This is a genomic window from Kineosporia mesophila, assembly GCF_021129235.1.
In the GTDB taxonomy this organism is placed as follows: Bacteria; Actinomycetota; Actinomycetes; order Actinomycetales; family Kineosporiaceae; genus Kineosporia; species Kineosporia mesophila.
In genome coordinates this window covers 113,753-276,440 of the sequence record NZ_JAJOMA010000009.1, presented here as the reverse complement: position 1 = coordinate 276,440, position 162,688 = coordinate 113,753, and the positions used below count along the sequence as shown (strand labels likewise).

Annotated in this window: 135 protein-coding genes, 3 tRNA genes and 5 pseudogenes (1 of these 143 only partly in view); 88 read left to right on the top strand and 55 right to left on the bottom strand. The window is 69.2% G+C overall.

Going from position 1 to position 162,688, the window contains the following annotated elements; genetic code table 11:
* The first annotated feature begins 202 nt into the window (after positions 1-202).
* Positions 203-829: a TetR/AcrR family transcriptional regulator gene (locus LR393_RS15355; protein WP_231484595.1), complete on the top strand. Its 627-nt coding sequence runs from the start codon at positions 203-205 to the stop codon at positions 827-829.
* Between the two features lie 231 nt (positions 830-1,060).
* A complete protein-coding gene (locus LR393_RS15350; RefSeq protein WP_231484594.1) occupies positions 1,061-2,125 on the top strand; it encodes a glycosyltransferase in 1,065 nt (354 codons plus the stop codon).
* Here the strand turns inward: LR393_RS15350 and LR393_RS15345 are convergent.
* Both LR393_RS15345 and LR393_RS15340 read right to left on the bottom strand, forming a co-directional pair.
* Entirely contained in the window at positions 2,106-3,119 is a 1,014-nt protein-coding gene (locus LR393_RS15345; RefSeq protein ID WP_231484593.1) for a sensor histidine kinase, read from the bottom strand. The two genes, LR393_RS15350 and LR393_RS15345, sit on opposite strands and share 20 nt — an antisense overlap.
* Positions 3,116-3,748: a response regulator gene (locus LR393_RS15340; protein WP_231484592.1), complete on the bottom strand. Its 633-nt coding sequence runs from the start codon at positions 3,746-3,748 to the stop codon at positions 3,116-3,118. Before LR393_RS15340 ends, LR393_RS15345 begins: the two co-directional genes overlap by 4 nt.
* A 204-nt stretch (positions 3,749-3,952) precedes the next feature.
* Here LR393_RS15340 and LR393_RS15335 point away from each other — a divergent pair, with 204 nt between their 5' ends.
* Entirely contained in the window at positions 3,953-4,360 is a 408-nt protein-coding gene (locus LR393_RS15335; protein ID WP_231484591.1) for a hypothetical protein, read from the top strand.
* Here LR393_RS15335 and LR393_RS15330 read toward each other — a convergent pair.
* Both LR393_RS15330 and LR393_RS15325 read right to left on the bottom strand, forming a co-directional pair.
* On the bottom strand, positions 4,357-6,810 hold the full coding sequence (locus tag LR393_RS15330; protein WP_231484590.1) for an OmpA family protein: 2,454 nt from the start codon (positions 6,808-6,810) through the stop codon (positions 4,357-4,359). The genes LR393_RS15335 and LR393_RS15330 overlap by 4 nt on opposite strands.
* Positions 6,811-6,849: 39 nt before the next feature.
* Positions 6,850-7,107: a hypothetical protein gene (locus LR393_RS15325; RefSeq protein WP_231484589.1), complete on the bottom strand. Its 258-nt coding sequence runs from the start codon at positions 7,105-7,107 to the stop codon at positions 6,850-6,852.
* 205 nt (positions 7,108-7,312) lie between these two features.
* Between LR393_RS15325 and LR393_RS15320 the strand changes: the two genes are divergently transcribed.
* The 8 genes from LR393_RS15320 (at position 7,313) to LR393_RS15285 (ending at position 38,048) form a co-directional block, all read left to right on the top strand.
* Entirely contained in the window at positions 7,313-8,965 is a 1,653-nt protein-coding gene (locus tag LR393_RS15320) for an ABC transporter ATP-binding protein (RefSeq protein ID WP_231484588.1), read from the top strand.
* Entirely contained in the window at positions 8,958-10,634 is a 1,677-nt protein-coding gene (locus LR393_RS15315) for an ABC transporter ATP-binding protein (RefSeq protein WP_231484587.1), read from the top strand. The genes LR393_RS15320 and LR393_RS15315 overlap by 8 nt, the downstream gene beginning before the upstream one ends.
* Positions 10,635-10,739: 105 nt before the next feature.
* Positions 10,740-10,970, top strand: a complete 231-nt coding sequence (locus tag LR393_RS15310; RefSeq protein ID WP_231484586.1) for an MbtH family protein — start codon at positions 10,740-10,742, stop codon at positions 10,968-10,970.
* 8 nt (positions 10,971-10,978) lie between these two features.
* Positions 10,979-15,736, top strand: a complete 4,758-nt coding sequence (locus LR393_RS36450; RefSeq protein ID WP_231484585.1) for a salicylate synthase — start codon at positions 10,979-10,981, stop codon at positions 15,734-15,736.
* The gene (locus LR393_RS15300) at positions 15,733-17,352 is read left to right on the top strand and encodes a (2,3-dihydroxybenzoyl)adenylate synthase (protein ID WP_231484584.1); all 1,620 of its coding nucleotides are present in this window, start codon (positions 15,733-15,735) and stop codon (positions 17,350-17,352) included. The genes LR393_RS36450 and LR393_RS15300 overlap by 4 nt, the downstream gene beginning before the upstream one ends.
* Before the next feature lie 34 nt (positions 17,353-17,386).
* Complete coding sequence (locus LR393_RS15295; protein ID WP_231484583.1) at positions 17,387-35,410, top strand: non-ribosomal peptide synthetase; 18,024 nt, start codon at positions 17,387-17,389, stop codon at positions 35,408-35,410.
* A gap of 3 nt (positions 35,411-35,413) precedes the next feature.
* Complete coding sequence (locus LR393_RS15290; RefSeq protein ID WP_231484582.1) at positions 35,414-36,979, top strand: amino acid adenylation domain-containing protein; 1,566 nt, start codon at positions 35,414-35,416, stop codon at positions 36,977-36,979.
* A gap of 79 nt (positions 36,980-37,058) precedes the next feature.
* Positions 37,059-38,048, top strand: coding sequence for an iron-siderophore ABC transporter substrate-binding protein (locus LR393_RS15285; RefSeq protein ID WP_231484581.1), 990 nt, complete (start codon positions 37,059-37,061; stop codon positions 38,046-38,048).
* A 56-nt stretch (positions 38,049-38,104) separates the two neighbouring features.
* Here LR393_RS15285 and LR393_RS15280 read toward each other — a convergent pair whose 3' ends face one another.
* From LR393_RS15280 to LR393_RS15270, 3 genes are read right to left on the bottom strand one after another with little or no spacing between them, the layout of a single operon-like run.
* Positions 38,105-38,914 (bottom strand): ABC transporter ATP-binding protein, encoded by an 810-nt coding sequence (locus tag LR393_RS15280; RefSeq protein ID WP_231484580.1) that lies wholly within the window; start codon positions 38,912-38,914, stop codon positions 38,105-38,107.
* Positions 38,911-39,966 carry a FecCD family ABC transporter permease gene (locus LR393_RS15275; protein ID WP_231484579.1) on the bottom strand — a complete coding sequence of 352 codons (1,056 nt, stop codon included), beginning with the start codon at positions 39,964-39,966 and terminating at the stop codon, positions 38,911-38,913. The genes LR393_RS15280 and LR393_RS15275 overlap by 4 nt, the downstream gene beginning before the upstream one ends.
* Positions 39,963-41,039 (bottom strand): FecCD family ABC transporter permease, encoded by a 1,077-nt coding sequence (locus tag LR393_RS15270; RefSeq protein WP_231484578.1) that lies wholly within the window; start codon positions 41,037-41,039, stop codon positions 39,963-39,965. Before LR393_RS15270 ends, LR393_RS15275 begins: the two co-directional genes overlap by 4 nt.
* Positions 41,040-41,170: 131 nt before the next feature.
* Between LR393_RS15270 and LR393_RS15265 the strand changes: the two genes are divergently transcribed.
* From LR393_RS15265 to LR393_RS15225, 9 genes are all read left to right on the top strand, one after another.
* Complete coding sequence (locus LR393_RS15265) at positions 41,171-43,075, top strand: ABC transporter ATP-binding protein (protein ID WP_231484577.1); 1,905 nt, start codon at positions 41,171-41,173, stop codon at positions 43,073-43,075.
* The gene (locus LR393_RS15260; protein WP_231484576.1) at positions 43,072-44,820 is read left to right on the top strand and encodes an ABC transporter ATP-binding protein; all 1,749 of its coding nucleotides are present in this window, start codon (positions 43,072-43,074) and stop codon (positions 44,818-44,820) included. The genes LR393_RS15265 and LR393_RS15260 overlap by 4 nt, the downstream gene beginning before the upstream one ends.
* A gap of 188 nt (positions 44,821-45,008) precedes the next feature.
* Positions 45,009-46,112, top strand: coding sequence for a FecCD family ABC transporter permease (locus tag LR393_RS15255; RefSeq protein ID WP_231484575.1), 1,104 nt, complete (start codon positions 45,009-45,011; stop codon positions 46,110-46,112).
* Positions 46,113-46,162: 50 nt separating this feature from the next.
* The gene (locus tag LR393_RS15250; protein ID WP_231484574.1) at positions 46,163-47,149 is read left to right on the top strand and encodes an ABC transporter substrate-binding protein; all 987 of its coding nucleotides are present in this window, start codon (positions 46,163-46,165) and stop codon (positions 47,147-47,149) included.
* Positions 47,146-47,904 carry an ABC transporter ATP-binding protein gene (locus tag LR393_RS15245; RefSeq protein WP_231484573.1) on the top strand — a complete coding sequence of 253 codons (759 nt, stop codon included), beginning with the start codon at positions 47,146-47,148 and terminating at the stop codon, positions 47,902-47,904. Before LR393_RS15250 ends, LR393_RS15245 begins: the two co-directional genes overlap by 4 nt.
* 151 nt (positions 47,905-48,055) lie before the next feature.
* Positions 48,056-48,964 carry an AEC family transporter gene (locus tag LR393_RS15240; protein ID WP_231484572.1) on the top strand — a complete coding sequence of 303 codons (909 nt, stop codon included), beginning with the start codon at positions 48,056-48,058 and terminating at the stop codon, positions 48,962-48,964.
* A gap of 75 nt (positions 48,965-49,039) precedes the next feature.
* Positions 49,040-49,711 carry a PadR family transcriptional regulator gene (locus LR393_RS15235; protein ID WP_231484571.1) on the top strand — a complete coding sequence of 224 codons (672 nt, stop codon included), beginning with the start codon at positions 49,040-49,042 and terminating at the stop codon, positions 49,709-49,711.
* Positions 49,708-50,412 carry an ABC transporter ATP-binding protein gene (locus LR393_RS15230; protein WP_231484570.1) on the top strand — a complete coding sequence of 235 codons (705 nt, stop codon included), beginning with the start codon at positions 49,708-49,710 and terminating at the stop codon, positions 50,410-50,412. The genes LR393_RS15235 and LR393_RS15230 overlap by 4 nt, the downstream gene beginning before the upstream one ends.
* Positions 50,409-51,830: an FtsX-like permease family protein gene (locus tag LR393_RS15225; RefSeq protein ID WP_231484569.1), complete on the top strand. Its 1,422-nt coding sequence runs from the start codon at positions 50,409-50,411 to the stop codon at positions 51,828-51,830. Before LR393_RS15230 ends, LR393_RS15225 begins: the two co-directional genes overlap by 4 nt.
* Positions 51,831-51,882: 52 nt before the next feature.
* Here LR393_RS15225 and LR393_RS15220 read toward each other — a convergent pair whose 3' ends face one another.
* Positions 51,883-54,918 (bottom strand): glycine--tRNA ligase, encoded by a 3,036-nt coding sequence (locus LR393_RS15220; RefSeq protein ID WP_231484568.1) that lies wholly within the window; start codon positions 54,916-54,918, stop codon positions 51,883-51,885.
* A gap of 56 nt (positions 54,919-54,974) precedes the next feature.
* Between LR393_RS15220 and LR393_RS15215 the strand changes: the two genes are divergently transcribed.
* The 11 genes from LR393_RS15215 (at position 54,975) to trpC (ending at position 66,807) form a co-directional block, all read left to right on the top strand.
* Positions 54,975-55,175: an RICIN domain-containing protein gene (locus LR393_RS15215; RefSeq protein WP_231484567.1), complete on the top strand. Its 201-nt coding sequence runs from the start codon at positions 54,975-54,977 to the stop codon at positions 55,173-55,175.
* A gap of 67 nt (positions 55,176-55,242) precedes the next feature.
* The gene (locus tag LR393_RS15210; protein WP_231484566.1) at positions 55,243-56,403 is read left to right on the top strand and encodes an FIST signal transduction protein; all 1,161 of its coding nucleotides are present in this window, start codon (positions 55,243-55,245) and stop codon (positions 56,401-56,403) included.
* Entirely contained in the window at positions 56,400-57,935 is a 1,536-nt protein-coding gene (locus LR393_RS15205) for a putative bifunctional diguanylate cyclase/phosphodiesterase (protein ID WP_231484565.1), read from the top strand. The genes LR393_RS15210 and LR393_RS15205 overlap by 4 nt, the downstream gene beginning before the upstream one ends.
* Positions 57,936-57,960: 25 nt before the next feature.
* Positions 57,961-58,764, top strand: coding sequence for an MOSC domain-containing protein (locus LR393_RS36445; protein WP_231484564.1), 804 nt, complete (start codon positions 57,961-57,963; stop codon positions 58,762-58,764).
* Positions 58,761-59,705 (top strand): PDR/VanB family oxidoreductase, encoded by a 945-nt coding sequence (locus LR393_RS15195; protein WP_231484563.1) that lies wholly within the window; start codon positions 58,761-58,763, stop codon positions 59,703-59,705. The genes LR393_RS36445 and LR393_RS15195 overlap by 4 nt, the downstream gene beginning before the upstream one ends.
* Before the next feature lie 572 nt (positions 59,706-60,277).
* Entirely contained in the window at positions 60,278-61,543 is a 1,266-nt protein-coding gene (locus tag LR393_RS15190; protein WP_231484562.1) for a hypothetical protein, read from the top strand.
* A gap of 12 nt (positions 61,544-61,555) precedes the next feature.
* Positions 61,556-62,149: a pyridoxamine 5'-phosphate oxidase gene (pdxH, locus tag LR393_RS15185; RefSeq protein ID WP_231484561.1), complete on the top strand. Its 594-nt coding sequence runs from the start codon at positions 61,556-61,558 to the stop codon at positions 62,147-62,149.
* A 20-nt stretch (positions 62,150-62,169) separates the two neighbouring features.
* Positions 62,170-62,841, top strand: coding sequence for a YggS family pyridoxal phosphate-dependent enzyme (locus tag LR393_RS15180; protein WP_231484560.1), 672 nt, complete (start codon positions 62,170-62,172; stop codon positions 62,839-62,841).
* The gene (locus LR393_RS15175) at positions 62,838-64,946 is read left to right on the top strand and encodes an oxidoreductase (RefSeq protein WP_231484559.1); all 2,109 of its coding nucleotides are present in this window, start codon (positions 62,838-62,840) and stop codon (positions 64,944-64,946) included. Before LR393_RS15180 ends, LR393_RS15175 begins: the two co-directional genes overlap by 4 nt.
* A complete protein-coding gene (gene trpD / locus LR393_RS15170; RefSeq protein ID WP_231484558.1) occupies positions 64,943-66,025 on the top strand; it encodes an anthranilate phosphoribosyltransferase in 1,083 nt (360 codons plus the stop codon). The genes LR393_RS15175 and trpD overlap by 4 nt, the downstream gene beginning before the upstream one ends.
* The gene (gene trpC / locus LR393_RS15165; protein ID WP_231484557.1) at positions 66,022-66,807 is read left to right on the top strand and encodes an indole-3-glycerol phosphate synthase TrpC; all 786 of its coding nucleotides are present in this window, start codon (positions 66,022-66,024) and stop codon (positions 66,805-66,807) included. The genes trpD and trpC overlap by 4 nt, the downstream gene beginning before the upstream one ends.
* Before the next feature lie 8 nt (positions 66,808-66,815).
* Here trpC and LR393_RS15160 read toward each other — a convergent pair whose 3' ends face one another.
* The 5 genes from LR393_RS15160 to LR393_RS15140 form a co-directional block, all read right to left on the bottom strand.
* On the bottom strand, positions 66,816-67,517 hold the full coding sequence (locus LR393_RS15160; protein WP_231484556.1) for a B3/B4 domain-containing protein: 702 nt from the start codon (positions 67,515-67,517) through the stop codon (positions 66,816-66,818).
* Positions 67,518-67,569: 52 nt separating this feature from the next.
* A complete protein-coding gene (locus tag LR393_RS15155; protein ID WP_231484555.1) occupies positions 67,570-68,178 on the bottom strand; it encodes a LysE family translocator in 609 nt (202 codons plus the stop codon).
* A gap of 84 nt (positions 68,179-68,262) precedes the next feature.
* Positions 68,263-68,481: a lytic murein transglycosylase gene (locus LR393_RS15150; RefSeq protein WP_231484554.1), complete on the bottom strand. Its 219-nt coding sequence runs from the start codon at positions 68,479-68,481 to the stop codon at positions 68,263-68,265.
* A gap of 22 nt (positions 68,482-68,503) precedes the next feature.
* Complete coding sequence (locus tag LR393_RS15145; protein ID WP_231484553.1) at positions 68,504-69,427, bottom strand: ABC transporter substrate-binding protein; 924 nt, start codon at positions 69,425-69,427, stop codon at positions 68,504-68,506.
* Between the two features lie 37 nt (positions 69,428-69,464).
* Positions 69,465-70,250: a HalD/BesD family halogenase gene (locus tag LR393_RS15140; protein WP_231484552.1), complete on the bottom strand. Its 786-nt coding sequence runs from the start codon at positions 70,248-70,250 to the stop codon at positions 69,465-69,467.
* A 115-nt stretch (positions 70,251-70,365) separates the two neighbouring features.
* Here LR393_RS15140 and LR393_RS15135 point away from each other — a divergent pair, with 115 nt between their 5' ends.
* Positions 70,366-71,289, top strand: coding sequence for a LysR family transcriptional regulator (locus tag LR393_RS15135; RefSeq protein WP_231484551.1), 924 nt, complete (start codon positions 70,366-70,368; stop codon positions 71,287-71,289).
* 6 nt (positions 71,290-71,295) lie between these two features.
* Here the strand turns inward: LR393_RS15135 and LR393_RS15130 are convergent, their stop codons facing one another.
* Complete coding sequence (locus LR393_RS15130) at positions 71,296-72,123, bottom strand: helix-turn-helix transcriptional regulator (protein WP_231484550.1); 828 nt, start codon at positions 72,121-72,123, stop codon at positions 71,296-71,298.
* A gap of 100 nt (positions 72,124-72,223) precedes the next feature.
* Here LR393_RS15130 and hxlB point away from each other — a divergent pair, with 100 nt between their 5' ends.
* Both hxlB and hxlA read left to right on the top strand, forming a co-directional pair.
* Complete coding sequence (gene hxlB, locus LR393_RS15125) at positions 72,224-72,793, top strand: 6-phospho-3-hexuloisomerase (RefSeq protein ID WP_231484549.1); 570 nt, start codon at positions 72,224-72,226, stop codon at positions 72,791-72,793.
* A 38-nt stretch (positions 72,794-72,831) separates the two neighbouring features.
* Positions 72,832-73,455 (top strand): 3-hexulose-6-phosphate synthase, encoded by a 624-nt coding sequence (gene hxlA / locus LR393_RS15120; RefSeq protein WP_231484548.1) that lies wholly within the window; start codon positions 72,832-72,834, stop codon positions 73,453-73,455.
* On the opposite strand, the gene LR393_RS15115 is transcribed toward hxlA, so the two are convergent.
* Complete coding sequence (locus tag LR393_RS15115; RefSeq protein ID WP_231484547.1) at positions 73,398-75,716, bottom strand: exo-beta-d-1,3/1,6-glucosidase; 2,319 nt, start codon at positions 75,714-75,716, stop codon at positions 73,398-73,400. The genes hxlA and LR393_RS15115 overlap by 58 nt on opposite strands.
* 247 nt (positions 75,717-75,963) lie before the next feature.
* On the opposite strand from LR393_RS15115, the gene LR393_RS15110 reads away from it, so the two are divergent.
* The 4 genes from LR393_RS15110 (at position 75,964) to LR393_RS15095 (ending at position 78,643) form a co-directional block, all read left to right on the top strand.
* Positions 75,964-76,479, top strand: coding sequence for a hypothetical protein (locus LR393_RS15110; protein WP_231484546.1), 516 nt, complete (start codon positions 75,964-75,966; stop codon positions 76,477-76,479).
* Between the two features lie 56 nt (positions 76,480-76,535).
* The gene (locus LR393_RS15105; protein ID WP_231484545.1) at positions 76,536-77,069 is read left to right on the top strand and encodes a winged helix-turn-helix domain-containing protein; all 534 of its coding nucleotides are present in this window, start codon (positions 76,536-76,538) and stop codon (positions 77,067-77,069) included.
* Entirely contained in the window at positions 77,066-78,304 is a 1,239-nt protein-coding gene (locus tag LR393_RS15100) for an MFS transporter (RefSeq protein ID WP_231484544.1), read from the top strand. Before LR393_RS15105 ends, LR393_RS15100 begins: the two co-directional genes overlap by 4 nt.
* Positions 78,305-78,457: 153 nt before the next feature.
* Positions 78,458-78,643 carry a hypothetical protein gene (locus LR393_RS15095; RefSeq protein WP_231484543.1) on the top strand — a complete coding sequence of 62 codons (186 nt, stop codon included), beginning with the start codon at positions 78,458-78,460 and terminating at the stop codon, positions 78,641-78,643.
* Between the two features lie 47 nt (positions 78,644-78,690).
* Here LR393_RS15095 and LR393_RS15090 read toward each other — a convergent pair whose 3' ends face one another.
* Positions 78,691-79,272, bottom strand: coding sequence for a hypothetical protein (locus tag LR393_RS15090; protein WP_231484542.1), 582 nt, complete (start codon positions 79,270-79,272; stop codon positions 78,691-78,693).
* Between the two features lie 297 nt (positions 79,273-79,569).
* Here LR393_RS15090 and LR393_RS15085 point away from each other — a divergent pair, with 297 nt between their 5' ends.
* Entirely contained in the window at positions 79,570-79,998 is a 429-nt protein-coding gene (locus LR393_RS15085) for an ankyrin repeat domain-containing protein (RefSeq protein ID WP_231484541.1), read from the top strand.
* A 14-nt stretch (positions 79,999-80,012) separates the two neighbouring features.
* Here LR393_RS15085 and LR393_RS15080 read toward each other — a convergent pair whose 3' ends face one another.
* A complete protein-coding gene (locus tag LR393_RS15080) occupies positions 80,013-80,747 on the bottom strand; it encodes an alpha/beta fold hydrolase (protein WP_231484540.1) in 735 nt (244 codons plus the stop codon).
* A 144-nt stretch (positions 80,748-80,891) separates the two neighbouring features.
* Here LR393_RS15080 and LR393_RS15075 point away from each other — a divergent pair, with 144 nt between their 5' ends.
* From LR393_RS15075 to LR393_RS15060, 4 genes are all read left to right on the top strand, one after another.
* Positions 80,892-81,674: an alpha/beta fold hydrolase gene (locus LR393_RS15075; RefSeq protein WP_231484539.1), complete on the top strand. Its 783-nt coding sequence runs from the start codon at positions 80,892-80,894 to the stop codon at positions 81,672-81,674.
* 4 nt (positions 81,675-81,678) lie between these two features.
* Complete coding sequence (locus LR393_RS15070) at positions 81,679-82,422, top strand: NUDIX hydrolase (RefSeq protein ID WP_231484538.1); 744 nt, start codon at positions 81,679-81,681, stop codon at positions 82,420-82,422.
* Positions 82,423-82,544: 122 nt separating this feature from the next.
* Positions 82,545-83,810: a serine hydrolase domain-containing protein gene (locus tag LR393_RS15065; RefSeq protein WP_231484537.1), complete on the top strand. Its 1,266-nt coding sequence runs from the start codon at positions 82,545-82,547 to the stop codon at positions 83,808-83,810.
* An 82-nt stretch (positions 83,811-83,892) separates the two neighbouring features.
* Entirely contained in the window at positions 83,893-84,555 is a 663-nt protein-coding gene (locus LR393_RS15060) for an alpha/beta fold hydrolase (RefSeq protein ID WP_231484536.1), read from the top strand.
* Positions 84,556-84,574: 19 nt separating this feature from the next.
* Here the strand turns inward: LR393_RS15060 and LR393_RS15055 are convergent, their stop codons facing one another.
* The 3 genes from LR393_RS15055 to LR393_RS15045 all read right to left on the bottom strand — a co-directional run bounded on the left by LR393_RS15055 (position 84,575) and on the right by LR393_RS15045 (position 86,696).
* Positions 84,575-84,772 (bottom strand): hypothetical protein, encoded by a 198-nt coding sequence (locus LR393_RS15055; RefSeq protein ID WP_231484535.1) that lies wholly within the window; start codon positions 84,770-84,772, stop codon positions 84,575-84,577.
* Between the two features lie 113 nt (positions 84,773-84,885).
* Positions 84,886-86,028: a sensor histidine kinase gene (locus LR393_RS15050; RefSeq protein WP_231484534.1), complete on the bottom strand. Its 1,143-nt coding sequence runs from the start codon at positions 86,026-86,028 to the stop codon at positions 84,886-84,888.
* The gene (locus LR393_RS15045) at positions 86,025-86,696 is read right to left on the bottom strand and encodes a response regulator transcription factor (protein WP_231484533.1); all 672 of its coding nucleotides are present in this window, start codon (positions 86,694-86,696) and stop codon (positions 86,025-86,027) included. The genes LR393_RS15050 and LR393_RS15045 overlap by 4 nt, the downstream gene beginning before the upstream one ends.
* Positions 86,697-86,782: 86 nt before the next feature.
* Here LR393_RS15045 and LR393_RS15040 point away from each other — a divergent pair, with 86 nt between their 5' ends.
* The 3 genes from LR393_RS15040 (at position 86,783) to LR393_RS15030 (ending at position 89,209) form a co-directional block, all read left to right on the top strand.
* Positions 86,783-87,325 carry a M15 family metallopeptidase gene (locus LR393_RS15040; RefSeq protein WP_231484532.1) on the top strand — a complete coding sequence of 181 codons (543 nt, stop codon included), beginning with the start codon at positions 86,783-86,785 and terminating at the stop codon, positions 87,323-87,325.
* A 176-nt stretch (positions 87,326-87,501) separates the two neighbouring features.
* Entirely contained in the window at positions 87,502-88,887 is a 1,386-nt protein-coding gene (locus tag LR393_RS15035) for a hypothetical protein (RefSeq protein ID WP_231484531.1), read from the top strand.
* Positions 88,888-89,124: 237 nt separating this feature from the next.
* Positions 89,125-89,209, top strand: a tRNA-Leu gene (locus tag LR393_RS15030).
* On the opposite strand, the gene LR393_RS15025 is transcribed toward LR393_RS15030, so the two are convergent.
* Positions 89,191-90,414 carry a recombinase family protein gene (locus tag LR393_RS15025; protein ID WP_269327241.1) on the bottom strand — a complete coding sequence of 408 codons (1,224 nt, stop codon included), beginning with the start codon at positions 90,412-90,414 and terminating at the stop codon, positions 89,191-89,193. The two genes, LR393_RS15030 and LR393_RS15025, sit on opposite strands and share 19 nt — an antisense overlap.
* Positions 90,415-90,824: 410 nt before the next feature.
* Positions 90,825-93,587 (bottom strand): fibronectin type III domain-containing protein, encoded by a 2,763-nt coding sequence (locus tag LR393_RS15020; RefSeq protein WP_231484529.1) that lies wholly within the window; start codon positions 93,585-93,587, stop codon positions 90,825-90,827.
* A gap of 337 nt (positions 93,588-93,924) precedes the next feature.
* On the opposite strand from LR393_RS15020, the pseudogene LR393_RS37070 reads away from it, so the two are divergent.
* Positions 93,925-94,462, top strand: a pseudogene (locus LR393_RS37070) (transposase); the annotation flags it as partial.
* 367 nt (positions 94,463-94,829) lie between these two features.
* On the opposite strand, the gene LR393_RS15010 reads toward LR393_RS37070, so the two are convergent.
* The 5 genes and pseudogenes from LR393_RS15010 to LR393_RS14990 all read right to left on the bottom strand — a co-directional run bounded on the left by LR393_RS15010 (position 94,830) and on the right by LR393_RS14990 (position 98,330).
* Entirely contained in the window at positions 94,830-95,183 is a 354-nt protein-coding gene (locus tag LR393_RS15010) for an ester cyclase (protein ID WP_231484527.1), read from the bottom strand.
* A 184-nt stretch (positions 95,184-95,367) separates the two neighbouring features.
* Positions 95,368-96,119, bottom strand: a pseudogene (locus tag LR393_RS37065) (SDR family NAD(P)-dependent oxidoreductase).
* A gap of 92 nt (positions 96,120-96,211) precedes the next feature.
* Positions 96,212-96,865 (bottom strand): NADPH-dependent F420 reductase, encoded by a 654-nt coding sequence (locus tag LR393_RS15000; protein WP_231484526.1) that lies wholly within the window; start codon positions 96,863-96,865, stop codon positions 96,212-96,214.
* Entirely contained in the window at positions 96,862-97,365 is a 504-nt protein-coding gene (locus tag LR393_RS14995) for an MFS transporter (RefSeq protein WP_231484525.1), read from the bottom strand. The genes LR393_RS15000 and LR393_RS14995 overlap by 4 nt, the downstream gene beginning before the upstream one ends.
* Positions 97,362-98,330: an MFS transporter gene (locus LR393_RS14990; RefSeq protein ID WP_231484524.1), complete on the bottom strand. Its 969-nt coding sequence runs from the start codon at positions 98,328-98,330 to the stop codon at positions 97,362-97,364. The genes LR393_RS14995 and LR393_RS14990 overlap by 4 nt, the downstream gene beginning before the upstream one ends.
* Positions 98,331-98,469: 139 nt before the next feature.
* Here LR393_RS14990 and LR393_RS14985 point away from each other — a divergent pair, with 139 nt between their 5' ends.
* Entirely contained in the window at positions 98,470-99,078 is a 609-nt protein-coding gene (locus LR393_RS14985) for a TetR/AcrR family transcriptional regulator (RefSeq protein ID WP_231484523.1), read from the top strand.
* Between the two features lie 108 nt (positions 99,079-99,186).
* Here LR393_RS14985 and LR393_RS14980 read toward each other — a convergent pair whose 3' ends face one another.
* Together LR393_RS14980 and LR393_RS14975 are read right to left on the bottom strand one after the other, a co-directional pair.
* Positions 99,187-99,393 carry a hypothetical protein gene (locus LR393_RS14980; RefSeq protein WP_231484522.1) on the bottom strand — a complete coding sequence of 69 codons (207 nt, stop codon included), beginning with the start codon at positions 99,391-99,393 and terminating at the stop codon, positions 99,187-99,189.
* Between the two features lie 287 nt (positions 99,394-99,680).
* Entirely contained in the window at positions 99,681-100,127 is a 447-nt protein-coding gene (locus tag LR393_RS14975; RefSeq protein ID WP_231484521.1) for a MarR family winged helix-turn-helix transcriptional regulator, read from the bottom strand.
* Between the two features lie 36 nt (positions 100,128-100,163).
* Between LR393_RS14975 and LR393_RS14970 the strand changes: the two genes are divergently transcribed.
* Positions 100,164-101,435 carry a multidrug effflux MFS transporter gene (locus tag LR393_RS14970; RefSeq protein WP_331282946.1) on the top strand — a complete coding sequence of 424 codons (1,272 nt, stop codon included), beginning with the start codon at positions 100,164-100,166 and terminating at the stop codon, positions 101,433-101,435.
* Between the two features lie 167 nt (positions 101,436-101,602).
* Here LR393_RS14970 and LR393_RS37060 read toward each other — a convergent pair.
* Together LR393_RS37060 and LR393_RS37055 are read right to left on the bottom strand one after the other, a co-directional pair.
* Positions 101,603-101,760: pseudogene (locus LR393_RS37060) on the bottom strand (IS3-like element IS987 family transposase); the annotation flags it as partial.
* A gap of 14 nt (positions 101,761-101,774) precedes the next feature.
* A pseudogene (locus tag LR393_RS37055) lies at positions 101,775-102,140 on the bottom strand (IS3 family transposase); the annotation flags it as partial.
* A gap of 67 nt (positions 102,141-102,207) precedes the next feature.
* Between LR393_RS37055 and LR393_RS37050 the strand changes: the two are divergent.
* From LR393_RS37050 to LR393_RS14945, 5 genes are all read left to right on the top strand, one after another.
* On the top strand, positions 102,208-102,411 hold the full coding sequence (locus tag LR393_RS37050) for an ABC-three component system protein (protein ID WP_407937321.1): 204 nt from the start codon (positions 102,208-102,210) through the stop codon (positions 102,409-102,411).
* Positions 102,398-102,592 carry a hypothetical protein gene (locus LR393_RS14960; RefSeq protein WP_231484519.1) on the top strand — a complete coding sequence of 65 codons (195 nt, stop codon included), beginning with the start codon at positions 102,398-102,400 and terminating at the stop codon, positions 102,590-102,592. Before LR393_RS37050 ends, LR393_RS14960 begins: the two co-directional genes overlap by 14 nt.
* A gap of 115 nt (positions 102,593-102,707) precedes the next feature.
* Positions 102,708-103,058 carry a hypothetical protein gene (locus LR393_RS14955; RefSeq protein ID WP_231484518.1) on the top strand — a complete coding sequence of 117 codons (351 nt, stop codon included), beginning with the start codon at positions 102,708-102,710 and terminating at the stop codon, positions 103,056-103,058.
* A gap of 121 nt (positions 103,059-103,179) precedes the next feature.
* Entirely contained in the window at positions 103,180-103,770 is a 591-nt protein-coding gene (locus LR393_RS14950) for a TetR/AcrR family transcriptional regulator (RefSeq protein ID WP_231484517.1), read from the top strand.
* Positions 103,771-103,948: 178 nt separating this feature from the next.
* Positions 103,949-104,818 carry an alpha/beta fold hydrolase gene (locus LR393_RS14945; protein WP_345718819.1) on the top strand — a complete coding sequence of 290 codons (870 nt, stop codon included), beginning with the start codon at positions 103,949-103,951 and terminating at the stop codon, positions 104,816-104,818.
* A 91-nt stretch (positions 104,819-104,909) separates the two neighbouring features.
* Here LR393_RS14945 and LR393_RS14940 read toward each other — a convergent pair whose 3' ends face one another.
* Entirely contained in the window at positions 104,910-106,520 is a 1,611-nt protein-coding gene (locus LR393_RS14940) for an FAD-dependent oxidoreductase (protein ID WP_231484515.1), read from the bottom strand.
* Between LR393_RS14940 and LR393_RS14935 the strand changes: the two genes are divergently transcribed.
* On the top strand, positions 106,479-107,483 hold the full coding sequence (locus LR393_RS14935; protein ID WP_231484514.1) for an AraC family transcriptional regulator: 1,005 nt from the start codon (positions 106,479-106,481) through the stop codon (positions 107,481-107,483). The genes LR393_RS14940 and LR393_RS14935 overlap by 42 nt on opposite strands.
* A gap of 205 nt (positions 107,484-107,688) precedes the next feature.
* Here LR393_RS14935 and LR393_RS37045 read toward each other — a convergent pair whose 3' ends face one another.
* Positions 107,689-108,363 (bottom strand): cellulose binding domain-containing protein, encoded by a 675-nt coding sequence (locus LR393_RS37045; RefSeq protein ID WP_231484513.1) that lies wholly within the window; start codon positions 108,361-108,363, stop codon positions 107,689-107,691.
* A 48-nt stretch (positions 108,364-108,411) separates the two neighbouring features.
* Positions 108,412-108,637: pseudogene (locus tag LR393_RS37040) on the bottom strand (cellulase family glycosylhydrolase); the annotation flags it as partial.
* A 680-nt stretch (positions 108,638-109,317) separates the two neighbouring features.
* Here LR393_RS37040 and LR393_RS14925 point away from each other — a divergent pair.
* Positions 109,318-110,247, top strand: coding sequence for a cupin domain-containing protein (locus LR393_RS14925; protein ID WP_269327282.1), 930 nt, complete (start codon positions 109,318-109,320; stop codon positions 110,245-110,247).
* A gap of 57 nt (positions 110,248-110,304) precedes the next feature.
* Here LR393_RS14925 and LR393_RS14920 read toward each other — a convergent pair whose 3' ends face one another.
* Positions 110,305-111,015, bottom strand: coding sequence for an SDR family oxidoreductase (locus LR393_RS14920; RefSeq protein WP_345718820.1), 711 nt, complete (start codon positions 111,013-111,015; stop codon positions 110,305-110,307).
* Positions 111,016-111,162: 147 nt separating this feature from the next.
* Here LR393_RS14920 and LR393_RS35360 point away from each other — a divergent pair, with 147 nt between their 5' ends.
* Both LR393_RS35360 and LR393_RS14915 read left to right on the top strand, forming a co-directional pair.
* On the top strand, positions 111,163-111,297 hold the full coding sequence (locus LR393_RS35360) for a hypothetical protein (RefSeq protein ID WP_269327237.1): 135 nt from the start codon (positions 111,163-111,165) through the stop codon (positions 111,295-111,297).
* 195 nt (positions 111,298-111,492) lie between these two features.
* Entirely contained in the window at positions 111,493-112,773 is a 1,281-nt protein-coding gene (locus tag LR393_RS14915) for a hypothetical protein (protein WP_231484510.1), read from the top strand.
* Positions 112,774-112,873: 100 nt separating this feature from the next.
* Here LR393_RS14915 and LR393_RS14910 read toward each other — a convergent pair whose 3' ends face one another.
* The 4 genes from LR393_RS14910 to LR393_RS14895 form a co-directional block, all read right to left on the bottom strand.
* Positions 112,874-113,230 (bottom strand): tautomerase family protein, encoded by a 357-nt coding sequence (locus LR393_RS14910; RefSeq protein WP_231484509.1) that lies wholly within the window; start codon positions 113,228-113,230, stop codon positions 112,874-112,876.
* A 453-nt stretch (positions 113,231-113,683) separates the two neighbouring features.
* Positions 113,684-114,277 carry an SMI1/KNR4 family protein gene (locus tag LR393_RS14905; RefSeq protein ID WP_231484508.1) on the bottom strand — a complete coding sequence of 198 codons (594 nt, stop codon included), beginning with the start codon at positions 114,275-114,277 and terminating at the stop codon, positions 113,684-113,686.
* A 119-nt stretch (positions 114,278-114,396) separates the two neighbouring features.
* Entirely contained in the window at positions 114,397-115,929 is a 1,533-nt protein-coding gene (locus LR393_RS14900; RefSeq protein WP_231484507.1) for a cellulase family glycosylhydrolase, read from the bottom strand.
* A gap of 154 nt (positions 115,930-116,083) precedes the next feature.
* Positions 116,084-116,371, bottom strand: coding sequence for a hypothetical protein (locus LR393_RS14895; protein ID WP_231484506.1), 288 nt, complete (start codon positions 116,369-116,371; stop codon positions 116,084-116,086).
* On the opposite strand from LR393_RS14895, the gene LR393_RS14890 reads away from it, so the two are divergent.
* Positions 116,325-117,305 carry a LacI family DNA-binding transcriptional regulator gene (locus LR393_RS14890; RefSeq protein WP_407937322.1) on the top strand — a complete coding sequence of 327 codons (981 nt, stop codon included), beginning with the start codon at positions 116,325-116,327 and terminating at the stop codon, positions 117,303-117,305. The genes LR393_RS14895 and LR393_RS14890 overlap by 47 nt on opposite strands.
* Positions 117,306-117,475: 170 nt before the next feature.
* Here the strand turns inward: LR393_RS14890 and LR393_RS14885 are convergent, their stop codons facing one another.
* On the bottom strand, positions 117,476-119,287 hold the full coding sequence (locus LR393_RS14885; protein WP_269327236.1) for a glycoside hydrolase family 6 protein: 1,812 nt from the start codon (positions 119,285-119,287) through the stop codon (positions 117,476-117,478).
* 787 nt (positions 119,288-120,074) lie between these two features.
* Positions 120,075-120,806, bottom strand: coding sequence for a dienelactone hydrolase family protein (locus tag LR393_RS14880; RefSeq protein ID WP_231484504.1), 732 nt, complete (start codon positions 120,804-120,806; stop codon positions 120,075-120,077).
* Positions 120,807-121,423: 617 nt separating this feature from the next.
* Here LR393_RS14880 and LR393_RS14875 point away from each other — a divergent pair.
* The 10 genes from LR393_RS14875 to LR393_RS14830 all read left to right on the top strand — a co-directional run bounded on the left by LR393_RS14875 (position 121,424) and on the right by LR393_RS14830 (position 132,888).
* Positions 121,424-122,626, top strand: coding sequence for a glycosyltransferase (locus LR393_RS14875; protein WP_231484503.1), 1,203 nt, complete (start codon positions 121,424-121,426; stop codon positions 122,624-122,626).
* A complete protein-coding gene (locus LR393_RS14870) occupies positions 122,623-124,308 on the top strand; it encodes a glycosyltransferase family 2 protein (RefSeq protein ID WP_231484502.1) in 1,686 nt (561 codons plus the stop codon). Before LR393_RS14875 ends, LR393_RS14870 begins: the two co-directional genes overlap by 4 nt.
* A complete protein-coding gene (locus LR393_RS14865; protein WP_231484501.1) occupies positions 124,305-125,873 on the top strand; it encodes an ArnT family glycosyltransferase in 1,569 nt (522 codons plus the stop codon). The genes LR393_RS14870 and LR393_RS14865 overlap by 4 nt, the downstream gene beginning before the upstream one ends.
* A gap of 128 nt (positions 125,874-126,001) precedes the next feature.
* Positions 126,002-126,469, top strand: a complete 468-nt coding sequence (locus LR393_RS14860) for a SigE family RNA polymerase sigma factor (protein ID WP_231484500.1) — start codon at positions 126,002-126,004, stop codon at positions 126,467-126,469.
* Entirely contained in the window at positions 126,469-127,419 is a 951-nt protein-coding gene (locus LR393_RS14855; RefSeq protein WP_231484499.1) for a hypothetical protein, read from the top strand. Before LR393_RS14860 ends, LR393_RS14855 begins: the two co-directional genes overlap by 1 nt.
* A 138-nt stretch (positions 127,420-127,557) precedes the next feature.
* Positions 127,558-127,806 (top strand): hypothetical protein, encoded by a 249-nt coding sequence (locus LR393_RS14850; RefSeq protein ID WP_231484498.1) that lies wholly within the window; start codon positions 127,558-127,560, stop codon positions 127,804-127,806.
* A 65-nt stretch (positions 127,807-127,871) separates the two neighbouring features.
* Positions 127,872-128,954: an L-histidine N(alpha)-methyltransferase gene (locus LR393_RS14845; protein WP_231484497.1), complete on the top strand. Its 1,083-nt coding sequence runs from the start codon at positions 127,872-127,874 to the stop codon at positions 128,952-128,954.
* 58 nt (positions 128,955-129,012) lie between these two features.
* Positions 129,013-130,872 (top strand): Xaa-Pro dipeptidyl-peptidase, encoded by a 1,860-nt coding sequence (locus LR393_RS14840; RefSeq protein WP_231484496.1) that lies wholly within the window; start codon positions 129,013-129,015, stop codon positions 130,870-130,872.
* 286 nt (positions 130,873-131,158) lie between these two features.
* On the top strand, positions 131,159-132,355 hold the full coding sequence (locus LR393_RS14835) for a beta-1,3-glucanase family protein (protein ID WP_231484495.1): 1,197 nt from the start codon (positions 131,159-131,161) through the stop codon (positions 132,353-132,355).
* Between the two features lie 179 nt (positions 132,356-132,534).
* On the top strand, positions 132,535-132,888 hold the full coding sequence (locus LR393_RS14830) for a cupin domain-containing protein (protein ID WP_231484494.1): 354 nt from the start codon (positions 132,535-132,537) through the stop codon (positions 132,886-132,888).
* A gap of 69 nt (positions 132,889-132,957) precedes the next feature.
* On the opposite strand, the gene LR393_RS14825 is transcribed toward LR393_RS14830, so the two are convergent.
* From LR393_RS14825 to LR393_RS14810, 4 genes are all read right to left on the bottom strand, one after another.
* Positions 132,958-133,812 (bottom strand): LLM class flavin-dependent oxidoreductase, encoded by an 855-nt coding sequence (locus tag LR393_RS14825; RefSeq protein ID WP_231484493.1) that lies wholly within the window; start codon positions 133,810-133,812, stop codon positions 132,958-132,960.
* A 173-nt stretch (positions 133,813-133,985) separates the two neighbouring features.
* The gene (locus tag LR393_RS14820; protein ID WP_231484492.1) at positions 133,986-135,098 is read right to left on the bottom strand and encodes a helix-turn-helix transcriptional regulator; all 1,113 of its coding nucleotides are present in this window, start codon (positions 135,096-135,098) and stop codon (positions 133,986-133,988) included.
* A 155-nt stretch (positions 135,099-135,253) separates the two neighbouring features.
* Positions 135,254-135,913, bottom strand: coding sequence for an IMPACT family protein (locus LR393_RS14815; RefSeq protein ID WP_231484491.1), 660 nt, complete (start codon positions 135,911-135,913; stop codon positions 135,254-135,256).
* A 70-nt stretch (positions 135,914-135,983) separates the two neighbouring features.
* Positions 135,984-136,649 carry a TetR/AcrR family transcriptional regulator gene (locus LR393_RS14810; protein WP_231484490.1) on the bottom strand — a complete coding sequence of 222 codons (666 nt, stop codon included), beginning with the start codon at positions 136,647-136,649 and terminating at the stop codon, positions 135,984-135,986.
* A gap of 102 nt (positions 136,650-136,751) precedes the next feature.
* On the opposite strand from LR393_RS14810, the gene LR393_RS14805 reads away from it, so the two are divergent.
* Positions 136,752-137,651 (top strand): SDR family NAD(P)-dependent oxidoreductase, encoded by a 900-nt coding sequence (locus LR393_RS14805; protein ID WP_231484489.1) that lies wholly within the window; start codon positions 136,752-136,754, stop codon positions 137,649-137,651.
* Positions 137,652-137,764: 113 nt separating this feature from the next.
* The gene (locus LR393_RS14800; protein ID WP_231484488.1) at positions 137,765-138,433 is read left to right on the top strand and encodes a hypothetical protein; all 669 of its coding nucleotides are present in this window, start codon (positions 137,765-137,767) and stop codon (positions 138,431-138,433) included.
* A gap of 313 nt (positions 138,434-138,746) precedes the next feature.
* Here LR393_RS14800 and LR393_RS14795 read toward each other — a convergent pair whose 3' ends face one another.
* Together LR393_RS14795 and LR393_RS14790 are read right to left on the bottom strand one after the other, a co-directional pair.
* Positions 138,747-139,772, bottom strand: coding sequence for a VanZ family protein (locus LR393_RS14795; protein WP_231484487.1), 1,026 nt, complete (start codon positions 139,770-139,772; stop codon positions 138,747-138,749).
* Positions 139,773-139,976: 204 nt separating this feature from the next.
* Positions 139,977-140,588 (bottom strand): hypothetical protein, encoded by a 612-nt coding sequence (locus tag LR393_RS14790; protein WP_231484486.1) that lies wholly within the window; start codon positions 140,586-140,588, stop codon positions 139,977-139,979.
* 68 nt (positions 140,589-140,656) lie between these two features.
* On the opposite strand from LR393_RS14790, the gene LR393_RS14785 reads away from it, so the two are divergent.
* Complete coding sequence (locus tag LR393_RS14785; protein ID WP_231484485.1) at positions 140,657-141,457, top strand: Fpg/Nei family DNA glycosylase; 801 nt, start codon at positions 140,657-140,659, stop codon at positions 141,455-141,457.
* A 35-nt stretch (positions 141,458-141,492) separates the two neighbouring features.
* On the opposite strand, the gene LR393_RS14780 is transcribed toward LR393_RS14785, so the two are convergent.
* Positions 141,493-141,565, bottom strand: a tRNA-Met gene (locus tag LR393_RS14780).
* 8 nt (positions 141,566-141,573) lie between these two features.
* Positions 141,574-141,646 (bottom strand) — tRNA-Trp (locus LR393_RS14775).
* Positions 141,647-141,951: 305 nt separating this feature from the next.
* Between LR393_RS14775 and LR393_RS14770 the strand changes: the two genes are divergently transcribed.
* Together LR393_RS14770 and LR393_RS14765 are read left to right on the top strand one after the other, a co-directional pair.
* Positions 141,952-142,167 (top strand): hypothetical protein, encoded by a 216-nt coding sequence (locus LR393_RS14770; RefSeq protein ID WP_231484484.1) that lies wholly within the window; start codon positions 141,952-141,954, stop codon positions 142,165-142,167.
* A gap of 110 nt (positions 142,168-142,277) precedes the next feature.
* A complete protein-coding gene (locus tag LR393_RS14765; RefSeq protein WP_231484483.1) occupies positions 142,278-142,679 on the top strand; it encodes a DUF6069 family protein in 402 nt (133 codons plus the stop codon).
* Here the strand turns inward: LR393_RS14765 and LR393_RS14760 are convergent.
* Complete coding sequence (locus tag LR393_RS14760; RefSeq protein WP_231484482.1) at positions 142,645-143,076, bottom strand: HupE/UreJ family protein; 432 nt, start codon at positions 143,074-143,076, stop codon at positions 142,645-142,647. The two genes, LR393_RS14765 and LR393_RS14760, sit on opposite strands and share 35 nt — an antisense overlap.
* 281 nt (positions 143,077-143,357) lie before the next feature.
* On the opposite strand from LR393_RS14760, the gene LR393_RS14755 reads away from it, so the two are divergent.
* Positions 143,358-143,702, top strand: coding sequence for a metallopeptidase family protein (locus LR393_RS14755; protein WP_231484481.1), 345 nt, complete (start codon positions 143,358-143,360; stop codon positions 143,700-143,702).
* A gap of 22 nt (positions 143,703-143,724) precedes the next feature.
* Here the strand turns inward: LR393_RS14755 and LR393_RS14750 are convergent, their stop codons facing one another.
* Positions 143,725-144,219, bottom strand: a complete 495-nt coding sequence (locus tag LR393_RS14750) for a MarR family winged helix-turn-helix transcriptional regulator (protein ID WP_231484480.1) — start codon at positions 144,217-144,219, stop codon at positions 143,725-143,727.
* 138 nt (positions 144,220-144,357) lie between these two features.
* On the opposite strand from LR393_RS14750, the gene LR393_RS14745 reads away from it, so the two are divergent.
* Genes LR393_RS14745 through LR393_RS14730 form a run of 4 tightly spaced genes read left to right on the top strand, consistent with a single transcriptional unit; the run spans position 144,358 to position 149,005 of the window.
* The gene (locus tag LR393_RS14745) at positions 144,358-145,563 is read left to right on the top strand and encodes an acyl-CoA dehydrogenase family protein (RefSeq protein WP_231484479.1); all 1,206 of its coding nucleotides are present in this window, start codon (positions 144,358-144,360) and stop codon (positions 145,561-145,563) included.
* Between the two features lie 30 nt (positions 145,564-145,593).
* Positions 145,594-146,493, top strand: a complete 900-nt coding sequence (locus tag LR393_RS14740; protein WP_231484478.1) for a haloalkane dehalogenase — start codon at positions 145,594-145,596, stop codon at positions 146,491-146,493.
* A complete protein-coding gene (locus LR393_RS14735; RefSeq protein ID WP_231484477.1) occupies positions 146,490-147,662 on the top strand; it encodes an acyl-CoA dehydrogenase family protein in 1,173 nt (390 codons plus the stop codon). The genes LR393_RS14740 and LR393_RS14735 overlap by 4 nt, the downstream gene beginning before the upstream one ends.
* Before the next feature lie 17 nt (positions 147,663-147,679).
* Complete coding sequence (locus LR393_RS14730) at positions 147,680-149,005, top strand: LLM class flavin-dependent oxidoreductase (RefSeq protein ID WP_231484476.1); 1,326 nt, start codon at positions 147,680-147,682, stop codon at positions 149,003-149,005.
* 79 nt (positions 149,006-149,084) lie between these two features.
* Here the strand turns inward: LR393_RS14730 and LR393_RS14725 are convergent, their stop codons facing one another.
* Complete coding sequence (locus LR393_RS14725) at positions 149,085-149,909, bottom strand: PhzF family phenazine biosynthesis protein (RefSeq protein ID WP_231484475.1); 825 nt, start codon at positions 149,907-149,909, stop codon at positions 149,085-149,087.
* A gap of 92 nt (positions 149,910-150,001) precedes the next feature.
* Entirely contained in the window at positions 150,002-150,973 is a 972-nt protein-coding gene (locus LR393_RS14720) for an SDR family NAD(P)-dependent oxidoreductase (protein WP_231484474.1), read from the bottom strand.
* A gap of 152 nt (positions 150,974-151,125) precedes the next feature.
* On the opposite strand from LR393_RS14720, the gene LR393_RS14715 reads away from it, so the two are divergent.
* The gene (locus tag LR393_RS14715) at positions 151,126-152,064 is read left to right on the top strand and encodes an NADP-dependent oxidoreductase (protein ID WP_231484473.1); all 939 of its coding nucleotides are present in this window, start codon (positions 151,126-151,128) and stop codon (positions 152,062-152,064) included.
* A gap of 148 nt (positions 152,065-152,212) precedes the next feature.
* On the opposite strand, the gene LR393_RS14710 is transcribed toward LR393_RS14715, so the two are convergent.
* Positions 152,213-153,535: an aggregation-promoting factor C-terminal-like domain-containing protein gene (locus LR393_RS14710; protein WP_231484472.1), complete on the bottom strand. Its 1,323-nt coding sequence runs from the start codon at positions 153,533-153,535 to the stop codon at positions 152,213-152,215.
* 586 nt (positions 153,536-154,121) lie between these two features.
* On the opposite strand from LR393_RS14710, the gene LR393_RS14705 reads away from it, so the two are divergent.
* From LR393_RS14705 to LR393_RS14675, 7 genes are all read left to right on the top strand, one after another.
* Positions 154,122-155,822, top strand: a complete 1,701-nt coding sequence (locus LR393_RS14705; protein ID WP_231484471.1) for a helix-turn-helix domain-containing protein — start codon at positions 154,122-154,124, stop codon at positions 155,820-155,822.
* A gap of 238 nt (positions 155,823-156,060) precedes the next feature.
* Complete coding sequence (locus LR393_RS14700; RefSeq protein ID WP_231484470.1) at positions 156,061-156,447, top strand: hypothetical protein; 387 nt, start codon at positions 156,061-156,063, stop codon at positions 156,445-156,447.
* 267 nt (positions 156,448-156,714) lie between these two features.
* Positions 156,715-157,641, top strand: a complete 927-nt coding sequence (locus LR393_RS14695; protein ID WP_231484469.1) for an STM4015 family protein — start codon at positions 156,715-156,717, stop codon at positions 157,639-157,641.
* Entirely contained in the window at positions 157,638-158,732 is a 1,095-nt protein-coding gene (locus tag LR393_RS14690) for an STM4014 family protein (protein ID WP_231484468.1), read from the top strand. Before LR393_RS14695 ends, LR393_RS14690 begins: the two co-directional genes overlap by 4 nt.
* Positions 158,720-159,517 carry an STM4013/SEN3800 family hydrolase gene (locus tag LR393_RS14685; RefSeq protein ID WP_231484467.1) on the top strand — a complete coding sequence of 266 codons (798 nt, stop codon included), beginning with the start codon at positions 158,720-158,722 and terminating at the stop codon, positions 159,515-159,517. The genes LR393_RS14690 and LR393_RS14685 overlap by 13 nt, the downstream gene beginning before the upstream one ends.
* Positions 159,514-160,818 (top strand): STM4012 family radical SAM protein, encoded by a 1,305-nt coding sequence (locus tag LR393_RS14680; RefSeq protein WP_231484466.1) that lies wholly within the window; start codon positions 159,514-159,516, stop codon positions 160,816-160,818. The genes LR393_RS14685 and LR393_RS14680 overlap by 4 nt, the downstream gene beginning before the upstream one ends.
* Positions 160,815-161,705 (top strand): STM4011 family radical SAM protein, encoded by an 891-nt coding sequence (locus LR393_RS14675; protein ID WP_231484465.1) that lies wholly within the window; start codon positions 160,815-160,817, stop codon positions 161,703-161,705. Before LR393_RS14680 ends, LR393_RS14675 begins: the two co-directional genes overlap by 4 nt.
* Before the next feature lie 28 nt (positions 161,706-161,733).
* On the opposite strand, the gene LR393_RS14670 is transcribed toward LR393_RS14675, so the two are convergent.
* Positions 161,734-162,489 (bottom strand): RlpA-like double-psi beta-barrel domain-containing protein, encoded by a 756-nt coding sequence (locus LR393_RS14670; protein WP_231484464.1) that lies wholly within the window; start codon positions 162,487-162,489, stop codon positions 161,734-161,736.
* Positions 162,490-162,621: 132 nt separating this feature from the next.
* Between LR393_RS14670 and LR393_RS14665 the strand changes: the two genes are divergently transcribed.
* Positions 162,622-162,688, top strand: the beginning of a protein-coding gene (locus tag LR393_RS14665; RefSeq protein WP_231484463.1) for an excalibur calcium-binding domain-containing protein. 506 nt of this gene lie beyond the right edge of the window; 67 of the gene's 573 nt are visible here — the first part of the coding sequence; it begins with the start codon at positions 162,622-162,624; the stop codon falls past the right edge of the window.

Sequence of the window (162,688 nt, the reverse complement as noted above, 5' to 3'; positions counted from 1 at the left end):
GCCGTACGATTAGCGCAGATCGCCGTACGATTAGCGCAGATCGCCGTACGATTAGCAAGGATCCATCTGATGATGTCATCAGGGGTGTCAGAGATCCAGGCCAGCGATGCGGCTTTGCGTGTGCGGACTGACCCAAGGCGGGCCTGCACCTAACCTGAACGGGTGTTCAAGATCGTTTCCTCGCACCCATAGACTGATGCCCATGACCCCGGTTCCACCAGCTGAAATCTCGTCGTCGGTGCGCGAGAACATCCTTCGAGCGGCGGCCGCGACCTTGGCCGCGCAGGGATTTAAAAAGTCCACGGCTCGCGCCATCGCTCGAACCGGCGGGTTTGCGCCCGGCGTCATCTACTACTACTTCTCGAACCTTGACGACCTTTTCGTGGCCACCGCTGAATACACGAGTTCGGACCGGTTCGCCCGGTACCGGGCCAGAACCGAAGGCATCGAGGCCGCCCGCGACCTCCTGGACGCTCTGCGTCAGCTGTACCGCGAGGACCAGGGCCAGGGGCACGTGGCCGCCGTCCAGGAACTCACCGCCGCTGCCGTGTCGTCCCCGCGCCTGGCCGAGCAGGTGCGTCTGCAGACAGCGCGGTGGCAGGAGCTGGCCGAGAACCTGATCCGCACCCAGATCCAAGGCCAGGCATTCGAGTCATTCGTACCCGTCGGCGCCCTGGCATCGATGGCCGTCGGTGCCTACCTCGGTCTGGAGATGCTCTCTCACCTCGACGGCGACCGCAGCACTCCCGAAGAACTGTTCGCCGCCGCTGAACCCGTCGCCGCGATGATCGACATGCTCCGGGGACAGACAGATCTCCTGACCGACTGAACCAAGGTTTCCATCCGCAGCCAGCTCCGTACACCGCCCGTCGTCTGGAACGGCCCCCACCGCAGATGGAACCGCCCCGGGATGTCCGGGGGGCTCTCCTCTTGAGAGGATGGGCCAGCGGCATCGGTCAGGCAATGCGCCGGATGGGAACCGATGCTGGTCCACCGCCTAGATTGCGGGGTTGTGCGAATTCTCCTGAGCTCTTCGTCCGGTGCGGGACACTTCGGTCCGGTGATTCCGTTCGTGGAGGCATTGCTGAGGCGAGGGGATGATGTCCTCGTCGCGGTACCCGCTGTCCGCCGGGCCCAGGCGGATGCTCTCGGCGCGCGGGTGCTGCTCCTGCCCGATCCGTCGGAAGCCGATGTTGCGGAGGTCTGGTCGCGGGTGCGGGCCGGGCAGCCGGCCTCGGTGGACCGGGAGATCTTCGCCGGTCTGAACACGACGGCCTACCTTCCGGTTCTGGAGAGAGCCTGCCGGGAGTGGGAGCCCGAGCTGGTGCTGCACGAGGCCGCCGAGTTCGCCGGCGCGATCGCGGCCCACCGGAGCGGGATCCGTCACGCGCAGATCGCCATCGGTCTGGCCCTGGTCGAGGCCGGTGCCCTGGAGGGCGTCGCCCCGGTCCTGGAGGAACGCGCTGCCGGAGTGGTCGAGGCGATCCGGGCATCGACGTACTTCACCAGGCTTCCGGTGTGGCTCGACCCCTCGTCCTACCCCGACACGCGCAGGGTCCGGGTCGGTGCGGGGCGGGGACGACGCGAGAGTCCGGGATCTGCAGAGCCCGGGCCGCAGGTGTTCGTGTCGTTCGGGACCGTGGTCAGCTCGCTCCCGGGGGCGGCCGAGGTCTACCGGGAGGCGCTGGAAGCCCTGCGGGACCTGCCGGTGCGGGCCGTCCTGACGACCGGCGGGGCCGGAGCCCGTCTGGGACTGGAACCCGGCCGGGGGCTGGAGGAGATCCCGCCGAACGTGATGGTTTCGGACTGGGTCGATCAGGACCCGATGCTCGCGGCGGCCTCGGTCATCGTCTGCCACGGGGGAGCGGGGACGACGTTCGGTGCCCTGGAGAACGGTGTTCCGGTGGTGGTCGTGCCGTTCATGGCCGATCAGCCGACCAACGCCCGGATCGTGACCGAGGCCGGGGCCGGGCTCACGGTGGAACCCGTCGCGGACGGCCCGTTGCGGCAGCGGCTCCGGACGGCCATCGAGACGGTGCTCCGGGAACCGTCATTCCGCCGCAAGGCGATGGAGTTCGCGCGGGACACCGCCGAGATGCCGGAGATCAGTGCGGCGGTGATGTAGCGGCGGGGATTCTCAGGGTCACCAGGGTGCCGCCACCGCTCGGGAGGCTCCAGGTCAGGCGGGCGCCCAGGGAGTCGGCGCGCTCACGCATGCCGATCCGGCCGAACGAGGCGCCGGACGGGTCGGTCAGGTCCGGGTCGGGGATGCCGCTGCCGTCGTCCTGAATCGTGACCAGCAGGCTCGTGCCGTCGCGATCGGCTCGCACGTCGATGGTGCGGCAGGCCGCGTGATGCAGGGCGTTGGTCAGGGCCTCCTGCACGATCCGGTAGATCGCTACCTGGGTGTCGGGCGCCAGGTCGTCGGGCAGGGCGGTGACGTCGCAGGTGACCTCGGCGTCGTCCTGGGACTCGCCGCGGCGGGCCAGGTCTTCCACAGCGGCGCGCAGACCCAGGGTGTCCAGGGCCAGCGGGCGCATCTGGGTGATCAGGTGCCGCAGTACGCCGATCTGCTCGCGCACCATCCCGCGGGCGTCCTGCACCCCGGCGGCCAGCTTCGCCGGGTCCTGGGTGTGCGACAGCCCGGCCAGCCAGAACTCGATCGCGGCCAGATCCTGCAGCGTCTGGTCGTGCAACTCCTGCGCCCAGCGGCGGCGCTCGTCCTCCTGCCCCTGGAACCGCGCCCGCAACTGCCGCACCCGGCGTGCGTGACCGGCCAGGCCGGCCTCCCGGATCGCCAGGAACCCGGTGACGAACAACAGCAGCGAGGGCACCAGCAACAGCAGCACCGCGGGCTCGTCGCGGCCTGTCGCCCGCCACAGCCCGATCACCGCCAGCACCGCCGAGCAACTGGCGCCGATCAGCAGCCGGGCCCGCACCGTCATCACCCGGTCGGCATCACCCCGCACCCAGGGCACGCTCACCAGGAAACAAGCCCCGGCCGTGGCCCCCACCCACATCATCAGGTGCGGCTCGGCGTCGGTGAGCTCCATCCCGACACTGACCAGCACCAGCGCGATCCCGACGCCGGCGCCCAGAAGCACCGGACGACGAGTCATCCGAGCAACCCGAGCCGGCGGGCCTCGTCCACCAATTCCGACCGGTGATGAACCCCCAGCCGCGCCCGCAGACCCGCCCGGTGCGCCTCGACCGTGCGCAGGCTGATGAACAGCTCGTGCGCGATCTCGGCGTTGGTGTGCCCGCGCGCCAGCAACCGCAGCACGTCGCGCTCACGTTCGCTGAGCCGCTCGGCCGGGGTCGGTGCGTGCCGCGCGAGCTGGGCGCCCAGCTGCGGCTGGAGGTAGGTGCCACCGGCCATGACCAGCTCGATCGCCCGGATCAGCTCAGCCGCGGCCGCCTCCTTGAGCAGGTACCCGTGCGCGCCCCGGCCCAGCGCCTCCCGGGCGAACGCGGGGTCGTCGTGCATGGTCAGCACCAGGATGCGCGGCGGGGAGGCGAGGGCGAGCAGGGCCGGCACGGCGTCCAGCCCGTTCTCCCGGCCCAGCGAGATGTCCAGCACCACCAGGTCCGGCTTGGCCCCGTCCACCTCACCGGCCAGCCGCGACAAGTTGCCGCACTCGCCCACCACGTGACAGCGCGGGTCGGCCTCCAGCAGGGCGCGCAGTCCGGTACGCACCATCGAATGGTCGTCGGCGAGCACGATACGCCAGATCGGTTCGTCCTCCACGACCCCAGCGTAGGACCCCACCGCAGCAGGCCTACGGCAAACCCGCAGCGCCTTGCGGGTCAATGGCGAGGGCAGCGGACGCCCGCAGGCGCATGATCGGACACGTCTTCGCAGTTGGGTCCCGGAAGACCAGCGCAGCGGCCGGGCACGGCCATCCGCACAAGGGGGTACGGGTACGGGACTCCCCGGCACCGGAGGTTCATCATGACCGTTCGTCATCAGCGCGCCACCACCACCCACACCGTCGAGCTCGACCAGGTGCAGGAGATCAACCGGCGCCTGGAGGCCCGCGCCGACGTCACCGCCGCGATGCTCGGGATGGAGGGGGCGCCGGCCGGGGCCCCGGCGACCTTCACCGTCACGCTGTTCGGGGCGGGCACCCCCGCGGTCCGGCCGCTGGGCCGCAAGGCCGTACTGCGGTCCGTCACGGCCAAGGGATCGCCCGAGTTTCCCTACGTGCTGGGCCACTTCTCCGACGATGGCGACCGCACCGGCAACTCGGCGCGGGTCGTCGAACTGCACTCGCAGGCCCTGCACCAGCTCTGCCTGAAGATGGGGCTGAGCCAGTGCTGGGGCACGGACGCGGTGCTCAGCGGGAGCATCATCCGCTAACGGGTCACCAGCACCACCACGCGGCGGTTCTCGCGGCGAGCCTTCGCACTGCCGCCCACGACGGCCGGATGTGAGGGCCCGTAGCCGACGGACTTCGTCCCCACCCCGGCCTTCTCCCGCACGAGCGCCGCGCAGACCGCCCGGGCCCGCTGCCGCGAGAGCTCCAGCTCGTGGCGGCGGGACCCGGCGTAGTCGGTGTACCCCTCGCAGCGAACCGCTTTCGCCTCGGCCTGGAGGGTCTGGGCCAGCGCCTTCACCTGGGCCCGCCCGGCCCGGGTCAGAACACCTCGGTCGAACCCGAAAAGCCCGTCGCCGGAAAGTGTCGCGGCCTGACCACCGACCAGATTCAGGCCCTTCAGCCGGGACACCGGATAGGCGTCGGTTCCGTCGGCGGATGCCTGCCAGGCCTTGGTCAGCCGCTTCTTCCCGGTGTAGCGGTCAGGGTTCGCCGGCGTGCGCAGCAGGCCCGAGCGGGAGATCGCGGACAGGGACGCGGCCGTGGCCCTCTCGATCGTGATGTCCAGCGTCGCAACCGAGGTGGCATCCTCGTGGTCGGTTACCCGGACCTTCACGCTGAACGTACCAGCCTGGGTGGGGCGCCCGCCGAACCGGCCCGCCGCGCTGAGCGTCAGCCTCGGCGGGAGCGTCTTTCCCACCGCGGCATAGGTGTACGGCGCCATCCCGCCGGACGCGGACAGCTGCCCGGAGAATTCTGTCTTTACGTTTCCGGTCAAGGTTTTCGAAGATGGTCCGGTCAGCTCGGCGCGCGGTGTCACCGAAACCGGGTCCGAGGCGACCGAGGGGCCGACCGCGTTGCGGGCGCGGAACGTGAGTGAGTAGGTCTTCGTGTTCGTCAGCCCGCCGACCGTTCCGGTGACGGTGCCCGCGGCGTCAGTGGATGCGTCCCACATTTTCCAGGTAGCCCCGCCGCCGAGCGAGTACTCGTAGCCGGTGATCGGCGAGCCGTGGTCCTCCGGGGCCGAAAAACGCACGATCGAGGACGCGTCGGCACCCCTCACGCTGATGTCGCGCGGAGCGTCCGGGGCCAGTTCGGTCGGGGTGGTGGCCGGCGGCGTGGTGACGGGGGGAGTGGTGACCGGAGGAGTGATGACGGGTGGTGCGGTCGTTGTCGGGGCGGGGACCGCCGCCACGGTCACACTGCTGGCGGACGACGTGGCGGCCTGGTAGAGGAAGTTCTTCTCGGCGGTCCGGGCGGTGACCGAGAACGAGCCCGCCGAGGGGTAGGTCACGGTGCACGAGGCGCTGCCCGCGCTCAGGGCCACGTTCGTGCAGGACGAGATCGCGGTCGAGCCGGACGTGGTGTCGTAGAACGTGACCGGCCGCGTGCCGTTCGACGGGGTCGCCGTGTAGGTGACGGTGTCGCCGGCCGTCACGGACGCCGCGGACCCGCTCAGTGCCAGCGTGCTCGCGGCCTCGGTGTCGGCCGGAGCCAGCACGTGCACCTTGCCGGCGGTGAAATTGCCGACGTAGAGCCGGTTGTTGACGGTGTCGGCAGCGGCCCAGGTGAGATAGTCGTTCGTCGTGCCCGGGGTGATGGTGTTGACGACCGTGCCGCTCGAACCGTCGATCACCGACAGGGTGCCGTCGCCGTTGTTCATCGTGAACACCGCGGTCGTCGGGGCCGCCACGGCCAGGCCGGAGGGGGTGTTCCCGACCGTGACCGAGGAGACCGCGTTGCCGGCGGTCGTGTCGATCACCTTCATCAGGCTGCCGGAGGCGAACCCGACGTAGACCTTCCCGGCCGAGTACAGCACCCCGGCCGGGCTCCCGCCCACCGTGACGGCCGTCGGCGCCGACCCGCTCAGCGGCACGACGCTGACCGCCCCGGCGGTCGAGTCGGCCACGTAGGCAACATGATGGACGGAGTCGACCGTGATCCCGACGTGCCGGTCACCACTCTGTCCGGCCGGCAGCGCGAGCGAGGTCAGTGCGTTCGTGGCCGGGTCGATCACCCCGACCGTGGCTCCCGCCGAGTAGAACGAGACCACGACCTGGCCGGTCGATTCGTCCACCGCCACCCAGTAGGGATTGGCACCGACCGCGCCCAGGGACGTCGTGGAGACCGTGGCGACGACGGTCATCGTGGCCGGATCGACCACCGTGACGCTGCCCCCGGAGAAATTGGCCACGTAGACGTAGCCGTTGAACGGGTTGTACGCCGTGCCCAGCGGGAAGCTGCCGACCGGCGCCGACCCACCGGCGGTCGCGTTGCCACTCACACTGCGCAACGCGTTGCCGGACCGGCTGCTCACGTAGGCGGTGTCGGTCGCCGGGTTCACCGCCACGCCCCAGGGCCCCGGCACCGTCACCGCGGCGGGCACCGCCTGGGCGGGCGTCGCCCCGGTGGCGGTCAGGACACCGGCGAGCAGTCCGGTACCGAGCAGCCCGGCCACCCGTCGCCGTCGTTGGGAAGCGGTGCGTGAGGTCATCGTCAAAGCCACCTTTGAGCCGGAACGAACCGAAATGGTTCACCCGGACCATCGGCTGATCCCGAAGCCCCCTGAAGGCCCTCTGAATGCGATCTGCTCACCGCACGGCGTAGAGCACATGACGTCGCCGGGGGAGATCGCGACCGGGCCGGTGCCGAGGGCGGCGGCGACCCCGATGACCAGGGCGATGTCGAGCTCGGCGGTGCGGCCGAGGGCCCGGCGGCGGGCGGCGTGGATGGCCGCGACCGTGCGGGCCACCTCGGGTGCCGGGCCCGGAACGGCCTGCGTGGTTGTCACACTCGTTCTCCTTCGGATCGGGGAAGCGCAGGTCGGCCAAACTCATGATGAGAAGCATTCGCAAGGTTGGTGGAAGGCTGGCCCCGGGAAGGCGTGATGACGAGAAAAGGCCCTAATGGTGCATAGGTGTTGACCCGGGCGCCGAAGGTAGGTTAGCTATACCTAACTTACGAACGGCACGAAGCGACGTCGGGACGGTGCTGGGTTGCAGGGCTCGACCGGAAACCGGCTGCTGCGCAGGCAGTTGCGCTGTCATTGGCGCGGGCTCACCCTCGGTGGGCTGGCCACGGTGGTGCAGCAGGCGGCGATGCTCGCCCTGCCCTGGTGCATCCAGCAGGCTCTCGACGAGGGCATCACCCGGCGCTCGGTGGACGCCACGCTGACCTGGGTGGTGCCGACGGCGCTGGTCGCGGTGCTGTTCACCCTCGGTGGCATGGGTGGCAGCTGGTTCTCGGGCCGCGCCGCGAACCGGGTGGCGCATGCGCTGCGGGCCTCGCTGGTCGAGCGGGTGGCCGTGTTCGACCGACCGGCCCTGGCCCGCTACGGCCGCGGTGACCTGGCCACCCGCGTCACCCGTGACGTCGACCTGATCGCGGCGTTCGTGCGCAGCCTGGCCATCTGGGTGCGCATCGGTGTGACCCTGGCCTTCGTGCTGCCCGCCTTCGCCCTGCTGGAATGGCAGCTGCTGCTCGTCGGGCTGGTGACGATCCCCGCGGTCGCCCTGGCCAACGCCTACTTCCCGAGCCGCTTCGGTGCCGCGAACCAGACGCTGTCGCAAGCCTTCTCCACCCGCGCCGACGCCGTGGAAGACCTGCTGTCGGCCAGTGCCGCCGTGCGCGGGATCGGCGGGGGCCAGGCCCTGGTGCGCCGTCATCACGAGCGCAGCGCCGTGCTGACCGGGCACACCATGACCACCGCCCGGATCTCCGCCCTGTGGAACGCGGTGCCCCCGGCCGTGCCCCGCCTGGCGATCGCGGCCGGTCTGGGTGTCGGCGGGGCCGCGGCGCTCGACGGTGACCTCAGCGTCGGCGGCCTGGTCGCCTTCATCTCCTGGATGACCACCCTGACGCTGGCCGTGACCATCGCGGTCGACCTGCTCTCCGCCCGGGGGGAGGCCGGCGTCGCCGCCACCCGGGTGGCACAGATCCTCGATACCCCGGTCACCGACCTCGACCCGGCCGACGCCGAGACCCCGCCCCCGGGTGGCGCCCTCACGGCGCACGGGGTGCAGGTGGTACGCGACGGGCGCTCTGTGCTCGGGCCGGTCGATCTGCACGTGCGACCGGGTGAGTTCGTCGCGCTGAGCGGTCCCACCGGCAGTGGGAAGTCGACGCTGGCCCATCTGCTGTGCCGGCTGGAAGACCCGGCCTCGGGGTCGGTGGCCCTGGGCGGTGTGGATCTGCGGCGGGTCTCCCGGCCGGAACTGGCCCGCCGGATCGGACTGGTGCCGCAGCGTCCTCTGATCCTCGCCGGAACGGTTGCCGACAACCTGCGCGTGGGGCGGGATCTGGAGCTGGGCGAACTGCGTGCTGCGTGTGCCGTGGCCGCGGTCGACGACTTCGTGATGAGCCTGCCCGACGGGTACGACACCCAGCTCGGCGAGCGCGGCGCCACCGTCTCGGGTGGTCAGGCCCAGCGCCTGGCCCTGGCCCGGGGGCTGCTGGGCCACCCCGACGTGATCATTCTGGACGACGCCACTGCGGCGGTGGACGCCACGACGGAGGAACTGATCCTGCAACGGCTGCGCGCGTGGTCGCCGGACTCGGCCCTGTTGGTGATCTCACACCGTCCCGGGGTTCTGGCGGCGGCGGACCGCGTGGTGCGGCTGGAATCCCTGGTGGAGGCCGAGCATGCCTGACATCCGTCTCCTGGCCGAGGTTGCCCCGACGCACCGTATTTTCCGACGCTTCTGGCCGTATCTGCGCCCCCACCGGGCAATCCTGGGGTCGGCGCTGCTGGCGAGCCTGCTCAGTACGGCCGCGGTGGTCGGTATCGCACCGGTGATCGGCTGGGGGGTGGACGCGGTCACGGCCGGCGACGCCACCCGGCTCGGATGGGCGGTGGCGGTCATGGTGGCGCTCGTCGTGGCCCGGCTGGTGCTGTTGCACCGCTCGGCCGTGCTGCTCTCCGAGGCCGGCGAGCGCGTCATCCGGTATCTGCGCGATCTGGTCGTCGAGCGCCTGGCCGGTGCGCCGCTGCGGTTCGTCGAGGCGCACCGCACCGGTGACCTGCTGCGCCGCTCGACCGGCGAGATCGCCGACCTCACGCTGTTCCTGCGGGACCAGCTGCCCAACCTGATCAGTCTGGGTCTCACGGTGGTGCTCACCACCGGGCTGCTGCTGGTGTACTCGTGGTTGCTGGCCCTGCTGCTCATCGCGCTGTTCCTGCCACTGGCCGTCGGGGTGGTGCTGTGGTTCAACCGTTCGGCGGCAGGCATTTTCGGGCACCGGGCGGCGGCGGACGCGATGATGACGGCGACCTTCACCGAGACCCTGAATGCCCACGAGGCCCTGGTGGCCCCGGGACGCCCGCAGGAATGGGTACGCCGGTTCCGGGCCGACAACGACGAGCTGCTCGCGGTGTCGGACGACACCGTGCGGGTGCAGAACCGGCTCGAGCTCTTCGGTCTCGTCGAGGGTCTGGCCACGGCGGCGCTGCTGATGCTGAGCGTGTGGCTGGTGCGGGACGGCCACCTCGGGGTCGGCACGGTGGTGGTGTTCGTCCTGGCCACCCGTAACCTCTTCGAGAGTCTGCTGACGTTCGCGGCCCTGGCCGGGCAGGCCCAGCTGGCCCGGGTCGGTCTGGCCCGTCTGGTCGACCTGCTCGAGGCATTGCCGTCGTCATCGTCCGAACCCGGCGAACCGCCGCCCCCGAGGGGCGATCTGGTGGCCGAGGGCCTGCGCTTCGGTTACACCGACGACGCCGACGTGCTGCACGGCGTCTGCGTCACCTTCCCGGCCGGTGAGCGCACCGGCCTGGTCGGGGCGACCGGCTCGGGCAAGACCACCCTGGTGAAACTGCTGGCGGGACTGTACGAACCGGACGTCGGCCGGGTCCGGTACGGCGGTGTGGACCTGCGGCACCTGGACCCCAGCGACCTGCGGCGGCGCATCGTTCTGGTGCCGCAGCAGGTGCACATCATCACCGGCACCCTGGCGGAGAACCTGGCCCTCGCGCCGGGTTCCCCCGACCGGTCCGACATGCGGCGTGCGGTGGGGCTTCTCGGGCTCGACGACTGGGTGGACCGGTGGCCCGAAGGTCTGGACGCCGATCTGGGCGCCCGGGGTGACCGGTTGTCGGCGGGGGAGCGGCAGATCGTCGGCCTGTTGCGGGCGGCCCTCGTCGACCCCGCGGTGCTCCTGCTCGACGAGGCGACCGCCGACCTCGACCCGGAGACCGCCGAACGCCTGGAGGCCGCGGTCGAGCGGCTGCGCGCCGGTCGCACGCTGATTGTGATCGCCCACCGGGCCAGCAGTATCGAGCGACTTCCGCGGGTGGTGCGGGTCGTGGACGGCCGCCTCGCCTGAGCGGCGAGGGGTGGTTTCCCCGCGTTGTCAACATCTAGACAAACGCGTGCCAGCCGGTAGGTTTGTTAGGTAAGCCTTCCCAAAGTTTCTAGGAGGCGGCACGTCATGTCGGCCAATCCGTTCGATGACGAAGCAGGCAGTTTCTACGTCCTGGTCAACGAGGAGCAGCAGCATTCGCTGTGGCCGTCGTTCGCACCGGTCCCGGACGGCTGGAACATCGTTCACGGGGTGGAAAGTCGCTCCTCGTGCCTGGAGTACGTCGAGACCCACTGGACCGATCTGCGACCGGCCAGCCTGATCGAGCGGATGAACGCTGATTCGGGCGTTGCTCAGTGAGCGCCCCGGTGAGCGTCCCGGTCGGCTACCAGGAACGCACGGTTCCTTTCGGGGGAGACCCGATCGAGGCGTCCACCCGTTTCGCCCGTCAGGCCCAGGGGCCGGTGACCGTCTACGAGCAGGACGGCGCCTGGCTGTGCGGGTCGGGCGCGCTCGCCGAGGTCGTCCTGCACTGGAACGAGATCCGCTGGTGGGTGGACGGTCTCGGGTGGACGTCGGAACCGGTGGGCGACGAGCCGCTGAGCCGTCTGGCCCAGGTGCTGGCTGCTCTTCCGGTGCCCGGGTGGCGGGCCTGCGGGTGGGCGGGGTTCGAGCTGGGCCCCCGGGCTTACGGGCTGGCCGGCCCGGTCACGCCGGACCCGCTGGTGCACCTGATCGTTCCTGCTCAGGAGATCCGGTTCGAGCCGGAGGGCGCCCGGTTGCGGGCTCGCACGGTTCCGGAACTGGAAGCGCTGGAAAGTCTTCTGGGGCAGAGCGGGACCCTAATCACGGGCCGGCCGCAGATGCTCGCCGACCTGGACCACGAGGCCGACCGGTACCAGCAGCAGGTCGCCCGGGCCGTGGCGGACATCCACGCCGGCCGTCTGCGGAAAGTCATCGTCTCGCGGGCCGTTCCGGTGCAGGGTGAGATCGACCTGGCCGCGACCTACGAGCAGGGACGCCGCGGGAACACCCCGGCCCGGTCGTTCCTGATCGACATCGGGAACCTGGCCGCGGTCGGGTTCAGTCCCGAGACCGTGGTCGAGGTTTCGGCGCAGGGCCGGATCTCGACGCAGCCGCTGGCCGGTACCGCGGCGCTCGAGGGTTCCGCCGAGGCCGACGGCCGTCGCCGGGAGGCACTGCTGAGAGACCCGAAAGAGATCTACGAGCACGCCATCTCGGTGCAGGCGGCCCAGGACGAGCTGCGGCCCCTGTGCGAGAGCGGCACCCTGGTCGTCGACGAGTTCATGAATGTGCTGGAGCGTGGCAGCGTGCAGCACCTGGCCTCGCGGGTCAGTGGGCGCCTGGCCGCCGGCCGGGACGCCTGGCAGGCGCTGGCCGTGGTGTTCCCGGCCATCACCGCCACCGGTGTGCCGAAGGCCGCTGCGCTGGAGGCCATCCGTGAGTACGAGCAGCCGCGCGGGGTGTACAGCGGTGCGGTGGTCAACACCACGAGCGACGGGGCCCTGGATGCGGCCCTGGTGCTGCGCACGGTGTTCCGGCGGGACGGACAGACCTGGCTGCGGGCCGGGGCCGGTATCGTCGGGGCCTCCCGCCCGGAGCGGGAACTGGAGGAGACCCGGGAGAAACTGCGGAGCATCAGCCGGTTCCTGGTACCGGCCGGGAGCGAACAGGCCGAGAACGGGCTGGAGGCTCTGCGACGGACCGTGGCCGGCCTGATCGAGGAAGACCCGGCCGAGGTGGGCGACGACGACAACCTGTTCGAACTCGGCCTGGAGTCGATCGCCCTGATCACCGCGGTCGGGCAGTGGCGGCGCGAGGGCATCCAGGTGAGCTTCGCCGAGCTCGCCGAGAGCCCCACGGTGGAGGGCTGGTACAAGCTGCTGGCCGACCGCCGCACCGTGCCCGTCGCGCCGGAACCACTGGCGGTACCGGCCGGGACCGGCGACGAGTTCCCCCTGGCCCTGATGCAGCACGCCTACTGGATCGGGCGCAGCACCGCGCAGACCTACGGCGGCGTGGCGGCCCACCTGTTCACCGAGTTCGACGGTGACGATGTCGAGCCGGACCGTCTGGCCGCCGCGATCGAGCGGGTCGTGGTGCGGCACCCGGCCCTGCGCACCCGGGTCACGGACAACGGCGCGCAGATCGTCGAGGAGACCTCCGGCTGGCGCGGGCTGGACGTGCACGACCTGCGGGACCTGCCGGAGGACGAGGTCGGGGAGCGTCTGGAGGCGGTCCGGGACCGGCTCTCGCACGAGATGCTCGACATCGAGCGGGGAGAGCTCCTCGCGACCGTCCTGAGTCTGCTGCCCGGCGGCCGCACCCGGTTCCACCTCGACGTCGACATGGTCGCCGCCGACGCCGTCAGCTACCGCATCCTGCTGGCCGACCTGGCCCAGGCCTACAGCCAGGGCCCGGAGTCGCTGCCGGCCCACATCGACTACAGCTACCGCCGCTACCGCGAGGAGAACGCGCCGGGCCACCGGGAGGCCGCCGAACGTGGCCGCGAGGCCTGGCAGCACCGCCTGCCCGGCCTGCCGGGGGCACCGCAGCTACCGCTCGCCCCGCCCGGCCTCGGGACACCGAAGGTCTCGCGCCGGCACTTCCGCCTGTCGCCCGAGGCCCGCGAGAGCCTCGCGCAGACGGCCCGGCGCCACAGCGTCACGCCGGCCATGGCCGTCGCGACCGCGTTCGCCGAGGTGCTCGGGGCCTGGAGCAGCCAGTCCCGGTTCCTGCTCAACGTGCCCCTGTTCGACCGGGAACAGCTGCACCCCGACGTCGGGCGCATCATCGGTGACTTCACCAGCTCGGTCCTGCTGGAGATCGACCTGACCGACCGCGTCCCCTTCTCCGAACGGGCCCGCGGTGTACAGACCCGCCTGCACGCCGACGCCGCCCATGCGGCCTACTCCGGGGTCGAGGTCCTGCGTGACCTCGGCCGGCAGCAGGGCGAACCGGTGCTCGCGCCGATGGTCTTCACCAGTGCCCTCGGGCTCGGTGAACTGTTCGACGCGTCGGTCGGCGAGCAGTTCGGGCGGCCGGTCTGGATCATCTCGCAGGGCCCCCAGGTGCTGCTCGACGCCCAGGTCACGGAGCTGGACGGCGGGCTGCTGATCAACTGGGACATCCGCGAGAACACCTTCGCGCCTGGCGTGGTCGACGCGATGTTCTCGGCGTTCGAGCACCTGGTGCGAGGGCTGTCCGACGGCAGCACCTGGCAGGCGCCCGTCGGCAACCTCACCGACCCGGCTCAGCGTCCGGTCAATCCCGGCCCGACCTCGGAACGGCTGCTGCACCAGGGGTTCTTCGAGCAGGCGGCCCAGTACCCGGACCGGGCCGCGCTGGTCTGGCCCGGGGGTGAGCTCTCCTACGGTGCCCTGGCGGACCAGGCCCGGGGCACCGCCGGTGCCCTGATCGCCCGGGGTGTGCGCCCGGGCGACGCGGTCGGCGTGCACCTGCCCAAGGGGCCCGAGCAGATCGTGGCCGTGATGGGCGTTCTCGCGGCCGGGGGCGTCTACGTGCCCGTCGGCGTGCAGCAGCCGCCGGCCCGGATCGCCCGCATCGCGCAGACGGCCGGTATCCAGGTCGCGATCACGTCGCTCCCGCAGAACTGGCCGGCCTCGGTCGCCACCGGGGAAGGTTTGCATGATCACGAGGGGGTATCGGCCGGGGACGGGCGGCTGGACGAGGCTGCCTATCTGCTCTTCACCTCGGGCTCGACCGGAGCGCCCAAGGGCGTCGAGGTGAGCCACCGGGCCGCGATGAACACCATCGACGACCTCGTCGACCGGCTCGGCATCGGCCCGGACGACCGCACCCTGGCGGTGTCGGCGCTCGACTTCGACCTGTCGGTGTTCGACGTCTTCGCCCCGCTGTCGGCCGGAGGGGCGGTGGTGCTGGTGGACGAGGAGTCCCGCCGCGAGGCCACCGTCTGGGCCGGGCTGATCGCCGGTGGGGTGACGATCCTCAACTGCGTGCCGACCGTGCTCGACCTGGTGCTGAGTTCCGGGGTGCCGCTGGGCGACAGCCTGCGGGCGGTGCTGCTCGGCGGGGACCGGATCGGTACCGACCTGCCCGCGCGGCTGGCGTCGGCCGTCCCGGGGGCCCGGTTCCTGGCCCTGGGTGGCACCACCGAGACCGCGATCCACTCCACGATCTGCGAGATCCGCGACGCCGTGGTGGATCCCGGCTGGACCTGCGTGCCCTACGGCACCCCGCTGCGCAACGTGCGGCTGCGGGTGGTCGACGCCCTGGGCCGCGACTGCCCCGACCACGTCACCGGCGAGCTGTGGATCGGTGGTCCGGGCGTGGCCCTGGGCTACCGGGGCGATCCGGACCGCACGGCCGACCGGTTCGTGTCGTACGACGGGGAACGCTGGTACCGCACCGGGGACCTGGCCCGGTATCGGCCCGCCGGTACGGTCGAGTTCCTCGGCCGGGCCGACCACCAGGTCAAGATCCGTGGGTTCCGGGTGGAACTCGGCGAGGTCGAGGCCGCGCTGAGTGCGGTTCCCGGCGTGAGGGCGGGGGTGGCTGTGCTGGTCCCCGGGAAACCGGCTTCTCTGGGCGCGCTCGTCGTGGCCGATGAGCAGCCGCGGGAAATTCGCGATGCCCTGGGCGCTCTCCTGCCGGCCCACATGGTGCCGGATCGGATGGTCCGGGTGGAGGCCCTTCCCCTGAGCGCCAACGGGAAGATCGACCGGCGGGCGGCGGCAGCCCTTCTCGAACGGGAGAGCGCCGAACGGCAGATCGGTGCAGCCGGGCCCCGCACCGATCTGGAACGCGTGATCCTGCTCGCCTGGCAGGAGATCCTGGGGACCGACGGATTCGGGATCGACGACGAGTTCTTCGCCCTGGGCGGCGACTCGGTCCTGGCCACCCGCCTGGTGGCCCGACTGCGCGAGGAGCTCGACTCGTCCGCCCCGAGCGTCCGTCTGCTCTTCGGTGCCCCCACGACCGCCACGTTCGCCAGGGCCCTGAACGAGACCGAACCCGGTCGCCTGGAACGAATCGCGGCCATCGTCTGGGAGATCGCCGGCTTGTCCGACGACGAGATCGAGACCCGGCTCCAGGAACCGGACACCCGTGGAGGCCGGTCATGAGCATCGAGTCCGACTGGGTGACCTTCCCTCCCGAGTTCGCGGAACGCTACGTCCGGGAGAACTACTGGCGCGGCGAGCCGCTGGGCGAGCGCCTGCGCGGGTGGGCCCGCGACTTCGGTGACCGGACAGCGGTGGTGGGCACCTCGTCCTCCGGTAGGGCCGTGCTGACCTACACCGAACTGGACCGGGCCGCCGATGATCTGGCGGCCGGGCTGCAAGGGCTGGGGATCGGCGCGGGCGACCGGGTGCTGGTGCAGCTGCCGAACCGGATCGAGTTCGTCACGCTGCTGTTCGCCTTGCTGCGGCTGGGGGCGATCGGGGTGCTGGCCCTGCCCGCCCACCGGCGGGTCGAGATCCAGCACCTGGCCGAGCTGTCCGGGGCCGTGGCCTACGCGATCCCGGACAGCCACGAGGGTTTCGACCACCGGAAGCTGGCGGCGCAGATCCACGCGAACGTTCCCTCGGTGCGGCACGTCCTGGTCGCGGGAGAGGCCGGGCCGTTCACCGCGATCAGCGATCTTCCGGTCGAGAGCGCCGGGCCGTTGCCGCCGCCCGACCCCGCGGGCATCGCGGTGCTGCTGATCTCGGGCGGCACCACCGGCAAGCCCAAGCTGATCCCGCGCACCCACTGGGACTACGCCTACAACGCCGCGGCCAGCGCCGCCCTGTGCGGTCTGACGGCGGCCGACACCTACCTGGTGGCCCTGCCGGCGGCGCACAACTTCCCGCTGGCCTGCCCGGGCCTTCTCGGGGCGCTGGGCGTCGGAGCGAGGGTGGTGCTGTGCCCGTCGCCGGGCCCGGAGGCGGCCTTCGCGCTGATCGAGCGGGAACGGGTGACGGTGACCGCACTGGTGCCCGCCCTGGCCCGGATCTGGGTGGACGCCGCCGACTGGGAGAAGCCCGACACCAGCAGCCTGCGACTGCTGCAGGTGGGCGGGGCCCGGCTGGATGCCCAGCTGGCCCGGCGTATTCCGCCGGTACTGGGCACGCAGGTGCAGCAGGTGTTCGGCATGGCCGAGGGGCTGCTCAACTACACCCGCCTGGACGATGACGACGAGATCGCCTTCACCACCCAGGGCCGCGCCCTGGCCGGGGCCGACGAGGTCCGCATCGTCGGTGAGGACGGCCTCGACGTGGTGGACGGTGAGGTGGGCGAGCTGCTCACCCGGGGCCCGTACACGATCCGCGGCTACTACCGGGCGGCCACGCACAACGCGACCGCCTTCACCCCCGACGGCTTCTACCGCAGCGGTGACCTGGTGCGGCGCACGCCCTCGGGCAACCTGGTGGTCGAGGGGCGGATCAAGGACGTGGTCAACCGGGGCGGCGAGAACGTCTCGGCCGGGGAGCTCGAGGAACACCTGCTGGCCCACCGCGCGGTCACCGGTGCCGCGGTGATCGCGGCACCGGACGAGCGGGTCGGCGAGAAGGTGCGTGCCGTGGTGGTTCTGGTGCCCGGCACGGCGCTGAAGCTCAAGGAGATCAAGGCGTTCCTGCGGGAGCGCGGCCTGGCGGCCTTCATGCTCCCCGACCTGCTCACGGTCGTGGACGAGCTGCCGCTGACCCCCATCGGCAAGATCGACAAGCGGGAACTGCGCAGCCGTCTCGGCGCCTGAACCCCGACTTTCGTACCACCGGAAGGAACTGATCGTGGCGAGCACCGACTCCAGCACACTGGCACAGCGTCGGCGGGAACTGCTGAGGCGCCGGCTGCAGGCCGAGCAGCTGACGCAGGAGGTCCCGCGGTCCCGCCCGCCGCGCGCGGCCGGTAGCGGGTTCCCGCTCAGTGCCGGGCAGCGCCGGATGTGGTTCCTGCAGCGGCTCGACCCCTCCAGCGCCGCGTACACGATCTCGGCGGCCTTCGAGCTGACCGGGGAGCTGGATGCCGACCGGCTGCACCGGGCCCTGCTCGCGGTCACCCGGAAGCACGAGATCCTGCGCACCACCTACCGGGTCACGCCGGACGGGGAGCTGGAGCAGGTGCCCCACGAGAACCTGGAACCGGGCTGGCTCCAGGTCGACGCAGCGAGCGAGGACGCGGCCCGGGACATCGCCCGGCAGGTGGCGCGCACACCGTTCGACCTGGCCACCGAGTCCCCGTTGCGGGTGACCGTCGCGCGGCTCGGTGGGGAACGGCATCTGCTCGCGGTGGCCGCGCACCACATCGCCTGGGACGACGGCTCCTGGGACGTGTTCTTCGGAGATTTGATGAGCGCCTACGACGATCCGTCCGGCACCACGACCGTCTCCTACCTGGACGCCGCGCCGGCCGGCGCGTCCGCGTCCGGCCTGGCCTACTGGCGCGAACAGCTGGCACCCCAGCCTGATCCGGTGGCGTTGCCGGCGCCCGGTGAATCGGTGGACGCGGGACGGGTGGACGAGGGCCGGCAGCTGGTGCACCAGCTCCCCGCCGAGACGGCCGACCGCGTGCGGGCCTTCGCCACGCAGCACGGGGCGACGCCGTTCATGGTGCTGCTGGCGGCGTACACGGCCCTGCTGCACCGCACCGGCGCGGCCACGGATCTCACCGTCGGCTCGCCCGTGGTCAACCGCGACGACCCGGCGTCCGAGGGGGTCATCGGATACTTCGGCAACACGCTCTGCCTGCGGCTGAAGGTCGCCCCGGCCGATACGTTCGCGCAGCTCGTGGCGCGCACGGTCGAGGTCTGCCGGGGCGGTTTCGCCCACGCCGACGTCGATCTGGCCGACGTGGCCCGCGACCTCAACCCGGACCGGTCCGACGGCGTCTCCAGCCTGTTCAGCACCATGTTCGCGGTGCGGACGCCGGCCGCCACGGCCCTGAACGGCAGCGGGCTGCGCGGCGAGCGCCGGTCCCTGCCCAACGGTACGGCGCAGTTCCCGCTGATGGTGGTGGCCGAACTGGGCGGTGACGGTGGGGCTCTGGAACTGGAGACGACCTACCGCCCGGCCGTGGTCTCCGGGGACTTCGCCGCCCGGATCGGGCCGCGGCTGGAACGGGTCCTGGACCAGGCCCTGGCCCGCCCGGACGACCGCGTCGCGCAGCTCGACCTGCTGAGCCCGGCCGAACGCGAGCAGGTGCTGGTGGAGTTCAACGACACCCGGGGTCAGCAGTCGACGCAGCCCTGGGTGACGCAGTTCCTGGCCCGGGCGCAGGCCGAACCGGGCCGGACGGCGCTGGTCACGGCCTCACGCACCTACACCTACGGTGAACTGGCACATGAGGCTGATCTTTTCGCCCGGCGTCTGGCCGGTCTCGGGGTGCGCCGGGCCTCGATCGTCGGCATCGCCCTGCCCCGCTCGGCCGACCTGGTCATCGCCCTGGCCGGGATCTCCCGGGCGGGTGCGGCCTACCTGCCGCTCGACCCGGAGTTCCCGGACGACCGGCTCGCCTACATGCTCGCGCAGGCGGACCCGCCGGTGCTGGTCACGACGGCGGAACTGGCCGGCCGACTCCCGGTCGGGCCCGGTACCCGGGTGGTACTGACCGGTGAAACCCGTGACTCCACGGTCGATCCGGCGCCCTGGCCGCCGGTGACGGCGCCGGACAGCCCGGTGTACGTGATCTACACCTCGGGATCGACCGGGCACCCGAAGGGCATCGTGGTGGGCCACAGCTCGCTGTCGAACTTCCTGGCGTCCATGATCGATGCGATCGGGATGGTCCCGGACGACCGGGTGATGGCCAGCACCACGCTGTCTTTCGACCCGAGCACGGTCGAGCTGCTGGCGCCGCTGACGATCGGTGCGTCGATCCACCTGGTCGAGGGCGACGACGGCCGCGACCCCTCGAACCTCGCGCGGGTGCTGGGGTCCGGTACGGTCACGCTGGCGCAGGCGACGCCGTCGCGCTGGCGCACGGTTCTCGACGCCGCGCCCGACCGGTATCCCGGTGTGCGGGCCCTCAGCGGCGGTGAGGCCCTGTCCCCGGCCCTCGCCCAGGAGATGACCCAGCGTTTCGACCGTCTGATCAACCTGTACGGCCCGACCGAGGCCACTGTCTGGGCCACGACCGGCGCGGTGCGCCCGGGCGACACCGGACGGCCCCGGGTGGGTCGCCCGCTGCCCAACATGCGGGTCTACCTGCTCGACGGGGCCCTGATGCCGGTACCGGCCGGTGAGCTGGGAGAGCTCTACCTGGCCGGCACCGGGGTGGCCCACGGCTATCTGGACGGTCCGGAACTGACCGCATCGGCCTACGTGGCCAGTCCTTTCGGCGACGGCGAGCGCCTGTACCGCACCGGTGACCTGGCCCGCTGGATGCCTGACGGTGAACTGCTGCTGGAGGGCCGCAGCGACCATCAGGTGAAGATCCGGGGCTACCGCATCGAGCCGGGCGAGATCGAGGCCGTGCTGGACCGGCACGGGTCGGTCGCCGCCAGTGCCGTGGTGCTGCGGGAGGACGGGCCCGCCGGAAAGGCTCTCGTGGCCTACGTGGTGACGTCGGCCGGTGAGGAGGAGCTGCGGGCGTACGCGGCCGGCCGTCTGCCCGGCTACATGGTGCCCGCGGCCTTCGTGACGCTGCCCGGACTGCCGATGACCCCCAACGGCAAGCTGGACCGCAAAGCCCTGCCCGCGCCGGGGTTCGCCGCGACCGTCCCGTCGCGGGGGCCGTCCGGTGAGGTCGAGACCGTGCTGCGCGACGTCTTCGCGAGCGTGCTCGGCCAGGACGACGTCGGGGTCGACGACTCCTTCTTCCAGCGTGGCGGCGACAGCATTCTCGCGTTCTCCGTGGTCACCCGCGCCGCTGCGGCCGGCGTGACGATCGGCCTGGCCGACGTCTTCGCCACGCCCACGGTCGCCGGTCTGGCCGCGGTGGCCGCAACGGTCGGTCACACCAGCCTGATGGAGGACGACGTGGTCGCCCCGGACGCGTCGGTGGACGTCGCGCTTCCGGAACCGCAGACCTGGCCCCTGTCCCCGGCCCAGTCCGGGCTGGTGTTCCAGCGTCTGGCCGACGGCGACGGTGCCCCGGACGTCTACGTGATCCAGTTCGTGCTCGATCTGTCCGGTGCCGATCTCGACGTGACCGCCTTGCAGGCCGCCTCCCGGATCCTCGTCAGCCGGCACGCCCTGCTGCGGGCGGCCGTGCTGACCGACGGTGAGGGCGAGGCGACCCTGACTCAGGTGATCGCGCCGCACGCCGAACCGCGGTGGACGGTCGCCGACCTGTCCACCTGGCCGGATGCCGAACGCGAGGCCGAGACGCAGCGGCTGGTGGCGGCCGACCGAGCGACCCGTTTCGACCTGGCGGCCCCGCCCCTGGTGCGCTTCCTCTGGGTCCGCACCGGCCCGGACCGGGCCCGGCTGGCGGTCGCGGCCCACCACGTGATCCTGGACGGCTGGTCGATGCCGCTCATGCTGCGGGAGCTGTTCGAGCTGGCGGTGCGCCCGGTCCGGGCGAAGGCCCTGCCCTCGCCGCGTCCGTACCCCGACTACCTGGACTGGCTGCGGACCCAGGACCAGGAGGCCGCCCGTGAGGCCTGGCGCTCGGAACTGGCCGGGCTGGAGGGGCCGACGCTCCTGGCCCCCGGACGCGCCGGAAACCTCTCGGCTGCCGTGGATCGCGAGATCAGCCCGGAACTGACCGGTCGCCTCGTGACGCTCGGCCGGCGCCGGGGCCTGACCCTGAGCACCGTGCTGCGGGCCGCCCACGCCGTGCTGCTGTCGCGGGCGGTGGGCCGTGACGACGTCGTCTTCGGGGCGGTGTCGTCGGGCCGTCCGCCGGGTCTGCCCGGGGTGGAGACGATGATCGGCCTGTTCGTCACCACGGTGCCGGTGCGGGCGAAGGTCAGCGCCGCCACGTCGTTCACCGAGCTGATGGCCGACCTCCAGGTGGCCCAGGGCCGGATGTTCGCCCACGAGCATCTCGGCCTGGCCGACATCCTGGCCCAGGCCCCCGCGGAGTCCCGGGCCGACGGGGAGCTGTTCGACAGCCTCCTGGTGCTGGAGTCGTTCCCGTTCGACGCGTCCACCCTGATCCCGCCGGGTGGCCCGGCCCTGGAGGCCGTCGACGGTTTCGACGGCACGCACTACCCGCTGACCGTGCGTGTCATCCCCGGCGAGCGCCTGCGCATCACCTTCGGCTACCGGCAGGGGGTGCTGGACGACGGGGTGGTCGCCGGTCTGGCCGACCGGTTCGCGGCGCTGCTGGAGGAGATCGTCACCGACCCGTCCCGGCCGATCGGCGCGGTGCCCGAGCCGGCGGACAGCTCCCTGACCGGACTGTTCGAGGCCCAGGCCCGCCGCACGCCCGACGCGGTGGCCGTGCGCTGGCGCGACACCGACCTGACCTACGCCGAGCTGGACGAGCGCGCCGGGCGCCTGGCCGGTCTGCTGGCCCGCCGCGGAGTCGGCCCGGAAACCGTGGTGGCCGTGGCCCTGCCGCGATCGGCCGACCTGGTTGTCACCCTGCTGGCCGTGCTGAAGGCCGGTGGCGCCTACCTGCCGATCGACGCCTCCTACCCGGCCGAGCGGATCGCGTTCATGATCCGCGACGCCGCCCCGGTCTGCGCGGTCACCACCCTCGAGGCCCGCGACACCCTGCCCGGCGTGGCCACCATCGCGCTGGACGACCCGCGGGTGGTCGAGGCGCTCTCCGTAGAAGCTCCGGTGGTTTCCCGGGCGGAGGGGGCCAACCTGGCCTACATCATCTACACGTCCGGGTCGACGGGCCGGCCCAAGGGCGTTCTCGTCCCGCACCGCAACGTGATCCGCCTGTTCGCCGACGCGCAGGAGCATTTCGGGTTCGATGCGAACGACGTCTGGACGCTGTTCCACTCGGTCTCGTTCGACTTCTCGGTGTGGGAGCTGTGGGGACCGTTGCTGTACGGCGGTCGCCTGGTCGTGGTCGACCACGAGGTGTCGCGCGCCCCGGGCCAGTTCCTCGACCTGTTGCGGCGTGAGCGCGTGACCGTGCTGAACCAGACCCCGTCCGCGTTCGCCCTCCTGACCGACGAGAGCACCCGGACCCGGGCCGGCCTGAGCCTGCGTCTGGTGATCTTCGGCGGGGAGGCGCTGGACACCGGACGGCTCGCGCCCTGGTTCGAGCAGCACCCCGAAAAGCCCGCACTGGTGAACATGTACGGCATCACCGAGACCACCGTGCATGTCACCCATCGGCCGGTGGGATCGTCGGGCACGACAGGTATCGGCGAACCCCTGTCCGGCCTGCGGGTGCGCGTGCTGGACGATCACCTGGTCCCGGTCCCGGACGGCGTGACCGGCGAGATGTACGTGAGCGGAGCCCAGCTTGCCCGCGGTTACCTGGGCCGCCCGGGTCTGACCGCGACCCGGTTCGTCCCGGACCCCTTCGGGGCTCCCGGTGACCGGATGTACCGCACCGGCGACCTGGCCCGGCGCAGTCCCGACGGTTCGCTGGAGTACCAGGGCCGGGCCGACGACCAGGTGAAGATCCGCGGTTTCCGGATCGAGCTGGGTGAGATCGAGGCGGTGCTCGCCTCCGATCCCACGGTCGGCACGGCGGTGGTGCTGGCGGACGACGACGGCACCGGCCGTCGTCGGCTCATCGCTTACGTCATCCCGGCGGGGGAAGGGGCCGACCCGGCCGCGATCCGGACCCGGGCCGCCGCCACCCTGCCCGACTTCATGGTGCCCGCAGCGGTTGTCGCCCTGGACGCGCTGCCGCTGACGAGTAACGGCAAGCTCGACCGCGCCGCTCTGCCGAAACCCGACCCGAACCGCGAAACCTTGTCACGTAGTGCCGGGAACGACATCGAGCGGACCTTGTGCACGGTGTTCGCGGCCACGCTCGGCGTCGACCAGGTGGGCGTGGACGACGACTTCCTAGCCCTCGGCGGCGACAGCATCCTGGCCATCCAGCTGGTCAACCGCGCCCGTCGCGAGGGTGTGACGCTGACTCCGCGCGAGGTGTTCACGCAGCGAACCCCGGCGACGCTCGCGGGCCTGGTGGCGGAGCGAACCGTCACCAGGACCGAAACCCCCCGGGCGCAGGCCGTGACTGCGTCCACCGGCATCATCACCCCGCCCCCGATCGTGGCCCGCCTGGCCGAACTGGGCGGCGAGATCAACCGTTTCAACCAGGCGCTGGTGGTCCGGACTCCGGTGGGAGCGACCGAACCCCTGCTCCGGTCGGCCCTGACCGCCCTGATCCGGCACCACGACGCCCTGCGCGCCAGACTTCGGCGTCCGGCTCCCGGGGTATGGCTCCTCGAGATTGATTCCGCAGCAGCTGAAACCGCCCTCCATCGAATGAACGTGGCAGGCCTGGACGAGGCTGGTCGGCGCGCCGCCGTGGCCGAGGCCTCCGACGCGGCCGCGGGGCGTCTGAACCCCGACGCCGGCCAGATGGTGCAGGCCGTCTGGCTCGACGCCGGCCCGGACGAGCCCGGACGCCTGGTGCTCGTCATCCATCACCTGGTCGTGGACGGCGTCTCCTGGCGCATCCTGCTGGACGACCTCGCCGCCGCCTACGGGGCCGAGTCACCGCAGCTGGATCCGGTGGGCACCTCGGTCCGGGCGTTCAGCCAGATCGTCGCCCAGAGTGCCGCCGACCCGGCCCGCCTGGCCGAACTCCCGCACTGGCTGGAAACCCTGGCCCCGGGAGCGAACCCGTTCCGCGTCCCCGCAGGGGTCCCGACGGGCGTCGAGGCGGACACCCGCACCGTCGTCGTCGACCTGGAACCCGCCGTCACCGCGGCCCTGCTCAACGACGTCCCCACGGCCACCGGCACCGAGGTCACCGACGTCCTGCTGACCGGTCTGCGTCTGGCCCTGAACGGCGACGACCTGCTCGTCGACCTGGAACGTCACGGCCGGGAAGAGATCACCCCCGGCGTGGACCTGTCCCGCACGGTGGGCTGGTTCACCAGCCTCGCACCGGTCCGCCTGGCCGCGGTCGGCGCCGATGCCCGCGCCACCCTGGCCGATGTCTCCGCCCGGGTCAGGGCCATGCCGGACCGGGGGACCGGGTTCGGGCTCCTGCGGTACGCGAGTCCGCTGGCCGGCCCGGCCCTGGCCCGCGCCGGGCAGGCCCAGGTGCTGTTCAACTACCTCGGCCGGTTCGGGACGGACGCCGACGCCGACTGGAGCCCCGCCGCCGAGGTCGACGCGCTGTCGGCGACCCCCGACCCGAGCCTGGGCGTCGGGCACGTGCTGAGTGTGGACGCCGTGGCGCTGCCCACCCCGGCCGGAACCGTTCTGCGCGCCACCTTCACCTACCTGTCCACCGTCGTCGAGCCCGCCGAGGCCGAGCGCCTGGCCGGTGATTACGCCCAGGCCCTGCGGGACCTGGCCGACCCCAGCCTGGTCCCGCTCTCACCGACCGAGACCGACCGCGTCCGTCAGGCTTTCCCCGGCGGGTTCGACGACGTCTGGCCCCTGTCGCCGCTCCAGGAGGGCCTGTACTTCCAGCACGCCCTGGACCCGGACAGCGACGCGTACACGGCCCAGTTCTGGTTCGACTTCGACCACCGCCTCGACGTCCCCCGGCTCCGCGCCGCCACCACCGCCCTGATGGCGGCCAACCCGGTGCTGCGGGTGGGGTTCCTCAGTGAGGGCCTGCCGCAGCCGGTTCAGGTCGTCGTCAGCGAACTGCCGCCCCCGGTCGAGGATATCGACCTGTCCGGGCTGTCCGGTGAGCAGCAGCGGGAGGCCGCCGAGCGGATCGCGGCCGACGACCGGGAACTCCCGTTCGACGTCACCCGGCCCCCGCTGTTCCGGCTGATCGTGCTGCACCTGGGGCCCGACCGGTCCCGGCTGGTGATCAACCGGCAGGTGCTGTTGTGGGACGGCTGGTCCGGTGCCCTGGTCGTCGAGGGACTGCTCGGGCTGTACCGCGACGGAACGGCCCGGCCGGTCACCGGTACTTTCCGCGACTACCTGCTCTGGCTCCGGGAACGGGACACCGCCGCGGCCGAAACGGCCTGGGGCCGGAACCTGTCCGGCCTGGAGGGACCCACCCTGGTCGTCCCGGCGGCCCGGGGCCTGCCGCCGGTACCGCCGGCCCGGATCACCGCCGAGCTGCCCGAGACCACCTCGGCCGCCGCCCGCGCCGCCGCGCGCCGGCACGGCATCACCCTGAACACGATCTTCAACGCCGCGCTCGGGCTCGTGCTGTCGGCCGAGACCGGCTCGGACGACATCGTCTTCGGGACCACCACGGCCGGTCGCCCGGCCGAGCTGGAGGGTTGCGCCGACGTCATCGGCCTGTTCCTCAACACCGTGCCGGTGCGCACGCGGCTCGACCCGGCCGAGAGAGTGGGCGACCTGCTGCACCGCCTGTCCGGCGACCGGCTCGACCTGCTCGACCACGAGTACCTCGGCCTGGGTGAGATCCAGCGCGCAGCCGGGCATCCGGTGCTGTTCGACACCCTCTACGTGCTCCAGAACTTCATCGACGAGGTGGCCAACGACGAGACCAGCCGGCAGCACGGCATCGTCGGCGGCGGCAGCATCGACCACACGCACTACCCGCTGACGTTCGTGCTCTTCCCCGGCGCCCGGATCACGGCCCGGCTGGAGTACCGCACCGACGTGGTCACCGCGGACCGGGCCCAGGCCCTGTTCGAGCGGCTGCTGGCCACGGTGGCCACGCTGGTCGCCGATCTGGACGCCCCGGTGGGGTCGCTGGACCTGCTGCTGCCGGGGGAACGGGCAGCGCTGGAAGCCGCTGTCGCACCGTCGGAACCGATCGGCACGCAGAGCATCAGCGACCTGCTGGAGGCACAGGCCGGGCAGCTCGGCGACGGGGTGGCGCTGGTGCTGGGCGAGCAGCGCCTGACCTACGCCGAGCTGGACCGCCGGGTGAACCGGATGGCCCGGCTGCTGATCTCGCGAGGCGCCGGTCCGGAGACGGTCGTGGCCCTGGGACTGGGCCGCACGGTCGACATGGTCGTCGCCCTGTTCGCCGTGCTGCGCACGGGGGCCGCGTACCTCCCGCTGGAGCTGGACCACCCGCCGGCCCGGCTGATGGAGATGGTCGAGGACGCCGGGGCGTCCGTGCTGGTGACCACCCGCGCGACTGCGCGATATCTGGTGGGGGACGACGACGTCCCTCAAGGTCTGGTTCTTGACGATCCGGCCGTGGCCGCGGCAATGGACGATTTGAAGGACGATTCACTGACGGACGCGGAACTGCGCGGTTTCGCACGGGGTCGCCAGGACCGGCTCGATCACCCGGCCTACGTCATCTACACCTCCGGCTCGACCGGCCGGCCCAAGGGCGTGGTGACGCCCTACCGCGGCCTGACGAACATGTGGCTCAACCACCGCGACGAGATCTTCGTGCCCGCCGTCGCCTCGGTGGACGGACGGCGCCTGCGGGTGGCCCACACGGTCTCGTTCGCGTTCGACATGTCGTGGGAAGAGCTGCTGTGGCTCGTCGAGGGCCACGAGGTACACATCTGCGACGAGAACCTGCGCCGCGACGCCGAGGGCCTGGTCGCGTACTGCGACGAGCACCGCATCGACGTGGTGAACGTGACGCCGACCTATGCCGCGCACCTTTTCGAAGCCGGGCTGCTCGACTCCGGCCGTGACCGTCACCGCCCTCCGCTGGTCATGCTCGGCGGGGAGGCCGTGCCCGACGCACTCTGGAACCGCTTGCGCACCACCGACGGCACGTTCGGGTACAACCTCTACGGGCCGACCGAGTACACGATCAACACGCTCGGCGCCTCGACCACCAACAGCCCCACCCCGACCGTCGGGCGGGCGATCCGCAACACCGCCGTGTACGTGCTCGACCGCTGGCTGCGTCCGGTGCCCGACGGCGTTCCGGGCGAGCTCTACATTGCCGGTGACGGCCTGGCCCGCGGCTATCTCGACCAGTTCGGCCTGACCGCGACCCGTTTCGTGGCCGACCCGCAGATCCTCGGCGGTCGCATGTACCGCACCGGTGACCTGGTCGTCCGGCGGCCCGGCGACGGCAACCTCGACTTCCTCGGCCGCACCGACGACCAGATCAAGATCCGCGGGCACCGCATCGAACTGGGTGAGGTCAGCGCGGCCCTGGACCACCATCCCGGCGTCAGCCAGTCGGCTGTCGTGGCCGTCGACGACCCGACCTCGCCCGGCTCGAAACGGCTCGTCGCCTATCTGGTCCCGGCCCGTCCCGAGGCCGACGCCGTGGCCCTGATCGAGCACGACCAGGTCGGGGAATGGAACCAGATCTACAGCGACGAGTACGAGCGGATCCCCACCGCCGTGCTGCACGAGGACTTCGCCGGATGGGACTCCAGCTACGACGGCCAGCCGATCCCGACGGCGCAGATGCGCGAATGGCGGGAGGCCACGCTGGACCGCATCCGCGCCCTGAAACCCCGGCGGGTGCTGGAGATCGGTGTCGGTACCGGCCTGCTGCTGGGGCCGCTGGCCCCGGACTGCGAGGCGTACTGGGCCACGGACTTCGCCGCCCCGGTCATCGCCAAGCTGCGGGCCGACCTGGCCACCGATCCGGATCGATTCGGCCGGGTCGAGCTGCGGCACCTGGGCGCTCACCAGACCGAGGGCCTGCCGCGCGGTTTCTTCGACACGATCGTCATCAACTCGGTGGCGCAGTACTTCCCGAGCGCCGGCTACCTGCGGTCGGTGCTGCACGCGGCCCTGGACCTGCTCACCCCGGGTGGATCGCTCTTCGTCGGTGACGTGCGGGACCTGGGACGGCTGCGGACCTTCGCCACCGAGATCGAGACCGCGCGTCCCGGCGCCGATCCCACCCGGATCGGTGCCGCCGTCGACCGGCGGGTGCTGCTGGAGAAGGAACTGGTGGTCTCGCCGGACTTCTTCCACGACCTGGCCACCGAAAACGACCTGGCCGTGAGCGTGCGGGTCAAGCGGGGGCGCAGCCGGAACGAGCTCACGCGGCACCGGTACGACGTGGTGGTGCGGCGAGGGGCGGCGGAACCGCTGGAGGCGGAGGTCGTCGCGTGGGAGGGTGACCTGGAGAACCTTCTGCGCGAACGCCGGCCGGAGAAGTTGCGGGTGACGGGAATGGTGGACGCACGTCTCGCGGCAACCGAGGCGGGTGTGGATCCCGACGACATTTACCTGCTGGCGGATGATTGTGGGTATCAGGCCGCGCTGACCCCTGACCCGATCGAACCCGGGAAGCTGGTCGCGATCTTCGTGCGGGGGACTGACGCCTTCCCGTCCACCTCCACGAACGTCACTGCCCGCGTCCTCACGAACGACCCGGCCACCGCCCGCGCCGCAGCCGCCCTGCTCGCCGGGCTCCGCTCCGACCTGGGCGCGGTGCTGCCCGACTACCTGGTGCCGGCCACGTTCATCCCGTTGCCGAGCATTCCCCGTACCTCCAACGGCAAGCTGGATGTCGCCGCGCTGCCCCCGGCCGACGCCCCAGCGGGCCTGAGCACCGGCCGGCCCCCGGCCACCCCGCTGGAAGAGACCCTGGCCGCGTTGTTCGCCGATGTCCTGGGTCTGCCGAACATCGGGGCCGACGACGATTTCTTCGCTGCCGGAGGCCATTCCCTCCTCGCCACCCGGGTGATCAGCCAGGCCCGGGCCGAACTCGCGGTCGACCTGGCCATCCGTGACCTCTTCGACGCCCCGACCGTCGAGGCCCTGGCCGCCCGGGTACAGCAGCGGCAGGCCCAGGCCCCCACCAGCTCCCGGCCACCGTTGACGGCCCGCGAACGCCCGGACCGGATCCCGCTCTCCCCGGCGCAGCGCCGCCTGTGGATGGTGGAGGCGCTCGACGGAGCCGAGGGCTACACCGCGTACAACTACCCGATCGCGTTCCGCACCGCGCAGCGCCTCGATCTGGAAGCACTGCGCGCGGCTCTCGGTGACCTGCTGGACCGGCACGAGATCCTGCGCACCGTGGTCGATGTCGTCGCGGGGGAGCCGTCGCAGAAGATCCTCGAACGGGTGGACGCCCGGGTCGCGGTGGAGGACTGCGCACCGGACGAGGTCCAGGCCCGGATCACGGACCTCGCCGCCCGGCGGTTCGACCTGGGCGCGGACATCCCGCTGCGCGCAACGGTTCTGCGGGGACCGGACGGCGACGTGCTGGTACTGGTGCTGCATCACATCGCGACGGACGAGTGGTCGGACCGCCCGCTCCTGACCGACCTGGACACCGCCTACGCGGCCCGCCTCCAAGGACAGGCACCGGGCTGGGACCCGCTGCCGGTGCAGTACGCCGATCACACCCTCTGGCAGCGCGACGTGCTCGACACCGCTGAGGACATCCGGTTCTGGACAGAGAGCCTGGAAGGGCTGCCCGAGCAGATCCCGCTGCCGTTCGACCGTCTCCGCCCCCCGGTGCGTGAGGGACGGGCCGGCCGGGTGACCCGCGAACTGCCGCCGGAGGTGACCCGCGGGCTGCGGGCCCTGGCTTCGTCCACCGGCACCAGCATGTCGATGCTGGCCCACGCCGCCGTCGCGGCCCTGCTGCACCGGCTGGGGTCCGGCGACGACATCCCGCTGGGCGTACCCGTCGCCGGCCGTAACGACGCCGCGCTGGAGGGCCTGGTCGGGTTCTTCGTCAACACGCTCGTCATCCGTTCCGACCTGACCGGCGACCCGACGTTCCGTGACCTGCTGGGCCGTACCCGCCGCACCGACCTGGCCGCGTTCGACCACCAGGACGTGCCGTTCGAGGAGGTCGTGGCCGCGCTCAACCCGCGCCGGACGCCGGGCGTCAACCCGTTGTTCCAGGTGCTGGCCGGCTACCACCACCGGCCCGACGACCAGGTCGACCTGCTCGGTGGCCCGGTCACCTGGATCGACCCGGAACCCGGCACACCCCGGTTCGACCTGGCGGTGACCTTCGCCGACCAGGCATCCCGGAACGGGATCAGCGTGCGGCTGGAGTTCGCCACCGACGTGCTGCTCCCGGCGAGCGGTGAGGTGCTGGCCGACCGTCTCGTCCGGTTGCTGGCCGGTGTCGCCCAGGCTCCGGACCTCCCCGTCAGCCGGGTCGACGTGCTCGCCCCCGGGGAGCGGGAGCAGGTGCTGACGGGCTGGAACGCGACGGACGCGCCGCTGACCCCGGACACCCTCGCGAGCCTCGTGGACGCCCAGATCGCCCGCACGCCCGACGCGGTGGCGGTCCGGTCGCAGGAGCGCGACCTCACCTACGCCGAGCTGGACGAGGAGGCCGCCCGGATCGCGGCGGTGCTCGCGGCCAACGGGGTCGGGCGGGGCACCCTGGTCGGGATCTGTGTGGAGCGGTCGGTGGAGCTGGCCACCGGGCTGCTGGGCATTCTGCGCACCGGCGCGGCGTACGTGCCGCTCGACCCGGACTACCCGGCGGCCCGGCTGCAGTTCCTGGCCTCCGACGCCGCGCTGCCGGTGCTGCTGACCCAGCGCCACCTGCGGTCGCAGCTACCGAGCCGGCCGGGCGCGCTCGTCCTGTCCCTGGACGCCCCGCAGGACTGGGCCTTCGCCGAGGGCGCGCTGCTGGAGGCTCCCACCCCGGACGACGTGGCCTACGTGATCTACACGTCCGGCTCGACCGGGCAGCCGAAGGGGGTGCCGAACACCCACCGGGGCATCGTGAACCGGCTGACCTGGATGCAGGAACGCTTCGGACTCGGTGCGGACGACGTGGTGCTGCAGAAGACACCGGCCTCGTTCGACGTGTCGGTCTGGGAGTTCTTCTGGCCGCTCATCACCGGCGCCCGGCTGGTGATGGCCCGGCCCGGAGGACACCGCGACGCCTCCTACCTGCGCCGGGTGATCGACGAGCAGGGCGTCACCACGGCGCACTTCGTCCCGTCCATGCTGGCGGCCTTCTTGATGTCGGCGGGCAGCAGCGAGTCCTTGCGCCGGGTGATCTGTTCCGGTGAGGAGCTGCCGGCCGACCTGGCCCGCAAGGCCCTGAACGCCCTGCCCGGTGAGCTGCACAACCTTTACGGGCCCACCGAGGCCGCGGTCGACGTCAGCGCGTACCACTGCACCCTGGAAGGACTCGCCGGACGGGACCGGGTGCCGATCGGCGGCCCGGTACGCAACACCCGCCTGTACGTCCTGGACCCGGCCGGGGAACCGCTGCCGATCGGGGTACCCGGTGAACTGTTCATCGGTGGCGTCCAGGTGGCGCTGGGCTATCTGAACCGCCCGGAACTGACGGCTGAGCGCTTCGTGACAGACCCCTACGGCGGGACCCGCTACCGCACCGGTGACCAGGCCCGCTGGCGGCCCGACGGGACGCTGGAGTTCCTGGGCCGCCTCGACGGTCAGGTCAAGCTGCGCGGTGTGCGGATCGAGCCGGGGGAGGTGGAGGCCGCGCTCCGGGCCCAGCGCGGGATCACGCAGGCCGTGGTCAGCGTGTACGAGGCCGGGCCGCAGGACCAGAGGCTGGTGGGATATCTGGTGGGCGCGGCGGCGGATCTGAACGCTCTGCGGGAGGTCCTGCCAGAGGCGTTGATTCCCAGTACCTTCGTGGCGCTGGATGCTCTTCCCCTCACCCCGAACGGCAAACTCGACCGGTCGGCCCTGCCCACACCATCGCGGCAACGCGACGAAACGGTGGTCTTCTCGGAGCCGGCGAGTGCGACCGAGCAACGCCTGAGCGAGATCTGGAAGCCGTTGCTGGGTGTGGCCGAGCTCGGCACGAACGACGACTTCTTCGCCCTGGGCGGGCATTCGCTGCTCGTACTGCGGATGTGCGCCACGGTCCGCTCGGAGTTCGGCGTCCAGATCAGCCCCCGCACGGTCTTCGAGAACCCGACCGTCGCCCGGCTGGCCCGCACCCTGCCGACCGCCGCGTCCGCGCGTCCGGCCCTGCGGGCCTACGACCGACCGGACGCCCCGCCGCTGTCGTACGCCCAGCGTCGCCTGTGGGTGATCGGTCAGGTCGAGGGGCCCAGCCCCACCTACAACCTGCCGATCACCTGGCGTCTGACCGGTCCGCTGAACCTGGCCGCGCTGCGGGCGGCGATCGACGACGTGGTGGCCCGGCACGAGGTGCTGCGCACGATCGTGGCCACGGACGGCGAGAATCCGGTGCAGCGGGTGCTGGCCCCCGGCGCGTCACCCGTGTCGTTCGACGTGACCGGCCCGAGGCCGGACGTCCTGCACCAGGCCGCCTCGTACACCTTCGACCTGGAGTGGGAGACACCGCTGCGGGTGACGGTCGTGCGGCACGCGCCGGACGAGCACGTGGTGCAGTTCCTCATCCACCACATCGCGACCGACGAGGGGTCGGGCCGGGCCCTGGCCCGCGACCTGTCCACCGCCTACCGGGCCCGCACGGCCGGGCAGGGCCCGGACTGGGTGCCGCTGCCCGTGCAGTACGTCGACTTCACGCTCTGGCAGCGCGACCTGCTCGGTGAGGAGTCCGACCCGGCCAGTCCTGCCGCCGAGCAACGTCTTTACTGGCAGCAGGCTCTGACGGGGTTGCCGGACGAGCTGGTCCTGCCGGCCGACCGGCCCCGTCCGGCCGAGCCGTCGCACACCGGTGGGATCGTCGACACGCTCATCGGTGCCGAGGTGCTCGCCGGGCTGAAGGCGCTGGCGAGGGCGCACGAGGTCAGCCTGTTCATGGTGCTGCGGGCCGCCGTGGCCGCGGCCCTGCAACGGCTGGGGGCGGGCGAGGACATCCCGATCGGCAGCCCGGTCTCGGGCCGGGCCGACCGGGCGCTCGACGACCTGGTCGGGTTCTTCCTGAACACGCTGGTGCTGCGCACCGACCTGTCGGGCGACCCGTCGTTCGCCGAGCTCCTGGGCCGGGTGCGGGAGAGCGACCTGAATGCCTACGACCACCAGGACCTGCCGTTCGACCGGGTGGTGGACGCGGTCAGCCCGCCGCGGAAACTGTCCCGCCACCCGCTGTTCCAGGTGATGGTCGTGTACCTGGCGGCGACGGACACGCGGGACGAACTGGACCTGGACGGCGTGCGCGTCAGCCCGGAACCCTTGGGGCGCACCATCTCGATGTTCGACCTGTCCTTCGACTTCGTCGAGACGCCGGACGGCGGGCTGAGTCTCGGGCTGGCCTACAGCGACGATCTGTTCGACCGGTCCACGGCCGAGAGGATCGCGGCGTGGATGCCCGGTGTGCTGCAGACCGTCGCCGCGGACGCGAAGGCGCCCCTCAGCGAACTGAACCTGAACACGCCGCAGTTCGGCCCGGCGCCCCGTGCTCTCCCAGCCTCTGAGGAAGCGCGGACAACATCCGAGGGCATCGAAGAAACCCTGTGCGCTGTCTTCGCCCAGGTGCTCGGCCTGGACCAGGTGGACCCGCACGAGGACTTCTTCGGGCTCGGCGGCGACAGTGTCATGGTCATGCGCCTGGTCACCCGGGTCCGGGCCGCGGGCTTCACGGTCACGCCGCGCCTGGTGTTCGGGCACAGCACCCCGGCGTCGCTGGCCCCGGTCGTGCAGCGCAAGGGGGCGCCCGCCCCGGCGGCCCGGGTGGACGAGCCGGCCCGGGTGGACGAGCCGGCACCGGTGATTCCCCCGACCCCGGCGCTCCTGTCGGCCCGGGGCCAGGGGCCGGCGTTGTTCCGCACGTTCTCCTCCCCGGTGCTGCTGAGAACCCCCGCCGGGCTGGACCGGTCCATCCTGGTGAACGCTTTGCAGGCTCTGGCCGATCACCACGAGGTGCTGAGAGCGCGCCTGGTGCGCACGGACGGGGCGGCCGACGGCGACATCGCCTGGACCCTCGCGATCACCCCGCCCGGCAGCGTGGACGCCGGAAACTGGGTGCGCCGGGTCGATGCCCAGGAGATCGCCTCCGACGAACTGGCCCGCCTGGCGGCCGAGGCCGATGACGAGCTGGACCCGGAGGCCGGCCGGATGGTGCGCTGCGTCTGGCTCGATGCGGGAGACGGGGCACCGGGCCGGCTGCTGCTGATCGTGCACCACGCGCTGGTGGACGGGGTCTCCTGGTCGATCCTGCTCGAAGACCTCGAAGCCCTGGTCCGTCAGGCCCGGCCGGTTCCCGTCCCGGTCCCGTTCAGCCAGTGGGCCGGTGCTCTTCAAACCCTGGCCAACGCTCCGGAGACCGAGGCCCGGCTACCGTTCTGGCGGGGCCTGCTGGATCGTGCGGTTCCGGTGAACTGGGTGGACGAAGCGACGAACTCGGAGCAGGCCGTCACCGTGACGCTCCCACCGACAACCACGGCGGTTCTCCTCTCCGGGGTCCCGGCCTCTTTCGGGGTGGGCGTCGACGAGATCCTGCTCGCCGCGCTCGCCCAGACCCTCGATCGGTCCAGGGTGCTGGTCGCGGTCCAGACACACGGCCGTCAGGAACATGTCCTCGGTGACGCCGACCTCTCGCGCACGGTCGGCTGGATGGCCGACATCCACCCCTTCCTGCTCGAGGCCCGTCCGACGACGGACGAGACCGTGACCGCGGTCCACGACCTGATGACCCGGATTCCCGATGGTGGGACGGACTACAGCCTGCTCCGCTTCCTCAACCCCCGTACCGCCCCGGTGCTGGCCGCCGCACCTCATCCCACGGTCTACCTGAACTACGTGGGCCGGCTGACCCGCGGGACGGACCGGGACTGGGCGGTCGCCCCGGAGGACGAGACCCTGTTCGCCGACTGGAACTCCGGCATCCCCGACCCGTTCCCGCTCAGTGTCATCGTCCGCGTGCTGGACGGCCCCGACGGACCCGAACTGACCGCCCGCTGGAGTGCGGGGCCGGGAGGCCCGTCCTCGTCCGTCATGGGTGCCCTCGCGAACGCCTGGGTGCGGGACCTCGAGAAGCTGGCCACCCACGGAAGGAATGCCTGAACCATGCCGAAGCTCGAGGAATTCAACGACCTCAGCCTGCCGCCCGAGACCTTCACCGTGCCGGACCTGTTCACGGCGCAGGTGCGCCGCACCCCGCACGCGCCGGCCCTGGTCGCCCCCGAAGGCCGTTTCACCTACGCGGAACTCGGGACGCGGGTGTTCCAGCTGGCCCGGACCCTGCGGGCCCAGGGGCTGGGGCCGGAAGACATGGTGGGGGTGAGGTTTCAGCGGTCGGCGGAGATGGTGGTTTCGGTCCTGGCGATCATGGTGGCGGGCGGGGCCTTCGTGCCGATCGACCCGGCCTGGCCGACCCTGCGACGCCGGAAGGTCCTGTCCGACGCGCGGGCCCGGTTCGTGGTGTCCCGGACGATCGAGGACGACGGGGTGCCCACGGTCGAGGTCGATCTCGGGTCGTGGAAATGGGCCGGTGAGCAAGGGGATCCGCTGGATCTGCGGATCGAGGGGGCCCGGCTCGCGTACGTCATGTTCACCTCCGGCTCGACCGGTACGCCCAAGGGGGCGATGATCCGGCACGACGCGATCGCGGAGCGGTTGCGGTGGCAGGTGAAGGATCTGTTCGGGTTCGGGGCCGACGGCGCCTCGTTGTTCAAAGCGCCGCTGACGTTCGACATCTCGGTGAACGAGATCCTGCTGCCTCTGGTCTGTGGTGGCCGGACGGTGGTGGCCGAGCCGGACGGCGAGCTCGACCCGGGATACCTGGTGGACCTGATCGAGGCCGAGAAGGTCACGTTCGTCTACCTGGTGGCGAGCATGCTCGACATCCTGATGGAGGCGGCGGAGGGCACCGGGGCCCTGAGCTCGCTGCGGCACGTCTGGTGCGGCGGTGAGGTGCTGACGCCCTCGCTGTTCAAGCGTTTCCGCGAGCAGCTCGACACCACGATGTATCACGGCTACGGGCCGGCGGAGACGACGATCGGTGTCTCGCACGTGATCTACCGCGACCGGGCGCAGCGGCTGGCCACGTCGATCGGGCTCCCGAACCCGCACACCCAGCTGCACGTGCTCGACGCCACGCTGACTCCGTTGCCGCCGGGGGAGGTGGGAGAGCTGTACGTGGGCGGTTTCCTGCTCGGGCGGGGATACGTCAGCAGTGGCTCGCTCACCGCCGCGCGGTTCGTCGCGAACCCGTTCGCCGGCGGTGGTTCCCGGCTCTACCGCACCGGTGACCTGGTGCGCTGGAACGAGCGGGGCTGGCTGGAGTTCGTCGGCCGGGCCGACAACCAGGTGAAGATCCGCGGCATGCGCCTGGAGCTGGAAGAGGTGGAGGCGTCGCTGGAGGCGCATCCCCGGGTGCGGCGCGCGGCCGTGCTGGTCTCGAAAGAGGTGGCCTCGCCGAAGCTGGTCGCCTTCGTGGTGCCGGAGGGCGTCGCGGAGAAAGATCTTGCGGACGAGGTGCGCACCTGGGCGGCCGACCGGCTCGCCGACTACATGGTGCCCAGCGCGGTGACGGTGCTGGCCGCCCTGCCCCTGACGGTTGCCGGGAAGGTGGACCGGAGGGCCCTCGCCGACCCCGACGTGATCATGAATGAAGGATTAATCCGCAATTAGGGGGCGGGGAGGGGGCCTCGTCCTCTATAACTTAGGTTCACCTAACTTAGGTCTGCCTACCTGAGGAAACGAGAGAGTTTTGCGAACCAACTTCAAGCGCGCGATGGCGATGTTCCTGGCCGCCGCGACGATGGCCACCCTGGCTGCCTGCGGGAGCGACAGCGACGGCGGGACGTCGACCGAGAGTGGAGCCGGGACCAGCTCGAGCAGCTTCCCGGTCACGATCGAGAACAAGTTCGGCTCCACGACCATCGACGCCGAGCCGAAGCGCGTCATCGCGCTCAGCTACGAGGAAGACGCCCTGGCGACGCTGGGCATCACGCCCATCGCCTACGGGAAGAACCCGTACAAGACCGATGGCGTGTTCCCCTGGCTGGACGGCAAGATCAGCCTGGCCGACAGCACGGCCCTGGACACCTCGGGCGACCTGAACCTGGAGCAGATCGCCTCGCTGCGGCCCGATCTGATCCTGGCCACGAACTTCTACGGCCTGGCCGACTACTACGACCGGCTCTCGAAGATCGCGCCGGTCGTCGGGTACACGGAAGAGGCCGGCATCGCGACCTGGCAGGAGAACAGCACGCTGGTCGGTGAGGCGGTCGGGCGCAAGGCCGACACCGAGAAGGCCATCGCCGACACCCAGGCGAAGATCGACCAGGTCAAGACCGATCTGCCCGGTCTGGCCGGCAAGACGTTCAGCTACTCGTTCTACTACCAGCCGGGCGGTCTGGCCGTCATCGACGACCCGGAGACCGTCTCGGTGCAGCTGTACTCGGACCTGGGCATGAAGTTGTCCTCCGGGGTGACGGAGAACGTCAAGGACCGGTCGCTGAGCATGGAGAAGATCGGAGCCCTGGACGCCGACTTCCTGCTGATGGGCTTCGCGACCGACGACCTCCAGAAGGAACTGGAGGGCAACAAGCAGTACACCGGCATCCCGGCCGTGAAGGACGGGCGCTCGGTCGAGGTGGACGCGTTCACGGCCGGTGCGGTGAACAACCCGACCATCCTGAACATCCCGTGGCAGCTGGACCAGCTGAAGCCGACCCTGGAGAAGGCCGCAGCCTGAGCTCTCCTCCTGCCGTGATCATGCAATCCCCCGGCCTTCCCCGGGGGTTTGCATGATCACGAAGGGGTGGTGGTGGTCTTCACCGCGCCGGTGTAGCGCGGAATGACCAGAGGTGTACCGGATTCCGGGTCGGTGATCACCCGGCAGGCCAGGCCGAACACGTCCTCGACCAGTTCGGACGTGACGATCTCCGACGGCACGCCCTGGGCGATGATCCGGCCCCCGCGCATCGCCACCAGGTGGTCGGCGTAGCGGCTGGCCTGGTTCAGGTCGTGCAGCACGGCCACCAGGGTCTGACCGTCGGCGGGGAGCTTGGCGCACAGGTCGAGAACCTCGACCTGGTGGGCGATGTCGAGGAACGTCGTGGGCTCGTCGAGCAGCAGGATGGGTGTGGCCTGGGCCAGGACGGTGGCCAGCCAGACGCGCTGGCGCTGGCCGCCCGACAGCTCGTCGACCAGCCGGTCGGCCAGGTCGGTGACCCCGGTGCGGTCCATCGCCTCGTCGACGACCCGTTCGTCCTCACGCGACCACTGGCGCAACAAGCGCTGGTGCGGGTGTCGTCCTCTGGCGATCAGATCGGCCACACTGATGCCCGAGGGTGCGGTGGCGGTCTGGGCCAGGAGGCCCAGGCGGCGGGCGACCTCTTTGGTCGAGTACGACGAGATCAGGGCGCCGTCCAGATGCACCGCACCCTGTTTCGGGCGTAGCAACCGGGCCAGGGCGCGCAGCAAGGTCGACTTGCCGCACGCGTTCGGGCCGACGATGACGGTGAAAGCGCCGTCCGGGATGGCAATCCCGAGGTTGTCGGCGACGATGCGCTGGTCGTAGGCGAGGGTCAGCCCCTGGGCGCTGAGCCGGCTGGTCATGTGCGTCTCCGTTGTTGCACCAGCAAGGTGGCGAGGTAGATGCCGCCGATCGCGGCGGTGGCGATGCCGACGGGAAGCTGCGTCGGCGAGAAGAGCTGCTTGGCGGCCAGGTCGGCGACCGTCACCAGGGCGGCCCCGGCCAGCGCGGTGGTGAGCAGGGGCGGGGACGATGACCCGGTCAGCCGGCGGGCCAGCGGGGCGGCGGTGAGGGCGACGAACCCGATGGGTCCGGCCGCGGCCGTGGCGACGGCGGCCAGGGCCGTGCCGATCGCGATCAGGGCCAGGCCGCGCCGTTCCACGTCGATGCCGAGGGCTTTGGCGGTGTCGGTGCCCATCTCCAGGTAGGCCAGGCTGCGGCCCAGGTACAGGGCGAGGGGCAGCAGGAGGGCCAGGGCGATGACGAGGGGACGCACCTGTTCCCAGGAGCGGCTGTCGAGACTGCCGATCAGCCATACCTTCGCGGTGACGGCGCCGCCCAGGGAGGCCCGGGTGATGAGGTACGAGTTCACCGAGGCCAGCAACGCCTGGAACGAGATGCCGATGAGGATCAGGCGCGGTCCGGCCAGGCCGTGCCGGTAGGACAGCGCGTAGACGGCGGCCCCGGTCGCGGCGCCGCCGAGCAGGGCGCCCAGAGTGGCCTGGGAAGTGGTGCCGTGCAGCACGAGCAGCACGGTGATGGCGCCGGTGGCCGCGCCCGAGGTGAAACCCAGGATGTCGGGACTGCCCAGTACGTTGCCCGACACGCTCTGGAAGATCGCCCCGGACACGGCCAGGGCGGTACCGACCAGCAGGCCGGTCAGGATTCTCGGCAGCCGTAGTTCGTTGATGACGAAGGTGGTTCCGGGGTCGCCGTTCCCGAGCAGGGTGGCGGCCACGTCGGCGACCGGGATCGGGAAGTCACCGGTGGTGAGGGCGATGATCCCGGCGGTCGTCGCGATGAGCGCGAAGACGGTGCCGACGACGATGGCGCGGGGGGAGATCCGGACCGAGAGGGCGTCGGAGCGGCTGCGGATCGTCGGCCGGCGGCGGGTGTTGCGAGTGCTGGTCGTCATGCCCGGGCCAGCCGGGCGCGGCGCACCAGCAGGATCAGCACGGGCGCCCCGACGAAGGCCGTGACGATGCCGACCTGCAGTTCGCCGGGGGCGATGATCGTGCGCCCGACCAGGTCGGAGGCGATGAGCAGGATCGAGGCCAGGACGGCGGAGTACGGCAGTAGCCAGCGGTGGTCCGGCCCGACGATGCGGCGCGCGACGTGCGGTACGGCCAGGCCGACGAAGCTGATCGGCCCGGCGGCGGCCGTGGCTCCGCCGCACAGCAGCACGACGGCCACGGCACCCAGTGCGCGTGAACGGTTCACGTGGACGCCCAGCCCTTGCGCAGCCTCGTCGCCGAGGGCCAGCGCGTTGAGGGCACGGCCCAGGGGTAGTGCGAGCAGGAGCCCGGCGAGCATGAACAGGCCGGTGGCCCGCAGGCTGCCGGAGCCGAGCACAGCCAGCGAACCGACGTCCCAGAACCGGAACTGGTCGAACGTGGAGGTGTCGAGCAGCAGGATGGCGTTGACGAAGGCCCCGAGCACCGCCGTCGTGGCCGCGCCCGCCACCACCAGGGTGGCCGGTGCGGTGGCCGCGCGTCCCCCGATCCCGATCAGGTAGACACCGGTGGACGCCAGCAGCGCCCCGAGCAGGGCGAACCACACGTAGCCGCTCGCGCTGGTCACCCCGAACACCGAAATGCCCACCACCACGGCCGCCGATGCCCCGATGTTGACGCCGAGCATGCCCGGCTCGACGAGGTCGTTGCTCGTCAGCGCCTGGGTGAGCGTGCCCGCGACCCCGAGGGCGGCGCCCACCACGAGCCCCAGCAGCGTGCGGGGGACGCGCAGATTGTGGACGATCAGGGCGGCGTTCGAGCCGTCGTCGTGCCACAGCACGCGCCAGACCTGCGGGAAGGAGAGGCTTTCGGCGCCGACGCTGACACTCAGTACGCAGATCGCGGCCAGGGCCACGGCCGCACCGACGAGGCCCGCGGCCCGGGCGGTGCCGGAACGGCGTCGGGGGTGTACGGACGTCGTGGTCGGGCCGGCCGGGTCCGTCGAGTCGGTGCGGTCAGCCGTCGTGGTCGGCACAGCTCACCCCCGGTCCACGGAACATCGGAAAAGTCAGGTTAGGGTAACCTACACTCGCCGAGCGAAGCGGATGAAAGTGGTCGCGGGTCAGGGTCTCCGGTGCTGGGTTCCATCGACGGGACGGGGATGACGTGTCGGATCAGGCGGCTGCGTCCGAGCAGGACGACCGGGCTGAACTGCATGACCGGGCCGAACTGCATGACCTGGCCGAGCAGGACGACCGGGCTGAACTGCATGACCTGGCCGAACTGCATGACCGGGCCGAACTGCATGACCTGGCCGAGTTGCAGAGGCCGGTGCAGAGCCGGGTGATGGTCTCGGCGGTCCTGCTGGCCCTGGCCGCGGTGCTGGCGGCCGCGCCGACCGTGGTGCTGGTCGAGATCGCCCGTCGTCTGCTGAGCGGAAACGACGACCTGGTCTGGCCTTTGGCCTGGACGGCGGTCGGTCTGTTCCTGGCCCGGTTCGTGCTCTACGCGGCCGCCGGTCTGCTGGCCCACCTGGCGGACGCCGACCTGGCGTATCTGCTGCGCCGTCGTCTGACCGAACAGCTGGGGGCGCTGCCGCTCAGTGCCTTCTCCGGTGGGGTCTCCGGCCCGGTGCGCACCACGGTGCAGGACGACGTCGCGACCCTGCACCATGCTGTGGCCCACGCCCGGGGTGATCTGGCCGCCGCGATCGCCGGGCCCGCCGTGGTGCTGGTCTACCTGTTCTGGGCCGACGCCCGGCTGGCGCTGCTGACCGTCGCGCTGATCGCGGCGGCCCAGCTGGTCCGGATGCGGATGGCGGGTCTGGCCACCGAGCCGGTGCAGCGGATCCGGCAGGCCACCGGTGAACTGAACGCCGCCGTGCTGGAGACGGTGCGTGGCATCACCGTGGTCCGGGCCTTCTCCGGCGGCCGGGGTGCGGCCCGCTTCGCCGCTGCGGCCGCCGCCCACGTCGACGCGGACGAGCAGGCGCAGCGCATCTTCCTGCGTCCCCGGGGTCTGGCTCGCGCCACGGTGGCGCCGGCGACGGTGCTGGCTGTGGTCGCGGCCGCCGGCACGGGCCTGGCCGCTGCCGGCTGGGGAGACCCGGTCGACCTGGTGGCCTTCGCGCTGCTCGGGGTGGGCCTGTTCGAGCAGATCACGCCCGTCTACCTGGCCCAGCACGAGAAGGCCGCGGCCCAGGCCGCCGCCGGTCGTATCGGCTCCCTGCTGCGCGAGCCCCGGCAGACGGAAGTCCCGCCTGGGCAGTCTCGTTCGCCCGGTGTGCCGCTCGCGGTCGAGTTCGACGACGTGACTTTCGGCTACACCGAGGGGCACGAGGTGCTGCACGGCGTCTCGGCCGTGCTCCACCCGGGAACCGTGACGGCGCTGGTCGGGCCCTCGGGGGCGGGTAAGTCCACGCTCGCGATGCTGCTGGCCCGGTTCGCCGATCCCACGAGCGGCACGATCCGCCTGGGTGGCACCGACCACCGCGACATCATTCGTGACGACCTCTACCGTCATGTCGGATTCTTGCTGCAGGACGCGGTGCTGCTCAGGCTTTCCGTCCGCGACAACATCGCGCTGGGGGCACCCGGCGCCACGGACGAGCAGATCCACGAAGCCGCCCGGGCCGCCGCGATCGACGAGCGGATCCGGGCCCTGCCCCGGGGTTACGATTCCGTGGTGGGGGACGATGCCCACCTGTCCGGCGGCGAGGCCCAGCGCGTCGCCATCGCCCGCACCCTGCTGGCCGGCACCCCGATCGTGGTGCTCGACGAGGCCACCGCCTTCGCCGACCCTGACTCCGAGGCCGCCATCCAGGACGCCCTGGCCCACCTGGCCACCGGCCGCACGCTGCTGGTCATCGCTCACCGCCTCTACACCGTGACCCAGGCCGACCAGATCCTGGTGCTGGATGAGGGGGTGATCGTCGAACGGGGCTGTCACGAGGATCTTCTCGCGCAGGACGGACGGTATGCGCAGCTGTGGGCGGCTCAATCGCACCAGTCGGGCGACTCCCTCCACGAAGAAGCAGCTGAGCGCACGGCGCGGATCGGAGAGCAGTCGTGACCTCCTCCCCAGATTTCCCGGACTCAGGTGACCTGTTCCCGGTGGTGTTGCGTCGTCCTCTGTTCTTGTATCTGTTCGCCTCCACGGGATACGCGGTCAGTGAGGGCGTGGTGTTCGGCGCCTTCGTGCCGTTGCTGGCCGCTCTGCTCGAAGAACGTCAGGAGAAGGCGGCGCGGTGGCTGATCCCGCTGGTCGGGGCCGCGGTCGTGGGCTGGTTCGCGCACTACTACCTGGCCTCCCGGGCGCTGACCCTGTCGTCGGACTGGCGCCGGGACCTCTATACCCGGGTCGGTGACAAGCTGCTCACCCTGCCGCTGGGCTGGTTCGAGTCGCCCCGGGGACGCCAAGTGCCGCAACTGGTCACCGGCGACGTGACCCGGGCGGCCGGACGGGTCTTCATCTGGCAGGAGCTGATCGTCGCGGTCGTGACGCCGGCGACGATCGCGGTGTTCCTGATCGCCGCCGACTGGCGGATGGGGCTGGCGGCCCTGGTCGTGGTGCCGGTGGCCCTGGCCGCGCTCGCCCTGGGTAACCGGTTCACCACGCGGGCCGAGGCCGCCGAGCACGCAGCGACCGCCGAGGCCGGCGACCGCCTGGTCGAGTTCGCCTCGGCGCAGGCCACTCTGCGGGCGACCGGACAGACCGCGACCGGGCGCGCGGCGCTCGACGAGGCGCTCCAGGCCCAGCACCGGGCGGCCCGTCGTGAGGTCGTCGGATCTTTGCCCGGACAGTATCTGGGCGAGTTCGGCATTCAGCTGGCCTTCACCGCGCTGCTGCTGACCGGGGTACTGCTGGCCACCCGGGACGACCTCGACCCGGCCCGGATGATCGCCTTGGTCGTGCTCGGAATCAGCCTGCTGAGGCCTCTTTCGGCAATGATCGGTCTCAGCGGGGCCGACCGGGAGGCGAAGGCCTCGGCCGACCGCATCATCGAACTCCTGGCCGTGGCGCCGCTGCCGGAACCGGTGTCGCCGCGTGCGATCGCCCACTTCGGAATTGACATGGAGAAGGTGCGTTTCGGATACCAGGAAGACACAGACGTCCTGCGTGATCTGACCCTGACCATCCCGCCCGGCAGCACTACTGCGCTGGTGGGGCCCTCGGGGGCCGGGAAGACCACCGTGACGCGTCTGATCGCCCGGTTCCACGATGTCACCGAGGGGCGCGTGCGGGTCGGTGGGGTGGACGTGCGTGACCTGAGCAGCTCCGACCTGCTCGCGCACATCGCGTTCGTGTTCCAGGACGTGTACCTGCTCGACGGCACGCTGGAAGACAACATCCGCTTCGGGAATCCGGACGCGACGCACGATCAGGTGCGTGACGCCGCTCGCCGGGCCCGGGTCGACACGGTGGCCGCTCGTCTGCCCGACGGGTGGGAGAGCCGGGTCGGCGAGGGCGGAAAACTGTTGTCCGGAGGAGAGCGTCAGCGGGTGGCGATCGCGAGGGCTCTGTGCAAAGACGCTCCCATCGTCCTGCTCGACGAGGCCACGGCATCTCTCGACACCGAGAACGAGGCGGCCGTGCACGAGGCATTGGCGGAGCTGTCGGCCGACCGGACGGTTCTCGTCATCGCCCACCGCCTCGACACGATCACCCGGGCCGACCAGATCGCGGTGCTCGACGGCGGGCGGGTGGTCGAGGTCGGTCCGCATCACGACCTGCTGGCCCGTGGCGGCCGGTACGCCGCGTTCTGGCGGGAGCGGGAGAACGCGCAGGGATGGCGGCTGGCTGCGAAGAGCTCCTGAGGCGAGCACGGTTGAGGCGAGCACGGTTCGGCGGCCGGTGAACTGTCCGGGCCGACGCCCCCAGAACCTCAGCATCGGAATCCGGCGGGTTCTGACCTGAGGACATGGACGACGGCTTTACCCCGGCTTCACCGACCCACCTCACTTATTGCATACTCTTCGCAATAGTCGGACGAGAGGTGGGTGACATGGCGGGGGAGCTCGTCGACGAAAGACGATCCCTGCAGCCGGTGGTCTCCGACCTCGGCCTGGGCGGACAGCGCCGCCGGGCCTGGAGCTGGATCATCGGGCTGGGCGCGCTGCTGGCGCTGGGCGTGCTGCTCGGGGTCGGCGTGGGCGCGGTGGCGATCGGGCCGGGCACGGTGATGCGGATCATCGGCCACCACCTCGTCGGGATGCCCGGTGAGATGACCTGGAGCCGGCCGCAAGACGCGATCGTGTGGCAGGTGCGCCTGCCCCGGGTGATTCTCGGCGCCTGCGTCGGGGCGGGCCTGGCCGTGTGCGGGGCCGCGTTGCAGGCCATGGTCCGCAACCTGCTGGCCGACCCGTACCTGCTGGGCATCAACTCCGGGGCCTCCAGCGGCGCGGCCGCCGCAATCCTTTTCGGCGTCGGGGCGGGATTCGGTGAGAACGCCCTGCCCTTCAGTGCTTTCCTCGGGGCCCTGGCCGCCGGCTTCCTCGTCTTCCTGATCGCCCGCTCCGGCGGCCGGGTGACGTCGGTGCGTCTGCTCCTGGCCGGGGTCGCCGTCGGGTACGCGCTCTACGCGCTGACCAGTTTCCTGATCTTCGCCTCGGACTCGGCCGAGGGTTCCCGCTCGGTGATGTTCTGGCTGCTCGGATCGCTGGGGCTGGCCCGGTGGGGTACCTCGATCAGCGTCGTGGTGGCGGTGGTCGTGCTCACGGTGGGCCTGGTGACACTGTGGGGCCGCCGCCTGGACGCGCTGGCCATCGGTGACGAAACCGCCCACACGCTGGGTATCTCACCCGACCGGTTCCGTACCCGGCTGCTGGTGCTGGTGTCCCTGTGCATCGGTGTGCTGGTCGCGGCCTCGGGCAGCATCGGGTTCGTCGGGCTGGTCGTGCCGCACCTCGCCCGTCGTCTGGTGGGCGCCACGCACTCCCGGGCCGTGCCGGTCGCGGCCCTGCTCGGCGCGATCTTCCTGATCGCCGCCGACGCCATCGCCCGCACCCTGCTCCAGCCCCAGGAACTCCCGATCGGCATCATCACCTCTCTCGTCGGGGCTCCCTTCCTGCTCGTGCTGATCCGCCGACTGCACGCCACCAGCGCGTAACACCCATTCCCGCGAAGCCAGCCAACCGCCCACGAACGGGGAGTCCACCCATGCCCGCGCGCACCCACGTCCCCCCACTGGCCGTGACCGCAACCACCCTGATCCTGCTCGCCGCCTGTGGCACCTCGTCCACCAATTCGTCCACCCGAGCCGCGAACGCGAGCGGAAACTACCCCCTGACCGTCGAGAACTGCGGCGACAACGTGACCTTCACCGCCGAGCCGGAACGCGTGGTGCTGCTGAAGAGCGCCTCGGTGCCTTACCTTTCCGCACTCGGCGTGCTCGGCGACGTCACGGCCCGGGCCGGCGCCTACCCCACCGACTACTACGACGAGGCCACGCAGAAGGCCCTCGACGAGATCCCTCTCCTGACCGACAAGACCGACACCGGCGGACATCTGCAGATCTCCCAGGAGGTCGTGATCGGTCAGGAACCCGACCTGGTGCTCGGCGAGGCGCAGAATCTCACCCGCGACACGCTCACCTCCGTCGGCATCCCCCTCCTGGAAGAGCCCGGCCTGTGCGGTGACGGCCTGGCGGATCCCGGTTTCGACGACGTCTACGACCAGATGTTTTTCTACGGGAAGGTCTTCGACCGGCAGGCCGAGGCCACGGCGGCCGTCGCCGATCTGAAGAAGCGCCTGGCCGCTGTCGAGAAGGGCGAGAACCGCACCGCCGCAGTGCTCTACCCGACCGTCGGGGGAGGCGTCACTTACGCCTACGGATCCCGCAGCATGGCCCAGCCCCAGCTGGAGGCGGCCGGTTTCACAAACGTTTTCGGTGACGTGGACGAGCGCGTGTTCGAGGTGAGCCTGGAGAAGCTCATCGGCCTGGACCCCGACGTCCTGATTCTTCTCTACTCCGACGGCAACCCGGACGACGTGGGCCGGGCCATCACCGACCTGCCCGGCGCCGAGAAGCTGACCGCCGTGAAGAACGATGACCTGATGCCGCAGCTGTTCAACTTCACCGAACCGCCCAGCCCCCTGGCGATCACCGGTCTGGAACGGATCGAAGAACGGTTCGGGCAGCGGTGATCGAGGCCCAGGGGCTGCATTTCGCCTACGGGAAGACGCCCGTGGTCGACGATGTCTCGATCACCGCCCGCACCGGAAGGGTTCTGGGCCTGATCGGTCCGAACGGCAGTGGCAAGACCACGTTGCTGCGCCTGCTCTACGGATCGCTCAGGCCCTCGGCCGGTGCGGTCAGCGTCGACGGACGCCCGCTGGAGCGGCTCACCGCCCGCGAAACCGCCCAGCACCTGGCCGTGGTGGTGCAGGAGAACGGTGGCGAGACCACCATGACCGTCGCCGAGATGGTGCTGCTCGGCCGGGGTCCGCATCTGGGCAACTTCTCCCGCACGAGTACGCACGACGAGGAGATCGCCTGGACCGCCCTGCAACGAGTGGGGGCTCTGCATCTGGCGTCCCGTAGTTTCGCCGGGCTCTCGGGTGGCGAGAAGCAGCGCGTCCTGATCGCCCGCGCCCTCACCCAGCAGGCTTCACACCTGCTGCTGGACGAGCCGACCAACCACCTCGACATCCGCTACCAGCACGAGATTCTCGCGCTGGTAGCAGAACTGGAGACCAGCGTGGTGGTCGTGCTGCACGATCTCAACCTGGCCGCCCGCTACTGCGACGACCTGGTGCTGCTGGAGAACGGACGCCTGGCCGGTGCGGGCGACGCCGACGAGGTCATCGACAGTGACCTGATCGAGCGGGTCTACGGTATCGGCGTGGAGCGCATCGAGCACCGTGGACAGAACCATCTGATCTTCAGTCCCCGCCGGTAGCAGGAAGATCAGGACCCCCGGCCCCGCTTCGGCCGGCGCGGTGAGCGCCGACCGCGTCCCGAGTAGTGTTCGTGCCCCGTCGGACATCACCGGCCCGGAGTCTTTCCGGCTGGCGCCGCAGCACCCGAAAGGCTTCTGGATCTTGGCAGGCGTGGTCACCGGTTTCGCCATCATCCTGATCGTGATCCTGGCGGGGGTGATCCTGGCCGCGACCGGGGTGGTCCCGGCCGAGGGGGCGCGGTACCTGAGCAAGACCGCCTACGCCGTGGCCAATCCGGCGCTGCTGTTCATGACGATGGCCCACGGTGATCCGTCGGTACTGGCCTCGTCGGCCGCGCTGGTGGCCCTGATCTCGGCGATCGTCAGCGGTGCGACCTTCGTGCTGCTCTCCCGGCTGTTCTTCCGCCGTCCGCCGGCGGAGACCACGATCGGGGTGACCGCGTCCTCCTATGCCAATGCGGCCAACATCGGGCTGCCGGTCGCCACCTATGTGGTGGGCAACGTGGCCGCGGCCACGCCGCTGATCATGTTGCAGCTGGTGGTGCTGGCTCCCGCGGTGACGGCGGCTCTCGAACTGGGGACGCGGGGGCGCCTGGATGTTCTCGGAACCCTCACCATCCCGGTGCGGAACCCTCTGGTGGTGGCCACGCTCGCCGGTGTGCTGGTGGCCCTCGCCGGCATCACGCTGCCGGACGTGGTCAGCGGGCCGCTGCAGATCCTCGGCGGGGCGGCGGTACCGCTCATGCTGATGGCGTTCGGCATCTCGCTGTGGGGGAGGCGTCCGCTGGCCGGTGCCGACCTGCCGCCCGTGCTCACCGCGACGGTGGTCAAGACGATGGTGATGCCGTCGGTTGCCTTCGTCGTGGCCGGGCCGCTACTGGGTCTGGACGGGGCGGCGTTGTTCGCGGTGGTGGCCATGGCCGCCCTGCCGACCGCCCAGAACGTGCAGACCTACGCCATCTGGTACGGCCGGGGTGAGCACATCGCGCGGGACGTGGCGCTGCTGACCACGGTGGTGTGCGTACCGGTGCTGATGCTGATCTCGACGTTGTTCCTGTAGTTGGGTAGGGCCCGTCGGCGAAGGGGCACGTCGTTCTATACACCCGGTGTATGAACCGAGTGTATAGTCATGATCATGGCCATTGGTGATGCGCTCCTGGCGCTCCTTCTCCCCGGCCCCCGGCACGGGTACGACCTGAAACGCACGCACGACGAGTGGTTCGCCGGTCTGCGGCCGCTCGCGTTCGGGCAGGTCTACTCCACGCTGGCCCGCCTGCAGCGTGACGACCTGATCGAGATCGCCCAGACCGAGATCGGCGACGGTCCCGAGCGCACCGTCTACGAGCTCACCGAGCCCGGTCGGGCCCGGGCCCGTGACTGGCTGGCCGAGCCGATCGATCCGGGCGTTACCGGCGGTGTGCCGGCCGACGAGCTGATCCGCAAGACCCTCGCGGCCTACCGTCTGCACGCCGACCCCGGCGGTCTGATGTCCCGGCAGCGGGCGACGCACCTGCGGGCGATGCGGGCGCTGGAGCCGGCCCCGGGAGAGACCGACCACTCCGCGGCCGCCCTGGGTCGCACCGGCGTCCGTGATCTCCAGCGTCTGCACCTGGACGCCGACCTGCGCTGGCTCGACCTGACCGGCGAGCGTATCCGGCGCCTGCCCGCACCGGAGGTGGGCATGCTGCCCGGCGCGGTCCTGGAGTACCCCACGACGGACGAGCCCGATGAGCCGGACGAGCCCGACGAGGGTGAAGACCCTGAGTACACCGATCCGAACCAGCCCGCCGAAGGAGCACGATCATGAGTCAGGTCGGTGTATCTGACCCCGCCGAGCCGGTTCTCGTGCTGGAGAACATCCAGCACGCCTACCGTCGCACGATCGCGGTCCGGGGCGTCAGCCTCACCGTGCAGCCGGGCGAGATCCTGGCCGTCACCGGGCCCAGCGGCTGCGGCAAGTCGACCGTGCTGCACGTCGCGGCCGGGCTGATCCGGCCGCAGAGCGGCACCGTGCGGCTCTTCGGGCAGTCGCTGACCGGGGCCGGTGACGACGAGCGGGCCCGGCTGCGCCGCGGCAAGCTCTCCCTGGTGCTCCAGTTCGGCCAGCTCGTGCCCGAGCTCACCGGTGTCGACAATGTCGCGCTGCCCCTGCTGCTGGACGGGCACGGCCCCACGCAGGCCCGCCGGCTCGCGCTCGGCTGGCTGGAGCGGTGCGGGGCGCAGGAGCTGGCCGACGTCGAGCCGGCCGAGATGTCCGGCGGTCAGGCCCAGCGGGTGGCGGTCGCGCGCTCGCTGATCACCAGCCCGCAGCTGATGCTCGCCGACGAGCCGACCGGCAGCCTGGACTCGATCGGTGGCCGCGAATTGCTCGACCTGATGATCGGTGAGGCCCGGCGCAGTGGCGCCGCCCTGATCGTCGTCACCCACGACAACTCCGTCGCGGCCCGGGCCGATCGCGAGATCCGGCTCTTCGACGGTGAGATCGCCTCCGAGGCGGTGCTGGTATGAGCGCCGGTAGGAGGGCTGGTGCGAGTTCGATCTTCTGGCGGCTGTCCCGTCCCCGCTCCGCGGCCGACCGGCAGCGGGCCCGGCGAATGGCGTTCGGGGTGGCCGGCAGCGGTGCCCTCCTGCTCGCCGCCCTGGCGATTCTCACCGTCCGGGTCGGTACCGCCTCGTCGTACACCTGCGACGAGTCCGGGTGCTACACGAGCTTCGGCCGGAGTGGTCCCCAGGACGGTGGTCTGGCTCCCTACGTGGTCGAGAGCGGGCTGCGCGGAGGCACGGCCGTCGGAGCGGTCCTGCTGGTCGCCCCCTTCGTGCTTCTGGCCCTCCAGGCGCTGCGCACCGGTACGGCCGCCCGCGAACGACGGCTCGCCGCGCTGAGCCTGGCCGGGGCCACCCGCCGCGACCTGCGCCGGCTGGCTTTCCTGGAGGGGACGCGGGCGGCCGTCATCGGGGCACTCGCGGCGGGGCCGCTCTACCTGCTGCTCTGGCTGGTTCTCGGGCCGGCGCTGCCGATCGGGTCGAAAATGCTTCCCCAGCCCGGATGGCCGATCCTGATCGGCTGGCTGGTCATGGTGGCGGCGGCGGTTCCCCTCGGCGGCCTGGTGGCCGCTCAGGCCGCCCGCCCGGCCGCGGTGTCACCCCTGGGCCTGACCCGCCGCCGGCAACGTCCTCTGACCCTGGCCCATGCTGTCGCGCCGGTGATCTCGGCTGCCCTCATCGCGTTCTTCCTGCGGTGGTCCTCGGGCATGGGCCAGCTGGGTGTCGGTCTCGCCGCGGCCTCGACCGTGGCCCTGGCGATCAGCGTCGGCCCGTGGGTGATCCTGTTCACCGGCTGGTGCGCCGCGCGCCGTCGCGGTCTGGTCACGTCCATGGCCGGACGCCGCCTGCTGGCCGATGTGCGCACCCCCGGCCGGGTCGTCGGCGTGATGCTGGCCGTGGGCATCTCGTACGGCGTCATCGCGGCTCTGGTGGTGGACGTCACCCAGGGAGATGCCTACGACCAGATGTTCTACCTGGCCGGTATGGCCGGTGCCGCGATCGCGATCGCCGTCGCGGCCGTCGTGGCGACCTTCTCCCTGGTGGTGGGAGCCACCGAGCAGGTTCTCGACAACGCCCGCTCCACCGCGATCCTGGTGGCGCTCGCGGCCTCGCCGGCCTTCGTCTCGAGGATCGTGCGCCGGCAGATGCTGCTGGCCGCGGTGCCGGCGACCGTGCTCGGGGCGGTGCTGGGCTGGATCGTCTTCGGGGTCGTGGTCATCGGGTCGGAGGACGAGGGGGTCGGGCTCAAGCTCGCGGTCGCGCTGCTCGCCGCGATGGCGGCGGCCGCCCTGTCCGCGGCTGTCGGTGCCCTGGTCGCGGCCCGGGCCGTGCGCCCGGCGATCCGCAGCAGTTCGGGGCCCGAGAACCTGCGTACCCCCTGACCTGCCGGTGGTTCCCGCTCCCTCACGGAGGAGGCGGGAACCACCGGATGCCTCAGCGCGGGGTGCCCTGGGCGTCGATCTTGACGGCCCGGGAGAGGGCCTCCCAGTCCAGGCCGGTGGTCTCGGCGACGTCGCTGATCGCCGACAGGATGGCGATCCGGGCCTGGCGGACGGCCGGTTCGGGAGCCATCACCTGCACGTCTTCCAGGAAGGCGTGCAGCGCGGTGACCAGCGGGGCCGAGGCCTCGACCAGCTTCGACAGCGAGGCGCCGGGCGCGTACCCGGCCGTGCGGGCCTGCCCGTAGACCTCGGCCAGCCGCTGGGAACTGGGGTCGGCCGAGACGTCCAGCGGGCTGCCGGCCGCAGGCCGGTCGGCGTTGCCGATCAGGCGCCGCGCCCGCTGCACGCCCTCGACGAACCCACCGATCAGGCCTCCGGCGACCAGCTTCTCGACCTCGGCCAGCACCGCGGTGGTGGCGGCCGGGGTGGCGGCCAGCGGCAGGACCGCGGTCACCAGGTCGACGTCGTGCCCGGCCTCGACGTACGCGCGCTCCTGACGGCGGACCACGAACGTGGCGGCCTGCTCCAGGGCCTTCCGCGGAACCTCCAGACCCTGCGCCCGCAGCGCCTCGGCGGCCGTCTCCAGCAGGTCGGGCACGCTCAGCCCGGCCAGTTCCGGGTGGGCGTGCAGCGTGGCCACCAGGCCCAGCGCCGCGCGCCGCAGGCCGAACGGGTCTTTGCTGCCGGAGGGGGAGGCGCCGATCGCGAAGAGCCCCGCGAGCAGGTCGGCGCGGTCGGCGAGGGCCAGGACCGCACCGGGCAGGGTGGAGGCCGGGCTGTCCTCGGAGGAGCGCGGGCGCTCCATGTCGCCGAGGGCGGTCGCGACGGCCTCGGACTCACCGGCGGCCAGCGCGTAGTAGCGGGCCATCGTGCCGGCCAGTGACGTCATCTCGACGACCATCTGTGAGGCCAGGTCGAACTTGGCCAGTGCCCCGGCCCGCTCGACGGTGGCGCTGTCGGCCGGGTTCAGGCCGGTGCGCGCGGCCACGGACGCGGCGATGCGGGCGATCCGGGCCGAGCGCTGGGCCATGGAGCCCAGGCTGGTCTCGAACGTCAGCTTCTCCAGGCCGGCGTGCAGGTCGGCCAGGCTGCGACGGCGGTCGGCGGCCCAGAAGAACGACGCGTCCTCGAAGCGGGCGCGCACCACGGCCGCGTTACCGTTCGCGACCACGTCCAGGTCGCAGGAGCCGTTAGCGAACGTGACGAAGCCGGCCAGCAGACCGGTGCCGTCCTCCTGCCGGATCGGTAGATAGCGCTGGTGCTTGCGCATCACCGCGATCAGGATCTCCGGCGGCAGTTCCAGGTAGCGCTCGTCGAAGCTGCCCCGGACCGGAACCGGCCACTCCACCAGGTCGACGATCTCGTCGACCACACCGCCGTCGACGTCCTCGTCCACCCGCCCGCCGGCCGAGGCCGCCAGGCCGTGCGCGGCCTCCAGGATCACGCGGCGCCGCTGCGAGCGGTCCAGCAGGATGTCGTGCCCGCGCAGGAAGTCCTCGTACCCGTCCGCACTCGTCACCTCGACGGTCGGGGTGGACGCCAGGCGCAGCACCCGGGTGCTCGTGCCCGAGGTCAGGGCACCCGCGGTGACCGGCAGGGGCTGATCGCCCAGGAAGGCCAGGAGCCAGCGGATCGGGCGCACGTAGGCCAGGTCGGGGTCGGACCAGCGCATGTTCCGCTCGGCGTGCAGGTCGCGCACGACGTCGGCCAGCAGCGAGGACAGGACCTCGGCGGCGGCGCGCCCGGGCAGCTGCCGCACGAAGCTGACGTACTCGACGCCGTCGACCTGCACGTGCTCCAGCGCGGCCGGGTCCACCCCGTGCTTGCCGGCGAAACCGGTCGCCGCCCGGGTCGGGGCCCCGGCGGCGTCGAAGGCCGCGGTGGCCCGGGGGCCCCGGACGGTCTCGGTCGCATCGCTCTCGCGTACCGCGACGTCGTCGACCAGCACGACCAGGCGCCGCGGGGTCGCGAGCGCGCGCACCGCCCCGAAGGTCAGGCGGGTCGCGCCCAGGCGCTCGCGCACGGTCGCGCCGAGCCAGTCCTGCGCCCGTTCGACCTCACCGGCGGGCAGTTCCTCCAGGCCGATCTCGAACAGCAGCGTGGACGGGGCGGTGGCCGGGGCCGGCAGCGGCAGTGGCTCGGCCGCGACCGGGGGCTCCACCGTGCCCAGCGGAAAACCGTTCTCCTCGCGGCGTTCCACCCACAGGGAGGCGACGTCGCGGGAGAGCCGGCGCATGGTCGAGAAGGCCCGGGCGCGTTCGGCGGTCGAGACCACGCCGCGCGCGTCGAGCACGTTGAAGGTGTGCGAGCACTTGAGCAGGTTGTAGTAGGCCGGGACCGGCAGGCGCCGCTCGATCATCAGCGTCGCCTCGGCCTCGTGCAGGTCGTACAGCCGGCGCGCGGTGTCGATGTCGGCGTCGTCCAGGTAGTAGCGGCTCATCTCGTACTCGACCTGGCCGAAGGCCTCGCCGTAGGAGATGCCCGGCGCGTACTGGATGTCCTTGAAGTGGTTGACCCCCTGCAGGGCCATGACGATGCGCTCGAGCCCGTAGGTGATCTCCACCGAGGTCGGCGACAGCGTCACGCCGCCCATCTGCTGGAAGTAGGTGAACTGGGTGATCTCCATGCCGTCGAGCCAGACCTCCCAGCCCAGCCCCCAGGCGCCGAGCGCGGGGGAGGCCCAGTTGTCCTCGACGAACCGCACGTCGTGGGCGTCCAGGTCGATGCCGATGGCCGCCAGGGACTCCAGGTACAGCTCCTGGGGGTTGCCCGGGTCGGGCTTGAGGATCACCTGGAACTGGGTGTGCGTCTGCAGCCGGTTCGGGTTCTCGCCGTAACGGCTGTCGTCCGGGCGCACGCTGGGCTCGACGTAGGCGACCCGCCAGGGTTCCGGACCCAGCACCCGCAGGGCGGTGGCGGGGTTGGCCGTACCGGCGCCGACCTCGGTATTGAAGGGCTGCACGGTCATGGCGCCCTGCTCCGCCCAGTAGGCCGTGAGCCGGGACAGGACTTCCTGGAACTTCAGCATGTCAACTTCCATCGAAACGGTGGGTGGCCGGCGGTGCAGGCCGAGTCTATCGACGGGTGCGCCCGGCGAAAGAACTGTGCGGCCGGGCGAAGGACATGCGCCGGACCTCCGCGCGCGGCGCCGGCTGTTATCTCGTGAACGTGAAAAGTGTTCTCTGCCTGGACGTGTCGGACGTCGACGGACGGAACGAACCCGGTGCCGGACTGACGCTGTGTACTTGTTCCGGCAGCGACGGCCAGATCTGGCTGGTGGTCTGACCGGCGTCCCTCATCTTTCCCGTCCACCGGTCGATGGAGGTGGGAAGTTTGCCGAGGGCAAGGAGGCATGGTGAGGGCCTGGACGGGTCAGTGGCGTGCTGGCACGGGATCTGCGGATCCGTTGCCGGCCTGGGACGGCCCGGCGACGCTGGTGATGATCTTCGGTGCGGCGGCGGTGCTGGAGGCCGTGCTGGAGGCCGGCGACGTCAGCCCGCTGTCCGAGGTGCTGGCCGCCTATCCGACCTCCGTGGTGATCGGCTGCTCCACCGCGGGCGAGATCCTGGGGGAGACCGTCGAGGACGGCACGCTCACCGTGGCCGTCACCAGATTCGCGAGCACCCGTCTGCGGCTGATCACCCGGGACATGACCGCATCCCGTGATTCGCACCAGATCGGCAAGGAGCTGGCCGAGGAACTGGTCGCCGGTGATCCCGAGCTGAAGGGCATCATTGTGCTCTCCGACGGCCTGCGCGCCAACGGCGCCGAGCTGGCCCGGGGCCTGAGCGAGGGAGGCCGGGGGCAGGCCCTGATCACCGGTGGCCTGGCCGGGGACGGCAACCGGTTCGACCGGACCTGGGTGCTGGTGGACGGGCGTCCCCGCACGGGGGCGGTCTGTGTGGTCGGGCTGAGCGGTCCGAAGCTGCGGATCGGGCACGGCGCCGGGGGCGGTTGGAGCATCCTGGGGCCGGAGCGCAAGGTCACCCGCTCGGACGGGAACGTGCTGTACGAGCTCGACGGCCAGCCGGCCCTGGGCCTGTACCGCAACTACCTCGGCGAGCAGATGGGTGACACCCCCGAGGCGACGCTGCTGTTCCCCCTGTCGGTGCGGACCCCCGACGGGGCCCAGGGCGCGGTCGTGCGCACGGTCCAGGCCTTCGACGAGCAGCAGCAGAGCATGACCTTCACCGGCGACATCCGGCAGAACTCGGTGGCCCGGCTGATGCGCGCGAACATCGACGAGCTGGTCGACGGGGCCGGGGACGCGGCCAAGGGCGCCGAGCTGATCCCCGGCCTCCCGGTGATGACCCTGGTGATCAGCTGCATCGGCCGGCGCGCGGTGCTGGGTCAGCGCACGGAGGACGAGCTGGAGACGGTGGCGTCGCGGTTGCCGACCGACGCGCTGATCGCCGGCTTCTACTCCTACGGGGAGATCTCACCGATCGGGGAGAAGACCTCCGGACTGCTGAACCAGACCCTCACCATCACGACATTCCAGGAAGTGCTGTGACCCCGACCCCCGGCCAGAAGCCCGAACCGCACCGGCTCCTGGTCCGGCAGCTGCGGCGGCTGAGCCTGGACCCGCAGCAGCAGTCCGCGCCGGAGTCCTGGGCCCGGCTGCTGGAGGTGGTGTCGGCCACCTACGAGCAGGCCGACAAGGACCGGTACCTGCTGGAGCGCTCGCTGGAGGTCTCGTCCACCGAGATGCGGGGGCTGCACGACAGCCTGAGCCGCAAGGCGCTGAACGACGAGCTGACCGGCCTGCCCAACCGCCGGGCCCTGCTGGAACGGCTGCAGCAGCTGGTCGCCTCGCAGCACCAGGACGGGCCCCCGGTGGCGGTGCTGTTCATCGACCTCGACGGGTTCAAGCTGATCAACGACAGCCTGGGGCACGAGGCCGGCGACGAGCTGCTGGTGCTGACGGCCGAGCGGCTGCGCGCGAGTTGCCGCCGCGGCGACGTCGTGGCCCGGCTGGGCGGTGACGAGTTCATCGTGGCCGGCTCGTTCGCGACCCCCGGCCAGGCCCAGGAACTGGCCGAGCGGATCGCCGTCGAGCTGGAACGCCCGCTGACGATCAAGAGCCGGGAGGTCGTGGTCAGCGCGAGCATCGGGGTGGCCCTGAACACCGTGGAGGACGCGGTGCCCGGGCCCGGCACCGACACCCTTCTGCAGCGCGCCGACCTGGCCATGTACGCCTCCAAACGCAGCGGGCGGGCCCGTCTGAGCGTTTTCGACACCCAGATGCAGCTCGACGTCGACCGCAAGATGCGCATCGTCTCGCAGCTGCGCACCGCCATCTCGGCCGGGCAGCTGAACCTGCGCTACCAGCCGGTGATGCGCCTGGACCGGCACCAGGTCATCGGCGCCGAGGCCCTGGTGCACTGGCAGCCGCCCGGTTCCCCGCCGCTGACGGCCGCGGACTTCGTGCCGATCGCCGAGGAGTACCGGATGGTCGGCGATCTGGACGCCTGGGTACTGCGGGAGGCGTGCCGCCGGGCCGCGCACTGGCGGCCGGGCCGGGGGCGGATCTCGGTGAACCTGTCGGTGCAGACCTTCGAGGCGATCGACGTCGTCGACCTGGTGAACGAAACCCTCCGGGAGACCGGGCTTCTGGCCAACCAGCTGGTGATCGAGCTGGTCGAGGAGGCGTTCCTGGCCGACAGTCCGGTTGTCGCCGAGAACCTGGCCGGGGTCCACCGGCTGGGCGTGCGGCTGGCGATGGACCACTTCGGTTCCGGGCACTGCGCCCTGTCCCGGTTGCGGACCGTGCCGGTGCAGGTGCTGAAACTGGACGTGTCGATGACGGCCACCGTCGACCGGCACGAGGCCAGTGCCGCGATCGCCGGCGCGGCTGTCGGCATGGGCCACGCCCTCGGGCACCTGGTCATCGCCGAAGGAGTGGAACGCCCTGCTCAGGCGGATGTTCTGCGCACCCTGGGCTGCGATTGCGCCCAGGGTCCGCTGTTCGGGTTCTCCGGGCGGCCCGAGGTGCTCGACGCCTTGTTCACCTCGGCGAACCGTCCACCGATCGCCGCGGGCTGAGAACCTTCTGGAATAGTGGCCCGGCGTGGGCATCAAACACGACGGGCCCGGGACGTCCGTGGGGCACGTCGTCTCGCTGTGGCACTATCCCGTCAAAGGGCTTTCCGGGCAGTCGTTGACCGAGGTGAAACTGGCGCCGGGGGTCGGGTTTCCCGCCGACCGGATCTGGGCGCTGGCCCGCCCGGGAGGCGACTACCAGCCCGGGCGGCGTACGCCGGTGAGCAAGCACCAGTTCTTCGTGCTGGTGAAGGAGGAACGGCTCGCCGGGCTGAACACCCACCTGGACGCCGACAGCGAGTGGTTCACCGTGAGCGTGCGCGAGCACGTCGTCCTTCATGAGAACTGGACCACACCGCCGGGCCGCGAGCGGACCCTGGCGTTCTTCGCCCGGGTGCTCGACCTGCCGCCGGGAGTGCTGCCGGTGCTGGCCCGCGAGGACGGCCGCCGGTTCACCGACGTCTCGGTGGTGTCGGACGCCATGATGAACGCGGTCTCGATCATCAACCTGGCCTCGGTGCGCGACCTGGAGCAGCGCACCGGCCTGACGATCGACCCGTTACGCCTGCGCGCCAACATCTATGTCGACGGCCTGCCCGCCTGGAGCGAACTGGGCCTGGTCGGCAGCGACATCACGGTCGGGGAAGCCCGGCTGCACGGCGTGCTCACCACCCACCGCTGCGCGGCGACCGAGGTGAACCCGGCCGACGCCCGTCGTGACATCCCGCTGCCACGCCTGCTGGTGCAGCACATCGGCACCGATGAGATCGGCGTCTACGGCGAGGTCTCCAACGGCGGATCGGTCAAAATTGAGGACGAGGTGGCCTGGTGAGCGATCGGCGGCTCCGGGTGAGCGCGAAAAGGATGCTGACGTCGTCCATCTGCGAGATCGAACTGCGTGACCCGGACGGGCTCGCGCTACCCCCGCACCCACCCGGCGCGCACGTGTCGCTGGACACCCCGGCGGGACAGCGCCGGAGCTACAGCATCACCAACCCGGCGGCCGAGGCCGACCGGTACGTGATCGCGGTGCACCGGCAGCCGGGAGGACGAGGCGGCTCGGTGAGCGTGGTCGACGACACCGAGATCGGTTCCCTGCTGACGGTTTCCGCCGCCACCAGCGCCTTCGAACTGGTCGAGGCGCCGCGCTACCTGCTCGTGGCCGGAGGCGTCGGCATCACCCCGATCCGCTCGATGCTGCACCACATCCTCGGACAGGGGCGGTCGCGGGTGCGGCTCGTGTACCTGACCCGCACCCGCGAGGAGACCGCCTACGCCGAGGAACTCGATCGTCCGGGCCTGGTGGACGTGGTGGTGCTGCACCACAGTGCCGTCGCCGGCCGTGCCGACCTGTGGCAGTGGCTGGCCGAACCCGACGACGAGACCCACGTCTACTGCTGCGGATCCACGGCACTGATGGACGACGTCCGGGCGCTCACCATGCACTGGCGGCCCTCGCACATCCATTTCGAGGACTTCGCCGGTGTCGACGCCCTCGGCGGCACGAGCGCCCCGTTCACCCTGACCTGGGAACCCACCGGCGGGCAGATCGCCGTGGCCTCCGACGAGACAGCCCTGGAGGCCTTGCGGCGCAACGGGGTACGCACCTCCAGCTCCTGCGAGTCGGGTACGTGCGGCACCTGCCGGCTGCGCCTGGTCGCCGGCGAGACCGAGCACCGAGACCTGGTGCTGACTCCGCCGGAACGTGAATCGTTCGTGATGCCGTGCGTCTCCCGGGCCGCGGGCGCGGCGATCACCGTGGCGCCGCTCTGACCGGCTGGCCCAGGGCGCTCGGCGCAGCGCCCTGGGCGCCCGGTTCCGGGGCTGAGGTGGACGGTTACCGCTGCTGCCCTGGCTGATCGCCCCCGTCGCGGTCACCTGGCGGTGGCGGGAGCATTCCGGGTCGCGATCGCGGCGCCGTCCCTGCTTGCAGGTGCGGATCTGAGGGTCTGTTCCTGGTGGCGTACTTTCTTGCCGGGTTTCCGCCTTTGTTACGTTTCAGTGAAGGCAAGGGGATTTCCGACGTGTGTTTGTTTGCCTGTGTGCTGCCAGGACTGCACTCTTGATGCCGTGGTGCCGGGGTTCCTGGTGATCCTTGGTATCACCGCAACATAGCTTTGTGTCAAAGACTTTCGCTGGTGGAGCGGCGAATTGGACACGGCGAAATGTCAGTTGAGGCGGGCTGCCAGGGGGCCCTTGTCCGTTTGTAACCTTCTGGCTACATTCGCTGCACGAGCTGCAGTGAGTGTCTTTCGCGAGCAATCGGGATCAGGGCAGGCCGACCGGGCCGGGCGGAACACCATGGGTGCGCCCCGTCGGCACATGTCCGTACAGGGAGGGGTCTCATGGCTGAAACACGTTTGGCAGCACCGGAACCGGATCGGCTCGGATGTTCCTGGATCGGCGGGACAGACCTCGCCGCCATCCGCGACCAGGTGGGTACCCCGACGTTCGTCTACAGCGAAGAGCAGCTGCGCCGGAACGTGACGCGGATCCAGAAGGCGGCGGCCCTGGCCGGGCTCGCCGACCGGGTCGATCTCTACGTGCCGTTCTTCCCGAACTCGAATCCCCACGTCCTCAAGCCGTTCCAGGACATGGGCGTGGGCCTGCTGCTGCAGATGCCGGGTGAGTACGAGATCACCCGGGAGTTCGGGTTCGACTCGTTCATCGTCTCGCCGGGGCATGTCGCCGACGGGGAGCTGGAGTTCTGGGCTCGCACGGGATGCCCGACGTTCCTGTCCAGCCTGGGGGAGATCCGTGCGGCGCTGGAGGCCGGTGCGCCGTCGATCAGTGCCCGCATCGACAGCCTGGACTCGGGGAAGCCGGGGATCAAGCTGGGTGAGCTGGACCAGCTGGTCGGCCTGCTCGGTGAGTATGGTCGGAATCTCGAATGTTTCGAGGTGTACTGCGGAAGTGGGAACTCCCGCGACGAGATGATCGCCATGATCGAGACGATGTTCAACATTTTCACCCGTTACTTCCCGACGGCCAGAGCGATGAACTTCGCCGGCGGGCACGGTTTTGACTACGGCTCCTGGGACGCCGAGGCCAAGCACTTCGACTGGACCTCGTACTTCTCCGTCCTCGGAGAGAGCTCGCAGCGGCTGGGGATTCCCGAGCATGTGCGGTTCATGTTCGAACCGGCCCGCGACGTGCTGGCCGACATCGGCGTCCTGGTGCTCGGGATCCAACGCGAGGTGCTGGTGAACCCGGTGTCCAGCATCGTGGTTACGGACGGCTCGCGCATGCTGATGCCGTCCGCCCAGTTACGCGACCGGCGTCATCACGTCATCTACCTCGATCACGAGATGAAGGAACTGCCCGCGGGTGTGGGCCGGGACGCGCTGATCCGGGGGCGGAGCATCCTGCGGCACGACTACGTGCTCCCGGGGGAGTACTGGGCCCCGGCGCAGCTGGGTGTCGGTGACGCGATGCTGGTGCTCGACGTCGGGGCGTACTGCGCGACCCAGCACATGGAGTTCCTGAACGTCCCTCCGGCCGCCGAGGTGGTGGTCGATCTGGAGGGCCGCGCCCATCTGGTCACCGCGCGCGGGCAGGACCGGGACAAATGGCGCAACCTGTTGCCCGTCAGCGAACCCCTGAGTGCCTGAGGAGGATCGATCATGACCGGGACACCCGACCCCTGGCCGCAGTTCGCGCAGTGGTACGACCTGGCGTGTGCCCAGGAGCTGAACGACCCGAACGCGATGGCCCTGGCCACCGCGGACTCCGCCGGCACGCCGGACGTGCGGATCGTGCTGATGAAGGAGTTCACTCCCGAGGGAGTTGTCTTCTACACCAATACCGGTTCGCAGAAGGGCCTCGCCCTGGCCGGGAACCCGCGGGCGGCGGTGACGATCCACTGGAAGTCGCTGCAACGCCAGATCCGCCTGCGGGGCGATGTGGAGCACGTGTCGGACGCCGAGGCGGACGCGTACTTCGCCTCCAGGGCCCGGGACAGCCGGATCGGGGCCTGGGCCAGTCGGCAGTCCCGGGAGCTGTCCGGGCGACAGGAGCTGGAGGAGTCGGTGGCCCGGCAGGCGGAGCGGTTCGGTGGGCAGGACGAGGTGCCCCGGCCGCAGTACTGGCGCGGGTACCGGATCCGCCCGGTCTACCTGGAGTTCTGGACCCAGAGGCCGTTCCGGCTGCACGACCGGGAGATCTATCTGCGGCCGAAGCCCGAGGCGGACTGGTCGACGACCCGGTACTACCCGTGAGCGGCCGGGCGCCGGATGTCGTGGCGAACCTTGCTCGGGTGCGCGGGCAGATCGCTGCCGCGTGCCGGGCGGCCGGCCGGGCGCCGGACTCGGTGCAGCTGGTCGCGGCGTCGAAAACGGTTGATCCGCAGATTCTCCGGCAGACCATCGAGGCTGGGCTGCTGAGCTACGGGGAGAACCGGGTGCAGGAGGGAGCGGCGAAATGGCCACTGCTGCGCCAGGAGTTTCCGGGGCTGGAACTGCATCTGATCGGACCTCTGCAGACCAACAAGGCACGGGACGCGGTGGCGCTGTTCGACGTCATCCATGCCCTGGACCGGGTGCGGCTGGGAGAGGCGCTGGCCCGGCAATGCGTGGCCCAGGAGCGTCGTCCGCGGGTGCTCGTGCAGGTGAACACCGGCGCCGAGCAGCAGAAGTCAGGGGTGCTGCCGGCGGAGGCCGACGCTCTCCTGGAGCGATGTCGCCGGTTCCAGGAGTTCGACCTGGTCGGACTGATGTGCATCCCGCCGTACGAGGGGGATCCGCGGCCGCACTTCGAGATGCTCGTCAAGATCGCCGAAAGACACGGTCTGAGTGAGCTCTCGATGGGGATGAGCCACAACTACGAGTCCGCGATCGAGCACGGTGCCACGCAGGTGCGAGTCGGCACGGCGATCTTCGGGGCCCGTGACTACCCGGCGGGCGGCGCATGAGTCGTCCGCCGGAGCTGGACGTGCTCTTCGAACCCGTCCGGATCGGTCCGGTGACCACGAAGAACCGCTTCTACCAGGTGCCGCACTGCAACGGGATGGGCCGGGCCTACCCCAGCGCGATGGCCCGGATGCGGGAGGTGAAGGCCGAGGGCGGCTGGGGGGTGGTGAGCACCGAGCAGTGCGACATCCATCACTCCGGAAACCACCTGAGGGAGCTGAGGCTTTGGGACGAGAAAGACATTCCGTACCTGGCCCGGGCCGCTGAGGGTGTGCACCGGCACGGTGCCCTCGCCGCGGTGGAGCTGGTGCACAACGGTGCCCACGTGCCGAACCTGGAGAGCCGGACCATTCCGATCGCGCCGAGCGCCCGGCCGGTCAAGGGACTGCATCCGGTGACGGCCCGGGCAATGACGAAGGCCGACATCCGGGCGCTGCGCCGGTGGCACCGCCACGCGGTGCTGAACGCGCGGCGGGCCGGTTTCGACATCGTCTATGTCTACGCCGGTCATGACATGACCCTGCCGGTGAACTTCCTGTCCCGGCGGTACAACCAGCGCACCGACGAGTACGGAGGATCGCTGGAGAACCGGGTCCGGCTGATGCGGGAGTTACTCGAAGATGCCAAGGAGGCGGTCGGTGACACCACCGCGGTGGCCCTGCGGTTCGGCGTCGACCAGGTCATCGGGCCGGGCGGTGCCGCGGATCCGCAGGAAGCCCGGGCGGTGGTCGAGATGCTGGCCGACCTGCCGGATCTCTGGGACGTGAACCTGGCCAATTTCGAGAAGGACGGTGCATCGGCCCGTTTCGCGGGAGAGGGAGCGCAGGCCGAATACGTGTCGTACGTGCGGGGGGTGACCTCGCGGCCCGTGGTGGGGGTGGGCCGGTTCACCTCGCCGGACATCATGGCGGGGATGGTGCGCTCAGGGGTGCTGGATCTGATCGGTGCGGCCCGCCCGTCCATCGCCGATCCGTTCCTGCCGCGAAAGATCGAGAACGGTGACCTGGACGACCTGCGTGAGTGCGTGGGCAGCAACGTGTGCCTGGCCCACGACGCGGCCGGGGTGCCGATCCGCTGCACCCAGAACCCGACGATGGGTGAGGAGTGGCGACGTAACTGGCACCCGGAGCGGATCCCGGCGCGGGACACGCCCGACAGCGTCCTGATCGTCGGGGCCGGGCCGGCCGGGCTGGAAGCCGCCCGGGCTCTCGGACAGCGGGGATACCCGGTGATCCTCACCGAACGCCGTCGCGAGCTGGGCGGGCGGGTCACCCTGGAGAGCTCGCTGCCGGGCCTGCACACCTGGGCCCGGGTGCGGGACTGGCGGGTGCAGCAACTGCGCACGATGCCGCACGTGCGAATCCTGCCGCAGAGCGAGATGACCGCCGACCTGGTGCTGGAGGCCGGCTGCTCACTGGTCGGGCTGGCCACGGGTGCCCGGTGGCGGGGCGACGGGGTCGGCCGCCGGCACACCGAGCCGTTACCGGGCGTGGGGCTGGTGCCGGTGTTCACGCCGGACGACATGATGGCCGGGCGGCTCCCGGCCGGGCACGTGGTGCTGTACGACGACGACCACGACTACCTGGGCGCGGTGATCACCGAGCGCCTGGTCGCTGCCGGGTGTGAGGTCACCTTCGTGACACCGCAGTCCCTGGTGTCGGCGTACACCCAGGCCACCAACGAGCAGGGTCTGGTGCAGCGGCGGATGCGGACCGTCTGTCGGCAGGTCCGGGTGTCCACACAGATCACCGGTTTCACGGCCGGAACGGTCGTGGTGGACGACGTGTACGGCGGCGGCGCGGACGCGCTGACGGCGGACGCGGTGGTGCTGGTCACCAGCTCGATGCCTGACGACCGGCTGTACCGCGAGCTGGTGCCCTCGTCCCTGAAGTCGGCGGGGATCCGGAAAGTGGTGCAGATGGGTGACGCGCTGGCACCGGGCACGATCGCGGCGGCCGTGTTCAGTGGTCACCTCTTCGGTCGCACCCTCGACACCGGTCCCACGGACGAGGCTCCGTACCGCCGGGAGAACGTCGAGCTCGCGCCGGACCAGCCGCTGCCGGGTGACATGAAGCTGGAGCTGATCGGCGAGGGGAGAACGACGTGAACGAGATCGTGGCCGCGATCGGCCGGGTGGCCTCCGGCGAACTGCTGGACCGGGGGCAGAGCACGGCGGTCTTCACCGCGATCACCGGGGGCGAGGCGACCCCGGCGCAGATCGGGGCCCTGCTGATGGGCCTGCGGGTGCGGGGCGAGACCGAGGACGAGATGGTCGGGGCGGTGCACGCCCTGCGGGCCCGGATGCACCGGGTGTCTGCCCCGGAGGGGGCGATGGACGTCGTCGGCACCGGTGGTGACGGGCTGGCCTCCTACAACATCTCCACCTGCACGGCGCTGGTGGTTGCCGGGGCGGGTGTGCCGGTGGCCAAGCACGGTAACCGGGCCCTGTCGTCGATGTCCGGTGCGGCCGACGTGCTGACCGCCCTCGGGGTGCGCGTCGGCCTGGACCCGGCGGGGGTGGAGCACTGCCTGCGACACGGCGGGATCGGGTTCATGTTCGCCCCCGCCCACCATCCGGCTCTGCGGCACGTGGCCGCGGCCCGCGCGGAGCTGGGTACCCGCACCGTGTTCAACCTGCTGGGGCCGCTGCTGAACCCGGCCGGTGTGCGGCGGCATCTGGTGGGTGTCTACTCGTCGCAGTGGCTGGAACCGATGGCGCGGGTGCTCGGCGAGCTGGGATCCCGGACCGCCTGGGTGGTGCACGGTGCCGACGGCCTGGACGAGATCAGCACCACCGGGCCGACGGCGGTGGCCGAGCTGCGGGACGGCCGGGTGCGGACGTTCGAGATCTCGCCGCGGGCGCTCGGTCTGCGCACGATGCCCCTGGCGCGGCTTCGGGGTGGTACTCCTGGCCAGAACGCCCTGGCCGTGCGCTCCGTGCTGCGTGGGGAGCCGGGTGCCTACCGGGATGTGGTGGTGCTGAACGCGGCGGCCGCCCTGGTGGTGGCCGACCGGTGCCCCGGCTTGCGCGAGGGGATGGTGCTGGCCGCCCAGACGATCGACTCGGGCGCCGCTGCGGCCTGTCTGGAGGCACTGGTGAAGGCGTCGGTACAGGCGGACGAGACGAACGGGGTGGACGGGGTGGACGGGACCATCGGCGACGGACCGAAGGAGGCGGTGGCATGAACGTCCTGCAGAGGATCCGGGAGTACAAGCTCGACGAGTTGGCCGCCGCCCGGCGCGAGGAGCCTGAGGCGGGACTGCTGTCACAGGCGCATTCGGCCGGGGCGGTCCGCGGGTTCGCGGCTGCCCTGACATCGTCCGCACAGCAACCGGCCCTGATCGCCGAGGTGAAGAAGGCCAGCCCGTCCCAGGGGCTGATCCGGGAGCACTTCGATCCGGGCGCGCTGGCCCTGTCCTACGAGCGGGCCGGGGCCGGTGCGCTGTCGGTGCTGACGGACGGCCCGTCGTTCGCCGGGACCCGGGAACATCTGGTGGCGGCTCGGTCGGCGACGTCGTTACCCGTGCTGCGCAAGGATTTTCTTTTCGACCCCTATCAGGTGGTGCAGTCGCGGGCGTGGGGTGCCGACTGCGTTCTGGTGATCCTCGCCGTGGTGGACGACTCCCTGGGCAAGGACCTCATCGGTACAGCCCTGGACCTCGGCCTGGACGTTATTGTCGAGGTGCACGACGAGGACGAGCTGTCCCGGGCCGTGGCACTGCGGGCGCCGATCATCGGCGTCAACAACCGCGACCTGCACACGTTCCACACCACTCTGGCCACCACCGAGCGACTGGCGGCGCAGGTTCCACCCGACCGGCTGCTGGTCGGGGAGAGCGGGATCGCGACACCGCAGGACGTTTCCCGGATGAGGGACGCCGGTTGTACAGCGATCCTGGTCGGGGAGAGCCTGCTGCGTCAGGACGATGTCGAGGCCGCGACGCGGGCGCTGCTGGCCTCCACCTGATGCCGCCGTCAGATCTCGAAACGTGGCGCCCGGGAGGTTAGTACGGCGCTGGTGGGGTCGACGTCCCATAGATCCCGCAGGCCCTGCCGGATGTCGTCGAGAGCCTTGGGTACGTCGTCGGCGGCCCCGTCGTGCAGGGCTTCGACGACGACGAGGATGTCGCTCGTCGCCGGTTTGACGGCCGAGCGGCCGCTCTGCCGGTTGACCCAGCGCCGGGCGTGGGCCCAGCCGTCCTCGTCGGCGAAGATGATCTCACCGGGCGCAGGATGCTCGACGTCGCCGCCGAAGCTCTCGTACTTCTCGGTGCCGTCGGCCGGCCGCACTCGCAGGCTGCCGCTGATCTGCCGCAGGTCGAACACGGCGACCGGGATGCCGTGCGCCACGGAGACAGCGTTGCAGAAGTCGATCACGGGGTGGATGCTCGGCAGGTCGTCGTCTTTCCGGAACCGGCGCAGCAGGGACTCCGAGGCGCAGCGGTACTGCGTGGGTTTGAGGCCCATCTGGGAGTAAACGCGCCGCCAGGCGGAGATCTCGGGGAACTCCGACTCGCTGTGCTCACTCAGGCGGGCCCGGGCCCGGTCGGTCTGCGTGCTGACGAGGTCGTGCAGCACGTCGGAGCTGAACCCGGTGGTGATGCCCGGGGTGGTCATCACCCCGGCAACGAGGTCGGGGAACTTCTGCCAGATCTGGTCGTCATGCTCGAAGTACACGCGTTGACTCCTCAAGTGTTCCCGGGCGGGATATTTCACGGGCACAAGACGATCAGCCGGACTCCAGACCCAGACGCACGGCGAGGGCCACGAATCCGACGGCGAAGACTCTTCGCAGCCAGGACATCACATCGGGGCGGGAGATGACCTGGTTGCGGATGGCAGCGGCGAAGCGCCCGTAGGCGACGAACACGATGAACGTGAGCAGCATGAAAACCAGGCTCAGCCACACCATGCGGACGAAGGCGCCCGAGCCACCACCGGTCACGAACTGCGGCAGGAAGGCGAAGAAGAAGATGGTGAGCTTGGGATTGAGCAGGTTCACCAGGACGCCGGTGGTGATGATCTGCCGGGTAGTGGGCGGGAGATCATCGGTGACTTTCAGCGGCCCGCTGTCCCGCAGCGTGTTCCAGGCCATGAACAGCAGATACGCCACGCCCAGGATCTTCAGCACGTCGAAGGCGGTCTGACTGGCCTGGAACAACGCCGCCACGCCGGTGACGGCGAGTGCCATGTGCGGCAGGATGCCGAGTGTGCAGCCCACGGCCGCAATCACGCTGGCCCGGACACCCCGGGTCAGGCCTGCGCCCATGGTGTATAGCACCCCCGTACCCGGCGATGCGACAACGATGAACGAGGTCAGCAAGAACTCGATACTCACTTAGCCCCCTCGGCGATCGAATCGGCGACGAGGGGGCCCGGTCATCCCCTAACCGCTGGCCTGTTCCCCGAACCGCGCACGACTCTACCCCGAGCCGGGCGCGGTGGACGACTGCGCTGAGGCCGCGTCCCGGTGCCCACCCCACAGGTCCACCACCCGGTCCCCGTCGATGTCGACGGCCAGGGACAGCCCCAGTTCGCTGCCGCGGCGCACCCGGCTCTCCACGACCTCCCGTACCTGCTCGAATCGTCTGTCGGTGGTGCCGTTCACCTGGCTGATGCCGTAACCCGGAAACCTTGACACCAGTGGCGAGGCCAAGTCCGCCTCAGACGAGGCCCTTCTCCTCCAGCCACTCCTTCGCGACCTCGTCCGCGGGGTCCTGGTCGATCTGGACCCTGGCGTTCAGGGCCGTCAGGGTGTCGGTGTCGAGGTCTTTCGAGATCGAGTTCAGCACCTCCTGGGCCTTTTCCGGCACCGATGAGGAACTCACCAGCGGGATGACGTTCTGTACGCCGAACACGTTCTCCGGGTCGGTGAGGGCGACGAAGCCGCGGTCCTCGATCTCGGGAGTGGTCGAGTAGAGGATCGCGGCGTCGACGGTGCCCTTGGTGAGGGCGTTGACGGTCAGGGGTCCCGCCGTGTCGAGGGACGTGAATTCCTTGAAGTCGAGCCCGTAGACCTGTTTCAGCCCGACCAGGCCCTGGTAACGGGTCTTGTCCTCCGGGGCGCCACCGAAGGTCATCGAGGCGGCGACCGGCTTCAGGTCGGCGATGGTCTCCAGGCCGTTCTTCTCGGCCGTCGCCTTGCTGACCGCGATCGTGTTCTTGTCCTGCGCCGGGGACGGGTCGAGCACGGTCAGGTTCTGGGGCAGGAGCTTGCCCAGGGCCGTGTCCACGGTCTCGGTGGTGCCGGAGGTGTCGTCCTCGTCGAGGTAGGACAGCAGGGCGCCGTTGTACTCGGGCAGGACGTCGATCGATCCGTCCTTCATCGCCCCGAAGAGGGTTTCGCGACTGCCGATGTTCAGGTGTGTCTCGACGTCGAAGCCCTTGCTCTCCAGCGCCTGGGCGTACATCTGGGCGAGCAGTTCGTTCTCCAGGAAGTTCGCCGACCCGACCACGATGGTGTCACCGGTGGATCCGGCGTCGCCGGCGGACATCGGATCGGAGGAACCGCCGCAGGCGCTCAGGCCGGTGACGGAGGCGAACAGGAGGGCGGCCAGGGCGGGCAGGCGGGACACGGTGTTCGTCATCTCGGGACCTCTTGTGCTGGAAGGGGTTTCAGGACGATCAGGCCGTGCGCCCGTAGAAGAGCTTCTGCGTCAGTGCGTTCATCGTGTCGTCGGGCTTCTGGGAGTAGGCCAGGACGGCGTTGATGCGGGTCTGGTCACTGGTCAGCGGGGTCACCCGGTGCAGGGAGTACTGGCCGCGGAACATGGTGAGTGCTCCCGGGGTGCCGGCCAGGGTGATGCGGCCGGGGTACTCGTCCCGCAGGGCCGCGACCACGCCGGCCTCGTTCTGGTCCTCACCGCTGCGCAGATGGTGGTGGTACTGGTACTCGCCGCCCTTTTCCGAGGGCTGCAGCATCACGGTGACCGCGAACGGGGAGCGGTCGAAGTGCCACCCCAGCTCGTCCCCCTGGTCGAAGATCATCAGGGAGGCCGCGCCCAGCGGGTCGGCGTACCGGAAGAACGACTCCATGCCCAGAGCCTGGCCCAGGAAGGTGGTCAGGCCGTCCCACTCGTAGGCGACGCGCAGGGGGGAGTCACCGTCGACGAGGTCCCAGGCGACGGCCGACTTGGAGGTGTGCTCGCGCACGGACCTGGCCGAGTCGTCGTCGGTCAGCGGCTCGAAATAGACGTTGTGCTCGTCGTCGGTGCGCCAGGCCTGCTCCCGCTTGGACAGCGCCTCGGTCACCAGTGCCTCGACGGCGGCGGGCCGGAAGAAGCCGGGCAGCTGGCAGGCGCCCTCGAAGTCGAGCGCGGCCCGGCAGAACGTCAGCAGGGCCTGCCCACGGGCGCTGTCGAGCTCGTGGAGGGGGTAGCGGTCGAGGTCGATGACAGATTCGGGCGACATGTGCGTCCTTTCGCTCAGGCTCGGACGGGTGTTCGTCAAGAGTCTGAAGGCCCGACTGCTATAACCCAAGCGATGATTTCTTCTGTCGAACATCAGCAGAGCTAATGGAGGACGCGTGTCGACGCCTTTGTGGGCCCGCCTGGACACCCGGCATTTCGTGACCCTGGCCGAGGTGGTCAGCACCGGGTCGTTCACGGCCGCGGCGCAGTCGCTGGGGTACACGCAGTCGGCCGTCAGCCAGCAGATCGCCCGGCTGGAACGCATGCTCGGCCAGCCCGTACTGCACCGCAGTGCCGGGGGCCGCACCGTCTCCCTGACCCCCGCCGGCCGGGTCCTGCTGCAGCACGCGTCCTCCCTGGTGGCGACCATGCAGCGGGCGGCGGCCGATGTGAGCGCCCTGTCGGAGGGCATCGCGGGCATCCTGCGGGTGGGGTGTTTCGAGAGTGTCGGCAGCAGCCTCCTGCCCATCGCCCTGGAGTCGTTCCTGCAGGACTACCCCCGGGTCCAGCTCGAGCTCACCGAACTCGCGGACGACGGTGATCTGCTGGACCTCCTCTCCCGGGACGAGCTCGACCTCACCTTCGTGGTGTTCCCCCTGGCCGCGGGCCCGTACGAGTCGCAGGCCCTGCTGGAAGACCCGTACGTGCTGGTGGTGGCGCAGGACTCACCGATGGCCGGGATCTCCGGTGCCGTCGACCTGAGTGACTACCCGGAGCTGCCGCTGATGAGCTACGGCAAGATGCGCGACGTGCACGCGATCGAGACCCGTCTGGGACGGCCGGTCTACGGCAGCCGGGTGGTGTTCCGCAGCAACCACACCTCGACGCTGCTGAGCCTGGTGCGCCTGGGACACGCCGCCGCCGTGCTGCCCCGCCTCGCCGTCCGCCCGCCGCAACCCGGACTGCGCGTGCTCGAGCTGGAACGGGTCAATCCCCGGATCGTCGGGGTCGCCTGGCCCACCAGCCGGCCCCTCAGCGATCCGGCGTCCGGATTCGTGCAGGCCCTCGGGCAGGCGGCAGACGACTACCGGCCCGGATGAGGCGCCTCAGCGGGCCAGCGCCACCAGTTCGGCCCGGGTCCGGGCCCCGGCCTTGCGCAGCAGGTTCGACACGTGGAACTTCACCGTGTTCTGGCTGATCCCCAGATCGTGCGCGATCTCCTGGTTGCGCCCACCGTTGACCAGCAGTTGCAGCACCTCGCGCTCGCGCGGGCTGAGCTCGATGCTCTCCTCCAGCGGCAGCACCGGCGCCGGTGGGTCCAGGGGCAGGGTGATGCTCAGGTCCGAGCCCCAGCCCGGCGTCGAGGACACATCCAGGCGCCCGTCCAGGGCCGCGACGTTCTCGGCGATCGGCCGCAGCGAGTCGTCGTGGGCGCTCAGTTCCCCGCGCCCGTCGTCGCGGATGCGGACCAGCAGGTTCAGCCCGTCACAGTCCCACTGGATCCGGACCCGCCGGGTCTCCCCGGCGTCCACCATGGCCAGCACCGCCGTGCGCACCATCGCGCGGGCCGCGTGCGCGACCTCGCCGGGCAGTGCCCGCCCCTTGGCCGGCGGCTCGATGAACTGCACGTCGAGGTCACCGAATCGCACCAGAGGACGCAGGTCGTTGCGCAGGCGCGAGAACGCGCCGACCACCGGCTCAAGGATGGCGCTGCGCTGCTGATCGGTCTGCGTGCGCAGGCTCACCAGGGCCGCGGCGGCGAGGTCGATCGCCATGGCGCGGGCGGCCCGGTCGTCGACCCGGGGCGAGCGCAGGACCGCCAGCAGCGACTCCAGGGTGACGGCGTGCCGGTCGGCCAGTTCCGCGACCACGCGGGCGTGATCGACCACGAACTGACGCGAGGCCGGCGACGGGAGCCCCGCTGAATCGTCCATAGGCCCGAACCTACCCGAACGGCTGGCCTACCCGAACGGGTAGGCCGAACGCTCCGGTGGGGGAGCAGCCGTTGATCCGCCCGATCGGCAGACTCGGGGTGTGCCCACGAAAACGGTTTCCGCACAGGCGTCCCTGATCGCCATCGCCGACGAGCTGCACGTGTCGGCGGGCCGGCTGGCCGCATCCGACATCGACCCGTTCGCCCGGTTGCTCCACGATGCCGACCGGGTCTTCGTGCACGGGGCGGGCCGTTCCGGCCTGGCCCTGCGGATGACCGCCATGCGGCTGATGCATCTGGGCCTGGTCGTCCACGTGGTCGGCGAGGTGACGGCCCCCGCGATCGGCAAGGGTGACGTGCTCCTGGTCGCCAGCGGGTCCGGCACCACCCCGGCGATCGTCCGCGCCGCGCAGACGGCCGTCGCCGCCGGGGCCCAGATCGCGGCCGTCACCACGGCCAGGGACTCACCGCTGGCCGCCCTGGCCGACGAGAGCGTCATAGTGCCCGCGGCGGACAAGCTCGACCGCTCGGCCGGTATCAGCATTCAGTACGCCGGAAGCCTTTTCGAGCAGTCACTGGTCGTGCTGGGGGATGCGCTCTTCCACGCTCGGTGGTCGGCCTCCGGCGCCTCGGCGGACGAACTGTGGCCCCGGCACGCCAATCTCGAATGACCCACCCCGTAACCCCCGACCCCGTATTGAGGACCGTCATGAAGCTACAGTTCGCCATGGACACGCTCACCACCGAGGCCGCTCTCGAGCTGGCCGCCGCGGCCGCCCCGCACGTCGACATCCTGGAGCTGGGCACGCCGCTCATCAAGAGCGCCGGTCTTTCGGCCATCACCGCGGTGAAGGCGGCGCACCCCGACAAGGTGGTGTTCGCCGACCTCAAGACGATGGACGCCGGTGAGCTCGAGGCCGACATCGCCTTCACCGCCGGCGCCGACCTGGTCACCGTGCTCGGCGTGGCCGGGGACAGCACGATCGCGGGTGCGGTGAAGGCGGCCCGCAAGCACGGCAAGGGCATCGTCGTCGACCTCATCGGCGTGCGCGACAAGGCCGCCCGCGCCCAGGAGGTCGTCGCCCTCGGCGCCGAGTTCGTCGAGATGCACGCCGGTCTCGACGAGCAGGCCGAAGAGGGTTACAGCCTCGACGCGCTGCTGGACGCGGGCAAGACCTCGGGCGTCCCGTTCTCCGTCGCCGGTGGCGTGAGCGTCACCAGCATCGCCGCCGTGCAGGACTCGGGCGCCCTGGTCGCCGTCGCCGGTGGTGCGATCTACGGCGCCCCCGACGTGTCCGCGGCCGCCGCCGCGCTGAAGGCCGCGATCCGCTGAATCCCGAACGGGTGACGCAGCAGATCCTGGTCGCGGGAACTGGATCCGACCAGTAGCTCGAAGTCGCCCGGCTCGACCACCCGGCGGCCGGAGGCATCGACGATCGAGCACTGCGCCGCCGGGAGCGTGAGCTCCACCTCGACCGACTGCCCGGGGTCGACATCCACCTGGGTGAAGGCTTTGAGCTCTCGCTGGGCCCAGGTCACCGAGGTGACCAGATCGCTGACGTACACCTGGACGGTCTCCCGGGCCGGGCGCGTCCCCTGATTCGTCAGGGTCACGAAGGCCGTGATGTCGTCCTGCGGCCCGACCTGGTCCTGGGGGATCCGCAGGCCGGAGTACTCGATCCGGGTGTAGCTCAGCCCCTCCCCGAACGCGAACAACGGTTCCTGGGTCAGATCGGCGTAGCGGTTGCCGTGCTGGCCCCGGATCTGGTTGTAGTACACGGGAAGCTGCCCGGCGTGGCGGGCGAACGTGATCGGGAGCCGGCCGGTGGGCTCGATCATCCCGAGCACCAGCTCGGCGATCGCGGTACCACCCTCCATCCCGGGGTTGAACGCCTCGATGATCGCGGCGGCCCCGAGGAAGGACTCCGGCAGGGTGGAGGGCTTGCCCTGCACCAGCACGATCACGACCGGCTTACCGGTGGTGAGAAGTCTTTCCACGAGGGCAATCTGGCCGCCCTGTAGGTCGAGGGTCGCGGTCGAGCGGCCCTCGCCGGTCAGGGCGACCGTGTCACCCACCACCGCGATCACGTAGTCGGCGCCCGCGGCCGCCTGCGCCGCGTCGTCCAGCAGCGCGGGATCGGCCGGGGCGGCGACGAACAACGACGGACGCGGCTGGCCGTCGGGGAAGGTCGGCCCCTCGGGGTCGGGCTCCAGGTCGCCGATGTCGGCGCCCCGGCGGTGCACCACGGTCCAGCTCGCCGGGACGGTGCGCCGGAAACCGTCCAGGACGGTGCTGGTGTCTTCGCGCGGGTGGCCGTCCGGCATCCAGTCGACCTGCCCGGAGGCGCCGGCCCAGTCGCCGAGCTGCGCGTGCACGTCGTCGGCGTTGGGACCCACGACCAGCACGGTGCGCGGGGTCGCGGCACCGGTGTCCAGCGGGAGCGTGCCGTCGTTGCGCAGCAGAACCAGGCTGCGACGGGTCAGGTCGCGGTTGAGGGCGCGGTGCTCCGGGCTGCCGATGACCTCTTCCTGGCGGGTGCGGTCGGGCAGCCGGGGGTCCTCGAACAGCCCCAGCTCGAACTTCAGCGTGAGGATCCGCCGCACGGCGGCGTCGATCGCGGCCTGGTCCAGGGTTCCGTCGGCCACGGCCTCCTGGGCCGCGGTGAAGAACTGCGGGGTGGTCATCACCAGGTCGTTGCCGGCCTCGACGGCGATCGCCGCGGCCTGCGCGTCGTTCTCGCAGACCCGCTGCTCCCAGACCATCCGCCCGACGTTGTCCCAGTCGGTGACCAGGGTTCCGGTGAAACCCCATTCGCCCTTGAGCACATCGTCCAGCAGCCACTTGTTCGCGGTGACGGGCACCCCGTCGATGGCCTGGTAGCCGAGCATGAAGGTGCGGCAGCCGGCCCGCGCGGCCTTCTCGAAGGGTGGCAGGAACCAGGACCGCAGCTTGCGGGGCGACATGTCGGCCTCGCTGGCGTCGCGGCCGCCCTGGGTCTCGGAGTACCCGGCGAAGTGCTTGGCCGTGGCCAGCACGGCGGTCGGGTCGTCCAGGCCGGTGCCCTGGTAGCCGCGCACCATGGCGACCCCGAGTTCCCCGATCAGGTGCGGGTCCTCGCCGAAGGTCTCGTCCACCCGCCCCCACCGCAGGTCGCGGGCGATACACAGCACCGGGGAGAAGGTCCAGTGCAGGCCCGTCGCGGCGATCTCCAGCGCCGTGGCCCGCGCCGACCGCTCGACCAGGTCGACGTCCCAGCTGCAGGCCATGCCGAGCTGGGTCGGGAAGATCGTCGCCCCGGGCCAGAACGAGTGCCCGTGGATGCAGTCGTCGGCCATCAGCAGCGGAATCTGCAGGCGGGTGGTCAGGACCAGGTCCCGGGCCCGCAGCATGTGCTGCGGGGAGGCGTGCAGCAGCGACCCGGCGAGCCTGTCCAGGACGGACTCCTCCAGGTCCGAGCGGGCGTCCAGCTGGAGCATCTGGCCGACCTTCTCGGCCAGGGTCATCCGTGCCAGCAGGTCCTCGACCCGGGCACTCACCGGCGCGGTGGGGTCGAGGTAGGTCTGCGTGCCGGTCAGAGACTCGTGCGTCGTCATCGACGGGCCCTTTCTGGTGCGGATTGCGGTGCGGATGCTGCAGTTGACCGGATTTCACACCGTAGCGAATCGTCGGCGTCCGTCCGCGGGCAGGCGATCCGGGGGCCTGACGTCGCGGGCGTTCGTCGTGGTCGGCCACGACGAACGGTTCCTCACCGAGATCGGGGTCGACCGTCGCCTGACCCTGACCACCGGCCGACTCACCGAAACCCGCCCACCCCAGGGGGATCGTCCCTAATATCGCTGGATGCGCCTTCTGCCGGTCGTCCTCGTCGTAGCCGTCCTGCCCCTGGCCGGATGCGGTGCCGGGACGATGGGGATGACCGGCCTGATCACGGCGGCCGACGGGACGAGGTCACTGCTCATCAGCTGGTGCGGCGGCGAGGTCCCGGTCGGCGTGGGCATCGACCAGCCGGTCGCCGGGCAGGACCTGCCGCGGCACGTGGCCCGCTTCGACGCGGTCGCCGATCTGCCGGGTTCGAGTGCCGTGGTGCCTCTGGACCAGGATGTCGCGGCGGGTACCTGGAAGGCCGACCCGGGCAATCTCCCGCTGGCTGACGGCGTCACCTATGAGGTGTTCGGGTTCAACCACGACGGCACCTGGTACACCGAGGAGCTCGTCTTCCGCATCGACGAGGTTCCCGCCATGACGACGGACCAGGTGCTCGTCACCCGGCGGGATCCGGAGACCTACGAACCGAACGGCACGGAACTCGTGACCCAGGACGCCTTCGATGACACGGTCCGTGAGGTCTGCGGCTGATCCCAACCCCCAAAGAGTCGTTTGACGGTTGTCGCCCTCGGTGCCACGCTGCGGTGGTGTCCACCCTCGACGAACTCCGGGCGACCGCCCACCCCGTCCGCCTGCGACTGCTCTCCCTGCTCACCGGAACCGCCATGAGCGCGGCTGAGGCCGGTCGCGAACTACAGTTGTCGCAGGCCGGCGCCAGCTACCACCTGCGGGTGCTCGAGCGGGCCGGCCTGGTCCGCGTCGTGGAGGTGGTGCGGCTGCGGGGCGGTGAGGCCAAGCGGTACCGGCACGAGTCCTCGGCCCGGCCCTTCGACCCGGAGCGGGCGGAGAGCGCCGATCCGGTGAAGGAGACGGCCGAGGAACACGCTCAGTACGTCGGGGCCATCGCCGAGGAACTGCACCGTCGATCGGCCCTGCGCGACCAGGGGCCGCAGGTCCACATCGACGCCGAACTCTGGGTCGACGCCCAGACCTGGCGGCGCGTCATCGCCCTCGTCGGAGAGGCCTCCGCCCTGCTGCACGCCCAGGCCCAGGCCCCCCGGACCCCGAGAACGTCCCCGGTGTCGATGACCGCGGCCCTGTTCCCGGTGCGGCGTCCGTGACCGGCACCGTCCTGGCGCCCTCGCACCGGAGCCCACTGCAGTACGCGTCGTTCCGGTGGCTGCTGGCTGCCCGCACCACGAGCATCCTCGGCAACGCGGTCGCGCCCATCGCCCTGGCCTTCGCCGTGCTCGACCTGACCGGCTCGGCCGCCGATCTCGGCCTGGTCGTGGCCTCCCGCTCGATCGCGAACGTGGCCGTGCTCCTGCTCGGCGGCGTCATCGCCGACCGTCTGCCCCGGCACGTCGTCCTGGTCGGCACCTCGCTGGCCGCTGCCGCCACCCAGGCCGCCGTGGCCGCTCTCGTCCTCACCGGATCGGCAACCATCCCCGGGCTCGTCCTGCTCAGCATCGCCAACGGCGCGGTCGCCGCCGTCAGCCTGCCCGCCGCCGCGGCCCTGGTGCCCGACACCGTGCCCACCGCCCTGCTGCGCCCCGCGAACGCCCTGCTGCGCCTGGGCCTGAACTTCGCGGGCATCCTCGGCGCCTCGGTCGGCGCCGGCCTGGTGGCCCTGCTCGGCCCCGGCTGGGGCCTGGCCGTGGATGCTGTCGGATTCGCGCTCGCAGGAATTCTTTTCGCGATGATGTCGCTGCCGAAGGCCCCGGCCCGCGACACCGGCGCCCCGTCGGTCGTGAGTGACCTGCGCGAGGGCTGGCGCGAGTTCTCCGGCCGCCGCTGGGTCTGGGTCGTCGTGGCCCAGTTCACCCTGCTCAACGCCGCTTTCGTCGGAGCCACCTCAGTGCTGGGCCCGGTCGTGGCCGATGCGACGTTCGGGCGCGCGGCCTGGGGCCTGGTGGTCGCCGCCCAGACCGCCGGCCTGGCCCTGGGGGCCGTCATCGCCCTGCGGTGGCGACCACGTCACGCCCTGGGCATCGGCGTGGCGCTCATGGCCGTCACGGCCGTTCCGGTCGCGGCGCTCGCCGTGGCCCCGGCGCTGCCCACCCTGATCGTGGCCTTCGCGGTGGGCGGGGTGGCCCTCGAGATCTTCGCCATCGCCTGGGATCAGTCCCTGCAGACCCACGTGCCTCGCGAGGCCCTGTCGCGGGTCTACTCCTACGACATGGTCGGCTCGTTCGTCGCCGTTCCCCTGGGTGAGGCACTGGTCGGCCCGCTGGCCCACACCTTCGGCACCGGGCCGGTTCTCGGGGGCTGCGCGGTGATCATCGTGGTCGCGTCGCTGGCTGCCGTCGGGGTGCGCGACGTACGCCGTCTCGACGCGGAACGGTCCCTGGAATGACGGCGCCCGCACTCGCCAGGCTCAGGCAGGGGAATCGATGTCGCAGGTTCGCGTCCACAACTTCACCGTCTCGCTCGACGGTTTCTCCGCCGGGGAGAGGCAGAGCCTGGGGAGCCCTTCGGCCATGCCCAGGGCCGGCTGACGGAATGGTTCATGGCCACCCACACCTTCCGGGCGATGCACGGGGAGGTCGACGACAGCAACGGGGCCGACGAGGCGTTCGCCGGCCACTGGGGCCCGGTGGGAAGGACTCGAATCCCTGGAGGACCGCTTCTGCGTGGATCGGTCTCCTCGCCCAGCGGGGTCACCCACCTGACCTTCACCCGCGAGCGCGGGTGAGGGTGCGCGTCCTCAATCTTCGCCCGTATCGCCCCTGAGCACGGGCATCAGTTGCTGGTAGCGGTCCAGGTGAAGCCGACGCCGGCGGTCTTGTTCTGGGCGGCGTCCACGTCCTGGAGCGTGTAGGTGAACCGGTAGCGCTTGGAGTCGCCGTTGGCGGCGGTGTTCCAGCCGACCGTGACGCCCGGCGCGGCGAGCGCCGTGACCTTGGTCGCGAGGTTGGTCGAGCTGGTCGCGATCTCGCTGTTGGCGGTGGCGGCGGCGCAGGTGCCGGTGGTCGAGACGTCCTCGATCTTGAAGGTCAGGTACGGCGCCAGGTCGTTCGCGCCGGCCGCGGCGCTGGTGTAGGCCGCGGAGAGCTTCACGGTCGAGGGCAGGCTGCCCGTGTAGCTGACCGTGATGCAGTTGGTGTCCGTGGAGCCGGGCTTCAGGGCCGTGGCGGTGAAGAGCGCCGTGCCGCCGTCGTTGTCCCCGATCGTCACGCTACCGGAGGTGAAGGAGTTGCCGGCGTTGCTGGTGGACGCGGTGAAGGCCGCGTAGGACGTGTGCCAGACGAGCAGACCACTCATCAGCAGGCCCGACGTGAGGGCTGCCGGAACCGCGATGCGCCGACGAGTTGCTGCGTGCAAGGTCAGACCTCCAGATCGGGCCGGGTCCGGGTGGACCGGCCTACTTCCTGTGACGCCGTACCCATCGTCCGCCGTCCCTGTGAATTGACCCAGAGTGTTGGTTCGGTGACTGCCGATACCCGTCCGGAGTAATTCACCCCGGCTCGGCCGCAAACGGTGACGCCTCAAGACGTGCCAATCCGGTGCGTGGCGGTGAAAGGAGGCTCGGCCGAACGAGGAACCGTTTCTGCTGGCCGATCCCCGCACACTGGCTACCGTGAGTCTCCGGACGAGACGACAGGCGACGGAAGGCCGGACATGACCCCTGCTGCCGAGCACGGCGCGCAGACCCTGACCCCGGCTGAGCTGGAGTTCCTGCAGCAGACGTTCGACCTGGCCCGGGAGGGCGAGACCGGGGCGCTGGGCCTGCGGATCGACGCCGGGGTGCCCGTCAACCTGACCAACTCCTCGGGCGACACCCTGCTCATCCTCGCGGCCTACTATCAGCACGCAGCGGCCGTCGACCTCCTGCTCGCCCGCGGCGCCGACACCTCCAGAATCAACGACCGGGGCCAGACGGCGCTCGGCGCAGCGGTTTTCCGTCAGTCGGAGCCGATCGTGCGGGCCCTGCTGGACGCCGGCGCCGATCCTGGCGGGGGAACCCCCTCAGCCGTCGGGATCGCCCAGTTCTTCCACCTGGACGAGATGTCCGGCCTGCTGCAGTCCCCTCCTACGACAGCCGGCTGACCCAGGCTCGTCCGTCACTTCGTCCCCTGCAGGAAACGGTTGATCACCGCCGTGATCAGGTCGGGGCACTCGCGGATCAGCAGGTGACCGGCGCCGGGAACGATGCACAACTGGGCGCCGGGAATGCTGCGGGCGATCACGGCCGTGTGTTCCAGGGCCACCATGTCGCGATCGCCGGCCATCACCAGCGTCGGAGCGGTGACACTGCTCAGCGACGGGGCCGGGATCCGCGGCTCGTCCTTCCACAGCTCGACCAGCTTGTTGACGACCGCGTCCGCGTGGGCGAGGCCGTCGGGGGACAGGCGCGCGTACTCGTCCCGCAGCTGGGCGTGCTGCTGCTCGCTCATGGAGTGGGTGGCCTCCTCGTCGGACACGAAGCCCGAGGGATCGAGGTTCGCGCTGATCGACACCAGCGATGTCACCCGGTCCGGATGGTCACGGGCCAGGAGCAGGCCGGCGATCGCCCCGTCGCTGAAGCCCACCACGTGGGCCCGGGCCACGCCCATCGCGTCCAGGTAGGCCAGCGTGTGCTCGACCATGGCGGTGTAGGAGAACGGCCCGTCCGCGTCGGCGGTGCGCCCGTGACCAGGGCGTTCCGGGCCGTGGACCTCGAAACCCAGCGCCAGCGCATCGTGCACCTCACGCATCACCTCGAGCGAGGAGAACCCGCCGTGCAGCAGCACGAGGGGCTCACCCGTGCCCGCGACCTCGTGATACGTCGGGCCGTCGGGGAGTTCGAGGTAGGGCATGAGGGTCCTCAGCTGTGGGAGCGGTCAGCAGTCCCGGCAGTCTAGGTTCGCCGCCCGCCCTCCTTCGTCCGTGATCTTCCAAATCTCCCCGGACACTCCCGCCTGATCACGGCTGATCTGCGTGGACGGCATTAGCGTCCTGCCGTGAGCAACGCCGATTCCGTCCCCACCGTGTTCTGTCTGCACGCCCTGGGCCTGAGCGCCCGGTCGTTCGGGCCGGTGGCCTCCGAACTGGGTTCTGCAGCGCACCTGGATGCCATTGACCTGCCCGGTTTCGGGGCGGCCGCGCCTTTGGGGGGCGCCCCCGTCGCGTCGATGATGGACGAGGTGGTCGCCCGGATCCGGGCCGTCGGCTCTCAGCGGTGGTACCTGGTGGGGCACAGCATGGGTGGCAAGATCGCGACGCTGATCGCCGCCCGGGCCCTGGCCGACCCGGCCTCGCTGCCCGGTCTTGCCGGTATCGCGCTGCTGGCGGCCTCGCCGCCCGGTCCGGAACCGATGGACGAGGAGCAGCGCGCCAGGATGCTGAGGTGGGTGCGCGACACCGGGCGCCTGAGCCCGCAGGCCGCGCGGGAGTTTTTGGACGAGAACCTCGGGGCGCCGTTGCCGGTGGAACTGGACGCCCTGGCGATGGACGATCTGCAGCGGGCCTCGGGGGAGGCCTGGACCGGCTGGCTGAGCGCCGGCAACCGCGAGGACTGGTCAGCGCGGGTGGGGCGGCTCGAGGTTCCGGCCGTGGTGCTGGCCGGTGGGGACGACGACGATCTCGGCCCGGACGCCCAGCGCCGGCTGCACACCCCGGTCTACCCGGACGCCCACTTCGTGACGCTCGCCGGAGCCGGGCACATGCTGCCGCTGGAACGCCCCCGGGACGTGGCCGACGCGTTGCGGGATCTGCTGAACCGTTCGTCCGATCACGGAGAATGAAGGCATGAGCGCTACCGGACCGACCGCGATCGAGTTCCTGGAGGGAGAGGGCCCGATCCGTTTCGTCGAGACCCCGGGACCTTCACTGACGTCCGGGCACCGGACCGCGATGGACGGGCTCTGGCGGGAAGCGGTGCAGGCCAATCCCGCCCTGTTCGACGGTCCGGTGGTGGCGGTCACCGGGTTGAGCGTCGGTTCTGAGGGCATCGAGGTGTCGTGGGCGCGGACCACCTACCGGCGGCACGTGCTGGAGCAGGTTCCGGGTGCCGTCCGGATGGAGTCTCTGTACGTGTCCGTGGCCCAGCCGACACCGGTGGGAGTGCTGCTGGGCCGGATGGCCGCCTGGACCTCCGGGCCGGGCCGGTGGGTTCTGCCCGGTGGTTCGGTGGAGCCGCCGGAGCCGGGAAAGCCGCTCGACGAAAGCCTTCTCCGGGATCACGCGGCGCGCGAACTACGGGAGGAGACCGGGCTGGAGGTCGACCCTTCCCGCCTCGAACGATGGGCGGTGCTGCGGAACCCGATCGGGAATCTGGGGATCTTCTACCGGGCTGCCCCGATGTCCGAGGCAATGGTCCGGGACCGTTTTACGGCCCACAATGCTCAGCAGCGGTTGCACGGTGAGGAACCGGAGCTGACCGACATCCACTTCGTGGGTGGGCCGGCCGATCTGGACGATCTCGAGGGGCCGGCGGCCACCAGTGTGCCCGCTCTGCTCGAGCGGTTCCGGGTCGTTACTGAAGGGTGTTGACTCCCAGGGCGGTGCAGTTTCCGTACGGCGTGGGATGCCCACCGAACGGCACTGTTCGGCGAGGATAATCGGACCTGGCAGCCTCGTCGGCCCAGCCCCGTTGCGAAGGAGAGCCGAACTCGATGGTGCGTTCCCGCGTCCTCAATCGTCGTCGTTCTACCGTTCTGGGGCTGGCGGCGCTGCTCGCCGGGGTGGCTCTCACCGGTGGGCCGGCCAGTGCGGCTCCGGCGAGCGAGCTTCAGCGCACGGCGCAGGGGGTGGTGGACGCGGGTGCGGTCGGGTATCTGGTGCGGGTGAACGACGGCGATCGCGTTCGCACCGCTACCGCGGGCCTGGCCGATCGCGCGACGGGGCGCCGGCTCAAGAACCATGATCAGTACGAGGCGGGTAGCCAGACCAAGACTTTCGTCGCCGTGCTGGTGCTGCAACTGGTGGCCGAGCGCCAGGTCGAGCTGGATGCGCCGATCGAGAAGTACCTGCCCGGGGTCGTGCCGAACGGCGCGAACATCACCGTGCGCATGCTGCTCCAGCACACCAGCGGGTTGTTCAACTACACCGCGGACGAAGACCTGATCAACCAGGCACTCACTGAGCCGTACACCCCGATCGCCGTGGAAAGCGTCCTCAAAGCGGCTTTCTCGCACCCGCCGAACTTCGCGCCGGGCACCGACTGGTCCTACTCCAACACCGGGTACATCGTGCTGGGGGAGTTGCTGAAGAAGGTCACCGGCCGGGCCCTGACCCAGCTCGTCGACCGGCGCATCGCCCGGCCACTGCACCTGCACGACACCTATTTCGCCGACCCGTTCCCGGGCAGCACCGGCCCCGGCTACGCGCACGGGTACATCGCCGATCTCAGCGTCGATCCGCCGGAGTACGTCGACACGGCCGGATGGACGCTGAGCTGGGCGGGTTCGGCGGGGGCGATCATCTCCACGACCCGCGACCTGAGCACCTTCTACTCGGCGCTGCTGTCGGGGAAGGTGCTGCCGAAGGCCCAGCTGGCGCAGATGCGCAAGACCAAGGACGACATCGAGGAGTTCGGCGGTCTGGGCGGTTACGGGCTGGGGCTGTACTGGATGGATACTCCCTGCGGCCGGGTCTGGGGCCATGACGGCGCCACGCTGGGCAATTCCAGCACCACGTTCACCACGGCTGACGGTGGGCAGACGTACGCCACCGACACCACCACCCGCCTCTACGCCGCGGACCCGGCCGATCCGCGGTTGCAGACGTTTGCCTTCGCGTACAGCGAGGCTCAGGTGACCGCGATGTGCGGGATGTTCGGCCTGGAGGTTCCTTCTGCTGTTGCGAAGGTGAAGGCCTCGGTGTGGCCGCAGCGTCTTACGGAAGTGGGGCCGCTCGGGTTCACCTCCGGCGGGTGGTGAGCCCATATTCGCCTTACGGTGGGCCATGGCATCGGACCGCACGGCCAGGAACGTCACCTCGGATGCGGCGTCTGGGTCTTCTGTGCCGGGTGTTCTGCTTATCCACGGCATCGGTGTCTCCGGGCGCTACTACGCCTCACTGGCTGAGCATCTGGGGTCGACGCATCGGGTCGTGATCCCGGATCTGCCCGGGTTCGGTGACAGTGGGCGGCCGCGTCCGGTGCTGAGCATCACGGAGCAGGCGGAGGCTCTGGAAGCGGTGGCGAAGAGCTCCGGGCTGGTCCGGCCGGTGCTGGTCGGTCATTCGATGGGGGCGCAGGTGGTGACCGAGCTCGCGGTGCGCAATCCGGGTCTGGCCCGGGCGGTGATTCTCATCGGGCCGGTGGTGGACCCCGCTGCTTCCAACGCGTTTCAGCAGGGCTGGCGTCTGGCTCTCGACATCATGGGGGAGCCGATGCGGCTCAATGCCACGGTGTTGTGGGACTACCTGCGTGGGGGACCGCGGTCGTTCTTCGGCACCTTGCGACACATGCTCGACTACCCGCTGGAGGAGCGGCTGGGGCAGGTTGATGTGCCGGTGGTGCTGATGCGGGGAAGCCATGACCCGATTGCTTCATTGGCCTTCTTGCAGCGTCTGGCCCGGGCTGTGGGTGGGGCTGAGGTGGTCGAGGTGCCGGAGGCTGGGCATATTGCCATGGCTGTCCGGCCGGAGCTGGTGGCTGGGGTTTGCCGGAGGTTCGTGTAGGCGCGGTTGTCGCTCGACTTCACGGCCACGGGCCCTCCATCCAGACCATGTCATCCTCCGTGGCGTCAGTGAACAGGACCGAACGACCGTCAGCCAGATCGATGGTCCAGTAGCTGGCCTGCTCTGCCGGGTCGTGGAAGGCCCTGCCGGCTTCCCGATCGACCCCGGCCATCAGAACCTTGTCGGCGAAGCCGTATCGGTCGATCTTGGGATGCATGATGGTCCGGGTCACTTCCGTCGCGGTCGGCGGCACTGACAAGGACTTACCGTCGCAGACGCGTAGGCCACTGGAGAGGGGGGCTGGAACAGGCGTTCTGGATCCACCATGCGTCAAATGCGGTCAGAGACTCGCTGGGAATTGTCGTTGTTCGATACTTCTGGTGAGAAGATCACCGACGTGTTCAAGCCGCCTTCCGGGCGCGGATCGAGCACCAGCTGAGCCTCATGAGCCTCGGTGATGGACGCGACGATCGCCAGCCCGAGACCACTGCCGCTTGCTCTGCCCACCGACCGCACGCGTCCTCCGGCTCGTACGAACGGCTCGGTAAGGGTGGCGGCGATCTCGGGCGTCACCTGCGGGCCAGTGTTGGCTACCGCCAGCCGAGGGTGACCGGCCTCCAGAACAACGTCGATCTGGACCCAGCCACCCGACGGCAGATTGTGAAGCAATGCGTTGCGCAGCAGGTTGGCTGCCAACTGCACCAGCAGGGGGCGGTTGCCGACCACGTCGGCCGGCTCTGTACGTCCCCAGGTGATTGGTACGTCGGTGCCGGGGCAGGAATCCTGGGCGAGTTCCAGTGCTTCTTCGACGATCTCGGTGAGGTAGCAGCGTTCGCGGGTGATCTCGCCGTGCTCGACCCGGGCCAGTAGGAGCAGTGCTTCCAGGGTGGCGATGGAGCGTTCGTTCATCTCGTCCAGGCGGTTCAAAAGCTTGACCACATCGACGTTCTGCGGCGCGGAGCTCGCAACCTGGAGCATCGTGCGCATCACGGCCTGTGGGGTGCGCAGCTCGTGGGAGACGTTGGCGGTGAAGCGCTTCTGTTTCTCGAACGAGGTCTCCAGCTGGGCCAGCATCTGGTCGAAGGTGTCGGCCAGCTGACGCAGTTCGTCGTCTCGTCCGGGTAGGGCGATGCGATGGGAGAGCGAACCTTTGGACGCTTGGCGCGCGGCTGCGGCGATTGCCTCCAGTGGGCGCAGCATCTGTCCGGACAGGAACCAGCCACCCGTCAGCCCGACAATCGTGAGGAATCCGAGGCCGTAGGCGAACAGCGGCCGCGCGACGGCGAGCAGGTCGCCACGATTGGGGACGAAGCCGCCGCCCGGCTCTGCCTGGGTGAGGTTCTCGTCGGGTAGGAAGTGCAGAACCAGCAGCAGGATACCGAACAGGGCGATCCCGGCGACGATCAGGAATCCCGTGTAGCTAAGGGTGAGTTTCAGTCGAATACTCATGCCGGGCGGGCGGTTTACGCTCATGCGTCCGATCCCCGGCCGAAGCGGTAGCCGACCCCGGGCAGGGTGTGGATGAGCTGGGGTTCGCCCAGACGTTTGCGCAGCGAGGAGATAGTGATGCGCACCGCGTTGGTGAACGGGTCGGTGTTCTCGTCCCAGGCACGTTCCAGCAGCTGTTCCGCGCTCACCACGCCACCTTTCGCGCTGATCAGCACATTCAGCACGGCGAACTGCTTGCGGGTGAGCGAGACGTATTGACCGTCGCGGAACACCTCGCGGCGGAAGACGTCTACTCGCACGCCCTCGTCCTCGATCACCGGCGGCAGGCCCTGGCTCGGGCGCCGGGCCAAAGCACGGACTCGAAGGACGAGTTCGCGGATGTCGAACGGTTTGGTCAGGTAGTCGTCGGCGCCCAGGCCGAAGCCGCTGGCCTTGTCGTCGAGCAGGTTGGCCGCGGTGAGCATGATGATCCGGGTGCCGCTGTGGCTTTCTCCCATGTGGCGGGCAACGTCGTCGCCGTGCACCATCGGCAGGTCACGGTCGAGCACCACAACGTCGTACTCGTTGATCTCCAGCAACTCCAGCGCCACCGCGCCGTCCAGAGCGATGTCCGCGGCGATCGCTTCCAGCCGCAATCCGTCCCGCAGCGCCTCGGCCAGGTAGGGCTCGTCCTCGACGATCAGCACACGCATGGAGTCACCCTAGGCGGCCCGGTGTATCGACCACGTATGCGAAAACGCAGACGTCCTGGCAATACGCACCCGGCTTACCTGGGACCATGACCACCAGGAAACGCAAACTCCTCGGGACGATCCTGTTCCTGATCGTGGTGAGCATCGTCGTCCTCAATCTGGGGTTCTTCTTCGAGAAGCCAAGGGGGGACGTCTCTCACGACGACGGATCGGTCGGTGACACTCCGGTGGGGGTCTGGGACGACCAGGAGCCCACCGTGGCCAGGCTCGATCCCGCCCTGCTGACGGCGGTTCGGGAGGCATCGAAGGATGCCGAGGCCGACGGCATCACCTTCCGGGTGACCAGTGGGTGGCGTAGCCGGGCCTACCAGCGGAAATTGCTGGACGAGGCGGTCGAGAAGTACGGCAGTCCCACCGAGGCCAGGCGCTGGGTCAGCACGCCGGAGAAGTCGCGGCACGTCGTCGGCAAGGCGATCGACATCGGGCCCACGGATGCCTCGTACTGGCTGGCTCGGTACGGCGCGCGGTACGGGTTGTGCCAGGTCTACGTCAATGAGATCTGGCACTACGAATTGCTGACCGTCCCCGGCGGGACCTGTCCGCGGATGCTGACGGACGGTGCGTCCTGAACGGTGGGCCGCGGATTTTGCGAAACGGACTTAACGCTTCAAAAGACTTGCCTCGGGACCAGCCCCATGTGAGTCTCCTGTGAGACGTCGCGGAGAGCGACACCAAGTGGGGAGCCACCGTGCAAGCAATCGTATTGTCACGCCCTTTAGCGGTTCTCGTCACGGCAGCACTGATAATGGTCGGCTGGACCGGCCTGTCCGGCAGTGCCCAGGCAGCAGACGCGATACCGCTGGAGCTCGGCGTGCCGACCGTGGTCTCCTTCCCTGAGACGACCTCGAAACCGCAACTCGCCTTCACCACGACGACCACTGCGGGGCGGCTGGCGGTGCTGGTCGACGACATCACGGTGCCCCGCGGCGTAAACATCAGCTTCACCGGGCCTCGCCAGGTGTCCGACCGGGCCTCCGGGCCGCACTATTTCGAGATTCCAGTGTCCACGGCCGGCACCTGGACGGTGTCGATGAGCGCGGTCACCCTATTTTCCGGTCAGACGCCCGGCACGGGTACGGCCCGGCTGACGATCGGACTGGCCGAGGACATCACCCGGCCCCTGACCGTTGGTACGGAATTTACCCAGGACTTCCCCGACCGCGGTGAAGACATCTATGGCACGGTGCCTCTGGTCGCCGGACGGCGCTACGGGTTCGACGTGCGGGCGGCCACGATCACCGGCCTCTACTCGTACGACGGGGTGGTGGCCACCCTGATCTCGCCGGACGGCTCGACCGAGATGGATCTGGGCCGGACCGTGGAGGCGCCCAACTGGGCGGAGAGCCGCGTCATCCAGCAGAGCGGCGACTGGACCCTCCGGCTCGATCCGGAACGCGCTGCCATCGGATCAATCACGGCCGCGCTGGTCGAGCTGACCGACGAGTCAGGCGGCACGCTCACCAAGGGCGTGGAGCGCACGGTCAACTTCACGAAGCCCGGCACCACCGTGAGCCTCGATGTGAAGGCGCCCGCCGGCCGGCGTCCGGTGCTGGAATTCATCTCCCGTGACCTGGCCTACGGTGGGGGTAACAGCGACGTCCCCAACGTCGATCTCACCCTGACCCGCCCCGACGGCACCTACGCGCAGTCGGGGAGCGCAGCGCCGTACTTCGAGTTCGCCCCGTTCGACGTCGGCGGCACCTGGAAGCTGACCTTCGACCCGCAGTGGCGGGCGACCGGCTCGATGCGGGTGAAGCTGACCGAGGTGCAGGACGCCCACGCCGCACTGCCGTTGGGTCGCACCGGTACCGCGTCGTCCTCCGTGCGGTGGCAGAACACCCACCTGACGTTCTCCGGCCAGGCCGGGCAGAGGCTGCGCCTCGACGTCTCGGACCAGTCGTGGTCGGCGGACGGTCAGGGGCCGGGGTCGGGTTCGGTCGACCTGCTCTTCTACCGTCCTGACGGCTCCGAGGCCGGATACAAGGTGCTCTACCGCGCCGGTGTGGTCGAAGACGTGGCGACAGTGGTCGAGGGGCCGGAGCTCGATGTCTCCGGGATCTGGACGGTGGTGGTCAATCCGCTGGGTGACACCACCGGCACGGTGGCTGGGCGCGCGAGCCTGGTGAAGTAGTCCAATGGGGTCAGCCGCTCCGTCTGGCGTTGCCAGCGGGGTGGCTGCCTTGATGGAAGGCCGGGGACGGCGTTGACCGTCCGCTGGTGGGCGAGCTGCTCCAGTACTCGACTTGCACTGCTGGGGCAGCGCTGATTCGCCCCACCTCGTCCGCCGGCTCGGGGCGTGCAACAGCTACCTCGAGGTCATGATAATGTTTTCCTCGTTCGGAGGGCAGCCCCGAAGAACAAAAAGTAAGTCCGAGTGGCGGAATGGCAGACGCGCTAGCTTGAGGTGCTAGTGCCCTTTATCGGGCGTGGGGGTTCAAGTCCCCCCTCGGACACGTAAAGTAGGACATGCTTCAGGGATGATCGAAGCCCTGATCAGGCGGTTCTCCTGCTCGTAGCAGAGATGAAGGCCGAGCTGCAGATAGAGATCAGCGCGATCTCGTGGCTCGGCCTTTTTCAATGTCTGGGACAGGGAACCCAGCTCTTGCACGACCTCCAGTAGTTCCTTCTTCGTGAGTACGTCGGCCGGTTCGAGCTGCTGCAGCGCGACCGTCAGACGGGCTCGTTCAGCAACTACCTCGCTGGTCCAGGTAGCGACCATTCCGGGGCCGGCGCCGGCCTCCAAGGCTTCGCGATAGCGGGCGATCTTGGTCTCGCACCCTTGGAGTTTCTTCCGGAGAGACTGCCGCCGACTTTCGGTCGTCGTCCCGCCTGTTCCCTCTTGTAAGAGTTCGACGGTCTTCATGCGGCGAGCTGGAGAGAAGAGCAGATCCAGCCAGGAGTCGAGCGGCGGCAGGATCTTGTCCTCCCGCACATACACCGTGCTGGGATGGCCGGCTTGGGCCAAGGCAGCGTCCGCCAACTTCAGCTTGCACCGGTAGTGGGCCCGTCCGTTGTTCCACGAGCCCTCCATGTGCCGTTGGCAGCGACCGCACGTGATCACACCCCGGAACAGGTACGGCCGGCTCGACCGACGAGGCGCCCGGACAGTTTGCAGCGAGAGGTCGCGGTGGCCTCGGTCCTTCAGCGCTGACTGCGCCAGGTCGAAGTCAGCATCCTCGATGATTGCCTCGTGACGTTTGGTCGGAGAGAAGATCCATTCATCGCGTGCGTTCCAGCGCATCCGTGATTGGTGCCCGAGCGCGACGTCTTCGACGTCGATGAGGATCTCTTCCTTGCGCTGCTTGTTCCATACCTCGTAGCCCGTGTAGCGCGGGTTGCGCAGAATCGCCTCCACCGCTGAAGCCACCCATGCCGCACCGCTGCGGTGCCGGTTGCGAACAGGGTCGTGAGCCGATGGGCACGGTACGCCCTCACGGGTCAGGCGATTGGCGATCGCTGCTGTTCCCCGACCGAGCAGATACTCACGGTAGATGCGCTGCACGACGGGTGCCGCGGTGGGGTCTACTTCAAGTCGGTGGGCTCGCTGGCCGGCGGATGCCTTCCCCGGGTTGGGGTGCGGGCCCGCATCCGCCAGAACGTACCCGTACGGCGGCCTCCCACCCAGGTAGCGGCCCTGGGTGCTGGCCTGGGCTCGCATAGCAGGGGCACGTCAAAGTCGGTTAACGGGGGCCTGAGCTGGGAGTTTGTGAGAGGACATGGGGTGTCCGATAGGTGACGGATGAGTCACGACCTCCTCGACCTGATCCAGGGAGACGGACGTCGGCCGCCCCGGACGAGGTTCGTCGTGCGGTCCGTCCCAGCGATATTTGACAAACCTGGAACGCCAGCGGTTTACGTCCGTGACGCTTACCTCGAGATCGTGCGTCACCTGCCGGTTGAATGCCGTCTGCGCACACGCCAGAACGATCCGTGAACGCATGGCCAGGTACTGCGACGTTTGCGCCCGTCGAGTGGAGTCCACGAGCGTGGTGTAACGGCCACGGACCACGCCCGCCGCTCAGCGGGCCCCGTGGCCGTTACACCACTCCTATGGACTCCACTGAGTCGTCACCTTGTGACCAAAATGATGACTCTCCTGTTCGATGCGCGATTTTGGGCAAGCCCACCGATGACCACGGGACGATCGGGGCCGTAGGCAGCGATCTTGGTCGCCGTGTGGGCACCGAACGACTGCAGGGCCGAGCAGACCGCCAGAGCCCGGCGACGGGACAGCGCCAGCTCATGCCCCCGGGCTCCGGCGTAGTCCGTGTAACCCTCACAGGTGATGCGCCGGGCTGTTTTCAGGCCGGCGGCCACCAGCTTGAGTTGCGCCGTGCCGGCAGGGGTGATGACGGCTGAGTCGAAGGCGAAACGCCCGTCGCCGGTCAGCACCACTCCCTGCCTGGGGCTCAGACGGTGTCCTTTGACCCACGATGCGGGTACGACCAGGGTCCCGCCCTGTGATCGGTAGGTCGCCGTGGTGTTCGCCCTGGCACCGCGATGGTCTTGAGGGTGGGTCGGTACGGGTACCAGAGCAGCGCGCTCCTGGTGCGAGAGCGGATCGCGGTACCAGCCACGCCGCAGGCGCAACAGGGCAGCGGCGCTGGCCCGTCCGACGACACGGTCAGACCCGGCTGTGACGACAGCGCGCACTCTGACCTTGTAGGTCTTGTCTGCCGTCAGTTGACGAAGGCTGATCCGCCGTCGGCCCGTTCCCGTGGTCGAGGTCGTCGTCCAACGCCGTCCGTTGTCCGTGCTGACCTGGTAGCGGACTGTCCCGCTGCCGTGCACGGCGGGAGGAGTGAACGTGACCGTCGCGCCCCGGGCTCCTTCACCGCGTGGGTCCGCGACGGGAGCAACCTTGACATCCGTCGGAGCGGCTACCGAGTGGGTGGAGCGGCTCACGGTGATGGGTAGCTGCAGCTGGTGCACCCGTCCGTCCGGATCGGTGCCCGATGCGAGGAACACGTGCTGCCCGGAGGCGAGACTGGACGGGACGGTGACCGGTGCCTGCAGGTTTCCCTGGCTGTCGGTCGTGACGGTGGCCAGAACGATGGGAGTCGAGTAGATGACCACCGAGGCGCTGGAGTAGGCGGCGAAGCCAGTACCGAGAACGACGACCTGCTGGCCGGGCTCAACGAGTTTCAGCTGGCCATCGGACGTGGTCAGGGTGGTGGGCACGGAGGGGTCAGGAGCCGTTTCCGGGACCGTCGGCGCGGACGCCTGCACGGCGTCGGACGGTGGGGACGGGTCGGAATCTCCTGCGGCACTGTTCACCACAACGGTGTAGGTGGTGCGGATGCCGGCTACCGCGCCCAGGACACAGCTCGTCACCGTGGCGGTGGTGGTACAGGTGGCCGGCCCCGGATGAGCGGTGACGGTGTACCCGGTGACGTTCGCCGACGCCGAGGCCACCCACGAGACCGTTGTCGATGAGGTCGACGCGACCGCTGTAGGTGCCGGGAGCGGGGCCGGGTGACTGACGGAGGGGGGCGAAGTCGGCGGCGGGGCCGGAGCCGCGGGCGTCACACTGACGGTGGCCGAGGCCGCACCGGCACCGACCGCGTTGACGGCACGAACCTGAATCGCATAGGTATAACCGTTGACCAGACCGCTCAACGCACCGGTGATCGTCAGTCCGGACGAGGTGTACGCCAGGGTGTGCCAGGTGGCACCGGCATCGTTGCTCACCTGATAACCGGTCACCGTGGTTCCGCCGTTGCCAGCCGGGGCAGTGAAAGTCACTGTGGCGGAGGCATTCCCGGCTGCTGCGGAAAGACCGGTGGGGGCGGCCGGCGGAAGGTTCAACTGGACGCCGTAGACAGAATTCTCGTTGGCGTCAGCGAAGATGAGCTGGCCGGAGGAATCGATCACGACGCCGGTCGGTTCGCCCAGGTCGCTGCTGATGGCCGGACCGCCGAGCGTGGGTGAGCCGGCGGTACCGGTTCCCGCAATGACACTCAGATGGTGCGCCGGGTCGACCCGGTAGAGCGCCGTGACCCCGTTGTTGCCGCCGTCCTGGGACACGTACAGATTCCCGGAGGCATCCAGAGCCACGCCGTAGGGCCCGTCGAGGTCGGCCGACGTGGCCGGACCCGAGGCGGGCAGAGACGAGCCGGACTGACCGGAACCAACGACTGTCGTGACGACGCCGGCCGGGCTGACCTCGTCCACAATGTCCTGGGAATGATAGGCCACATAGACATTTCCGGTCGGGTCGACCGCCAGGCCAGTACCCAGCCCGACGCCACTGGTCACGATCGACAGGGTGCCGGAGGGAGTCACCTTGTAGACGCCGGAGTTGACGTCGGTGATGTACAAGTTGTCGTCGGCGTCCATCGCCAGCGCCGTTGGCCCTGCTATCGCCGTTGCGGTGGCCGACCCGGGGGTGGCCAGCCCACCACTACTGACCGTACTGCCGGTACCGGCGAAAACGCCGATCTGCCCACTGGTGTCGACCTTCAGTACCCGGTTGGTGGTGGGTGCCGAAATGTAGACATTGCCCGTCGAGTCAACAGCTACCCCCTCGGGCGCACTGAACGTGGCTAACGTGGCCAAGCCGCTGGGTGCCGCGTTCGCACTGCCCGATTGGTTGCCGTCGCCGGCGAACGTCACCACCTGTCCAGCCGGAGTAATGCGCTGGACCTGATTGTGGTTCGAATCAGCGACATAGATGTTCCCGGCCGCGTCTACCGCGATCGAACGCAGGTAATCGAAGGCGACTGCCGAAGCCGACTGGGGGGAGGTGGTCGGCACCGAGCTCCCACCACCGGCCAGCAGAGCCAGCTGATCGAGAGGACCCGTTGCAAAAGCAACGCCGGCGGTAGACACCGACGCCACCAAGAGACCCAGGACGCTCACGCCGGCAACGCATGCCAATCGCCGACGCATCGACACAAAAGGCACCAACTTCATCGCTGCTCCCATCTCAAGGTGGCTTGATTCGACCCACCTACATCTGCGTCACCTTCCGCCACTCTAAGTCACACGACATGTCGCCTGAGTGCGACTCTCCGGCGCTCCCTGACTCGACCGTGCTCGCTCCCGGCTACAGATGGATCCGTGAGCCGCATTCCTGAGGACCCAAGAATGAGATCGTCCAGGGAACGGTGTAGCGCTGTTCGGCTCGACCTGCCGAACTCGATCACTCGGCGGACAGGAGCAGGGCATGTCCGACACGATCGAGCCGATGAAGGGGGCTCAGAGATCGGCCAGCAGCAATAGCCAGCATGATGTTTCGGGTGATTTTGGTGAGACCCTTGGGGAATTACTGACGAGTGAAGATCAGCAGTGCCTGGCCGTGGATCTGGTCGCTCAGACCAAGGCTGCCGGCTCGGGCTTGGCCGGCCCGGGCGGCCTTCGGGCCCAGCTGACTAAACGGGTCCTGGAGGTCGCGCTGGAGGCCGAAATGGCCGCGCGCCTCGGCTACGAGACCCACGACCCTGAAAGTCGTAACAGGCGCAATTCCCGTAACGGGAAACGATCCAAGACGGTCCTGACCGGGTGGGCCCCGTCGAGATCGCTGTGCCCCGCGACGGCGGCAGCTCGTTCGAGCCGGTGAGCGTGAAGAAGCGTCGACGTCGTCGGGACTCCATCGACCAGATCGGTTTATCGCTCACCGCAGACGGTTTGACGACCGGTGAGATTCCGGCGCACTTCGCCGAAATCTACGGACCGGCGTCGGCAAGGACCAGATCTCCAGGATCATCCCCGCGGCGGCCTGACCCGGCGAACGTATGCGGTCATCGCACTAGACAACATGGAAGTGGGGTGGCCCGGGCCCGGCGGGATGGCCCTGAGCGATGGGCTTTAGGGGCCCGTGACATGTACGTCGCGCCAGGCGCCTGCACGCCGGGCAGGAAGGAGTCATTGTTTAACACGTTCGTGAGCGGGGCGCCGGGCATGACATTCAGCCGAGGAAACCACTATCTACGGCGAGGCGGGCCGCTGTGATGTAGGAGGCCTCAGTGGAGCAGGAACACGATCGTCATGGCAACTTCTCTGCCGGTGCCGATGCACCGCATCGGGATCCCGTCCGCACCTGTGTGCGGGCGGGATCGGAGTTCGGGTGGGTCAGGCGGTCAGTTGCCGGAGCATATCGGCGGAGTCGTGCAGGGCGGTCATCTGTACGAATCGGCCGGCGCTGACCTTGGAAATGGCGTACTCGACGATCTCGAACGACGTTCCCGAGGGCTGGACGCCGAGCCATTCCTTCGTCGGGGTGCCGCTGTTGATCGCACGGATGGCGATGCGGTCGGCGTCGAACAGGATCTCTTTGAGCTCCCAATGCAGGTCGGGCCTCGCGTCGACGTCGTGTTTCTGCACGTTGGTGACGTCCTCGCGGCGGCCCATTTCGCCGTTGGGCATGACGGTGTCGTTGATGAACTCGTCCATGCCGTCGAACTCGTGGGCGTTCAGCGCCGCCACGTAACGGTCATACCAAGCGCGGACATTCGTATCTGCCATCAAGTTCCTTTCGGTTGCTTCAGGACCCGGAGTTGGGCGGTGAAGAATTTGCGGGGCGGAACACTTGGAAGATTCCCCGGCGGTTACTGCGTAGAATCAGCAGGCGCGGTGCTCGCTCCCGGAGAGTCAGATCCGTGAGTGGGCCTCAGGTCTGGTTTAGGCCGCCGTCTGCGTACAGGCCGGAACCGGTGATGAAGCTGCTCCGGTCGCAGGCCAGGAAGAGCACGGCGGCGGCGATCTCGTCTGGATCGGCCAGGCGTCCCATGGGTACCTGGCCGGCTAGGAGATCGCGGAACTCTGCCGATTTTTCCTCGGTGGGCTGGGTGCCGTTCAGGCCCGGGGTCACTGTGAGCCCGGGGATATTGGTGTTCACCCGGATGCGCCGGTCCTTGAGCTCGTTGGCCCAGATCCGGGCGAACGAGCCGACGGCAGCTGAGGTGGTCGTGTACAGACCGAACGTGAGAGCGCCGGAATCGGCATTGGTGGAGCCGTTCAAAATGACGGAGGCGCTGTCGTTGAGTACGGCAGAGCCTTCTGCACGGTGAACAGGAGGCTGCGGACGTTGATGCCGAAGTGCTGGTCGAAGTCGGCCTCGGTGATGGGCTCCCGTGAAGCGAACGCTCCGATACCGGCGTTGGCGAACAGCACGTCCAGGCTCCGGCCCTACGCCCGGACGGCCTCGTACAACCGGTCCAGGTCGTCCGGACTGGAGATGTCGGCGACCACAGCGGTGGCATTTGTCGGGCCGATCGCCCCGACCGCTGTGTCGAGTTCGGCCTGGCGGCGACCGGTGATGAAGACGCGTGCTCCCTCGGCAGCCATCCGTGCAGTGGAGGCGAGGCCTATTCCGCTGTTGACGCGGGTGACCAGAGCAGTCTTGCCTTCCAGCATTCCCACTTTGAGTTTCTCCGATTCACCTGGACATTCAGGATTGATGAGTGCGCTGCCCGAGCAAGGCTGATTGGGTCGCAGCTGCAGGGGGCTGTGATTCAGGGGATGATCAGGGGGCGCGCCCGGGAAATATTGGTGGCCAGTTGCTCGCGGGTCTGGTGCAGGTGTGAGTTCCAGGCGGGCTGGCCGGGTCCACTACGCCAGGACTCACTCAGGGGGCTGTTATCGACGGTGTCGAAACCGAACTCGTCATGCAGGCGCGTGACCAGTTCGACGGCCTCGGGAAAATTGCTGGAGACTGATAGCGCATGACGGCCGGGCGTTCCCGTTGGGCTGGCTGAGGCGAAGAACCGGGGTGCCTGGATGTGGGTGAAGGCCTTGGCCACCTTGGAGGCGAGCAAATGTTCCTGGCGCAGTTCGTGGACGGTCTTCTGGCCCGAGTCGATGGCCGGGAAGCGCCCGTCGCGGTAGGGCATGTAGTTGTTCGTGTCGATCACGATTTTGCCCGCCAGTTGTTCGGTGGGCATGTTGTTGACCAGTTTCAAAGGAACGGCCACGATGGCGAAGTCGCCCGCGGCAGCGGCGTCGGCTGCGGTCGCGGCGCGGGCCGCGGGGCCTAGGGCCTCGATGAGCCGGGTTAGGGTTTGCGGGCCCCGGGAGTTGGCGATGACGACCTCGTAGCCTTGGGTGATGGCCGCTTGGGCGAGGGTGCTGCCTACTTCGCCGGCGCCGATGATGCCGATGACGGTCATAGATCTTCCGTAATTCTGTGTGAGGAAGGTGCATTGGGTGTCGTGATGTCTCGACTGCGGTTGACGAAAATGAAGGCCGGCCCCATCGAGGAGGCGGCGAGCAGGAGCCCGACCACCACGCCCATGGCGTTTCTCATTCCCGGAAGGGCCTGGCCCTCGGCTGCGCTGCCTGCACCGGTCAGGACGGCGGTGGCCACAGCCAGGACGACGAGGGTGCCGACCTGGAGGCTGGTATTGACCAGACCCGAGGCCAGGCCCTGCTCCTGGTCGCTGACTCCGGTGGTGGCCTGGGCGTTGACGGAGGCGAAGCAGAGGCTGAACCCCATACCGAAGAGCACCAAGGTCGGCAGCAGGAACTCCGCATACGGCATGCCCGGTGTGGCCCGCATGAACAAGGCGTAGGCCCCAGCACAGACCAGTAGCCCGAGCAGTATGGATACCTGGGTGCCCAGACACGCGACGAGGGGGGCCAGGAGCGGGGCCACCACGATGACCATCACGCCGGAAGGAAGGCCACGGCCATGGCCGGCGGTGACCAGCCAAGGGCGTCCTGCGTGTACAGGGTGGCGATGAACTGGAAGGTGCCGAAACCGCCGAACAGGGCGAAGCCGGACAGGTTCGCGTGCACGAGCCGGGCGTTGCGTAAGATCCCCAGGCGCACCAGCGGGTGAGCGTGACGCATCTCGATCGCGATGAACGCGCCCATCGGCACAGCACTGCTTACCAGCAGGGCGATGGTCGGGGTGCTGGCCCAGCCCCGTGTCGGCGCCTCGACCACCACGTAGACGAAGAGCAGCAGCGATGCGGTGACGGTGAAAGCGCCGCCCAGATCAAAGTGCCCCAGGCCGGTACGTGCGGTGCGGGACCGCGGGATCACGCGCCAGCCGAAGGCTACGAAAACTAAAGCGACCGGCCCAGGCAGCAAAAGTGTCAACCGCCAGCTGATCTCGGTCAGCAGGCCACCGATGACCAGCCCCAGCGAATAACCGCTGGCCACACAGAGGGTGTAGATCCCCAGCGCCCGGTCACGAGCCAGGCCCTCCGTAAACGTTGTGGTGAGGACGGACAGACCGGCCGGGACGGTAAAGCCGGCCGCCATCCCCTTGACGAATCGCAGGGCGATGATGGCCAGATCATTGCTGAGGCCCGCGCTGATCACCGAGGCCACCCCGTAGACGGTGACCGCGACCAGGAAGACGGTCCGCCGGCTGATCAAGTCCGAGGTTCGCCCACCCAGAAGCAGAAAGCCCCCGAAAACCAGGACGTTAGCGCCGACCAGCCACTGCAGGGAACCGGCCGGGAGGTGCAGGGACTGGCCGATGGACGGCAGCGCGACGCCCATCATCGAGGTGTCCAGACCGTCGAGGAACAAGGCCCCGCAGACGGTGATGAGCAGGAGCCAGGTACTCGGCGACCAGTCGAGATCGCGAACGCCTCCCGGGGCACCACCCCTTCGGTAAGACACCCTGCTCTCCTCGCCGCGCACGTCGATGACCTCCTCAAAGTTCGGCAGCGATCATTTCCGAATGAGACCGTAGCATTTCCGGAACGATCGCTGTCAAATATTTAAGAGCGATCACTCCGAAAGTGTTAGGCTTCTGGGTATGGCGAGCACACCGAAAGGGCCGGTGGGCCGACCCCGGGCCTTTGACCCCGACGAGGCCCTCGCGCGGGCCATGCTTTTCTTCTGGGAGCACGGCTACGAGGGAGCGAGCCTGGCCGGCCTGACCGAGGCGATGGGCATCAGCACCACTAGCCTGTACACGACGTTCGGTAACAAAGAAGAGCTGTTCCGCAAGGCTCTGGAGCGCTACGACGAAGGCCCGACCGCCTACCTGCCCCGCGCATTGCAAGAGCCCACCGCGCTAGGTGTTGCGACCACGCTGCTGGCGGGCACGATTCGCACCACTACCCGCCCGGCCCATCCCCACGGATGCCTGGGTGTTCAGGGAGCGCTCGTAACCGGTGCCGCCAGCAGCAGCGTCCGTGACCTCCTGGCAGCTTGGCGCAACGACGGCTGCAACCGCCTGCGAGAGCGGTTCCAGGCGGCCGTCGACAGCGGCGACCTGCCTTCCGCCACCGATCCAGGTACCCTGGCCCGATACGTCAGCACCCTGAGCTTCGGCATCGCCGTACAGGCCGCAGGCGGAGTGGGCCGCGACGAACTTCAGGCCATGGCCGACGCCGCCCTGACATCCTGGCCCCCCTTCTGAACCTGCCATCGCAAACGTGCTCAGCGCATCAGGCGGTATGCATTGCCCCGGCGATCCGCAAGCGAGGGTGGGCTCATAGTCACGCGCGCAGAGCGCCGTGAATCACACTCATAAGCAGCATTTGATGCTGACGAAGAAGAAGTACTCCGTAACGCCGGCTTCAGCACGCTGGAAGCGTTCAGACACGAACTTCTTCCCTGATGCCGGTAACGACCGCTGAGCGCGGGTGGGCGGCTGCTCAATCGAGTAAGGCACGGGATCGACGGCGTTGAGCGTGCCTGAGCTTCCATTTCTGCAGGTCGTCACGTCGACCAAGTCCCCTCCAGCACTGGGCGACGCCAGATGCAAGACACCACAGGGAGCGGGCCCCACGGTGTCCCTGGCCATGAATCCGACCCGGACAGTCCTGAGCTGCCACCGCAATCAGCGTGACCCGTGTGGGTGTCTCAGGCGGTCGCCGCCCACGCTATCGACTGCTTTTGTGCTCAGGTACGACTTCGGCGGGCTCACGATCGATTACTGGTTCGGCCGCCCGCCCGGGCACGGGTCGCAAGACAATCTCTGTCTGGCCGGGACATCGGTTCAGAGTCACCCGCCAGAAATCACCCGTCAGACGGTTCTGAGCGGATATTGCGAGTCAGGTCGGTCTCCAGGCGAGCCAGCAGGGCCGCGCATTCGCGAACAGCGTCCAGATCGTCACCCAGCACGCCCCCCAGCTGACGGGACCATCCGCTGCGCAGCAACCGCAGATTGCGGGCCGCCAGTTCGGTGGGATGTACCGCGACGCCCCGTCCGCCGGTCGCCTGACGTCGCACCATGCCCTTGCTCTCCAGGCTACGCAGCGCCCCACTGACGTTGGTGCGCTGGAGCCGGGCCCGCTCGGCGATCTCGGTGGGGCTGGACCCCGGATGTAAGTCGACCATGCGCATCACCAGTCGCTCGGTCTCGTTGAGAGGCACGGCCTGGTCGGTCTCCGGCGTACGGGCGCGCACCAGGCGGCCGACGTTGAACAGCAGATCCGCCAGATCGGCGAAGGGGTCTTCGGCCATGCCCCTCAGGGTACTGGCATATGGCAAGATAATTATGTGCAGATAACTAAGAGGGGTGCGTCCGTTCGGCTCGCTCTGGTGCTGGGGTCGCTCAGCGCCTTCGGCGCCCTCACCATCGACATGTACCTGCCCGCAATGCCCTCCATGGCCGGTGAACTGGGTACCAGTGGCTCCCTGGTGCAGCTCACGCTCACGGTGTTCGTGGTCGGTCTGGCCGTCGGCCAGGTGATCGTCGGTCCTCTGTCGGACGCGTGGGGACGGCGTCGTCCCCTGCTGATCGGCACCGCCCTCTACGTCGGCGGTTCGCTGTGGTGCGCCCTGGCGCCGACGGTCGAGTGGCTGATCGGCGGACGCGTGTTGCAGGCGCTCGGCGCGGCCGCCGGGACGGTGCTGGCCAGGGCGATCGTGCGCGACCTGTTCGAGGGCGTCGCCATGACCCGCTTCTTCTCCACCCTCATGCTCGTCAACGGCGTGGCCCCGATCATCGCCCCGGTGATCGGCGGGCAGCTGCTGGCATTCACCACCTGGCGGGTCGTATTCGGGGTGCTCGCCGCGACGGGCGCGCTGATCCTGATGGCCGCCGCCTGGGCCCTCCCCGAGTCGCTGCCCACCGAACGCCGCCGACCGGCCGATTTCCGCACCGTGGTAGCCAGTTTCGCCGGCCTGATCGCCGACGTTCACTATCTGCGGCACGTAATAGCGGCAGCCCTGATGTTCGCGGCCGTGTTCGCGTACATCTCTGGCTCGTCATTCGTACTGCAGGACGGCTACGGGCTCAGCGCCCAGCAGTTCAGCCTGGTCTTCGCCGCCAACGGGGTCGGCATCGTGGTGCTCGGGCAGCTCAACGGGTTCCTCGTCGGTCGCGTCGCCGGCGAGGCGGTCCTGCTGCGCGTGGGCCTGACGATAGCCACCGTGGGTGCCGCGGGCGTGCTCACCTGTGGCGCCGCCGATCTTCCTCTGCCCCTGCTGGAAATCTCGCTGTTCGTCATGACGTCGATGTTCGGTCTGGTGATGACCAACGCCACCTCGCTGGCCCTGAGCGCCCACGCCTCCGCCGCCGGGGCCGCGTCCTCGCTCCAGGGTCTGCTGCAGTTCCTCATCGGCGCGATTGCGGCGTCAGCCATGACGTTGACCGGTCCGGCCACCGCCACGGCCATGGGTGCCACCATGCTGATGTGCACCGCGGGGGCACTGACACTTATGGGACGGCGGCCCATGGCGAATGAGACTGCCGGACCGGTGTTCGAGGCTGGCGCTCTATTGATGCCCCTTGTTCATCTCGACAAAAACTCTTCCTCGGCAAAATGACTGGAGTTTCTTGACCAGCTGTTGCCGGACGCCTCATGTCGCGTGTCGTTACTGGCTTGAACCGCCCCGGAGTGTCCGGAGGCTCATACGGTTGACGGCGCCAGCCTAGCCAAGGCCGGTGTGTGCCGTAGTGGATCTGCTCAAGTTCGGCTGGTGTGAGGTCGCTGCAGGCGTCGGTGGTTGCGCCAGTCGACCCGTTCCAGGGTGGTCAGTTCGGCGTCCTCCAAGCCTTTCCAGGGCCGTATGGGTGGATGAGTTCGGTCTTGTAGAGCCCAATCTCGCTCTCGGCCAGGGCAAAGTCGTAGGCGTCGCCCACGGTCCCGACCGGACGAGTTCGGTGCGCTTGTTCGTGGACGCCCTCCAGCCCGGGATCCGCCGGGAGTACACGTCGATCACGAAGGCCACGTAGATGGTCCCGGCCCACGTCGCGACATACGTAAACTCTGCTACCCATAACGAATCTGGGCGTGCGACCGTGGACTTTCGATCAACCAGACCGACCGGTCTCGGCGCGGTGGGGTCGACGATGGTGGTGCGGTGCTTCTTGCCGCCCCTGCTGGCGCCTTCAATGCCCATGAATTGCATCAGCCGCTCGACGGTGCACCGGGCCACCGGGATGCGCTCACGGTTAGGTTGCAGCCAGACCTTCTTCACTCCGTAGACCCGGTAGTTCTTCGTCCAGACGCGGTAAAAATCGTTGCACATCAGTGCATCACGTCATTCAGATGCGGACAGCTGACCGGCCATGACGCGGGCGCGGTGCTCGTAGTAGGTGCTCGGGGCGATCGGTGTTCCGTACTCGGCCAGCACGGCGCGCATCACAGCTCACGGCCGAAGCGGCTGTGAAAAGGGTTTCGTCGTCAAGGGGTCCCGCCAGATGCTCGCAGACGAGCTGCAGGTCGGGTGGCATCCAGACTTCAGCATCCGCCTGGCGGCTCTGCGGAAGCCCGCGGGAGCCGCTGATGGCCGAGCGTGACCTCAGCCGAGAGGAGCGGGCGCTGTTCAACCCGGCCTTCACGGCTGTCGCATGGAACAGGGTCCCGACCTCGCTGTTCTGTGTTTTGGGAGCCACGTGCCGGCGGCGCCTGGACGAGTGGCACGCCGCCGGGGTCAGGCGGCGCCTGCACGAGCAGCTCCTGGGCGAGTTGCGGCAGTGACGCGTCAAGGAGAGTTCCGGCGGAAAGGTTCACCGAGAAACACACGTCGCGTCCGGCCGTTCGCCGGCGTGCCTGCTGGCAACCCGGAGCCGCGCACGACGTTGACGGCGAGTAGGTGCAGCTGTGGAGCTACGACGGGATGCCGGCGATCTGCCGTACCGGCGCCTCGGGCGTCGGCTCGGTACAGGTGGTGGCCAAGGAAGACCCCACGACCACCACCGAGCCAGAACTGGCTGCTACCGAGGATCCCGGCGCCACCCAGGAAATCTTCTACGACTTCCGGCCCGGTTCCGGCGGTCAGGCCGGCGACACAGTGGCCCTGGCCGGCGCAGGTCTGCCTGTCGGTGCGGTCGGCGCTGAGATGACACGTCCACAATTAGGTCTGCTGAGCACCAGTGTCGTCGGTGGCACGTTTCTGCCGACCGGAATCAGTCTGATCGAGACCGGACCGATCCCTCGACGCTGACCGTCCGCGACGCCGGCGGAGCGGCTCTGGCCGGCAACGACCCGGCCGATCGGTGAAGCCAGATCTGAGGCTGGAACTCAAATAATTGACCGATGAATCTTGAATTGCTTAGGGTGTCGGCATGGCCCGCACCAAGGAGTTCGATCCCACCAGGGCCCTGGACGATGCCATGCGCCTGTTCTGGGACCGCGGCTACGAGGGCACCTCGACTGCCGATCTGGTCACCGGGACCGGAGTGTCGCGGGCCAGTCTGTACGCGACGTTCGGCAATAAGCGCGAGCTGTACCTGGCCTGCCTCGACCACTACCTGGCCGGCGCCGGCCTGCCTGCCCCGGAGGAGGTGGCGGCCGGGGCCGACGGCGGCCTCGCGGCCGTACGGGCCCTGATGCAGGCGGCGGCGGAGGGGATGGGCGACCAAGGGGCACCGGCAGGCTGCTTTTCGGTCAATGCCACCGTGGAGCACGGGGCCGTCGATCCTGAGATCGCGCGGCGACTGGAAGTCAACCGGGTCCGGTTCGAGAGCACCCTGCGCGGTGCCCTGCTGCGGGCCCGGCGTGAGGGCGACGTGCGTGCCGACCTCGACGTCGACGGGGCGGCGAGCATGCTGTTCGCCCTCACCACCGGACTGCGCGCGGTGGCCCGGGCCGGCCCGGGCCAGCGACAGCGCCTGGATGCGGCGGTAGCCACGGCCATGAGGCTCATCGCGAACTGATTGCCCATAAGACGTGGTCCTCTTTTGTGCCCTTATTCGAGACTGAACGATCTTAAATTATCGCCGAACTTGGCCGCTACCGCACCCAGGCCGTGCCGGGGCGGACCGTCACGAGTTCATCCACAGAAACACCCGAAGGCCCCACTCGCCGGGGCTCGGAAAGAGGTCACCCATGACAATGCACGACCACCGCGGCCACCCGCTCACCAGTGACCGCACCACGCTCGGGGACGTGACGCTGCACCACCACTCCGGCGGCAGCGGTCCTGCTGTCGTTCTGCTGCACGGCATCCCCAAGACCAGCCACCACTGGCGTCTCCTGGTACCGCACCTGACCCCCGATCACGCCGTCGTGGTTCCGGACCTTCGCGGCTTCGGCGATTCCAGCCATCCCGTCGACGGGTACGACGTCGCGACACTCGCCGACGACATCGCCGCCCTCATGGCGACACTGGGACATCAGCAGTACGCCGTGGTCGGCGAGGACTGGGGAGCGGTCGTCGGATACCAGCTCGCGGCCCGGCACCGCGACCAGGTCACCAGCCTCACCTTCATCGAGGCGCTCATGCCCGGTTTCGGATTCGAGGACCACACCCTGCTCAGTCCCGAGAACACGCAAGGCCTGTTCTTGCCGCACGTCGGCTTCTACTTCATGCCGGACCTGCCGGAACTGCTGATCGCCGGGCACGAACGCGAACTTGTCGAGGCGACCATCACCGGTGAACGCACGGTCCCGGGCTCGGCCCCCGCCGAGGTGATCGACGAATACGTGCGCTGCTACTCACATCCCGACGGCATCCGGTCCTTGCTGTCCGTCTACCGCGCCATGCTCACCGACGCGGAGCAGAACCGCCGCGCCCGCCAGCAGCCGCTGCGTGTCCCGGTGCTCGCGATCGGCGGGAACGCATTCATCGGTTCCCGCAACGAAGAGGTCATGAAACTGCTCGCCCAGGACGTCCGGGGCCACGTCTTCAACTGTGGTCACGACCCCGCCGAGGAAGTTCCGGACGAGGTGGCAGGGGTGCTGGTGCCGTTCCTCGCCCCATGACCCGTTCCGGCCGCGCACCTGGCTCGCCTCGTCCACGTGCCCTCAGCTCGGGTGCCCCGGCGGGGAACGCCGGGGCACCCGGGCACGATGGTCAGTTGCTGGCGGCGAGAGCACGTTCGATGAGCCTTGGGTCTCCGAGGGAGGCCGGGTGCCGGAGCATGTAGGAGACGCTGTTGAAAGCCTCTGCAACAGAAGGATCGCTCAGCGTGGCAGACATGATCTGCTGCAGTGCCCACCGCTGCTGGGCCACCTGTTCGGGCACGTCGGTGCCACGCGCCGCGTCGAGGCGCTCGGAGTCGCCGCCCGCAGAGATCGCCCAGGCCGCGTCCACGACCACTTGCTGGCGTTCGAAGAAGCTGATGGCCGGGACGGACAGGTCGGTCTCGTCGATCAGATAGGCCGAGAGGCAGGAGGCGTGCAGAGCCGCGGAACTCATGCCCTGACCGTAGATCGGGTTGAACGACGCGACGGCATCGCCCACCGCGACGAGCCGGGCCGGGAAGTGGCTCAGATGGGCGAAATCGCGCCGCCGGCTCTCCGCCTGGTGATAGGTCACGATGTCCCGGGTGAGGGGACCGCTCGCGGCCGTGGCGAAGACACTCGGCAGACCCGCGCAGATTTTCCTGAACTCATCGGCTGTACGGCCCGGCCGGGCTTCGTCGTAGCCCATGAGCATGACGATCCACTGGTCGTCCTCGATCGCGTTCGCGGCCGCCACGGACACGCCTGCGTTGGCGTGACCCGGCGAGAACAGGCTCAGCGCACAGGTGATCGGCAGGTCCGGAGCCTTGTCCGCACGGGCGAACACGGCGGTCGTGTAGTTGATCGGCGACTCCAGCCGGGTCAGCTGTGGACGGTCGAAGTCAGCCGCCGCCACCCAGTCCGACAGTCGGCTCGGGCGACCCATCGCATCCACGGCGAAGTCCGTCCGCAGCATCTGGCTGGTGCCTTCGGCGACGTAGTCGATCCCACTCACCACGCCGTCGGTGTACCGCAGTCCGGTGGCCCGCCCATGCCGGACCGAGACGTTCGGCAGCGCCAGGACCTTCGCGCGAATGGCGGCTTCGATCAGATGCCTGCTGGCACCCAGCAGTTCGAAACCGGCGCCTGCGTCGGCCTGGCGGTGCCCGTCCAGCAGGGTGGCCGTCGCCTCGGACCCGGACAGCAGGGCGCCGGCATCCAGCGTCTCCTGAGTGAAGCCGGGCAGCCACCGCTCCAGCCACAGGCGCCCTGCGGGCAGGAGCGTGTGCACCTGCTGATCCTGTGGCGTGCTCGTGCGGGCGCCGGGCCGCGCCGGGAGTTCGTCGCGCTCGAGGATGACCACCTGTCGAGCGTGATCGGCGAGCACCCGGGCTGCGAGCAGCCCCGCAATGCTGCCGCCGAGCACGGTGGCGGTCTCGAAGAGGACCAGGGGCTGCGCCGGCGGACGTGCCTGGACCAAAGCGTCGAAGTCGGAGATGAACGATTCGGGCACGGAAGGACCTTGTCGGTAGAAGACGGTATAAGTCAGCAGAAGGGGATGACGACCGTTGAACCTAAGCGCCCGGGGTGAGCAATTCCGGCATATGCCCGCCTCGTCGGCTGCATCTGCGTGCCAATCGACTCCGTGCGTGAATGCGCTACTGTCCGGCGTTCCCCCTATGCAGGAGAAGCAGAGCCAATGGGCGAGGGCGACTACGGGCGGTTCGACGTCGACATTCACGTGGCGTACGCGGACGAGAACCGCAACCACATGCTGCTCGCGGAGTGGCGACGGCAGGCGGGCGAGAGCGTCCCGCCACCGCCCCTGCGTTTGCCGCGGGTGAGTCAGGGCTCGTACGCCGTGCGTATCCGTAGGACGATGCTGCACGATCTAGTTGTCGAGGAGCAGTACAGCGACGCCATTGCCGGCAGTACCGGCGGAACCGGCGGTCATCTCCAAGACCGTGTGGTCAGCCATTTCACCACCAGCGGGCAGTGGCTCTTCCGTTCTGCGCGCCGGACCGCCGCTGTGGGACGGGGCAGTGCGTACATCCGCCGCAACGACGAGCCTTGGGATTTTGAGGTGAGCCGTGGCACCCGCGCGCTCATGCTGCACATACCCATCGAGGAGGTGCAGTTGCGCCCGGGTTGGGCAGCCGCATCGGCAGAGCAGGACTCACCGGCCTCGCGGCTGCTGCTTGCCCACCTTCGCGCCTGCATCGAGATCGGGGACGGTATCGGCGTCGCGGCTCGCAACGCCACGCTCGAATTGTTTCGTGGGCTCCTGGCCCACCAGGTCATCGATGACGAACCGCTCTATTCGGCGGTGGCCCGAGCCGCGCAGGAGTGCGTCGACGAACGTCTGCTCAGCGAAAAGGATCTCAGTCCGGCCGTGATCGCCGGGCAGCTGCACGTCTCCGTGCGCACACTGCACCGCGCCTTTGCCGCCGAGGGTAAGTCGGTCATGGGGTACGTGCGGGAACGACGTTTGGCCCGGGTGAACGCGGAGTTGGCCACCACGTCGTGGACGATCTCCGAACTGGCCGCTCGCTGGCATTTCAGCAGTGAAAGTCACCTGATCAGGTCCTTCCGGCAGCGTTTCGGCGAGACGCCGGCCGGCCGGCGGGGACGAACACGGCCGGTAGGCCTCACCCGGGCAGGAAGAGCACCGAGCCGACCCAGCGAGTTGCCGGCTTCAGAATAGAGGCCCGGTCGCCGCCGCCAAGGTTTCACCGGGAAAGGAAACCCAGGACGCACCAGCCCAGCTGAGCCAGGTGTTGGAGAAAAACCGTCTTCGCCGGGCTTGGATGACGGTTGCGAAATTCACTGGGGCGGAACAGCACCTTGTGATCCGACCCGGGACCGGGCCGGATCACTGGGGGTGTCCTAGCCTTGCGGTGCTTTCACCCTCACGAAACCGAGCAAGAAGTCACGGAGACTCCGCTGGCAGAGCCTGACCCTTGGAACCCGAACTCGGTGCTCGCTCCCACTGCCAGGCTTCCGTTCCAGGAAGCATTGGCGACCTTGTTGCCGCCACTGAGAGCACCGTTCCACACGCTGGTGATGGAGGTTCCCGAGGGCAGGAGCATGGTCACCGACCATGCCTTGACCGCGGCCGAACCGGCAGTCACCTTGACCGAACCGCTGAAACCACCGTTCCAGGAGCTGGCGGTGGAGTAGACCCCCGTACACGCACCACTCGGGGGATTTACCGTGGGGGACGCCGTCGGCTGGGTGGTGCTGGTCGGGGTCACGGTGGGGGTGGGGGGCGGACCACCGTAGATGCTGGCCGTCTTGGCCGTGGACTTGATGCCGTCAGCTCCGCCGAAGATCCGGGTGCCCCACGAGGTGAACGCGGTCGGACCAAAATGGCTGACCCCGTCGAGGTATTCGACCCCGCCGCCATTGCCTGACCATGACCAGCCGTAGTAACCAATGCCCAGGCGGGTGGTCTCTGCCATGATCGTGTCCTCGTCCGGGTCGCCGTCCGAATGCATGTTGCCGAACTCGCCTACGATGATGGGGAGATTCTTGCTCGTGAATGCGGCCAGGTAGGCCTGGACCTCGCTTGCGGTGTCGAACACGCCGTACATGTGGACCGAGAAGACGGTACGGCTCGTTGCCGATGTTCAGCTGGACGTAGTCCTCCTGGCCGATCAGGGCCGACTTGACGCTGATCCAGTAATCGGCGGCCGAGTCGAGTGATGAGGCCGCGCCCTCCTCGCCGTAGCCGGTGGTGTCGTGCACCTCGAGCATGCAGATCAGCTGGTTCGCCTTGCACTGGCTGACGATTGAGCTGACCTCGTCGGTGCCGGATGGTCTGCACCAGCCGCACGAGCCGGTTTGTCTCGATCGCATCCAGGAAGCAGGCTGCGGCCTCGTCGCTCATGGCCTCACCCTGCCCCTGCGGGTGAGTTCCGCAATCGATGAGCTGTTCAGAACGGACGAAGTTCGTGCAGCTGAGATGCAGACAACGGGGTTCGGGTTCCGACCTGCTCGCCGCGTCGCGGCGCGACAGTTCCTGGGCCGCGGCAAGGGCGGTGAGGGCCGGGGGTGGCCATGCCTCCCTCGGTCGCGGTGCCGGTGGGGCTCCACTCGTACAGTTCGCGATCTGTGTTTTCGGCCTCGAGCACGAGAGAACCGTCGGAGCAATCGAAGAAGCGGAAAGCCACGACCAGTGAACTCAGTTCGTCGAAGGCGGGATCGAATTTCTCGAGATGCCCCAGGAAGACGGCTATCTGCTGAGCCCGGTCCCGATGAGGTCAAGGTCGCCAGCCATCCGGCTGCACAAGACCTGGTATCTTCCGGGACCGCAGGCGACCTGAGCCCAATAGCGCGCCAGGACGGTCGCGTTGGCTACCAGGTCGGGAATACGCCGGAGCACGACCGGCGCTGCGTTGATCGTGAGCAACCCCCCTGCACCAGGATCGCTGATCGATGGACAGCGCAGCCCCCGTCGCGCAGCAGAGCCACGGAGCCGGCTCGTGACCGCTGCCGCGCGCACGCTGGTCCGTCAGCCGGCCCCGGCCACGCCGCCGATGTTCGACCCGCTGGCCGAAACCGTACGTCTCTTCGGCGCGCATGGTTCTGTCGGGACCCGGACTGACGCCGGCGGCGACTGGGGTCTGTGGCTTTCCAGCTGCCCCGGCGCGGTGATGCACCTCATCTCCTCCGGGACCGTTGGGCTGGAGGTCCCGCACGAACCGCGCCGGCTGCTGCGGACGGGCGACGCGGTGCTGTTGCCGCGGGGCACGGACCACGGGCTGTCCAGCGGCGAAGGCGTACGGATGGTGCCCTGCGATCTCGTCGCCGCCTCCCGGGCCCGTGACCGGGGCGGCGTGCTGCGACTCGGATCCGGACCGGTGTCGGCCCGGTTCATCACGGTGAACTATGACCTTGACCCCGCGGTGAGCCAGACGCCGGTGTCGATGCCAGGAGCCGTCCTGCATGTGGAGGCGGCCCGCAGTCGCAATCTGGACGCGACGATCGCTCTGTTGCGTGACGAGCTCTCGTACCCCGAGATCGGCGCCACCGCCGCGGTCAACAGCCTCGTTGATCTGCTGCTCGTGCAGTTTGTCCGGGCACTCGGAGCCGGGGGCGCCGCTCCCGCCGTTTCGCCCTGGCTGACCACGGTGAACGACCCGGTGGTGCGCGATGCTCTCGCCCTGATGCACCGGCGTCCCGCGTATCCCTGGACCACAGCCGATCTCGCCTCGGCGGTCCGGGTGTCGCGAGCCACCCTGAGCCGCCGTTTCCCCGCCGCGCTCGGTATGTCTCCGGGGGCCTACCTGACGTCGTGGCGGATGGACGTGGCCGCCGTCCGCCTTCGCGACACCGATGACCCGATCGACGTCGTAGCCGAAACCGTGGGTTACGGTTCGTCGCACGCCTTCCGCCGTGCGTTCCAGCGGGCTCGCGGGCAATCGCCGCTGCGCTACCGCGCCGTGTCCCGGATGGCCTCGCTGTAACCATCCGGGACTGCGCTCAACGCGAGCGGCGCCGGCCTCAGTTGCTGGTCGTCGGCATCATTCGCTGGTCTCCATGACGAAACCGCGTGGCTCACCGGTCAGGGAAGCCTTGGCTGCCGCACCGTATTCGTCCGCCACGATCTCGATGCGGCGGGCCTCGATACCGTCCAGCGCGGAGTTGACGATGTCGGCCGGGTCGTTCATCACGGCAGCCGGGTTGAACGCCTTCATCGTCTCGGTTCTCGTCGGCCCGAAGATCAGCCCCGAAACAAGGGTTTGCTGCTTCGCCAGCTCGAGCCGGATTCCATTGGTCAGGCTCCACTGTGCGGCCTTGGCCACCGCGTAGGAGTTGTTGCCGTCGAAACTCATCCAGGACAGATTCGACAGCACGTTGAGAATGGCGCCACCGCCGTTGGCGCCCAGCACCGGTGCGAACGCGCGGACCATATTGAGGGTGCCGAAGAGATGTGTCTCGACGACCGTCCGGATCTGCTCCAGGTCGCCATCAAGGAGATCCTGGCCCAAGGAGACGCCCGCATTGTTGATCAGCAGGGTCACGTCGCCGGCGGCCTCGGCGGCTGCTGCCACCGACGCCGGGTCGGTGATGTCCAGGCGCAGCGGTACGACGCCGGGCAGGTCGACGAGCTCAGGGCGTCGCGCGGCCGCATACACCTTTTTCGCCCCGCGCTGCAGCAGGTGCTCAGCGAAGAGGCGACCGAGGTCACGACCGGCGCCGGTGACCAGTGCCGTGCATCCCTGTATGTGCATGATTCTCCTTGTCCAACGGGCATCTTCCGGTCGATCGTAGGAATTCGGCCGGGGCGGACGAGTGGTCGAATGCCTCAGGACCGTGACCATCTGCCTCTGATTTCAACGCCCGGCCCGCGGTCCGCCGGCCCTTCGGTCCTCGCCGTCATGGGCATATGTGACCGGCCCCATGCCCGCCAGGGCGGAGTGTGCGAGATGCCGGCCGGCCTGAACCTGCATTCCGCGGACGGCACCCAGGTGCGCCTGCGTCTTCCGAAGTACCTGATCGCCGTGCGTGTGTGAGTGGTGCGACATGGAAGTGGAGCGTGACCTGCGACCGCCTCGCGCCCACCGAAAATGAATACTTGCCCAAAATTTTGGACGCGCAGGTCCGAGCTCAGGCGGTCAGGTCCAGGGGCGCGGCGGTCAGTTTCATCGCGTAGGTGCTGGGGGTTGTCGGCCAGTTGCCCGTACGCTCGCGGTGAGTGAGGAGCACTGGTGATCAACCATCTGGTTCTGTTCGGCGCAACCGGCGACCTGGCCGGCCGGTTTCTGCTGCCCGCGCTGGCCCGGCTACTGGCTGCGGGTGACGTGTCGCCGGACCTGCAGGTTGTCGCGGCCGCACCGCAGGAGTGGGATGACGCTACGTTCCGTGAGCACGCGGCGTTCCGTCTTCGCGAGCACGCGGAGGGCTTGTCGGAGGACGACTCGCGGGCCTTCCTGGATCGGCTTCATTACCAGCGGGTGGATTTCGCGGATCTGAGCAGCGTTCGCCAGGCGGTGCACGGGTTTGCCGACACCGCACCGGTGGCTGTGTACCTGGCCCTGCCGCAGGGGCTGTTCCAGACGGCCACTCGCGCCCTCGGCGCCAGCGGCCTACCCCACGGCAGCCGGATCGCCGTGGAGAAACCGTTCGGTGAGGATCTGGCCGGCGCGGTCTCGTTGAACGCGTTGCTGTCCGAGGTGCTGCCGGAGGCTCCTGAAGCAGTCTTCCGGGTGGACCACGCGCTGGGGATGCCCGGTACACAGCACGTGTTGGCCTTACGCAGCGAAGATGCGATGCCTGCCTCCATCTGGGACGGCGCCCACATCGAGCAGATCGAGATCCTCTGGGAGGAAACTCTGGGTCTGGAGGGGAGGGCGGACTTCTTCGACCGGACCGGGGCGCTGCGGGACGTGATGCAGAATCACATGATTCAGGTGCTGACCGTAGTCGCGATGGAACTTCCCACTCCGGCGACGGAAAAGGATCTTCGTGATGCCAAGATCGAGGTGCTGCGTTCGGCCCGCGCTCTTCCCGAGTCCCGCCGGGCCCGGTTCACAGCTGGGACCCTGGCGGTCAGCGGCACCGACGTCACGGCGTACGTGCAGGAAGACGGTGTCGACCCGTCCCGACATACGCAGACCTATGCGGAAGTGACGATGCACGTGGATCAGCCCCGTTGGTCCGGGACACGGTTCTTGTTGCGAGCTGGTAAGGCCCTGGCGAACGACCGCAAGGGCGTCCTCATCCGCTTCCGTCCGGAGAGCGGCCGGGACTCGTTGTGGATACCGATGGACGGGCCGCCCGGGTCGATGGACGGCGAACTGGTCGCCTATGGAGCGGTGCTCCTGGACGTGCTTTCGGGGAGCAGCCGCTTGTCGGTCAGTGCCGAGGAGTCTGAGCAGGCCTGGCGGGTCGTCGAACCGGTGTTGCACGCGTGGGCCCGGGGCGTGGTGCCCTTGCTGGAGTACCCGGCCGGCTCCTCCGGCCCCGCGAACCCATTTCCCGATCGCTGATGAGCCGACCGACCCCTTCCGCCGGGCATCCGCAGCTGTGCCGACGGCCGCCCTGGATCTGGAAAAGTGGCGGCACCATGACCATCATCCGCAAAGGGCCTCAGGCCGGGAGAACGCGCTGACGCTTGGCGTAGGCGGCCGGGAGTTCCCGGACCTCGACGCTGGTCTCCACCTCGGGCCGTAACCCATCAGCCAGGGCGGCCAGGATCAGGTCCGCGAGACGCTGCCGGGTCTCGGGCGATCGTCCGACGAGAAGACGCAGCTCCGCATGCACGAAGCTGGTCTCCGGCCCCTCGTGGCCCACGAGGTCCCGCTCGGCCTGGATGACCCGGGACTTCAGGTTGATCGGCTCCCGCACCTCTCCGGAGTCGAGCATGGCGAGGTGCGCGTTGCGGAGCATGAGGTCCTGCTCGGAGGCGGACAGTCCGGCTCCGACGTGGATGGTGAGGTGCGGCATGGCGCCACGATAGCGAGGGCGAACGGACGTGGACCACGCACCGGGGGAGTCGCGGCCGCTTCGGCGGGCCTTCGGACTCACCCCGCTGTCTGTCGGGCCAGTTCTCCCGGACCAGCATCGGGAGAATATGAGGTGGTGGGGGCTTCCCATGTTCGATAGAGGCGCCTGCCCTTCTGCCGAGACGACATCCGACGCGTCCGGGCGGGGCGCCGGGCTTGATGAGGTAACAGCCCGGACCTCCGCTCATCGGCCGGCACATCGACGACACGAACGCCTTGCGACGGTATCGATTGCGGAGGACATGCGGACCCTTGGCCTCCAACTCTGTCCGTAGAAGCTGGAGCGCCAGTTCAGAGTCGTAACCTTCGCCGGACGCTTCTGCTGCTTGACGGAATTCTGAACCGATCGGGAAACTTTCGCGCCCAGAGACTCGTCCCATGCATGAAATACGGCCTAGTTGGCGTTCTCCCAGTCAAGCTCCCCATCGGTCACCACCGGCACCGCACCCATCAGGGGCAGCGGCCGTCGATCCTGAACAGATGCGGCGACCTCCACCAGGAACTGCTGCAGACTGGGGGAGACGACCGGGTCCTCGTCCGCGTCGACCTTGTCCCAGTAGCGCACGCACCCCTGAAACGACCCCGGACGCTGATCCACGAAAAGGCCTCCGCCCGAACCGTTGGCGGCGATCAGCACGTACTCGTCCAGCCACGTGCCCATCACGTCGCCGGCGGTCCCGGTCTCAGGCGGGTCCAGGTCCAGGTCAAAGGTCAGCTGCCAGATGTCGCGGATCATCTCGGTGTTGTCGACGGCTTCGTCCAGGCTCAGGGGCAGGCACCGGGGCAAGGGCGAACCGTTGTACTCGGGGGTGGTTCCCCCGTGAAGTCCGAACCAGGTCACCGTGCTGGGCAGAAGCGGTGAGCGCAGCACCTGCTGCGCCGACTCAAGGTCCAGCTCTCCCGGCGGCAGGATGGAGGCTCTCGTCGCCGGGGCGTGCTCCTGGAGCACGGCAAGGTAGTCGGTCCAGGCCTGGCTCAGCTCGTTCATGCCCCAGATCCTGGCCTATGTCCCGTTCGGCGGTCATCGTAGCCTCACGCGAAATCCAGCCTCTGATGGGACTGTCCGCACAATCGCGGACAGTCCCATCGTCGCCCGGGGGTTCCGGGTCAGTTCGAGACGGTGGCCAGGCGGGCCTTGAGCCCCTGGCCGTAGGCGGTCGCGGTGCCGTTGTAATCACTGATCAGCGAGGGGCCGCTGCCGCAGTCCCAGGTGTTCCAGGTCCAGCCCAGGTAGCTGACGGAATGGGCGTCGGCCCAGTTCATCAGGCCGTCGACGAACCCGTGGGCGCAGTCATTCTCCCCGAACTCGCCGAACATCAACGGCACCTGGGCGGCGACCGGGGCCAGCTGGCTGTCCCAGCAGGACGTCGAGGCACAGGTGTTGAAGTTGTAGACGTGTACCGCCGCGACCAGGTTGTTCAGCGGGTCGGTCGGCTTGTAGGCCAGCCACTGGCTCAGGTCGTTGGAATAGGCCAGGCCGCCGAGCACGATCACATTGGTCGCGCCGGTGGCCCGGACCGAGTTCACCAGGGTCTGGAATCCGGCCACCGAATAATTGATCCCGGCGCAGGTGCCACCGTCGCGCCAGCATTTCCAGCCGGACGTGGCATCACCGGTCGCGCGTTCCGGATACGGCTCGTTGAACAGGTCGAACACAACCGCGTCATTGCCCTTGAAGGCATTTGCGACACCGGTCCAGAAAGCGGGCGAGTACTGCGTGTCCGGCATCGGCTTCTGGCAGACCGAGGCCACGTCTGAGCAACCGGAGGAATTACCGGTGTAGGCGCCGTAGGTCCAGTGCAGTTCGACGATGGGGGTTATCCCGTTGTCGATGAGGAGCTTGACATAGCGCTTCACCTCGTTCTGATAGGCCGCCCCGCTGTATTCCGGAACCGGATTGCTGGTGGTGCCCAGCCAGCATTCCTCGTTCAGCGGTATCCGGACCGTGCGGACCTTCCAGGTCCGCATCGCGGTCACCGAGGCCTGGTCCATCGGGCCGTCCCAGATGCCGGTGCGGTTCTTGATGCAGGCGAACTCTCCACCGGACCGGTTGACACCGTAGAAGCGGTACGGCGTGCCGGCCGCGGTCAGGACCTGGTTACCGGACACGTGCAGCGCCGGTGCGGCCCCCGGGGTCGCCGGCGTGGTGGGGGTCGGCGAGGCGGTGGGCGACACCGTCGGTGAGACGGTGGGACTGGCTGAGTTGCTCGGGGTGGTGCTGGGGGTGGGGGTGCTCGTGCCGCCGGTGCACAAAACTCCGTTGAGCTTGAACGATGTCGGAGCCGGGTTGGTGCCGCTCGAGGATCCGAGGAACCCCAGGGAGACGGACTGGCTGGTCGGCAGGGCAGCGTTCCAGCTCGTGTTCACCGCCTTGACCTCGGTCCCGGACTGGGTCCAGGTGGCGCTCCAGCCCTGGGTGACCGTCTGGCCGGTGGTCGGGAAGGCGAAGGTCAGGGTCCATCCGTTGATCGCGTCGCCGAGATTGCGCACGGTGAGCGCGCCCTGGAAACCACCGGCCCACTGGTCCTGGACCTTGTAGTCGACCTGACAGCCGGCGGCGGCCTGGGCCGTCGGTATCACTGGGGCCAGAGCGGCTGCCGCGAAAATCCCGACGGCCAGCCAAGCAGTTCGTCGCCACATGGAGCGTCCTCGATCCAAAGGAGATTTGCCATCGCGCACGCCCGATGGCAATGAAAATTTTTCATTCATCGATTGCCGTACAGGGCGCGCGAAACCTTATGGAAACCATTGCTTGGGAGCGCTCTCATGTCAATAAGAAAGGCAGCCCCAAGGCTCACTTCGACATCTCCTTGGCGATGACCAGAGCCCTGCTACAGGCGCAGTCGTCTGGCATCGACAAAAGGTTGCCCCACATTCCGGAAAATTTTGAGACGGATTCTGCGTTCGGGGACACGAACGCCCGGCGGCAGGGTTGTCTTGCCGATGCATCAAGGGCGTGGAACCATTCAGCTAATGCTTGCCCAGCCTGCACGAGGTCGTGCAGGTCGTCAAAGGAGACGACAACGGCCAAGAACATGACCATGGCGAAGGTCGCCGAGGAAGCGGGCGTTTCTCCGGCCACGGTCTCTCGTGTGTTGACGGGTTCGGCGCAAGTGAGTGACACCACTCGACGGCAGGTTTACGCGGCGGTCTCCCGCCTCGGATACCTCCGCCGCGGTGAGCGACCCGGCGACAGCCGGCATCCACCGATCATTTCCGCGGTGATCTGCGAACCCACCACCCGGATGTTCAACGACCCCTTCTTCGTGCGCTTCATCAGCGGGGCGGAGACCTATCTGTCCGGGCGCGGGGTTCCGTTGCCGCTGATCTCGGCGGCCAGCCCGGTCTTCGCCTCGACGGAAAAGCACCTTCTCGGAGGGGGCTCGGACGGAGTGCTGCTGGTCTCCGTGCACGGCCGGCATCCGCTGGCCCTGACCCTGGCCGGTACCCGGCTGCCGATCCGCGCGGCCGGCCGGCCGGCGGAAGACGTGCGCATGCCGTTCGTCGACGTGGACAACCGCGGCGGCGCCCGGGCCGCGGTCGAGTTACTGCTGAAGACCCGGAAAAAGATTGCCCTGATTACCGGCCCGGCCGATCTGCCGGCCGCCCGGGACCGGCTCGCCGGCTACCTCGACGCGCTCGCCGCAGTCGGCCAGCCACCTCTGGTCGCGTCCGGGGACTTCACCCCGATGGGTGGCAAGAATGCCATGCGGCTGCTGCTGGATCAGGCCCCGAACCTGGACGCGGTCTTCGCCGCCTCGGACCCGATGGCCATGGGCGCCATGGCGGCCCTGCGCCAGGCCGGTCGGCGGATCCCCACCGATGTCGCGATGATCGGCTTCGACGACGTGACCGCATCCGCGTTCACCGATCCGCCCCTGACCACGGTTCGTCAGCCGGTCGAGCGACTCGGGGCGCTGGCCGCCGAATTGCTGTTCGAACAGGTGGTGTCCGGTGGCGGGCCCGCCGATGACCAGATTCTCGATACCGAACTGGTCATCCGCTCCTCCACCTGAGACTTCCCCGGAGAACCCACGTTCGGTGGTGACCGACTCGTCCTCAATTACCCCCTGGACGCCCCATCCAGCGAAAGCCCCGCCTCGACCGAAACTTTCGGTCGGGGCGGGGCTTCGGTGGTACTGCCGGTAGCGCCGAGAGCAGCTACCGGCAGCCGGCGGCCCTCAGATCACAGCGCCGGGTAGGCGTTGGCCAGGAGCTGACGGAACTGGGCCGAGAACCAGGCCCCGGAGACCGGGGCGTTGGGCAGGGCGCCACTCAGGCTGTTGCCGTTGCGGCCGTTACCGGTGTAGGTCGGGTCGCACATCCGGTCGAAGCCCTTACCACCCGGGTTGTCCGCACCGGTCGGCACCAGCGAGCTGGAGCCGTCCGACTCACCCGGAGGCTTGATCCAGGTGTAGGCATCGATTCCGCTGGCCGGTGCGGCCTTCGGGCGCTCGCCGAGGCCGGCGCCGCTCTGGTTGCACCAGTTACCAGCGTGGATGCGCCGGTCGATCCGGGAGGCGTCCACGTAGGTGTTCAGGTCGGTCGAGGTGCTGGCCGCGGTCGGCCGGGCGGAACCGCCCCAGCCGTTGCGGGAGGTGTCGATCAGCATCCCGATGTTGGAGTTGAACCCGGCCGAGATCAGCTGGTTGCGGAACCCCTGGGCGAAGGTCAGCTCGTCGGTGTACTGGTTCCAGTCCACCCACTTCGACTGCCGCACGCTGGTGCCGTTCACAGTGGTGCTGATCTTGACGAACGGCTCGTTCAGGGCCGAGTAGTTGGCCGTGTTGGTGATGAAGCCGTCCACCGTGTTGACGCCGCCGGTGGCCTTCTTCGCGGTGTCGGCGAACATCGTCGCCGCCGGGGCGAAGTTGCTGTCCCAGCCGAGCCAGCCGTGGTGCGCGGCGTCGATGTAGTTGTAGTTGTTCGTGCCCGCCGCGTGCAGTTTCGAGAGGGCGTAGGCAATACCGGTCGAGTAGTTGCCGTTGGCCAGCATCGTCCGGCAGGCCTCGGTGGCCCCGGCGGCGCTGCCCGCGTTGGTCACCAGGTTCGGCAGCGAGTCGATCTCGACGATGTTGACGATCCGGATCGAGGCGTACTTCGGGTCGGCCTCGATCGCCGCGATCGGGTCGATGTACTCGGTCTTGTAGCGACCGATCTCCGTCGGGCCGAGCTCACCGTTGGACGCCAGCGCCGCGCAGTCCCGGCCGGGCAGGTCGTAGATGACGAACTGAGCCAGGGTCGCGCCCTGGGCCAGCGCCCGGTCGAGGTGCCCGCGCAGGCTGGTGGCATAGCCGGAGCCGGACGGAGCGGTGATCGAGGCAATGCTGTCCAGCCAGACACCGGTCGGCTGGTTGGAGACCGCACTGCCGCCCGGCTCGGCCGCCGCCTTGGCCGACCAATCCGAGTTGACGTACCACTTCGCACCCACGTAGGGGTTGTCGAGGTGGGCGCCGGGCTGAGCGGTGGTGGTCGGCGTGGGGTTGACCGTGGGTGAGACCGTCGCCGTGGGCGAGACGGTCGGGGAGACCGTGTTCGTCGGTGTCGGCGTCGGGTTGGTGGTACCGCCGTTGCAGGCGGTTCCGTTCAGGGTGAAGCTGGTCGGCTTGGCGTTGGTTCCCGAGTACGTGCCGTTGAAGCCGACGTTCGTGCTGGCACCCGCGGCCAGGCTGCCGTTCCAGGCGCTGTTGACGATCTTGACGTGCTTTCCGGTCTGGGTCAGCGTGCCGCCCCAGGCCGAGCCGCCCACCTGGTTGCCGGCGTAGTCGAACTCCAGCGCCCAGCTGGTGATCGGGTCACCGGAGTTGGTGATGTCGATGCTGGCGGTGAATCCGGAGTCCCAGGAGTTCGCTGCGTACGCGACCGAGCATCCGGGGGCGGCGGCTGCCGTACCGATCGATACCAGCGAAATCCCTCCGCTGACCACTGCTACGGCCGCGGCAGCGGCCAATATCCGGTGCGAGCGCAGGCGTCCCACACCCTGCTTTAACCTGTTCATGCAATTCTCCTGATGGCTCGATCCACCGCAACGGCGAATGACCGCGACGGACCTTGGGTCAGCTGTACCGGTGACGCTGTCGTTGTTCCGAGCGCCGACAAGCGCTACGAGCAGGTTGCGGAGACGTTTCACCGATGTCAATGGAGAGCTCTTCGGCTTTGTGAACCCAGAGAAAAGAACCGTCGGAACGATTCGTCGTACCCTCGCTGAGCTGGAACGAAGCATCGGCAGCGGCCGCTGTGGAGCTCAGATCGAGGCTCTCGCCGGGCGGGATCTTATGAAATTCATTCATGCCGGAGCGGTGCTGGGTCAGTCCGACCCGGGCTGGCCCAGTAGGTGCCATTAGCCAATAGGGTGACTTCATGGCAGACCCCCAGAGGTGAATGCGTCTGATGGTTCTACAGGGAAAATTAGTGACCCTCTCGTGCTGGGGCTGGCGTTCCCCTCTCTGCTGGGCGCTGGGCTTCGGGAAGGCCCACCGGAGGCGCTGACTGCTGGAGCGGCCGGCTCCGAATGGGTGCGCGGAATACACCGATAGGTGACGCCTCTGGTCTCCCAGGCTGTGCAGGTCGCGTCATGGGAGTCGACGTGATCGCCGGCGAGCGGTTCGCCGCTGAGGATCCGCTGACCCAGCGCAGCGGCCACGAAGGCCGGCCATCTTCGTGGTCGTGATCAGGCGATCCCCCAGCTCTCGGCGGGGATGGATGGCCTGATCACGAACCAGGACAGTGAGGCCTCCGCGCCAGACGAACGGACCTTCCGGCGCCGATCAGGCAGGTGTCACCATCTACTTCAGGTGCCGGGCGAAGAACCGGTTCGCGGAGTCCCCCTCGAATGCCGGAACGCCCGTGTGTCCGCCCATATTGGCGTGCAGCGTCTTCTCCGTGGAGCCGAGGGCGTCGAAGAGGTCCAGCGCCTGCTGGCGATCATTGTTCTCGTCGTCCCACTGCAGGAGGACCTGCACCGGAACGGTGACCTGACGGGCGTCCTCAAAAATGACGCGCGGCACGAAGCTTCCGGCGAACAGGACAGCCGCCGTGACGCGTGGCTCGACCATCGCCAGCCGGACTCCGATGGAGATGATCCCACCGGAATACCCCACTGGTCCTTCGATCTCGGGCAGTGCGAGCAGGGAGTCGAGAGCGGTCTGCCATTCCGGAACCGCCTGGTCGGCCAGCGGGAGGACGAGCCGGTCGACGATGTCGTCCGTGACCGGCTCACCGGCCGCCAGCGCCCCGCGCAGATCGGCCCGGGCCTGCTCGGCGTCCGGGGACGGAGGCCGATCCCCGCTCCCGGGCAGCTCGATGGTGGCCGCGGCGAAGCCCTCGGCCACCGCGTGCCGGGCCCGCCCGGCCATGCGGGGATACATCCGGTTCAGTCCGCCGGGATGGCCGACCAGGATCAGGGGCGCCGGCGCAGGGCCGGACGGAGAGGTCCACAGGATGCCGGGAATGTCGCCGAGGATGAAACGACGCTCGAGGACGCCGTCGTCGAGCTGCTGTTCAGAGATGACACGCATGGTCGTACCCTTCGGAAGGCCTTGGAAACGGCGCTCCCGGACGACCTATCGCCCGACCATGACCCCAGGAGGGAGCACCCATGTCGATGTGTTCACAGGTACCACCTCCTTGTTCTTCTGGCCCGGCCTGCCGGGAAACATAGCAGGGGGCGTCGTGAGCGACAACCGGGTTATTGGGGGGCCGGGCGTCGAGGCATCGGTGCAGAGCCGGTGCACCGACCGGCCCTCGCCGGCTGACGGCGGAGCCAGCACTATGCCCCGGCCCGTAGCGGCACCTGCCATTCACTTCGTCGTCACGTCGTAGTCGTCGACGACAGCGGTCGGGCCTGCCCGACCCACATCGATCATACCCGTCGGTATTCCCGATAATGCTTGATGCGGAAATGGTTTGGGGATCTGCCACGATGCGGACCACCGATCGAAGTGCGCAGTTGTGTCCGGATCATTACTTTTCGCAGGTTTAATCTGAATTCCTGCCCTTGATCGATCCCGGCCACGTATCTTCCTAAGTGCGACCCGGACGATGGGAACCTCGCCGGTACGTCGCACCTCCGTCGATCGGTCAATGCGGCCCGCGGCGCCCTTGCGTGTTCAGTCTCTGTGCGAGAGGGCCACTCATGGCTATCGACACCACGATTGTCGTGCCGACGTACAACGAGTCCGGCAATGTTCCCGAGCTGGTGCGCCAGCTGCGCGAGGCCTTCACGGGCCGCGAGGCCGAGATCCTGTTCGTCGACGACTCCACCGATCTGACTCCTGCGGTCATTCTCGAAATGCAAAGGCAACAAGTAGCTTTGAGTGGTTCGTCATCGGGTACGGATGATCCGGGCCCGACCGTGCGCCTGATCCACCGTGAGGCCGGGCAGCGCACCGGAGGCCTGGCCGGTGCGGTGACGATCGGGATTGCCGCGGCCGAGGGCAATTTCGTCGTGGTCATGGATGCCGACCTCCAGCATCCACCAGCCATGGCGCCGTTGCTGCGCGACCGTGTCACCACGGCCGGCGTCGATCTGGTGGTGGCCAGCCGGTACGACGGGTCCGGCGACGCCTCCGGTCTGGGATCTGGCTGGCGACATCGAGTTTCGGGCACCAGCACCCTGCTCAGCCGTGCCCTGTTCCCTCGCCGCGTGGGAGCCAGGTGCACCGACCCGATGACCGGCTTCTTCTGTCTGCGCCGCGATGCCGTCGATCTCACCCGGCTGCGTCCGCGGGGTTTCAAGATCCTGCTCGAGATCCTGGTCAGTCATGACGTGAGCGTCTACGACCAGCCTTTCGTCTTCGGGCATCGCCTCACCGGCGAGTCCAAGGCGTCGTGGCGCAACGGCCTCACCTTCGTGCACCAGTTGCTGTCCCTGCGGTTCAACCGGGCCTTCCGGTTCGCCGCGGTGGGTGCGCTGGGGCTGGTGGTCAATCTGCTCATCATGGCCGGACTGCTCGGTCTCGGTACCGACTACGTGGTCGCCTCGATCCTGGCCACTGAGGCCACCATCGTCCACAATTTCGTTCTTCAGGAGCGGTTCGTCTTCGAGCCGCACCTCGGCACCGCACCGTTGCGGTTCACCCGTAGGCAACGGGCCTGGCGTTCGCTCGTCTACAACAACCTCGACGCGCTGTCCCGGCTGCCCCTGCTCGTCGGGCTGGTCGAGGTGGCCCGCTTGCATTCGGTCGTCGCCCAGTCGCTGACCCTGGCGCTCTCTTTCGTCGCCCGGTTCCTGTTCATGGCGAAGTTCGTCTACGAGCCCCAGGTCCAGATCCCCGTCCTCGCCCGCCCGGCCACGCAAGCGCAGCCGAACCTGGTGGACGAGGGGATGGCGTCATGACCGACACGACGATCCGCACGGATACGGCCGAGGCATTCCGGTGGCCGCGGCCACCGGGCGACGACGAGAAGTACCGGTATCTGGCTGCTCCTCAGCACCGCTGGCTGTTCGTCGCCGCGGCCATGGCCTTCGGTGGGGTGGCTTTCAGCTTCGCCGGTCTGGCTGCGCGCAACATGTGGACCGTTCTGTTCTTCATTCCCCTGGTCCTGCTGATGCTCGAACAGATCATCAGCCTGCCCACCTCCACGCTGCGCCGGCGCGTGACCCTGCCCGATCATCAGTTCCTGGTCGAGACCTACGCTCCCGGCCAGTACCCGTCCGTCGACGTGTTCCTGCCCACCGCCGGTGAAGACCCGGCGATCCTGGAGAACACCTACCAGCACGTCGCCCGGTTGCAGTGGCAGGGACCGCTGTTCGTGCACGTGCTCGACGACGCCGCCCGGCCCGAGGTACTCGATCTGGCGGTCCGTTTCGGGTTCCGTTACGTCGCGCGTCCGGGGTCGGAGTTCAAGAAGGCCGGCAACCTTCAATACGCTTTCACCCGGACCAGTTCCGACTTCATCCTGCTGCTCGACGCCGACTTCGTCCCCCGCCCGGACTTCCTGGCCGAGACGATCCCGTACTTCCAGGCTGAGAGCGTCGGCATCGTGCAGACGCCCCAGTATTTCGAGACCCCGCGGTCGATGCACTGGCTCGAACGCTGTGCCGGTGCCACCCAGGAGTTGTTCTTCCGCCAGATCCAGCCCTCCCGCGACTCCGCGGGCGCCGCCATCTGCGTGGGCACCTCCGCGGTCTACCGGCGCTCGGCGCTGCAGCAGATCGGTGGTTTCCCGCTGATCGGGCACAGCGAAGACGTCTTCACCGGGGTTCTGCTGGGCCGTCAGGGTTTCGAACTGCAGTACGTGCCGGTCCTGCTCAGCCGGGGACGCTGCCCCGACGACGTGCGCGCATTCCTGGCCCAGCAGTACCGCTGGTGCGAGGGCTCGATGTCGCTGGTCGCCGACCACGACTTCCACGCCGAGCCCAGCATGACGAACCGTCAGCGGCTCAGCTTCTGGGCCGGGTTCCTCTACTACATCACCACCGCGATCAATGCCGTCGTGGCACCGCTGCCCCTGCTGGTGATGGTCTGCTTCTTCCCCGGCTCGATCGTGGCCACCAACATGCTGCCGCTCCTGGGTGTTCTGCTGCTCTGGCTCGTCGTGCTCCCCGTGGTCAGTCAGGCCCGCTGGCGTCCTGACGTGCTGCGTGTGCAGACCCTGTACGGCTTCGCCCACCTCCTGTGCATCACCGACATGCTGCGCGGGCAGACCGCCGAATGGGTCGCCACCGGCGCCGATCACGCCCGCGCCACCACCGGCACCCAGGCCTCCCGGCGGTCCGTGGCCGATCGGGTCGCTCTCTTCATGACCCCCTGGCTGGTGCTCACCCAACTGGCCGCTTTCGTCGGACTGACCCACGGCGTCCTCAGTGACGGATTCACGCACTACTGGGCCAACCTCGTCTTCGCCCTGTTCAGCGCCTACATCTTCGTTCCGGTGGCCTGGGAGGGCCGGAAGGTGCTGCGGGGCCGTCCGGAACACCGTTCACAGGCCGAGATCGTCACGGCGCCGGCGGTCGTCATCCAGCTACCGATCCCCACGGCCCATCCGAGCGCCGTCACCCCCGGAGGCACCCCATGAGCCGACTCAGCCTGGTCGGTGACGGTAACGCTCTCGGTCATCCGGTCCGTACACCTCTGTGGCGTGCGGCTCTGGCGTCCTTCCTCCCGGAGGCCGCCCGGACCCGGGCCGACGTCTGGCTCGCGCGGCTGCCCTTGGCGGGGGTTCTTCTTCTCCAGGGAATCATCGCCGTCCGGCTGAACAACACGGCCTTCCAGGACGAGGCGCTGTACATCCACACCGGGCACTCGATCATCGACGCCTGGCGCGGAGGTGAAGCGATCTACGGACATCCGGAAGATTTCTTCTCCGGGGCGCCCACCCTGTATCCGTTGCTGGCGGCCGTGCTCGACAGCCTGGGCGGGCTCACCCTGGTGCGACTGTTCTCCGCGTTGTGCATGCTCAGCGCCACCGTGGCGGTCCACTGGGCCACCAACCTCATGTTCGGCGACGACTCCCGGTTCCGCTGGACGGTCCAGCCGGGAATCTTCGCCGCCCTGGTGTTCTCGCTGAGTGCATCGGTTCTCTTCCTCACCAACTTCGCCACCTTCGACGCGCCCGCCTTCACCGCCCTGGCCTGGGCGATCGCCCTCGGGGTGGCCTCGGTCCGGCGCCCCTACACGCTGGTGTGGGCCGGAGCCGCCGGGCTGCTGTGCGCTCTGGCCGTCCTGCTCAAGTACTCCTCGGCGATCGACGTCCCCTTCGTCTTCGCCACGATCCTGGTGACGGGCTGGCGAGCGGCCCGGGTCCGGGCGGTCGGTGCGTCGGTGGTCGGCGGCCTGGTCTGCCTGGCGGCGCTGGTGGGTTCCGTGCTGACCTGGGCCCGGCCGCTGCTGGCGGGTCTGGGGTTCACCACCACCCACCGCTCGTCGATGATTCCCCAGCCACCGGCGCACCTCGTCTCGCAGGTGTTCTCGTGGGACGGCGCGCCGTTGCTCCTGATCCTCGCCGGGGCCCTGGTGTGCCTGCGTCGGCGGCCGATCCTGGTCACCCTCCTGGTCCTGGGCACCGTGGCCGCCCCGGCCGCCCAGATCCGGATGGGAGAGGCCACGTCGCTGCACAAGCACGTGGTGCTGGGGCTGGTGATCGGCGCGCCCCTGGCCGGCGTGGCGCTGGCCCGGCTCTGGCGCACCGGTGGGGGAGGCACCCTGGCCACGGTGGTGATCGCCTGGGCAACCTTCCTGTTCGGCGCCTCGCAGGCCCACACCATGTTCGGGAACTGGCCCGACACCACCGCGCTCAAGAACGAACTGGCCTACAGCATCGACGCGATGCCCTGGATCCGCATGGTCGGTGACACCCCCGAGCCCGTGCAGTACGCCCTCCAGGACCGCACCGAGAACTGGCAATGGACCTCCACCTACGACGGCAGCTTCTTCTACAAGGACAAGAGCGGTATCGACGCGTACCGGGCCGCCCTGGAAGACAACTACTTCCAGCTCGCCTACCTCGACGGATCACAACAGGCCAGTTCCCAATTGATGGACGAAATGGCTTCGTTCGGTTTCAAGGAGACGAGTGTGGTGCGCACCCCCTACACCGACCACGCGTGGCACATCTGGCAGCGGTTCGAAAAGCTGGACTGAACCAGAGGACGCGCGGACCGGGTCGGGTCCATAGGTCCAGCCCAGAAATTCTTGGGCCGGGCCTCTCAACCTTTCGGGCCGTTCAGCGCGTTTCTTGGGATGTGATCCCGATGAGCGAGGGTTGGAGAGTGGTTGAAGATGCTTGGCGCATCACCGGTGACCGTGACCAGGCAGAAGACTTGGTACAGAGCGCGCTGGAGAAGGTGCAGCGACGCTGGCGACGCGTGTCCCTCATGGATGCGCCGATGCCGTACGTGCGCCGGGTGATGGTGACCGCGGCCATCTCGTGGCGTCGCTGCCGTAGTTCCGGCGAGATTCCCACCGTGCCGACCGATCAAGGGTTGAACGACCCGTACGCGCGCATCGACCAGCGGGCCCAGCTGATCGCGGGCCTGCATCGGCTCCCGGCAATGACGCGGGCCGCACTGGGCCTGCGGTACTTCGAGGACCTGTCCGAAGCTGAGACGGCGGCGGCGATGGGGGTGTCGATCGGGACGCTAAAGAGTCAGTCCCGCCGGGGCCTGAAGCGTCTTCGTGAAGTATTCGAGGCCGGTCCTTCCAGGAAGCACGACCCGGCGGCGGCGAGGAGCCTGTGATGAACATCGAGACCGAGCTGCGGGCCGCTCTGGCCGATGAGGTCCGTTTCACCGTCGGCGTGGGAGACCCGTATCCGGCCGTGGCCGAGCACATATCCCGACGTCGTCGCACCGGGCGGATACGTGCCGCCGGTACCGCGGCCGCGGTACTGGCCGCTGTCGGCGTCGAGATGATGAGCCGGGCCCACACCGATCGGCTGATCCCGGCCTCGACCATTCCCCTCGACGAGTTGCGGCAAAGCCCGCTGCGCGGATCGTTGGCCCAGAACCAGAAGTTCGTCGATGCGATGCGCTCAAAGGTGTCCACGGATGGGAAGGCCGAGATTCTGTATGCCTCTGACATCGGGAACTGGAGTCTGGTGATGGCTTTCAATCCCCATTCTTTGGGAGGGGCGCCGAGTCTGCTGTGGTTCAGTGGGGCACGAGGTACCTCCGCATCGGGGATGGAGAAGAACCCGGGGGAGCTGGCTGAGCCGGGTGGCTCGTCCTTCTATGCCGCCGGCGATAACGGGGCAGGGGCGGCCGTGGTGGTCGGCCCGGTGGGGTACACCGCTTCCGTCAGCAGCGGCAACAACACCCGGTACACCCCGGAGGGCACTGTCGAGCAATATGTGGCGGCAGCCACTGGCAAGGAGGGAAGCGGTCTCGTCGAGGCCGTACTCCCGATGCAGCCGGCACCCCCTACCCTGACCGGGCAGCTGACCCGTGACGGGAAGGCGTTCGGCGCCGCCTACGGGGTGAACAACTGGTCAGAATCGGGCGTGAGCAATGCGAAGTACGTAGCCAAGGTCCGTGCCGCCCTGGGCGGCCGGACCTTTGCCGAGGAACGCCTGGCCGGATGGCTAAAAGACAGCCTGGACAGGGCTCGCCTCCCGCTGAAGAGCACCGATCTCACGGTCCGGTGGGTGGGGACGCATCAGGGACGCCAGGCGGCTCTCTTCACCGTGTAGCAGTCGGGCCAGGGAGCGCTCGCCTTCGCTACAGCGCCGATCGGGACTCCTCGGCGGTGAACCTGCAACTCCTGCTGCCGGAAGAGGGAGCGGGAACCCGGACGACCTATCGCCTACCGCACATACGCGAAGGACGAGTTGAGCGATGACGTGGTCGTGGTCGCACCGGAGAAGGCGGCCCGCGTCACTGTCACCGCGCAGGGCGCGCAACCGTCGGAGTTCGAGTTACAGTCAGGAATCGGGACAGTGAGTGTGGACCCGAATCTGGCGGGTACCGCGACCGCCTACGCCGAAGACGGTTCCGCCCTGGGGTCGACACCAATCCGGTGGCTGGCCTCACCGGAGAGCACGATCGGAGACACTCCGCAGACCCGGGCTATGCCGTAACCGATCGGGTGGCCGGTCGGACAAGTAAGGCGACGGGTTCTGTGCGAGGAACAGGGGACGTGCGCATGGATAGCAGTAAGCGTGATGGCAGTCGGCCTCGCCGGTTGGCACCGGATGCAAATTTTTACGAACTGTACGATGAGTCCGAGGTGCTCGACATTGCATCGAGCCTTGATCTGTATCGCACCATCCCACTTCAATACGGATACTTCGGTGGAGGCGCACAGCACTGGTCCGACTACGTTCAGCGGATGGCCGACCAGGACCTGCCCAACACTCTCGTCCGGACCCAACAGCTGCTGGACATCAACTTCGCATTTCTGCAAGAGTTGATCGCCCCGCATGGTCGGATCAACATCGTAGATATCGGCCCGGGCGACTGTAGCCCGGTCAAAGGGCTTCTCGCGAGGCTGCAGGAAGAAGAATTGCTGGGTCGCTACATTGCCCTGGACACGAGCAGGGCGATGCGTGAAATTGCGGCAAAAAACATCCACACCTGGTTCGGCGGCGCCATCGGGTTCGAAGGCCATCGGATCGATATGACGCGCGAATCATTTCGGCACGTAATAAGGTCTCAAGCCGTGGTCGGGGAGCAGCACCGCATCAATGTCGCTCTCCTGCTGGGCGGTACACTCTATAACTTTCGCGAGCCCGAAGCCGTGCTCACAAAGATTCGGCAGAGCTTGAGCCCCGGCGATCTTCTGGTCCACGTCGTAAAGATCGACAGTCCTCGGACGCGACAATTCTTTGACTTCAACACGGTCGCAGAAATGAATGCACCTCTGTCTAGAGACCACCGTCTCGTACTTGAGTCCCTGGGGATTTCTCCAGATCTTTATGACCTCGAGAATGGCTACGATCCGGCCGACCGGAGACGGTACATCAGGGTGCGTCTGCGCGAGTCCGTCGAGTTATTCTTTACCACTGGCGTGGGTGATCGAGTGGTTTCGCTCGCGGTAGGAGAGCCCATACACCTCTGGCACTATTGGCATCATGATCAGCTTCAGGTGCGAGAGCAATTAGTGCGCGGTGGTTTCTATCCACTCCTTCTTTGCGAGTACCCGGATCACGATTACCTGCTCTGTATCTGCAGGGTGGAAGCCGGGCGTGAGGCGTCTAGCCAGTCGATAGGTCCGGCCTTCACCTAAGGGCCAAAGGCTCAGATATCCCTCGTCCGGTACCGGCAGGTGTGATGCACTCAAGAGCATGAAGCCGAGCACTCACCGGTCGCCCCTGGCCCTCGCGCTGACCCTCCTGTCGGCCGGAGCGATGCTCGGCGCATCGCTGATCGCTGTCGCCCCCGCCAACGCCTCGACGGCGTCCTCCCGGCCTTCGCCCGACAGCACCACGGCCGCCCGGCCGGACGGGCTGCTCGTGGCCGGCGGGATGACGCAGCCGGTCTACGCCGCGGCGGCGGTGATCAAGGAACGGATCTGGGTGGAGACCGTGGTCGACACCGATGCCGACGGCCATCACGACCGGGTGGCGATCGACATCGAACGCCCGGCCGCCAAGGGACGGGTCGCGAGCATCCTGGAGGCGTCCCCCTACTGGGACTGCTGCCAGGACGTCGCCAACCATCGGGTGGACGTTCCGCGGTTGCCGCAGGAGCGGATCGGTCTCGGCCAAGGAGTACTGACCACCCGTTCGGTGGTGAAGTCGCAGGCCGCACAGGCCAGGCGTGCGGCCGCCGGGACCGCGGAGCGCTACGTCCCGCGCGGTTACGCCTCCGTGCAGGCCCAGACCATCGGCACGGGTGCCTCGGACGGTTGCCCGACCAGCGGCGACCAGAACGAGACGCTGTCGGTCACCGCGGTGATCGACTGGCTGGCCGGTCGTGGCCGCGGTTTTCATCAGGACGGGACCCCGGCCGAGGCCACCTGGAGCACCGGCAAGGTCGGCATGATCGGCACCTCCTACAACGGCACCCTCGCTCAGCAGGCAGCCACCACCGGCATCGACGGCCTGAAGACGATCGTCCCGGTCTCGGCGATCAGTAGCTGGTACGACTACTACCGGGCCAACGGTCTGGTGGTGGCGCCGGGTACCTATCAGGGCGAGGACACCGACATCCTGGCGCGGTTCGTCATTTCCGATCGCCAGAAGAAGATCTGCGAGCCCATGATCAAGAAGATGGAACACGATCAGGACCGGGTCACCGGCGACTGGAGCCGGTTCTGGCAGGACCGTGACTACGTGCGGTCGGCTTCCAAGATCAAGGCGAGTGTGTTCGTCGTTCATGGGCTCAACGACTGGAACGTCAAAACCAGTCAGGTCGAGCAGTTCTGGGATGTGCTGAGCCGTAGCAACGTGCCGCGCAAGATCTGGTGGCATCAGGACGGGCACGGGGGACCGTCGTACGACGACGACACATACACCCTGCCGAACGGGAAGACCAGAACCTTCGACGACACGGTGAACCGCTGGATGGATCACTGGCTCTACGGCGTGGACAACGGGATCGAGAAGGAGCCGCGGGCGATCATTCAGCGGGAGAACCGCACGTACCGCACCTATGGCGACTGGCCGGACAACCGCGTCCACAATCGTCGTTATTCGCTGGCCTCGCTGGGTGGTACGCGCCGCGTGCAGTCCTTCGTGGACGCCGGCGCGAAGAAGACCGCCCGCACGCTGGTCGCCACGCCGGCCAGGGCCAACCCGAACCGCCTCGCCTACCGCACACCGAAACTGAATGAAGCAACCAGAATTTCAGGTGCGGCCCAGGTCCGGCTGAAGCTCTCCGTGAACAACCGGCGGGATGCCAACGTCACCGCGCTTCTGGTCGACTACGCCCCGAACGGGAAGGCGACCATCGTCAGCCGCGGCTGGATGGATCCGCAGAACCGGACCTCGATCCGTCACAGCCGACCGCTGGTCAAGGGTCGCTTCTACGCCCTGAAGTTCGGGCTGCAGCCCAAGGACTACGTGTTCGCCGCCGGGCACCGCATCGGACTGGTCGTGATCTCCACTGATTTCGCTTACACCTTGCGGCCCACTCCGGGAACGAAACTCCGTGTGAAACCGGGGTCCAGCCAGGTGAGCCTTCCCGTGGTCAAGAGAGTTTGACGACCGCGCGGCCCCGGCACGAATCGCCGGCCGGCTACGCCGGGACGGTCGACGTCATGCAGCAACTGGTGAAAGAGGCATGACGGTCATCAGGCCGGTGGACCGCCCGCAGCACGTTCGCCCGGCTGGCGCTGGGTGAGCTTGCAGCGCTTGAACATTGGACATCGCTGCGCAGGTTGACACCGGACGGAAGGTCGCCGGATTCTGAAAACCCACCGGCTCCTTCTCTCGTGTCACGTTCGGAATCGGGCCGGTTCTGCACACCTCTTTACCCTGAGGAGATGGCGTGCGTATCCAGAAGAAGTGGTTCGTTCACCTGCTCACCGCCCTCGCGGTGAGCGTTCCGCTCGTGGTCCTGAACACGGCCGGGCCGGCCGCCGCGATCGGCCCCAGCGTGCTCCCGGTCACCGTCACCAACACCACCGGGCGTGCAGAGGCCGTCTATCTGTACGTGCTCGGTACCGATCTGAACACCGGGCGTCTCGGCTACGTCAACGCGTCCGGCACCTTCGCCCCCTGGCCGGCCGGGTCGATCCCGCCCTCCCCGGCTCCCGACGTGGCCATCGGTGGGCCCGGAAACGGTGGTTCGGCCACGATCCGGTTCCCTCGCGGTTTTTCCGGCCGGGTCTACTTCTCCCTGGGGGAGAAGCTCAAGTTGTTCCTGACCCCGGACGGGTTCGTCCAGCCGGCTCCCTGGACGAGCACGGATCCCAACCGCAACATTCTCTTCGACTGGAGTGAGTTCACCTACGACGCCGGCGGTCTGTGGCTGAACAGCACGCAGGTCGACATGCTGTCGGTACCGCACGCCGTCACGGTCACCGGTGCCGGCGGATCCACCGCCCGGACCGGTGATCTGGTCGCCGGCGGCCGCAACCGGGTGTTCGACGCGCTCAAGGCGCAACCAGGATGGGCCGGCACCGTCTACTCCCGGCCGGACGGAACGGTGCTGCGCGCCCTGGCCCCGGGTAAGGCGTCCGAGGCGGGACTGCTGAATGCCGGCTACCTGGACGCCTACATCACCTCGGCCTGGAACGCCTACATCGGCAGGACCCTGACCGTGGTGCCGTTCGCCGGTCAGCCCGACCTGAAGTACTTCGGTCGCACGTCCGGCACCGTCATGCGTTTCACCGACGCAGCCGGCCGCAGCGTCGCGTCGTTCAGCAAGCCCTCCTCCGCCTCGGTCTGGAACTGTGACCGGGATCTGTTCGCTCCCAACGACAACGTCGTGGGACCGATCGCGCGCACGCTGTGTGCCGCCCTCAACCGTGGCACCCTCGGCACGATCGACACCCAGCCCTCGACGAACGCGGCAGCGTTCTACCGCAACAGCACGCCCAACCACTACGCCCGGATCATCCACCAGAACATGGTCGACGGCCGGGCCTACGCCTTCGCCTTCGATGACGTGGGCAACTTCGAGTCGCTGGTGCACGACGGGGATCCCCGGTCCGCCGCGATCGTCCTGACGCCGTTCGGCTGAACCGGGTGGCCGAGCGTTCCGGCCCGCCCGCCGTCGCTGCCCGGTGACGGGAGCACGGCGGGTGTTCCCGTTCGAGGTCCGCTGGCGATCAGCTGCCCCACAGGGCACGATCGGGCTCGCTCAGCCGACGGCGTCCAGCTGCCGGCTCGTGGGCGGCACGGCGAGGGAATGAGGCAGCGATGGACTGGCACCAGGGCAACGCCACCGACGACCGGGATCAGAAAGGCTGGCTGATCGGGTTCTTCGCGACCGGCGACCAGGGCGTCAACTACAGTGAGGACGTCGAGATCAAGTGGTCGGACCACCGGGCCGGTGATGTGCAGACGGACTGGGAGAAGTCCCAGGGGACATCGGTGGGCATCCTGATCTCCGGGCGGATGCGCATCCATTTCAACGACGGAACAGCCGATTTGGACGAGCAGGGTGACTACGTGCGGTTCGGGCCGGGCGTGGACCATCGGTTCAGCACCCCGACCGGAGGGCGTCTCATCACGGTGCGCTGGCCCTCGCGGCCGGATCAGGACCGCGATTGAGTTCGGGCTGAGGCGGCAACGGCCGCGGACCAGGGTATTCGGGGAGGTTCAGGTCCCGGATCGTCATGTTCACAGGACGATCTCGGCCAGGCGGTCCAGCTCGTGGATGTCGGGCAGGGTGGGGTTGAAGATGAGTTCGTCGACCCCCAGGTCGCGGAAGTCGGCGACGCGCTGCCGGAGGGCCTCGGCCCTGGCCGGGAAGCTGCCCGAGATCAGAGCCGCGAGGTCGGGCGGGGATCCTAAGTAGTAGTGGTGGACGTTGGCCCGGCCCCGCTCCTCGTCGGCGAAGTTGAAGTAGCTGATCGCCACGATCTTCGGGGCGCCGGTCCGGTCGGCCTGGCTCCAGGCCGACCGGGCGGCGTCGTACGTGGCGGCGGCGATATGGGGCGGGACCGATGCACTGATGTAGCCCTCGCCCCACCGGGCCATTCGGTCCAGCGCGGCCGGAGCCATACCGCCCATCAGCAGGGGGATGGCCCGCCCGGCCCCGGTCACCCAGGAGTTGCCGTGCTCGCCCAGGGGTTTTCCGTTCCAGACGTCCTGGTAGACATCCAGATCGCGGTCGAAACGCCGACCCCGGCCGGCGAACGTGAGCTCGGGGCTGGTGAAGTCGTCGGGGCGGCGGCTGACGCCGACACCGACGGTGAGGCGGTGGCCGGAGATCGCGTCGATGCCTGCGAGTTCCTTGGCCAGCAGGGCCGGAGGCCAGGCCGGAGCGATCAGGACGTTGCTGAGCAGCCCGATGCGGCGGGTGACGCTCGCGGCCGCGGTCAGGGCCACCGTGTCCATGATGCCGGGATAGGAGATCCGGCCGACCGTGCCGAGACTGGAGAATCCGGCCTGCTCGGCCCGGACCGCCCATTCGGTCAGTTCCTGCCCGTGCACGCCGCGCACCTGATTGGGTAGTCCGATACCGATCTTCACCGCGGGACCCCCGAACCGGTGCGCGGGACGGTGGTGGCGGACGGTGATGACATCGACGGGGCCTTTCGCCGGACAGCGGGGTGGACGAGATCCAGCCTGCCGCGCGCCGGGTGCCGGGAGCCATCCCCGGCCTGAGGGATCAGATGCCCGGTGGCCCCCTACATCTGGAGGGGTCAGTACTGGGTGTGGGTCACCGGGGCGCCCGATTCCCACAGCGGGGGCTCGTACAGGTCGCCGTACAGGGTGGTGGAGAGTTCCGCGCGGCTGCGGACGCCGAGTTTGGCGAAGACCGCCTTCAGGTGATCGCGCACGGTGTGCGGCGAGACATGAAGTGTGGCGGCGATCTGCGAGTTGGACAGACCGCGGACCACGGCCCGGGTGATCTCCTGCTCACGGGCGGTCAGCCCGTAGGCCTCGATCAGGAGCGGAGCGATCTCGGCCGGGCGCGAGGGGGTCACGGACACCGCGACGGGTCCCGGGGAACCGTCCCCGGAGGCCAGGACGGAGGCGGTCACGGTGACCCAGGTCGTCCGGCTCCGGAGCCGGACGACCGAGGCGCCCGCTGCGCGTCCGTCCTGCACGGCGACGGCGTGGCGCAGCACACCGTCCACACCGGTCATCGCGAAGGTGAGGTCTTTCCACCGCTCACCCGCCACCTGCCGGAACCAGGTCGCCGCGTGCTCGTCGTACGTCAGCAGGTGCCCGTCCCGATCGAACAGGGCGGTGCCGGTGGCAGCCGGGACCGGACCACGGTGCCGCCGGACCAGGACGGAGCGCAGCGCGGTGGCGATGATCGGTGACACGTCGCGGATCGTGTCGATCTCTTTCTGGGAGAACGCTTTCCGTCCGTTGTCGCGATAAAGGTCGATCAGGCCCCAGGTGCGGCCGCCGACCCGCAGGGCAGCTCGCATCTCGTCACCGTAGCTCTGCGGGGCCAGGAACTCGCGGTAGCGCAGACTGCGGGCGGGACGGCCGTCGGTCGTCATCAACAAGCTGCCGGCCGGGACGGTGGAGCGGGCCAGATCGCGGTACTGGAGCACGTCCTGCTCCCGGATCTCCCGCTGCCAGTGCACGGCGCAGAACTCGTGAGCGACGTTCTCGATCCGGATCGGCGCCGCGGGGAGCACGGTGGCGGGGTCGACGCCGAACCAGGCCGACCCGTCGAAGGGCACCAGTTCACGGACCGCCGCGGACACCGATTCCAGGAGCTGGTCGGCACCGGCGGGGTTCGCGGCCGCCGATGCTACGGCCGCCGAGGCCGGGGATGTACCGGTCGATCTCCTCATACTGCCCAGACTGGCACACGGGCAGGGAGACGGACGGTGGCGAAGCCCGGCCCGGACGCCCGGGGAGCCGGTCCTGGCCGAGAACGATCACCTCGCCGCCCCCGGCGGGATCTGCCGGTGGTCGGAGACGGCGAACTGATGCCTGCCGCCCCCGGCTACCTTTCCATCACCACGGTCTCGCCCCGCACGCCGGTCAAGGTGCCCGAACTCGCGGCGGCGAGGGTGGCGTCGAGTTCGCCGAGCAGAGCCGGCGGAACGAGCAGCGAGATGGTGGCGCTCGCGGCGTAGGTCACGTCGGCGATCTGGGCGTCGTGGGTCTGCGCCCACTCGCGCAGTACCCCCTGGATGCGGCCGGCGTCCTGGTGCGGAACCTCGACGTCGACCCGGACCGCGGGTGTGCGCCGTACGACCCGGGCGATGTCGAGGGCTTCGGAGACGGCGGAGGAGTAGGCGCGCACGAGACCACCCGCGCCGAGCTTGACCCCGCCGAAGTAGCGGGTCACCACGGCCACCAGATCGGTCAGCTCGCGACGGCGCAGCACCTCGAGCATGGGCACTCCCGCGGTGCCGGAGGGTTCGCCGCCGTCGGACGAGCGCTGCTGATCGGCGTGGGTGCCGATCACCAGGGCGACGCAGTGGTGGCGGGCGTCCCAGTACTGTTTGCGGACCGCCGCGATGACGGTTTCGGCCTCGTCGGTGGTGCGCGCCGGTGACACCTGGGCGATGAAGCGCGACTTCTTGACGACGAGTTCGTGCTCGAGAGCCGCGGCAATGGTGGACGGGTAGTGCGCCGCACCGGCGGTGGGATCGTCCACCCCGCCACTTTACGAGCTGGGTGCCCAGCCCCGGTGAAGGGGGTTTCCACTGCTGTCGGCGCACCGTGTGTCAGGGGCGGGGCAGAGCGCCCATCGTTGTCATGATGACCGACAGGCGCAGCGCCTCGTGCAGGTCGATCGGCAGGGTGGCGAGTGCGGGATCGGCCTGGTAAACGGCGAGGATGCTCGCCGGCGGCGGGACGTAGGCCGACAGGGCGCCGGCCATGATCAGGACCTGCAGGCAGTAGCCCTGGGCGGTGTCGCCGAACTCGGGGAGGTGCTTGAGGACGAGGTCGGTCGCGGTGGCGAGGCTGTCGAGTGAGGCGCGTTTGTGCTGGGTGGCGACCTCGACGGAGACGTTCTGCTCCAGGACGCTGCCCTGCGCCCCGAAGAGGTTGCAGAGCACCGGCCGGTCGGCGAGGGAGCGGCTGAGGACCTCGGCGAGCCGGCCGGCCCGGTCGGCGGGGGAGTCGCGCGGGTCGATCCCGGTGGCCAGCTCGTCCGCCAGGGCCACCAGCCACTCCTGCACGAACCGGTTCAGCAGTTCGAGCAGTACTGCCTCGCGAGTTTCGAAGTAGCGCAGCACGTTCGACTTGGCCAGCCCGACGCGGCGGCTCAGTTCGTTGAGGCTCACCTCGGCGACCGGCATCTCGCCGAGCATCGCCGTGGCGGTGTCCAGGATCGCGCGGCGGCGGATCTCCCGCTGCTCCTCACTTCGCGCCCGTTGGAACGTCACCCCATGATCGTACATTGCAGACCGCCGGTCTCTTGACGTGAGACCGGCGGTCTTTTATTCTCGAACCATAAAAGACCGGCGGTACTTTCAAAGGGGAGCGACATGGGCGAGCACTGGAACGAGCAGAACATCCCTGATCAGAAGGGTCGGGTCGCGGTGGTGACCGGCGCCAACACCGGGCTGGGCTTCGAGACCGCCCGGGCGCTCGCGGAGCACGGTGCTTCCGTCGTGCTGGCCGTGCGCGACGTGGAGAAGGGCAAGCAGGCCGCGGCCCGGATCACCGGGGACGTCAGCGTGCAGGAGCTGGACCTGTCGTCGCTGGACTCGGTCCGGGCGGCCGCGGCGGACCTGCGCGCCGCCCACCCGGGCATCGACCTGCTGATCAATAACGCAGGCGTGATGTACACCCCGAAACTGGCCACCCGGGACGGCTTCGAGATGCAGTTCGGCACGAATCACCTGGGCCACTTCGCCTTCACCGGGCTGCTGCTCGACCAGTTGCTGCCGGTTCCCGGATCGCGGGTGGTGACGGTCAGCAGCACCGGCCACCGCATCCAGGCAGCGATCCACTTCGACGACCTGAACTGGGAGCGCTCGTACAGCCGGGTCGGGGCCTACGGCCAGGCCAAGCTGGCGAACCTGATGTTCACCTACGAGCTGCAGCGGCGGCTCGCGGCGCACGGCAGCACCGTCGCGGTGGCGGCGCATCCGGGGCTCTCCAACACCGAGCTGGCCCGGAACACCCCGGCCGCACTCCGTCTGCCGCTCACCGTGCTCGCGCCGCTGATCACCCAGCCGGCGCCGATGGGCGCACTGCCGACGCTGCGGGCCGCCACCGACCCGGCCGTCCTCGGCGCGCAGTACTACGGTCCGGGCGGGCGGGGCGAGCTGCGCGGGAATCCGCAGCTGGTCGCCTCCAGCCCCCAGTCGTACGACATCACGGTGCAGCAGCGCCTGTGGTCGGTCTCCGAGAGCCTCACCGGCGTGAGGTTCGCGGTCTGAGCGGTGTCCTGCTCCCGTCGTGGGGGAGTCAGGGTTCATGGCCGCGGGCAGGTAGCCGATGTCCGGATGAGCGGCGCTGTTGCCGTGCGGTGCCTGGATCAGGAGGGGACGCCATGGACAGCCATTACGACATCAATATCGTTGCGTTCGGTACGGACAAGCTCAGCACCAGGCTTTCTCCGCTGTGCGAAGGGCTGATCCAGGCCCTGTCCGACTCGGCCTCTGGTCGTCGCACCCTCCGTCTGAATACCCAGCCGGTTGCTCCAGGGGTGGACGATCTGGTCGCGGGGCTCAATCGTCCGGCGTTCCTGACGGTGGTCGCCGGTCATGGGTGGAGCCATCAGGGCAACGGGGAGGAATGGTGGCTCGGCCAGAACAACGGCAACGCCGGGAAATGTGTGAGCCTGGAGAATCTCGCCCAGCGGGGCGTATCGGTTCCGGCGCAGATTCTTCTGGTCGATGCCTGCTGGGCGAACACGGCACGAGAGGCCTGGACCGGCGTACTGGCCGATCCGGAGAACACCGATCTGCTGCTCGGTACCGACATCGTCCGCCTCGACGATGCGGCCCGGTGGCTGGGCAACTTCCTGCTCGGCTTCGCCGGTGTGCCGGGGAAAGCAGAGCTCTCGCCGGCACAGCGCCGGGGCCTCTGGGGTTCGGTCGTCTCGTCCCTGCGCGTGCAGGAGGAGAACAGCGGCCACCGGGTCCATCAGGCCTTCGAAATATGGGCTCCGGCCAACAGCCCGGCCGAGGCCATCAGCGACTCCCTCATCTCTCGGTGATCACTGTGGATGTGTGGGGGACGTCGGTGGCCATGGCGATCAGCTGCGCTCCTGAACAGTTTTGATCGAAGCGGCGGTGGTGAACCGGCTGAGTCCGGTGTCGCGCCCTCTACCGTGGCCTCGGTGTGCGCGGCACGCCGGGGACGATGCCGACGTGGGGGTATGGCAGTGGAAAACCCTGAGGGCATCAGAATCTCGTTCCTCCGGCCGAAAGAGGCCGGGGGCAGTGAGGAACTGGCGGGTCACCGGCCGAACGACCGCTTCTGCGCCGAGACCACGCAGGGCCGGTGGGCGGTCGGGTGCACCACCGGTGTCACTGGGTACTGACCTCGGCGACGAGGGATCCGTCGGCGGCGAACAAGGAGACCTCGGCAGCCAGGTCATCGGTCCCGGCCTTCCCCATCGGAGCCACATAGACCAGCCAGTCGGCGACACCGTCGACCTGGAGCAGGCCGGCCGGGACCGGTGACCCGTTGCCGAGAACGGCTTGCGCCCTGACCGTCGAGGCGGGGGCCAGGCCGACGACGTTCAACGTGCCGCGTTCCGAGGTCTCCACGGAGGGGGTCTGATCGCCGGGGAACAGCACCAGGAATCCATGGGAAGACGTCAGGCAGATCACGCCGTGATCCTCGAAGACAACGTAGTCGTCGATGTCGGCCGTGCTGGCGGGAATCACCTCGCAGTAGCGGATCCCGGGGTCGAACCCCGGGCGCGGGCCCGCTGTCACGGCGACGGCCACGAGGCCTATCGCGATCGGTGCGCCGATGGCGGCGGTGCGACCGGAAGGACCGGGCCGGAGTGAGAACCACCAGTTGACGAGGGCGAACAGCAGCAGTCCGAGCAGGGCGCCGAGATCGTTGCTGATCAGGTCGTTCACATCGATGCTGCGGTAGGCCCACCCGGCCGCCCAGCAAGCCACGGCCTGAGACCCTTCGAGCCCGGCCCCCAGGAGCAGACAGGCCGCTGTGAGCCAGAGCGCGCCCCGGCGGACCAGGAAGGGAAGACCGAACCCGAACGGCACGGTCAGGAGGAGATTCTGGAGGTTCTGGTCGTTCAGTCCACCGGACAGCAGGCCGCGCAGGTCGAGCTCGGTGGAGATCTGCAGCACGGGCGTAGGGGCGTCGCCGACGAAGGCCGGTTCCGGGGGTGATCCCGGCAGGGGGCAGAGAATGATGAGCGTCAGCACGGTGAGATATCCACCGAAAAGCCCCACGGCCAGCAGCCGGCGCCCTCCGGATCCCCGACGCCGCTTGAGCACCAGCACGGTGAGAACGGTCAGGAGCAGCAGCGCTGCGAAGGCGAAATCGGGCGGCCCGAGCCGGTTCATCCAGGTCAACACCTGAGGCAATGTATAGAGGTCCGGAGGAGCCCAGGCGCTCGTCGGGCGCATTCGGTACCAGGAGCCAGCCCTTCGGGACCTGAGGATGAGACCGGCCCACGGCCGATCCTCGCCTCGTCCGCCGGCTCACCGACGCAAGTCTGAACCCAGGTGCCCGCCGTCACCGACGGTGGGCACCCGCGTCCTCAATTGGTGGGTGTCGCCTCACCCGTCACGGCGTACCGTTCCGTGCAGGCCGTCCAGGCGGTGGCTCCACTTCCCGCTCTCCGGCAGAACAGTCCGCAGCTCGTCGAGGTAGGTGCCGGCCAGACGCTGGTTCTGGGCGCGGAACCGCACGACGGTGGAAGGGTGCCGGGTCAGGACGTCGCCGAGGTGGGGTCGAAGGTGGCTCCGCAGCCGCCGGCCCTGCCCGGCGCCCCGTCGCCGGGCCAGGTGGGAGTCGAGGATCAGTTCCGTCCGGTCGTGGTTCTGCCAGATCCGGAAGCCGATGGTCGCGGTGCGGGTCTCGTCGATGAGTAACGTCCAGGAGCGGTTGAGAGTGATGTACGCCGCCACCGCGGTCATGACCAGCCAATAGCCCACGACCATCACGAGCGCCGCCCACCCGGTGACCGGGAAGAAACCGATCAGGACGGCGACGGTGGCGACCAGGAGCCAGGTCAGCGCGTTGCGGGCCGCGGTCGAGAGCATCCACAGGGTCAGCGCGCGCCAGGTCTGGCCGAAGGATGCGATCGTGACGCCGTCGGCGGTGGTCGTGCGGATGAGATCGTTCTGCAGGGTCTGGTCGGAGTACTCAGGTTCGGGCGCGGGGTTCACGCACCATAACTACCAAGGATCACTCCCTGTCTGCTGGTCACTCTGCGTGATTGTGCGAAACTGCTGCGGTGCCCGAACTGCCAGAGGTCGAATCCGCCCGCGCCGTCATCGAGCGCTGGGCGCTGAACCGCATGATTGTGGACGTCGACGACAGTGATACCTACGAGTGCCGGCCGCATCGGCCGGGTCAGATCGGGGAAGCACTGGTCGGGCGCACCCTGAGTGCGGCGCACCGGCGGGGCAAGAGCATGTGGGTCGACACCTCCGGCGGCGGGCCGGTGCTGGGTATTCACCTGGGGATGTCGGGCAAGATCGTGATCGGTGACGGGGACGGTACCGAGATCGACGGCGGCGACTACTGGGAGCGGGGCCGGAAGCCGGGCGATCATCGCTTCAGCCGGTTCGGGGTGACGTTCGAGGACGGCGGGAGTCTGCTGCTCATCGATCCCCGCCGCCTGGGCCGGGTGCGCCTCGACCCGCCGGTCGAGAAGCTCGGCCCGGACGCCCAGTTCATCAAGCCCGACGCCTTCCGGGGGTTGCTGGCCTCCAGCGGTGCCCCGGTCAAGGCGCGGTTGATGGACCAGGACCGGATCGCCGGCATCGGCAACCTGCTGGCCGACCAGATCCTCTGGGCGGCTCGCATCAGCCCTTCCCGCCCGGCCGACGAGCTGGACCCCGACGAGGTCGCCCGGCTCCTGCGGGCCACCCGGGCCGCAATCCGCGACGCGATTGCTCAGGGAGGCGTTCATACTCTGAAAGTTGTTCCCTACCGCAAGAAATCCGCCCGCTGCCCGCGCGATCGGGCGCCGATGGCGCAGGGCACGGTCGGTGGGCGGACGACGTGGTGGTGCAGCCAGGAGCAGGCGTAGAGTCACTCGTTGTTGTTGTCCTGCTGGGTGAATCGTGGCGAAGAGAGGGTTCGAACCTCCGACCCCCGGGTTATGAGTCCGGTGCTCTTCCGACTGAGCTACTTCGCCGTGCTGCGCAGGGGCTGAGGGACTCGAACCCCCGGCACCCGGGTTTGGAATCCGGTGCTCTTCCAGCTGAGCTAAGCCCCCGAGAACGAAAAACGCCGCTCCCGATGTCGTACGGGAACGGCGCCTTCATGACCCCTGAGAACTGCATCAGGTTCGGGAAAGGCCTCCCGGCTCGGGCATCCGCAGACGCCACGACATGCGAGAGCCGTAGCGGGAGAAGGTCGATGAGCTCGCGGTGCGGAACATGATCGGTCTCCTCTCGATGGTCGGCCGGGCGCCGCCCGGTGGTGCGGCGGCCGGATCAGCATGGCACGGCCGCCGCGCCGGGGGCCACGGATTTAATAGTGGACGAGATCGCTGAGTCGGTGCGAGCGGGCAGGTGGGTTGTGGTCCTCCCTGCCCTGACCGCGGCTCAGGGCAGCCGCATGCTCGAGCTCGGCCTGGTCGAGGAACGCGAGATCCTGCTCGGCGGCACCCGCCGGACCCAGGCGTTCCCGACCACCCCGGCCGGTGAGGAACGGCTGCGTCAGTGGGTCGCGCAGGGAGCCCTGGACGAGCCGGCGGTACCGGCCGAGACCCGCCTGCGCCCGAGAGTCACCTAGGGCCTGTCGTACTGATCATCACCCGTGGGACACGACATCGATGAGTTCTGCGCCGATGTCCGGTCTGGATCATTGACCGGCCGGCGCCCAGGACCTTCGGAGGTAGCACCATGACCGTCACCACGCACGATGCACCCACCACCCGCGCCCTGCTCGTCACCGGGGTGATCGCCGCGGTGGTGGCGGCCGTCGCGACCACCGCCGTGGCCGCGATCGGTCACGCTGCCGGCATCAGCCTCGACGTGTCCGGGGAACCCATCCCGCTGGCCGGGTTCGCCTCGCTGACCCTGGGTTTCTCCCTGATCGGACTCGCGCTCGCCGTCGGGATCCGCCGGTTCGCCGCCCGTCCGCGCACCGTGTTCGTCCGCACCACGGTCACTCTCGCCGTCCTGTCGTTCGTGCCGGACGTGTTCGCGGACGCGGAGGTCGCCACCCGGCTCCTGCTGATGGTGACCCACGCGGTGGCCGCGTCCATCGTCATTCCCTCGATCGCCCGCCAGTTGCCGGACTGAGGACGACGGGGGCACCGGCGCTCGTCGGTGCCGGGGAACGTCGTCGATCTTTGAGGACGAGGATCAGGGCGGTCGCCCAGAGGGCACCGACGACGGGGAGGGCCAGGATCCCGATCCGGTCGGCGACGTCGGCCACCGGATTGGCGATGCCGACCCGCGCTCCCAGCCAGCCGACGGCGGCGAACGCCGTCGCCGCGGCCGCGACGATCCGCAGGGTCCGGTACCGGTCGGCGCGAGCCAGGAGGATCAGGGGCGGCAGGACCATGGCGACGATGACCAGCTGCATGGCCTCGATCCCGAGGTTGAACCCCAGCAGCGCGACGACCAGCTGGGCTCCCGTCAGGTCGCTGGTAGAAGGCCTGGGCGAGTGCCGCGACACTGCCGGCCGCGGCCTCACCCTCGGCAGTCGCCGTCGAGGCGGTGGTCGTGGCGGAGGCGGACGTGCTCCCGGACGATCCGGACGAGCACCCCGCCACCAGCAGGGCCAGACCGGAGACGCCGGCGAAAGGTGTTCGCCGGGCCAGCGGCCGGTCGGGGAGGGAAAGCTCGGTCGGGCTCATGGGTGGGGACGCTAGTGGGCGACCCATCGGTAGACCCTGCACGAAGGTTTGGGGTCTCCTGTGAAGGCGGGACGTATCGGATTGCAGGGCGGTAGGGAAGGATCGGACGCTGGTGGAGATGACCCGGGCAGATTTCGAGCGGCTGGTCTCACAGGCCCTGGACGAGATCCCGCCGGCCCTGACGCGGGAGATGCGGAACGTCGTGGTGCTGGTGGAGGACGACGCCCCCGTCGACGAACCGGATCTGCTGGGCCTCTACGAGGGCACGCCGCTGACCGAGCGCGATGACTGGTGGGCGGCCGGCAGTCTTCCCGACCGCATCCTGATCTTCCGCCGCCCGACCCTGGAGATCTGCGAGGACGAGCAGCAGGTGGCTGAGGAGGTCCGCGTCACCGTACGGCACGAGGTGGCTCACCATTTCGGCATCGACGATGCCCGCCTGCACGATCTCGGCTGGAGCTGAATCGCCCGAAAGTTGTTGCTTCTCAGGTGCTGCGCAGATGGCGCCCGGCGAAATCCTCGTCGTGGGTGAGCTCGACCGCGAGAGTCTGGGTGAGACGGTCGATCGTGGTTGCGAGGGTGCCCAGTTCTTCGGGGCGCCAGTCGCGGAAGGTGTGGCGGAGCGTCTCCACGCGGGCCTGGCGCACGGCCTCCACGCGAGCGCGCCCGGCGTTGGTGATGGTGATGAAGACGGTGCGGTGACTGTCGGGGTGGCGGTCACGGCGCACGAGCCCGGCGTCGGCCAGCGGGGCGACGCGGCGGGTGGCGGTCGAGGGCGTCATGTCGAACTGCTCGGCGATCTCGCCCATGGTGAGCGCGGGCCCGTCGGCCAGGCGGGACAGTAGCAGGAAGGCCGTGCGGTCGAGCATGGGCCCACCGCCGGCCTCGCCGCGGTGGAAACGGTGGAACTCACCGAGCCGGATGAGCCACGCGATGGACTCCTGGATGCGGGCGAGCTCGGGGTCGACCGACGTTCCCATGCCTCCCATGGTGCCCGATGGGGTGACGGGCGATCCGGTCGCGGGGCGACCCGTGTCCGAATTAAGTCTATTGATTTTGTAGAGATTGCTGGTAGATTTCATTTGCATCATGCAAATGAGGCGTGGAGGGATATGAAAGTGACCCAGCAGACCGAGGTGGAACAGCCCGACCGGCCCGATCTGGCCGGCGTACTGAGCGAGCTGGAGGCCGGTGCGGCCGGGCGTGAGCTGGCGGCCACGCGGCCGCACGACGTGGTCGACCGGCTTCGCACGACCGGCTTTCTGAAGCTGCGGGTGCCGCGGGCGTACGGGGGAGCGGACGCGTCCCTGCGTCAGGTCTTCAGCTCACTCATCGACGTCGCGCGCGCCGATTCCAGCGTCGCCCAGGCGCTGCGGGCGCACTTCGCCTACATCGAGGGACTGCGCTTCACCCCCGACGGGCCGGGCCGCACCGGCGCCTTCGAGGCGATCGCCGGCGGCAGCGTGATCGGGAACGCGATCACCGAACCCGGCGGCGCCGCCGCGGGAGACTTCGCGGGACTGGCGACCACTTTCGTCCACCATCCGGACAACGGGTGGACGATCACGGGCACCAAGTTCTACTCGACCGGCACCCTGTACGCCGACCGGGTCTGGGTGTGGGGAGTCACCGAGGACGGCGTCCCGGCCAGCGCTCTGATTCCGCTCGATCGTCCTGGCATCACGGTCGTCGACGACTGGGACGGTTTCGGCCAGCGCGCCAGCGGCAGCGGCACCACCCACTTCGACCAGACCCCGGCCACGGTGGACGAGGTCGTCGTGGCCGGCAGTGAGCCGCCGCCTCGCCTGGCGATCGGCTCGTTCCTGCAGCTATGGCTGACGGCGGTGGTGGCCGGCAATCTCGAGGCGGCCAGCCAGGACGCCCAGGCGCTCCTGCGCGGACGCCGCCGGGGCATCACCCACGGCACGACCGACCTGCCCCGCCACGACCCGGTACTGCTGCAGCAGGTCGGCGACATCGCCAGCAAGGCGTACGCGGTCCGCGTGATCGTGCTGGACGCCGCGTCCCTGCTCGACGACGTCGACGCCCGGCTGCACGCCGGTGAACTCGACGGAAGCACGGCGCAGGAGGCGGGCCGCCGGGTCGCCGAGGCCAAGATCTCCATCGACCGGCTGGCCCTGGACGCCGCGACCGCCCTGTTCGAGGTCGGCGGCGCCTCGGCCACCCGCACGGGCGCCAACCTCGACCGTCATTGGCGCAACATCCGCACGCTCGCGTCCCACAACTCCACGCGCCTGAAGGCGCAGGTCATCGGCGACCACGTGATCAACGGCGCCGACCTGCCCGACAACACCTACTTCTGAACCTACTGCTGAACCGAGGATCGAAAGATCATGGCTGAGAACACCATCCCCGTCGCCGCGTTCGGTCCCGGCGCGAAGGGCGTCGACGTTCCCGTGCTCGACTCCCACCTGCATCACATCGAGCAGGGCAAGGGCTCACCGATCGTCTTCCTGCACGGCAGCCCGACGAGCTCGTTCCTCTACCGCCACGTGTTCCGGCTGCTGGCGGGCCGCGGCCGCCTGCTCGCGGTCGACCTGATCGGCTTCGGCGACTCCGGCCGCCCCGCGATCGACTACGAACTGGCCGACCACGAGCGCTATCTCGACGCCTGGTTCGACGCGCTCGACCTGCGCGACGTGACGCTCGTGCTGCAGGACTACGGTGCGGCGTTCGGTGTCTCCTGGGCGGCCCGCCACCCCGAGCGGGTGCGCGCGGTGCTGCTGGCCGAGCCGGTCATCCGCGACATCGAGTCGGCGGCGCTGCCGGCGGCGTTCGTGGGCGCGCAGCAGCTGATCCGCACGCCGGGCGACGGTGAGAAGTTCGTGGTCGAGGACAACGGTTTCATGACCCAGGTGTTCCCGGGCGCCTTCCTCGAACCCCTGGCGGCGGAAGACCTGGCGGTCTACCAGGCGCCGTTCCCGACCCCGGAGTCGCGCGCCCACCTCATCCGGTTCCCGCGCAACCTGCCGATCGACGGCGTCCCCTCCTCCAGCGTCGACTTCCTGGCCCGTAACGAGAACTGGCTCTCGACCTCGGCCGACGTGCCCAAGACCCTGCTCACCTACGAGCCCGGCTTCCTGCTCACACCCACCATCGAGACCTGGATCCGCGAGAACGTCGCGAACATCGAGATCCACGCGGGCGGGGCCGGCGTCCACTTCGTGCAGGAGGAGCAGCCGCAGGGTCTCGCCGATGCCGTCGTGGCCCTCCTCGGGCGGGCCGCGCGATGACCCTCGTACGCCCCGGGTCGGCCGAGCTGGGGGCCCTGCTCTCACGTATTGCCCAGGGTTCCGCCGACCGGGAGGCCACCGGCACGGCGCCTTTCGAGCAGATCGCCTGGATCAGGCAGGCCCGCCTCGGCGCGTTCCGCGTGCCCGTCGCCGACGGCGGCGGTGGGGCCGGCGTCCGTGAGTTGTTCGATCTGGTGGTCCGTCTCAGCCACGCCGACTCCAACATCGGCCACCTGCTGCGCGCCCACTACGGCACCGTCGAGGACATCCTGACCTGGCCCGCCTCACCCCGGCGCGAGCGCTGGATCGCCCGGGTGGCCGAGGGGGAGCTGTTCGGCAACGGAAATAACGAGCTGGGCGCGAAACACGCCGGTGACTACAACAAGTCGACGACGTTCACGCCCGACGGCGACGACTACGTCGTCAACGGCACCAAGTACTACTCGACCGGCACGCTCTACGCCGACCATACGTTCGTCACCGGGGTGACCGACGCGGGTGTTCCGGTGCAGGCCCTGCTCACACTGGGAACCGACGGCATCACGATCGAGGACGACTGGGACGGCTTCGGTCAGTCGCTGACGGCCACGGGGACCACACGTTTCGAGGGTGCCCGGGTCTCGGCGCAGGAGGTCACCCTGCCGCCGGAAGGGGTCATCCCGCGCTGGCACCTGGGCCCGTTCTACCAGCACTACCTCAATGCCGTCGTGGCCGGGAACACGCAGTCCGTGCTCGACGACGCGGTCGCCCTGATCCGCTCCCGGACAAGGAGTTTCACCCACGGCTCGGCCGACCTGCCCCAGGACGACCCGGTGCTGCAGGAGGTCGTGGGGGAGATCTCGGCCCTGGCCTCGGCGGCGACCGCAGTGGTGCTGGAGACGGCCGACGTGCTGGCCCGCATCCCCGAGCACCACACCGACGAGGTGGTGCACGAGGCGGGGCTGCGGGCCTCCCAGGCGCAGGTGGTGGTGCACGACCTCGGTCTGCGCGCCGCGACGGCCCTGTTCGAGGTCGGCGGGGCGTCCGCGGTCAAGCGCTCGGCCCACCTGGACCGGCACTGGCGCAACATCCGCACGGTGGTCTCGCACAACCCGGTGCGGTTCAAGAACCGCGCCATCGGGGACCTGCTCGTCAACGGCCAGACGCTGCCCGACAACACGTATTTCTGAGAGACGGTAGCCATCTCGTGACTCGCCAGCTGCACCTGAATCTGTTCATCCTCGCCTCGGGGCACCACGAGGCGGCCTGGCGGCACCCTTCGTCCACCCCGGAGCGGATGTTCGATCCGGCCTTCTACACCGAACTGGCCCGGGCGGCCGAGGCGGCGGCCTTCGACGCGGTCTTCCTGGCCGACATCCCCAAGCTGGACGACAACATCGAGTTCAACTCGGCCGGCCGGCTCGACCCGCTCGTGACCCTGGCGACCATCTCCGGGGCCACGGAGCGGATCGGGCTGATCGGCACCGCGTCCACCACCTACTCCCACCCCTGGCAGCTGGCCCGCTCGCTCTCGAGCCTCGACCACCTGTCCCGGGGCCGGGCGGGGTGGAACATCGTCACCACGGACTCCCCGGCGGCGGCCCGGAACTTCGGGCTCGACGCCAGTCCCGACGCGGCGACCCGGTACGAGCGGGCCGGCGAGTACGTGGACGCGGTGCTCAAGCTCTGGGACAGCTGGGAGGACGACGCGATCCGCCTGGATCGCGTGTCGGGTCGCTATCTCGACCCGTCCCGCATCCATCATCCGGGCCTGCGCACCCCGCACGTGAAGGTGGCGGGAGCGCTCACCACCCCGCGCCCGCCGCAGGGCTATCCGGTGCTGGTGCAGGCCGGATCGTCCAACCACGGACGGGCGTTCGCGGCCAGGTACGCCGAGGCGATCTTCACCGCCCAGCAGCACATCGACGATGCCCGGGCCTTCTACGCCGACGTGAAGGGACAGGCCGCCGCGCGGGGACGCGACCCCGGGCACGTGAAGATCCTGCCGGGTCTGAGCCCGGTCATCGGGGGGACCGAGGAGGAGGCGCTGCGTCTGCAGGCCGAACTCAACGAGCTGACCGTGCCGGCGTTCGGGCTGATGCAGCTCAAGGATTTCGCCTACGTCGACCTGGACCACCTCGACCTCGACGAGAAGGTTCCGCAGGAGGCGTTCGCCGGTGCGGGGGACGTGACGGACAACCTGAAGAGCCGCACCCAGGTGTACGCGGACATCGTCCGTCGCGAGAAGCCCACCCTGCGCGAACTTCTGCACAAGCTGGCGGGTGCGCGCGGGCACAAGGTGCTGGCCGGGACCCCGGAGCAGATCGCCGACCACGTCGAGCACTGGTTCAGCAACGGCGCTGCCGACGGCTTCAACGTCATGCCGCCGTCCCTGCCCGGTGGGCTCGACGCGTTCGCCGAGACGGTCGTGCCCATCCTGCGCAAGAAGGGCCTGTTCCGCGAGGGATACACCGGCACGACCCTGCGCGATCACCTTGGCCTGCCCCGCCCGGAGAACCAGTACACGAGCTAGCGGGGTGGTGACGGACCTTCGTCCGGGATCAGGCAAAACCTCCCCGGGGAGGTTTTGCCTGATCACGAAAAGGATGTGGTTACATCTCTTCCGCGGTGCCGCTGACCTGGATCCGACCGGTGGCGGGGACGGACACGCGGATGAGTGAGGGCCGGCCCACCTCCCGGCCCTGCTCGACCGTGATCTCCGCGGGGACGGGGAGGTGGCTGCCGTGCCGCAGGTAGGCCCCGAGCCCGGCCGCGGCCGATCCCGTCGCCGGGTCTTCCCGGATGCCTCCGCGCGGGAACGGGTTACGGCTGGCGAAGCGGGTCTCGTCCAGGCGCTGCACGACCGGGACGGTGCCGTCCCAGCCCTCGCGGTCCTGGAGCCGGAGCACCGCGGCGGAGTCGTGGTCGAGCCGGGCGAGGACGCCGGGCCCGACCGGCACGATCGGGTGCGGGTTGGCACCCCGCAGGAAGGTGGGCGGCAGGGCCGGGTCCAGGTCGGCCCGCGAAAGTCCGAGCGCGTGCAGCAGTTCGTCGAGCAGCGCCCCGTCGAGGGTTTCGACCGAGGTCTCCACCGCGGTCAGCGACGCCTGCTGCGGTGTGGCTTCGACAGGCACGACTCCCACGTTGGTCGTCAGGCTGATCACCGGGTTCGCCCCGTTGCGCGCCAGGGCGACGCCCGAGGCGATGGTGGCGTGGCCGCAGAAGGCGATCTCGGCGCGGGGTGTGAAGTAGCGGATGCGGGCCGAGTCCGGCGTGACCGAACTCAGGAAGGCGGTCTCGCTGAACCCGAACCGGGCTGCGGTGCTGAGCATGTCGGCGTCGGACAGGTGCTCCGCGTCGAGCACGACCCCGGCCGGGTTACCGGAGGCGGGTTCGTGCTGCGACGTGGTGAAGGCCCGGAACTTCAGTTCTCTCATGCGGCGTGCTCTCTCGTCATAGGGGGTATTCAACGAGGTCGCCCGGCGGGGTGGCTACGGCCAATTCACAGGTCGTGGCCACCCCGTCGGTGTCAGAACGCGTTGACGCCGGTGCGCTCGACCGAAAGGTCCCACAGGCGTTCTGCTTCGGCAGGGTCGGTCGCCCAGCTGCGGACGCCGCCCATCACGGTGGTGGACTCCTGCGGTGCGGGTGCGGCGACGTTGCAGTCTTCCAGGTAGAGGCCGCCCAGCCCGTTCAGCAAGGGGGAGGTGGCCGCCCAGACCTGAGTGGCCGCGCCCTGCTCCGGAGTCTTGAAGTCGGCCAGCTGGTTCCCGTCGGCGTCGATCCAGCCCATGTCGACCATCTCCTGCTTCGGCAGGTGACGCTGCAACGGAGTGAGAATGCCGCCGGGGTGCACGGAGAAGGCCCGTACTCCCTGGGGCGCGGCCAGCTGGTCCAGGCGCCGGGCGAAGAGGGCGTTGGCCGTCTTGGCCTGGGCGTAGGCGCGCCACTTGTCGTAGTCGTGGGTGAAGTCGATGTCGTCCCACTGGATGCCACCGCGACGGTGACCGCTGGAGGAGACCGACACGACGCGTCCCCGGCCCCGGGCGATCGCCGGCCACAACCGGTTGACCAGGGCGAAGTGGCCCAGGTGGTTCGTGCCGAACTGTGACTCCCAGCCCGGCCCGACGGTGGTGTACGGGTTGGCCATGATGGCGGCGCTGTCGATGGTGTGGTGGATGTCGCGGCCGCTGCTCAGGAAGCGCTCGGCGAACGCCGCGACCGATGCCTGATCGCCCAGGTCCAGCTCGTCGACCTCGGTGTTCGGCACCTCGGCGAGCGCCTCGGCCGCTACCTCCGGGCGCCGGGCCGGCACCACCACGTGGGCGCCCGCTGCGGTGAGCGCCTTCGTCGCCTCCAGCCCGAGGCCGGAATAGCCACCGGTCATCAGCACCAGCCGGCCGCTCAGATCGATCCCGGCCAGCACCTGCGTCGCCGTGCTCTTCGCGCCGAACGGTGAGTCGATGGGGTGCTGAATGACGTCGTGCATCTCGTCGGTCATGGGGAGAACCTACGACTGCTGTCGTCGATGTGCGGTTCGGCCTTCCCGGCCCGCACTCCAGGACAGAATTGCTTCGAATTCGAAACGGGTCTATCGTCTACCTCACTGCTTCGAGTTCGAAGCACATTAGTTCTCCTGAGATGAGGCTCCCCATGAAGGCCATCCGTTTCTCCCAGTACGGCGCTCCCGAGGTCCTGACCTACGAGGACGTCGAGCAGCCGGTCCCCGGCGCCGGCCAGGTACGGATCCGGGTCGCGGCCACCTCGTTCAACGGGGTCGACGGCAACATCCGCGCCGGCTTCATGCAGGGGCCGATCCCGGTGCAGCTGCCGCACACGCCCGGTTCCGACGTCGCCGGCACGGTGGACGCCCGGGGTGAGGGCGTCGACAGCCTCCGGATCGGTGACCGGGTCATCGGCTTCCTGGGGCTGACCGGGCAGGCGTCCGCGCAGTACGTCCTGGCGCCGGCCGAGCTTCTCGCCGCGGCCCCCACGAGCATCCCCCTGCCCGACGCCGCCGCGCTGCCGGCGGTCGGGCTGACCGCCTACCAGGCCCTGTTCGAGCACGCCGGGCTGACCGCCGGGCAGCGGGTGCTGATCAACGGCGCGGGGGGAGCGGTCGGGGGCTACGCCATCCAGCTGGCCAAGAACGCCGGTGCCCACGTGATCGCGGTCGCCGGGGCCCGCAGCGCCGAGCGGGCCCAGAACGCCGGGGCGGACGAGGTGATCGGCTACGGCACCGACCTGGTGGAGGTGGTGGGCGAGCCGGTCGATGTCGTGCTCAACCTCGCACCGATCCAGCCCGGGCAGCTGACCGGCCTGGCCCCACTGGTGCGCGACGGTGGCGTCGTGGTCAACACCACCGTGTGGATGCCCGCCCCTTCCGTACCCGAGCGCGGCGTGCGCGGCATCGACATGTACGTCCGCGGTGACGCCGCCCAGCTCGCGCACCTGGTCTCGCTCATCGATCAGGAAGAGCTGCGTGTCGACGTGGCCGAGCGGGTGGCGCTGGAAGATCTGGCCTCGCTGCACGCCCGGGCGGCCACCGGTGGCGTCTCGGGCAAGGTCATCGTCGTCCCGCCCGCTGTCTGAGGGGGCTGCGGGCCTGCCCACGACTCGTTCGGGTGAGTGCGTTCCGGACGCGGTTCACGCCGTCCCCGCCGTGTCCAGTACGGCGGGGACGGATCAGGCAGGTGACCAGGAGGAGTTCCTGGACGCTCGTCCGGTCAGGCTGGGCCGATTAGTACCAGCCGACGGATTCGCTGTGACTCCAGGCGCCGCAAGGAGTTCCGTAGCGGTCGGAGATGTAGTCGAGTCCCCAGCGGATCTGGGTGACCGGGTTGGTCTTCCAGTCCGAGCCGGCGGAGGCCATCTTGCTGCCGGGCAGGGACTGGGGGATGCCGTAGGCACCGGACGAGGGGTTGGTGGCCTGGTAGTTCCAGCTGCTCTCCCGGGTCCAGAGCGAGTCCAGGCAGGTGTACTGGGCGGAGGACCAGCCGCGGTCGGTCAGCAGGATCTTCGCGGCGGCCTGCGGGTTCTTCCGCGAGTTCGCCAGGGACAGGGCCGAGGACGACGAGGTCGTGGCGGCCGCCGTCGGCTCGGAAGCAGCGGCTTCCGCCTTCGCCTTGGCCTTGGCCTCGGCGAGTGCGGCGGCCTTCTCTGCCGCCTCCTTCTTCTCCTTGGCGGCCTTGGCCTCCGCCTTGCGTCGGCGGGCCTCGGCCTCCGCCTTGCGTCGGCGGGCCTCGGCCGCCTCGGCCTTCTGCGACTGGGCCGCAGCGGCTTTCGCCTTGGCGGGGGAGGCGTCCTTGAGGTTCTTCAGCGTGGTGGCCGTCACCTCGGCCCGTTCGGCCTGGGCTGCGGCCTCGGCCTGGGCGGCGGCCGTCTGGTTCGCGCTCGGCTGTTCCTGCAGGGCGTCGAGAGCGAACGCCGCGGTGCTGGCACTGCTGTCGCCGTCGAACGGGTCGGCGAACTGAGAGATCGCGACACCCTCGGCGCCCACGACCAGCGCCATGACCAGCAGGCGGGTGGCGGTGCCGTGGAGACGACCGATCCGGCGCCGGGGAGCTTGCGGCGTGGACTCCTGGGTGTCGGTGGGGTCGGCGGTGAGATCCAGGCCCCATTCCGTGGAGACGGCCAGGGGGACCAGGGGAGGCTGCGGAAGCGCGCGGTGGAACGCGTCGGCCGACGGCGGGGGCGGCACGGGCATGTCGATGCCGGCCGGGCGCCCGGGGTTGGTGCGGGGGATGGGCAGGACCGCGGGGGTCGGCAGCATTGCGTGCGGGTACTGCGTCTGCAGGGTGGACCGGCGCGTCGCCTCCGCGCTGCGCGGGGCAGAAGCCGGAGCCGAGGGCCGCTGGTGGCCCGACTGGTGCCCGGACGGACGGCTACCCGAGGGGCGGGTGTGCGAGGTGCGCCGCGCGGCGGCCCGGGCCTCGGCCCGGCGCAGGTCCGATCGCTTGGGGTAGCTCTTGATGCCGTCCTGGCTCAGCACGGGGATGCCACCGGTGTTCAGCCAGTGCTCCGCAAGGTCCTCTTCGGTCTCCGGGCCCACGGTTGTCGTCACGACCTCCACCGTGGCGAATCAGAACAAGAACCACAACCGTTTCAGCAGAGAGTTAGGAAAGGTTTGATATCAATTCGTGTCCAACTGCAGGTTTCCGCCGGGGGAACCGCTCCGTCCGGAGGGAAGACCGGGGACTCTCGGTAGCGATACGTGGACTTTTCGTGATGATCCGTCCGCGCACAGTGTGGAACGGTCACGCTCGGCGAGCGAGTTCAAGGGATGAAGGAGGTTCCAGACCCGGAAAGATGGCCGCCTTCGTCCGTAACTCGCGGTGGAGAAGGGGCGGGGTCGCTGCCGGTGGTCTCCCGGGGAGATCCACCGGGGATGGGACGAGGCCTGCCGCGGCCCGGTACGAGGTCGGTGGGCTGATCCGGCTGCCGAGTGTGGCCGCCTACGGGCGGCGTGTACATCGCCCTGATCGCGGCGCCGGGTGTCGCGTCGCCCAGGCCGGGCGATGCCCATCGGGGCATCCACAGGTTCACGGTTCAGGTCCCGTACGGGCCCTGATCCGTGCTTTGCGTTGACAGGATCGTTACCCGTCAAGGCAACATGTGGTGTCCGTTAGGTAACCTTTGGGGGGATACCGATGCCACGACACGATCGTCCGCTGCGCCCGGACGGATCACCTCTGATCAATTTCGCGGCCGACCTGCGACGACTGCGCGAGAAGGCCGGCAAGCCGAGTTACCGGGAGCTGGCCCGGGAGGCGCACTACTCCTCGACCACCCTCTCCGACGCCGCCGGGGGGCGGCGTCTGCCCACTCTTCCCGTGGTCCGGGCCTACGTGCGGGCCTGCCAGGGAGACGTTCCGGAATGGGAACGGCGCTGGCGGGCGCTCGCCGCCGCGCATCACGAAAGTCACTGCACGGCGCCGCATCCAGGATCAAAGGCGTTGCAGCCCGAGCACGCCGACCGGTTCTTCGGACGGGACGCGCTGTTGCAGGGAGCCATTGAACGGCTGACCGAGAACCGATTCCTCGCCGTGGTCGGAGCCTCGGGGGTCGGGAAGTCGTCCCTGCTGCTCGCGGGGGTGACGGCCCGGCTGCGCGCCGAAGGTCTGGCCGGCCGTCCGGCCGTCGCGGTCGAGGTGATGACGCCGGGCGCCCGTCCGGCGCAGGAATTCGGTTCCCGGCTGGCCCGGCACGACAGCCCCGGTGACCTGGTCGTCGTGATCGACCAGTTCGAGGAGGTCTTCACCCGGTGCCAGGACGAGCACGAGCGGGCCGCCTTCGTCGAGGCGGTCACCGAGGACACCGGGCCACGGGTGGTGATCGGGTTGCGGGCCGACTTCCTGGCCCGCTGCGCCGCCCCTCCGGCGCTGGGGAACTGGATCTGCCGTTCGCAGATCCGGGTCGGGGGCCTCGGTCCGGACGAACTGCGGCAGGTGGTGACGGGACCACCCGAGCGGGTGGGGTGCACGGTCGAGGAGTCCCTGGTCACGACCGTGGTGGCCGATTACTGCGGGCGTGCCGGGGCATTGCCGGTGCTCTCGCAGGTACTGCTGGAGACCTGGCGGCGACGGGTCACCGAGACACTCACCCTCGCCGACTACGAGAGCGCGGGCGGGGCCTTCGCCCGGTCGGCCGAAGTGGTCTACCGGTCGATGGACGAGCGCAGGAGGCAGATCACCCGCGGGCTGTTCCTGCGGATGACCCGGCTGGGGGAAGGGATCCCGGACTCCGTCCGGTGCCTGTGGCGCGACGAACTCGATGGCGCGGACCCGGAAACCCAGGCCGTCCTGGAGATCCTGGTCGGTGCCCGGCTGGTGACGGTCGACGAGCACACCGTCCAGCCGGCCCACGAAAGCCTGATCACCACCTGGCCGCGCCTGCGCGACTGGCTCCAGCACGACCGCGACGACCTGCGCGTCCACCGCAACCTCACCGAGGCCGCCCACTCCTGGAAGTCTCTCGCGCAGGACCCGGGCGCCCTCCTGCGCGGCGTACAGCTGACGACCACGCGGGAATGGGCGGTGCGCGACGGGCACGACCTGCGCACCACCCCGGCCGAGCAGGACTTCCTGACGCAGAGCGTGGAGGCCGAACGCCAGGACCGGGCCGAGGGTTCCCGGCGTGAACGGCAGGTGCGTCTGATGGCGGCCGGTCTGGTGGCGCTGCTCGTCGCCCTGGCCGGCGTCACCCTCGTGGCGGTCGGCCAGTGGCGCGACGAAGACGGCGCGCAGGGTCCGGCGATCTCGCGGCGGCCGGTGTCCGCGTCCCGGCCATTGGCGCTGTCCCGACCCGACATCGCCGTGCCGGACACATTGTCCGGACGATGTCTGGGCTGATCAGGCCCGGATCGCCGGACGTCTGTCCGGACGCCGGATATCTCTGCGGTGTCCGGGCTTTGATGTCCGGCGGCCGTCCGGACCGACCGGACAGGCATCCGTTGCTAGACATGGTGATGCCTGAGGCGTCGCGGCGGTCAGCCGGCCGCGTGGGGGTCTCCGGCACAACTCGCGACACACAGGTCGCATCGCATCCCTGACAGACGACGTCGACGTCGTCCGGAGAGAGGACCTCACAGTGATCACGAAATTCTCGTCCCGTCTGGCCAAGTACGCCCTCGTGCCGACGGCGGTGGCCGCACTCGCCACCCCGGTGGCGCTGACCATGGTGGCCGGTGGGGCGTCCGCCGCCGCGTCGTGCGGGCGGACGGCGGCGGACAGCGACAGCAGCAGCTGGCCGCGGCAGACCTCGGGGGTGTCCGCGAACCAGCGCAGCGGCTCGAGCACCAGCTGCGGCATCACGGGGTACGCCGACAACCGGAACACGCTGGACTACCACTGCTACACGGTCGCCAGCGACGGCTCTACCTGGACGTACCTGCGCAACGACACCGACGGTACGGCGGGGTGGGTGAAGGACTCGCTGCTGCCGAACAACGGCTCGAATGTGTACTGCGGCTTCTGATCCCGGCCGGTTCCTGAATCCGTCGGCGTGATCGACTGATTCGAGCAAGGGGACGCGGGTGGTCACCTCCTCCCGGAGGTGGCCACCCGCGTCCATCAAGATTGGTTCATTAGCCGACAGTTCCGGTTTCTTCCCGACGCCCCGCCGGTGCGCGGGGTCAGGGCCACGCGGGACTCGAACGGCGGCTGGATCAGCGGGGAGCTGGTGCCGGCGCAGGAGCGGTGAGGGGGCGGATCAGGCCGAAGGATCGGACGCTAGGGTTGCGGCGTGATCAACGAGCATCTGTCGAGCTTCGCCGGCCTGCCGATCTACTCGCTGGAGGACGAGGCGCCACACGATGTCTCGCAGGTCGCCTGGCGGGTGGGGCTCGACTACGACATGCCGGAGGCGGAGTTCGAGAGCGGCCTGGATGAGGTGCTGGATCGCACCGGCACCGGCGGCCCGGCGACTCTGGTGCTGGGCTCCTGGGGCGAGCCCTACGAGAGCACGGTGCCGCTCCAGCTGCTGATCGATCGCGCTGGGCGGATGGGCGGGCTGCGCTCGCTCTTCGTCGGGGACATCGTCATGGAAGAGGCCGAGATCTCCTGGATCGAGCAGGACGACTACACGCCGCTGCTGGCGGCGTTCCCTCAGCTGGAACGCCTGTGGATCCGCGGTGGTACCGGGCTGACGATCCAGCCGCTGAGTCACGGCGCCCTCGTCGAACTGGTGGTTCAGGCCGGGGGGACGCCGCCGGAGTTCGTGCGCGCCATCAGCCGCAGCGAGCTGCCGCAGCTGGAGCACCTCGAGCTGTGGCTCGGCACGGAGGATTACGCGGGCGGGGCGACCGTGGCCGATCTCGAGCTGATCCTGAGCGGGCAGGTCTTCGCGACGATGACCCGGCTGGGACTGCGCAACGCCGAGAACGCCGACGAGGTCGCGGCCGCTGTCGCCACCGCGCCGGTCGTGGCGCGCCTGAAGGAACTGGACCTCTCCCTCGGCACGCTCGGCGACGTGGGGGCGCAGGCGCTGCTGGCCGGTCAGTCGCTCACCCACCTGGACAGGCTCGATCTCCAGCACCACTTCATGAGTGCCGAGATGGCCTGGCGGGTGGTCGAGGCGCTGGCTCCGACGCAGGTCGACGTCTCGGACGTGCAGACCGAGGACGAATCCGAGGACGAGAAGTACCGCCGGTTCATCTCGGTCTCGGAATGACCTCGAGCCGGCCCCTGGCCGTGGTGGGGAACCCGGCGAACCGCCGGGTGACGATGTTCCTTGACGCGGCCCGCAGCGCTGGTCTGCCGGAGCCGCACGTGTTCGCCTGGAAGGACGTCCTCCATCGGGGTGTGGTTCCGGGGCCGGGAACCTGGGTGCGTATCGACTCACCGGGTGAGGACGCCGAGGTGGACGTTCTCCTGCGCAGCCTCGGGGCCGGTGCTCCGGTGCGGATGGCCGGGCACGGCGAGATCCTTGGTCTCGCCGATGCCCACGCCGGTCTTCGGCTGGCTCTGGAGCGAATCGCCGCCGGCGGCGGGAGGCTTCTGAACCCGGTGCAGGACGTACTGGTGATGGGGGACAAACGGCGCACGCATGCGCTGCTGGCCTCGCGTTCGGTGCCCGTGCCGCAGGCGCTCGCGACCGTTCACGGGTGGGACGACCTGCGCGCCCGGATGAGTGAGGTCGGCTGGTCACGGGTGTTCGTCAAGCCCGCTCTGGGGTCCTCGGCGTCGGGGGTGCTGGCGCTGAACGTCGCCGGGGCCCGGGTTTCCGCGCTCACCTCGGTCGAACGTGTGCCGGACGGGCGGCTGTTCAACAGCCTGCGGATGCGTCGCTACCGCGACGAGCGTGAGGTGGCCGCGATCGTCGACCGGCTGGCCCCGGACGGGCTGCACGTCGAACGCTGGTTCCCCAAGGCTTCGTGGGCCGGGCGGGTGCTGGACCTGCGGGTCGTGGTCACCGCGGGGCGTCCCCGGCACATCGTGGTGCGCACCTCCGGGCATGCCATCACCAACCTGCACCTGGGCAATGCCCGGGGCGACGTCGAGGCGGTCCGCTCCGCCGCCGGAGCTGTGGCCTGGGAGGAGGCCATGCAGACCGGCCGGCGGGTGGCGGCGTGCTTCCCGGGGAGTCTGCACGTCGGCGTGGACCTGATGTTCGCCCCGTCCTGGCGCCGGCACGCGGTGGCTGAGGTCAATGCGTTCGGTGATCTGCTGCCCCGGGTCCTGGCCGACGGGCTCGACACCTACAGTGAGCAGATTGCCGCACTGCAACAGATCCAGGAGAAGAACCTCGCGTGCGTGATCTGATCGGAAGCCATGACCTGCTCTTCCTGACGCTCGACACGTTGCGCTACGACGTGGCGCTGGAGCTGATGGACGCCGGGCGTACCCCGCACCTGCGCCGGGTGCTGCCGGGTGGGTCCTGGCAGAAGCGGCACAGCCCGGCCAGTTTCACCTACGCCGCGCACCAGGCGTTCTTCGCCGGGTTCCTGCCGACCCCCATCACTCCGGGGCCGCACGAACGGTTGTTCGCCGCCCAGTTCCCCGGCAGCGAGACCAGCGGGGACAACACCTACGTCTTCGAGGCGCCGGACCTGCCGACCGCCCTGAGCGCCGCCGGGTACCGCACGCTCTGCTTCGGGGGAGTGGGCTTCTTCAACCCGGCCTCGGCGCTCGGGAAGGTGCTGCCCGGGTTGTTCGCCGAGGCCTACTGGGAGCGGGAGTTCGGCGTCACCGCCCCGGACTGCTTCGACGCACAGGTCGACCGCCTCACGGTGGCCATCGCCGACACCCCGCCGCAGCAGCCCCTGTTCACTTTCATCAACGTGGCCGCCCTGCACCAGCCGAACCGGCACTACCTGCCCGGCGCCACCCGGGACACCCGGGAAAGCCACGCCGCCGCACTGGAATACGTCGACTCGGTGCTGCCGCGGCTGTTCGATCTGGTCACGAGCAGAAGACGTCCGTGCCAGGTGATCATCTGTTCCGACCACGGGACGCTGTACGGGGAGGACGGTCACACCGGGCACCGGGTGGCTCACGAACACGTGTGGACGGTTCCCTACGCGGACTTCGTGCTGGAGGCATCGTGAGTCTCGACGGCTCCCCGTACCAGGGCTATCTGTACGCCTACCCGCACAAGACGGCTTACCGCCTCCTGGAACCGCGGCCCCGGCTGAGCGAGGTGTGGGCGAACGAACCGACCTCGTCCCTGTTCGCCTACGTCCACATCCCGTTCTGCGAGATCCGCTGCGGCTTCTGCAATCTCTTCACCCGTACGCGCCCGCCCGCCGAGCAGGTCACCGCCTATCTCGCTCAGCTCGAACGGCAGGCCCGGGCGGTGCGTGACGCGCTCGGTGGTCAGCCCTCGTTCGCCCGCCTGGCGATCGGCGGGGGTACCCCGACCTACCTGAGCGCCCCGGAACTGCGGCAGCTGTTCGCCATCATCGGCGAGACCCTGGGTGCGAGCGCGATCCCGGCCACGGTCGAGACCTCGCCGGCCACCGCGACACCCGACCGGCTCGCGGTCCTGGCCGAGCACGGCGTCACCCGGGTCAGCATCGGGGTGCAGAGCTTCCTGGAGTCCGAGGCCCGCGCCGCGGTCCGCCCGCAGAAGCCGAGTGAGGTGCAGTCCGCCCTGGAGACCATCCGGGCCGGCGACGTCCCCAGTTTGAATCTTGATCTGATCTACGGCATCGACGGGCAGACCCGTGAGAGTTGGCAGCAGTCGCTGACGCAGGCGCTGAGCTGGCGGCCCGAGGAGATCTTCCTGTACCCGCTGTACGTGCGCCCGCTGACCGGCCTGGGCCGCCGGGCCGCCACGATCGCCGACTGGGACACCCAGCGCCTGGAGCTGTACCGGCATGCCGTGGACGTGCTCGAAGACGCGGGGTACGTGCAGGATTCGATGCGGCAGTTCCGCCGCGCGGACGCCCCGGCCGACGACGCCCCGGACTACACCTGCCAGGACGACGGCATGGTCGGGCTCGGTTGTGGGGCACGCTCGTACACCCGGGATCTGCACTACTCGTTCGACTATGCCGTCAGCGTTCCGCAGGTGCGGGCCGTGATCGAGGACTACATCGAGCGTCCGGCCGACGATTTCCGCTACGCCGAGTTCGGTTTCCACCTGGACGAGGGCGAGCAGCGGCGGCGCTGGCTGGTCAAGTCACTGCTGCGCGCCGACGGCATCGATGCCGCCGCCTACCGGGCGCGGTTCGGTACCCGTCACGACGAGGACTTCCCGCAGCTGCCGGAACTGGCCGAGCGCGGCTGGCTGGAGCCTGGTCTGGAGCGGCTGACCGCCGATGGGCTGGCCCGCTCCGATGCGATCGGCCCCTGGCTGGTCTCCGGCCCGGTCCGCGCCGCCATGGCCGCCCACACGCTGCGATGAGTACCTTTCTCGGCCTGCCCTCTGCTCCACCGGTGCTGGCTCCGGAGAAACTCTCGATTTTGTACCGGGGTTCGCTGGCCAGCTGCAACTACGACTGCCCGTACTGCCCTTTCGCCAAGCGCGTGGACCCACCCGAGCTGCTGCGCCAGGACCGGGCCGCGCTGGAGCGCTTCGTCGACTGGGCGATGGCCACGACCGATGTTCGCCTGTCGATCCTGTTCACTCCCTGGGGCGAGGGGCTGACCCGCTCCTGGTACCGCGAGGCGATCGTGCAGCTGTCGCATCAGCCTCACCTCGACCGGGTGGCGATCCAGACCAATCTGGCCGCCCGGGTGGAGTGGATGGCCGATGCCGCGCCCACGGCCGCTCTGTGGGCGACCTACCATCCGGGACAGGTCACGCTCGAACGGTTCCTGGCCCGTTGTCGTCGTCTGGACGATCTGGGACGGCGCTACTCCGTCGGCGTGGTGGGCCTGCCCGAACACCACGCCGACGCCCTGGAACTGCGCGCAGCCCTGAAGCCGTCGGTCTACCTGTGGGTCAACGCCGCCGAGGGATACACCTACCCGGCTGAGGAAGAGGCCCGCTGGACCGCTCTGGACCCACGCTTCGGCGACAGCGTCCGCCCGCACGCCTCACTGGGAAAGCCTTGCCACGCCGGCGAAACGGCCATCTCGGTGATCGGCGACGGCACGGTGCGCCGCTGCCATTTCATCGACACTCCGCTGGGTAACCTCTACGACGGCAGCTGGCGGGCGGCCCTGCGACCACGGGCGTGCACCAACCAGATCTGCGACTGCCACATCGGCTACGTCCACCTCAAACCCCTGGCGCTGTACGACGTCTACGGCGCCGGGGTGCTCGAGCGGATCCCGGCCGACCGGTAGGGCACGTGCGACCAGTCGGCGCAGGGGATCAGGCCGCGGGGAACTGCTTGGCGCCCTTCTGCACGGAGGTGGAGATCTTGATGCCCTTGTCGATCAGGCGGTTGCCGTTCACGTCGGTGATGCGGATCGTGTTGCCGCAGCCCTTGCCGGTGCTGGACTCGAAGTAGTTGTAGTCGCGGCGGGTGAGCTTGAACCAGCCCGAGGCGGTCTTGAACTCGATGGTGCGGATCGGGTTGCGGTGGTTGCGCACCTGGACGCCGCACCACCACTGCGTGGACCCGTCCTTGTACACGTACCGCACCGGGGTGGTCAGTTTCGGGCTGAGCAGCTTCCAGGTGACGTTGATCTGGCCCTTCCCGGGAGCCAGCTTGTCGAAGGCCTGCTTCGACAGGTCGAGCTGACGGGACTTGCAGCTACCGGGACAGAGGTCGACGATCTTCACCGTGATGCTTTTGCCGTTAGCAGCGGTCACCTTGACGTAGGCGCCGCACATCAGCGAGCCCTGATAGTCGGCCGTGTTCAGTGCGGCCACCATCAGGGTGCTGCTGCGAGCGAAACTGCAGGCCCCGGTACCGTCGGCGTCGTAGTAGGTGGCGATGCCCTTGTACGTCGTGCCGAGCGTGACCCGGTCTTTCACTGCGCTGGTGGTGATGTCACCGGCAGAGGACGAGGCGGTCACGGGGGTGACCGCGGAACTGGACTGGGCGAAGTACACACCTCCGCCCACGGCTACCAGGACGGTCAGGGCGGCGGCGACACGAGCGCTGAGCTTCTTTCGGGACACGCCGTGGATCTTCGCGGATCGGGCGTCAGCTGGGCGTTCTGTCCGGGTTAAGAAACCGCTCGTCGCATTGACCCGGGTCGGTGTAGGCGATGGTGCACACGCCGTCACGACATAGCCGCTAGCTTGCCGTTCATGTCCAGCCCGTGGTTCCAGCAGGCTACCCACGCCAATCCCTCCCACCGCCCCTGGTACAAGAAGA

What these genes read in the sequence shown, in the direction of transcription:
- LR393_RS15250 (WP_231484574.1), top strand. Translation starts at nt 46,163, where the DNA reads ATGCCCGCGCGCACCCACGTCCCCCCACTGGCCGTGACCGCAACCACC.
- LR393_RS15070 (WP_231484538.1), top strand. Translation starts at nt 81,679, where the DNA reads ATGAGCGCTACCGGACCGACCGCGATCGAGTTCCTGGAGGGAGAGGGC.
- LR393_RS15300 (WP_231484584.1), top strand. Translation starts at nt 15,733, where the DNA reads ATGAGCATCGAGTCCGACTGGGTGACCTTCCCTCCCGAGTTCGCGGAA.
- LR393_RS15000 (WP_231484526.1), bottom strand. Translation starts at nt 96,865, where the DNA reads ATGACCGTCATCGGCATCATCGGCGCCGGCGAAGTAGGCAGCACCCTC.
- LR393_RS14705 (WP_231484471.1), top strand. Translation starts at nt 154,122, where the DNA reads ATGCCACGACACGATCGTCCGCTGCGCCCGGACGGATCACCTCTGATC.
- LR393_RS15055 (WP_231484535.1), bottom strand. Translation starts at nt 84,772, where the DNA reads ATGCATCCCAAGATCGACCGATACGGCTTCGCCGACAAGGTTCTGATG.
- LR393_RS14885 (WP_269327236.1), bottom strand. Translation starts at nt 119,287, where the DNA reads ATGAACAGGTTAAAGCAGGGTGTGGGACGCCTGCGCTCGCACCGGATA.
- LR393_RS15235 (WP_231484571.1), top strand. Translation starts at nt 49,040, where the DNA reads ATGGCCATTGGTGATGCGCTCCTGGCGCTCCTTCTCCCCGGCCCCCGG.
- trpC (WP_231484557.1), top strand. Translation starts at nt 66,022, where the DNA reads ATGAACGTCCTGCAGAGGATCCGGGAGTACAAGCTCGACGAGTTGGCC.
- LR393_RS14750 (WP_231484480.1), bottom strand. Translation starts at nt 144,219, where the DNA reads ATGGGAACGTCGGTCGACCCCGAGCTCGCCCGCATCCAGGAGTCCATC.
- LR393_RS15275 (WP_231484579.1), bottom strand. Translation starts at nt 39,966, where the DNA reads ATGACGACCAGCACTCGCAACACCCGCCGCCGGCCGACGATCCGCAGC.
- LR393_RS15095 (WP_231484543.1), top strand. Translation starts at nt 78,458, where the DNA reads ATGGCCACCCACACCTTCCGGGCGATGCACGGGGAGGTCGACGACAGC.
- LR393_RS15335 (WP_231484591.1), top strand. Translation starts at nt 3,953, where the DNA reads ATGACCGTTCGTCATCAGCGCGCCACCACCACCCACACCGTCGAGCTC.
- LR393_RS14960 (WP_231484519.1), top strand. Translation starts at nt 102,398, where the DNA reads ATGGCCGAGCGTGACCTCAGCCGAGAGGAGCGGGCGCTGTTCAACCCG.
- LR393_RS14735 (WP_231484477.1), top strand. Translation starts at nt 146,490, where the DNA reads ATGACCCTCGTACGCCCCGGGTCGGCCGAGCTGGGGGCCCTGCTCTCA.
- LR393_RS14950 (WP_231484517.1), top strand. Translation starts at nt 103,180, where the DNA reads ATGGCCCGCACCAAGGAGTTCGATCCCACCAGGGCCCTGGACGATGCC.
- LR393_RS15080 (WP_231484540.1), bottom strand. Translation starts at nt 80,747, where the DNA reads ATGCCCTACCTCGAACTCCCCGACGGCCCGACGTATCACGAGGTCGCG.
- LR393_RS15225 (WP_231484569.1), top strand. Translation starts at nt 50,409, where the DNA reads ATGAGCGCCGGTAGGAGGGCTGGTGCGAGTTCGATCTTCTGGCGGCTG.
- LR393_RS14855 (WP_231484499.1), top strand. Translation starts at nt 126,469, where the DNA reads ATGAACATCGAGACCGAGCTGCGGGCCGCTCTGGCCGATGAGGTCCGT.
- LR393_RS14845 (WP_231484497.1), top strand. Translation starts at nt 127,872, where the DNA reads ATGGATAGCAGTAAGCGTGATGGCAGTCGGCCTCGCCGGTTGGCACCG.
- LR393_RS14875 (WP_231484503.1), top strand. Translation starts at nt 121,424, where the DNA reads ATGGCTATCGACACCACGATTGTCGTGCCGACGTACAACGAGTCCGGC.
- LR393_RS14975 (WP_231484521.1), bottom strand. Translation starts at nt 100,127, where the DNA reads ATGGCCGAAGACCCCTTCGCCGATCTGGCGGATCTGCTGTTCAACGTC.
- LR393_RS15330 (WP_231484590.1), bottom strand. Translation starts at nt 6,810, where the DNA reads ATGACCTCACGCACCGCTTCCCAACGACGGCGACGGGTGGCCGGGCTG.
- LR393_RS14820 (WP_231484492.1), bottom strand. Translation starts at nt 135,098, where the DNA reads ATGAGGAGATCGACCGGTACATCCCCGGCCTCGGCGGCCGTAGCATCG.
- LR393_RS15345 (WP_231484593.1), bottom strand. Translation starts at nt 3,119, where the DNA reads ATGACTCGTCGTCCGGTGCTTCTGGGCGCCGGCGTCGGGATCGCGCTG.
- LR393_RS14765 (WP_231484483.1), top strand. Translation starts at nt 142,278, where the DNA reads ATGACCGTCACCACGCACGATGCACCCACCACCCGCGCCCTGCTCGTC.
- LR393_RS14740 (WP_231484478.1), top strand. Translation starts at nt 145,594, where the DNA reads ATGGCTGAGAACACCATCCCCGTCGCCGCGTTCGGTCCCGGCGCGAAG.
- LR393_RS14900 (WP_231484507.1), bottom strand. Translation starts at nt 115,929, where the DNA reads ATGTGGCGACGAACTGCTTGGCTGGCCGTCGGGATTTTCGCGGCAGCC.
- LR393_RS14920 (WP_345718820.1), bottom strand. Translation starts at nt 111,015, where the DNA reads ATGCACATACAGGGATGCACGGCACTGGTCACCGGCGCCGGTCGTGAC.
- LR393_RS15210 (WP_231484566.1), top strand. Translation starts at nt 55,243, where the DNA reads ATGGTGAGGGCCTGGACGGGTCAGTGGCGTGCTGGCACGGGATCTGCG.
- LR393_RS14870 (WP_231484502.1), top strand. Translation starts at nt 122,623, where the DNA reads ATGACCGACACGACGATCCGCACGGATACGGCCGAGGCATTCCGGTGG.
- LR393_RS14690 (WP_231484468.1), top strand. Translation starts at nt 157,638, where the DNA reads ATGACCTCGAGCCGGCCCCTGGCCGTGGTGGGGAACCCGGCGAACCGC.
- LR393_RS15115 (WP_231484547.1), bottom strand. Translation starts at nt 75,716, where the DNA reads ATGACGACGCACGAGTCTCTGACCGGCACGCAGACCTACCTCGACCCC.
- LR393_RS15045 (WP_231484533.1), bottom strand. Translation starts at nt 86,696, where the DNA reads ATGCGTGTGCTGATCGTCGAGGACGAGCCCTACCTGGCCGAGGCGCTG.
- LR393_RS15175 (WP_231484559.1), top strand. Translation starts at nt 62,838, where the DNA reads ATGAGTCGTCCGCCGGAGCTGGACGTGCTCTTCGAACCCGTCCGGATC.
- LR393_RS15230 (WP_231484570.1), top strand. Translation starts at nt 49,708, where the DNA reads ATGAGTCAGGTCGGTGTATCTGACCCCGCCGAGCCGGTTCTCGTGCTG.
- LR393_RS15140 (WP_231484552.1), bottom strand. Translation starts at nt 70,250, where the DNA reads ATGTCGCCCGAATCTGTCATCGACCTCGACCGCTACCCCCTCCACGAG.
- LR393_RS15145 (WP_231484553.1), bottom strand. Translation starts at nt 69,427, where the DNA reads ATGACGAACACCGTGTCCCGCCTGCCCGCCCTGGCCGCCCTCCTGTTC.
- LR393_RS15315 (WP_231484587.1), top strand. Translation starts at nt 8,958, where the DNA reads ATGCCTGACATCCGTCTCCTGGCCGAGGTTGCCCCGACGCACCGTATT.
- LR393_RS14830 (WP_231484494.1), top strand. Translation starts at nt 132,535, where the DNA reads ATGGACTGGCACCAGGGCAACGCCACCGACGACCGGGATCAGAAAGGC.
- LR393_RS14880 (WP_231484504.1), bottom strand. Translation starts at nt 120,806, where the DNA reads ATGCGTGTCATCTCTGAACAGCAGCTCGACGACGGCGTCCTCGAGCGT.
- LR393_RS15290 (WP_231484582.1), top strand. Translation starts at nt 35,414, where the DNA reads ATGCCGAAGCTCGAGGAATTCAACGACCTCAGCCTGCCGCCCGAGACC.
- LR393_RS14725 (WP_231484475.1), bottom strand. Translation starts at nt 149,909, where the DNA reads ATGAGAGAACTGAAGTTCCGGGCCTTCACCACGTCGCAGCACGAACCC.
- LR393_RS15025 (WP_269327241.1), bottom strand. Translation starts at nt 90,414, where the DNA reads ATGCGAGCCCAGGCCAGCACCCAGGGCCGCTACCTGGGTGGGAGGCCG.
- LR393_RS15035 (WP_231484531.1), top strand. Translation starts at nt 87,502, where the DNA reads ATGGTCGGCTGGACCGGCCTGTCCGGCAGTGCCCAGGCAGCAGACGCG.
- LR393_RS14675 (WP_231484465.1), top strand. Translation starts at nt 160,815, where the DNA reads ATGAGTACCTTTCTCGGCCTGCCCTCTGCTCCACCGGTGCTGGCTCCG.
- LR393_RS15220 (WP_231484568.1), bottom strand. Translation starts at nt 54,918, where the DNA reads ATGCTGAAGTTCCAGGAAGTCCTGTCCCGGCTCACGGCCTACTGGGCG.
- LR393_RS14840 (WP_231484496.1), top strand. Translation starts at nt 129,013, where the DNA reads ATGAAGCCGAGCACTCACCGGTCGCCCCTGGCCCTCGCGCTGACCCTC.
- LR393_RS14805 (WP_231484489.1), top strand. Translation starts at nt 136,752, where the DNA reads ATGGGCGAGCACTGGAACGAGCAGAACATCCCTGATCAGAAGGGTCGG.
- LR393_RS14945 (WP_345718819.1), top strand. Translation starts at nt 103,949, where the DNA reads ATGCACGACCACCGCGGCCACCCGCTCACCAGTGACCGCACCACGCTC.
- LR393_RS15130 (WP_231484550.1), bottom strand. Translation starts at nt 72,123, where the DNA reads ATGGACGATTCAGCGGGGCTCCCGTCGCCGGCCTCGCGTCAGTTCGTG.
- LR393_RS15190 (WP_231484562.1), top strand. Translation starts at nt 60,278, where the DNA reads ATGGCTGAAACACGTTTGGCAGCACCGGAACCGGATCGGCTCGGATGT.
- LR393_RS14755 (WP_231484481.1), top strand. Translation starts at nt 143,358, where the DNA reads ATGACCCGGGCAGATTTCGAGCGGCTGGTCTCACAGGCCCTGGACGAG.
- LR393_RS15110 (WP_231484546.1), top strand. Translation starts at nt 75,964, where the DNA reads ATGCGCCTTCTGCCGGTCGTCCTCGTCGTAGCCGTCCTGCCCCTGGCC.
- LR393_RS14720 (WP_231484474.1), bottom strand. Translation starts at nt 150,973, where the DNA reads ATGACCGACGAGATGCACGACGTCATTCAGCACCCCATCGACTCACCG.
- LR393_RS15065 (WP_231484537.1), top strand. Translation starts at nt 82,545, where the DNA reads ATGGTGCGTTCCCGCGTCCTCAATCGTCGTCGTTCTACCGTTCTGGGG.
- LR393_RS15355 (WP_231484595.1), top strand. Translation starts at nt 203, where the DNA reads ATGACCCCGGTTCCACCAGCTGAAATCTCGTCGTCGGTGCGCGAGAAC.
- LR393_RS14910 (WP_231484509.1), bottom strand. Translation starts at nt 113,230, where the DNA reads ATGCCGCACCTCACCATCCACGTCGGAGCCGGACTGTCCGCCTCCGAG.
- pdxH (WP_231484561.1), top strand. Translation starts at nt 61,556, where the DNA reads ATGACCGGGACACCCGACCCCTGGCCGCAGTTCGCGCAGTGGTACGAC.
- LR393_RS15085 (WP_231484541.1), top strand. Translation starts at nt 79,570, where the DNA reads ATGACCCCTGCTGCCGAGCACGGCGCGCAGACCCTGACCCCGGCTGAG.
- LR393_RS15310 (WP_231484586.1), top strand. Translation starts at nt 10,740, where the DNA reads ATGTCGGCCAATCCGTTCGATGACGAAGCAGGCAGTTTCTACGTCCTG.
- LR393_RS15040 (WP_231484532.1), top strand. Translation starts at nt 86,783, where the DNA reads ATGACCACCAGGAAACGCAAACTCCTCGGGACGATCCTGTTCCTGATC.
- LR393_RS14905 (WP_231484508.1), bottom strand. Translation starts at nt 114,277, where the DNA reads ATGAACGAGCTGAGCCAGGCCTGGACCGACTACCTTGCCGTGCTCCAG.
- LR393_RS15280 (WP_231484580.1), bottom strand. Translation starts at nt 38,914, where the DNA reads ATGACCAGCCGGCTCAGCGCCCAGGGGCTGACCCTCGCCTACGACCAG.
- LR393_RS15050 (WP_231484534.1), bottom strand. Translation starts at nt 86,028, where the DNA reads ATGAGCGTAAACCGCCCGCCCGGCATGAGTATTCGACTGAAACTCACC.
- LR393_RS35360 (WP_269327237.1), top strand. Translation starts at nt 111,163, where the DNA reads ATGGGCATATGTGACCGGCCCCATGCCCGCCAGGGCGGAGTGTGCGAG.
- hxlA (WP_231484548.1), top strand. Translation starts at nt 72,832, where the DNA reads ATGAAGCTACAGTTCGCCATGGACACGCTCACCACCGAGGCCGCTCTC.
- LR393_RS14935 (WP_231484514.1), top strand. Translation starts at nt 106,479, where the DNA reads ATGGGCGAGGGCGACTACGGGCGGTTCGACGTCGACATTCACGTGGCG.
- LR393_RS15255 (WP_231484575.1), top strand. Translation starts at nt 45,009, where the DNA reads ATGGCGGGGGAGCTCGTCGACGAAAGACGATCCCTGCAGCCGGTGGTC.
- LR393_RS14800 (WP_231484488.1), top strand. Translation starts at nt 137,765, where the DNA reads ATGGACAGCCATTACGACATCAATATCGTTGCGTTCGGTACGGACAAG.
- LR393_RS14925 (WP_269327282.1), top strand. Translation starts at nt 109,318, where the DNA reads ATGTTCGACCCGCTGGCCGAAACCGTACGTCTCTTCGGCGCGCATGGT.
- LR393_RS14715 (WP_231484473.1), top strand. Translation starts at nt 151,126, where the DNA reads ATGAAGGCCATCCGTTTCTCCCAGTACGGCGCTCCCGAGGTCCTGACC.
- LR393_RS14890 (WP_407937322.1), top strand. Translation starts at nt 116,325, where the DNA reads ATGACCATGGCGAAGGTCGCCGAGGAAGCGGGCGTTTCTCCGGCCACG.
- LR393_RS14865 (WP_231484501.1), top strand. Translation starts at nt 124,305, where the DNA reads ATGAGCCGACTCAGCCTGGTCGGTGACGGTAACGCTCTCGGTCATCCG.
- LR393_RS14985 (WP_231484523.1), top strand. Translation starts at nt 98,470, where the DNA reads ATGGCGAGCACACCGAAAGGGCCGGTGGGCCGACCCCGGGCCTTTGAC.